The sequence below is a fragment of the Arenibacterium sp. CAU 1754 genome, assembly GCF_054482635.1.
Map to the genome: position 1 here is coordinate 55,367 of NZ_JBTLRG010000001.1, position 226,894 is coordinate 282,260.

General features: G+C 61.2%; 211 protein-coding genes, 5 tRNA genes, 1 other RNA gene and 1 pseudogene (2 of these 218 cut by a window edge). 124 read left to right on the plus strand and 94 right to left on the minus strand.

Annotation, left to right across the window (positions count from 1 at the left end):
* The 3 genes from ACXYMO_RS00295 to ACXYMO_RS00305 all read left to right on the plus strand — a co-directional run.
* Nucleotides 1-302 carry the final stretch of a calcium-binding protein gene (locus ACXYMO_RS00295; RefSeq protein WP_458876644.1) on the plus strand. It extends 1,012 nt beyond the left edge of the window, so 302 of the gene's 1,314 nt are visible here — the last part of the coding sequence; the start codon falls outside the window, past its left edge; it ends in the stop codon at nt 300-302.
* A gap of 68 nt (nt 303-370) precedes the next feature.
* A complete protein-coding gene (locus tag ACXYMO_RS00300) occupies nt 371-1,768 on the plus strand; it encodes an amidase (RefSeq protein WP_458876645.1) in 1,398 nt (465 codons plus the stop codon).
* Nucleotides 1,769-1,792: 24 nt separating this feature from the next.
* A complete protein-coding gene (locus ACXYMO_RS00305; RefSeq protein ID WP_458876646.1) occupies nt 1,793-2,572 on the plus strand; it encodes a DUF2189 domain-containing protein in 780 nt (259 codons plus the stop codon).
* A 15-nt stretch (nt 2,573-2,587) separates the two neighbouring features.
* Here the strand turns inward: ACXYMO_RS00305 and ACXYMO_RS00310 are convergent, their stop codons facing one another.
* From ACXYMO_RS00310 to ACXYMO_RS00320, 3 genes are all read right to left on the minus strand, one after another.
* Nucleotides 2,588-2,800: a hypothetical protein gene (locus tag ACXYMO_RS00310; RefSeq protein WP_458876647.1), complete on the minus strand. Its 213-nt coding sequence runs from the start codon at nt 2,798-2,800 to the stop codon at nt 2,588-2,590.
* The gene (locus tag ACXYMO_RS00315; RefSeq protein WP_458876648.1) at nt 2,797-3,972 is read right to left on the minus strand and encodes an aromatic ring-hydroxylating oxygenase subunit alpha; all 1,176 of its coding nucleotides are present in this window, start codon (nt 3,970-3,972) and stop codon (nt 2,797-2,799) included. Before ACXYMO_RS00315 ends, ACXYMO_RS00310 begins: the two co-directional genes overlap by 4 nt.
* Before the next feature lie 125 nt (nt 3,973-4,097).
* Nucleotides 4,098-4,895, minus strand: coding sequence for a helix-turn-helix domain-containing protein (locus tag ACXYMO_RS00320; RefSeq protein WP_458876649.1), 798 nt, complete (start codon nt 4,893-4,895; stop codon nt 4,098-4,100).
* A gap of 239 nt (nt 4,896-5,134) precedes the next feature.
* Between ACXYMO_RS00320 and ACXYMO_RS00325 the strand changes: the two genes are divergently transcribed.
* Nucleotides 5,135-5,518, plus strand: a complete 384-nt coding sequence (locus tag ACXYMO_RS00325) for a hypothetical protein (RefSeq protein ID WP_458876650.1) — start codon at nt 5,135-5,137, stop codon at nt 5,516-5,518.
* Nucleotides 5,519-5,528: 10 nt separating this feature from the next.
* On the opposite strand, the gene ilvN is transcribed toward ACXYMO_RS00325, so the two are convergent.
* On the minus strand, nt 5,529-6,089 hold the full coding sequence (gene ilvN, locus ACXYMO_RS00330; RefSeq protein WP_458876651.1) for an acetolactate synthase small subunit: 561 nt from the start codon (nt 6,087-6,089) through the stop codon (nt 5,529-5,531).
* A 72-nt stretch (nt 6,090-6,161) separates the two neighbouring features.
* Nucleotides 6,162-7,916, minus strand: coding sequence for an acetolactate synthase 3 large subunit (locus ACXYMO_RS00335; RefSeq protein WP_458876652.1), 1,755 nt, complete (start codon nt 7,914-7,916; stop codon nt 6,162-6,164).
* Nucleotides 7,917-8,558: 642 nt separating this feature from the next.
* Between ACXYMO_RS00335 and ACXYMO_RS00340 the strand changes: the two genes are divergently transcribed.
* From ACXYMO_RS00340 to ACXYMO_RS00350, 3 genes are all read left to right on the plus strand, one after another.
* Nucleotides 8,559-9,641, plus strand: coding sequence for a TRAP transporter substrate-binding protein (locus ACXYMO_RS00340; protein ID WP_458876653.1), 1,083 nt, complete (start codon nt 8,559-8,561; stop codon nt 9,639-9,641).
* A 100-nt stretch (nt 9,642-9,741) separates the two neighbouring features.
* Nucleotides 9,742-10,632, plus strand: a complete 891-nt coding sequence (locus ACXYMO_RS00345) for a TRAP transporter small permease subunit (protein WP_458876655.1) — start codon at nt 9,742-9,744, stop codon at nt 10,630-10,632.
* Nucleotides 10,633-10,652: 20 nt separating this feature from the next.
* Entirely contained in the window at nt 10,653-13,007 is a 2,355-nt protein-coding gene (locus tag ACXYMO_RS00350) for a TRAP transporter large permease subunit (protein ID WP_458876656.1), read from the plus strand.
* A 70-nt stretch (nt 13,008-13,077) separates the two neighbouring features.
* Here ACXYMO_RS00350 and ACXYMO_RS00355 read toward each other — a convergent pair whose 3' ends face one another.
* From ACXYMO_RS00355 to ACXYMO_RS00370, 4 genes are all read right to left on the minus strand, one after another.
* Nucleotides 13,078-13,899 (minus strand): arginyltransferase, encoded by an 822-nt coding sequence (locus ACXYMO_RS00355; RefSeq protein WP_458876657.1) that lies wholly within the window; start codon nt 13,897-13,899, stop codon nt 13,078-13,080.
* Between the two features lie 70 nt (nt 13,900-13,969).
* Entirely contained in the window at nt 13,970-14,407 is a 438-nt protein-coding gene (locus ACXYMO_RS00360; protein ID WP_458876658.1) for an RDD family protein, read from the minus strand.
* A 63-nt stretch (nt 14,408-14,470) separates the two neighbouring features.
* On the minus strand, nt 14,471-14,890 hold the full coding sequence (locus tag ACXYMO_RS00365) for a DUF2852 domain-containing protein (protein WP_458877861.1): 420 nt from the start codon (nt 14,888-14,890) through the stop codon (nt 14,471-14,473).
* 120 nt (nt 14,891-15,010) lie between these two features.
* Nucleotides 15,011-15,478 carry a YbaK/EbsC family protein gene (locus tag ACXYMO_RS00370; protein WP_458876659.1) on the minus strand — a complete coding sequence of 156 codons (468 nt, stop codon included), beginning with the start codon at nt 15,476-15,478 and terminating at the stop codon, nt 15,011-15,013.
* An 84-nt stretch (nt 15,479-15,562) separates the two neighbouring features.
* Between ACXYMO_RS00370 and ACXYMO_RS00375 the strand changes: the two genes are divergently transcribed.
* The 5 genes from ACXYMO_RS00375 (at nt 15,563) to ACXYMO_RS00395 (ending at nt 21,261) form a co-directional block, all read left to right on the plus strand.
* On the plus strand, nt 15,563-18,349 hold the full coding sequence (locus ACXYMO_RS00375; RefSeq protein ID WP_458876660.1) for a [protein-PII] uridylyltransferase family protein: 2,787 nt from the start codon (nt 15,563-15,565) through the stop codon (nt 18,347-18,349).
* Entirely contained in the window at nt 18,349-18,621 is a 273-nt protein-coding gene (locus tag ACXYMO_RS00380) for a hypothetical protein (protein WP_458876661.1), read from the plus strand. The genes ACXYMO_RS00375 and ACXYMO_RS00380 overlap by 1 nt, the downstream gene beginning before the upstream one ends.
* A gap of 128 nt (nt 18,622-18,749) precedes the next feature.
* On the plus strand, nt 18,750-19,475 hold the full coding sequence (locus tag ACXYMO_RS00385; protein ID WP_458876662.1) for a DUF6778 family protein: 726 nt from the start codon (nt 18,750-18,752) through the stop codon (nt 19,473-19,475).
* Nucleotides 19,476-19,513: 38 nt separating this feature from the next.
* Nucleotides 19,514-20,725 (plus strand): RSP_2647 family RNA methyltransferase, encoded by a 1,212-nt coding sequence (locus tag ACXYMO_RS00390; protein ID WP_458876663.1) that lies wholly within the window; start codon nt 19,514-19,516, stop codon nt 20,723-20,725.
* Nucleotides 20,722-21,261, plus strand: a complete 540-nt coding sequence (locus ACXYMO_RS00395) for an RSP_2648 family PIN domain-containing protein (RefSeq protein WP_458876664.1) — start codon at nt 20,722-20,724, stop codon at nt 21,259-21,261. The genes ACXYMO_RS00390 and ACXYMO_RS00395 overlap by 4 nt, the downstream gene beginning before the upstream one ends.
* Here the strand turns inward: ACXYMO_RS00395 and ACXYMO_RS00400 are convergent.
* The 7 genes from ACXYMO_RS00400 to ACXYMO_RS00430 all read right to left on the minus strand — a co-directional run bounded on the left by ACXYMO_RS00400 (nt 21,258) and on the right by ACXYMO_RS00430 (nt 27,454).
* Nucleotides 21,258-21,941: a M48 family metalloprotease gene (locus tag ACXYMO_RS00400; RefSeq protein ID WP_458876665.1), complete on the minus strand. Its 684-nt coding sequence runs from the start codon at nt 21,939-21,941 to the stop codon at nt 21,258-21,260. The two genes, ACXYMO_RS00395 and ACXYMO_RS00400, sit on opposite strands and share 4 nt — an antisense overlap.
* Nucleotides 21,942-21,996: 55 nt before the next feature.
* A complete protein-coding gene (locus ACXYMO_RS00405; RefSeq protein WP_458876666.1) occupies nt 21,997-23,151 on the minus strand; it encodes a cytochrome P450 in 1,155 nt (384 codons plus the stop codon).
* 54 nt (nt 23,152-23,205) lie between these two features.
* Nucleotides 23,206-24,390, minus strand: coding sequence for a vWA domain-containing protein (locus tag ACXYMO_RS00410; RefSeq protein WP_458876668.1), 1,185 nt, complete (start codon nt 24,388-24,390; stop codon nt 23,206-23,208).
* A 5-nt stretch (nt 24,391-24,395) separates the two neighbouring features.
* Complete coding sequence (locus ACXYMO_RS00415) at nt 24,396-24,563, minus strand: apolipoprotein acyltransferase (RefSeq protein ID WP_458876669.1); 168 nt, start codon at nt 24,561-24,563, stop codon at nt 24,396-24,398.
* Nucleotides 24,564-24,583: 20 nt separating this feature from the next.
* Nucleotides 24,584-25,948, minus strand: a complete 1,365-nt coding sequence (locus tag ACXYMO_RS00420) for a DUF2927 domain-containing protein (RefSeq protein ID WP_458876671.1) — start codon at nt 25,946-25,948, stop codon at nt 24,584-24,586.
* A complete protein-coding gene (locus ACXYMO_RS00425) occupies nt 25,945-26,400 on the minus strand; it encodes a GNAT family N-acetyltransferase (protein WP_458876672.1) in 456 nt (151 codons plus the stop codon). Before ACXYMO_RS00425 ends, ACXYMO_RS00420 begins: the two co-directional genes overlap by 4 nt.
* A 211-nt stretch (nt 26,401-26,611) precedes the next feature.
* Nucleotides 26,612-27,454 (minus strand): AAA family ATPase, encoded by an 843-nt coding sequence (locus tag ACXYMO_RS00430; RefSeq protein WP_458876673.1) that lies wholly within the window; start codon nt 27,452-27,454, stop codon nt 26,612-26,614.
* 183 nt (nt 27,455-27,637) lie between these two features.
* Between ACXYMO_RS00430 and dksA the strand changes: the two genes are divergently transcribed.
* The gene (gene dksA, locus ACXYMO_RS00435) at nt 27,638-28,060 is read left to right on the plus strand and encodes an RNA polymerase-binding protein DksA (protein WP_458876674.1); all 423 of its coding nucleotides are present in this window, start codon (nt 27,638-27,640) and stop codon (nt 28,058-28,060) included.
* Nucleotides 28,061-28,134: 74 nt separating this feature from the next.
* A complete protein-coding gene (locus ACXYMO_RS00440) occupies nt 28,135-29,286 on the plus strand; it encodes an FAD-dependent monooxygenase (protein WP_458876675.1) in 1,152 nt (383 codons plus the stop codon).
* Between the two features lie 6 nt (nt 29,287-29,292).
* Here the strand turns inward: ACXYMO_RS00440 and xth are convergent, their stop codons facing one another.
* Nucleotides 29,293-30,072, minus strand: a complete 780-nt coding sequence (xth, locus tag ACXYMO_RS00445; RefSeq protein WP_458876676.1) for an exodeoxyribonuclease III — start codon at nt 30,070-30,072, stop codon at nt 29,293-29,295.
* 387 nt (nt 30,073-30,459) lie between these two features.
* Between xth and ACXYMO_RS00450 the strand changes: the two genes are divergently transcribed.
* From ACXYMO_RS00450 to ACXYMO_RS00460, 3 genes are all read left to right on the plus strand, one after another.
* A complete protein-coding gene (locus ACXYMO_RS00450) occupies nt 30,460-31,071 on the plus strand; it encodes a hypothetical protein (protein WP_458876678.1) in 612 nt (203 codons plus the stop codon).
* Nucleotides 31,072-31,139: 68 nt separating this feature from the next.
* Nucleotides 31,140-32,216: a DUF6902 family protein gene (locus ACXYMO_RS00455; RefSeq protein ID WP_458876679.1), complete on the plus strand. Its 1,077-nt coding sequence runs from the start codon at nt 31,140-31,142 to the stop codon at nt 32,214-32,216.
* Nucleotides 32,213-33,145 (plus strand): DMT family transporter, encoded by a 933-nt coding sequence (locus ACXYMO_RS00460; protein WP_458876680.1) that lies wholly within the window; start codon nt 32,213-32,215, stop codon nt 33,143-33,145. Before ACXYMO_RS00455 ends, ACXYMO_RS00460 begins: the two co-directional genes overlap by 4 nt.
* Before the next feature lie 9 nt (nt 33,146-33,154).
* Here ACXYMO_RS00460 and ACXYMO_RS00465 read toward each other — a convergent pair whose 3' ends face one another.
* A complete protein-coding gene (locus ACXYMO_RS00465; RefSeq protein ID WP_458876681.1) occupies nt 33,155-33,478 on the minus strand; it encodes a HesB/IscA family protein in 324 nt (107 codons plus the stop codon).
* A gap of 81 nt (nt 33,479-33,559) precedes the next feature.
* Between ACXYMO_RS00465 and ACXYMO_RS00470 the strand changes: the two genes are divergently transcribed.
* The 7 genes from ACXYMO_RS00470 to scpB all read left to right on the plus strand — a co-directional run bounded on the left by ACXYMO_RS00470 (nt 33,560) and on the right by scpB (nt 41,933).
* Nucleotides 33,560-34,723 (plus strand): deoxyguanosinetriphosphate triphosphohydrolase, encoded by a 1,164-nt coding sequence (locus ACXYMO_RS00470; RefSeq protein WP_458876682.1) that lies wholly within the window; start codon nt 33,560-33,562, stop codon nt 34,721-34,723.
* On the plus strand, nt 34,713-36,569 hold the full coding sequence (locus tag ACXYMO_RS00475) for a cation:proton antiporter (RefSeq protein WP_458876683.1): 1,857 nt from the start codon (nt 34,713-34,715) through the stop codon (nt 36,567-36,569). Before ACXYMO_RS00470 ends, ACXYMO_RS00475 begins: the two co-directional genes overlap by 11 nt.
* A gap of 106 nt (nt 36,570-36,675) precedes the next feature.
* Complete coding sequence (argS, locus tag ACXYMO_RS00480; RefSeq protein WP_458876684.1) at nt 36,676-38,421, plus strand: arginine--tRNA ligase; 1,746 nt, start codon at nt 36,676-36,678, stop codon at nt 38,419-38,421.
* 84 nt (nt 38,422-38,505) lie between these two features.
* Nucleotides 38,506-39,498, plus strand: coding sequence for an SPOR domain-containing protein (locus ACXYMO_RS00485; RefSeq protein ID WP_458876685.1), 993 nt, complete (start codon nt 38,506-38,508; stop codon nt 39,496-39,498).
* The gene (gene nagZ, locus ACXYMO_RS00490; protein WP_458876687.1) at nt 39,495-40,502 is read left to right on the plus strand and encodes a beta-N-acetylhexosaminidase; all 1,008 of its coding nucleotides are present in this window, start codon (nt 39,495-39,497) and stop codon (nt 40,500-40,502) included. Before ACXYMO_RS00485 ends, nagZ begins: the two co-directional genes overlap by 4 nt.
* Nucleotides 40,492-41,283: a segregation and condensation protein A gene (locus tag ACXYMO_RS00495; protein WP_458876688.1), complete on the plus strand. Its 792-nt coding sequence runs from the start codon at nt 40,492-40,494 to the stop codon at nt 41,281-41,283. The genes nagZ and ACXYMO_RS00495 overlap by 11 nt, the downstream gene beginning before the upstream one ends.
* 47 nt (nt 41,284-41,330) lie before the next feature.
* On the plus strand, nt 41,331-41,933 hold the full coding sequence (gene scpB / locus ACXYMO_RS00500; protein ID WP_458877862.1) for an SMC-Scp complex subunit ScpB: 603 nt from the start codon (nt 41,331-41,333) through the stop codon (nt 41,931-41,933).
* A gap of 35 nt (nt 41,934-41,968) precedes the next feature.
* Here the strand turns inward: scpB and ACXYMO_RS00505 are convergent, their stop codons facing one another.
* Nucleotides 41,969-42,868 (minus strand): 1-acyl-sn-glycerol-3-phosphate acyltransferase, encoded by a 900-nt coding sequence (locus ACXYMO_RS00505; RefSeq protein ID WP_458876689.1) that lies wholly within the window; start codon nt 42,866-42,868, stop codon nt 41,969-41,971.
* A 124-nt stretch (nt 42,869-42,992) separates the two neighbouring features.
* Here ACXYMO_RS00505 and ACXYMO_RS00510 point away from each other — a divergent pair, with 124 nt between their 5' ends.
* A complete protein-coding gene (locus tag ACXYMO_RS00510; protein ID WP_458876690.1) occupies nt 42,993-43,268 on the plus strand; it encodes a hypothetical protein in 276 nt (91 codons plus the stop codon).
* Nucleotides 43,269-43,276: 8 nt separating this feature from the next.
* On the opposite strand, the gene ACXYMO_RS00515 is transcribed toward ACXYMO_RS00510, so the two are convergent.
* The 8 genes from ACXYMO_RS00515 to ACXYMO_RS00550 form a co-directional block, all read right to left on the minus strand.
* Complete coding sequence (locus ACXYMO_RS00515) at nt 43,277-44,350, minus strand: 2'-deoxycytidine 5'-triphosphate deaminase (protein ID WP_458876691.1); 1,074 nt, start codon at nt 44,348-44,350, stop codon at nt 43,277-43,279.
* Nucleotides 44,351-44,408: 58 nt separating this feature from the next.
* Nucleotides 44,409-44,485 (minus strand) — tRNA-Pro (locus tag ACXYMO_RS00520).
* 61 nt (nt 44,486-44,546) lie between these two features.
* On the minus strand, nt 44,547-45,365 hold the full coding sequence (locus tag ACXYMO_RS00525) for a MerR family transcriptional regulator (protein WP_458876692.1): 819 nt from the start codon (nt 45,363-45,365) through the stop codon (nt 44,547-44,549).
* Between the two features lie 15 nt (nt 45,366-45,380).
* On the minus strand, nt 45,381-45,683 hold the full coding sequence (gene ihfA / locus ACXYMO_RS00530; protein ID WP_458876693.1) for an integration host factor subunit alpha: 303 nt from the start codon (nt 45,681-45,683) through the stop codon (nt 45,381-45,383).
* Between the two features lie 114 nt (nt 45,684-45,797).
* On the minus strand, nt 45,798-46,769 hold the full coding sequence (locus tag ACXYMO_RS00535; protein WP_458876694.1) for a beta-ketoacyl-ACP synthase III: 972 nt from the start codon (nt 46,767-46,769) through the stop codon (nt 45,798-45,800).
* Nucleotides 46,766-47,887 carry a phosphate acyltransferase PlsX gene (plsX, locus tag ACXYMO_RS00540; RefSeq protein ID WP_458876695.1) on the minus strand — a complete coding sequence of 374 codons (1,122 nt, stop codon included), beginning with the start codon at nt 47,885-47,887 and terminating at the stop codon, nt 46,766-46,768. Before plsX ends, ACXYMO_RS00535 begins: the two co-directional genes overlap by 4 nt.
* A 21-nt stretch (nt 47,888-47,908) precedes the next feature.
* A complete protein-coding gene (rpmF, locus tag ACXYMO_RS00545; protein ID WP_458876696.1) occupies nt 47,909-48,115 on the minus strand; it encodes a 50S ribosomal protein L32 in 207 nt (68 codons plus the stop codon).
* Between the two features lie 207 nt (nt 48,116-48,322).
* Complete coding sequence (locus ACXYMO_RS00550) at nt 48,323-48,859, minus strand: YceD family protein (RefSeq protein ID WP_458876697.1); 537 nt, start codon at nt 48,857-48,859, stop codon at nt 48,323-48,325.
* An 84-nt stretch (nt 48,860-48,943) separates the two neighbouring features.
* Between ACXYMO_RS00550 and ACXYMO_RS00555 the strand changes: the two genes are divergently transcribed.
* The 3 genes from ACXYMO_RS00555 to ACXYMO_RS00565 all read left to right on the plus strand — a co-directional run bounded on the left by ACXYMO_RS00555 (nt 48,944) and on the right by ACXYMO_RS00565 (nt 52,130).
* A complete protein-coding gene (locus ACXYMO_RS00555) occupies nt 48,944-49,417 on the plus strand; it encodes an outer membrane protein assembly factor BamE (protein WP_458876698.1) in 474 nt (157 codons plus the stop codon).
* Nucleotides 49,418-49,505: 88 nt separating this feature from the next.
* Nucleotides 49,506-50,246, plus strand: a complete 741-nt coding sequence (locus tag ACXYMO_RS00560) for a GNAT family N-acetyltransferase (RefSeq protein WP_458876699.1) — start codon at nt 49,506-49,508, stop codon at nt 50,244-50,246.
* A 72-nt stretch (nt 50,247-50,318) separates the two neighbouring features.
* Nucleotides 50,319-52,130 (plus strand): ABC-F family ATP-binding cassette domain-containing protein, encoded by a 1,812-nt coding sequence (locus tag ACXYMO_RS00565; protein ID WP_458876700.1) that lies wholly within the window; start codon nt 50,319-50,321, stop codon nt 52,128-52,130.
* A gap of 34 nt (nt 52,131-52,164) precedes the next feature.
* Here ACXYMO_RS00565 and ACXYMO_RS00570 read toward each other — a convergent pair whose 3' ends face one another.
* Both ACXYMO_RS00570 and tyrS read right to left on the minus strand, forming a co-directional pair.
* On the minus strand, nt 52,165-52,920 hold the full coding sequence (locus tag ACXYMO_RS00570) for a 3-hydroxyacyl-CoA dehydrogenase (protein ID WP_458876701.1): 756 nt from the start codon (nt 52,918-52,920) through the stop codon (nt 52,165-52,167).
* A gap of 144 nt (nt 52,921-53,064) precedes the next feature.
* Entirely contained in the window at nt 53,065-54,318 is a 1,254-nt protein-coding gene (gene tyrS / locus ACXYMO_RS00575) for a tyrosine--tRNA ligase (protein ID WP_458876702.1), read from the minus strand.
* 149 nt (nt 54,319-54,467) lie between these two features.
* On the opposite strand from tyrS, the gene ACXYMO_RS00580 reads away from it, so the two are divergent.
* Nucleotides 54,468-55,592 carry an anhydro-N-acetylmuramic acid kinase gene (locus tag ACXYMO_RS00580; protein WP_458876703.1) on the plus strand — a complete coding sequence of 375 codons (1,125 nt, stop codon included), beginning with the start codon at nt 54,468-54,470 and terminating at the stop codon, nt 55,590-55,592.
* On the opposite strand, the gene ACXYMO_RS00585 is transcribed toward ACXYMO_RS00580, so the two are convergent.
* Nucleotides 55,580-55,987 carry a hypothetical protein gene (locus ACXYMO_RS00585; RefSeq protein WP_458876704.1) on the minus strand — a complete coding sequence of 136 codons (408 nt, stop codon included), beginning with the start codon at nt 55,985-55,987 and terminating at the stop codon, nt 55,580-55,582. The two genes, ACXYMO_RS00580 and ACXYMO_RS00585, sit on opposite strands and share 13 nt — an antisense overlap.
* A gap of 59 nt (nt 55,988-56,046) precedes the next feature.
* Nucleotides 56,047-56,463, minus strand: coding sequence for a cupin domain-containing protein (locus tag ACXYMO_RS00590; protein WP_458876706.1), 417 nt, complete (start codon nt 56,461-56,463; stop codon nt 56,047-56,049).
* Nucleotides 56,464-56,533: 70 nt separating this feature from the next.
* On the opposite strand from ACXYMO_RS00590, the gene ACXYMO_RS00595 reads away from it, so the two are divergent.
* Complete coding sequence (locus tag ACXYMO_RS00595; protein WP_458876707.1) at nt 56,534-57,955, plus strand: protein adenylyltransferase SelO; 1,422 nt, start codon at nt 56,534-56,536, stop codon at nt 57,953-57,955.
* 3 nt (nt 57,956-57,958) lie between these two features.
* Here ACXYMO_RS00595 and ACXYMO_RS00600 read toward each other — a convergent pair whose 3' ends face one another.
* On the minus strand, nt 57,959-58,834 hold the full coding sequence (locus tag ACXYMO_RS00600; RefSeq protein ID WP_458876708.1) for a DMT family transporter: 876 nt from the start codon (nt 58,832-58,834) through the stop codon (nt 57,959-57,961).
* A 177-nt stretch (nt 58,835-59,011) separates the two neighbouring features.
* Between ACXYMO_RS00600 and ACXYMO_RS00605 the strand changes: the two genes are divergently transcribed.
* Nucleotides 59,012-59,812 carry a tellurite resistance TerB family protein gene (locus ACXYMO_RS00605; protein WP_458876709.1) on the plus strand — a complete coding sequence of 267 codons (801 nt, stop codon included), beginning with the start codon at nt 59,012-59,014 and terminating at the stop codon, nt 59,810-59,812.
* 10 nt (nt 59,813-59,822) lie between these two features.
* On the opposite strand, the gene ACXYMO_RS00610 is transcribed toward ACXYMO_RS00605, so the two are convergent.
* The 4 genes from ACXYMO_RS00610 to ACXYMO_RS00625 form a co-directional block, all read right to left on the minus strand.
* Nucleotides 59,823-60,083 (minus strand): hypothetical protein, encoded by a 261-nt coding sequence (locus ACXYMO_RS00610; RefSeq protein ID WP_458876710.1) that lies wholly within the window; start codon nt 60,081-60,083, stop codon nt 59,823-59,825.
* Nucleotides 60,080-60,622 carry a DUF2953 domain-containing protein gene (locus ACXYMO_RS00615; protein WP_458876711.1) on the minus strand — a complete coding sequence of 181 codons (543 nt, stop codon included), beginning with the start codon at nt 60,620-60,622 and terminating at the stop codon, nt 60,080-60,082. Before ACXYMO_RS00615 ends, ACXYMO_RS00610 begins: the two co-directional genes overlap by 4 nt.
* A 4-nt stretch (nt 60,623-60,626) precedes the next feature.
* Nucleotides 60,627-60,986, minus strand: coding sequence for a GerW family sporulation protein (locus tag ACXYMO_RS00620; protein ID WP_458876712.1), 360 nt, complete (start codon nt 60,984-60,986; stop codon nt 60,627-60,629).
* Between the two features lie 110 nt (nt 60,987-61,096).
* Nucleotides 61,097-62,389: a DEAD/DEAH box helicase gene (locus ACXYMO_RS00625; protein ID WP_458876713.1), complete on the minus strand. Its 1,293-nt coding sequence runs from the start codon at nt 62,387-62,389 to the stop codon at nt 61,097-61,099.
* Nucleotides 62,390-62,747: 358 nt separating this feature from the next.
* On the opposite strand from ACXYMO_RS00625, the gene ACXYMO_RS00630 reads away from it, so the two are divergent.
* Complete coding sequence (locus tag ACXYMO_RS00630) at nt 62,748-63,161, plus strand: Fur family transcriptional regulator (protein ID WP_458876714.1); 414 nt, start codon at nt 62,748-62,750, stop codon at nt 63,159-63,161.
* Here the strand turns inward: ACXYMO_RS00630 and ACXYMO_RS00635 are convergent.
* Nucleotides 63,158-64,204 (minus strand): AbrB family transcriptional regulator, encoded by a 1,047-nt coding sequence (locus ACXYMO_RS00635; protein WP_458876715.1) that lies wholly within the window; start codon nt 64,202-64,204, stop codon nt 63,158-63,160. The two genes, ACXYMO_RS00630 and ACXYMO_RS00635, sit on opposite strands and share 4 nt — an antisense overlap.
* Nucleotides 64,205-64,356: 152 nt before the next feature.
* On the opposite strand from ACXYMO_RS00635, the gene eno reads away from it, so the two are divergent.
* Nucleotides 64,357-65,631, plus strand: coding sequence for a phosphopyruvate hydratase (gene eno / locus ACXYMO_RS00640; protein ID WP_458876716.1), 1,275 nt, complete (start codon nt 64,357-64,359; stop codon nt 65,629-65,631).
* Nucleotides 65,632-65,690: 59 nt separating this feature from the next.
* On the opposite strand, the gene ACXYMO_RS00645 is transcribed toward eno, so the two are convergent.
* From ACXYMO_RS00645 to mazG, 4 genes are all read right to left on the minus strand, one after another.
* Nucleotides 65,691-65,966: a glycine zipper 2TM domain-containing protein gene (locus ACXYMO_RS00645; protein WP_458876717.1), complete on the minus strand. Its 276-nt coding sequence runs from the start codon at nt 65,964-65,966 to the stop codon at nt 65,691-65,693.
* Nucleotides 65,967-66,122: 156 nt separating this feature from the next.
* Complete coding sequence (locus tag ACXYMO_RS00650; protein ID WP_458876718.1) at nt 66,123-66,572, minus strand: GNAT family N-acetyltransferase; 450 nt, start codon at nt 66,570-66,572, stop codon at nt 66,123-66,125.
* Nucleotides 66,573-66,617: 45 nt separating this feature from the next.
* Nucleotides 66,618-67,559: a nucleoside hydrolase gene (locus ACXYMO_RS00655; protein ID WP_458876719.1), complete on the minus strand. Its 942-nt coding sequence runs from the start codon at nt 67,557-67,559 to the stop codon at nt 66,618-66,620.
* Between the two features lie 121 nt (nt 67,560-67,680).
* Nucleotides 67,681-68,499, minus strand: a complete 819-nt coding sequence (mazG, locus tag ACXYMO_RS00660) for a nucleoside triphosphate pyrophosphohydrolase (protein WP_458876720.1) — start codon at nt 68,497-68,499, stop codon at nt 67,681-67,683.
* 63 nt (nt 68,500-68,562) lie between these two features.
* Here mazG and ACXYMO_RS00665 point away from each other — a divergent pair, with 63 nt between their 5' ends.
* The 4 genes from ACXYMO_RS00665 (at nt 68,563) to ACXYMO_RS00680 (ending at nt 72,111) form a co-directional block, all read left to right on the plus strand.
* Nucleotides 68,563-69,732 (plus strand): M20 aminoacylase family protein, encoded by a 1,170-nt coding sequence (locus ACXYMO_RS00665; protein ID WP_458876721.1) that lies wholly within the window; start codon nt 68,563-68,565, stop codon nt 69,730-69,732.
* 3 nt (nt 69,733-69,735) lie between these two features.
* Entirely contained in the window at nt 69,736-70,698 is a 963-nt protein-coding gene (gene speB / locus ACXYMO_RS00670) for an agmatinase (protein WP_458876722.1), read from the plus strand.
* Nucleotides 70,695-71,642, plus strand: a complete 948-nt coding sequence (speB, locus tag ACXYMO_RS00675) for an agmatinase (RefSeq protein ID WP_458876723.1) — start codon at nt 70,695-70,697, stop codon at nt 71,640-71,642. Before speB (ACXYMO_RS00670) ends, speB (ACXYMO_RS00675) begins: the two co-directional genes overlap by 4 nt.
* A 196-nt stretch (nt 71,643-71,838) precedes the next feature.
* Nucleotides 71,839-72,111 (plus strand): DUF1499 domain-containing protein, encoded by a 273-nt coding sequence (locus ACXYMO_RS00680; RefSeq protein ID WP_458876724.1) that lies wholly within the window; start codon nt 71,839-71,841, stop codon nt 72,109-72,111.
* Here the strand turns inward: ACXYMO_RS00680 and ACXYMO_RS00685 are convergent.
* Nucleotides 72,049-72,333: a hypothetical protein gene (locus tag ACXYMO_RS00685; protein WP_458877863.1), complete on the minus strand. Its 285-nt coding sequence runs from the start codon at nt 72,331-72,333 to the stop codon at nt 72,049-72,051. The genes ACXYMO_RS00680 and ACXYMO_RS00685 overlap by 63 nt on opposite strands.
* Nucleotides 72,334-72,397: 64 nt before the next feature.
* Between ACXYMO_RS00685 and prfA the strand changes: the two genes are divergently transcribed.
* From prfA to ACXYMO_RS00700, 3 genes are all read left to right on the plus strand, one after another.
* A complete protein-coding gene (gene prfA, locus ACXYMO_RS00690; RefSeq protein ID WP_458876725.1) occupies nt 72,398-73,453 on the plus strand; it encodes a peptide chain release factor 1 in 1,056 nt (351 codons plus the stop codon).
* Entirely contained in the window at nt 73,450-74,280 is an 831-nt protein-coding gene (gene prmC, locus ACXYMO_RS00695; RefSeq protein ID WP_458876726.1) for a peptide chain release factor N(5)-glutamine methyltransferase, read from the plus strand. The genes prfA and prmC overlap by 4 nt, the downstream gene beginning before the upstream one ends.
* 233 nt (nt 74,281-74,513) lie before the next feature.
* A complete protein-coding gene (locus tag ACXYMO_RS00700) occupies nt 74,514-75,074 on the plus strand; it encodes a DUF4167 domain-containing protein (RefSeq protein WP_458876727.1) in 561 nt (186 codons plus the stop codon).
* 20 nt (nt 75,075-75,094) lie between these two features.
* Here ACXYMO_RS00700 and rsmA read toward each other — a convergent pair whose 3' ends face one another.
* Genes rsmA through lptF form a run of 6 tightly spaced genes read right to left on the minus strand, consistent with a single transcriptional unit; the run spans nt 75,095 to nt 82,552 of the window.
* Nucleotides 75,095-75,946 (minus strand): 16S rRNA (adenine(1518)-N(6)/adenine(1519)-N(6))-dimethyltransferase RsmA, encoded by an 852-nt coding sequence (gene rsmA / locus ACXYMO_RS00705; RefSeq protein WP_458876728.1) that lies wholly within the window; start codon nt 75,944-75,946, stop codon nt 75,095-75,097.
* A gap of 25 nt (nt 75,947-75,971) precedes the next feature.
* Nucleotides 75,972-76,934, minus strand: coding sequence for a 4-hydroxythreonine-4-phosphate dehydrogenase PdxA (pdxA, locus tag ACXYMO_RS00710; RefSeq protein ID WP_458876729.1), 963 nt, complete (start codon nt 76,932-76,934; stop codon nt 75,972-75,974).
* Nucleotides 76,931-78,178, minus strand: coding sequence for a peptidylprolyl isomerase (locus ACXYMO_RS00715; protein ID WP_458876730.1), 1,248 nt, complete (start codon nt 78,176-78,178; stop codon nt 76,931-76,933). Before ACXYMO_RS00715 ends, pdxA begins: the two co-directional genes overlap by 4 nt.
* Nucleotides 78,169-80,310 (minus strand): LPS-assembly protein LptD, encoded by a 2,142-nt coding sequence (locus ACXYMO_RS00720; protein ID WP_458876731.1) that lies wholly within the window; start codon nt 80,308-80,310, stop codon nt 78,169-78,171. The genes ACXYMO_RS00715 and ACXYMO_RS00720 overlap by 10 nt, the downstream gene beginning before the upstream one ends.
* Before the next feature lie 2 nt (nt 80,311-80,312).
* Nucleotides 80,313-81,413, minus strand: coding sequence for an LPS export ABC transporter permease LptG (gene lptG / locus ACXYMO_RS00725; RefSeq protein WP_458876732.1), 1,101 nt, complete (start codon nt 81,411-81,413; stop codon nt 80,313-80,315).
* A complete protein-coding gene (lptF, locus tag ACXYMO_RS00730; RefSeq protein WP_458876733.1) occupies nt 81,410-82,552 on the minus strand; it encodes an LPS export ABC transporter permease LptF in 1,143 nt (380 codons plus the stop codon). The genes lptG and lptF overlap by 4 nt, the downstream gene beginning before the upstream one ends.
* A 134-nt stretch (nt 82,553-82,686) precedes the next feature.
* Here lptF and ACXYMO_RS00735 point away from each other — a divergent pair, with 134 nt between their 5' ends.
* Both ACXYMO_RS00735 and ACXYMO_RS00740 read left to right on the plus strand, forming a co-directional pair.
* On the plus strand, nt 82,687-84,162 hold the full coding sequence (locus ACXYMO_RS00735) for a leucyl aminopeptidase (RefSeq protein ID WP_458876734.1): 1,476 nt from the start codon (nt 82,687-82,689) through the stop codon (nt 84,160-84,162).
* A 6-nt stretch (nt 84,163-84,168) separates the two neighbouring features.
* The gene (locus ACXYMO_RS00740; RefSeq protein WP_458876735.1) at nt 84,169-84,627 is read left to right on the plus strand and encodes a DNA polymerase III subunit chi; all 459 of its coding nucleotides are present in this window, start codon (nt 84,169-84,171) and stop codon (nt 84,625-84,627) included.
* Between the two features lie 793 nt (nt 84,628-85,420).
* Here ACXYMO_RS00740 and ACXYMO_RS00745 read toward each other — a convergent pair.
* The 3 genes from ACXYMO_RS00745 to ACXYMO_RS00755 are packed head-to-tail and all read right to left on the minus strand — an operon-like array spanning nt 85,421 to nt 88,509.
* A complete protein-coding gene (locus ACXYMO_RS00745; RefSeq protein WP_458876736.1) occupies nt 85,421-86,002 on the minus strand; it encodes a retropepsin-like aspartic protease family protein in 582 nt (193 codons plus the stop codon).
* Nucleotides 86,003-86,047: 45 nt separating this feature from the next.
* Nucleotides 86,048-86,668, minus strand: a complete 621-nt coding sequence (locus ACXYMO_RS00750; protein WP_458876737.1) for a MarC family protein — start codon at nt 86,666-86,668, stop codon at nt 86,048-86,050.
* Nucleotides 86,665-88,509, minus strand: a complete 1,845-nt coding sequence (locus ACXYMO_RS00755) for an ABC-F family ATP-binding cassette domain-containing protein (RefSeq protein WP_458876738.1) — start codon at nt 88,507-88,509, stop codon at nt 86,665-86,667. The genes ACXYMO_RS00750 and ACXYMO_RS00755 overlap by 4 nt, the downstream gene beginning before the upstream one ends.
* 196 nt (nt 88,510-88,705) lie before the next feature.
* Here ACXYMO_RS00755 and ndk point away from each other — a divergent pair, with 196 nt between their 5' ends.
* On the plus strand, nt 88,706-89,128 hold the full coding sequence (gene ndk, locus ACXYMO_RS00760; RefSeq protein WP_458876739.1) for a nucleoside-diphosphate kinase: 423 nt from the start codon (nt 88,706-88,708) through the stop codon (nt 89,126-89,128).
* Here ndk and ACXYMO_RS00765 read toward each other — a convergent pair.
* The gene (locus ACXYMO_RS00765; protein ID WP_458876740.1) at nt 89,125-89,463 is read right to left on the minus strand and encodes a TfoX/Sxy family protein; all 339 of its coding nucleotides are present in this window, start codon (nt 89,461-89,463) and stop codon (nt 89,125-89,127) included. The genes ndk and ACXYMO_RS00765 overlap by 4 nt on opposite strands.
* A 227-nt stretch (nt 89,464-89,690) precedes the next feature.
* Between ACXYMO_RS00765 and ACXYMO_RS00770 the strand changes: the two genes are divergently transcribed.
* The 5 genes from ACXYMO_RS00770 to ACXYMO_RS00790 all read left to right on the plus strand — a co-directional run bounded on the left by ACXYMO_RS00770 (nt 89,691) and on the right by ACXYMO_RS00790 (nt 96,242).
* Nucleotides 89,691-91,262, plus strand: a complete 1,572-nt coding sequence (locus tag ACXYMO_RS00770; RefSeq protein WP_458876741.1) for a M10 family metallopeptidase C-terminal domain-containing protein — start codon at nt 89,691-89,693, stop codon at nt 91,260-91,262.
* 121 nt (nt 91,263-91,383) lie between these two features.
* Nucleotides 91,384-92,583 carry a cytochrome P450 gene (locus ACXYMO_RS00775; RefSeq protein ID WP_458876742.1) on the plus strand — a complete coding sequence of 400 codons (1,200 nt, stop codon included), beginning with the start codon at nt 91,384-91,386 and terminating at the stop codon, nt 92,581-92,583.
* Between the two features lie 129 nt (nt 92,584-92,712).
* Nucleotides 92,713-93,762 carry a GSCFA domain-containing protein gene (locus tag ACXYMO_RS00780; protein WP_458876743.1) on the plus strand — a complete coding sequence of 350 codons (1,050 nt, stop codon included), beginning with the start codon at nt 92,713-92,715 and terminating at the stop codon, nt 93,760-93,762.
* Nucleotides 93,759-94,577: a hypothetical protein gene (locus tag ACXYMO_RS00785; protein ID WP_458876744.1), complete on the plus strand. Its 819-nt coding sequence runs from the start codon at nt 93,759-93,761 to the stop codon at nt 94,575-94,577. Before ACXYMO_RS00780 ends, ACXYMO_RS00785 begins: the two co-directional genes overlap by 4 nt.
* Nucleotides 94,578-94,673: 96 nt before the next feature.
* A complete protein-coding gene (locus tag ACXYMO_RS00790) occupies nt 94,674-96,242 on the plus strand; it encodes a sialate O-acetylesterase (RefSeq protein WP_458876745.1) in 1,569 nt (522 codons plus the stop codon).
* Between the two features lie 49 nt (nt 96,243-96,291).
* On the opposite strand, the gene ACXYMO_RS00795 is transcribed toward ACXYMO_RS00790, so the two are convergent.
* Nucleotides 96,292-96,366 (minus strand) — tRNA-Asn (locus ACXYMO_RS00795).
* A 77-nt stretch (nt 96,367-96,443) separates the two neighbouring features.
* Entirely contained in the window at nt 96,444-97,361 is a 918-nt protein-coding gene (locus ACXYMO_RS00800; protein WP_458876746.1) for an MBL fold metallo-hydrolase, read from the minus strand.
* Between the two features lie 40 nt (nt 97,362-97,401).
* Here ACXYMO_RS00800 and ACXYMO_RS00805 point away from each other — a divergent pair, with 40 nt between their 5' ends.
* Entirely contained in the window at nt 97,402-98,721 is a 1,320-nt protein-coding gene (locus tag ACXYMO_RS00805) for an ATP-binding protein (protein ID WP_458876747.1), read from the plus strand.
* A 100-nt stretch (nt 98,722-98,821) separates the two neighbouring features.
* Here the strand turns inward: ACXYMO_RS00805 and ACXYMO_RS00810 are convergent.
* A tRNA-Ile gene (locus ACXYMO_RS00810) sits at nt 98,822-98,898 on the minus strand.
* 106 nt (nt 98,899-99,004) lie between these two features.
* On the opposite strand from ACXYMO_RS00810, the gene purM reads away from it, so the two are divergent.
* From purM to rnd, 3 genes are all read left to right on the plus strand, one after another.
* Nucleotides 99,005-100,051: a phosphoribosylformylglycinamidine cyclo-ligase gene (gene purM / locus ACXYMO_RS00815; protein ID WP_458876748.1), complete on the plus strand. Its 1,047-nt coding sequence runs from the start codon at nt 99,005-99,007 to the stop codon at nt 100,049-100,051.
* Nucleotides 100,048-100,644 (plus strand): phosphoribosylglycinamide formyltransferase, encoded by a 597-nt coding sequence (gene purN, locus ACXYMO_RS00820; RefSeq protein WP_458876749.1) that lies wholly within the window; start codon nt 100,048-100,050, stop codon nt 100,642-100,644. Before purM ends, purN begins: the two co-directional genes overlap by 4 nt.
* 150 nt (nt 100,645-100,794) lie before the next feature.
* The gene (gene rnd, locus ACXYMO_RS00825) at nt 100,795-101,952 is read left to right on the plus strand and encodes a ribonuclease D (RefSeq protein WP_458876750.1); all 1,158 of its coding nucleotides are present in this window, start codon (nt 100,795-100,797) and stop codon (nt 101,950-101,952) included.
* Between the two features lie 16 nt (nt 101,953-101,968).
* Here rnd and ACXYMO_RS00830 read toward each other — a convergent pair whose 3' ends face one another.
* Nucleotides 101,969-102,484: a hypothetical protein gene (locus tag ACXYMO_RS00830; protein ID WP_458876751.1), complete on the minus strand. Its 516-nt coding sequence runs from the start codon at nt 102,482-102,484 to the stop codon at nt 101,969-101,971.
* A gap of 137 nt (nt 102,485-102,621) precedes the next feature.
* Between ACXYMO_RS00830 and ACXYMO_RS00835 the strand changes: the two genes are divergently transcribed.
* Nucleotides 102,622-103,032 carry a SufE family protein gene (locus ACXYMO_RS00835; RefSeq protein WP_458877864.1) on the plus strand — a complete coding sequence of 137 codons (411 nt, stop codon included), beginning with the start codon at nt 102,622-102,624 and terminating at the stop codon, nt 103,030-103,032.
* Nucleotides 103,033-103,187: 155 nt separating this feature from the next.
* On the opposite strand, the gene ACXYMO_RS00840 is transcribed toward ACXYMO_RS00835, so the two are convergent.
* From ACXYMO_RS00840 to ACXYMO_RS00850, 3 genes are all read right to left on the minus strand, one after another.
* Entirely contained in the window at nt 103,188-103,682 is a 495-nt protein-coding gene (locus tag ACXYMO_RS00840; RefSeq protein ID WP_458876752.1) for a hypothetical protein, read from the minus strand.
* Between the two features lie 215 nt (nt 103,683-103,897).
* Nucleotides 103,898-104,581, minus strand: a complete 684-nt coding sequence (locus ACXYMO_RS00845; protein ID WP_458876753.1) for a DUF1638 domain-containing protein — start codon at nt 104,579-104,581, stop codon at nt 103,898-103,900.
* 3 nt (nt 104,582-104,584) lie between these two features.
* Complete coding sequence (locus ACXYMO_RS00850; protein WP_458876754.1) at nt 104,585-105,283, minus strand: corrinoid protein; 699 nt, start codon at nt 105,281-105,283, stop codon at nt 104,585-104,587.
* Nucleotides 105,284-105,493: 210 nt separating this feature from the next.
* Here ACXYMO_RS00850 and ACXYMO_RS00855 point away from each other — a divergent pair, with 210 nt between their 5' ends.
* Nucleotides 105,494-106,573, plus strand: a complete 1,080-nt coding sequence (locus ACXYMO_RS00855; RefSeq protein ID WP_458876755.1) for a PA0069 family radical SAM protein — start codon at nt 105,494-105,496, stop codon at nt 106,571-106,573.
* Nucleotides 106,574-106,582: 9 nt separating this feature from the next.
* Here ACXYMO_RS00855 and bmt read toward each other — a convergent pair whose 3' ends face one another.
* A complete protein-coding gene (gene bmt / locus ACXYMO_RS00860) occupies nt 106,583-107,602 on the minus strand; it encodes a betaine--homocysteine S-methyltransferase (RefSeq protein ID WP_458876756.1) in 1,020 nt (339 codons plus the stop codon).
* Between the two features lie 270 nt (nt 107,603-107,872).
* Complete coding sequence (locus tag ACXYMO_RS00865; protein WP_458876757.1) at nt 107,873-108,190, minus strand: DUF1476 domain-containing protein; 318 nt, start codon at nt 108,188-108,190, stop codon at nt 107,873-107,875.
* A gap of 163 nt (nt 108,191-108,353) precedes the next feature.
* Here ACXYMO_RS00865 and purC point away from each other — a divergent pair, with 163 nt between their 5' ends.
* The 6 genes from purC (at nt 108,354) to ACXYMO_RS00895 (ending at nt 116,686) form a co-directional block, all read left to right on the plus strand.
* Nucleotides 108,354-109,115 (plus strand): phosphoribosylaminoimidazolesuccinocarboxamide synthase, encoded by a 762-nt coding sequence (gene purC / locus ACXYMO_RS00870; protein WP_458877865.1) that lies wholly within the window; start codon nt 108,354-108,356, stop codon nt 109,113-109,115.
* An 84-nt stretch (nt 109,116-109,199) separates the two neighbouring features.
* On the plus strand, nt 109,200-109,430 hold the full coding sequence (purS, locus tag ACXYMO_RS00875; protein WP_458876758.1) for a phosphoribosylformylglycinamidine synthase subunit PurS: 231 nt from the start codon (nt 109,200-109,202) through the stop codon (nt 109,428-109,430).
* 74 nt (nt 109,431-109,504) lie between these two features.
* The gene (gene purQ, locus ACXYMO_RS00880) at nt 109,505-110,173 is read left to right on the plus strand and encodes a phosphoribosylformylglycinamidine synthase subunit PurQ (RefSeq protein WP_458876759.1); all 669 of its coding nucleotides are present in this window, start codon (nt 109,505-109,507) and stop codon (nt 110,171-110,173) included.
* A gap of 36 nt (nt 110,174-110,209) precedes the next feature.
* The gene (locus ACXYMO_RS00885; RefSeq protein ID WP_458876760.1) at nt 110,210-111,982 is read left to right on the plus strand and encodes a sensor histidine kinase; all 1,773 of its coding nucleotides are present in this window, start codon (nt 110,210-110,212) and stop codon (nt 111,980-111,982) included.
* A gap of 16 nt (nt 111,983-111,998) precedes the next feature.
* The gene (locus ACXYMO_RS00890) at nt 111,999-113,336 is read left to right on the plus strand and encodes a sigma-54-dependent transcriptional regulator (RefSeq protein ID WP_458876761.1); all 1,338 of its coding nucleotides are present in this window, start codon (nt 111,999-112,001) and stop codon (nt 113,334-113,336) included.
* A gap of 557 nt (nt 113,337-113,893) precedes the next feature.
* Nucleotides 113,894-116,686, plus strand: a complete 2,793-nt coding sequence (locus ACXYMO_RS00895; RefSeq protein ID WP_458876762.1) for an Rne/Rng family ribonuclease — start codon at nt 113,894-113,896, stop codon at nt 116,684-116,686.
* Between the two features lie 69 nt (nt 116,687-116,755).
* Here ACXYMO_RS00895 and ACXYMO_RS00900 read toward each other — a convergent pair whose 3' ends face one another.
* Nucleotides 116,756-116,989 carry a sulfurtransferase TusA family protein gene (locus ACXYMO_RS00900; RefSeq protein WP_458877866.1) on the minus strand — a complete coding sequence of 78 codons (234 nt, stop codon included), beginning with the start codon at nt 116,987-116,989 and terminating at the stop codon, nt 116,756-116,758.
* A 104-nt stretch (nt 116,990-117,093) separates the two neighbouring features.
* On the opposite strand from ACXYMO_RS00900, the gene ACXYMO_RS00905 reads away from it, so the two are divergent.
* The 4 genes from ACXYMO_RS00905 (at nt 117,094) to ACXYMO_RS00920 (ending at nt 120,884) form a co-directional block, all read left to right on the plus strand.
* A complete protein-coding gene (locus ACXYMO_RS00905) occupies nt 117,094-117,846 on the plus strand; it encodes a cytochrome c biogenesis CcdA family protein (RefSeq protein ID WP_458876763.1) in 753 nt (250 codons plus the stop codon).
* A gap of 56 nt (nt 117,847-117,902) precedes the next feature.
* Nucleotides 117,903-119,204, plus strand: coding sequence for a hypothetical protein (locus ACXYMO_RS00910; RefSeq protein WP_458876764.1), 1,302 nt, complete (start codon nt 117,903-117,905; stop codon nt 119,202-119,204).
* A complete protein-coding gene (locus ACXYMO_RS00915) occupies nt 119,201-120,556 on the plus strand; it encodes a cytochrome P450 (protein WP_458876765.1) in 1,356 nt (451 codons plus the stop codon). Before ACXYMO_RS00910 ends, ACXYMO_RS00915 begins: the two co-directional genes overlap by 4 nt.
* 130 nt (nt 120,557-120,686) lie before the next feature.
* On the plus strand, nt 120,687-120,884 hold the full coding sequence (locus ACXYMO_RS00920; RefSeq protein WP_458876766.1) for a hypothetical protein: 198 nt from the start codon (nt 120,687-120,689) through the stop codon (nt 120,882-120,884).
* A gap of 15 nt (nt 120,885-120,899) precedes the next feature.
* Here ACXYMO_RS00920 and ACXYMO_RS00925 read toward each other — a convergent pair whose 3' ends face one another.
* The 3 genes from ACXYMO_RS00925 to fumC are packed head-to-tail and all read right to left on the minus strand — an operon-like array spanning nt 120,900 to nt 122,709.
* Nucleotides 120,900-121,145, minus strand: a complete 246-nt coding sequence (locus ACXYMO_RS00925) for a ribbon-helix-helix domain-containing protein (protein WP_458876767.1) — start codon at nt 121,143-121,145, stop codon at nt 120,900-120,902.
* Complete coding sequence (locus ACXYMO_RS00930; RefSeq protein WP_458876768.1) at nt 121,142-121,318, minus strand: DUF4169 family protein; 177 nt, start codon at nt 121,316-121,318, stop codon at nt 121,142-121,144. Before ACXYMO_RS00930 ends, ACXYMO_RS00925 begins: the two co-directional genes overlap by 4 nt.
* Nucleotides 121,318-122,709, minus strand: a complete 1,392-nt coding sequence (gene fumC, locus ACXYMO_RS00935) for a class II fumarate hydratase (protein ID WP_458877867.1) — start codon at nt 122,707-122,709, stop codon at nt 121,318-121,320. Before fumC ends, ACXYMO_RS00930 begins: the two co-directional genes overlap by 1 nt.
* Before the next feature lie 248 nt (nt 122,710-122,957).
* Between fumC and ACXYMO_RS00940 the strand changes: the two genes are divergently transcribed.
* The gene (locus ACXYMO_RS00940; protein WP_458876769.1) at nt 122,958-123,521 is read left to right on the plus strand and encodes a hypothetical protein; all 564 of its coding nucleotides are present in this window, start codon (nt 122,958-122,960) and stop codon (nt 123,519-123,521) included.
* A gap of 35 nt (nt 123,522-123,556) precedes the next feature.
* On the opposite strand, the gene ACXYMO_RS00945 is transcribed toward ACXYMO_RS00940, so the two are convergent.
* The 6 genes from ACXYMO_RS00945 to ACXYMO_RS00970 form a co-directional block, all read right to left on the minus strand.
* Nucleotides 123,557-124,024 carry an SspB family protein gene (locus ACXYMO_RS00945; protein WP_458876770.1) on the minus strand — a complete coding sequence of 156 codons (468 nt, stop codon included), beginning with the start codon at nt 124,022-124,024 and terminating at the stop codon, nt 123,557-123,559.
* Nucleotides 124,025-124,101: 77 nt separating this feature from the next.
* Nucleotides 124,102-125,352 (minus strand): chromate efflux transporter, encoded by a 1,251-nt coding sequence (gene chrA / locus ACXYMO_RS00950; protein WP_458876771.1) that lies wholly within the window; start codon nt 125,350-125,352, stop codon nt 124,102-124,104.
* A complete protein-coding gene (locus tag ACXYMO_RS00955; protein ID WP_458876772.1) occupies nt 125,349-126,164 on the minus strand; it encodes a chromate resistance protein ChrB domain-containing protein in 816 nt (271 codons plus the stop codon). The genes chrA and ACXYMO_RS00955 overlap by 4 nt, the downstream gene beginning before the upstream one ends.
* Before the next feature lie 186 nt (nt 126,165-126,350).
* Nucleotides 126,351-126,698: a transfer-messenger RNA gene (ssrA, locus tag ACXYMO_RS00960) on the minus strand.
* A gap of 52 nt (nt 126,699-126,750) precedes the next feature.
* Nucleotides 126,751-127,110 carry a DUF4345 family protein gene (locus ACXYMO_RS00965; RefSeq protein ID WP_458876773.1) on the minus strand — a complete coding sequence of 120 codons (360 nt, stop codon included), beginning with the start codon at nt 127,108-127,110 and terminating at the stop codon, nt 126,751-126,753.
* A 60-nt stretch (nt 127,111-127,170) separates the two neighbouring features.
* The gene (locus ACXYMO_RS00970; protein ID WP_458876774.1) at nt 127,171-127,896 is read right to left on the minus strand and encodes a FadR/GntR family transcriptional regulator; all 726 of its coding nucleotides are present in this window, start codon (nt 127,894-127,896) and stop codon (nt 127,171-127,173) included.
* Nucleotides 127,897-128,010: 114 nt separating this feature from the next.
* Here ACXYMO_RS00970 and ACXYMO_RS00975 point away from each other — a divergent pair, with 114 nt between their 5' ends.
* The 17 genes from ACXYMO_RS00975 to ACXYMO_RS01055 all read left to right on the plus strand — a co-directional run bounded on the left by ACXYMO_RS00975 (nt 128,011) and on the right by ACXYMO_RS01055 (nt 147,634).
* A complete protein-coding gene (locus ACXYMO_RS00975) occupies nt 128,011-128,748 on the plus strand; it encodes a DUF2182 domain-containing protein (protein ID WP_458877868.1) in 738 nt (245 codons plus the stop codon).
* A 15-nt stretch (nt 128,749-128,763) separates the two neighbouring features.
* A complete protein-coding gene (locus tag ACXYMO_RS00980; protein WP_458876775.1) occupies nt 128,764-129,396 on the plus strand; it encodes a DUF1326 domain-containing protein in 633 nt (210 codons plus the stop codon).
* A complete protein-coding gene (locus ACXYMO_RS00985) occupies nt 129,396-129,902 on the plus strand; it encodes a DinB family protein (RefSeq protein ID WP_458876776.1) in 507 nt (168 codons plus the stop codon). Before ACXYMO_RS00980 ends, ACXYMO_RS00985 begins: the two co-directional genes overlap by 1 nt.
* Complete coding sequence (locus ACXYMO_RS00990) at nt 129,902-131,005, plus strand: dimethylsulfoniopropionate demethylase (protein ID WP_458876777.1); 1,104 nt, start codon at nt 129,902-129,904, stop codon at nt 131,003-131,005. The genes ACXYMO_RS00985 and ACXYMO_RS00990 overlap by 1 nt, the downstream gene beginning before the upstream one ends.
* Before the next feature lie 76 nt (nt 131,006-131,081).
* Nucleotides 131,082-132,074 carry an acryloyl-CoA reductase gene (gene acuI, locus ACXYMO_RS00995; protein ID WP_458876778.1) on the plus strand — a complete coding sequence of 331 codons (993 nt, stop codon included), beginning with the start codon at nt 131,082-131,084 and terminating at the stop codon, nt 132,072-132,074.
* A 352-nt stretch (nt 132,075-132,426) separates the two neighbouring features.
* Entirely contained in the window at nt 132,427-132,840 is a 414-nt protein-coding gene (locus tag ACXYMO_RS01000; RefSeq protein WP_458876779.1) for a universal stress protein, read from the plus strand.
* 20 nt (nt 132,841-132,860) lie between these two features.
* Complete coding sequence (locus tag ACXYMO_RS01005) at nt 132,861-134,504, plus strand: BCCT family transporter (protein ID WP_458876780.1); 1,644 nt, start codon at nt 132,861-132,863, stop codon at nt 134,502-134,504.
* 126 nt (nt 134,505-134,630) lie between these two features.
* Nucleotides 134,631-135,854, plus strand: coding sequence for an aminotransferase class V-fold PLP-dependent enzyme (locus ACXYMO_RS01010; protein WP_458876781.1), 1,224 nt, complete (start codon nt 134,631-134,633; stop codon nt 135,852-135,854).
* A gap of 51 nt (nt 135,855-135,905) precedes the next feature.
* Nucleotides 135,906-137,330 carry a cryptochrome/photolyase family protein gene (locus ACXYMO_RS01015; protein WP_458876782.1) on the plus strand — a complete coding sequence of 475 codons (1,425 nt, stop codon included), beginning with the start codon at nt 135,906-135,908 and terminating at the stop codon, nt 137,328-137,330.
* A 74-nt stretch (nt 137,331-137,404) separates the two neighbouring features.
* On the plus strand, nt 137,405-138,613 hold the full coding sequence (locus ACXYMO_RS01020) for a class I SAM-dependent methyltransferase (protein WP_458876783.1): 1,209 nt from the start codon (nt 137,405-137,407) through the stop codon (nt 138,611-138,613).
* A gap of 12 nt (nt 138,614-138,625) precedes the next feature.
* Nucleotides 138,626-139,066 carry a TrgA family protein gene (locus ACXYMO_RS01025; protein WP_458876784.1) on the plus strand — a complete coding sequence of 147 codons (441 nt, stop codon included), beginning with the start codon at nt 138,626-138,628 and terminating at the stop codon, nt 139,064-139,066.
* Nucleotides 139,067-139,092: 26 nt separating this feature from the next.
* The gene (locus ACXYMO_RS01030; protein ID WP_458876785.1) at nt 139,093-140,214 is read left to right on the plus strand and encodes an NUDIX domain-containing protein; all 1,122 of its coding nucleotides are present in this window, start codon (nt 139,093-139,095) and stop codon (nt 140,212-140,214) included.
* Nucleotides 140,215-140,286: 72 nt separating this feature from the next.
* A complete protein-coding gene (locus ACXYMO_RS01035; RefSeq protein ID WP_458876786.1) occupies nt 140,287-141,321 on the plus strand; it encodes a cysteine synthase A in 1,035 nt (344 codons plus the stop codon).
* Complete coding sequence (locus tag ACXYMO_RS01040) at nt 141,318-143,735, plus strand: DUF3772 domain-containing protein (RefSeq protein WP_458876787.1); 2,418 nt, start codon at nt 141,318-141,320, stop codon at nt 143,733-143,735. Before ACXYMO_RS01035 ends, ACXYMO_RS01040 begins: the two co-directional genes overlap by 4 nt.
* Nucleotides 143,732-144,451 (plus strand): alanyl-tRNA editing protein, encoded by a 720-nt coding sequence (locus ACXYMO_RS01045; protein WP_458876788.1) that lies wholly within the window; start codon nt 143,732-143,734, stop codon nt 144,449-144,451. The genes ACXYMO_RS01040 and ACXYMO_RS01045 overlap by 4 nt, the downstream gene beginning before the upstream one ends.
* Before the next feature lie 70 nt (nt 144,452-144,521).
* Nucleotides 144,522-144,611, plus strand: a tRNA-Ser gene (locus ACXYMO_RS01050).
* Between the two features lie 239 nt (nt 144,612-144,850).
* The gene (locus ACXYMO_RS01055) at nt 144,851-147,634 is read left to right on the plus strand and encodes a hypothetical protein (protein WP_458876789.1); all 2,784 of its coding nucleotides are present in this window, start codon (nt 144,851-144,853) and stop codon (nt 147,632-147,634) included.
* Here the strand turns inward: ACXYMO_RS01055 and ACXYMO_RS01060 are convergent, their stop codons facing one another.
* Together ACXYMO_RS01060 and ACXYMO_RS01065 are read right to left on the minus strand one after the other, a co-directional pair.
* A complete protein-coding gene (locus tag ACXYMO_RS01060; RefSeq protein ID WP_458876790.1) occupies nt 147,635-148,993 on the minus strand; it encodes a phosphatase PAP2 family protein in 1,359 nt (452 codons plus the stop codon).
* A 75-nt stretch (nt 148,994-149,068) separates the two neighbouring features.
* A complete protein-coding gene (locus tag ACXYMO_RS01065) occupies nt 149,069-150,868 on the minus strand; it encodes an adenylate/guanylate cyclase domain-containing protein (RefSeq protein WP_458876791.1) in 1,800 nt (599 codons plus the stop codon).
* Between the two features lie 475 nt (nt 150,869-151,343).
* Between ACXYMO_RS01065 and ACXYMO_RS01070 the strand changes: the two genes are divergently transcribed.
* Complete coding sequence (locus ACXYMO_RS01070) at nt 151,344-154,550, plus strand: reductive dehalogenase (protein ID WP_458876792.1); 3,207 nt, start codon at nt 151,344-151,346, stop codon at nt 154,548-154,550.
* Nucleotides 154,551-154,651: 101 nt separating this feature from the next.
* On the opposite strand, the pseudogene ACXYMO_RS01075 reads toward ACXYMO_RS01070, so the two are convergent.
* A pseudogene (locus ACXYMO_RS01075) lies at nt 154,652-155,548 on the minus strand (LysR family transcriptional regulator).
* Between the two features lie 135 nt (nt 155,549-155,683).
* Between ACXYMO_RS01075 and ygiD the strand changes: the two are divergent.
* Nucleotides 155,684-156,508 carry a 4,5-DOPA-extradiol-dioxygenase gene (gene ygiD, locus ACXYMO_RS01080; protein ID WP_458876793.1) on the plus strand — a complete coding sequence of 275 codons (825 nt, stop codon included), beginning with the start codon at nt 155,684-155,686 and terminating at the stop codon, nt 156,506-156,508.
* Nucleotides 156,509-156,658: 150 nt separating this feature from the next.
* Nucleotides 156,659-157,492 (plus strand): beta-keto acid cleavage family enzyme, encoded by an 834-nt coding sequence (locus ACXYMO_RS01085; protein ID WP_458876794.1) that lies wholly within the window; start codon nt 156,659-156,661, stop codon nt 157,490-157,492.
* 102 nt (nt 157,493-157,594) lie between these two features.
* On the opposite strand, the gene ACXYMO_RS01090 is transcribed toward ACXYMO_RS01085, so the two are convergent.
* A complete protein-coding gene (locus tag ACXYMO_RS01090; protein WP_458876795.1) occupies nt 157,595-158,713 on the minus strand; it encodes a malate/lactate/ureidoglycolate dehydrogenase in 1,119 nt (372 codons plus the stop codon).
* A 127-nt stretch (nt 158,714-158,840) separates the two neighbouring features.
* Here ACXYMO_RS01090 and ACXYMO_RS01095 point away from each other — a divergent pair, with 127 nt between their 5' ends.
* The 8 genes from ACXYMO_RS01095 (at nt 158,841) to ACXYMO_RS01130 (ending at nt 171,268) form a co-directional block, all read left to right on the plus strand.
* Complete coding sequence (locus ACXYMO_RS01095) at nt 158,841-160,244, plus strand: FAD-binding oxidoreductase (protein WP_458876796.1); 1,404 nt, start codon at nt 158,841-158,843, stop codon at nt 160,242-160,244.
* 510 nt (nt 160,245-160,754) lie between these two features.
* On the plus strand, nt 160,755-161,483 hold the full coding sequence (locus tag ACXYMO_RS01100) for a CPBP family glutamic-type intramembrane protease (RefSeq protein WP_458876797.1): 729 nt from the start codon (nt 160,755-160,757) through the stop codon (nt 161,481-161,483).
* Nucleotides 161,476-162,975, plus strand: coding sequence for a radical SAM protein (locus ACXYMO_RS01105; protein ID WP_458876798.1), 1,500 nt, complete (start codon nt 161,476-161,478; stop codon nt 162,973-162,975). Before ACXYMO_RS01100 ends, ACXYMO_RS01105 begins: the two co-directional genes overlap by 8 nt.
* 79 nt (nt 162,976-163,054) lie before the next feature.
* The gene (locus ACXYMO_RS01110) at nt 163,055-163,399 is read left to right on the plus strand and encodes a hypothetical protein (RefSeq protein ID WP_458876799.1); all 345 of its coding nucleotides are present in this window, start codon (nt 163,055-163,057) and stop codon (nt 163,397-163,399) included.
* Complete coding sequence (locus ACXYMO_RS01115) at nt 163,396-166,131, plus strand: hypothetical protein (protein ID WP_458876800.1); 2,736 nt, start codon at nt 163,396-163,398, stop codon at nt 166,129-166,131. The genes ACXYMO_RS01110 and ACXYMO_RS01115 overlap by 4 nt, the downstream gene beginning before the upstream one ends.
* Nucleotides 166,132-166,628: 497 nt before the next feature.
* On the plus strand, nt 166,629-168,236 hold the full coding sequence (locus tag ACXYMO_RS01120) for a hypothetical protein (protein ID WP_458876801.1): 1,608 nt from the start codon (nt 166,629-166,631) through the stop codon (nt 168,234-168,236).
* Nucleotides 168,223-170,031: a cysteine peptidase family C39 domain-containing protein gene (locus ACXYMO_RS01125; protein WP_458876802.1), complete on the plus strand. Its 1,809-nt coding sequence runs from the start codon at nt 168,223-168,225 to the stop codon at nt 170,029-170,031. The genes ACXYMO_RS01120 and ACXYMO_RS01125 overlap by 14 nt, the downstream gene beginning before the upstream one ends.
* 4 nt (nt 170,032-170,035) lie before the next feature.
* Entirely contained in the window at nt 170,036-171,268 is a 1,233-nt protein-coding gene (locus tag ACXYMO_RS01130) for a hypothetical protein (protein ID WP_458876803.1), read from the plus strand.
* Nucleotides 171,269-171,406: 138 nt separating this feature from the next.
* Here ACXYMO_RS01130 and ACXYMO_RS01135 read toward each other — a convergent pair whose 3' ends face one another.
* Both ACXYMO_RS01135 and ACXYMO_RS01140 read right to left on the minus strand, forming a co-directional pair.
* Nucleotides 171,407-172,093 carry a TIGR02466 family protein gene (locus ACXYMO_RS01135; RefSeq protein WP_458876804.1) on the minus strand — a complete coding sequence of 229 codons (687 nt, stop codon included), beginning with the start codon at nt 172,091-172,093 and terminating at the stop codon, nt 171,407-171,409.
* Nucleotides 172,094-172,187: 94 nt separating this feature from the next.
* Nucleotides 172,188-172,991 (minus strand): hypothetical protein, encoded by an 804-nt coding sequence (locus ACXYMO_RS01140; protein ID WP_458876805.1) that lies wholly within the window; start codon nt 172,989-172,991, stop codon nt 172,188-172,190.
* Between the two features lie 336 nt (nt 172,992-173,327).
* Here ACXYMO_RS01140 and ACXYMO_RS01145 point away from each other — a divergent pair, with 336 nt between their 5' ends.
* Nucleotides 173,328-174,422, plus strand: a complete 1,095-nt coding sequence (locus ACXYMO_RS01145) for a CaiB/BaiF CoA transferase family protein (RefSeq protein ID WP_458876806.1) — start codon at nt 173,328-173,330, stop codon at nt 174,420-174,422.
* Between the two features lie 33 nt (nt 174,423-174,455).
* Here ACXYMO_RS01145 and ACXYMO_RS01150 read toward each other — a convergent pair whose 3' ends face one another.
* The gene (locus ACXYMO_RS01150) at nt 174,456-175,277 is read right to left on the minus strand and encodes a hypothetical protein (RefSeq protein WP_458876807.1); all 822 of its coding nucleotides are present in this window, start codon (nt 175,275-175,277) and stop codon (nt 174,456-174,458) included.
* A 718-nt stretch (nt 175,278-175,995) separates the two neighbouring features.
* Between ACXYMO_RS01150 and ACXYMO_RS01155 the strand changes: the two genes are divergently transcribed.
* Complete coding sequence (locus ACXYMO_RS01155; RefSeq protein WP_458876808.1) at nt 175,996-176,877, plus strand: halocarboxylic acid dehydrogenase DehI family protein; 882 nt, start codon at nt 175,996-175,998, stop codon at nt 176,875-176,877.
* A gap of 21 nt (nt 176,878-176,898) precedes the next feature.
* On the opposite strand, the gene ACXYMO_RS01160 is transcribed toward ACXYMO_RS01155, so the two are convergent.
* Nucleotides 176,899-177,657 carry an MBL fold metallo-hydrolase gene (locus tag ACXYMO_RS01160; protein ID WP_458876809.1) on the minus strand — a complete coding sequence of 253 codons (759 nt, stop codon included), beginning with the start codon at nt 177,655-177,657 and terminating at the stop codon, nt 176,899-176,901.
* Nucleotides 177,658-177,897: 240 nt separating this feature from the next.
* On the opposite strand from ACXYMO_RS01160, the gene ACXYMO_RS01165 reads away from it, so the two are divergent.
* The 6 genes from ACXYMO_RS01165 (at nt 177,898) to ACXYMO_RS01190 (ending at nt 185,693) form a co-directional block, all read left to right on the plus strand.
* Nucleotides 177,898-178,629, plus strand: coding sequence for an ABC transporter ATP-binding protein (locus ACXYMO_RS01165; RefSeq protein WP_458876810.1), 732 nt, complete (start codon nt 177,898-177,900; stop codon nt 178,627-178,629).
* Nucleotides 178,626-179,414: an ABC transporter permease gene (locus ACXYMO_RS01170; RefSeq protein WP_458876811.1), complete on the plus strand. Its 789-nt coding sequence runs from the start codon at nt 178,626-178,628 to the stop codon at nt 179,412-179,414. Before ACXYMO_RS01165 ends, ACXYMO_RS01170 begins: the two co-directional genes overlap by 4 nt.
* 77 nt (nt 179,415-179,491) lie before the next feature.
* Entirely contained in the window at nt 179,492-180,193 is a 702-nt protein-coding gene (locus ACXYMO_RS01175) for a response regulator (RefSeq protein WP_458876812.1), read from the plus strand.
* A gap of 57 nt (nt 180,194-180,250) precedes the next feature.
* The gene (locus tag ACXYMO_RS01180) at nt 180,251-182,506 is read left to right on the plus strand and encodes a hybrid sensor histidine kinase/response regulator (RefSeq protein ID WP_458876813.1); all 2,256 of its coding nucleotides are present in this window, start codon (nt 180,251-180,253) and stop codon (nt 182,504-182,506) included.
* A 450-nt stretch (nt 182,507-182,956) separates the two neighbouring features.
* Nucleotides 182,957-183,409 carry a (2Fe-2S)-binding protein gene (locus tag ACXYMO_RS01185; RefSeq protein WP_458876814.1) on the plus strand — a complete coding sequence of 151 codons (453 nt, stop codon included), beginning with the start codon at nt 182,957-182,959 and terminating at the stop codon, nt 183,407-183,409.
* A gap of 10 nt (nt 183,410-183,419) precedes the next feature.
* Complete coding sequence (locus ACXYMO_RS01190) at nt 183,420-185,693, plus strand: xanthine dehydrogenase family protein molybdopterin-binding subunit (RefSeq protein ID WP_458876815.1); 2,274 nt, start codon at nt 183,420-183,422, stop codon at nt 185,691-185,693.
* 81 nt (nt 185,694-185,774) lie between these two features.
* Here ACXYMO_RS01190 and ACXYMO_RS01195 read toward each other — a convergent pair whose 3' ends face one another.
* Both ACXYMO_RS01195 and ACXYMO_RS01200 read right to left on the minus strand, forming a co-directional pair.
* Complete coding sequence (locus tag ACXYMO_RS01195; protein ID WP_458876816.1) at nt 185,775-186,626, minus strand: DUF1194 domain-containing protein; 852 nt, start codon at nt 186,624-186,626, stop codon at nt 185,775-185,777.
* A 15-nt stretch (nt 186,627-186,641) separates the two neighbouring features.
* Nucleotides 186,642-187,811 carry an ABC transporter substrate-binding protein gene (locus ACXYMO_RS01200; RefSeq protein WP_458876817.1) on the minus strand — a complete coding sequence of 390 codons (1,170 nt, stop codon included), beginning with the start codon at nt 187,809-187,811 and terminating at the stop codon, nt 186,642-186,644.
* 313 nt (nt 187,812-188,124) lie between these two features.
* Between ACXYMO_RS01200 and ACXYMO_RS01205 the strand changes: the two genes are divergently transcribed.
* From ACXYMO_RS01205 to ACXYMO_RS01235, 7 genes are all read left to right on the plus strand, one after another.
* Nucleotides 188,125-189,801, plus strand: a complete 1,677-nt coding sequence (locus ACXYMO_RS01205) for a PQQ-dependent dehydrogenase, methanol/ethanol family (protein WP_458876818.1) — start codon at nt 188,125-188,127, stop codon at nt 189,799-189,801.
* 9 nt (nt 189,802-189,810) lie between these two features.
* Nucleotides 189,811-191,052 (plus strand): c-type cytochrome, encoded by a 1,242-nt coding sequence (locus ACXYMO_RS01210; protein ID WP_458876819.1) that lies wholly within the window; start codon nt 189,811-189,813, stop codon nt 191,050-191,052.
* Nucleotides 191,053-191,160: 108 nt separating this feature from the next.
* The gene (locus ACXYMO_RS01215) at nt 191,161-192,033 is read left to right on the plus strand and encodes a quinoprotein dehydrogenase-associated SoxYZ-like carrier (protein WP_458876820.1); all 873 of its coding nucleotides are present in this window, start codon (nt 191,161-191,163) and stop codon (nt 192,031-192,033) included.
* Nucleotides 192,034-192,585 carry a rhodanese-like domain-containing protein gene (locus ACXYMO_RS01220; protein ID WP_458876821.1) on the plus strand — a complete coding sequence of 184 codons (552 nt, stop codon included), beginning with the start codon at nt 192,034-192,036 and terminating at the stop codon, nt 192,583-192,585.
* The gene (locus ACXYMO_RS01225; RefSeq protein WP_458876822.1) at nt 192,582-193,637 is read left to right on the plus strand and encodes a quinoprotein relay system zinc metallohydrolase 2; all 1,056 of its coding nucleotides are present in this window, start codon (nt 192,582-192,584) and stop codon (nt 193,635-193,637) included. Before ACXYMO_RS01220 ends, ACXYMO_RS01225 begins: the two co-directional genes overlap by 4 nt.
* An 88-nt stretch (nt 193,638-193,725) precedes the next feature.
* Nucleotides 193,726-193,827 carry a pyrroloquinoline quinone precursor peptide PqqA gene (pqqA, locus tag ACXYMO_RS01230; protein WP_458876823.1) on the plus strand — a complete coding sequence of 34 codons (102 nt, stop codon included), beginning with the start codon at nt 193,726-193,728 and terminating at the stop codon, nt 193,825-193,827.
* 232 nt (nt 193,828-194,059) lie between these two features.
* Nucleotides 194,060-195,439 carry a serine hydrolase domain-containing protein gene (locus ACXYMO_RS01235; protein WP_458876824.1) on the plus strand — a complete coding sequence of 460 codons (1,380 nt, stop codon included), beginning with the start codon at nt 194,060-194,062 and terminating at the stop codon, nt 195,437-195,439.
* Between the two features lie 156 nt (nt 195,440-195,595).
* Here ACXYMO_RS01235 and ACXYMO_RS01240 read toward each other — a convergent pair whose 3' ends face one another.
* The 4 genes from ACXYMO_RS01240 to ACXYMO_RS01255 are packed head-to-tail and all read right to left on the minus strand — an operon-like array spanning nt 195,596 to nt 200,276.
* Nucleotides 195,596-196,156, minus strand: coding sequence for a pyridoxamine 5'-phosphate oxidase family protein (locus tag ACXYMO_RS01240; protein ID WP_458876825.1), 561 nt, complete (start codon nt 196,154-196,156; stop codon nt 195,596-195,598).
* The gene (locus tag ACXYMO_RS01245) at nt 196,149-197,207 is read right to left on the minus strand and encodes a lipocalin-like domain-containing protein (RefSeq protein WP_458876826.1); all 1,059 of its coding nucleotides are present in this window, start codon (nt 197,205-197,207) and stop codon (nt 196,149-196,151) included. The genes ACXYMO_RS01240 and ACXYMO_RS01245 overlap by 8 nt, the downstream gene beginning before the upstream one ends.
* Complete coding sequence (locus tag ACXYMO_RS01250; protein ID WP_458876827.1) at nt 197,197-199,623, minus strand: FtsX-like permease family protein; 2,427 nt, start codon at nt 199,621-199,623, stop codon at nt 197,197-197,199. The genes ACXYMO_RS01245 and ACXYMO_RS01250 overlap by 11 nt, the downstream gene beginning before the upstream one ends.
* Nucleotides 199,620-200,276, minus strand: a complete 657-nt coding sequence (locus tag ACXYMO_RS01255) for an ABC transporter ATP-binding protein (protein ID WP_458876828.1) — start codon at nt 200,274-200,276, stop codon at nt 199,620-199,622. The genes ACXYMO_RS01250 and ACXYMO_RS01255 overlap by 4 nt, the downstream gene beginning before the upstream one ends.
* Before the next feature lie 148 nt (nt 200,277-200,424).
* Here ACXYMO_RS01255 and ACXYMO_RS01260 point away from each other — a divergent pair, with 148 nt between their 5' ends.
* Nucleotides 200,425-200,745 (plus strand): hypothetical protein, encoded by a 321-nt coding sequence (locus ACXYMO_RS01260; RefSeq protein WP_458876829.1) that lies wholly within the window; start codon nt 200,425-200,427, stop codon nt 200,743-200,745.
* 5 nt (nt 200,746-200,750) lie between these two features.
* Here the strand turns inward: ACXYMO_RS01260 and ACXYMO_RS01265 are convergent, their stop codons facing one another.
* Entirely contained in the window at nt 200,751-201,902 is a 1,152-nt protein-coding gene (locus tag ACXYMO_RS01265; protein ID WP_458876830.1) for an acetoin utilization protein AcuC, read from the minus strand.
* Nucleotides 201,903-202,030: 128 nt separating this feature from the next.
* Here ACXYMO_RS01265 and ACXYMO_RS01270 point away from each other — a divergent pair, with 128 nt between their 5' ends.
* Nucleotides 202,031-202,888: a YihY/virulence factor BrkB family protein gene (locus tag ACXYMO_RS01270; protein ID WP_458876831.1), complete on the plus strand. Its 858-nt coding sequence runs from the start codon at nt 202,031-202,033 to the stop codon at nt 202,886-202,888.
* A gap of 299 nt (nt 202,889-203,187) precedes the next feature.
* On the opposite strand, the gene ACXYMO_RS01275 is transcribed toward ACXYMO_RS01270, so the two are convergent.
* The 3 genes from ACXYMO_RS01275 to ACXYMO_RS01285 form a co-directional block, all read right to left on the minus strand.
* Nucleotides 203,188-203,889 (minus strand): RlmE family RNA methyltransferase, encoded by a 702-nt coding sequence (locus tag ACXYMO_RS01275; protein WP_458876832.1) that lies wholly within the window; start codon nt 203,887-203,889, stop codon nt 203,188-203,190.
* 145 nt (nt 203,890-204,034) lie between these two features.
* Entirely contained in the window at nt 204,035-205,147 is a 1,113-nt protein-coding gene (locus tag ACXYMO_RS01280; protein ID WP_458876833.1) for a Ppx/GppA phosphatase family protein, read from the minus strand.
* A gap of 75 nt (nt 205,148-205,222) precedes the next feature.
* Entirely contained in the window at nt 205,223-205,870 is a 648-nt protein-coding gene (locus ACXYMO_RS01285; RefSeq protein WP_458876834.1) for a sulfotransferase family 2 domain-containing protein, read from the minus strand.
* A gap of 234 nt (nt 205,871-206,104) precedes the next feature.
* Between ACXYMO_RS01285 and ACXYMO_RS01290 the strand changes: the two genes are divergently transcribed.
* From ACXYMO_RS01290 to ACXYMO_RS01330, 9 genes are all read left to right on the plus strand, one after another.
* The gene (locus ACXYMO_RS01290; RefSeq protein ID WP_458876835.1) at nt 206,105-206,401 is read left to right on the plus strand and encodes a virulence factor; all 297 of its coding nucleotides are present in this window, start codon (nt 206,105-206,107) and stop codon (nt 206,399-206,401) included.
* A gap of 26 nt (nt 206,402-206,427) precedes the next feature.
* Nucleotides 206,428-207,357 (plus strand): methylenetetrahydrofolate reductase, encoded by a 930-nt coding sequence (locus ACXYMO_RS01295; protein WP_458876836.1) that lies wholly within the window; start codon nt 206,428-206,430, stop codon nt 207,355-207,357.
* Between the two features lie 10 nt (nt 207,358-207,367).
* Nucleotides 207,368-208,429, plus strand: coding sequence for a methyltetrahydrofolate cobalamin methyltransferase (locus tag ACXYMO_RS01300; protein ID WP_458876837.1), 1,062 nt, complete (start codon nt 207,368-207,370; stop codon nt 208,427-208,429).
* A 58-nt stretch (nt 208,430-208,487) separates the two neighbouring features.
* A complete protein-coding gene (locus tag ACXYMO_RS01305; protein ID WP_458876838.1) occupies nt 208,488-209,534 on the plus strand; it encodes a pyridoxal-phosphate dependent enzyme in 1,047 nt (348 codons plus the stop codon).
* On the plus strand, nt 209,531-210,697 hold the full coding sequence (locus tag ACXYMO_RS01310) for a M24 family metallopeptidase (protein WP_458876839.1): 1,167 nt from the start codon (nt 209,531-209,533) through the stop codon (nt 210,695-210,697). The genes ACXYMO_RS01305 and ACXYMO_RS01310 overlap by 4 nt, the downstream gene beginning before the upstream one ends.
* Nucleotides 210,698-210,700: 3 nt before the next feature.
* Complete coding sequence (locus ACXYMO_RS01315) at nt 210,701-211,450, plus strand: maleate cis-trans isomerase family protein (protein WP_458876840.1); 750 nt, start codon at nt 210,701-210,703, stop codon at nt 211,448-211,450.
* A gap of 99 nt (nt 211,451-211,549) precedes the next feature.
* Nucleotides 211,550-211,759, plus strand: a complete 210-nt coding sequence (locus ACXYMO_RS01320; protein ID WP_458876841.1) for a hypothetical protein — start codon at nt 211,550-211,552, stop codon at nt 211,757-211,759.
* Nucleotides 211,760-211,861: 102 nt separating this feature from the next.
* The gene (locus ACXYMO_RS01325) at nt 211,862-213,250 is read left to right on the plus strand and encodes an amidase family protein (protein WP_458876842.1); all 1,389 of its coding nucleotides are present in this window, start codon (nt 211,862-211,864) and stop codon (nt 213,248-213,250) included.
* Nucleotides 213,251-213,288: 38 nt separating this feature from the next.
* Nucleotides 213,289-213,687 carry a rhodanese-like domain-containing protein gene (locus ACXYMO_RS01330; protein WP_458876843.1) on the plus strand — a complete coding sequence of 133 codons (399 nt, stop codon included), beginning with the start codon at nt 213,289-213,291 and terminating at the stop codon, nt 213,685-213,687.
* Nucleotides 213,688-213,711: 24 nt separating this feature from the next.
* Here the strand turns inward: ACXYMO_RS01330 and ACXYMO_RS01335 are convergent, their stop codons facing one another.
* Nucleotides 213,712-216,036 carry a molybdopterin guanine dinucleotide-containing S/N-oxide reductase gene (locus ACXYMO_RS01335; RefSeq protein WP_458876844.1) on the minus strand — a complete coding sequence of 775 codons (2,325 nt, stop codon included), beginning with the start codon at nt 216,034-216,036 and terminating at the stop codon, nt 213,712-213,714.
* Between the two features lie 273 nt (nt 216,037-216,309).
* Here ACXYMO_RS01335 and ACXYMO_RS01340 point away from each other — a divergent pair, with 273 nt between their 5' ends.
* A complete protein-coding gene (locus ACXYMO_RS01340; protein WP_458877869.1) occupies nt 216,310-217,515 on the plus strand; it encodes a CaiB/BaiF CoA transferase family protein in 1,206 nt (401 codons plus the stop codon).
* A gap of 17 nt (nt 217,516-217,532) precedes the next feature.
* On the opposite strand, the gene ACXYMO_RS01345 is transcribed toward ACXYMO_RS01340, so the two are convergent.
* Together ACXYMO_RS01345 and ACXYMO_RS01350 are read right to left on the minus strand one after the other, a co-directional pair.
* On the minus strand, nt 217,533-218,261 hold the full coding sequence (locus tag ACXYMO_RS01345; RefSeq protein WP_458876845.1) for a DUF5765 domain-containing protein: 729 nt from the start codon (nt 218,259-218,261) through the stop codon (nt 217,533-217,535).
* Nucleotides 218,262-218,371: 110 nt separating this feature from the next.
* The gene (locus tag ACXYMO_RS01350; RefSeq protein ID WP_458876846.1) at nt 218,372-218,857 is read right to left on the minus strand and encodes an Hsp20/alpha crystallin family protein; all 486 of its coding nucleotides are present in this window, start codon (nt 218,855-218,857) and stop codon (nt 218,372-218,374) included.
* 301 nt (nt 218,858-219,158) lie between these two features.
* Between ACXYMO_RS01350 and ACXYMO_RS01355 the strand changes: the two genes are divergently transcribed.
* Both ACXYMO_RS01355 and ACXYMO_RS01360 read left to right on the plus strand, forming a co-directional pair.
* Nucleotides 219,159-221,888 (plus strand): cation-translocating P-type ATPase, encoded by a 2,730-nt coding sequence (locus ACXYMO_RS01355; RefSeq protein WP_458876847.1) that lies wholly within the window; start codon nt 219,159-219,161, stop codon nt 221,886-221,888.
* Complete coding sequence (locus tag ACXYMO_RS01360) at nt 221,885-222,580, plus strand: phosphoribosyltransferase (RefSeq protein WP_458876848.1); 696 nt, start codon at nt 221,885-221,887, stop codon at nt 222,578-222,580. Before ACXYMO_RS01355 ends, ACXYMO_RS01360 begins: the two co-directional genes overlap by 4 nt.
* Here ACXYMO_RS01360 and ACXYMO_RS01365 read toward each other — a convergent pair.
* Nucleotides 222,538-223,485, minus strand: a complete 948-nt coding sequence (locus ACXYMO_RS01365; RefSeq protein WP_458876849.1) for a LysR substrate-binding domain-containing protein — start codon at nt 223,483-223,485, stop codon at nt 222,538-222,540. The two genes, ACXYMO_RS01360 and ACXYMO_RS01365, sit on opposite strands and share 43 nt — an antisense overlap.
* Before the next feature lie 262 nt (nt 223,486-223,747).
* Here ACXYMO_RS01365 and katG point away from each other — a divergent pair, with 262 nt between their 5' ends.
* Entirely contained in the window at nt 223,748-225,973 is a 2,226-nt protein-coding gene (gene katG, locus ACXYMO_RS01370) for a catalase/peroxidase HPI (protein WP_458876850.1), read from the plus strand.
* 146 nt (nt 225,974-226,119) lie between these two features.
* On the opposite strand, the gene ACXYMO_RS01375 is transcribed toward katG, so the two are convergent.
* A tRNA-Ser gene (locus ACXYMO_RS01375) sits at nt 226,120-226,209 on the minus strand.
* Between the two features lie 124 nt (nt 226,210-226,333).
* On the opposite strand from ACXYMO_RS01375, the gene ACXYMO_RS01380 reads away from it, so the two are divergent.
* Nucleotides 226,334-226,894: the 5' portion of a DUF2059 domain-containing protein gene (locus ACXYMO_RS01380; protein ID WP_458876851.1), read on the plus strand. It continues 306 nt past the right edge of the window; 561 of the gene's 867 nt are visible here — the first part of the coding sequence; it begins with the start codon at nt 226,334-226,336; the stop codon falls past the right edge of the window.

Consider the following 226,894-nt stretch of genomic DNA (forward strand, 5'->3'; position numbering starts at 1 on the left):
GTGACAAACTGATCGGCGGCAAAGGCAAGGATACGCTGGAGGGTGGCGAGGGCAACGATACTCTTCGCGGGCAGGCCGGCGCAGATGTTTTTGTGTTCTCCAGCAACGCCGGGGTGGACAAGATCAGCGATTATCAACAGGGGATCGACCTGATGCGCATTGCCGATCACAGCGGCGGTTTCGCAAGTTTGTCGATCAGTTCGAACAATGGAAACAAGATTATTGTTCACGATGGCGGAAAAATCATATTGCTCGACGACGCCAGTTTGACGCTGACCGCGGCCGACTTTGATTTCATCTGACGGGCGGGCTTTTCATATTCAGGGGCGGTGGCTAGGCTGAGGTCAGTTTCTTGACCCAGGTGGACACCATGACCCTGTCACGCCAATCGGCAACCAAACTGCTGTCTGACATGCGCGCCGGGGATCTGAGCGCGCGTGAGATGATGCAGGCCACACTTGATCGCATTGATCAGGTCAATGACTCCGTGAACGCCATTGTTGCCCTGCGGGATCGCGATGCGCTGCTGGCCGAGGCCGAGGCGGCGGATCAGACGCAGGAGCGTGGCCCGCTGCACGGGTTGCCGATTGCGGTCAAGGACCTGGTCAATGTCGCAGGTATCGTGTCGTCCATGGGCACGCCGGCCCTCTCCAATTTTGTGCCCCGGAAGGATGACATGATCGCCGCCCAGATGCGCGCGGCGGGGGCGATCCTGATCGGCAAGACGAATACGCCCGAATTCGGGCTGGGGTCGCATACGTTCAACCCGGTTTATGGCGCGACGCTCAACCCCTATGACACCACGCGCACCTGTGGCGGTTCTTCAGGCGGGGCGGCGGTGGCGCTGGCAACCGGAATGGTGGCGCTGGCGGACGGGTCGGACATGATGGGATCGCTGCGCAACCCGGCGGCGTGGAGCAACGTCTATGGGTTCCGGCCCAGTTGGGGGCGGGTGCCGTCCGAGCCGATCGGCGACAATTTCCTGCACCAACTGGCAACATTGGGGCCGATGGCACGCAGTCCGCAGGATCTGGCGCTGTTGCTTGATGTCATCTCGCACCCCGATCCGCGCCAGCCGCACGGGTATCACTCGGACACGGTTGCGCCCCTGACGCCGGCAGACCCCAAGGGGCTGCGCATCGGGTGGCTGGGCGATTGGGGCGGCGCGTTTCCGATGGAACCCGGGATTCTGGACAACAGCCGGGCGGGGCTGAAGGGCTTCGAAAGCCTGGGCTGTATCGTCGAGGACGTGACGCCGCCGTTTTCGGCCGATGCCATGTGGGACAGCTGGATTGCCCTGCGGTCCTGGGCGGTGGCGGCATCGCTGGCGCCGCTTGCGGATCAGGGCGCGCCGCTCAAGGACACGGCCATCTGGGAGCTGGAGCGGGGGCGCGCCCTGAGCGCGATGGACGTGCACCGTGCCAGCGTGGTCCGCTCGGAGTGGTTCAAGGCCGCGGTCGACCTGTTTGAAACCTACGACGCCCTGGTCCTGCCGTCTGCGCAGGTCTGGCCGTTTGACGTGACGCTTGAACACCCCACCGAAATCGCGGGGCAGGGCATGGATACCTATCACCGCTGGATGCAGGTCGTCGTGCCCGTCAGCCTGATCGGATTGCCCTGTCTGGCCGTGCCTGCGGGGTTCGGAAAGCAGGGTCTGCCCATGGGGCTGCAACTGTTTGGGCCGCGCGGCAGTGACGCAGCGCTTTTGCGGCTGGGGGCCGCTTATCATGAGGTGACACATTGGCCGCAGCAACGGCCCGCCATGTGATCGGATTGAAGGGGAGGGGCACAGATGCAGCAAGAATTGGAACACGGCGTTCCTGAATTGAAACCTGTTTCGACAAGCATTCTGCGCGAAGCGATACGTCGTGGGATGCAAGATCTGCGCCGTGCGCCCATGTACGGGCTTATTTTTGCAGGCTTTTACGTGGTGGCCGGGTGGGCCATGGCTTGGATCACGGCAAAGACGGGAACGACATACTGGCTGGTTCTGGCGGCCATAGGGTTTCCGCTCATCGGGCCTTTTGCGGCGGTGGGGTTGTACGAGGTGTCCCGCCGGCTGGAGGCGGGCGTGCCGCTCGACTGGGGCGGGGTGCTTGGCGTAATCGTGCATCAGGGGCGCCGACAGCTTCCGTCGATTTGCGCCATCATCATTTTCGTGTTTCTGTTCTGGTTCTTCGTGGGACACATGATTTTTGCACTGTTCCTGGGGCTGGCCACGATGACCAATGTGTCCTCGTCCTTTGAGGTCTTTCTGACGGCCAACGGCCTGACGATGCTGACTGTTGGCACCATCGTCGGCGCGTTGTTCGCCTTGTTGCTCTATATGATCACGGTTTTGTCGCTGCCGCTTTTGCTGGACAGGGAGCTGGATTTCGTGACCGCCATGATCACCAGCTTTCAATATGTACTGAGCCACCCTGTGGCGATGCTGGGATGGGCGATCATGATTGCGGTCCTGACCTTCGTGGCCATGGTGCCGTGGTTCCTGGGGCTTTTGATCGTTCTGCCCTTGCTGGGGCATGCATCCTGGCACCTCTACAGTCTGCTGGCGTATGACACGCAGGTCTGAGGGCGGACCGGTCCGTTACTCTTCCCGGCCCTGGGCGACCAGACGGGCGTGCAGGTCCCTGGCTTCCGGCGCGCCCAGTTCCAGCGCATAGACATAGGCATGCGTCAGGTAAAATCCCGCGGCGGCGGGGTCGCGTGCCTCTTCGGCGGCGCGGGTATAGAGGTGCACCAAAGCCCGCCTGTCATCCACGGCATGCGCGGCCAACAGGCAGGCGTTCAAATCACTCATTCGGCGGCCTGTGCGGCCGAGGCACGGGCGGCGCGATCGGTTTCGATCCGGGTGGCGACCCATTCATGAAACAGGTGCGTCGGGCCATCCATCGCGGGCGAAAACCGCCCACCGTCAAAGCCGGGTGATTTCCGGCCCCGCTGCATTCCCTCAACCACAAAGATGTCCTCTTCGAACACCTCGCGCCACTGATGGGTGTTGCGCACACGCAGGTCAGCATCGGTATCGGGCCGGGCATAATAGAGATGAACCCGCTCGACCGTTCGATCCGGGGCCTCGGGGATCAGCAGGATGGCGAAGGCGTGATCGCGGTGAACCCCCAGCAGAACATTCGGATAGAGGGCGATGTATTCTGCTGCTGTGTTCCACTTGTCGCTCAGACCCGGGAAGTCGGGAAAGACAGTGCCGTCCTTGTCTGACGTGATCTGGCGATAGACCAGCGTGCCCTGACCGGAAAACTGTTTGGGCTGTTCGATGTGATAGTGATCTTCCAGCCGGGAGTAGCTGTTCAGGCCGGGATGTACCCAGGGCAGGTGATAACTCTCGCAGTAGTTCTCGACCGCCAACTTCCAGTTACAATTCACCGTCAGATCAAAGGTACTGTCGGGCCCGCCGTGATACATATCGGAGTCAAACTCGGACCAGCGGGTGATGACATCCGACATTGCCTCTTCGAAGGCGGGTGCGGTTCCGGACAGGTTGACCCACACCACGTCGCGCCAGATGTGGCTGCGCACTTCGATCAGGCCCAGAGTGTTCCTGTCCACCTCTGCATGGGTGTTCTGACCCGGACCGCCCACATGCGGGGTGCTGACTAGCTTTCCCTGCGTGGAATAGCACCAGCTGTGATAGGGGCAGCGAATGGCGCCTTCGATCTTGCGCGGCGTTTCAACCAATATCATGCCGCGATGGCGACAGATGTTCTGGAAAACGCGCACGACCCCGTCCCGATCGCGCAGCAAGAGCAATGGCATCCCCAGAAAGGTCATCGGCACCGCATCGCCCGCTTCGGGCACGTCGGCCGCCACGGCCAGGCCCGCCCATTGATTGGCCAGCAATGCGCGGTTTTCTTCCTCGAATACCGCAGGGTCGATGTAATGTGCGTTCGGCAAGCCATGTGCCGAGGCAATGGGCCGGCAGACATCGGACAGATCGGTGGTGGCGCTCGACATGGCAAATCTCCCTGATTGACAGGCGCAACCTACCAGTGGCGGGGATCATCCATCCGTCTTTGCAGCGACGCGTTTTTTCTCACTGCGACATCGTCGGGCCTTTAGCGGAAACTTTTGGCCCGCATTCAGCGGAACGGGTCACCGATTTGCAGCAGTCGCTTGTGAAACGGCGGCAGGTCGTCTTCAGCATAGAAGCCCAGATTTCGCGCAGCATCAAAGACAACGGCCTTGTCCCGTCCCAGGTATTCATAGGACATCCGTGTGACGCGCGATCCGGAAGATGTTTCGCGCGTGGTCCGGGTGACATATCCGACCCAAAAGTTGTTTTCGAACGAAGCGACCCGGGCCAGGAAGTTGAAGGAACAGGTCATCGAGTTGCGCCGCGAGATGAACATCGCCACCCCATCTTCCTGGCGGGCGACATATCCGCGGAATTCGCGCGATTTGGAATCCAGCGGCAATCCCTGCTGGCGCATCGCCTCGCGCGATTCAAATCCGCGCACAAAAGTGATCTCGTTCTTGCGGAACACATAGACAAGGCCCACGACGAACTGGTTCGACTTCACAAAGCTGCGCCGGGCAAACCGGTAGAAGCCTGACGGAAAGTATTCTTCGGGAATGTCATTCACTCCGACGCCGACATAATCGGCCAGGAACGGACCGTTCAGGACCATGCCGTGTGTGTTCAGGGCATCGACCGGTTCCAGCAGAATCCGGGCATCGACATCGAAAAACGCACATATGCGGTCCAGAACGTCAGGGCGGGGAAAGCTTTCGCCAGACAAGTACCGGTTGAATTGGGTTCTGTTGATTCCGAGTTGCCGCGACAGTTCAGAGATGGAGGCGTATCTTTTCGACAGACGACGCAGGTTCGCGCCAAACATGTTGCGCAGTTCTGCGGGTGATCGGGTTTGCTTGGTCATATTCGTCCCAGAGCGAAGTGGGTTAGTGCCAGTCGGAATCTAAGGCCATTAGGCCTCAAACACCAATCATAGCTAGAAAAAAACGTGCACTGGTACTGTTTAGCGTCATATGTGGCGCCAATTAAGGTCAGCAAGCTATCTGTTCGGACACAAATTGCAAGAGCAAGACGCCCAATTAACCGTGTTTGGCGGACAAGTTTTGCCGCACAGTTACAGATAAAGCGGAAGTGGGACGGAAAATGTTTGGTGTAGTACTCTGGAGCGACACAGACGACCAAAAGGCGGTTTTCTGGTGTGAGGATCACGGCGACCTGGCGTTTTATCGGCAGTCGGATCACAGCGATATGGTCTCTCTGGATGCAGGCGACTGGGTTCAGTTCGACCTGACAATGGACCAGAATCAGAGATTTGCACACAACCCAAGGTTGGTCGCGGAAGGCCTTTATTCCGATCTCGCGGACAAGCTCAGCACCGCTGCCATGGCCCCCGAGGCGCCGAAAGCCTCGGTGTCACAAGTGGCCAAGCCCAAAAACAGGGGGTCGGCCGACATCATTCCGTTCTCGGCCCTTCAGGCCAAGCGTGCCGATCACGCGCCGCGCCAGTCAGTACTGAGCCGCGCGTGATTTGACTAAATCAGTCGCCGCGCAGCAGAGCGGCGACTCCGGTTCTTGCAATTTCAGCCAGTCCCAGAGGGCGCATCAGATCGGCAAACGCGTCGATTTTGTCCGGCGCGCCGGTGATCTCGAACACAAAGCTGTTCAGAGTGCTGTCGACCACGTTGGCGCGAAAAATATCGGCCAGGCGCATGGCCTCAACACGTTTGTCGCCTTCGCCAACGACCTTCAACATGGCCAGTTCACGTTCCACCGAGGGTCCCTCGACTGTCAGATCATGCACTTCGTGCACTGGAACGATGCGCCCCAGCTGCGCCTTGATCTGTTCAATCACCTGCGGCGTCCCCGTGGTGACGATGGTGATGCGGCTCAGATGGCCGGTGTGGTCCACTTCGGCGACCGTCAGGCTTTCGATGTTGTATCCACGGCCCGAGAACAAGCCGATGACACGGGCCAGAACGCCGGGTTCGTTTTCGACCAGAACCGCGAGGGTGTGGCGTTCATCCACGTCGGAAAACGTCGGACGTAGATTGTAGGCGGAATGCTTGCTTGCGCCTTTTTTCAGGTGGAGGGCTGACATGATGTCCCTTTCGTCTTTCTTGCCGCCAACGGCCCTGTTCCGACCGGGCGGGCGTGTTCAAATACCGATCCGTTAAACCAGAACCGACCCTTTGGCGTCGATCACGCCCTGCGTGTCCGCTTCGCCCAGGAGCATTTCATTATGGGCCTTGCCTGATGGGATCATCGGGAAACAGTTTTCATGCTTTTCGACCAGACAGTCGAAGACGACGGGGCCGTCGTGATTGAGCATTTCCATGATCGCATCGTCCAGATCGGCAGGATCCTTGCAGATGATCCCCTTGGCGCCAAAGGCTTCGGCGAGTTTCACAAAGTCGGGCAGGGCCTCGGACCAGGAATGCGAATAGCGTTCGCCGTGCAGCAATTCCTGCCACTGGCGCACCATGCCCAGACGTTCGTTGTTCAGGATGAACTGTTTCACCGGCAGGCGGTACTGGGCGGCTGTGCCCAGTTCCTGCATGTTCATCAGCCAGCTGGCTTCGCCCGCAACGTTGATGACCAGCGCGTCCGGATGCGCGATCTGCACGCCGATCGACGCCGGAAATCCATAGCCCATCGTGCCAAGCCCGCCGGAGGTCATCCACTGGTTCGGCGCTTCGAACCCAAGGAACTGCGCGGCCCACATCTGGTGCTGGCCCACTTCGGTACAGATGAACCGATCCTTGCGGTCCTTGGTCAGCGCCTCAAGCCGTTCCAGCGCGTATTGCGGTTTGATGGCCTTTTTGGACGGCGCGTAGGTCAGGCATTTGACCTTGCGCCACTCGTCGATCTGGGCATTCCATTTGGCCACCGCGTCGGCATTGGTCTTGCGACCGCGGGCTTTCCAGACCTTCAGGATGTCTTCGAGAACATGGGCCACGTCGCCGACGATCGGGATATCCGTCTTGATGACCTTGTTGATCGACGACGGGTCGATATCGACGTGAACCTTGGTCGATTTCGGGCTGAAGGCATCGATGCGGCCGGTGATCCGGTCGTCGAACCGTGCGCCGATATTGATCAGCAGATCGCAATCGTGCATCGCAAGGTTCGCCTCGTAGAGTCCGTGCATTCCCAGCATGCCCAGCCAGTTCTTGCCCGACGCAGGGTAAGAGCCGAGGCCCATCAGCGTCGAGGTGATCGGGAAACCCGTCGCATCGACCAGTTCGCGCAGCAACTGGCTGGCCGCGGGGCCAGAGTTGATGACGCCGCCGCCTGTGTAGAACACGGGCTTCTTGGCCTTTTCGATGGCGGCAACCAGTTCGGTGATCTCTTCCATGTCGCCCTTGACCCGCGGCTGGTAATGCGAGGTCGACGGTTTGGGCGGCGTATAGGTGCCGCTGGCAAACTGAACGTCCTTCGGAATGTCGATCAGAACCGGGCCGGGCCGGCCGGCGGTCGCAACGTGAAACGCCTCGTGGATGACCGACGCCAGCTTGTCCGTCTCCTTCACCAGCCAGTTATGCTTGGTGCAGGGGCGGGTGATGCCAACGGTGTCGGCCTCCTGAAACGCGTCCGAGCCGATCATGAAGGTCGGCACCTGGCCGGTCAGAACGACCAGCGGAATACTGTCCATCAGCGCGTCGGTCAGGCCGGTAACGGCATTCGTGGCACCGGGACCGGATGTCACCAGCACAACACCGGGCTTGCCGGTTGACCGGGCATAGCCTTCGGCCGCATGCACGGCGCCCTGTTCGTGACGCACCAGGATGTGGCGGATGTCGTTTTGCTGGAATACCTCGTCATAGATCGGCAGGACGGCGCCGCCGGGGTATCCAAATACCGTGTCCACGCCCTGATCTTTCAGCGCTTGAACCACCATTTTTGCTCCGGTCATTTGACGTGTCATCTGCTTTGCTCCATTGCCGACATCGCTTGTCATTTGCACATAAAAAAGCCCCCGAATTTTTCGGAGGCGCATGGGTCTTGATATGGAATACCGTTACCGGCCCATGCGCTTTCTTCCTACCACTACGACTAGGGTGTTCATTACCCAAGGCTCCTTCATGTATGCGCGGACCTTAGGAGGGGTGGGCGGGGGCGTCAACAGGCAATCGAATGAAAAAAGTAACCACAATGACGCAGTTTGGGTCATTTTCTTACGTTTCGCGGATGCCCGTTGAAATATTCTCTTGATTTGATGGGGTGGCTGCCGAACGGTATGCGGCCGCGGGTCGGACAGATGGTCGCTGCAAATTGACCATCGCGGGCGGGGCAGGAGATCTGCGCGTGATCGAATCGTGGTTGGCTTTCCAAGGCTTACCCGCAATGCGGGAAACAATTCGTCGCAACTGCCGGCATTGCCGTCAGGGCGGTTCCGTTTTCTTAAGGTCAGGCGGATAAATTCCGTGTTCTGGCGAACTTGGGCGCGCATTTTGGTGCGAATGGGGTCTTCACAACCATAGAACAATCGCTAGGGTAGCGGCACTCTAACGATCTGCCCGGCCGAAGAGCGCGGGCAATCCAATAAATCAACGGGAGGAGTTACTCTATGGATCGTCGTTCGTTTCTGAAAACCACGGCTATGGGCGGAACCGCGGCTGCCGCGACCACTCTGGCAGCACCGGCTTATGCTCAGGGTAAGCGCACTTTGACCATGGTTACGGCCTGGGGCCGTGGTCTGGCAGGCGTTTTCGATGCCGCGCAGCACGTTGCCGACTCGATCACTGCCATGTCCGATGGCAACCTGACGGTCGACATCAAGGCCGCCGGTGAACTTGTGGGCGCGTTCGAAGTTTTCGACGCTGTCACCGCGGGTCAGGCTGATATGTATCACGCCGCCGACTACTATTTCACCGGTCAGCATCCGGGCTATCAGTATTTCACCGCTGCTCCGTTCGGCATGACCGCTCAGGAATTGGCGAACTGGTACTACCAGGGCGAAGGCCACGGGCTGCATGACGAACTGGGCCAGATTTTTGGCATCAAGCCGTTCCTCGCAGGTAACACCGGCGCGCAGGCGGGTGGTTGGTTCCGCAAGGAAATCAACGGCCCCGAAGATTTCAACGGTCTGAAGTTCCGCATGCCCGGCATGGGTGGTCAGGCCTTGGGTAAACTGGGCGCATCGGTTCAGAACCTGCCGGGGTCCGAAGTGTACCAGGCCCTGGCATCGGGCGCGATTGATGGCACCGAGTGGATCGGTCCGTGGGCCGACGAAAAGGCCGGTTTCCAGGAAATCACCAAGTTCTACTATACCGCTGGCTTCCACGAGCCGGGCGCAGCCCTGACGCTGGCCACGAACCGCGATGTGTTCGACAGCCTGTCGCCGGCGCACCAGAAGATCATCGAAGTTGCCGCAGGCGAATCACACCAGTGGAACCTGGCGCAGTTCCTGAACAACAACGGTGCCGCTCTGCAGCGTCTGCAGGCCGGTGGTGTGAAGGTTCTGGAATTCCCGGATTCGGTCTGGGATGCCTTCGGCAAGGCCGCGGCAGAGACCCTCGACGGCTATATGGACGACGAACTGTTCGCGAAAATCCGCGGCAGCGTCGAAGCATCGATGAAGTCTTCGTCGGGCTGGCTGACCAAGTCGGAAGGTGCCTACCGCGCACAACGCGACCGTATCCTGGGCTGATCGCCCTTTCGAAACGGAATGATTTCACAGGCTCGCCAATTGGCGGGCCTGTGTTTACAATAAGAAACGAACAATATTTCGGACCGGGGGGTGGAAAGACATGCTGGACGCAATTGTCTGGGTCTTGAGCAATATCGCGGCGGCGTTCGCCAACTTTGCCTATGCCGTGACGCATCCGTCATCGTGGCTGGACTGGTCCGACAAGCAGGCGATCATGCGCTTTGTCTATTATGGCGGTTCGGTCGAATTCTTTTTCGTGGTCTTCACGGCCTTTCTGATCCTGACAGGTTTTGTCATCTGGAACCGCCGGTTCGGATGGGCAACCGTCCGCGTCATGGAGGGGTTCGCAAACACGGTGGGGCGTTTCTTTGCCTGGGCCGGGTTGCTGATGGTCATTCAGCAAATCATCATCGTGTTCCTGCAGCGCATCTTTGCCCGTCCCGACATCGTGTTCGGCCTGGGTATCCCAATTCAGTTCGACGTCAGCTGGTATGGCGAACAGCTCAAACTCTATAACGCGATCATCATCTGTCTGTGTGTGTCCTACACATTCGTGCAGGGCGGGCATGTCCGCGTCGACCTGATCTATTCCGCGGTCAGTTTCCGCGCCAAACGGGTAATAGACATGATCGGTTCGGCCCTGTTCATGCTGCCGGTCGCCATCATCATCTGGATGTATGGCTGGTTCTTCCTGTGGCGCCATCTGATCGTGCCGAAACCATCGGCCAGCGACACGCTGGAACGCCTGCTGGCCAAGTCGCGCGCCCTGCGCTGGAACGTGGAAACCTATGGGTTCAGCCCGAACGGGTTCAATGCCTATTTCCTGTTCAAGATCCTGCTGTGCGCCTTTGCGGCAATGGTCTTCATCCATGCATTTGCCTTCTTCTACCGGTCCTATCTGGAGTGGCGCGAAGGCCCCGAAAGCGAAAACAAATACCTCGACAAGGATACGCTTGGCGAAGGTGAAGAAGCCTATGAAGGCACTCATTAAAACATTAAGGACTGCTTCTCATGCTCTTCGGTCTTGATGGCGTAGAAATCGGCTTGATCATTCTGGTGTTCTGCCTGTTCGGCGGAATCCTGTCAGGTTTCCCCGTCGCGTTCGCCCTGGCTGGCGCCGGTGTCATTTCCTTCGGGATCATCGCCTCGCTCGACAGCGCGGGCCTGTTGATCCACCAGGCCATCGACAGTTCGTCGCAGGCCTATGCCGATCTGGTGAATTCCGGTGTCAAACCCGACGCCATATCGAAATTCCGATACCCGGATTTGCCACGGATCGCCGAACCGGTGTTCCCCGGCGGTTGGGAACTGGCGCTGGACCGCAATGTCTCGTTCGTCGTCAACCGGATGAACGAACGGGTTCTGGCGGGGCAATCCATCGAAACCCTGCTTGCTGTTCTTATGTTCGTCCTGATGGGCATCACGCTGGAACGCTCGAAGATCGCCAACGATCTGCTGACCACCATGGCGCGTGTCTTTGGCCCGCTGCCCGGCGGTCTGGCGGTTTCGATCGTGGTCGTCGGGGCCTTTCTGGCCGCATCGACCGGCATCGTGGGCGCGACGGTTGTGACCATGGGCCTGCTGGCGCTGCCGACCATGCTGCGCAATAATTATTCGCCCGAACTGGCCACCGGTGTCATCGCGGCCAGCGGCACGCTGGGGCAGATCATTCCGCCCTCGATCGTGATCGTTCTGCTGGGCACTCTGGCCGGCGACCTGTATTCGGCCGCTCAGGAAAACCGGGCCAATGCGGCCGGGTGTTCGGACGCGCTGACGTTCCTGGGTGAACCTGCGGTTGTATCCGTCGGCACGTTGTTCCAGGCGGCCCTGCTGCCCGGTATCCTGCTCGCGTTGCTCTATGCGCTTTACGCCTTCGGCTATGCGTTGCTGAACCCCGAGAAAGCCCCGGCTGTCGAACTGGGCAGCACCGCGGATGAGCCGATCACCCGGGGGGAAGGTCTCACGTGGTTCCTGGCGCTGCCGATTGCGCTGATTGGTGGTGCGATCCTTCTGGGGTCGATCAACGTGATTGGATCGCAGAACGTCGTGGTGTCGTCCTTCTCGGACGCGGGTGAGGGCGCGGCCCTGCGCACGAACGTGTCCGCGGAATGCCAGGCCTCGATGATCGAACTGCACGGGCAGGAGAAGTGGGATGCCGCCGTTGCGCAGCAGGCCGAAATCGACGCTGCCGGCGGTGTGTCGCAAAGCGAAAAGCTGACCGAAGAGCAGCTTGTCGAGGCGACGAAAGCCAAGATCGCCGCCGCTGCCCCCATCGGCAGCGGCATCGCCACGCTGATTGTTCTGGCCGGTCTGGTCCTGATCATGGGGCGCGGTATTTCACCGTCGAGTGACCCCAAACCGCTGATCCTGGGGGCTGTCGGTCTGATCCTGGTGGCCCTTGTGGATGTGGCGCTGATTGCGGCGGACAGCTCACCTGGGGTGACCTCCCTGCTGGTGATCCTGCCAACCATTCTGGCGCTTTATGGGTGTCGTGAGGCGGCCATACGGCTGGCGCGCAATGAACTGATCCGCGTGGTGTTCCCGCCGCTGGTCCTGATCGTGGCGGTCCTGGGTTCTATCCTTGGCGGCATCACCAATCCGACGCCCGCTGCGGCGCTGGGGGCGGGCGGGGCCATCATGCTGGCGGCCTATCGCAAACTGCTTGACGAAGGGCGCTCGGGGAAGGTGATCCTGATGTCCACCTTTGCCATCGTCATTTGTATCCTTGTCGGGGTGAATTTTGACCTTAGGGTCAATCAGGACAACGTGACCGTCGAAAACTGGATCGCGTTCCTGGTGGCCTATGGCGCGTATCTCTATGCGTTGTTTGGTCTGTTCTTTGCCTGCTGGATCCTGTTCAAGACGCATGTTCTGTCGCCGGTCGTGCGCGAAACGGCCAAGGTCACATCGCTTGTGTTCACCATTCTGATCGGCTCGCAGCTGCTGAACCTGGTGGTCATTTCCTTCGGGGGCGAACACTACATTCAGCAGTTCCTCAAGAGTTACGACAACGAATTCACGGTCTTTCTGATCGTGATGCTGGTTCTCTTCCTGCTGGGATTTGTCTTGGACTTTCTCGAAATCATCTACATCGTGATCCCGATCGTGGGGCCGGTCATTTATGGCGGGTCGTTCGATCCCAAATGGGTGACGATCATGGTGGCGGTGAACCTGCAGACCAGCTTTTTGACGCCACCATTCGGCTTTGCGCTGTTCTATCTGCGCGGCGTTGCGCCGAAAGAGGTGACAACCGGCCATATCTATCGTGGGGTTTTCCCCTTCGTGCTGATTCAGGTTGTCGGCCTGGGTATCCTCTGGTTCTTCCCGGGGATCGTGACAATCGTGCCGGACCTGATCCCGAACTGATCGGGCAGGGTCATCGCACAAAAATTGGGGGCCCTTGGGCCCCCTTTTTTCATCTGTATCTGAACCGCGATCAGAGCCGGGTCGGGCGCTGGTCCGGCAAGTGGATGTTGGCGACCTGTTCGGCAATCGGATCGGTCGACAACGGGTGCAGTTCGGCCTTGTGCACCTCGGGGTCGGTCACTTTTTTCCATTCGCCGCCAAGATAAATCTCAAGCCCCGAAAACTTGGCCTTGTACCCCATCTTCTGACTGCCCGGCACCCAATAGCCGAGATAGACATAGGGCATTCCGGTTTCGCGGGCGATTTCGATGTGATCCAGGATCATATGCGTGCCCAGGCTGGCCTTGGGGCGGTCTGGCGCATAGAACGAATAGACCATGCTCAGCCCGTCTTCGAGAACGTCGGTCAGGCTGACACCGACCAGTTCGTCACTGTCATCGTCCTGATATTCGATCACGCGGCTGCGGATCGGAGTTTCCTCGATCATGGCCGCAAATTCGAACACGTCCATATCGGCCATGCCGCCATCCGCGTGGCGCGCGTCAAGATATTTTCGGAACAGGTCGTACTGGTCCTCGGTGGCCCAGGGCGAGGTCGCCTTGCGCCGCAGGTGCCGGTTGCGCCGCCAGATGCGTTTCTGGCTGCGCGACGGTTCAAACCGGGAGACGTCGATCCGGGCCGACAGGCACGCCGAACACTCGGCACAGGAGGGGCGATAAAGCACGTTTTGTGATCGCCGGAACCCCTGCCGCGACAGGGAATTGTTCAGCTTGTCTGCCTTGTCGCCTTGCAGGGCCGTGAACAGTTTCCGCTCCATCCGCCCCTCAAGATAGGGGCAGGGCTGCGGGGCCGTCACATAGAACTGGGGCGCAATGGGCAGAGTGTGGCGCATGTCGATATCATCATACTGTTTTATGGATGATAACAACCGATAAACACGCAGCCAAGTGTCGATCTGATTGTCAGAACGCGGCGCGACGGTTCACCGCAACAGTCCCCAGAAACAGGTCGCTCAACCCCTGTCCACGTTCGTTGGTCAGCATCAGAACGACCGAGATGACCTGCAGAATGGGAAAGGCAAAGCTGACGGTAATTCCAAAGGTGTGCGCGACGGCAAGCCCAAGGTCAAACCGCGATCCGTCGGCGGCGCGAAATTCGATTCCGGCAAAGCGCATGCCAAGGGTGGCCGAACTGTTGGCCAGCGTCACGACCCGGTAGGCAAAGCCAAACACGAAGAACGCAATCGGCCAGATCAAAAGTCCGACAAAGGCCGTCATCAACACGAAGGCGATGCACATGGCGACAATGACAACCGTGTCCACAATCCATGCGATCAAACGCTTGGTGGGCACCGCGTCATAAAACTGCGGTTGGCGGATCGGATCGGGAAGGGGGGACATGTCGTCGGGACCTCTTAAAAAAATGGGGCGATCCCCGCGCATTACGCGGGGATACATGCCGGTTCAGGCCGCTTCGTTGTTGTCTTGCGCGGCTTTCTTGGCACGTTCTTCGATAAACTGATCGAATTCGGCCTTATCCTTGGCTTCGCGCAGGCGTTCAAGAAACGTTTCGAAATTTTCCTGCTCTTCTTCAAGGCGGCGCAGCGTGTCGGCCTTATAGGCGTCAAAGGCGCTGTTGCCGGTTGTCGAATTGACAGAGAAGTGACGGTTCCGGCGCGCGTGGTGGCCGCAAGAGTTTTTGAACATGCGTTTGCTCCAGATCATATAGAACAGAAGGGCCAGACCGATAGGCCAGAAAAAGACGAAGCCGAGGACCATTGCGGCGATCCATGCCCCTTTGCCTTTGCTGTCCAACCAGGCCTCGCCCTTGGAAAACCAGCCCATCTGAGATGTGGCAGGGGCTGTTTCGGTGAACGTGGTCATTGTCAGGTATCTCCAGATCAAGGTGTGTCGGTTGATGTGAATGCTCTTCACATTGAAATAGATCGGGATGCGGAGCCGACTTTGCAAGGCATAATGTGAATGTTTTTTACATTATCTTTTTTATGAGGTGAAATCAGCTGGTTGAGCCATGGATATTTGCAGCAGATTTTGCGGGCTGGCCGAAAAGACATGGTGCGGCGTCCCTGCTGCAGCCCAGATTTTGGCAAATTCCGACAATCGCGGGTCCCAAAAGGCGCGGATCGGGGTCAGATGTCCCACCGGCGACACGCCCCCGATGGCAAACCCGGTCTGGGCGCGCACAAGTGCGGCATCGGCCTTGCCCAAGGCTTCGCCGGCGACCTCTTGTGCCTTGGTTTCATCAACCCGGTTGCCGCCCGCCGTCAGAAACAGGATTGCGGCGGCGCTTGTTCGGCCCCGGAAAATGATCGACTTGGCGATCTGATCCACCTCGCACCCAATGGCTGTCGCGGCATCGAGCGCGGTGCGCGCCAGTGCCGTTTCCCGGATTTCGGTTTCAATCCCGGCGGCCTCAAGGGCGGCGCGGACACGTTTCAGGCTTTTGCTCATGGACGCAGGTTTGCTTGCCTCGCGCATGAAATTCAAGTGCCGGGACCGATTGACCATTGCCGCGCCGCGCCGCAGTCTGCGCTTATGTCGAGCATGATCAAAATCTCCAGACTTCCCCGGCCGTTTGCCCCTGAACTGGGGGCCGAGGCCGCCTCGCGATTTGCGGGCCTTGACGATGACACCGCGCAATTGATTGCCGGGGCCGGGGGCAGCAGTCCGTACCTCAAGGGGTTGATCGACACCCATTCCGAATGGATTGGCCTGGCGCTGGACGATCCCGAGACGGTTCTGAAGGATCTTCTGGCCGAATTGCCAGGCCTCGCCCCCGACCAACTGCGCCCGGAATTGCGCAAGGCCAAAGGGCGGGTCGCGTTGCTGACCGCACTGATGGACCTGGCCGGGGCATGGCCCCTGGAACGGGTCACTGGCATTCTGACCGATTTTGCGGCCCTTGCCTGCGATCTGGCGCTGAAATCTGAAATTGCCACGCTGATCCGGCGCGGCAAACTGCCGGGGCAGACCGAGGACGATATCGAAACGGCAGCCGGGCTCAGCGTGCTTGCCATGGGCAAAATGGGCGCGCACGAATTGAACTATTCCTCGGACATCGACCTGATCTGCCTGTTTGATGAAACCCGCTATGACCCTGACGATTTCTTTGAAGTGCGTCAGGCCATGGTCCGCGCGACCCGCAACATGAGCGCGATCCTGAATGACAGAACTGCCGACGGGTATGTGTTCCGCACCGATTTGCGGCTGCGCCCCGATCCGTCCGTGACGCCCGTCTGCCTGGCGATGGAGGCGGCAGAGCGGTATTACGAAAGCCTCGGACGCACATGGGAGCGCGCGGCCTATATCAAGGCGCGCGCCTGCGCGGGCGACATTGCGGCCGGTGAGAAGTTCCTGAAAACCCTGCGCCCCTTCGTGTGGCGGCGGCATCTTGATTTCGCGGCCATTCAGGACGCCCATGACATGCGGCTGCGTATTCGCGAATCCAAGGGGTTGGGCGGCCCGCTGACCCTGCCGGGGCACGACATGAAGCTGGGGCGCGGCGGTATTCGCGAGATCGAATTCTTTACCCAGACCCGGCAGTTGATCGCCGGGGGCCGGGACGAGACCCTGCGCGTGCGTGGCACAGTCGAAGGGCTGAAGGCGCTGGCCAGCCAGGGCTGGGTGCCTGACGATGTCACCGACAAGCTGATCGCGCATTACCGGGCCCATCGCGAGGTCGAGCACCGCATCCAGATGGTGCATGACGCGCAAACCCACAAGTTGCCGAACAGCGATGACGAATTCGAACGGATCGCCTGCCTGATGGGGACCGACAGTGCCGGGTTGAAAGAGTCCTTGCTGCACCGGCTGGGCGAAGTGCACGAACTGACCGAAGGCTTTTTTGCACCCGGTGCCCCGACACCGCCCGAGGCGCCGGAAACCTACGATTTTGACAGCACCATTATGTCACGTTGGCCGACCTATCCGGCATTCCGCTCACAACGGGCGCGTGAGATTTTCAAACGGCTCAGACCCGATCTGCTGGCCCGCTTGGCCCGCACTGCCAAACCCGAGGAATCGTTGGTGGCGCTCGATGGGTTCCTGGCGGGGCTGCCGGCCGGGGTTCAGTTGTTTTCGCTGTTCGAAGCCAATCCGCATCTCATTGATCTGCTTGTGGATATCGTCGGAACCTCGCCGGCGCTGGCCAGCCATCTGTCGGCCAATTCGTCGGTGTTCGACGCTGTGATCGGGGGCGATTTTTTCGCGGACTGGCCCGGTCTGGACCCGCTGATTGCCGAATTGACCGCGGTTCTGGATGCCGAAACTGACTACGAGTCGCGCCTGATTGCTGCGCGTCGCTGGAACAAGGAATGGCATTTTCGCATCGGCGTGCACCATCTGCGCGGGCTGAGCGATGGGGCGGCCTCGGGGCGGCGCTATGCCGATCTGGCCGAAGCGGTCGTTTGCGCGCTGACGCCGGTTGTGATTTCAAACTTCGCGCGCAAGCATGGTCCGCCGCCCGGTCGCGGCGCCGCGGTTCTTGGCATGGGCTCACTGGGGGCGCAGCGGTTGAACGCCTTGTCCGATCTGGACTTGATCGTCATCTATGATCCGGCGGATGCCGAACAGTCCGATGGGCCAAGACCCCTGGCGACCCGCAGTTACTATGCCCGGCTCACGCAGGCCCTGATCACCGCGCTGACCGTACAAATGGCGCACGGACGTCTTTACGAGGTTGATATGCGTCTGCGCCCCTCCGGCAATCAGGGGCCGGTGGCGACAAGCTGGGCCAGTTTCCGGGACTACCAGACCGGCAGTGCCTGGACCTGGGAACATCTGGCGCTGACACGCGCGCGGGTGATCGCAAGCGATGATCCGGAGTTGGCCGGGGAAATCGAGGATTTCCGCCAGTCAGTGATGACCGGTGAACAGGACCGGGCCAAAGTGTTGGGCGACGTGGCCGACATGCGCGCCCGGATTGCCGATGCCAAATCGCCCGCCGGTGTTCTGGACACCAAGATCGGGGCAGGGCGGATGCAGGACATCGAACTGATCGCTCAGGCGGGTACGTTGCTGGCCGGGCTTGCCTTGCGCGACGTGGCCACGGGGTTGCAGGGCGGTGTGACCTCCGGGTGGCTGAGCCAGGAAGACGCCAGTGCCCTGCAGGAATGCCACGAGGTATTCTGGTCCGTCTTCGTCGCCGGGCGACTGTTGTCGGGCAAAACTCTGGACGCAGAACAGATCGGTGAGGGGGGCGTCGATTTCCTGTGCCGATCCAGCGGGTTTGAAAGCATCCAGACTCTGCAATCAGACCTTGAGAGGCGCTATGATGATGCCGCGCGCCGGATCGAAGCCATCCTGAACAGGGAACGCGACTAATGGAGGGCAAACATCCGTCCGATCCAAAGGGGCTGGTTCGCGAGGCCTATCGGATCGAAGGCATCACAGCGGGCGAATGCCGCAGCATCTTTCTGGACTGGGCGCTGAGCCTGCCGGAAGACGCGGACACATCCAGCGCCCTGAAAGAGCTGATCGAACGATATGGCGCCGCCGCGCCAGCCCATCCCATGACGAAAATCCTGACAGAGGGTCTGGCCAAGATTTCGGCGCCGCGCCGACGGGGCGGCTGGCGGACCAGATCACGCAACTGAACTGTTCCCTTCGCACCCTGTACATCGTATAAAAGTGCAAGTCTGGTCCAAATGTCGCCTAACTTCGCTCATAGGGATAGGCGGATGTTATACGAGTGGGTGGCGCAAGCCATCTAAGGAGATAGACAATGACACGCAAATCAGCCCTCGCGCTGCTGGTACTGGGGCTGGGGATGGCCGCATGTAGCCCGGCCGGGATGACAACCCGGGACGACCAATTCGTGCCGGTCGCCGTAAAATCGTCAGAGGTGATCGGTCTGATCACCAACAAGACGATTGCCGACAAACCTACAGTTTTCACAGCTCTTTCCGAAAAAGGCGTCCAAGTTGAACCCGGCAAGTCACCCGTGACGGTGACCGCCGTAAATGTCGTGGTTCCGCGGTCCCTGGTCGTGTCCGAGGCAAACAGCTTTCTTCCCGTCGGCGACATTGTGTGGCGCGAAGATATCTATGGTGACCGGTATGAACAGGTCGGCGGCATTATGCGGAACGCGATGGACAAGGGCGTTGCTGAGCTGGACGGGCCGGTTGAGGTCACTCTGGACATTCAGGTCGTGAAGTTTCACGCCTTGACGGAAAAAGCCCGCTATGCAACCGGTGGCGTTCACGCGGTCAGCTTTCTGATGGCCGTCAAGGACGCACAGACCGGTGAATTGGTCATTCCGGTGCACAATGTGCGCGCCGATCTGGAGGCCTACGGCGGGCAGGAGGCCCTGATGGCCGTATCCATGGGACAGACACAGAGGGTTCGGATCACCGACCACCTTGCCGATGTCATCCGAGAGGAACTGACCGCCCCGGAAGGACATGAAAACCCGGACCTGGGCGTTATTCAGGCCATGAACCGCATGTGAGCCTTTCGCGGCCCGAACAATCTGGATAAGAGGGCGCTATGACAGCGCCCTCTTCTTCGTTGAACCGGCCGCATGTGCGGCTGAAACCCAAATCGAACCCGCGACCGTTTCGTCACGGGTTCCCCTGGATATATGCCTCGGACCTGGTGACCGACCGGCGCACCAAGGCGCTGGCGCCCGGCGCTTTGGCCGTGCTTGAGGACGCGAACCGCGCGCCGCTTGGTCTTGTTGCCGTCAATCCTGATTCAAAAATCATCTGCCGTCGTCTGGATCAAGACCCTGAGGCGCTTGTCGATCAGAGCTGGTTTGCGGCCCGTCTGACGCGCGCTCTCGAGATGCGCGAACGGCTCTATGACACACCGTTTTACAGGTTGGTCCACGCCGAGGCGGATGGCCTTCCGGGGGTCGTGATCGACCGCTTTGGCGATACTTGCGTCGTTCAGCCAAATGCCGCATGGGCCGAGGCGCATCTGGACCCGCTGACCAGCGCCCTGGTCGAGGTGACCGGCGTCACGACGGTGCTTAAGAACGCCAGTGGCCGGACACGCGCGCTCGAAGGGTTGGACGACGTCTCATCGGTTCTGCGCGGGGATGCGCCCGCAGGGCCCGTTCCCGTTGACATGAATGGTGCCACCTACATGGCCGACCTGACGGGGGGACAGAAAACGGGACTGTTTTTTGACCAGCGCCCGAACCATGCCTTTGCGGCGCGGCTTTCCGGCACCGGGACGCGGGTTCTGGATGTCTTTTCGCATGTGGGCGGGTTTGCCCTTGCCGCCCTTGCAAGCGGGGCGCAAACAGCCCTGTCGGTCGATGGCTCGGCCGCTGCGCTGGACCTGGCGGAACAGGGGGCCACCGCGAGTGGCGTCGCGGACCGGTTCCAGACGCGCAAGGGCGATGCGTTCGAGGTTCTGGCGGCCCTGTCCGAGGAAGGGGCGCAATTTGATCTGGTGATCTGTGATCCGCCGGCCTTTGCCCCCTCCAAACAGGCGCTGGAGCCTGGGTTGCGGGCCTATGAGCGTATCGCGCGGCTTGCCGCACAACTGGTCACGCCGGGCGGTTATCTGGTGCTGTGTTCCTGCTCACACGCGGCAGATCTGGCGCGGTTCCGCGATGCTTCGGCGCGCGGGATCGGGCGGGCGGGGCGACAGGCCCAGTTGATCCACACGGGGTTTGCTGGTCCGGATCATCCGCAACTGCCGCAACTGGCGGAATCAGGCTATCTGAAATCGGTGTTCTTCCGGCTGTGAAAATCGTCATTGATACCTGCGTCCTCTATCCGACTGTGATGCGCGAGGTCGTTCTTGGGGTTGCACGCACCGGGTTGTTCACGCCGCTTTGGTCGGCTCGCATCCTGGGAGAGTGGGAGCGCGCCGCGCAAAAGCTGGGACCCGAAGGGGTGTTGCAGGCGCAGGGCGAAATCGCTCTGGTCCGGGCGGCCTGGCCGCAGGCCGAACTGCATCCGGCACCGGGTGTCGAGGCGCGTCTCTGGCTGCCTGACCCGGCCGATATTCATGTTCTGGCGGTCGCGGTGTCCGGATCTGCTGATGCCATCATGACCTTGAATGCCAAGGATTTTCCCCGGCAAACCCTTGCCGAAGAAGGGCTGGAGCGCATTGATCCCGACAGTTTTCTTCACGGACTTTGGCAGCAGCATCCCGATGTGATCACCGAGGCTGCGCAATCCGTTTTGGAGCAGGCCAACCTCCTGTCAGATCAGACGTGGGAGATGCGCCCCCTGTTGAAAAAGGCGCGTCTGCCCCGGTTGGCCAAGGCGCTGGCTTAAACGCCCCAGTCGGCCTCGAGCTTTTCAAGCGCGGCGATGCGTTCTTCGGTTTTTGGGTGGCTCATCAGCCATGCGGGAGCCATGCCCGCGCGCTGCTGGGTCAGGTCTTCGAGCTTTTGAAACAGCGTCTTTTGCGGCGCAATTCCAATGCCTGCCTTGGTCAGCAGCGCGGCGGCATAGGCGTCAGCCTCGTATTCGTCGGACCGTGACAGGCGCGCGGCCAGCATGGTGGTCAGCATGTTCGCGATCCAGACGCCGACGATGGGGATGAACCGGCCCAGCAGCATGATCAGCGCCGTGCGCAGGGCGTTCTGGCCGGAAAAGTCGATCATCCGACGGCGGGAATGGCCCAGGGCAACGTGACCCAATTCATGGGCAATGACCGAAGCCATTTCTTCCCCCGACACCTCGCCGTTCTGGAATTTTCTGTAAAATCCGCGCGTTATGAAGATACGTCCATCCGGAGCGGCAAGGCCGTTCACGGGGTCGATTTCATAAATGTAAACCGGGATGCGCGGGATTTCGAGGCTGGCGGCCAGCCGCGAGGTCAGGTCCTTGAGCCGCGGATCGGCAAGCTCGGTCGAGCGGGCATCCAACTCGCGATGGGTGCGCCAGACCGAGAACCGGTACATTGCCAGTGCATAGAGAATGGCCAGAATGATGGGGGTAAACCTGAGCATGATCTGGATATGGTCCTTTGCTACCCCTTGGGCAAGTCCGGTTTGCCACGGTGGGTCAAGTATCCCACGTGACAGGCAGTGTCAGGGGCCCGCGAAAGGCCCAGCCCGCGAACGGGACATCCCCGGAAACCTTGAGGTTTGTCAAATGCTTGAAGGCCAAAGGTAAAGCAACATCGGCTATCATGCAGCGCGCCGCCGCCGCGCCGGCGCAGAAATGCGGCCCGGCGCCGAAACTGATGGCCGGTTGCACGTCGCGCGTGATGTCAAAGGTGTCCGGCTGGTCGAAATGGGCCTCGTCCCGGCAGGCGGACCCGTACATGAAGAACACCCTGTCCTCGGGGGAAAAGGTAATGCCGTCGATAGTGTCCTGACGGGCCACGCGACGGGGGGACATGCCAATGGGGCTGATCCAGCGGGCGTATTCCGAGAACGCATCGCCAAAGGTTTTTTCGCCCGCGGAGATCATCGCCAATTGGGCCGGATGGGTCAGAAGGGCCCAGAGTGTCCCGGTGATCGCGTCGCGCGGTTCGTTTTGCCCGCCGGAAATGATCAATTTGATATTCGCGCGGATGCTGTCCATCGGCAGGTCTGCGGCGCGTTGTACCGCCAGCGCCGAGCGTTCGGGAGGGGCGTCCAGCATGCGGTCGATGTGGGCGTCGATAAAGGCGGTGGCATCGTTGCAGCGCGCCTGGATGTCGGGATTGCCGGCGTAATTGGCACAGCCGTCGATCATGGCCTGGCTGACCCGGTCCATGTCGGGCGTCGGCATCTCGGCCAATCCGGTGATCGCCTTGAGCGCCTCGGCCGAAACGGGCATCGCATAGTCTGTGACCAGATCACAGACCCCGCGCGGGGCAAGGGTTTCGAGAATGCTCAGCGCCGCTGTTTCGAATTTCTGCCGCCAGTGCGTTTGCACGGTGCGGGGGCTGAGCGCGGGGAACAGGATCTTGCGTTCGCGGATATGCGCCTCGCCATCCTTGCGCATCATGTTTTCGCCCATGAGGCGGGTCATCAGGCCATCAGGCTGAACCGAGGAAAAAACATCGATGCGCTTTTCATGCACGTGGATGTCATCGCGCCGGGTGAACAGCGTGGCATCAAGTTCGGGCACATAGGTGATGGGCGTCTTGGCCCGCATCCGGGTCAGGGCGGGATAGGGATCCTGGGCAAAGGAGGCCAGGTCGATGGAGGTCACGGGCGCATTGGACATGCGATCACGTTAAGACAAGAATTCGCAAGCGGCCACAGGAATGGTTCAAAACCCTCAGCGGGTCAGATCGCGCATACCCTGTTCCAGGCCCGACAGGGTCATCGGCACCATAGCGTTTTCAAAGATTTCCTTAATCATCGTGATCGAGTGAGTGTAGGTCCAGTATTTCTCGGGGATCGGATTGATCCAGAGGTTCGAATTCCACTGTTCGCGGGCGCGTTGCAGCCAGACCTGGCCCGGTTCGGCGTTCCAGTGTTCGTTGGCCCCGCCGGGATAGGCGATTTCATAGGGACTCATCGAGGCGTCGCCGACAAAGATGCATTTATAGTCGGGCCCATAGGTGCGCAGCACCTCGTGCATCGGGATTTGCTGATCCCAGCGGCGGCGGTTGTCGCGCCAGACACCTTCGTAAAGGCAGTTGTGGAAATAGAAATACTCAAGGTGTTTGAATTCCGCGCGTGCGGCGGAAAACAGTTCTTCCACGACCTTGATATGGGGGTCCATCGACCCGCCCACATCGAGGAACAACAGCACCTTGACCGCGTTACGCCGTTCCGGGCGCACCTTGACATCGAGGTACCCGTTTTCGGCCGTCGAGCGGATGGTGCCATCAAGATCCAGTTCGTCGGCGGCCCCTTCGCGGGCCCAGCGGCGCAGGCGTTTCAGGGCCACCTTGATGTTGCGCGTTCCCAGTTCGACAGTGTCATCAAGGTTCTTGAATTCGCGCTTGTCCCAGACCTTGGTCGCGCGCTGATGGCGGCTTTCGTTCTGGCCGATGCGGACGCCTTCGGGGTTATAGCCATAAGCTCCAAAGGGCGACGTCCCGGCGGTGCCGATCCATTTGTTGCCCCCCTGATGGCGTCCTTGCTGTTCCTTCAGCCGTTCGCGCAGGGTTTCCATCAGTTTTTCAAACCCGCCAAGCGCCTCGATCTCGGCCTTTTCCTCGGCCGAGAGGTGCTTTTCGGCCATCTTTTCCAACCAGTCGGCGGGGATGTCTACGGCCTCCATCACCTGATCGAAGGTAATGGTTTCCAGCCCCTTGAACGCGTGGGCAAAGGCTTGGTCGAATTTGTCGAGGTTGCGTTCGTCTTTCACCATCGCCGTGCGAGCGAGATAATAGAACGCCTCGACGTCATAGGTGACGAGCCCCTTTTTCATCCCTTCGAGAAACGACAGGTATTCGCGCAGGGACACGGGAACACCGGTTTTTCGCAGGGTTTCGAAAAAGGGAAGAAACATGGTGGTCAGACCGCGGCGCGATGGATGATGATCGTTGCTACCATCCCGACCAACGCAAGGGCAATGCCATAGCCCGCCGCGTATTGCAGGATGTCCGCCAGTGACCCCTTGTTTCGTTTCGCTGTCAGAGCGCCGAAAATGGCCCCGATGAGCGCGCCAGCAATTACGATCATGTGTTCTTTTCCCGCTGCTATCAGCCGCGTTTTTGCAGCGGGCTCAGCGACGAGATTTCGCGCATCTTGGCCCGCACGGCCCAATCCGAACCAAAGCCGTATCGCGCCCATCCCAGACTGTCCAGCCTGACGGCGCGTGCCTGTTCGAACTGGCCGGTCAGGTCCAGAGCCTCGGCCTGCAGCAACATCAGGGTCGCAAGCAGCGCAGCATTCTGCGCGCGGGCGGCGACGGGCAGGTGCGGGGTGATCTGGCGCAACGCGGTGGCGCCTTCCCCCAGAGCGATGGCATAGGCCGCCGTTTGCGTGGCGATAAAGGCGCGGTGCAATTCAGTGCCGGGGGTGCGCGCCAGATAACCCAGTGCCGTGTCGTAATGTTGCTGGGCCAGGGCGGGATCGTAATTCTGGATCATGCGGCCCAGCATATAGTGGCTGAAGGCGCGGCGATGATCCTGCCACCCCATCTGTTTGGCGATGCCGGCGGCGCTGGCGGCTGCGGCGCGCCGCTGGGATTCGCCCGATCCGGGGCCAAGCGCAGTCTGAACATTGCCGATCCAGTTGCGCGGCGTGGTGCTGACGGCGCGGGCCGGTTCGCTGTTTCCACGCGGGTTCAGCCGGGACAGGATGGCGGGCAGGCGTGCGGCAACTTCACTGCGTGACATGCCGCTGCGCAGTTCGGGGGCATAGCTGGCCCGCAGGATCAGCATATCGAACCCGGTCAGAACGGTGTGCACATTGTCGTCATTGAAGACGGAATCGGGCAGGTGGTAGAGATCGTTGAGCGGTCCGATTGCCTGGGCCAGTTCTTCGTGCAGGCAGTCGCGCAGTTCCTGCGGGCTGGAATCGTTGGGCACGAAAACGCCAAGCTGGCTGCGGGTGCGCAGCAGAGACCAGTTGGTTTTGGCATCGCGGCGGTTGCGCCGGAATTCGCTGAGAGTGGTGACGTTGGGCACGACGAAACAGGCGGCCTGGGGCAGGGCGCGGCGGATTTCACTGCGGCTTATCGCGTTGATGACGATATTGGCCCGCCCTGAACCGACCTGGCGAATATTTATTCCGGCCTCGCGGTTCAGCCGGCTCAGCAGGGCCCGCAGGTCAGGCCCGAGGCTGGGGGGCGGTGCGCCGGTTACCTTGACCGTGATTGGGGTTTCGAACCGGGTGAACACCTGCAGGGAGCGCCCGCTTTCCAGTTCGAAATGCAGCGCCAGAAAGTCGGCCGCGATATTTGCGTTTGACTGAAAGGGGGGCCGCACCTGGGCCGCTGAAAAGTTTTTCATCGGCGGCAGGGTGCTGTCGGCGATTTTGGCGCGTGTCGGGGGCGCTTCGACCGGGGTCGAAGAGCACCCGGCCAACAGGGCGACGGCAAAGGCGGCTGCAAGACGGATCATGGGCGATTGTACTTGATGAAAGGTGAAAGGACGGCAACGCGGTCATAAAGCTGTCGCGCGGTTTTATTGAAATCCTGCGTCAGCCAATAGACAGCCGGAGCGCCGCTTTTGTCTGCCTCGGCATAGACGCCTTCGATCAGGGCCCGTCCGATGCCTTGTCCGCGTGCGTCGGGATGCGTGAAAAGATCCTGAAGGTAACAGACGTTTTCGATTTTCCAGGCGTGGCGGTGAAACAGGTAGTGGGTCAGCCCAAGCAGGGTGCCGTCAGAGACGGCAACCAGCGCGTTGAAATCCTGCGGGTCATCGCCCAGCAGGCGGGCGAAGGTGCTGTCATAGACCTCATCCGGGAGGGTGGTTTCGTAGAATGCGAGATACGCGCGCCACAAATCGTCCCATTGTGCGCGGTCCTCGGGGCGCAACGGGCGCAGTATATGCGTGGAATGCTCGCTCATTGGTTGCAACGGTGACAGAGAGGTCTCTCCTGCTCAAGTGCTTTTGCAATGTCACGGCTACGGGGCGTATACTTTCGGGAACAGATCCCAGAAGTCTAAGTATGCAGCTTTTGAAGGGCCGATACAGTCCTTGAATTGAGCAAAAACTGTTTCCCCAAGGGAAACATAGCGGCGCCCGGTGCGTGCGGGCCGGACGCCGGAAACCTTTGCCTTATCGGTTCTGTCCGCGGGCCATGAACGCAAGGCGTTCGAACAGGTGCACGTCCTGTTCGTTCTTGAGCAGGGCGCCGTGCAGTTTGGGCAGCGCGTTAGCGCCGTCGCGTTTCAAATCCTCGGCGGTCAGGTCCTCGGCCAGCAGCAGCTTGAGCCAGTCCAGAACCTCGGAGGTCGAGGGTTTCTTTTTCAGTCCGGCGGTTTCGCGCAGTTCGAAAAACTGGGTCAGCGCCGTGGCCAGCAGCGATTCCTTGATGCCGGGGTGGTGCACTTCGACGATCTTGCGCATCGTCGTCTCATCCGGGAAGCGGATGTAGTGAAAGAAACAGCGGCGCAGGAAGGCGTCGGGCAATTCCTTTTCATTGTTTGAGGTGATGATCACGATGGGGCGCTGGCGCGCGGTGATGGTTTCGCCGGTTTCGTAGACGAAAAACTCCATCTTATCCAACTCTTGCAGCAGGTCGTTGGGGAATTCGATGTCGGCCTTGTCGATTTCGTCGATCAGCAGAACAACCCTGTCTTCGGCCTCGAACGCCTGCCAAAGCTTGCCCTTTTTGATGTAGTTGGCGACGTCGTGCACCTTTTCTTCGCCCAGCTGGCTGTCGCGCAAGCGGCTGACCGCATCGTATTCATACAGGCCCTGCTGCGCGCGGGTGGTGGATTTGATGTTCCACTCGAGCATGCGCAGACCAAGGGCATCGGCGATCTGGCGTGCCAGTTCGGTTTTACCGGTGCCCGGTTCGCCCTTGACCAGCAGGGGACGTTCCAGCGTGACGGCCGCGTTGACGGCAATCGTCAGGTCTTCGGTGGCCACGTAATCCTTGGTGCCCTCAAATTTCATGTTCTTCCAACCCTTTGCTGCTTTCTGCGCGGTAAATCTGTTCGTTCCGGCCTTTTAGCCCAAGCGGTACACTATTGTGTAGTGACATTCCGATAGGTCTCGGATAAACGCTGCGGCAATGATAGGCCCGATCTCTAAGGAAATGTAATGTCAGGCGTTTTTAGCCAAGCTAAGGGAGCTGAAATGAAGCACGACGTTTTCTTGCCGGAAGATTATAGCCCGGCTGAAGATGAACCATTCATGAATGAACGGCAGGTTGAATATTTTCGCCGCAAGCTTTTGAACTGGAAGCATGAGTTGTTGGCGGGCAGCCGCGACACGATCGAGGGATTGCAGGATGGTACGCGCAATATTCCCGACGTCACGGACCGCGCAAGCGAAGAAACCGACCGGGCGCTGGAACTGCGGACACGGGACCGTCAGCGCAAGCTGGTGAACAAGATCGACAGCGCGCTGCGCCGGATCGAAGAAGGTGAATACGGCTACTGCGAAGTGACCGGGGAACCGATTTCGCTCAAGCGGCTGGATGCGCGCCCGATTGCCACCATGAGTCTTGAAGCGCAGGAACGGCACGAACGCCGCGAAAAGGTTCATCGCGACGACTGACCCTTTCTGACATGTGACGAAATTCATAAACGCCGGGGCCTGTTGCCCCGGCGTATTTGCGTTTATCGAAAGGTATGACCCTGAAGGATCGCGACATAACCATCCTTGGCGGCGGGATCGGCGGCATGAGCGCCGCCTGCGCACTGGCCGATCATGGTGCACGGGTGCGGGTTCTGGAACAGGCGCCCGCGCTGACCGAAGTCGGCGCCGGGTTGCAGATCAGCCAGAATGGCATGGTCGTTCTGCGCAAGCTGGGTGTGGTCGCGGATGTGCCCATTGGTGCCGTGCAATCGGACGGGGTCGAATTGCGCGATTTCCGCAATGGGCGCCCGGTGTTCGACCTGCCACCGCCTTTGGCTGGTCCGACATGGTTTTTCCATCGCGCGGACCTGTTGGCGCAACTGGTTCACGCGGCCGGGGTCAAGGGGGTCGAAATCGAACTGGGCCGCCGCGCGCGGTCCATCACCCTGTCTGACGGGCATGCCACGATCGCATTCGAAGATGGTACGCATGAGGACGCCTCCTGCCTGATCGGGGCAGACGGTGTGCGCGGGGTGTCACGCCAGACGGTCGAAGGCGCGGGTGATCCCTTATTTTCCGGGCAGGTGGCCTGGCGGGCGATTGTCCCCCGCACCGCCCCGGCGGATCGGGCTCCGGCGGTTGTCACCATGGGGCCGGGACGGCATGTCGTGACCTATCCTCTGCGGGACAAGACCCTGATGAACGTGGTGGCCGTGGAAGAGCGGCGCGACTGGACGAACGACAGTTGGAGCTGTGAGGCCGACCCCCGGGACCTGCGCGCGCGGTTCGCTGATTTCGGGGGCGCTGTGGGGGATATTCTGTCCGAAGTGACGCAAGCGCATCAGTGGGCGCTATATCTGCATCCGGTGGCCCGGCGATGGTTCGACGGACCACTGGCATTGCTGGGCGACGCGGCGCATCCGACCCTGCCATTCATGGCCCAGGGGGCCTGCATGGCGATCGAGGATGCCTGGGTTCTGGCCACGTCGCTGGCGCAACAGGACGCGGTCGGGGCCGGGTTCGCACACTACCGCGATCTGCGCCGCCCGCGCACCGAACGGGTTGTCGCGGCAGCGGCAAAAAACGCGCACCGGTTCCATCTGCGCAGCCCTTTTCGCCAGGTTGCACAATTGGGTCTGTCGGTGGCGGGTCGCGTGGCGGCACCGACATACGACTGGATTTATGATTTTGACGTAACGGCTTAGCGGGCGTCAGAGATCCAGTTCGACCCAGATCGGTACGTGATCCGATGGTTTTTCATGGCCGCGAATTTCGGCGTCGATCTGGCAGTCGGTCAGCAGGTCGGCGCATTGCGGTGTCAGCAGGAAATGATCGATCCTGATCCCGTCGTTCCGGTTCCAGGCGCCAGCCTGATAATCCCAGAAACTGTAGTGTCCCGGCCCTTGCGTGCGGGCGCGGAAGGCATCGGTAAAGCCCAGGTTCACGATCCGCTGAAACGCGGCGCGGCTCTCGGGGCGGAACAGGGCATCCTCGCGCCAGGCGTCCGGGCGTTTGGCGTCTTCGGCCTGGGGGATGACGTTATAGTCGCCCGCCATCAGCGCGACTTCCTCATTGGCCAGTAACTGCTCGGCCCGGGCCTTGAGACGCTCCATCCAGACCAGCTTATAGTCGAATTTGGGCCCCGGCGCCGGGTTTCCGTTGGGCAGGTAAAGCCCGCAGATGCGCACCGCCTGTTTGCCGACAACCGTCGCCTCGATCCAGCGGGCCTGTTCGTCGTCGTCATCGCCGGGCAGGCCGCGGCTGACGTCCTCAAGCGGCAGTTTGGACAGGATCGCTACTCCGTTGAACGATTTCTGACCGTGTGTTTCGACGTTATATCCGCGCTCTTCGAAGATATCCCGCGGAAAGAGGTCGTCCATGGATTTTATTTCCTGAAGAACGACGACGTCGGGCTGGGCCGTATCCAACCAAGCCGGAAGGGCCAGGCTCCGTGCCTTGATCCCGTTGATGTTGAAACTGGCGATCTTCATGCGTGCCCCATGGTTCCGTTTTCCTGCGTCGCACACGATCTATCGCCCAAGGGAACGACCAGAGCAAGGTGAAGCCCGGTCGCGATGGGAATCAAATTGGGTCAGGACGAATCATTTTCGCGATATCGGGCGCATACCGGATCCGATTCGTATCCGGTTTGATCTCGATTCAGGGGCATTTCTGACACAATTCGGCCCTGTGGATAACTTTTTTTGGCCGCATTCGTGTCAGGGCGGAATGGTTCAGCGTCACCCGTTTGAGACGGGTTCTTGATGTGGATAAGTCACCGTTGACACACCCATGAGTGGAAAAAACATTTTGCAGTTCACGTCTAGGGTGCAAGCGTGAAAGGGCGATCCACTTCACAAACTATGGGAAACTACGAAATGAACGCTCAACGCAAAGTCTATGACATCGAAACCACTCTCACCACTGCTGTCCAGACAAGCCTGTTCGACGGTGACGGAACGGCAATGTTCTCGTCCGGGTCGGCTCCGATGGCGCAATCCGACATTCTCGACGGCGATGCGACCGCACTGTTTTCGTCAGGGTCTGCGCCCGTAGGCTATGCCGGTACCACTGCCGGCGAAGGCGTTGAAATGTTCTCGTCCGGTTCCGCGCCGGTCGGTAGCGCCGAAGCCAGCAAGGGCGAAGGTGTCGAGATGTTCACGACCAGTTGTGGCCCGACCACCGGCAGCGCCGTCACCACGGGCGAAGGCGTTGAAATGTTTACCACCAGCTGCGCGCCGACCGGTGACACTGCGACCATCGCTGGCGAGGGTGTCGAGATGTTCACCACCAGCTGCGCGCCGACCGGCGACACTGCGACCATCGCCGGCGAAGGCGTCGAGATGTTCACGACCAGCTGTGGCCCGACCACCGGCAGCGCCACTACAGCGGGCGAAGGTGTGGAAATGTTCACCACCAGCTGCGGCCCGACCACCGGCAGCGTCGCCATCTCGGGCGACCGCACCGAAATGTTCTCGTCCGGCAGCTAAGCCCGACCTGAATATCTGAAGTTGGACACGGGGCGTTCAGAGAACGCTGTTTGAAAGAGGTACACCCAATGTCAAATGTCATTCATCTGAACGTTCCGTCCCAACGCCAGAGCACGGCGAACCGTCGCGCCGCGATGATCGCCTGCTTTGCCCAGCACCGCCGCTTTGGGGATGATGTGTTCTGGCTGAAGGAAAATGCCGAACTGCTCAACATCCTGGAATGCACCGGGCTGGAACTGGAAGAAAACGCATTGGCCCCGCACGAAGGGTTCTATGCGCAAGTGGAAAAACGGCTGGGGTTCTTTCCGCAGTATTACCGTTTTCTCCTGTCGATCTGCTTGGATCTTGAGGATTTGGGGATCAAGGGAAACAAGGGCGAGGCGCTGGCCCATTGGGTGGCGCGCGAAGGTCTGGCCGATGCCGAACTGTCCGATCTGCAACGCGCCGAGGCCCGCCGCCTGATGATGCGCCGCGGGATCGATCCGCTGGCCGACGATACAGGGCTGGAAGACCGGTTGAGATGCTTTATCGACCGCTCGGAAACATTTGCGATGCCGAACAAGAAGGCCGCATATGAACTGACTCACATCGTTTTCTACCTCAGCGAATATGGCCGCCGCGATCCGCGTCTGTCGCAATCGGCGATCACGAGCCTGGAATACGCCGGTTTGCTGGCCTTTCTGGATCGGAACGCCGATCTGCTGGCCGAAATCTGCGTTGCGCTGCGCTTTGCCGGGGTGGAACCCTCGGATGTGTGGGAAAACTGGCTGACGCGCGAGACCCACCAGTTCAGCATCGAAACCGGCGCTCATGTCGCCACGGCGGACAATTATCACGACTTCTTTGTCTGCAACTGGCTGATGGCCGTGTCCGGGCGTGCGGCGTTCGACAAGCCGGTCGAATTTGACCGGATGGCCTTTTACAGCGCGACCCCGCAACCCGGGGCGCTGCGGGAAATGTCCGAATGCATGTTCCGCCTTGAGGATCAGCGCAGCAGCGATTGGTCTGTCATGCGCCCTCATATCGAACAGGCATTGTCGGAATTTGGTTATGACGTTCTCAACGACGCCCAGAAAAGCACCGATAAGTTTGAAGAATTCTTCGCCGGGTTCGCGCGGACGGGTCTGCGCGGGGTGGCACTGTGATTGGTGTAAATGCACGCACGGCGTCGGTCGGGGCCGGTCTGGTCATCGTCTATACGGCGCTGATTTCATCGGCTGATGCGATCACCAAATTCATCGCGGGCGGATATGCCGCCCCGCAGTTGTTTTGCATGTCGGGTCTGATCGTCATGGCGCTGAGCCTGATGGCGGATCGCCATCCATCGCAACGGCGCGGGCTTGCCACATCCTGTCCGAGGGCCATGGCGCTGAGGTCTGCGGCGACGGTTCTGGCGTCGGTCTGCTTCTTCTATTCCTTCAAATTGCTGGCCTTTGCCGAGGTGTTCCTGTTCATCGGGTTGATCCCGATCGTGGCCGGGTTGATGTCCGGCCTGATCCTGAACGAACATGTGCGCCCCGTCGCCTGGGGCGCGTTGGTGGCCGGTTTCGTCGGGGTGTTGTGCCTGTTCCCCGAAGGGGTTAGCAGTGTCTCGCTGGGCCATGTTTGTGCCATGGCGGCGGTTCTGTTCGGCACCTTTTCCATGGTCATGGCCAGATACATAGGACGCCATGAAAACAATGCCTTGGCGCAGGTTTTTTATCCAAATTCGGCGATCTTCGCAACGATGACCCTGATCCTGCCTTTCGTCTGGAAGCCGATGCCGCTGGAGGATCTGGGATGGGTGGTTGCCTATGCAACGCTATTGTTCGCGGCGCGGTGGCTGCTGGTGGTTGCGCTGCGGTTGCTGGCTGCCTATGCGGTGACACCGCTGATGAACCTGCAGTTTGTTTGGATGGTTGTTCTGGGCGCCATATTCTTTGGCGAATTACCCGCCCCGAACACATACCTGGGCGTTGCGATCGTCATTGCGACGGGCCTGTTCCTGGTATGGGATCAGTTCCTGCCGGACGAACAGCGCAAGCCGGCACTCCCGCGGATCGGCGACAAGGTCCAGTTCAAGTCTGACCCGTAAGGTATTGGTTTACATTGAAAAAGAAGTGCCGCATCCGCATGAGGATGTGGCATTCGGGTTTTCGATCACGAACCGTGCGCCAATCAGTTCGTCACTGAAATCGATCACCGCGTTTTCAAGAAACGGCAGCGATACGGTATCGACCACAACCTTCTGACCCTGACCTTCGAGAACCAGATCATCCTGACCGGGTTCATCCAACGCGATCTCATACTGAAACCCGGAACATCCGCCACCTTCTACGGCGACGCGCAGGGCCTGGCCCTTGTCGGCGGCGCCAATTTCGGCCAGCCGTGCAAAGGCACGTTCTGTGACTTTGGGAGGAAGCTGCATGTCAAAGCACTCCGGAAGGTTTCAATGCGCTGTTGTCTATCATATAGAAACATGAGGGACAGGCGACAAGGACCAGCACATATGCGGGCGTCTTATGCCTCGGATCCGGAAACCAGCAGGGGACGGCTGGTTCCGGAAGAGGAAAGCAGCTTTCGGTCGTGTTTTCAGCGCGATCGCGACAGGATCATCCATGCCAGCGCGTTTCGGCGGCTGAAGCACAAGACCCAGGTCTTTATCGAACATGAGGGCGACTACTATCGCACGCGCCTGACGCATTCGATCGAGGTGGCCCAAGTGGCGCGCACCATTGCCGGCGCCCTCGGACTGAACCAGGAACTGACCGAGGCCGTGGCGCTGGCCCATGATCTGGGTCACACGCCGTTCGGCCATACGGGCGAGGATGCGCTGCACGCGCTGATGGCGCCCTATGGCGGGTTCGATCACAATGCGCAGGCCATTCGCATCGTTACGCATCTGGAGCGGCATTATGCCGATTTCGACGGTCTGAATCTGACCTGGGAGACACTGGAAGGGCTGGCCAAGCATAACGGCCCCGTTGTCGGCGATCTGCCCTGGGCGCTGGCGGAATATACCGCGCGCCATGATCTGGAACTGTCCACCTATGCCAGCGCCGAGGCGCAGGTGGCCGCGATCGCGGATGACGTGGCCTATAACCACCACGACCTGCATGACGGTCTGCGCGCCGAGTTGTTTTCGACCGACGAACTGGCCGAATTGCCCATTCTGAAGGGTTGTTTCGCCGAAGTGGATGCCCGGTATCCCGGCCTCAACTATTATCGTCGCCGTCACGAGGCGTTGCGCCGGTTCTTTGGGGTGCTGGTCGAGGACGTCATCACCTTTGCCCGCCGGCGTCTGGGCGAGATCGACCCGAAAACCGTGCACGATATCCGCCATGCCGGGCAGCCGATCGTGCAGTTTTCGGACGGGGTTTTTGCCGATCTGAAAGTGATCCGTGCCTTTCTGTTCGAACGGATGTATCGCGCGCCCAGCGTGATCGAAATGCGCGCCGAGGTGACCCATGTCGTGAATGAGTTGTTTCCCTATTTCATGGCCCATCCCGATGAGTTGCCCAAACAGTGGCGCAAGGATGTCGAGGCCGCGACGGAACAAGTCACGCTGGCGCGCATTGTATCGGATTATGTGTCTGGCATGACCGATCGGTTTGCTCTGATGGAACATACACGCCTGTGTGGCGGGAAGGTGAGATCGCAATATGGCAGTTGAGTACGCATCCGAGGGTCTGAGCCCTGTCATTGCCTTTGCCCTTGTCGGGGCCCTGGGCGTCGGGTCGCAATGGGTGGCCTGGCGGATACGCATGCCGGCCATCGTTCTGATGCTGGCAGCGGGTCTGATCGTGGGTCCGGTTCTGGGCATCTTTGATCCGGCGCGCGATATCGGAACGCTGATGGGGCCGATGATCTCGGTCGCGGTGGCGATCATCCTGTTCGAGGGCGGTCTGACGCTGAACCTGCATTCCCTGCGCGACAGCGCCAAGGGGGTGCGGCGGCTGGTGTTCATCGGGGCGCCGCTGGGATGGTTGTTGTCCACTCTTGCGTTGCGCTATGGGGCGGGCCTGAGCTGGGAAAGTGCGGCGGTCTTCGGCGGCATCATGATCATCACGGGTCCAACCGTGATTGCGCCGCTGCTGCGCACGGCGAAACTGGCGCGCCGCCCGGCTGCGTTGTTGCAGTGGGAGGCGATCATCAATGACCCGCTGGGGGCGCTGGCCGCGGTGCTGGCGTTTGAAGTGGTCATGGTTCTGAACACCGCGACCACCGTTCAGGCCGCAGTACTGGAACTGGTCATCGGAATCACCTTTGCCTCGGTCATCGGGTTGGCAGGCGGCTATGCGCTGTCGCAATCCTTTAAGCGGGCCTGGGTGCCGGAATTCATGAAGGTTCCGGTGCTTTTTGCCGCGCTTCTCGGTGTCTTTGCGCTGGCCGATCAGCTGCTGCACGAAAGCGGGCTGCTGGCTGTCACGGTCATGGGCATCTTCATCGCAAATGCCAATTTGCCCAGCTATGAGGAATTGCGGCGGTTCAAGGAACACGCGACCGTTCTGCTGGTGTCCGGGGTGTTCATCCTGCTGGCGGCGTCGGTGGATCTGGAGATGCTGGGCCAGCTGACCGGACGTATGATCCTGTTCGTGCTGGCCGTCGTTCTGCTGGTCCGGCCGCTGACTGTGTTCATTGCCATGCTGGGGGCAGGGGTGCCGTGGCGCGAACAGGCGATGGTTGCCTTTACCGGACCGCGCGGCGTGGTTCTGGTCGCGGTGTCGGGCCTGTTCGGCGAACGGCTCGCGTCACTGGGCGTTGCCGATGGCAGTCTGATCCCGCCGCTGGCCTTTGCCCTTGTGGTCTTTACCGTTGTTCTGCACGGATTCACCCTGAAACCCCTAGCCCGGGCGCTGGGGTTGAGCGGCGGGGAGACGCCCGGCGTTCTGATCGTCGGTGGCTCGCCCTTTGCCAAGGCTTTGGCCGAAAGCCTGATCCGCCATGAATTGCCGGTGCTGATCGCCGATACCAACTATGGCCACCTGTGGCAGGCGCGCACGGCGGGCATTCCGACCTTTACCGGCGATATCCTGTCCGAAGCCGCCGAGCACCGGGTGGAACTGATGCAGTTCGAAACCGTCGTCGCGGCCACGGATAACGATGCTTATAACACACTGGTCTGCACCGATCTGGCGCCGGAATTCGGTCGGGATAAGGTATTCCAGTTGCGACGCAGAAAAGAAGACAGTGCACGCCATCAACTGCCCCGGACTCTTGGGGGCAAACCGTTCGGGCCCGAAAAGGGGTATGATCGGGTCAATGACCTTGTGGAGCAAGGTTGGACCGTGCGGCGCACGGGACTTACGGACGAATTCGGCCTGACCGAATGGCGGGACGAGCACCCCGACGCCATTCTGATCGGGGTCATCTCGCCCGGCGGGGCGGTGCGGCTGGTGCGCGAAGAGGCCGATGTGAAGGCCAAGGCCGACCATACGATCATCGCCCTGCGTCCACCCCAGCCTGATACGCCCAATGACGGCCCGCCGGTCGAGCCCGAGTCACCAATGGTCAAGTGAGCCATGTCGCCTTGCGCCCATACGGCGCGGGGCAAAACCCATCATGACGAGTTGACCACCGGCGAATGAGTGGTAAACCCCGGCCAAGCCCAAAAAGGATGCCGAAATGAACCTGTTTGCCGAAATTCGTTCGCTGGTGCTGAACAGCCTTGATGCCATGGTGCAGGACGGTGTTTTGCCGCAGGGTTTGAGCTTTGATAACGTTGCTGTCGAACCTCCGCGCGACGCCGCACATGGGGATATGGCGACAAACGCGGCAATGGTGCTGGCCAAGCCTGCAAAGATGAAGCCGCGCGATATTGCCGAGGATCTGGCCGGGCGTCTTGCCGGGGATGCGCGCATCACCAGCGCCGAAGTGGCAGGTCCCGGGTTCCTCAATTTGCGGCTGGCGGGCAGTGCCTGGCAGGGTGTCATCGGTGCCGTTCTTGCGACCGGGACCGAATTTGGCCGGTCGGACATGGGGCAGGGGCAGAAGGTCAACGTTGAATATGTCTCGGCCAACCCCACGGGACCGTTGCATGTTGGCCATACCCGCGGCGCCGTGTTTGGCGACGCCTTGGCCAGCCTGCTGGACTACGCCGGCTTTGACGTGACGCGCGAATACTACATCAACGATGGTGGCGCACAGGTCGATGTCCTGGCCAGGTCGGTGTACCTGCGATATCTTGAGGCGCTGGGGCGTGAGGTGGCGTTCGAGGACGGCACTTATCCCGGCGACTACCTGATCCCCGTGGGGGAACGGCTGGCCAAGGACAAGGGCGATGCCTGGGTTGATCAGCCTGAAGAGGTCTGGCTGGCCGAACTGCGCGACTTTGCGACCAATGCCATGATGGATTTGATCCGGGCGGATCTGGCCGCGCTGGGTGTCAAGATGGACGTGTTTTTCAGCGAAAAATCCCTCTACGGCACCGGCCGGATCGAGGCCGCGCTGGAAGCACTGGACTCGAAGGGGCTGATTTACGAAGGCGTACTTGAGCCGCCCAAGGGCAAGGTGCCCGAGGATTGGGAGCCGCGTGAACAAACGCTGTTCCGCTCGACCGAACATGGCGATGACGTGGATCGCCCGGTCAAGAAATCGGATGGCGGCTGGACCTATTTCGCGCCTGATATCGCCTATCATTTTGATAAGGTTTCCCGTGGGTTCGACGCCCTTATTGATGTGTTCGGGGCAGATCATGGCGGCTATGTCAAACGGATGAAAGCAGCTGTTTCGGCCCTGTCGGATGGTAAGGTTCCGCTGGACATCAAACTGATCCAGCTGGTGCGGCTGTTCAAGAATGGAGAGCCGTTCAAGATGTCCAAACGGGCGGGCAATTTCGTCACCCTGCGCGACGTGGTCGATCAGGTGGGCCCCGACGTAACGCGGTTCGTGATGTTGACGCGCAAGAACGACGCACCGCTGGATTTCGATTTCGACAAGGTGCTGGAACAAAGCCGCGAAAACCCGGTGTTCTACGTGCAATACGCCCATGCGCGGGTGATGAGTGTGCTGCGCCGTGCGGCCGAGGCTGGCATTGCCGCCGATGACGGCGTGATCGCGGCGGCCGACCTGTCGGGCATTGAACATGAGGCCGAGCTGAACGTAGCCAAAAAGCTGGCCGAATGGCCGCGCCTGGTGGAAATCGCGGCCCGCACCCATGAGCCGCATCGCGTGGCATTTTACCTCTATGAACTGGCCGGAGACTTCCACGCGCTTTGGAACCGGGGCAACGATGTGCCCTCTCTGCGGTTCCTGCAGGAGGGGGATGTCGCGACCAGCCAGTCGAAAATGGCCCTCGCACGTGCCGTTTCCGTTGTTATTTCCGCAGGTCTTGGTATTCTTGGTGTCACACCGGCGCAGGAGATGCGGTAACAATTCGCACCAGCCGCCGGACCGAGGCAGTAACGAGAAACCCGGATCGCACCTTTTGGTGCGTCAGCGGGCAGTGAGGCGGACATGGCGGATATCGAGTACACCCCCGGTGTAGACACGCAAGATGTGCATGCGGGTCAGGGGGCTTCAGCATTTGGCGCGGCGGTAAATGTGCTTGGGGCGGTGGCCTCATTGGCATTGGTCGCGGGCATCGGTGTCTGGGGCTACAAACTGATGATGCGCGATGTGAGCGGGTTGCCGGTCGTGCGCGCGGTCGAAGGCCCGATGCGGGTTCAACCCGAAAACCCCGGCGGGCGACAGGCCGATCATCAGGGGTTGGCCGTCAACGCCGTTGCCGCGGACGGGACCGCCGAAGCCCCGGCAGACCGCCTGATGCTGGCGCCGCGTCCGGTCGATCTGACCGACGAAGACAAACCCATGGTCGAACTGGCCAAGGTGGAACAGGCGGACGAGGCCGAGCCGGTTGTCGAACAGGTGGCACAGGTCGAACCAGCGCCGAAGGAAACCGAAAATACGATCGATGCTCTGGTTGAACAGTTGGTCGGGGATGCCGAGCCGCTGGAGGATCAGGAGGTTCAGGTGCAGGAGGTTGTCACCCGGGTCGCGGGTGAAATCGTTCAGCCCAAACCGCTTGAGCCGACCAATGTGCAAGACTTGGTCAAGGTGACACCGGCAGTTCTGACCGGTCCTGGTTTGCCGCGCTCGCTGCGCCCGCAATTGCGCCCAAAGCTGGCCTTGGCCAAGGCCACGCCCGTGACGGCCCCGGTGGCCAAGGCCATTGACGTCGATCCGGCCAGCCTGCCGGTCGGAACGCGGCTGGCACAGTTGGGGGCTTATGAAAGCCCCGAAGTGGCCCGCGCCGAATGGGACCGGTTGAATGCCCGGTTCGAGGATTATCTGGACGGCAAATCGCGTGTGATCCAGAAGGCCAGCAGCGGCGGGCGGACCTTCTATCGTCTGCGTGCAATGGGGTTCGAAGACATCAACGATGCGCGCCGGTTCTGTTCAGTTCTGGTGGCGGAAAACGCGGACTGTATTCCGGTCACCACGCGGTGAGGTTCGGCGCCACGATCCTGGATGCCGAAGGTCTGCGCCTGAGCGCAGAGGAAACGGCTTTTTTCCGCGATGTGAACCCGTTCGGGTTCATTCTGTTTGCCCGCAATCTGGATACACCCGAGCAAATCCGCGCCCTGTGCGCCGATTTTCGCGAGGCGGTGGGGCGCGAGGCCCCGATCACGATTGACCAGGAAGGGGGGCGCGTTCAACGGCTGCGCCCGCCTTTGGCGCGCCAGTGGTTGCCGCCGCTGGATCATGTCGCAGCCGCTGGCGAGGGTGCCGAGCGCGCGATGTACCTGCGGTATCGGCTGATCGCGGATGAATTGCGCGGCCTCGGGATCGACAGCAACTGTGCCCCGATGGTGGATGTGGCCGGGCCTGACACGCATGATTTCCTGAAAAACCGCTGCTATGGCGAGGACCCGGGGCAGGTGGCCGTGCTGGGACGGGCGGTTGCGCAGGGCATGCTGGATGGCGGTGTCCTGCCGGTTCTGAAACATATTCCCGGACATGGGCGGGCGACGCAGGACAGCCATTTCGACCTGCCCCATGTGGATGCCGCACCGGATGATCTGGACGCCTGCGATTTTGCCCCGTTCCGTGCGCTGAACGATCTGCCGATGGGGATGACGGCGCATCTGGTTTACGATCAGGTCGATCCGTTGCCGGCAACGATTTCGCCAAAGATGATCGCGCTGATCCGCGACCGGATCGGGTTCGACGGTCTGATGATGACCGACGACATTTCGATGAAGGCCCTGCAAGGGTCCTTGGGCGACCTGTCGCGCGCCTCCATCGCGGCGGGTTGCGACGTGGTTCTGCATTGCAATGGCACCCTTGCCGAACGGATCGAGGTGGCCGAGGCCGCGGGCGAGATGACGGCGGCGGCACAGGCGCGCGCCGAGGCCGCGCTGGCAGCACGCCATGACCCACTTGCGCTTGACATTCCTGCGGCTGAAGCCGACCTTCTGCGACTGATGCGCGGAAGGGTTTATGACGGATAATCTGTTCCAGGAAGACACGGTTTCGGTCAGCGAACGGCTTGCGGCCGAGGCGCTGATTGTCGACGTTGACGGGTTCGAGGGCCCGCTGGACCTGTTGTTGACCCTGTCACGGACGCAAAAGGTGGATCTGCGCACGATTTCGGTTCTGCAACTGGCGCGCCAGTACCTGGCCTTTGTCGAACAGGCCAAGGCGCTGCGCATCGAACTGGCCGCCGATTACCTTGTCATGGCGGCCTGGCTGGCCTTCCTGAAATCGCGGTTGTTGCTACCGCCCGACCCGTCGGAAGAGGGGCCATCGGGCGAAGAACTGGCCGCGCATCTGGCGTTTCAGCTGGAACGGCTGCAGGCGATGCGCGATGCGGCGGCGCGGCTGATGGCGCGCGACCGGTTGGGGCGCGATTTCTTTGCCCGCGGGCAGGGTGAGAATATTACCCGGATCAAGACGGTGACCTATACCGCTAATCTGCTGGACCTGATGCAGGGCTATGCGCGGATCCGCACGCGCGACGAATTCCGCCCCTTCGTCATGGACCGCGATTCCGTTTTCACGATGGAACAGGCGCTTGACCGGATGCGCGGGCTGATCGGCTATGCGGCCGAGTGGACCGATATTTCCAGCTATCTTCCCGAAGGATGGGAGGGCAATCCGGTGCGCCGTCGTTCGGCCACGGCATCAACATTTGCCGCCTCGCTTGAACTGGTGAAAGAGGGCCATCTGGAAATCCGCCAAAGCGACACATTTGCCCCGATCCAATTGCGCAAAAGAGATGAAAGAACGTGACGGAAGAGATTGAAGAAAAAGAGGAATCCTTGTTCGAGGCGCCTCCGATGGCCGAACAGGAACGGATGGTCGAGGCGGTGCTCTTCGCCAGTGCCGAGCCGGTAACCGTGCGCGATCTGGAAACGCGCATGCCGCATGGGTGCGACGCAAGCGAAGCGCTCGTTCATCTGCAAAAACGCTATGAGGGCCGCGGTGTGCGGGTGATGAAAGTCGGTGAGGCTTGGGCCATGCGCACGGCGCCGGACCTAGGGTTCCTGATGCAAAAGGAAACCGTCGAGACCCGCAAGCTGAGCCGGGCGGCGATCGAAACGCTGGCGATCATCGCCTATCACCAGCCCGTCACCCGCGCCGAGATCGAAGAAATTCGCGGCGTTTCCGTGTCACGTGGCACGATCGACCAGTTGCTCGAAATGGAGTGGATCCGGCTGGGTCGGCGCAAGATGACACCGGGGCGTCCGGTGACATTCGTCGTGACGCCCGTGTTTCTGGATCATTTCGGTCTGGAAAATGCGCGCGACCTGCCCGGACTCAAGGAATTGCGCGCGGCCGGACTCTTGGAAAACCGGCCACCGCCTGGGGCCTTTGCGATCAAGGACCAAGAGGACGACGACGAGGACGAAGAGGGGCAACCCGAACTCTTCGAGGAATAAGGCGTTCTTGGGTCAACCGCGTTGGTCCGAAGTATTCAGGCGCTGCGATACAGGCCCGGAACCAGGCTTTCGGCGGCTGCCTTGATCACATGCGGGGCGGTTCCGGCGGCAAGCGGGTCGCCGTAGAACACGTTGTGGTGCCCGCCCAGTTTTTCCAGGAATTCCGCGATGTATCGCAGTGACCCGATCTTTGCGCCGAAATTGTCATTCCCTCCGCTGAGGAACTGGGCAGCCGCACGGGTCAGGTAGTAAGACCGCGAATTATACGCATCGAGTGCGGCCGGAATGATCGGCGCCTGACAGGTCGCAGATACCGTGGTGGCACCTTTGCGCCATTCGGGCTCCACCAGCCGCCCATTCTTGCGCTTGGGCACCCGGCCTGACCCAAAGATCAATAGCGCCCCGCCGATTTCAAGATGGTGCTGCATCGCGCGCTGGGTTTCTGCAGCTGACACCGCCCGGTTGTTCTTGTCGAACTTCACAGGAATCAGCATGTCCTGTCCCAAGAACTGCTCGGTGTCATGATTGGCCACCACCCTGAGATCGGGCCGCAAGTCCAAAAGCGCACCGGCATGGGCCAGGAAATCGAACATTCCGGTGGGGTGGGTCGCGGCAATGACGACCGGACCGGTCACGGGAATGCGCTCAAGCCCGTGGGGAACAATCATTGTTCCGCCGCGTTCCATCAAAATTTCGCGGATCAGATGCGCCCCCTTTACCCCGCCCAGACGGTCCAGCAACGCTTCGCTTTCGCGCAGGGCAAAGAACGGATCATGGGTGAGCAGGCGGCTGGCCGCATCGACTGAATGCAACGCCATGCGCACAAGAAACAGCGAAAGGGTCGAACTTTCGCCCAAATGCAGACGCTCGCGCAGGGCGCCGTTCAGCGGTCTGTTTGCATTGTAGTCTATTTTCGTGTCTCCCTGATGGAACACATTAGCAAAACGATACGTGTTTTGGGAGTGAGGTTTTCCTTACCTCGGGCAGGGGGCTCACAATTGCCGTGAAAATACCCATATGGTTTGATAACGTCGGGGCGAGCAGAAAAAAGAGGCGGTCATGAACGCAAACCAGATCATCAACATGATCCTGCGCATTGTCATGCGCAAGGCGATCAGCGGTGGTGTCAACGCCGGGATCAATGCAGCATCCAACCTGGGCCGCAAGAAGCGGCAGAATGCGCCGCCGCCGCAGATTGGCGACACCGACACTGCGCACTCAGATCGTCCCGCCCCATTGACGCCCGAAGAGGATGCGCGCCGCCGTCAGGAACGTCGCGCCATCCGTCAGGCGCGCCGTGCCGCAAAGGCGGCCGGCCGTACCGGCAAGATGTAAGGCGGCGATCAGGCCTTGAAATGTTTCGAGAGTTTCAGGCCCTGTCCCTGATAGTTTGACGCAATGTCCGCGCCATAAAGCTGCGTGGGCACCTCGGCCATGCGTTCATAGACCAGACGGCCAACCACCTGACCATGTTCCAGAACGAACGGTGCCTCGTGGCAGCGCACCTCAAGCACGCCGCGTGACCCGGCGCCGCCTGCGGCCGCATGGCCGAATCCGGGATCAAAGAACCCGGCGTAATGCACGCGGAATTCACCGACCATGGCCAGATAGGGCGCCATTTCAGCCGCGTATTGGGGCGGGATGTGCACCGACTCGCGACTGACGAGGATATAAAAGGCGCCCGGATCCAGAATGATGCGCCCGTTGCTGGTGCGCACCTCTTCCCAGTATTCCGCCGGATCGTAATACCCGATGTTGTTCAGATCGATCACGCCGGTGTGCGGTTTGGCGCGATATCCGACCAGATCGTCACCGGGCAGGGCCAGATCGACAGAAAACCCCAGACCTTCGTTGATGACGGCCTGACCATCCACCAGCGGTGTCTGCTGATGTAGCTTCGTAAGCTCCTCGTCGCTGAGCACAGCCTGACCGCTGCGGAACCGGATCTGGTTCAAACGCATACCGGGGCGCACCAGCACCGAAAACGAGCGGGGGCAGATTTCCGCATAAAGCGGGCCGGTATAGCCATCGGGGATGCGGTCGAATTCGGTGCCCCCGTCGGTGATGGCCCGGGTCAGCAGATCCAATCGTCCGGTCGAACTTTTGGCATTGGCGACGGCCTGGACCCCGCGGGGCAGGGCCAGCGATTCCATCAGCGGAACGAGGTACACGCAGCCCTTTTCCAGAACGGCCCCGTCGGTCAGGTCGATCCGGTGCATTTCGAATTCGGACAGACGGTCGGCCACGCTGCGTCCATGCCCGGCCAGAAACGAGGCGCGAACGCGATAAGCGACAGTTCCCAGCCGCAAATCGAGACTGGCCGGTTGCACCTGTTCCGGCAACACGGCCGGGCTGGCGGCGATTGCGCCGTCCCGGATCATGGTTTCGATTGTCTGGTTGGGGCAAACTCCGCTCACACCAAATCCTCCTGCTCAAAACGGGAGGCGGTGAGGCCAAGGCATCGTCGGTGTGAATTGGTCGGGCTAGCAGGACTCGAACCTGCGACCTTCCGTCCCCCAGACGGACGCGCTACCAGGCTGCGCCATAGCCCGACGATGAGGTGTTCATAGCGGTTTTGAAGCCGGGGACAAGAGGGAATCATCAGCCTTTGAGTTAAGATGATCTGGTACCGGTGTTCTGACCCATCCATTCGCGCAATTCGGCGAGGACAGGCGCGATCTGGCGGGCCTGCTCGGCGTTTATCCGATCTGTGCGTGCCAATTGAGTCAGGATTCCGGGCGTTACCGTGATCTCTGATTCCAGTGGCGGATCAGGGGCGTCCACGATGCGCGGCTTGGGCTTGGCGATCGGTTCCGGCTCGGCAGGTGCTTGCGCGGCCACCTCTTCGGGTTCGGGGGGCGTGACATCCGGTTCGGGCGCAGAGGGAGCTGATTCCGACAGGTTCAGCCTGCGATGCTGGAAGGTGGGAACCGGGCTTGGCGGTTCTTCGTCTTCCGGGGTGATCTCGGGCTCAGGTTCCGGCTCAGGCTCAGGCGTCGTGTCGCCGGTTTCCGCCTCAAGGCGCTCGGGTTCGGGGGCTGGTTCGGGTGGCGGGGCATTGGCGGGTTCGGCTGTGGGCGTGGCCTCGATCGTGGCGGTGTCCGAGACGGCCTTGAACTCCAGCACATCGCCGGATGCAGCCTCTTCGGCCGTGCTTTCCAGTGGTTGCGACAGGTCGGACACATGGGCAACGCCCTGTTCCCTAAGGATTTTCTGGACCCCTTTGATGGTCAGCCCATCTTCGTGCAACAGCTGTTTGATCCCGCCCAGCAAGAGCATGTCATTGGGGCGGTAATAGCGGCGTCCGCCAGCGCGTTTGACGGGTTTGACCTGCGAAAACTTGCTTTCCCAGAACCGCAGAACATGGGCCTGGATGCCCAGCCATTCCGCAACCTCGCTTATGGTGCGAAAGGCATCGGGCGATTTAGTCATGCGCTTGGGTCCTGCTTATTTCTTGTTTCCGGAAGCGACGCGGTCTTTCATCAGATGCGAGGGGCGGAAGGTCAAAACGCGACGGGGTTGAATTGGAACCTCTTCGCCGGTCTTGGGATTGCGACCGATCCGGGCCGATTTTTCACGGACGCTGAAGGTGCCGAAAGACGAAATCTTGACCTGCTCGCCCCGCACCAGAGCGTCGGACATGTGTTCCAACATGCTTTCGACCAATTGTGCACTTTCGTTGCGTGACAGACCGACTTCGCGAAATACGGCTTCGCTCAGATCCATACGCGTCAGTGTCTTTTCGCCCATTTCGAACCCCCATGAATTTCAAGAAGAATAGGGTGATGCGAATTTCACTGTCAATATCAATGATTTGCGTTGGCTTGGATAATCACATTCATGCCGATTCCGGGCGTGGAAAGGTCACCAGCGGATGACGACCGCGCCCCATGCCAGACCGCCGCCAATCGCCTCGGTCACGACGATGTCGCCCTGTTTGATCTGGCCGCGTTGCTTGCCGACCGACAGGGCCAGCGGGATCGATGCGGCCGAGGTGTTGCCGTGATCCTGAACGGTGATGACGACACGCTCCATCGGCAGGCCCATTTTCTTGGCGGTGCCCTTGATGATGCGGATATTGGCCTGGTGCGGAACGATCCAGTCGACCTCGGAACTGTCCAGCCCGGCCTTTTCCAGCGCCGATTCTGCACAGGCGGCCAGCTTTTCCACCGCGTGGCGGAACACCTGATTGCCCTGCATCCTGAGAAAACCTGTCGACTGGGTCGAAACCCCGCCATCAACATAAAGCAGGTCCTTGAACCGACCGTCCGAGTGCAGGTCGGTGGACAGAATGCCACGATCTGCGGCGGTGCCCATGCCTTCTTCGACCTCAAGCACGAGGGCGCCCGCACCGTCCCCGAACAGGACACAGGTGGACCGGTCCGTCCAGTCCATGATGCGACTGAAGGTTTCGGCGCCGATGACCAGCACACGGTTTGCCTGTCCCGACACGATCATCGCGTTTGCCGTGGTGAGCGCATAAACGAAGCCGGCGCAGACCGCCTGAACGTCGAAAGCAAAGCCGCGGGTCATCCCCAGCGCGGCCTGAACCATCGTTGCGGCCGACGGGAATGTCAGATCCGAGGTCGAGGTGGCCAGGATGATCGTATCAATCGAATCCGCGTCGATCCCTGCATCCGCAAGCGCATTGCGCGCGGCATGGGTTGCCAGATCGGATGTGGTTTCACCTTCCGCGGCGAAATGGCGGCGTTCGATTCCGGAACGTGACTTGATCCATTCGTCGGTGGTGTCCAGCGTGGCCTCGAACTCGACATTGGGAACCACGCGTTCAGGCAGATAATGGCCAACGCCGGTTACAACTGCTCGCCGTGTCATGCCCGTCCTTCTTTTTCTTGTCCCTCAGGGTCTTCCTGCGGTTCTTCTTTATCTTGGGTAAGCTCGCCCACAGATGCAACCCGCGCCGCCAGTTTTTCGGCGAAACCGGACTGGCCGAGTTGGAAGGCGAGTTTCACAGCCGCCGAAACTCCGGTGGCATCTGCTCCGCCGTGGGATTTGACCACCGTACCGTTCAGACCCAGAAACACGCCACCGTTCACACGGCGCGGATCGATTCGCTTTTTCAGGCGCATGAGGGAGCTGATGGCCAAGACAGACGCCAGCCGGGACAGGAAGGAATATTTGAACGCCTCGCGCAGCAGATCGCCGATCAGGCTGGCGGTGCCTTCGCCGGTCTTGATCGCCACGTTGCCGGTAAACCCGTCCGTGACGATCACATCCGCCACGTCGCCGGGGATGTCGCTGCCTTCGACGAATCCGACAAAGTCGAAACCGCCCTGGTCGGCATAGTGCGACATCAGGCCGTGCGCCTCTTTCAGTTCGGGGCGGCCCTTGTGTTCTTCGGTGCCGACGTTCAGCAGGCCAACGCGCGGGCGGGGCAGGGACATGCCGTTGCGCGCATAAGAGGCGCCCATCAGCGCATATTGCAAAAGATCACGCGCATCGGCGCGGATGTCGGCGCCCACGTCCAGCATCACGTTGAAGCCTTGGGGATTGCGCGATGGCCACAGGATGGCGATGGCGGGCCGATCAACGCCTGGCAACCGGCGCAGGCGGATCATGCTGAGCGCCATCAGCGCCCCGGTATTGCCACAGGAGACCGCTGCACTTGCGTCGCCGTTGCGGACGGATTCGATGGCAGACCACATCGAGGTGCCCTTGCCGTTGCGCACAACCTGGCTGGGCTTGTCCTCCATCGTGACGACGTCAGAGGCTTCGCGAAAGGCGACGCGCCCGTCCAGGTCGCGGCGTTTTTCGACAAGCGTCTCCAACTCGGCCCGGGGGCCGTGCAAGATGAACCCGATATCAGGGTTTTTCTGCGCTGACTGGGCAATGCCCGCGACAACCGCACCAGGTCCTGAGTCGCCGCCCATGGCGTCGACCGAAATGATGATGCGATTTGCCTCGGATTGGGGCTGATCAGGCTGGGCCGTCATTCAAATGCCCGCCACCTGCTCTTATGCCGCGTCTTCGTCCAGATCGATCTCGTCGGCTTGGGCGACGATTTCCGCGTCGTCATAGTGACCGCAAGATGCACAGATGTGGTGCGGGCGCTTCAACTCGCCGCAATTCGGGCATTCGTTGGGGTTTGCCGCTACCAGGGCATCATGTGCGCGGCGATTGTTGCGGCGCGATTTGGATACTTTGTTCTGTTGGACAGCCATGTCTCAACCTTTGTCTGAAATGGGGTCAGTGGGCGTTCCCGCTGACCACGTTGCGTTTCTTTGCGTTTCGTGCGGCGTGACGTGCGTTTAGGCCGCGGCCCGTGCGATGTCCAACCTTAAATCCGATGAGCGCGCGAAAATACTGCGATTTCGGGTTCGTGCAAGCAGTTTTTCGCAGGATTGCCCTGCCGGATCAGTGTTGAGGCGTCATGTATCCTTTTTCAGGGTGTCCCGCAACTGCGACAGACCGGCAAAGGGCTTAGTATCTTCGTCGCGCATCGGGGTCTGGCCGGGTTCGGTAAATACCGCTTCGCCAAGGTCCGCGCCTTCCTTGCGGGGATAGAGCGGCAGGGCAAGGACCAGCGCTTCGGCCATGACAACGGCCGGATCGATGTGCGTTCCAAGACGCTCGATCGTGTCGTCTTCGGGCATTTCGACTTCGGCGGCGTCGGCTTCGGGCATCTCGGTCAGATAGGTGCGCTGCACATCGGTTTCGATTCGGGTGGTGACCGGTTCCAGTGTGACGACACACGGCTGCACCACTGTCGCGCCCAGATGACCGGTCAGAACCCAGTCTTGTTTGCCCTGCGACTTGACCTCGCCCGAAAATGTCAGCTTGCGCAATGCAATCAGGTCCGTCTCCTGCGCCAGCGCCTGCATCTGTTCCGCATTGGGGCGCAGGTCGAACGGGGTGGGCCGGTTTTGCGCCAGATCGGCGACGCGCAAGGCGGTGGTATTGGACATGACAAAACTTTCGTTTCTTGAACCGGTGGCCCGGACTCTGTAATCGGGATAAAAGGCTGATCAGGCCAAGGCAAGAGGGCAACCATGTTTGCAACTGCATCCTTGTTGAAACGAACAAGCCGCGCGGCGGTTCTGGGGATCGTCCTTTTGTCGGGGGCGGCCTGCGTTTCAACCTTTCGCGATCACGGGTATGTCCCGACCGAAGAAGACTTGGCCGAGATCGTCGTCGGTGTCGATACGCGCGACAGCGTGATCGAAACCGTCGGAACGCCCGGCGCGTCGGGTGTCCTGAACGACGGCGGGTTCTATTATGTCGCGACGCGGTTCCGTCATTACGGCCCAAGCGCGCCCAAACCGGTTTCGCGCGAGCTGGTCGCCATCAGCTTTGACACGGCGGGCGTGGTGCAGGGGGTGGAACGCTATGGTCTGGAAGACGGCCGTGTCATTCCGCTGGAGCGGCGGGTCACCGATGCGGGCGTGGCCGACACGACATTCCTGCGCCAGCTGCTTGGCAATCTGGGCCGGATCGGACCGGGCTCCCTTATCGGGGATGGCTGATCCGGTTGCTCGGGGCATGCGGATGTCACGCTTTACGCGGTAAGAACCGGCGACCTACCTTGGCTTTTGTCACTTTGCGGAGGATGCGATGCTGCCAGACTTGCCCGTCCTGACCCGTGGCAGATACCGGGCGCGCATTGCCGAAAATGCGCGGGATATCGCGCAGGCGCAGGCGCTGCGGGCCCATTGTTTCGGGACGGACGGGCCGGATGTGGACGGCTTTGACAGCCTTTGCACCCATGTTCTGGTGCAGGATCTGCGCAGTGAAACGCTGGTTTGCTGTTTCCGGATGCTGATGCTGGAGGGCGGCGCGGATGTTCCTAAAAGCTATTCGGCGCAGTTCTACGAATTGTCGGCGCTGAACGGATACCAGGGGCGCATGGTCGAAATGGGCCGGTTTTGCATCCACCCCGATTGGCGCGACCCGGATATCCTGCGGGTGGCCTGGGGGGCGATGACCACCTTTGTGGATGAAAATGACATCGGCATGCTGTTTGGGTGTTCGTCCTTTGCCGGGACGGAGACCGGCGATTATCTGGATGTCTTTGCCATGCTCAAGGCGCGCCACCTTGCGCCCAAACGCTGGCTGCCGCGCGTCAAGGCGCCGGATGTGTTCCGGTTCGCGGCCCGGTTGCGGCGCAAGCCGGATGCCAAAAAAGCGATGCTGCGCATGCCGCCGCTTTTGCGGACCTATCTGCTGATGGGGGGCTGGGTCAGCGACCACGCGGTGGTTGATCGGCAGATGAACACGCTGCATGTGTTCACCGGGCTTGAAATCGGCGCAATTCCTCCGGCGCGCAAGCGGCTGTTGCGGGCCGTAGCGGGCTGAGCAGGCCAACTAATCGTGCAATGGTGACGCAGGGGCGTTGACGCTTATTGTCCAGAGGGTTAGCTGGCAATCATGGCGCGTGCACCTCTTTTACAGCTTTCCGATATTTCGCTGACCTTTGGCGGCGATCCCCTGTTTTCCGATCTCGACCTCGTGGTTCAGCCCGGGGATCGGGTGGCGCTTGTCGGGCGCAACGGATCGGGAAAATCGACCCTGATGAAGGTGATGGCCGGGCTGGTCGAACCTGACAGCGGCCAAATCGTCGTGTCGCCGGGCAAGTCGGTCGGATACATGGAGCAGGACCCGGATATGGCCGGCTGTGCCACGCTGGGGGAATTTGCCGCGCGCGGATTGGAACCCGGCGAGTTGTACAAGGTCGAGCGCGCGGGCGAGGGGCTTAAGTTCGATCCCGATCGCCCGGTTGAAACCGCATCCGGGGGCGAACGGCGCCGCGCCGCATTGGCCGGGTTGATGGCGCGCGAACCCGATCTGATGCTGCTGGACGAACCGACCAACCATCTGGATATCGAGGCCATCAAGTGGCTTGAGGATGAGCTGAAATCGACCCGGGCAGCCTATGTCCTGATCAGCCACGACCGGGCGTTTCTGCGTAACCTTGCGCGTGCAACCCTTTGGATTGACAGGGGAAAGGTGCGCCGCCAAGAAAAGGGATTCGATGCGTTCGAGGCCTGGCGCGATGCGATCTGGGAAGAAGAGGACATGCAGCGCCACAAGCTGAACCGGCTGATCAAGGCCGAGGCCCGATGGGCCGTCGAGGGCATCAGCGCCCGGCGCAAGCGCAATCAGGGCCGCGTGCGCGCGTTGCAGGATTTGCGCGCCGAACGGGCCAGCCAGATCCGGCGGCAGGGCAAGGCCGATCTGGCCTTTGACGGCGGACAGAAATCCGGGCGCAAGGTGATCGAGGCCGAGGGGCTGTCCAAGGCCTATGGCGACACCGTGATCGTCAAGGATTTCTCGATCAAGATTCAGCGCGGTGATCGGGTGGCTTTTGTCGGGCCGAACGGGGTTGGCAAGACGACGGTATTGAAACTGCTGCTGGGGCAGGAAGAGCCTGACAGCGGCACGGTGCGGCACGGCACCAATCTGGAAATCGCGGTGTTCGATCAGGCCCGTGCCCAGCTGGACCCGGATATGAGCCTTTGGGATTCGCTGACCGGGGATCCGGAGATGCGGGTATCGGGGCGGGCCGATCAGGTGATGGTGCGCGGCTCGCCGCGCCACGTGATCGGGTATCTTAAGGATTTCCTGTTTGACGAGGCGCAGGCCCGTGCGCCTGTGCGCGCGCTGTCGGGCGGTGAAAAGGCGCGCCTTTTGTTGGCGCGCCTGATGGCGCGGCAAAGCAATGTGCTGGTTCTGGACGAACCGACCAACGATCTGGATGTCGAAACGCTCGATCTGTTGCAGGAGGTTCTGGACGATTACGACGGTACCGTCCTCTTGGTCAGCCACGACCGGGATTTTTTGGACCGCGTGGCTACAACGACCATTGCCATGGAAGGGAACGGGCGTGCGGTGGCCTATCCCGGCGGGTGGAGCGATTATGTCACCCAGCGGGGAACTCTGGCCGAGGACGAACCGGAAAAGCCCAAAGCCACGGCCCCAAAGGCAAAGCCCAAACCGGAGGCGCCCAGGAAAACGGGGCTGTCCTTCACCGAAAAACACCGGCTTGAGGCCCTGCCGGCCGAGATCGAGCGTCTGGAGGCCGAGATTGCCAAGCTGGAACAGCTGATGGCCGACCCCGAGCTTTACACGCGTGAACCTGTGAAGTTCAAAAAGGCGACCGAGGCGCTGGTGGAACGTCAGGAAAAGCTCGCCGCGTCAGAAGAAGAATGGCTGACGCTGGAAGAAAAAGCCGCCCAATAGGGGCGGCTTTTCCGATGAAATCGGCAAGGGGCGCTCAGCGCATACGCAGGGCACCATCGATGCGGATGGTTTCGCCATTCAGATAGCCACATTCGACGATGAACCCGGCCAGACGGCCATATTCCGACGCATCGCCCAGACGCGGCGGGTTCGGCACATCGGCGGCCAGTTGTTTCTGAACATCCTCGGGCAGACCGGCCAGCATCGGGGTCATGAAGATGCCCGGCGCAATGGTCATGACGCGAATGCCGGACGAGGCCAGGTCGCGTGCCATGGGCAGGGTCATGCCGACAACGCCGCCCTTGGAGGCGGAATAGGCCACCTGACCCTTTTGCCCCTCGAAGGCCGCGACCGACGCGGTGTTGATGATCACGCCGCGCGCGCCATCGGGTTCGGGTTCGTTTTTCGCCATCGCGACCGAGGCCAGGCGTGACACGTTAAACGTGCCGATCAGGTTCACATCCAGCGTGCGCTTGAACGCATCGAGCGGGTGGGGGCCATCACGGCCGACCGTCTTGATGCCATAGGCGATACCTGCACAGTTGACCGTGGCGCTGACGCGGCCCATTTTATCGACCGCGTGGTCAATCGCGGCCTGAACCGACGCTTCGTCCGTCACATCGGTTTCAGCAAAAAAGCCGCCTATGTCCTTGGCGACGGCATTGCCGCGCTCTGCATCGCGGTCAAAAATCGTGACTTTCGCGCCCTGGGACGCGAAATGACGCGCTGTTGCTTCGCCCAGACCGGATGCACCGCCGGTGACAATTGCCGCTGTTGTTGAAAGTTGCATGCGCTGGCTCCCCCTGATTTGAACGCTTGTTCAAAAAAGCATGCAGCGCGCTGACTGTCCAGATGGGGAAGGGGCCATTGTCCGGGTTTGCGCGGGGGGCAGACCGAAAAACGGCGGGAATGCCCCGCCGTTTCCTGTTTGGTTTCAGTGGGCCAGATGCACCAGCGCGTGGCGTTTCTTGCCCGCGCTCAGCTTGATCGGCGATGACAGGGCCTGTGCGTCCAGCATCAACCCGGCATCCGACAGGGGCGCGTCGTCGATTTTTGCGCCATGTTCCGCGATCAGGCGCTTGGCCTCTTTCCCGGATTTGGCAAGGCCCGAGCGCACGATCAGTTGCACGATCGAAATCCCGTCGCCCACCTCGTCGGCAGTCAGGTAGAGGGTGGGCAGGTCTTCGCCAATCCCGCCCCTTTCGAACACTTCGCGCGCGGTTTTCTCGGCATTGGCCGCCGCCTCGACCCCGTGGCACAGGGTTGTGATCTCATTTGCAAGCCGCACCTTGGCTTCGTTGATTTCCGCGCCTTCCAGCGCGCCAAGGCGGTCGCATTCGTCCACAGGCAGTTCGGTATAGAGTTTCAGGAACCGGCCCACATCGGCATCGGTTGTGTTGCGCCAAAACTGCCAGAATTCATAGGGCGAGCGCATTTCAGCATTCAGCCAGACCGCGCCATCGGCGGATTTGCCCATCTTCTTGCCGTCCGACGTGGTCAGAAGCGGCGTGGTCATGCCATAGATTTCATGGTCCAGCACCCGGCGCGTCAGGTCGATGCCGTTGACGATATTGCCCCACTGATCCGAACCGCCAAACTGCACCAGGCAGCCGTACCGGCGGTTCAACTCCAGGAAATCATAGGCCTGAAGGATCATGTAATTGAATTCGAGGAACGACAAGGATTGTTCCCGGTCCAGCCGCGATTTGACCGATTCAAAGCTGAGCATGCGGTTGACGCTGAAATGCCGACCGATATCGCGCAGAAAATCGAGGTAATTCAGATCATCGAGCCATTCGGCATTGTTGACCATGATTGCATCGCTGGGGGCATCGCCATAGGACAGGTATTTCGAAAACACCTGCTTGATTCCGGCGATGTTGTCGTCGATCTGCTCGGGCGTCAGCAATGGGCGCTCGTCGGCACGAAAGCTGGGATCGCCCACCTTGGTGGTGCCGCCGCCCATCAGGGTGATCGGCTTGTGTCCGGTCTTTTGCAGCCAGCGCAGGGTCATGATCTGGATCAGCGATCCGACATGCAGCGATTTGGCCGTCGCATCAAAGCCGATATATCCTGGAACCACGCCGGACATCAGTGCATCATCAAGCCCCTGATAATCGGTGCAGTCGGCGAGAAAGCCGCGCTCCATCATCACTGCGATGAAATCCGATTTGGGGTGGTAGGTCATGGCTTGCCTCTGGTTCGATTTCGAGGGCACAGTATAGATTGCATCGCGGGAAGTGTGAAACGGTTTTCCCGGCGCAAAACGCTGAACATAAACGCTGAAATCATGCCGGCATCGGGGTGATCGTTCAGACGGGGAACAGAGGGCAGGTCATGACCAAGGCCATCGGAAAATCAGGGGCGGTCTGGGCGCTGGGCGCGATGAGCGGCACGTCACTGGACGGTGTCGATGCGGCCACGGTGAAAACCGACGGGCAGCGTATTTTCGATTTTGGCCCGTCGGCCTATCGGGCCTATTCCGCGGCGGAACGCGCCGTGTTGCGCGCGGCGCTGGGCCAGTGGCACGGCCAGGCGGTGGACCTGGCCCGTGACGTGGTGGATGTGGCGCATTACGAACTTCTCAGCGGGTTTGATCATGTCGATCTGGTCGGGTTCCATGGCCAGACCCTTGCGCATGAGCCGCGCGGGAGGGGCACATTGCAGGTGGGCGACGGGACGGCGCTCGCCGAGGCGCTGCACCTGCCGGTCGTGTGGGATTTCAGAACCGATGACGTGTCGATGGGCGGTGAGGGCGCGCCGCTGGCGCCGTTCTTTCATTTTGCCTGTGCCAAATGGATCGACGCAGACGAACCGCTGTGTTTCCTGAACCTCGGGGGGGTCGGGAACATCACCTATGTCGATCCGTCCTTTGACACGCCGGACGCGGCCGGGGCGCTTTTGGCCTTTGATACCGGTCCGGCCAACGCGCCTGTGAATGATCTGGTGCAGGCGCGTCTGGGCCTTGAGATGGACCGCGACGGCGCGGTGGCCGCGAAGGGCAAGGTCGAAGACGGCGCGCTGGAGCTGTTCCTGGCCGAATCCTATTTCGCCAGGATGCCGCCCAAATCGCTGGATCGGAACGATTTCGCGGAGATGATCGAACTGGTCGGAGAGTTGAACGATGCGGATGCGGCCGCGACGCTTACCGCCATGTGCGCGGCGGGCGTGGTGCAGGGGATGGAGCATTGCCCGGTTCCGCCCGCGCGGATGCTGGTGACGGGCGGCGGGCGGCACAACCCGGTTCTGATGGAAATGCTGCGCGTCGCACTGGATTGCCCTGTCGAACCGGTCGAATCCGTCGGTCTGGATGGTGATATGCTCGAAGCGCAGGCCTTTGCCCATCTGGCCGTACGGGTGGCGCGGGGGATGCCGACCTCCTGTCCGGGCACGACCGGTGTGCGCGCGGCAGTCGGGGGCGGGATCGTTTCGCGTCCCCTGGAACGTCGTCAGATATCCTGACCTCCCGCCGTGCCGGCGAGGCACCGGGACGGAAGGGCGGGTCGCAGATAATCGACATTGCGGATTTTGCCGCGTGTCCGCAGCAGGCAGATTTCTGAGCCGACGCGCAGATCCGGCATATAGGCACGGCTTGAGAGCAAGCGGCGCCGACCGTTCTTGGTGCGTACCCACAAGCGAACCCCGGGGCGTTTTGAGCCTTCGCGCACGCCGAAATCTTCGACGACGGCGCGTTCGTATCCGATTTTTTCAACCGGTTCGAAGGCAAAGGCCGCAACAGCGAAACAGCTGACAACAACAATGGAAACGGTCCTGACCTCCTTACCGTGGATTATCCAGAAATCGCGGAAGCGGCGGGAAAAACGTCTGTTGGAATACTGTTTTAGTTCATTATTCATGACCTATATATGGGGGCTTCGACGGGCGTTATTGATGCCCGAATTGGAAACAATCTGTTTTAGGGGATGTCAAATCCGGGGTCGGCCAGTTCAAAGTGATCGAATTGAAAACCGGGGCTGACCGTGCATCCAACGAGGGTGTAATCGCCTGTAGTTGCAGCACTTTGCCATGCATTTGCGGGTACGATTCCTTGCGGGACCTCGCCGTTTTTAAGGCCGGGTTCCAAACGGATGGCGCGTTTCGGTCCGGCGTCTGTATCGGAAATGGAAAGAATAAGCGGCGAGCCGGCGTAGAAATGCCAGATCTCGGTCGCATCGACGCGGTGCCAGTGGCTGCGTTCGTCCGCACGCAAAAGGAAATAGATGCAGGTGCCAACGGGACGCCCCGAACCGTCGGCAACCCAGGTCTGACGATAATGGCCCCCCTCGGGATGGGGCTCCAGCTCCAGATGGGCGATAATTTCATCCGCTGTCATGGACGCAGGTTAGCGCCGGGAAGGGGCCGATTGCTATGGTAATTCGGGCGCAGGGGCATATCTTTGCGGCATGAGCATCATGATCCCCTTCGACAACAGCTATGCCCGCCTGCCCGAGGCATTTTATTCGCGCCAGAAGCCGGAACCGGTCAAGGCGCCGCGCCTTGTGGCGTGGAACAGTGATCTGGCCCGGATACTGGGCCTGCCGGATCATCCGAGCGATGAGATGGCGCAGATTTTCGCGGGCAATGAGGTGCCGGATGGGGCAACGCCGATTGCGCAGCTTTATGCGGGCCACCAGTTTGGCCAGTACAACCCGCAACTGGGCGATGGGCGCGCCGTTCTTCTGGGCGAAGTGGTGGGCACCGACGGGCTGCGCCGCGATATCCAGTTGAAAGGGTCGGGGCGCACACCCTATTCCCGCATGGGCGACGGGCGCGCATGGCTGGGTCCGGTGCTGCGCGAATACCTGGTGTCCGAGGCGATGCACGCGATGGGCATTCCCACGACGCGGGCGCTGGCCGCGGTCGAGACAGGCGAACCCGTCTATCGTGAGGCCGGCGGCTTGCCCGGCGCAGTGCTGACGCGCGTCGCGGCCAGCCATCTGCGCGTGGGGACGTTCCAGATATTCGCCGCGCGCCGCGACCTGGGCAGCCTGAAACGCCTCACCCAATATGCGATCGAGCGGCATTATCCGGATGCGGACGGGCCGATGGGCCTGTTGAAAGCCGTCCGGGACCGGCAGGCACACCTGATCGCGGCATGGATGTCGGTCGGGTTCATTCACGGGGTAATGAACACCGATAATTCGTCGATCTCGGGCGAGACCATTGATTACGGCCCCTGTGCCTTTCTGGATACCTATCATCCCGACACGGTGTTCAGTTCGATCGACCGGATGGGGCGCTATGCCTTTGCCAATCAGCCCGACATCGCGGTGTGGAACCTGGCGCAGCTGGCCACGGCCCTGATCCAGCAGATCGAGGATAAGGACGCCGCCGTTGACGAGGCGACCGAGATTGTCCATGCCATGCCGGAATTGACATTGCAGGCCTGGCTGGCCCGGTTCCGGGCCAAGCTGGGGATCAGCGGCGCGCAGGAGGGGGATCAGAAAATGATTGAGGACCTGCTGACGCGGATGGCGCAAAATCAGGCCGACTTTACCAACACGTTCCGCGCGTTGATCAAAGGGACGGCGCGCGATCAGTTTGTCGATCCGACCGCCTTTGATACCTGGACCGAGGGTTGGACCGCGCGCATTGAGGGCGAACCTGATCCGCAGGGCGTGATGCGGCGGGCAAACCCCGCGTTCATCCCGCGCAACCACCGGGTTGAAGAGGTCATCGCCGCGGCGGTGCAGGGCGATTACGCACCGTTCGAGCGACTGAACCGCGTGTTGGCGCGCCCCTTTGACGATCAGCCCGACCATGCCGATCTGGCGCGCCCGCCCACCGCCGATGAGGTGGTCGAGGCCACATTCTGTGGCACCTGAGCATTATTTGCGGTTGATCAGGTAAATCCCCGCCGCCACCAAAAGCAGGGCGCCCCAGACCGCCGGCCCGATGTGTTCCCCCAGCAAGGCCCAGCCGAAAAGCACCGCAAACACCGGTGAGAGAAAGCTGAAGGAGGCCACGCTGCTGGCGCGGTAGATGCTCATCAGCCAGAACCACGCCAAGAACCCGAAACTGCCGACACAGACGATCTGGAACAACAGGCCCAGCAGGTGGATCGGTTCAAGGTCGCGCATCAGCGGGCCAAAGAACGGGGCCGCGATCAGCAGGATCGGTGCGGACACCGCCACCTGAAACAGGATTTGCATGACTGGGGTGACATGGGCCAGCGGGGTGATGCGCACCAGCAGCGCGATGCCGGCCCACCCAAAGGTGGCGACCAGCGCAAGGATGTCCCCGGCAAGGCTGGCCGCGCCGTTGCTGCGGTCAAACAGGGCCAGCGTGACACCTGCCACCGCAAGGACCAGGCCGAGAACCCGTATCCCGCTGAGCCGTTCGCCGGGCAAGAGAACATGGGCGGCAAGGGCAAGCCAGACCGGCATGGTGTAAAAGATGATCGAGGCGCGCGACACGGTGGTCATGTCCAGCGCCAGGTAAAGGCAGATGAATTCGAACCCGAACAGCGCCCCCGACAACACGCCCCAGATCACGGCGTTGCGTGGAATGGCAAAGGAATATCCCCTCAGTCGCATCCAGATCAGCAGAACAAAGACGGCCCCAACCGACCGTAGGGCGGCCTGAAAAACCGGGCCAAAGCCGCCTCCGGTGACTTTGATGACGACCTGATTAAAGGCCAGCAGGGCCGCGAAACTGATCAGGGACGCGGCGCCAAAGCCGTCGATGGGGCGTTTTTCTTCCATACGTCCACAGGAGGGGGCGGCGCCAAAGGTGTCAAGCGTCCGTGTTTGCGCGCATGTCCGCGGGCCGGAGTTTCGGTGTGACGGGCGCAATTGGCCCGGAACATGATTTTCCACCTGACCGGACGGGCCTGATGTGCCAAGCTGTGGGGATAAACGGTATCATTGGGAGAACTGGATATGAGCCTTATGGGAACCTTGGCCAAGGTGGCCATCGGATATGCAGCCGCGCGCGGTGTGGACAAGCTGGGCGGCGGGCAGGGGATGTCGGGCCTGTTCGGCGGGGCCCAGGTAAAACCGGAGGATGCCCAGGCCGACCATGCGCCGGGCGTTGGCAACATGCAGGATATGATGTCGCAAATGGGCGGGGGCATGGGTGGCCTTGCCAATATGCAGGACATGATGACCAAGATGGCCAGCCAGGCGGGGTTCGACCTGTCAGGTCTGATGGGCGGCGCAACCGGTGGTCAGGATGGCTCCAAGGGTGGCCTGCTGTCGTCCCAGCCCGAAGGCGGTGCCGGGCTGGCCGGAATCCTGGCCGCCCTGGGCGGGGTCGCCGCGGCGGGTAGCAAGGGCACTGGCGCCCTGTTGGACCAGTTCGCCACCAAGGAAACCGCCCCGCAGGCGGAAGAGGCCGCTGGCCTGTTGCTGCGCGCGATGATCCAGTCGGCCAAGGCGGATGGCAAGATCGACGCCGCGGAATCGGCCCGTATCATGGAAACCCTTGGGGATGATGCGGATGCCGAGGATATCGCATTCGTGCGCGCCCAACTGGACGCGCCCGTGGATATCGACGCGCTGGGCGCGGATACGCCAGCAAATATGGCGATGCAGGTCTATTCCATGTCGCTGATGCCAATCCGGGTCGATACCGCGCATGAGGCGCAATACCTGGACCAGTTGGCCAAGTCGCTCGATCTGTCGCAAGAGGCCGTGAATGCCCTGCATCTGCAAATGGGCGTAAAGCCTCTTTACGCCTGAAATCAGGGGGTTAAGGTCCTGAGTTCGTCCAGTTTTCCGACGTGATCGGAACCTCGGGAAATTGCCGGGCAAGGTGATCGAGTGCGACGGGGGCGCCCTGGGGCGTCCACCCGGTTCTCTGCTGGCCATCGTCAAGGATGATGGCCAGCGGGGTCTTTTGCCCGGTGGCGAAGATGCCCGGTCCCACGCGCGTTGCGCGCGACGCAATCTGCGAAATTGTCAGAACCTGCAGCCCTTGGGCCAGTTTGAAGGCCTCCCATGCAAGGGTCATTGGGGCCTCCTGTTTTTCAAAACCTGCAGGCCAAAGCGTATCAAGGGACCCGCCAGCAGGATGGGCACAAACCGGATCGCAAGGGCGAGTTCGCCTTCAAGATGGGCGCGATCGAAAAGCGGTCTGACCGTGACAGAAATCCGCTCCGAAGGCGGGGGGCCGTAAATGGCCGGCGCGAGCGTGCCAAACAGGGCGCCGGTGTCGGCCGGATCCCCAAGGCCGACAGCACCGGTAATGCGTAGTTCGACCAGTGAAAACTGGCTTAGAAGTCCGCGCAGCAGGGACGGGATATGGCGTGCCACCCGCGGAGAGATGGACCCGCGCGACCGGGCCGAGTCATCCAGGGGTGGTTTCGGCTTGGCGGGAGCGTCGGTGTCAAAGAGACGAACGCCCGGGGCCAGCCCGCCCAACGCGGAGGCGCGCAAAACCGCCTGATTGTGGGACCCAACCCTGGCGGTCAACCTCAGATGCAGGGGCGTGGCGATCAGGGCCAATAGAAGGATCAGACCCAGCGCCACCGCCCAAAGCAGGAACACCATGCGTCTAGCTGTCCGGTTTGGACGATCCTTCGGATTTGGCCCTGGCCTCCATGGCGCGCCCTGCGGTTTCGGCCAGCACCTCGGCCAGATTGGACACCGCGCCTTTGACGGCCTCGACCCGGGCGCCGTTTTCATCGAAAATGATGGCACCCAGCGGTTTTATGCCACCACCGGCGCCTGTTCCGCCACCCGTTCCACTTTTTCCGCCGGTTGTGCCGCCCGCGCCGAACCCGAATCCGTAGCTGACAATCGGAATGACGGTTGCGCCGTCGCGTTCGATGGGGTCGCCCAGAACATTTTTTGCATTCAACAGCTTGTCGAGTTCTTCAACGGTACCTTTGAGGAGTTGTTCCACATTGTCCATTTCACGTGCCTCGCATATTGCTTGAAACAATGTCTGGAAAGATGCCGGCCACACGAAAAATGCGCCTTAACTTGGGTCAAGGCGCATTTCAGGGGTCATGTCAGTAATTGTCAGGCTGCGGCGCGATTGCCGCCGCCTTTGCCACGGGGCGGCCCCCGGCGTTTGCGGCGCGGGCCGCCTTCCGGCTTGCCTGCTCCGCCACCACCGCCAAAGTTGCCGCGACGTTGTCCACCGCGTCCACGTCCCTTGGGCTTGGCCGGTTCATCGACCGGATCCCAGGGGCGGCCCGAGGCCACGGGAATGGAAATGCCCATGGTTTTCTGGATCGCCTTGAATTCGCCCATCTCGTCGGGCGCGCAGAATGCGATGGCAGCGCCATCCTTGCCGGCGCGGGCCGTGCGGCCGATGCGGTGCACATAGTTGTCGGGCACGTTGGGCAGATCATAGTTATAGACGTGTTTGACGTCCGGAATGTCCAATCCGCGCGCGGCCACGTCGGTGGCGACCAGAACCTTGACCTCACCCGATTTGAACGCGGCGATGGCACGGTCGCGCTGGCCCTGGCTTTTGTTGCCGTGGATCGACGCGGTGGCAAAGCCGCGTTTTTCCAGCGTCTTCATCAGCTTTTCCGAACCATGCTTGGTCCGCCCGAACACCAGCGCCCGTTCGTCGCGGTGTTTGTCGAGCAGTTCGATCAGCAGCGAGGTCTTTTCCGCCTTGGCGATGAAATGCACCTCTTGCGTGACCTTGTCGGCGGCCTTGCCCGGAGGTGACACTTCGACCCGGATCGGCGAGGTCAGATAGCTCTGGGCCAGTTCGTTCATCTGTTTCGGCATGGTGGCCGAAAACAGCATGGTCTGGCGTTCCTTGGGCAGCAGATCGGCGATCTTGCGCAGGGCGTGAATGAACCCGAGGTCGAGCATCTGGTCAGCCTCGTCCAGAACGAGGAAGCTGCAGGCCTCAAGCGTGAGGGCGCGCCGGTCGATCAGGTCGATCAGGCGACCGGGTGTGGCGACCAGCAGGTCGGTGCCACGTTCCAGGCGTTTGATCTGGGCGTTGATGGACTGGCCGCCCACGACGACACCAACCTTAAGCGGCGTGTCCTCGGTCAGGGCGCGCAGGTTCTGGGCAATTTGCCCGGCCAGTTCGCGGGTCGGGGCCAGAACAAGGCCGCGCACGGTGTATTTTTCAGGTTTCTTGCCGAATTCCAGCATCTGCGCCACAAGCGGAACGCCAAAGGCGGCGGTTTTGCCGGTGCCGGTCTGGGCCAGGCCCATTACGTCGCGCCCGTTCAGGCCATGCGGAATCGCCTGTTTCTGGATCGGTGTCGGGCTGTTCAGCCCCATTTGCGTCAGGCGTGCCACCAGCTTGGCGGGCAGGCCCATCATGTCGAAATCGCTCAATTCATTTCCTTTCGGGGCCGCAGGAGTGCGGACCACAAACTGCCGTTCACTGACGGCCTTGGGGGCGCGTACCTCGGGTTTGCGGGCAGAGTGCCCCGGGCAAACCGGTACGTCGCTTTTGCCCCACGCGTGATTTTGGGAACACGGAATACATCGTTGTCTTGCAATCGGGCTCGGATGAGCCGGGCGGCATTCTGGGCCGCTCTTGGTCTGTCCTGCTCACGCGGCAGAAGACAACGCTTGGAGTGCACATGGACGCGATGGGACGCAAAGTCAACCTTTGGTCGGGATACAATCGCTGTGGAACCGGCGGGCCAGTCGGGGTAAACCGGCCAGAACCAGGACGACGGGGGCAGGCATGCCAGATTCAATCATCGAGCGCTGCGAGGCCAAGGGCCTCAGAATGACGGGGCAACGTCGCACCATCGCCAAGGTGCTGGAAGACAGCAGCGATCACCCGGATGTGGAAGAACTCTATGCCCGCGCAAGCGGGATGGACGCAGGCATTTCTATCGCAACCGTCTATCGGACCGTCAAACTGTTCGAAGAGGCGGGCATTCTGGATCGGCTGGAATTCGGCGACGGGCGGGCCCGGTACGAAGATGCCGAGCGCGATCACCACGATCACCTGATCGATATGAATTCGGGCGAAGTGATCGAATTCGTCGATCCCGAAATCGAAGAACTGCAGGAAAAGATTGCCGCCAAGCTGGGGTATGAATTGCGCGGCCATCGTCTGGAACTGTACGGCGTGCCGCGCAAAAAGACCTAGGACGTATGGCGCCGGCGTCCCAGCGACAGCGGGATCAGCACCGTCAGAATCATCAGCCGCATGAAATGACAGGCGGCGACAAAGCCGGGGCTTGCCCCCATGGCGACACCCAGCGCGATCATTGTCTCAAATCCGCCCGGCGCAAAGGCGGCCAGCACGTGGGCCAGAGGAATCCCAAGGGAAAAGGCGATGGGCAGGGCGGTCAACACGGCCACCGTGACCGCGATCAGCGTCGTGCTGCACCCGGCCAGAAGAGAGGCACGGAACTGTGCAAAGCTCATCCCGGAAAACCGCGTGCCGATCAGCGTGCCAAGGGCCAGAAAGGCCGGGGTCACGATCTGAACGGGAACCGACCCGGCGGTGACCTGGGAAACATGGGCAAGTGCGGACACTGTCATTGCGCCGATCAACATATGCGCGGGGACGTTGATCCGTTTGAACACAAGCCCCAGACCGGCACCCAGCGGGGCGAGGTACGCAAGGTGCCAGATCGGCATCGGCGCGCCACCCGCGATGGCGACGGTCTGCATGTGGATGCCCATGGCCAGCGCCACGAAGGGGACCGTCAGTGTCAGGGCCAGCAAGCGGATGGTTTGAACCACCGCAATGCGCCCCAGATCGTCCCCCCCGTCCGAGGCGAGCCCCAGAACAAAGCTGAGATGGCCGGGCGCGGCGGCCAGTATGGCGCTGCGCCGGTCAAAGCCGAACGCGCCTTGCAGGGTCAGGCGGCACAGTTGGATCGTGACCACCAGCCCGACCGCCATGGCCAGAAAAGCCAATGGCCACCGCATCAGCGCATCCGTGGCCGAAGCGTCGAACCCGGCCCCGATGCCAAGCCCCAGGACCACAAAGCAAAGATCGCGCACCCAATCGGTTATCCCGGTGCGCAGACCTAAAAGGCCCGCAAGGCTGACCATGGCCGCCGGGCCGATCAGAACCGATGCGGGTACGGACGCTGCATAGGCCAGTGCAAACCCGATGGCCCCGACAAACAGGGAAACCAGCGTGGTTTGAAATGGAACAGTGGCGCGGTGCGAAGACATGCGACGTGCCTATCATCCGCCGATGGGTGTCGCAATTCACGCCCACTGGCGATGTTAGCGACGGTCATTTCCTCTATTGCGGCTCTTGTCCCCTTTTCCTGCGCAGCGGGGGCCGTTAAGAGGCAGGCAACGTTTCAATCGGGACATATGACATGAGCACCATCATCGACATTCACGCACGCGAAATCCTGGACAGCCGGGGCAACCCAACGGTCGAGGTGGACGTCATTCTGGAAGACGGCACCATGGGCCGGGCGGCCGTGCCCTCGGGCGCGTCGACAGGGGCCTATGAGGCGGTGGAAAAGCGCGATGGCGATGCGTCCCGGTATCTGGGCAAGGGCGTACTGGAGGCCGTGGCCGCCGTGAACGGCGAAATCGCCGAGTCGCTGGTCGGGTTCGATGCGGTCGAGCAGCAGGCCATCGACGATGCGATGATTGAACTGGACGGCACCGACAACAAGGGCCGCCTGGGCGCAAACGCCATTCTGGGCGTGTCGCTGGCCGTGGCCAAGGCAGCCGCCGATTTCACCACCCAGCCGCTGTTCCGCTATGTCGGCGGAACGTCGGCGCACATTCTGCCGGTCCCGATGATGAACATCATCAATGGCGGCGAACATGCCGACAACCCGATCGACATTCAGGAATTCATGATCATGCCGGTGGCCGCGGAGAACATCCGCGACGCGGTGCGCATGGGTGCCGAGGTGTTCCACACGCTGAAAAAGGAACTCTCTGCGGCAGGTCTGAGCACGGGGATCGGCGATGAGGGCGGGTTTGCCCCCAACATCGCCTCCACGCGCGAGGCGCTGGATTTCGTGCTGAAGTCGATCGAAAAGGCGGGCTACAAACCGGGCGAGGACATTTACCTCGCGCTCGATTGTGCGGCGACCGAGTATTACAAGGATGGCAAGTACGTTCTGTCGGGCGAAGGCAAAACGCTGAGCTCGGCCGAAAACGTGGATTACCTGGCTGCCCTGGTGAACGACTATCCCATCATCTCGATCGAAGACGGGATGTCCGAAGATGACTGGGACGGCTGGAAGGCCCTGACCGACGCGATCGGGAACAAGGTGCAGCTGGTCGGGGACGATTTGTTCGTGACCAACCCTACGCGTCTGGCTGATGGGATCGCCCGGGGATGTGCCAACTCGATGCTGGTAAAAGTCAACCAGATCGGGAGCTTGTCCGAAACACTTAAAGCGGTCGATATGGCCCATCGAGCCGGATATACCAACGTAATGAGCCATCGTTCGGGTGAAACCGAGGATGCAACGATTGCGGATCTGGCGGTTGCCACAAACTGCGGTCAGATCAAAACCGGCTCGTTGGCGCGGTCCGACCGGCTGGCCAAGTATAATCAACTGATCCGCATTGAGGAAGCGCTGGGCGAAACGGCGGAATATGCCGGACGTTCGATCCTGAAATAAGGGTTTTGCGAGAGTTGCAAAAAAGCGCCCCGCCGGGAAATGGCGGGGCGTTTTGTTTCTTACGGGCAAGGCGCCTGATAATAGGTGCCATCGCCACGGGCATAGGCACATTGCTGCGTTGCGGTGTTCTGGGCCACGAGCGTACCTGCCGCCGCACCGGCCAAGGCGGCGATGATTTTCCAGTCGCGGTCGGCGTCCAGCGCGTCAGCGGCGATCAGCCCGGCGGCCGCGCCGCCCGCGACTCCGACAACGGTGCGTTGTTCCGTGGTAAGGTTTTCGCAGGCTGCCAGTCCAAAGCTGGAGACAGTCAGGGCAAGTATGACGAGCTTTTTCATTCGCTACTCCCAAAGGTTATAAGGTTTCTGCGCCATGTCCGGCGCAATCTGTGGATCGGGAGGAACCCCCGGAGCCCGAGCGGACCTTAGCCGGGGTCGCAGCGTTCGGGTTTGATTTGGATCACACCACGATGCGCAGTGGCAGAAACCCGCGCATCAGATCATCTTGCTCATCAGCATATAGCGTTCGCGCGGTTTGAACCCGGTGCGCCCATAAAGCCGTCGGGCCGGTTCGTTTTCACGATCGACCTCAAGATGGACGGCCTTGACACCCGCGCTGGCCAGGGTTGCGGGCAGGGCGGTCAGCACCTCGGCGGCAATGCCGCGCCCGCGCACGGCCCGGCGCAGATAGATTTCGTCGATGAAACAGTCCATTCCGCCAAATTCGACGGACCAGCCAAAGGTGACGATGACGTAACCGATGGGCGCGCGAGCAGGCCCGATCAGATAGGCGGCACCATAGGGGCATCCCTCAAGCAGCGGAGCAATCGCGTCGCGGCGGGCGTCGCTGGATTGATCGAACCCCGCCTCGGTATGAAAGGCCGCGACCAGCGCGGTCAGGCGGTCAATGTCGGCGGGTCCGGCCAGGTGCAGTGCGGCGCTCACGTCAGGATGTCCAGTTCTGGTTGTTGGGCGGGCAGGGCAAAGCGGTTACAGCTTGCCCAGCCGGTCGGTCAGAAGGTCAAAGAACCCGTCATCGTCGATGCTGCCCATGAAGGTGGCATTTGGCCGGCGCCCCGAGACGCCCCACCAATCGGCGACGGTCATGCCCAATGTCAGGTCGGATGCGGTTTCAATCTCCACATTGACATGACGACCGGAAAACAACTCGGGTTTCAGCAGATAGGCCGTCACGCAGGGGTCATGCAGAGGCGCGCCTTCGGAGCCGTATTTCTCCTTGTCGAAACGCTCGAAAAATTCTGTCATCTCGGCCACGGCCGCCCCAACTGGCGTGGCCAGATTGCGAAAGGCATCGTTTCGGGTCCGCGTCACAAGCGCCTTGTGTGTCACGTCGAGTGGCATGACAGTGATGGGCGTGCCGGATTTAAAAACGATTTCAGCGGCTTCCGGGTCAACGTAAATGTTGAACTCGGCTGAGGGGGTGATGTTGCCCACCTCGAAATACGCGCCACCCATCAGCACGATTTCCTGCAGTCTTTCGGCGATGTCGGGGGCCTCTTGCAGGGCGGTGGCGATGTTGGTCAGCGGTCCCAGGGGGCACAGGGTCACCGTGCCCGGAGGATGTGCGCGCAGCGTCCGGATGATGAAATCGACGGCATGCCCATCCGCAAGGGGCATGGTCGGGTCCGGCAACGTCGGCCCGTCGAGACCTGTTTTCCCGTGCACGTGTTCGGCCGTGATCAGAGGACGTTTCAGCGGCCTGTCACAGCCTGCGTAAACCGGGATGTCGGTTCGGCGCGCCAGTTCGCAGACCATTCTGGCGTTCTTGGCCGTCAGGGCCAAAGGCACGTTGCCGGCGACCGCCGTGATGCCAAGCAGGTCGATTTCCGCCGGACTGCCCAGGGCCAGCAGGATCGCAACCGCGTCGTCCTGCCCGGGGTCGGTGTCGATGATGATTTTTCGCTGCTTCATGTCGCCTCCGGCTGAGCCCGGACAGTCGCAATAAGGGCGGGGCTTGTCCAGCGCTTGAAATTGGCATCCCGGGCCGGATCAGCACCCTCCCGCCGAGTTGGCGCAATTCAGGTGACAGGCGTCAGCCTGTCTTTTCATCCGCCTTTGCCGCGTTCCACAGGGCGTCCATTTCGGCGAGATCACTGTCTTGCGGGGTTTTGCCCATGTCTGCGAGGCGCGCTTCGATCCGGGCAAACCGCCGTATGAATTTGGCATTGGCCCGCCGCAAGGCGGCCTCGGGCTCGATGTCCAGATGGCGGGCGAGATTGGCCATAACGAACAGCAGGTCGCCAAATTCTTCTTCGATCTCATCTGGCCCCATCTGATCGCGGGCTTCAACAAGTTCGGCGCATTCTTCCTGAATTTTGTCCAGAACCTCGCCCGTTTCGGGCCAGTCGAACCCGACCCGCGCCGCGCGCTTTTGCAGCTTTTGGGCGCGCAACAAGGCAGGCAGATTGGCCGCGACCCCGTCGAGCGTACCTTGCTGGGCATTTTCGGCGCGTTCGGCCGCCTTGATGGTTTCCCAATCGCGGGTTTGCTGTTCGGCGGATTTGTCCCGGCTTTCGTTCCCGAACACATGCGGGTGGCGCGCGACCATCTTGTCGGACATGGTTTGAACCACGTCCTGAAAGGTGAAATGCCCGGCCTCCTGCGCCATTTGGGCGTGAAACACGGACTGGAACAGCAGATCGCCCAATTCGCCCTTCAGTTCCTCCCAGGCCCCGCGCTCAATCGCATCGGCGACTTCGTAAGCCTCTTCAATGGTATAGGGGGCGATGCTGGCAAAGGTCTGTTCGATGTCCCACGGGCAACCGGTTTCCGGGTCGCGCAGGCGGCGCATGATTTCCAGCAGGCGTTCCATTCCGGCGGATTGATCGTGGATCAGGGCGTCATCGGGCATTGCGGCTGTCTCGTTTCATGTGTCAGATACGTCTGATCAACCCATACCCAAGGAGCCCAGCCCATGCCAGTAGTCAACCGCATCGCGGAGTTTTCCGCGGATATGACGCAGTGGCGGCGGCATTTGCATACAATCCCGGAACTTGGGCTGGACTGCGTGGAAACGGCTGCCTTCGTGGCCGGACGATTGCAGGAATTCGGGGTGGATGAGATTCATACCGGGATCGCGAAAACCGGGATCGTGGCAATCATCAACGGGCGCGGCGAGGGGCCGACCATCGGATTGCGCGCAGACATGGATGCGCTGCCCATCCCCGAGGCAACCGGCGTCGAATACGCATCGACCCGGCCGGGCAAGATGCATGCCTGCGGCCATGACGGGCACACCACGATGCTGATGGGGGCCGCGCGGTATCTGGCCGAGACGCGGAATTTCTCGGGCCGCGTGGCGCTGATCTTTCAACCCGCTGAAGAGGCCGGCGGCGGCGGCGACGTGATGGTGCGCGAGGGAATGATGGACCGGTTCGATATCGCGCAGGTCTATGCCCTTCACAATGCGCCGGGGTTTGACGCGGGGGCGTTTTACACCACGCCCGGACCGATCATGGCGGCGGTGGACACCTTTCACGTGCATATCACAGGCGTGGGCGGACATGGGGCGATGCCCCATGAAACCCGCGACCCGGTCATGGCGGCCTGCGGGATCGCGATGGCGTTCCAAACCATTGTCAGCCGCAACAACTATGCGCTGGATGATCTGGTTGTTTCGGTCACGCAGATCCACACCGGAACGATCGACAATGTCATTCCCGAAACCGCCTATCTGAACGGCACGGTCCGCACCTTCGATCCCAAGGTGCAGAACATGGTGCATGACAGGATGAAGGCGATCGTGGCCGGGCAGGCGGCCAGCTATGGGGTCGAGGCGACGCTGGATTACGAAGTCGGCTATCCGGCCACGATCAACGACCCGGACAAGGCCGCGTTCGCCAGCGACGTCGCCCGCGAGGTTGCGGGGGAAAACCGCGTGATTGCGGATGCCGGGCGCGAAATGGGCGCCGAAGATTTTTCCTATATGCTGAACCAGCGACCGGGGGCCTATCTGTTCCTGGGACAGGGGGATACCGCCGGGCTGCACCATCCCGAGTATGATTTCAACGATGACATAACACCGGTCGGTGCATCCTTTTTCGCGCGTCTGGTCGAACGCGCCCTGCCGGCAGGAGCGGAGTGAGAAATGGCGCTGGAAGACGCAAAAACCCATGTGGATCAGGCTTTTACGCGGGATAGCTTACATGGCCCCTCGTTCGAGAACACCTTTGGCGGGGCGGCGTCCTTTCTTCGGCGCCGATATACAAAGGATTTGACCGGGGTCGATATCGCCGTGACCGGCGTACCCTTTGATCAGGCCGTGACGAACCGGCCCGGCACGCGGCTGGGGCCGCGCGCCATACGCGAGGCGAGCGCGCTTCAGGCGCCGGATGCGCCCTATGGGTGGCCCTTTGACGTGATGAGCGATTGCGCCGTTGTCGATTACGGCGATTTGGCCTTTGACTATGCCAATACGGCCGCCTTTCCCGACGCGCTGCGCGATCATATCCGCGCTATTCTCAAAGCGGGCGTTGCGCCCGTGACGCTGGGCGGAGACCATTACATCAGTTTCCCGATCCTGCGTGCGATGGCCGAGAAATACGGGCCGATGTCCCTGCTGCAGTTCGATGCGCATACGGACACCTGGCCGGATGATGACATGACGCGGATCGATCACGGAACGATGTTTTACAAGGCGGTGAAATCGGGGCTGGTTGATCCGGCGCGCTCGGTTCAGGTGGGCATTCGCACGACAAACGCCGATACGCTGGGCGTCAATATCATCGACGCGCGCGAGGTGCATGAGACCGGACCGCGCGCCGTCGCCGAAAAGATCAGAACCATCCTGGGCGAGAACCCCGTCTATCTGAGCTTTGACATCGACGGGCTGGACCCGGCCTTTGCGCCCGGCACCGGCACCCCCGTCTGGGGCGGGATGAGCACGGCGCAGGTGGCCGTGATCCTGCGCGAGATCGCCGGGATCAACATAAAGGGCGGGGACGTGGTCGAGGTGTCGCCACCTTTCGACACCACAGGCTCCACTGCCATCGCCGGGGCGCATGTGGCCACCGAAATTCTGTGTCTGCTGGGATGGAACATGCGCAAATGACAACGTTCAACCAACCAATCAGCGGCAATGACCTGGCGCGGTTCTCCGGGCCCAACACGTTCATGCGCCTGCCTGCGGCCAATTCGCTGGACGGGCTGGATGTGGCGGTTCTGGGCATTCCGATGGATATCGGCACCTCCTGGCGGTCCGGCACCCGGTTTGGGCCCAAGCAAATCCGCGCAGAAAGCGCGATGATCCGCCCCTATAACATGGCCACGGGGGCGGCGCCGTTCGAAAGCCTTCAGGTCGCCGATATTGGTGATCTGGCGATCAACACGTTTTCCCTGGCGGACAGTTTGCGCATCATTTCCGAGAGTTACGACGCGATCCTGACAAACGATGTGATCCCGATGGCCTTGGGGGGCGATCATTCGATCACCCTGCCGATCCTGCGCGCGATCGCCCGCAAACACGGCCCCGTCGCCCTGGTTCATGTGGATGCGCATGCGGATGTGAACGACGAGATGTTCGGCGAAAAGGAAACCCATGGCACAGTTTTCCGCCGCGCCCATGAGGAAGGGCTGATACAGGCCGACAAGGTTTATCAGGTGGGGCTGCGCGGCACCGGCTATGCTGCCAGCGATTTTTCCGAGGCGCAGGGGTGGGGATTCCAGGTGTTTCAGGCGCATGAGCTTTGGAACCTTTCGCTGGATACGCTGGGGGCCGAAATACGACGCGACATCGGGGACAGGCCGGTTTATGTGACCTATGATATCGACAGTCTGGACCCTGCCTATGCACCGGGCACCGGTACGCCCGAAATTGGTGGCCTGACAACGCCGCAGGCGTTGCAGCTGATCCGCGCGCTGAGCGGGGCCAACATCGTGGGCTGCGATCTGGTTGAAGTGTCGCCGCCCTATGATCCCTCGGGCAATACGGCGTTAACGGCGGCCAACCTGCTTTATGAACTGCTTTGTGTGATGCCGGGCGTCTCGTCACACTGACAAAGCAAAATTTTCCGCGCATTCTGGGTTTGTGAACTGTGCGGACCGTCAGATGAAAAGACTTTTGCTGATACTTTGGTTGACATTATGTGTGGCGGTTGTGGCGGTTGGGTATGTGCGTCTGGCGCCCAGCCCGGTTCCGGACTGGCACGTTCACTTGACGTTTTCTGCCGACAGAACGCTGCGGAGCGGGGCAATGCGGATCCGCGCGGCAAGCCCTGATGAGTTCCGGGCGCTTGATCAGATCATCCGGGAAACCCCGAATGTCACTGTTCTGGCCGGTACGCTCAAAGACGGGCGACGGACGTATATCGCCCGATCGCGCGTGATCGGTTTTCCCGACTATGTCACCGTTCAGTACGAAGACGGGCTTTTGAAAATCTATTCGCGGATCAGGTTCGGGCGGTCAGATTTTGGCGTGAACGCTGCCCGCGTTGACGGGTGGCTGAATGCTTTGCAGGCGCGATGAGACGCAGCCCTTTTGCACCTCGCGCCACATCGGCACATTGAGCGACATCTGACATTGCGCCATGAACATGCGCCCGTCCACGCGCAAGCAGATCGTTTCGCCCAGTTCCACCCGGGCGCCTTGAGTGTCGGTGCAATAACAGTCCTGCACCTTTCCATTCGGGCCAACCACGTCCGCATGAACCGGCGTGGCAAGCATAAAAATCAGGGTCACATATCGCATCATGGCGATACGTTAGCACAGCATGGGCCTTGACCAAAGTGCTACGATATCGGACACCGCCCGAATGGTCCCAGAAGAACGCCTTGAACAAATACTGCAAAGGTTTCAGTTTCTTGAAGCCTCGATGGCGGATGCCAGCAACGGCGGTGACATCGCGGCGCTGGCCAAGGAATATTCGGACCTGAAACCTGTCGTGGAACAGATTTCGACCTGGCGCGCCCTGGCTTCGGAACTGAGCGAAGCCGAGGCGATGCTGGACGATCCGGACATGAAGGCGCTGGCCGAAGAGGAACTGCCGATCTTGCGCGCACGCCTTCCCGAGGTTGCACATGCGCTGCAGGTTTCCCTGTTGCCACGGGATGAGGCCGATGCCCGCCCGGCGATCCTGGAAATTCGCCCCGGTACGGGCGGGGACGAGGCCGCGTTGTTCGCCGGTGATCTGCTGCGGATGTACCAGCGCTACGCCGAGGCGCGGGGCTGGAAATTCGAGATCATCGAAGAACAGGTGACCGAACTGGGCGGGATCAAGGAAGTGATTGCCCATATCAAGGGTGAAAACGTCTTTGCCCGCATGAAATACGAAAGTGGCGTGCATCGCGTGCAACGGGTCCCGACCACCGAAAGCGGCGGGCGCATTCACACCAGCGCCGCCACCGTGGCGGTTCTGCCCGAGGCCGAAGACGTGGACATCACCATCGATCCCAACGATATCCGGATTGATACAATGCGCTCGTCCGGGGCCGGGGGGCAGCACGTGAACACCACCGACTCGGCTGTGCGGATCACCCATATCCCGTCCGGGATCGTCGTGACCAGTTCGGAAAAATCCCAGCATCGCAACCGCGAGATTGCGATGCAGGTGCTCAAGACCCGGCTTTATGATCAGGAGCGCCAGCGCGTGCACAGTGAACGGTCCGCCGATCGCGCGGCCCAGGTGGGCAGTGGTGACCGGTCCGAGCGTATTCGAACCTATAATTTCCCACAGGGGCGGCTGACCGATCATCGGATCGGGCTGACGCTGTACAAGCTGGATCAGGTCATGGCCGGCGATCTGGATGAAATCATCGACGCGCTGACGGCGGACGATCAGGCGCGGTTGATGGCCGAAATGGGCACATGACCGCGGCCGAGGCGATGGTTGCGGCCACCGCCCGCCTGCGCGCGGCGGGCGTGCCTGATCCAGCCCGGGATGCGCGGGTGCTGCTGGCTCATGCGGCCCGGATCGAGGCCAGCCGCGTAACCCTGATCGCGCCCGAGGATTTGGCGCCGGAAATCGAGGAACGCTATGATCAGCTGATCAGCCTGCGGGCCGTGCGCGTTCCGGTCTCGCACCTGATCGGCGAGCGGGCGTTTTACGGGCGCCAATTCAAGGTCAGCCGGGATGTTCTGGACCCGCGCCCGGAAACCGAAACATTGATCGAGGCTGCCTTGTCCGAACCGTTTTCACGGCTTCTGGACCTCGGCGTCGGGTCGGGCTGTATTTTGGTCACGCTGCTGGCGGAACGACCAACGGCCGTTGGCGTGGGCGTCGACAAGAGTGAGGCAGCCTGCCTTCAGGCCAGCGCCAATGCGGTGTTGCACCGGGTTCAGGCACGCGCCCAGATTCTGCAGTCCGACTGGTTTTCCGGCGTCGAGGGTGAATTTGATCTAATCGTGTCGAACCCGCCCTACATCGCGCAGAATGAAATGGCAGGGCTGTCACGGGAAGTGCGCGAACATGAACCGCATCTGGCGCTGACGGACGGGGGCGATGGTCTGGACGCGTATCGGGCCATCGCCGCCGGTGTCATGGAACATCTGGACCCCGGCGGCCGTTTGTTGCTGGAAATCGGGCCGACGCAGGCCAAGGACGTCATGAAACTGCTTGAACTGGCTGGTTTGCACGATCTGGCCGTCATTCAGGACCTGGATGGGCGGGATCGGGTGATACGCGCAAGACGCGGCTGAAACGACCGATTATTATGGCAAAAATCCCCGCTTTTGCCGAAAAACCGTAAAAATATGTATTCTAAGGCTTGCCTGATCGGTTGGAACGTGGTTTTTCAGGGGCGTCGACACGGCCGAGGCTCTCTAGGCCCCGTGCGACACCAAGCCCAAAAAGTCGATGATCCGGCGTAATGAGAACGCAAGAGGCGTGAAACGGGTCAAACGACAATGAAAACAAGGCTGACATTAAGTAAATGAGATCGTCCAAATCACGTTCGCGTTCGAAATCGAGCCGCAATCGGTCCTCTTCGGGTGGTAATGTTGTCAACCGGGTCTTTGACAGTTCCGGTCCCGAAGGCAAGGTGCGCGGCACGCCGCAGCAGATCATCGACAAGTACAACCAGTTGGCGCGCGATGCCCAGTTGGCCAACGACCGCGTTGCAGCGGAAAATTTTCAGCAGCACGCTGAACATTATCTGCGTCTTCTTGGCCAGGCTCAACGCGAGATGGATGAGCGCCGCGAAGAGCAGGAACGCCAGAACCGCGAGCGTCAGGCAGAACGCGATCGCGAGCGTGGCGACAAGCAGGAGCGGGACCAGGCCCCGCGTGAGTCTGCGCAGCGCAGCGATGATCCCGCATCGAGACCACAGCCGCATGTAATCGACGTGGCCGGGTCCGACGATAGCGATGGCGACAGCGGCCTGGTCGAAACGCCGGAAAGCGCGCCCAAGAAACCCGCGCGCCGTCCACGGACCAAGAAATCTGCGCCGGCACCGTCGTCGTCTGACGGCGACGCGCCCGAAGCCGCGGAATAACGAGGTACCAGTCAGGGTCCCTATGCGGGGCCCTGATCCTGTATCACGCGTGCCAACGCGCAGAACCCTTCCAATGAAACCTGTTCGGCCCGCTCGGTCGGGGACAATCCTGCCGTCCGCAGGTGGGTTTCGATATCGGGCGCCAACCCTTTGAGCGCCGAGCGCAGCATCTTGCGCCGCTGATTGAAGGCCATGGCCACAACCCGGGTCAGAATGGCCGGGTCCGCCGGAAACCGGGGCTCGGGCAGGGCGGTCAGGTGTACCACCGCGCTGGATACCTTTGGCGGCGGAGTAAAGGCGCCCGGCGGCAGATGCATCACGATACGCGCGTCGGTGCGCCACTGGGACAGGATCGCCAGCCGTCCATAGGCCTTGCTGCCCGGTTGCGCGACAATGCGTTCGGCGACTTCGCGTTGAAACATCAGGGTCAGGCTTTGCCAGAAGGGCGGCCATTTGTCCGGCGTCAGCCAGCGGATCAAAAGTTCGGTGCCGATGTTATAGGGCAGGTTGGCGGCCACACGGATCGGCGGGGTCAGATGCGCCAGCGGATCAATCTCCAGCGCATCGCCCTGAATGACCTTGAGCCGCCCGGGATAGGCCTGTGCAATCTGTTCAAGTGCGGGAATACATCTGGCATCCTTTTCGATCGCCAGAACCCGCCGGGCGCCCTGCGCCAGCAGCCCGCGCGTCAGGCCTCCGGGGCCGGGGCCGATTTCCAGAACGTCGCATTCGGTCAGATCACCGGCGTTGCGTGCGATCTTGGCCGTGAGGTTGAGATCCAGCAGAAAGTTCTGGCCCAGCGACTTGCGTGCCGACAACTGGTGTTCGGCGATGACCTCGCGCAGCGGAGGGAGGGAATCGATTGCGCTCATGCTGGCACCTTGCGGGTCTGGGACATCAGCGGGTTGCCATTGTTTGCGCCAGTTTCAGCGCCTCGATCAGGCTCGACGGGTTTGCCTGATCCTTACCCGCGATATCAAAGGCGGTGCCATGGTCGGGCGAGGTGCGCACAAACGGCAGGCCAAGCGTGACGTTCACACCAAGATCGAAATCCAGCGTCTTGATCGGGATCAGCGCCTGATCGTGGTACATCGCGATGGCCGCATCATAGCGCGCCCGCGCCGCCGCGTGAAACATCGTATCGGCCGGGTGGGGGCCGGTCAGCGTGTAGTCATCGCTTTGCATCGACAGGATCAGCGGCGCGATCCAGGTGATTTCCTCGTGCCCCATGGCGCCGCCTTCGCCCGCGTGCGGGTTGAGGCCGGCCACGGCGATGCGGGGATGGGCAATGCCGAACTGATCGCGCAACCCGGCAACGGTGATCTCGATGGTCTGGCGCAGCAGGTCGGGTGTCAACGCATGGGGAACGTCGGCAAGGGCGATGTGGATGGTGGTGGGAACGACACGCAGCCGATCGCTGGCCAGCATCATCACGACACGCTCAACCCCGGCCAGAGCAGCCAGAAATTCGGTATGTCCGGGATAGGCGAAAGCGGCCCCGTCGATCAGCGCCTTCTTGTGGATCGGCGCGGTGCACAGGGCGGAGGCCTGCCCTGATTGGACCAGCGCCACGGCCTGTTTCAGCACTTCGATCACGCCGGGGGCATTGGCCGGGTCCGGTGCGCCCGGAACCGCCGGGGCAGGGAAGGCGTGTTTCAGAACCGGCATGGCGGATGCGCTTGTGCGGCTTGCCTCGGACGGATCACCAATCAGGGTGATCTGGCTGCCTGAGGGCAGGTGCGCGGGATCGCCGATCCAGAAGAACGGACAGGTGTCACGCAGGGCCTGCCAAGCCTTGACGGCCAGTTCCGGGCCGATGCCGGAGGGCTCTCCGCAACTGAGCGCGATGGCCCGGGTCATTTTTCGATGATCAGGGCGTCGGCGCGCAGCTGATCGAGATAGCTTTCGGCAAAGGCGGTCAGACGGCGTTGCCCCAGCGCCGAGGCGACATCTGCGCGCGAGGCATCTTCGTTCAGTTTCGCGGTGCGCCCGCACAGCATCAGGAACACAAGGGTCTGCCCGTTCGAGCTGGTCAGCGCCGTCGAGATTTCACCTTCGTCCAGCTTGGCCAGTTCCAGGGCGATCTCGTTCGGAATTTCAGACGGGGCCTTGGTGATGCGTTCCAACACTTCGGGGGGCTGGTCCTTGGCGATGCCATAAAGATCATCGCATTGATCGACCTGGTTCGCGACCGCAGCCGCCGTTTTCAGGGCCGCTTCGCTGCGTCCGCCGGGAATGTAATAGGCCGCGTATTCGATTGCCGAATATTGTGGTGCTCCGCCCACGATTTCCTGAATGCCGCGCATTTGGAAAATGGCCACCGCATTGGGCAAGGGAATGGGCGCTGTCGTCTCACCCGGGTTCAGCGCCAGGATGAGCGGGCGCAGAGCGGCCGGGAGGTTGTTGATCGGCACCCAGTCCAGCCGGCCACCCCGAACCCGGGTTTCGGCGGCAGAGTATTTGCGTGCGGCCTCGGAAAAGGCGCCATAGCTTTTGATGTCGGAAATCTGCTGGGCCAGGTCTTCGACCTGATCCAGGGTTTGCGGCGTGAAGGGAATGATGACTTCCGACAACAGGACGCGCACACCACCGCCGCCGCCGGCCTGGCCGATGGCCCGGTCGATTTCGGCCTGGGTCGGGCGCGACCGTTCCAGATACCGCGACCGGATGAGTTCGCGCCACGCCAGGCTGGTGCGGGTAAAGTCACGCATGGTTTCCGGTTCGACGCCGCCTTGTTTCAGCGCATTCAGGAATTCAGCGCCCGACAGGTCGGTGCGAGTGGCGAATTCCTCGATACCGGCCTCAATGTCTTCGGGGGTGATGGTGATTCCGGCCTCTTTGACAGCCTGGTTGCGCAGCCGGTCGTCGATCAGCGCCTCGCGGGCCAGTGTTTCCGGATTCCCGGGGGCCCTGAGCAGACGCAGGAACTGCGCGCGCTGCTGCAATTCGAAATAGGTGATGACGTCGTCATTGACGGTGATCGCAGGGGAAAACAGGTTCTGGGCCGGCGCCGGGCCTGTCATCAGGGCGGTGGCCAGTGCCATGCCCAGCAGCCCGCTGCGGGACGTCACGAAATGAAACAAGGATAAGATACTCAACTGCATGACCGCCTGTATTGTTCTGGTCTCTTGTCAACGGAGAACCCGCTGAGAGCGATGGTAAAGCCGAAATCGGTCGTCGGCTCAATACTTGTCGATGAGGTATAGCGCCGGTTCAGGCTAAGATCGACCGTGACACATTCATTTTGATAGATCAGCCCGACACCTGCGCGGGTCGCGCGGGCATCCGAGATGTCATAGCGCAGGTTCGCATTGGCCGTCCAGCCGGGCGACACCTCGTACCCACCGGTCAGCCACACTTCGGACAGGGCGCGAGGGCGGCCCTCGACCGGGTCGGCCCCCAGCCACAGATAGGTTCCGCTCAGCTGGGCGCGCTCGGTTTTCAGGTCGCCGCGCAATTCGGCCTTGGACAGGCTGAAAGCATTGTCCAGCAAGGTGCGGGCGGTCAGCGACAGTTTTTCGTCGATCTTCAACTGGGCCGTGACCAGCACGTCCGACGTGGTGCCGGGCAGGCCCGAGGTCTGGGTGAAATTGGTATCCTCGGTCTTGCGGATGACCTGACCGATCGTTGCGAAGGCCTGCCATCCCCTGGGGGCGTACATCGCCCAGTTGACCCCGTAGGCAAGCGTTGGACCGTCCTCGCGCCGGTCATAAGCGGGAAATCGGGACAGGGCGAGAAGGTTGCCCTGATCAAACTCGACAAAGGTGCTTTCGTCATTGGGCACGGTATCGCCATGTACATCGGTCCAGCCGACCTGGACAATCGGCTCAAGGAACTGCGTTGCGCCCGATGCCGTGGTGCGCGTCATCGGATAACTGAGCTTTAGAGCGGTTTTAGGGGTCGTGCGCGTGATGCGGTCGGCAAAGTTGCTGTCCTGTTGGATTTCAAACGTGTCAGCGGAGAAACCGATCATCCAATCGGCCCGCAGTCCGCCCTGAAAGATCCAGCTGCGGCGCCAGTCGATCTCGGCCGTGGCGCGGTTCAGGTCGCGCCCCACAATGTCGAGATCCGAGGTGCGGTGGTGTCCGTGGATATTGAAATTGACGCGCACCTCCCCGCCGATTGTCCTGGGGAAGAACCGGCGTTCGAGCGTGGCATCGAGCACGACTGTGGGAAGCAGGGATTGATCATCACTGTCCCGCAGGGATGCGAAATTGATCAGCCGTGTCTGAAAGGCGCTGTCGCGTTTGTACCGGCTGAGCGAGATTTCGCTTCTCAGACGGTCCAGATCGGGCAGGCCATAATCGACCAGATAGGCGTTGTCGCTGGTTTCTTCGATCTTGAACGCCAGTTGATAGCCGCGACGCAGGTCGAACTGGCCGGACCCGAACAGGTAGCCGCGCGAGGTGCCCGGGATCAGGTCATCGCGGGTATAGGCCCCTTCGAAAATGATGCGCCCGGTGCGGAATGCCTGACGATAGCGATATTCCAGGGTCCGGGTCCGCGACGAAATATAGGGCGACAGGGTCAGGTCCGCGTGATCGCCGAGGCGAAAAAAATAGGGGACCTTCACACCGGTGCTGAGGTTCGATGTCGTGCGCACGGACGGGATCAGAAATCCGGTGGCGCGTTCCAGTGTCGGATCGGGCAGGCGCATGCCGGGAAAATACAGGACAGGGACATCGAGGATGAGAAACTGTGCATCCTCGAAATAAAGCTGACGTTCCTTCTGATCATGGGTGATCTTGCGCGCGCGGATTTGCCAGAGCGGCGGACGCCCATCGTCGCAGACATGGCATGAGGTGACGGCGGTTTTGTAAAGCTGAGAATACCGCCCGCCAACGCGGGTCATTTGCAGCGAGGCCAATTGCAGCTGCTGGTCCAGAACCATGCGGGCCCCGGTCAGCAGACCGTCTTGCAGGCCCTTGTCCAGTTCAGCGTAATCAGCCAGGACCGTGATCGTGCCGCCCTGATCAATGCGGATCGGTCCTTCGATGGTCAGCTGGCCGGTTTCCCGGTCAAAGGTGATCTTGCGGGCCTGCAACCGGGTGTCGCCCTGATAGGCCTCGACATTTCCTTCGGCAACCAGCGTCCGCTCTGGGGTAATGAACACGCTGTCGGCCACGAGAACCGCCGGGGCATCCGTGCCTGCCTGTGCGGACTCCGTTTGCGCCTCGGCCCGCGGGGCGAAGGCGAGAAACAGCATGACGGCGCTAATAACTGCGGCACGGACCATGTTCATCCATCCTCCGCATGCAGTAAAAGACCAAAGGTCAGCAGGATCGACGCGATCGGTGGGCCCCAGGCGGCGAAGGTTATGGGGATCTGTCCGTTTTCACCAAGGATCTGGGCAAAGTTTCGCACGAAATACAACAGAAAGCCCAACATGACCGAGGTCAGGACCGCGACTCCGGTGCCGCCAAATCGCGTGTGGCGCATGGTAAAGGCCGCGCCGACCAGCACCATGGCGACCAGAAACAGCGGGCGCGCCAGGGCGACCTGATACCACACCTCGTGTTTCTTGGTCGAAAATCCGGCTTGTTTCAATGACCGGATCGTCGCCGGAAGATTGTAGATCGAAATGCCCGTCGGGCGGCCCAGGCTGTCGCGAATGCGATCCTGTGTCAGGGTCGTGGGAAGGTTCATCTTGTCATGGGTCGCAGCGGCTGTTTCCGGGTTGATGCCTGCGGCCAGCGGCCAGACCTTGACCTTGCTCAGCACCCAGGTTTCGTTTTCAAGACTGGCCGACTCGGCAACGATCCTGCGCACGGGACCACCCCCCGGCGCGTATGTCAGAATGGTGACGTCGTAAAGGGTCACCTGATCGGCACCGCCATAGCCGGTGGCGTGGATGACCGATTGCCCGACGGTGCCGCCCTGACGCAGCCACAGGCCTTCGCCGCTGAGAGACAAGGCCGAGGGCCCGCCGGTGCGATAGGTGTCAGCCAGTCTCTGGTATTTGTTCGAAGTGGCCGCGACAATCGGATTCAGCGTGCTGACGGCCAGAACGCCGATCACAAAGGCCACCCCGACCGGCGCCGCAAGGGCGCGGATGCCCGACCGCCCGGCGGCGCGGGTCACCACCAGTTCGCTGCTGCGGGCGAGGCCGATATAAAGAACAATGGTGCTGAGGATCATCAGCAGTGGCAGGATTTCGTTCAAGGCGGCTGGGGCGTTCAGCAATGTCAGCCCGAACAACTTTCCGAACCCGATGCCGACGCCTTCGAATTTTCGCAACTGTTCGATCATGTCGATCAGCATGATGAGGGTCAGAAAGACCGCGCCAATCAACAGGAAACTCTGGGCGAACCTGCGGGCAAAGTAGATATCGAGGATCATGTCGCGCCCTCGGCCAGGTTCGATTTGGATTGCCGCCGTATCTTGCGCCGCGGTCGCGATGCAATGCGCAGGAACAGCGCCGCGATCAAAAGCCCCGCAAGGGTGGGCAGATAGATCAGCGGCCAAAGGTCCGGATTGTCCAGAACCGGTGCGGCGACCACGCCACGCATCACCTCAAGCAGGATCAGCAGGACAAAGGCCAACAATGCCTGACGCCAGACCCCAAACCGGGAAAACCCGCCAAGCATCAGCGTCGAAAAACCGATCAGCGTCACTGACACACAGATCAGGGCGCGGGCAAACCTGAGATGCAATTCTTCGGTCAGCTGCCCTTTGTTATAGTTTTCCGAGGCCTGTATCTGGTCGCGCCCGGTCAAAAGCTCCAGCGTCGGGATAGCCCGAATGCTGCGGGCGCGGGTTTTGGCGTTTTTGACAAGGTTGCTGATGTCATAGGAGAAATCGGCAAAGACCGTGGTGGACAAGGTGCGGCTGGCATTGTCCTGTCGCTGGGCCATGCCATCGACCATGATCAGGTTGGTCTTGTCGCCGTTGCGCACCAGAAAGGCGCGTGCCCCCGAATAGCTGATCGTCTGGGCCGGATCGCGCCGGTCGGACAGGAACACGTCGTTCAACGTGCCGTCGGGATCGATCTGGCGGATATAGAACGTAACCCCCGGCGCGGGGTGCAGAAAACTGCCCTCGCTCAGCAACCGGGCGGTGACGTTGCGCGACACTTCGACCTCGCGCACGGCCAGTTGCTTGATCGAGGCCGGCAGCAGGACATGTGTCAGAATGCTCATCATGAACGCCGTGCACAGGCCAAAGGCCAGCGCCGGACGGGCCAGACGCCAGGGGCTGGACCCCGTAGCCTGCATGACGGTCAGTTCACTGTCGTTGTTCAGGCGGTTGGTGACATAGACCGCCGCGGCAAAGGCCGCCATCGGCAGCACCATCCGGATCAGGTTCGGCAGCGTCAGCGCGGTGAATTCAAGAAAGACAAAGGCGGACTGTCCGTCGCCGATCAGACGGTCGAACAGAACCACCGCCCTATTGATCCAGAACACCGCAACCAGAATCAGCGCGAAAAAGCCGAAATGCACCAGGTACTGCGACAGGACGTATCTGTCGTAACGTGACAATGCGATCCCCCCGGAGCCTGCCTTGATTTGTTACGGCCGATCCTAGTGCAATTGATTGGCGGGGAAAACTGCTATCTGGTCAACCGGCGCGGCGCGCGCTACCTCTGGTCGCAGCAGAGACATGGAGCGCATTGATGAGCAGCCTGACACCCATCCGATTTGAAGAAACCGATCTGGACGCGATTGCCGAGGCCAAGGGACGCGTGGCCGTTCTGGTCACACCCGATGGCAAGATGGATCCGGCCGTGCGCCGGGTGAACCGTCTGACCAAGGGCGCCGTTGCCCGGCTGATGGAGAGCGAGCGGTTCGAAAAGGTCAAATCGGGGCAGGTGGTGACGCTGGCCTGGCCTGTTGGCATGGCGGCCGAGGCGCTGGACGTTCTGGTGCTGGCGCGCAACTGCACCCCGCTTGAGGCCCGCAAGGCCGGTGCGGCCCTGGGCAAGCTGAAGGCGAAAAAACCGGTCAGCCTGATGGTCGGAAACCTGAGGACGGCGGCCAATCTGGCACTGGGCATGGTGTTGCGCGACTATACGTTCACTGTGCACAAGACCGGCGAGGACGCTAGCGAAACCCCGGCCGAGGTGGTTGTGTACCATACCAACCCGCAAGAGATTTCAGTGCAGGCCGCGCCAATGCTGGCCGTTGCCGAAGGGGCGCATTTCACCCGCGACCTGATCAACGAACCCGCGAATGTCCTGACCACGACCGAGTTTGCAGACCGGTTGGCCGACATGAAATCCCTCGGGTTGAAGGTCGAGGTTCTGGACGAAGACAAGCTTGGAAAGCTGGGGATGCGCACGCTTCTGAGCGTCGGGTTCGGGTCGGACAGCCCCTCCAAGGTGGTGGTCATGGAATGGAACGGCGGGGCCAAGGGCGACGCACCGCTGGCTCTGGTCGGCAAGGGCGTTGTGTTTGATACCGGCGGCATTTCGCTGAAACCGGCGAGCGGCATGGAAGACATGACAATGGACATGGGCGGGGCCGGGGTGGTTGCCGGCGCGATGCGGGCGCTTGCCTTGCGCAAGGCCAAGGCCAATGTCGTCGGCCTTGTCGGGCTGGTGGAAAACATGCCGTCGGGCCGCGCGACGCGCCCGGGCGATGTGATCCGCTCGATGAAGGGCGACACGGTCGAGATCATCAACACGGATGCCGAGGGCCGGTTGGTCCTGTGTGACGTGATGTGGTACGCGCAGGAGCGGTTCAAACCGGCCGGAATGATCGATCTGGCCACGCTGACGGGGGCCATCGTCATCGGTCTTGGCCACGAAAACGCCGGAGTTTTCTCGAACGACGATGCGCTGTGCAACGCCTTCCTCAAAGCCGCCGAAGGCGAGGGCGAGGGCGCATGGCGCATGCCTCTGGGCAAGGGCTATGACGACATGCTCAAATCGCGGATTGCCGACATGAAAAACGTCGGCGGGCGTCCGGGTGGGTCGGTGACGGCCGCGCAGTTCCTCAAACGGTTCGTCAAGGAAGAGACCCCTTGGATTCACCTCGACATTGCCGGGGTGGCCTCGGTCAAGGCCGACACCGATTTTGCCCCCAAGGGCGCGACCGGGTGGGGCGTTGCGGCGTTGAGCCGCCTTGTGCAGGACAAGTTCGAAAGCTGATCCGACATGGGCGCGGCCTATTTCTATCACCTGACGCGGGGTCCGCTGGAGCAGACCTTACCCGTCCTGTTGGGCAAGGCGCGCGCGGCGGGCTGGCGCATTGTCGTGCGCGGCACCGATGCGGGCCGGTTGGAATGGCTGGATGAAAAGCTGTGGCAGGGGGCCGAGGACGCATTCCTGCCTCATGGACTGGCGGGTGGTCCGCACGATGCGGATCAGCCGATCCTGCTGACCGCGACGACGGATGCGCCGAACGATCCGGCGTGCCTGATGGCTGTCGATGGGGCAGATGTCGGGGCCGAGGAGGTCAACGCACTGGAACGGGTCTGCATCCTGTTTGACGGCAATGACGATGCATCGGTGCAACGCGCCCGCACGCAGTGGAAGACCCTGACCGGGGCGGGGTGCACTGCGCAATACTGGTCGGAAGAATCCGGGCGCTGGGAAAAAAAGGCAGAAGCCTGAGGAGCGCGTTGCTGGTCGAATGACCAGGACCCTTGCTTTGTCGCCTGATTTGGCAGAGCAGAGGGCCTTGGCTTAGAATGCGGCGAACGGCTGGTTTGAGCCCAATGTGACCTTCAGATGTGGAGCAACTAACGCTACAAAACACCTATGTTTAGCTGCCTCTTCTCCAAGCTACTTGGCTCCAAGCCGCAAACTACTTTCCAATTTCAACCTCGTTGGAAAGAGGAACTGGTTGTAACCGGTCCAGGGGGTTCGTTCATTCTCGAACTACCTATGGGTGTATATTCCGCATACCTTCCAACTCAAAAAGTTTGGGAAACGAAGGCTCCAGATTGGGCAAAAGACCTTTGGCCGCTGCTGAAGAGTGAACTAGAGGATTGGTGCATCAGAAACAAAGCTGAGCTTCACATCGATGAGACAGCGGCTGTATTCGTAGAGGGATAGCCAACGTCAGTTTTGTCCGCATTCTGTCCGCTCTGGCGGCGCGTTGCGGATTGCGGCTTTGATCCCTTTGCCGATTTGCTCAAAAAGCGCGGAACAAGGCCGCAGGCCGCCGCGCATCGGCGGGCCGCCCCCCGGCACGGCGATGTGTTGAAGATTGCGCAAAGTTCAAATCTTACAGGCAAACCCGAACAATAAAGCGCAACGCTCAACCAGCGGATCGCCGCCCCGCGGCCCGTCGTTGCGCGGCTCGGCGCGAGATGTTCGGAAATCCGCCTCGTCCCGCATCGCTGGCCATCCGTGATGCCAATTTGAGCCCACGGAAACGGGGAATGCCGAGCCTTGGGCTCTTTCAGCGCGTGAGGATCATCTGCCCGCCCGAGATCTCGATCTTTCCAAACCGCTGGAGATAGGTCATCCCGAGCAGGGATTCATTCATGGCCCCATCGTTGACCGAGGCCGAAACCCCGCGATCCACAACCGGTCCGACCTGCATCTTGTCCAGGGTGACGGGGGCGACCTTGACCACCCCGTTCGCGGTCTGCGCGCGCCCCAGAAAATAGACATCGTTCATGTTGATGCCCGCGGATTCGGCATCCGATTTGGACAGAACGATGTCGGTGGCCCCAGTGTCGATCACGAAGCGCACAGGCGTGTCATTCACGTCCACGGTAAGGTAATAATGCCCGTCCGGCGCGCGGGGTACGGAAATGCTGCCGGTTTCGGTATCGACGCTGTGGCGAAAGGTCGTCGTCTGACGGATATCGCCCCACATTCCGACGGCGGCGATGGTTCCGACGAAGATCAGGCCCCAGACAGAGGCCTGTTGCAGCTTGGTATTCATCGAATCCCGGTTCTGAATGAAAAACCAGAACACCAGCGCCGCGCCAAGCAAGGCCAGGTAAAGCAATCGTCCGGTATCATCCGCGTTCATGGTCAGGCTCCTGAAAGGTCTGCCCGAGATATAAGGAGCGCCGGATCAGCTTGCAAAGCCGAAGTCGCGCAACCCGTCCAGAACGAACTGCACCGAAAGGGCGGCAAGCAGCATGCCGAGCAACCGGGTGACCACGTTGATGCCCGTGCGCCCAAGGGCGCGTTCCAGCAAGCCGCTGGCCATGAACAGGATCAGGGCCACGGCAATCACCGCCGCACTGACCGCGATGGCGAATACGTACCCTTGCCAGCGCGGTTGCTGACCGGCCAGCAGGATGATCGACGCGATCGACCCCGGTCCGGCGATCAGTGGGATGGCCAAGGGAAAGACCGAAGGATCCTCGGGGTGTTCTTCGGTCTGGTCTTCGCGCCGTTTGCTGCGCCGGTCGAACAACATGTCGAGCGCGGTCAGGAACAACAGAACCCCACCGGCAACGCGGAAGGCGGGCATCGAGATGCCGACAAAACCCAGCACCGCCTCGCCGAAGAGGGCAAAGATGGTGAGAATGCCCAGCGCCGTGGCGCAGGCGCGAATGGCGATGGCGCGGCGCTCCTTTGCGGTCATGCCCTGGGTCAGGGCGACGAACAGAGGTGCCAGTCCAAAGGGGTCGATCACCACGAACATGGTGACAAAGGCAGTGACCATAAAAGCGCTGTCGGGGGTCATTTTTCCGCGGTCTCCAGTTTTTCAAGCGCAGACAGCCAAAGCGCCTCGGCCCGGTCAAGCCCTTCCATCACCTCGGCGTATTTCCTCTGCCAGACTTCGACTTCGCCGCGCTTGTCATCTTCGTACAGGGCGGGGTCGGCCAGTTTCTTAGCCAGTTTGTCGCGCATTTCATTCAGCTTTTCAACGCGTTGTTCGCCCTTTCTAACCTCGGATCGCAAGGCAAGGATGGCATCGCGCGACGGGCGTTTGGGTTTTTCGGGGGCCGCTTTGGGCGCGGGTTTGTCCCGGGCCAAAAGCATCGTGCGATAGGCTTCGAGATCTTCTTCGAATGGTTTTACCGTCCCGTCGGACACCAGCCACAGGCGGTCTGCCACCAGGGACAGAAGGTGCATGTCGTGGCTGACCAGAATGACCGCGCCGGAATAGGCGGTCAGCGCCTCGACCAACGCCTCGCGGCTTTCGATATCAAGGTGGTTGGTCGGCTCATCGAGGATCAGCATATGGGGCGCGTCTATGGTGGCGATCAGCAGTGACAGGCGCGCCTTTTGCCCGCCTGACAGCCGCCCGACGATGGTTTCGGCCTGTGCGGGACCAAGGCCAAAGCCCGCCAGACGCGACCGCCAGCGGGCTGGGGCCTCGGACGGGCGCAGGCGGCGCAGGTGATCCAGCGGCGTTTCATCTACGTGCAGTTCATCGACCTGATGCTGGGCGAAATATCCGATGCGCAGCTTGCCCGAGCGGGTCATCTTGCCGGACATAAGCTCAAGCCGCCCGGACAACAGCTTGGACAGGGTCGATTTGCCCTGACCGTTTTTGCCCAGCAGCGCGATGCGATCATCCTGATCGATGCGCAGGTTCAGCTTGCTCAGGATCACCTTGTCGCCGTACCCGGTTACGCCGCCTTCCAGATTGATGATCGGGGGCGACATTTCCTCGGGTTCAGGAAAGGTAAAGGCGCGCAGGGCGGCCTCGGCCGGGCTGGAAATGGGCTGCATCTTGGCCAGCGCCTTGAGGCGCGACTGGGCCTGACGGGCCTTGTCGGCCTTGTAGCGGAAGCGATCGACATAGGATTGCAGGTGCGCGCGGCGGGCCTCCTGCTTTTTAGACATCGCTTCGGCTTGGGCCAGCTTTTCGGCCCTCTGGCGGGCGAATTGGTCGTAAGGGCCCTGATAGAAGGTGAGTTTGCGGTCCTCAAGATGCAGGATCGACCCAACCGCACGGTTCAAAAGCCCGCGGTCGTGGCTGATGATGATCACCGTATGGGGATAGCGCGACAGGTAGTTTTCCAGCCACAGCGCGCCTTCCAGATCAAGGTAGTTGGTCGGTTCGTCCAGCAGCAGCAGATCGGGTTTGGAAAACAGAACCGCCGCCAAGGCGACGCGCATGCGCCAGCCGCCGGAAAAGTCGGCGCAGGGTTTCAGTTGTTCGTCGTCGTCAAAGCCAAGGCCCTTAAGGATCGAGGCCGCGCGCGCCTCGGCCGACCAGGCGTCGATATCGGACAGGCGGGTCTGGATTTCGGCGATGCGCGTCGGGTCGGTTGCGGTTTCGGCTTCCGCCATCAGGGCGCAGCGTTCGGTATCTGCCGCCAGAACCGTGTCGATGAGCGAGGTGTCGGATGCCGGAACTTCCTGCGCGACGCCACCGATGCGGGCGCGCGAGGGCAGGGAGATGGACCCCGATTCCAGCGCCAGTTCGCCCCGGATGATGCGAAACAGCGTTGTTTTTCCGGTGCCATTGCGTCCGACCAGGCCGACCTTGTGGCCATCGGGGATGGTTGCGCTGGCCCCTTCGAACAGGGGGCGGCCTTCGACGGCATAGGTGATATCTTCGATCCTGAGCATGACCTTGCCCTAACAGAGCAAATCGGCCTGCGCCAGACACGGAACGCCGTAAGACGCAGGCGATTTCAGGCGCCGGAGAAATGAACGGGCGAAGGTGTGAGCACCCTTTCCAAGGTCAACAAGCCGTGCTAACCGGGCGCCGACGTAATTTCAGGGTGCGGCCCGCTGGCCGACCCGCAAAACTGGAGACATCCGAATGGCACTGGAACGTACCTTTTCGATCATCAAACCCGACGCCACCCGCCGCAACCTGACCGGCAAGATCAACGCCAAGTTCGAAGATGCGGGCCTGCGCATCATCGCGCAAAAGCGCATTCACATGACCAAAGAGCAGGCCGGTGTTTTTTATGCCGTGCATGCCGAGCGTCCGTTCTATGACGAACTGTGCGAATTCATGTCGTCCGAACCGGTTGTCGTTCAGGTTCTGGAAGGCGAAAACGCCATCACCAAGAACCGTGAAATCATGGGCGCAACCAACCCCGCCGACGCGGCCCCCGGCACCATCCGTGCCGAATTCGCCGAAAGCGTTGGCGAAAACTCGGTCCACGGGTCGGACGCGCCTGAAACGGCCGCCGTCGAGATCGCGTATTTCTTCTCGGGTCTCGAACTGGTCGGCTAACGCGGTTCGCGTTTCTCGATCACACCGATTGCATCAAGGGCCGCTTCCAGCTGGGAGCGGCCCTTGTCATGTGCGGCGGCCTTGATCGCATCGAACCGTTTGCGCAGGGCTTTCTTCTCGTCGCCTTTGCAATCGTTCCACGGGCGTCCCTGTAACGCCATGACCAGTACGTAATAGCCGATGAAATGGGGGCGCATGCCCGATTTCAGCAGGCGGGCATAGGCCACATCAGCGCCAAGCGCGCGCAGGGCCTGGGCCGAGTGAATGCCGGCACGCGCGCAGGAGGCCTCATAAGCGGGGCCAAGGTTTCGGATCGAGGAGACAGGATCACTCATCTGGCAAGATTAGAAGCCCGGACCACGCATGTCACGGCGGCGATGCCCGGGCTGTCGGCATCAAGGGCATATTCGTGCCAGTCCATGTCATCACACGACAACGTGAAAAGTGAGTCAGCGAATTTTCGCTGTGTCATACGGATGCCCAATTGTTATTGTGTTTTTGCCCTGTTCTTATGACACGCGTACGCAAGATGTGTCGGTTATTGGATTGATGGAGTTTTTCAGTGACAGCCGTAAATTTGACAAGTGACAGTTCCGAAGTTTTCGATCCCTGGCTCACGACCAACCACTGGGCGCCCAGTTCGATGACCTACAGTTTTCCGACCAGCGGCATCTATTACAGTTATCAGAGCATATCGGCGGTTTCGTCGCTGAACGCCACCCAGCGAGACGCGGTGCGCTCGGCATTGTCGGAGATTTCCAGCTTTACCAACCTGACCTTTCAGGAAGTCACGGAAAGCTTTACGACCGAAGGCACATTCCGGTTCGCAACCGAGGCCGGCCTGAGCGGCGGCTATGCTTATCTGCCGACATCCCTGGAAGAGGGCGGAGATGCCTTTTTCGGCACCGGAACGACCAACCCGATCGTCGGCAACGAGGCTTATCTCTATTTCATCCATGAAATCGGCCATTCCTTCGGGCTGAACCACGGCCATGAACACCCTGCCTTTGTGGCATCGGGTCTGGATTCACAGGAATACACGGTTTTGACCTATACCGACTATGTCGGCGACACGAACACCTTCTCTTTTGACAGTGGGCCCATCGACTGGGCGCATAGCTATATGCAGTTGGACATTGCCGCTCTGCAGTTTCTGTATGGTGCCAATTATTCAACCAACGGCCAAGTCTGGAGTGGGGATACCACCTATACCTTCAATGCCAACACCGGTGAGATGTCGATCAACGGCGTTGGTCTTGGAACACCTGCCGGCAACCGCATTTTCCGCACGATTTGGGATGGCGACGGCGAAGACACATATGACCTGTCGAACTATACGACCGATTTGGTCATCGATCTGGCCCCGGGTGCATTTTCGACCTTTTCGACCGCGCAACTTGCCGATCTGAACAAATTCAGTTCCAGCCCCGATTATCTTGCCGCGGGCAATGTCGCCAATGCGCGGCTTGTCGACGAGGATATCCGCGCCTTGATCGAAAACGCCAAGGGCGGTACCGGCGACGATACCATTACGGGCAACGAGGCCGACAATAAATTGACCGGGTTGTCCGGTGACGACTATCTTGACGGGTTCGCGGGTGATGACACTCTGACCGGCAACGGTGGTCGCGACACCCTGTTGGGCGGAAATGGACGCGATACTCTGACTGGCGGCGGCGCCAAGGATACCGTCAAAGGCGGCAAGGGCCAGGACACGCTGAACGGTGGCAAGGGCAATGACCTGATTGTTGGCGGCGGCGGCAACGACGTTCTTTACGGCGGCCTGCACAATGACAAGCTTATTGGCGGGGCCGGGTTCGACCGTCTGTATGGTGACAGCGGTGCAGATGATTTCCGCTATACCAACGTCCGGGACAGCGCGGTTACCAACAAGCTCGACAAAATCATGGATTTTGAACTGGGTCTTGACGAAATCGACCTGTCCCGGCTGACCTCGGAAACTTTGACACTGGTCCTGGATGGCACGGTAGCCGGCGGCTCGGCATCGGTGGCAACGCAAGAGATGGGTGGCAATACCAAGGTCAGCGTTGATGTTGACGGGGATGGTGCCGCCGATCTGGCGGTGATGGTCATGAATACGGTGAACATGACGGCGGATGATTTCATCCTCTGACCGCATTTTGCCCCTCTTCTGTTTGACAGTTGCAGAACCTGTTGCGACCGTGTCGATGTAGCGCGCGATGCGGGAGGGGCAAGTGACGGACAGAAACAGTGCCGAGAGGCGCCGGACAACAATGGAATTCGATCTGGCGGCTCCGCCGCCTGAATTTGTTCAGGCTCCATTTCCATTTTACGACGCCCTGCTGGAATTCGCACCCGTCCTGCGTCAGCCGGATGGATCGGTCCTGATTTCGCGGCACGCTGATCTGGACCGGATTTACCGCAATACCTCGCTCTTTTCGTCGGACAAGAAAGCGGCCTTTGCCCCCAAATTCGGCGAAGGCTCTTCTCTGTTCGAGCATCACACCACGTCGCTGGTGTTCAGCGATCCGCCGCTGCACACACGGGTGCGCAAAATCATGACGTCGGCGCTGACACCGCGCGCCCTGGCCCGGATGGAGCCGGGACTGATCGACACGGTGGACCACCTGCTGGGCGAGATGGGCCAACATGACGGCGCCGTGGACCTGATCGAGGAGTTCGCAGCGGCGATCCCGATACAGATCATCGGCAACCTTCTGGATATCCCGATGGCGGAGCGGGCGCCGTTGCGCGACTGGTCGCTTGCCATTCTTGGCGCGCTTGAACCGTCGCTGACGCAGGAACAGCTTGAAATCGGACACTCGGCCGTGCGCGACTTCAAAACCTATCTGACAGACCTGATCGCGCGGCGCCGCGCGCAGCCGGGGGATCCCGAAACCGATGTTCTGACCCGGCTGATCCGGGGCGAGGGCGCGGACGAAAAACTGTCCGAGATCGAGCTGATCCAGAACTGCATTTTCATCCTGAATGCCGGACATGAAACCACGACAAACCTGATCGGGAACGGGCTGGCCCTGTTGAACGACACTCCGGATCAAAAGGCCCTGTTGCTGGAAAATCCGGATTTGATTACCAGTGCCGTCGAAGAATTTCTGCGCTACCGATCGCCCAACCAGCTGGGCAATCGCGAGACCACCGCCGAGGTCGAAATCGGCGGGCAGACGATCGCGGCGGGAACCAACCTTCATCTTTGCATCGGGGCGGCAAACCGGGATCCGGCGGTGTTTGACACCCCCGGGGAACTGGACATCACGCGCAAACCCAATCGGCATCTGGCCTTTGCCGGTGGGCCGCATGTCTGCGTCGGGTTGACGCTGGCCCGGATGGAGGGGCGGATCGCCATATCGCGATTTCTGACCCGGTTTCCTGACTATCGTATCCTGCCGGGGCGCATTGGGGGCGGGCGTATGCGGTTTCGCGGCTACGTGTCTTTGCCCGCAAGCCTGGACTGATCCGCGCCACGCTTTGCCGATGGCGCAACTGGCATAAAGCGCAGGTTAATCCTGCTGGTATATTCGGGGTGTTGTCCGCTAAGTTGGCCTTGGCGTTTGACCTTGCCGTGGCCGTGATTTCAGGAATCCATGCCCTATTCGAAACTGACCCGATCCGCATTCTGGAAGTTGTGCCGAAAGGACCCGTCCTTTCGCATATCCGACATCTATGCCCCGAAGTTTCGGCTTGAAACGGGGCGCGGCATCGCCACCGCCGGGAGCTGTTTTGCCCAGAATATTTCCCGGTTTCTGGTCAAGTCCGAGTTTTCCTTTCTCGACGTGGAACCGGCGCCCAAGGGGATGGATGTCTCGGTTGCGCGCCGCTTTGGTTATGGGCTGTATTCGGCGCGCTACGGCAATATCTATACCGCCCGGCAACTGCGCCAGTTGCTGGAAGACGCGATTGGCGACCAGGTTCATGACGCAGCGATCTGGGAAAAGAATGGCCGGTTCTTTGATGCGCTGCGCCCCGGAGTCGAGCCCGAGGGGCTGTCCTGCGCCGACGAGGTGCGTCTGAGCCGGCTCGACCACTTGCGCCGTGTCAAGGCGATGATCCGGGACATGGATGTGTTCATCTTCACGCTTGGCCTGACCGAGGCCTGGCAGGATCGCGCAACCGGCATCGTGTTTCCGACCGCCCCGGGCGTGATCGCGGGGCAGTATGACGATACGCAACATGCGTTCACCAACGCCGGATTTGCCGATGTGTCGGCCGATCTGACCGCTGCGATCGATCTGATGCGGGACATTTCGCCCAATCTCAAAATCATCCTGACGGTGTCGCCGGTCCCGTTGACCGCCACCGCCAGCGGGCAGCACGTTTTATCGGCCACGGTCTATTCCAAGTCGGTGCTGAGGGCCGTTGCCGGCGAAATGGCGGCCGGTGATCCGAACATCGACTATTTCCCGTCCTATGAAATCATCACGGGCGTGCCGTTTGGCACCGACAACTACGACGCCAATCTGCGCACCGTCAGCAAGGCGGCCGTCAAACGCGTGATGACCGTGTTCTTTGGCGCGCACAACGCCCTTGGCCGCGCGGACACCGAGCGCAAGAAAACCGTGCCCGCCCGCGAACCCGATCCGGCGGCAGAGGACGTGTGCGAAGAAGTCATGCTTGAGGCATTCGCCCCGAAATGAAGATTTGCGTTATCGGAAATTCGCATGTCGGCATGCTGAACCAGGCCTATCGCGAGGTCAGGCCCGAAGATATGTCGCTGACATTCTTTGCTCAGCAGGGGCGCGGGCCCGAACATTTCGGGATTCGCGGCACCGAACTTTTTGCCGCCAAACGTGATCTGCGGCGGACATTGCGCCGTTTAGGCATGCCAATACAGGTCGATCTGCAGGATTTCGACGCGATCGCGGTGGTTTCGATGACGGCGACCGTGTTTTCGATCCTGCCCTTTGTGACCGGGTATTCGGTTTACGGCTGGCCATCCACTGAGGGCGATATCGAAGAGATGCGCAAACCCGGTGCCCCGCCGATGACGCGCCCGCTGATTTCAGAACCGGCATTGGACGCGGCGATTCAGGCGGAAATCAAAAGAAACATTGCCCATCGGTTGGTGGATGAGGTGCGCAAGGTTCTTGATATTCCCATTCTGCTTGTGCCCCAGCCATTTCCCTCGGCTGACGTTCTCAAGGACAAGACGCGCCATATCGGGCTGCGCCGGTTGCGCTGGCGAAAGGATGGGCAAGATGCGGTGCGCATGGTGCGGCAGGCCCATGACCGTGTCTTTGCCGCGAGGAGCGGTGTTACGTTGCTGGAACAGCCGCAGCAAACAGTTGCCCATGATTTCCTGACCCAACCCGAATTCGCCCGGGGCGGTGCCAAGTTGAACCTGACCGGGCGGCAGCCGGATTCCGACATTCTGCATGCCAATATGGATTACGGGAAACTGGTTTTGGATCAGATCAGAGCCGCATCTTCCGATCCGACGAATTTGATCTAACACCTTGTTAAATGATCGATATTTGGTGGGCCTTCAGAAACTCCGCCTTAAACCCTGCTTGGGCAGAACAAACGCATCGGCGTTTGGAGATCTGCAATGGCAATACCTGTTTATGTTCTGGCTGGGCAAAGTAACGCGCAGGGAATTGACGACGCGTTGCAACGGGCGCTGGATCAGAAACACGGGGTCGATGGGTATATTCTGGTCGAAACCTACGCCGCGGGCGCGCCGCTGACCTACAAACGGTCCAAGCTGGACTGGGCGGCGAATGACGAACTGCGGCAGGATTTGGTGACCGATACCGTTGAAGCGCTTGCTTCGGACCAAGATGCCTACCTGGAAAAGGTTTTTTGGCTGCAGGGCGAGGCGGATACCCACTCGGTCGGTCGCGCTGATGAGTATGAAGGACGGTTCAGCGAAGTTATCGACGGATTTCGCCAAGCCGTTCAACAGGCATTCCCACACCGCGAGACCGGTGTCGAAACGGCGCATGTGGTGATTGTAGGGCTGTCAGGTAATGCCCCCGAAGCGGAAGATCGTGAAAACTGGGAAGCCGTCACTGCGGCGCAGCACGCTTTGGCGGCGAACAACGCCTTGTTCGATCTGGTTGATCCGGATGGCGTCGCCGCCCTGAACGGGGTGTCGGGGGCCGACATGTTTCGGGACGGATTGCATTTTTCGGACGGGTTTCGCGACCTTCTTGCCGATGCGCTGGTCGATCTTGATCTACCGGCCGGCGGCAATTCGGGACGCGGGGATTTCATCGGAACCGCGTTTGGCGACGTTCTTTTCGGCACTTCGGGGGGCGAACGGATGATCGGGGGCAGCGGCGATGACGTTTATCATGTCAATCACGCGGGTGATATCGTGGTTGAACTGTCCGAGGCGGGCAACGACAGGGTCATCTCCTCGCGCGACTTTACCTTGCGATTTCACAGCCAGTACCTTGAAGATCTGAAGCTGACAGGCCGCGCCGATCTGAACGGAACCGGCAATGGGCTGGACAATCGCATCGTCGGCAACAAGGGCGACAACATCCTGAAAGGCGCCTGGGGCGATGATGTGCTGATCGGTGGAAAGGGAAATGACACGTTTATCGACGAAATCGGCATGAACCGCATGATCGGGGGGCAGGGCGATGATCTTTATGTCTTCAAATCTTCGGGCAACAGGATTGTCGAACAGGCAAAAGGTGGCATCGATCATGTGCGCGCATCAATCGACGTTGATCTGGGGGATTACAGCGCGCATCTGGAAAATCTGTCTCTGATCGGGGCTGAGAATATCGACGGATTTGGCAACGGGCGCGCCAATACCATCGTTGGCAATAACGCCCGAAACATTCTGAATGGAAAAGGCGGAAACGACAGTCTGGTCGGCAACGGCGGCCGTGATATCCTCCGTGGTCACAAGGGCGACGACAGTCTTGAAGGCGGGGCCGGTCGGGATCGGTTCGTATTTCGCGCGCAGGATGGTCAGGACCAGATTCTTGATTTTACGCCGGACATTGACGTTCTGGTTTTCAGCGACGGTCTGTCGTTCGATGCCTTGGTGATCCGTGAGGAAGCGTGCAACACCATCATTTCCTATGGAAACCAGGATCAGGTCGTTTTGGTCGACGTTTCATTCGACACGCTCGACCAGCATGATTTTGTTTTCGTATGACCCTTTTGCGAAGGCAGTAGCCGTCAAAGCATCGGAAAACTGGGGGAAATGGCTCCGGCGGTAGGGATCGAACCTACGACCAATTGATTAACAGTCAACTGCTCTACCGCTGAGCTACGCCGGAACGGTGTCGGCCATATAGCAACCCGGATTTGCGCCGTCCAGTGGGTTTTGGCCGAAAGCCAAAATTTTTCTGTGCCGTTATTTCACCAGGGCAAAAGTCGCGCTTGCCGTCAATGGGCCATGCGGTTCAACCCGCGATTTTCCAGAAAGATCAACGAGATGGGCAAAGACGTTGCGCTCGGCTGCGGGGAGCAGGGCGGGAGGCGTTTCAGTATAAATCCGCCCGGCCAGTGTGCGGGCGGTTGCAGGGCCGGCCGCCAGCTGTTCAAGGATCGCGGCTTCGCGGGAAAGACGGTGCGAAATCAGCCAGTCCAGTCGCCCGGCGGGATCGGTGACAGGGGCGCCGTGGCCGGGGTGAAATACGCGCCAGTCGCGCGCGCGGAGGCGGCGGCAGGAGGCCATGAAATCGGTCAGATCGCCATCCGGCGGGGAGACCAGAGAACTTGCCCAGCCCATGACATGATCTGCGGTGAAACAGACGTCGTTCCAGGCCAGGGCGATATGGTTGCCCAGATGACCGGGGGTGTGGATCACTTCCAAGTCCCATCCTTCGCCCGCGATGGTTTCACCGTCGCGTACGGTCCGGTCGGGACGGAATGCGGTGTCGATGCCTTCGCCGCCACCGGTCATGCCGTTGCGCGATATCTCCTCCATCACGGTGCTGCGCCCGGCCTGGGCATCACCAAAGGCAATGATCGGCGCGCCGCACCGGGCGCTGAGCGGGGCAGCCAGCGGCGAATGATCGATATGGGAATGGGTGACGATGATATGGCTGATCTGTTGGCCGGGTTGCACCGCTGCCAGGATCGCCTCGAGGTGCGATGTGTCTTCGGGGCCCGGATCGATTACGGCCAGTGCGGTGGTGCCCAGCACATATGTGTTTGTCCCGCGATATGTCATGGGCGACGGGTTCGGGGCCAGAATCCGGCGCAGGCCCGGGGCCAGTTCGATCGCAACGCCGGCAGGCGGATCAAAATCGTCAGGGGCTTGGGTCATCGCTCTTCCTCTTGGTGGCGCCGCCCGCTAGGCTTAGCGCATGTCCTTCCAATGGCTCAAACAATATATGCCGCGCGGCCTTTACGGGCGAAGTGCCCTGATCCTGGTTGCGCCGGTTGTGGTGCTGCAGCTGGTTGTTTCCGTTGCCTTTATTCGAAGCCACCTGGAAGACGTGACCACCCAAATGTCCCTGAACATGGTGCGCGAACTGGACGCGGTCGTAAACAGGTTTGAGGCCGCGGCGACCCAGGAACAGGCCCTTGCCGACATTGCGCCGTTTCTTGACGCTTTTCAGATCACGGTTGGCTTTGTTCGCGAAAGGGAGGTTCCGCGCAAGGACAGTATCGGGATTCTGGACTATTCCGGGCATGTTGTGCGCAATACATTCAGAGGTGCCTTTCCGCAAACGAGGGTTGTTGAGTTCATCGATAACCGGGTGATCAATCTCTATATGGATACGCCTCTCGGTCCGGCCAAGGTAGTTCTCAACCGGCGCCGGGTCACCGCCGCCGCACCGCATCAGTTGATTGTCACGATGGTGTTTTTCGGCGCTTTGATGACGGTGATCGCCTTTATCTACATGCGCAATCAGTTGCGCCCGATCACGCGGCTCGCCAGTGCGGCCCAGGCGTTCGGGCGCGGGCGGACCGTGCCGTATACCCCGTCTGGCGCGACCGAGGTGCGCGCGGCGGGCGGTGCGTTTTTGGATATGCGGGCGCGGATCGAACGCCAGATCGAACAGCGGACGATGATGTTATCAGGTGTCAGCCATGATTTGCGCACGCCGCTGACCCGGCTGAAGCTGGGTCTGTCGATGCTGGACGAGGACGAGGCCGAACCCCTGTTGCGCGATGTGGATGAAATGCAGCGGCTGCTGGATGCGTTTCTCGATTTCTCGAAAGGCACGGCCGAGGGCGAGCCGGAAGCCTGCGATCCGCATGCATTGGTGCGCCAGGTCGTCGAGGATGCCGTGCGCTCGGGCAAGGATGTCACGTTGGTCGAAGAACTGGGGCAGGGCGAGGTCATGCTGCGGCCCGTGGCGATGCGTCGCGCGATCGAGAACCTCTTGGGCAATGCCGTGCGGTATGGGAAACGCGCCGAGGTGTCGGTGGTTCTTACCGACAAATCCCTGCGCATCCGCGTCGAAGACGATGGGCCCGGCATCCCGAACGAACAACGCGGCGAAGCGCTGAAACCCTTTGCCCGGCTGGATCCGGCCCGCAACCAGAATCTGGGCGGCGGCGTCGGCTTGGGGCTGGCCATCGTGAACGACGTTGCGCGCGCGCACGGGGGCGTTCTGCGCCTTGGCGAGAGTGAGAGGCTGGGCGGATTGCGCGCTGATATCGTCATCGGGCGTTAAGCCGCGCGCAGATGTCTTTCTGAATGTGCGGAAACTGCTCAGGGGCGCGTTGTTCCACGTCGCCCTGTGGCGTCGATCTGCGTCCGGCATGGGGGAGGCGTGGTAGGCCCGGCAGGACTCGAACCCGCAACCAAAGCGTTATGAGCGCTCTGCTCTAACCAATTGAGCTACAGGCCCGCCTTGGGCCTGTGCGTACCACGATGGTCGCGCGCGTCAAGCCTGACCGTTGCATGCCGACGCTTAATCGACTAACCCGCGCTCAGGCAGACAGGGGATGAATCCGATGACAGCGGGCAAGAATGGTATGACCTATGCCGAGGCGGGCGTAGATATCGATGCGGGCAATGAATTGGTCGAGCGGATCAAACCCGCGGCCAAGCGCACGGCGCGACCCGGTGTGATGAGCGGGCTGGGCGGTTTCGGCGCCTTGTTCGATCTCAAGGGCGCCGGGTACAGCGACCCGATCCTGGTTGCGGCCACGGATGGTGTTGGCACCAAGTTGCGGATCGCGATCGACACGGGCGTGGTTGACGGGGTCGGCATCGATCTGGTCGCCATGTGCGTCAACGATCTGGTGTGCCAGGGCGCCGAACCTTTGTTCTTCCTTGACTATTTCGCGACCGGAAAGCTCGAAACCGAAACGGCCGCCCGCATCATCGAGGGCATCGCTGCGGGGTGCGAGGGTTCGGGTTGTGCGCTGATCGGCGGCGAAACCGCCGAAATGCCGGGCATGTATCCGGAGGGCGATTTCGACCTCGCCGGGTTTGCCGTCGGCGCGATGGAGCGTGGATCGGACCTGCCTGCCGGTGTGGGCGAGGGTGACGTTTTGCTGGGGCTGGCCAGCAACGGTGTGCATTCCAACGGATATTCGCTGGTGCGTCGTCTGGTCGAGCATTCCGGCCTGACGTGGGATGCCGACAGCCCGTTTGGCGATTCAACGCTGGGGGCGGACCTTCTGACGCCGACCCGGCTTTATGTGAAACCGGCGCTGGCGGCGATCCGGGCAGGGGGCGTGCATGCGCTGGCCCATATCACCGGTGGCGGCCTGACCGAGAACCTGCCGCGCGTCCTGCCCGAGGGCATGGGCGCCGATATCGATCTGTCGGCATGGGATCTGCCCGGCGTATTCCGCTGGATGGCGGAAACCGGTGGGATCGCGCAGGATGAAATGCTCAAGACCTTCAACTGCGGCATCGGCATGATCCTTGTGTGTGCCGCCGATCAGGCAGACGCGCTGAGCCAGCTTCTGAACGACGCGGGCGAGACCGTGTACCGCATCGGTCAGACCACTGATCGCGCCGGTGTTTCCTATTCCGGGACACTGCTGTGAGCCATAAACGGGTTGCGATTTTGCTGTCCGGCGGCGGGTCCAACATGGTCGCGCTTGTCGACAGCATGACAGGGGATCACCCGGCGCGCCCCTGTTTGGTGATGTCAAACGACCCCGAGGCCGGCGGGCTGGCCAAGGCGGCGGCGCGCGGTATTCCCACCGCACATGTCGATCACCGCCCCTTCGAGGGCGATCGCGCTGCATTCGAGGCCGAGCTGATCAAACCGCTGATCGACGCCGGGGCCGACATCGTCTGCCTGGCCGGGTTCATGCGTGTCCTGACCAACGGGTTCGTGTCGCAATGGCAGGGCCGGATGCTGAACATTCACCCCTCGCTTTTGCCCAAGTACAAGGGGCTTCATACCCATGCGCGCGCGCTTGAGGCCGGGGACAGCGAACATGGCTGTACCGTCCACGAGGTGACCGCGCAACTGGATGACGGCCCCATTCTGGGTCAGGCCCGGGTGCCGATCCTGGAAGGGGACACGCCCGAAATCCTGGCCGCGCGTGTGCTGGATCAAGAACACCGGCTCTATCCGGCTGTTTTGCGCCGCTTTGCGGCCGGCGATCGCACCCCTGTTTTCCTGAACTGAGGCCGAAAGGCCCCAGTGGCGCACAAATTGGCAACAGCGGTTTAGCCGCGCTTTGCAATCGGCGGTGTTTGGCCTAAGACTATTTTTCATCGCAAAAGCACGCCCTTGCCGGGCATTGACCATAATAAGAAAGCAGAAAATCGAATTTCGATGAAAACGCTCACCACGACGCAAGAACTCGACGCATTTTGTAAAGCCGCAGCCGACCACCCCTATGTGACAGTCGATACGGAATTTCTGCGCGAGCGCACCTATTACTCCAAACTCTGCCTTGTTCAGCTGGCCATACCGGGCGACGATGATGAAACTGCGGTCCTGGTCGATCCGCTGTCGGATGGTCTGTCGCTTGAGCCGCTGTATGATCTGTTTCGTAATGAAAACGTGGTCAAGGTATTCCATGCGGCGCGTCAGGATCTTGAGATATTCTGGGTCGATGATCATGTTTTCCCCGAGCCGCTGTTTGACACACAGGTCGCCGCGATGGTCTGCGGGTTTGGCGAACAGGTTGGGTATGAAACACTGGTGCGCAAGATCGTCCGCGCGTCGGTGGACAAGACATCGCGCTTTACCGACTGGTCCCGCCGCCCTCTGAGTGACGCGCAGAAATCCTATGCGCTGGCCGATGTGACCCATCTTCGCAAGATTTATGAATTCTTGTCCGATGAGTTGGAAAAGACGGGCCGGACCCGGTGGGTAAAGGAAGAGCTTCAGATTCTGACCAATCCGGCCACCTATGACATTCAGCCGGAAGAGGCGTGGAAACGCCTCAAGACCCGCAGCAATGCGCCCCGGTTCCTGGCCGTGGTGCGGGAACTGGCCGCGTTTCGCGAACAGCATGCACAATACAACAACATCCCGCGCAACCGCGTGTTCAAGGATGATGCGCTGATCGAACTGGCCTCGGCCAAGCCCAGGACCCAGTCCGATCTGGGCGGGTTGCGCCTGTTGCTGCGCGAGGCCCGGCGCGGGGACATTGCCGAAGGCATCCTGAATGCGGTCGAACGCGGCGTGAACTGCTCGAACGATCAACTGCCTACACCGGACCGCAGCCGTGAAAAGCTTCAGGTCAATCCGGCTCTGGCCGATCTGCTGCGCGTGTTGCTGAAGTCCAAGACCGAAAGCTCGGGTGTGGCGGCCAAGCTGATCGCCTCAAGTGCGGATCTGGACCTCATCGCGGCTGGACAGCGTGATGTTCCGGCACTGGCCGGGTGGCGGCACGAGGTGTTCGGAGCGGATGCCTTGCGCCTGTGCAACGGCGAAATCGCCCTCGCGGCCAAGGGCCAGAGCGTGCGGGCCATCGAAATCTGAAAATTGGCATCCGCCGTTACCGGCGGCGCGATTCCTGTGCGTTTCTGGCACCGGAGACGCGGATTGTGCGCACTGCGGACAGCGTTTGCGCCGAAATGCTGTATGCTTCGTGAACCGTGCGTGACAACTCGCTCCCGACCGGGGTCGGGTTGCGCGGGTAAACCACGCGGAACGTGAAATTCAAAACACCGTCTTCGGGGATCAGATCGGGATTGTCGGGGCGCAGCCGGGCCTCGAAGGCGCCCTGGCGGCTGGCAACGCCGGACGCATAGATGATTGCGCCCGAGTTGGTCGGCTCGATCCGCAAGGCGGTGATCGTGTCGATTGGAACGCTGACATCTTCCTTTTCCGGACGGGCCAGAAGGCCGCGACGCTTGGCCGGGATCAGCGGGTTGGTGGACCCGTCTGCGGGCGCGGCGGCGACAGGCTTGCTTCTGCCGAACCAGTTTTTCGGATTCACGCGCGAGTCGCTCCAACCGCAGCCGGACAGGATCAGGCTGCTTATGACGAGGGCCGGAACAAATTTGCGCATATCGGGTACCGCCGTTTCCAGATTTGATACCTTTGGGTTACCTCATCCCGAGGACCTTGAAAAGCCGCAAGGCAGGGCTGGACAGGAGCGGGGTCCCGGCATACCTGATGGCCAGACAGACCGAGAGGACACAGTTGATGGCCGGCCCCGCCTTTGAAGAGATTGTCGAAGACTTCGAATTCCTTGAGGATTGGGAAGACCGGTATCGCTATGTGATCGAGCAGGGCAAGGCGATGGAACCGCTGCCCGAGGCGCTGAAAGTTCCCGCCACCAAGGTCGACGGATGTGCCAGTCAAGTCTGGCTGCATCCGCAGATCAACGATGGGGTGTTCCGCTTTGACGGGGAAAGCGATGCGCTGATCGTGCGCGGGCTGATCGCAGTCTTGCGCGCGCTTTACAACGATTTGCCCGTGGCCGAGGTCGCCCGGGTGGATGCGGCGGCGGAAATGGCGCGGCTCGGATTGAACGACCATCTGTCGGCGCAACGGTCAAATGGCCTGCGCGCAATGATTGAACGCATTCGCAAGGTTGCTGCAGAAAACGCGTAACTCGGAGTGTTGCCGACCTCTGTTGCGACGTACGAAACTGTCTGAGTTCAATCAGTTCATGGAGTCAGGTACTTGCGGCCTAAAGGTCACCTAAAGGTCAAGTTTGCGGGGTAAAGCGGCCTTTGAAAACAGACCTCGAAATATTGATCAATTCATTATGGTTGGATTGGTTTTATCGGTGAATTGGGGCTAGCCTGCATAAAACGGGTGACAATATCTGCACCCGCTGGAATCGCGTTGGATCTGTCTTCCGCCATTGTCGTTACCAATGAGGGCAACTTATCGCGACGAAGCTTTGTATCCGAATACGTTAAGAAAACGAAGCTCACTTCAAAGAGGCCAATGTTCGTGTCGCTTTTGTCGACGATACTAAACAGATAGTCCGATCCCTGTTCAAGCACATCGTATAAAAACTGCATTGCCATTTGTTCACCAGAGTTAAGCATTTCGTAGGGAACAGCGACGGCTTGCCCAAGGCTTTGAGTTCTCGCGCGGGCCGCAATGACGGACAGGGGCAACAACACCCAGGGTTTTGTCGTTAAAACGCCAAGCCTGTGCCGCAGAAACAAGCGCTGGACACCCTTGATGGGTAAGGTCCCTGCTAGGTCATTCACACCTTCATTATAAGCTTCAACCACTGATAATGTCATTTGTATGTGTGTATATGCCTGCCTTTGAACATCTCGGGGGTGTTTACTTGATCTATACACCGCCTTCAATCTTACAGAAAACTCTGTGGAATATTTATTTTTTTCACATGGTTGCTTCGGACACATTCCAGGAATTCTTTGCACCCGCACAACAGCGCCTTCAGATCAGTTGACGACGTGACGGACAAATCTGCCTGATGGTCGTTAGGTGATGCTCAGGCCGAATTGGCGGCCCAGCCCGACAGTGTCATGTCCAGATCACCGTATCCGGTGAACCGCCGCTCGAAGGCGAGCCCGAGACGCTGGGCGCATTGGCGGGCCTTTTCGGTCAAAGCGGGATCGTCCGTCTGGGCCTGATAGACCAGTTTTTCGTAATTGCCGAAATACATCTTGATCAGGTCGGGGTGACGATCCAGCCCCAGTGGTTTCCAGACAAAGGCATCGAATTGGCGGGCCAGGAAATCGGTCAGGTAAAAGGCTGTGATTTCGCTTTCACTATGGCGCTTAAACTTTTCATTTCCTTCGAAAAAGGAATAACAATGGGGGCCTTTCACCATCTCGACGCCCAGCCGGTTACACGCGGCCTGCAACTGCCCCCCGGTACCGCAATCGGCGTAGACGACGAATATCTGTTCATAGGTCCCACGGTGTTTTTCCACCGCTGATGTAACGGCATCGGTGATCTTGTCTGGGCTGTTGTGCAGGATCGCGGGCAGGCAGGTCAGGTCCAGATGTTCCCATCCGTTCCGTGCCTTGAGAGCGAGGATTTCACGCGCCAGCGCGCCGCAGGCGATCAGCAAGACGCGGCCTTTTTCCGGGGCCGGCAGGCCAGCCCGCGTCAGGGTGTCGTCGTCAGGTAAATCAGCGGGCGCACCTGGCGTGTCAGCCCGCTGTTTCAAGGCTCAGGCGCTCAGCTGGTTGTGCTTGCGACCGACGAAATCCTTGGCGGTTTCAACAGCAACGGCCGCATCCCGGCAATAGGCGTCCGCGCCGATGGCCTTGCCAAATTCCTCGTTCAGGGGGGCGCCGCCCACCAGCACGATATAGTCGTCGCGCTTGCCCTGTTCGATCAGCGTGTCGATCACCACCTTCATGTAAGGCATCGTGGTGGTCAGCAGGGCGGACATGCCCAGAATGTCGGGCTGTTCGGCTTCCAGCGCTTCCAGGTATTCCTCGACCGGGGTGTTGATCCCCAGATCGACCACCTCGAACCCTGCGCCTTCCATCATCATCGACACAAGGTTCTTGCCGATGTCGTGGATGTCGCCCTTTACGGTTCCGATCACCATTTTGCCGACGCGCGGCGCGCCGGTTTCGGCCAGAAGCGGTTTCAGGATTTTCATGCCGCCTTTCATCGCGTTGGCGGCCAGCAGAACCTCGGGCACGAAAAGGATGCCGTCGCGGAAGTCGGCGCCGACGATCGTCATGCCGCCAACCAGTGCTTCGGTCAGGACCCGGTAAGGCTCCCACTTGCGTTCAAGCAGGATGTTCACGCCTTCTTCGATTTCCTCTTTCAGACCATCGTACAGGTCGTCGAACATCTGCTGGACAAGTTCTTCGTCGTCCAGTTCCGACAGGATGATGTCATCTTCTTCCGACATACAGGCGCTTCCTTGTGTGAACGGGGCAGTGCCCCGGTGGCCGGTCTCCCGCCCTTTTTGCCATTTGGTCGCATCCCGACTGCAATAATTACGACATCGGCGACACTGCTACCGACCAATACGCGGGAATTCGACAGATTGGTAATGAAGATTTTGCAGGAAGATGTTGGGTTTATTGCATGTGTTCCGCTTTTGTTCTACTTTGGGTGCATGCTGCATGAGACTCCAATTGACAAGGACCGCCGCCGGGGGCGTGGCGCGCTGAGCAATGCGCCGGGGCGGTATGACGCCATGTGGAGCGAGGATTGGGACGGTTGGGACATTCCGGAGGCGCGGCCCGGGTTTCGCACCGAGGTCCGCACCGAGGAGGCGCGCAGCCTGATCACCTATAACCGGTCACCCGATCTGCCGTTCGATCGCTCGATCAACCCGTATCGGGGCTGCGAACAAGGCTGCATTTATTGTTTTGCGCGTCCGACACACGCCTATCTGGGCCTGTCGCCGGGGCTTGATTTCGAAACCCGCCTTGTCGCGCGTCCCGGTGCGGCCGAGGTGATGCGGCGCGAGCTGTCCGCACGGCGTTACATGGTTGCGCCGATCGCCATCGGCACGAACACCGACCCCTATCAACCGGTTGAGCGGACATGGGGCATCACGCGGGAATGCCTTGCCGTTCTGGCCGAGTTCAACCACCCGGTGGCCATCGTGACCAAGGGAACGCTGATTGAACGGGACCTTGATATTCTGGCTCCGATGGCGGCCAGGGGGCTGGTCCGCGTGGGCATTTCGCTGACGACGCTGGATCGTGATCTGTCGCGCCGGATGGAGCCGCGCGCGCCCGCGCCTGAACGCAGGCTTAAGACCATACGCCGGCTGACGCGGGCAGGGGTGCCGGTCAGGGTCATGACCTCACCCGTGGTGCCGGGGCTGACCGATCACGAAATCGAGGCGCTGCTTGAAGCGGGGCGCGATGCCGGCGCCGAAACAGCCAGTTGGATCATGCTGCGGCTGCCGCGTGAGGTGTCGCAACTGTGGCAGGACTGGCTGGCCGAGAACGTGCCCGGGCGCGCGGCCAAGGTCATGGCGCGCCTGCGCGAAATGCACGGCGGGCGCGACTACGATGCCCGGTGGGGCCACCGGATGCGGGGTGAGGGGGTCTACGCGGGCATGATCGCGGCACGGTTCCGCAAGGCGGCCCGCCGCCTTGGGCTGGATCGCGATGTGCCGCCACTCAGGTCCGACCTGTTTGCCGTCCCTGCAACACCGGGCGATCAATTGTCTCTGTTCTGAACCGTGCGATCAGGCGCGGCGGCGTCCGCGCCCACGGGAGCGGCGGTCGGTCTTGGCGTCCTCGCCTGTGCCGTCCGAGGCGGAACTGAACCCGCCCAGGGCGGCCGTGATCTGGTCCAGTGTCGGACGGTCGCCGCGCGGACGGGTGTCCAGCGCCTCGCGCATGGCACGCAGGTGATCGGGCATGGTGCCACAACAGCCGCCGACGATCTTGGCACCGCAATCGCGCGCCATGACGGCGTAATCGCCCATCAGTTCCGGCGTGCCGTCGTAATGGATATGGCCGTCGTGGTATTTCGGGATGCCAGCGTTGCCCTTGGCGACAATCGGGCGTTCCGTCCCCTGCGCGACAAACCCCAGGACCGTGCGCAGCAGATCGGAGGCGCCGGTGCCGCAATTGGCCCCAAAGGCGAGCGGGGCAGGGTCGATGTCGTCGACCAGCTTGACCATGTCGGCCGAGGTGACGCCCATCATGGTGCGCCCGGCAGTGTCAAAGCTCATCGTGCCGCACCAGGGCATCCCGGCCAGTTTGAACGCTTCGGCCGCGGCGCGGAATTCCTCGGCCGCGCTGATGGTTTCGACCCAGAGAACGTCAACGCCACCCTCTTTCAGCCCATCGGCCTGTTCGTGGAACATCTCGACGGCCAGGTCGTGGCTCAGGGCGCCAACGGGCTGCATGATCTCACCGGTTGGGCCGACCGACCCTGCGACGACAATCTTGCGACCGGCCTTGTCAGCCACGTTGCGGCCCAGTTCGGCACCGATGCGGGACAGTTCGCGCACGCGCTTTTCCGCGCCGTGCAGTTTCAGACGCGCGGCGGTGCCGCCAAAGGTGTTCGTCAGAAACAGATCGCTGCCCGCATCGACCGACCCCTGATAAAGTGCGGTGATCTTTTCGGGGTGGTCCACATTCCACAACTCCGGCGGCTCGCCGGATTCCAGGCCCATGTTGAACAGGTTGGTGCCCGTCGCGCCATCAGCCAGGATGACGTCATAGGTTGCGATCATATCGGAAAGTAGGTTGCTCATTTGGTACCGGTCCCGTTCAAATCCGTCCGCCTGCGCCACGCGCATGACGGTTTTGCGGCCCGTCTGTCACGCCCCAAAGATCAAAGCAAATTGATTCTTTTCATGTTGTTCATGAAGGGGCGGGCAAACGCCGGTATTGGCTGGCCCTGGGGGCAGTGGCGATTTCGCCACGCTCAATGGTCGGGATTGGCCGTTTCGGCAGCCCGGCGCGGGCCGGACTGCCGAACAGTTTTCAGGATACTTTCCGCTTTGGGAAAGGTCGAAAGCGGGTCAGCCCACTTCGGACATGATCTCGGCCTTGGCGACGGGCAGCAGTTCCGCCATCTTGGCGCGGATGGCGGCGGCATCGGCCTTGCCGTCCAGATCGGCGGCCACCTTGCGCACGACATCTTCGTGACCTGCTTCTTCGAAATCGGCCAGAACGACGCTCTTGGCGTAGTCGGTGGCTTCAGCGCCCGATTTGCCCATCAGGTCGGCGGCCCAGAGGCCCAGCAGTTTGTTGCGGCGCGCGATCGCCTTGAAGTTCATTTCTTCATCATGCGCATACTTGGCTTCGAATGCGTTTTCGCGTTCGTCGAAAGTGGTCATGGGGCCGGCCCTCTTGATTAACTGTTGTCCGTTCCAGATATGCCGCTGTGCGCGGGCGGGCGCAAGGGGGGCGTCCCATGCTTGCGACACTGCGGCCCTTGCACTATAGCGGCGGCAAAGGCGTATGGGACTCATCTCAGCCCCGATCCCCGAAAGGCACCTCATGGCGCGGCGCAAGAAAATATACGAAGGCAAGGCCAAAATCCTGTATGAAGGTCCCGAACCCGGCACCATCGTTCAATATTTCAAGGACGATGCCACCGCGTTCAATGCCGAGAAAAAGGACGTGATTGACGGTAAAGGCGTTCTGAACAACCGTCTGAGCGAATTTTTCATGACAGGCCTCAACACGATTGGCGTGCCGACTCACTTCATCAAACGGCTTAACATGCGTGAACAGTTGGTGCGCAGTTGCGAAATCATCCCGCTTGAGGTGATCGTGCGTAATTATGCCGCTGGGTCCCTGTCCAAGCGTCTGGGGATCGAAGAGGGCACGCAGTTGCCGCGCCCGATCGTGGAATATTGCTATAAGGACGATGCACTGGGGGACCCGCTGGTCACCGAGGAACATATCGCCGCCTTTGGCTGGGCCAGCCAGCAGGACATGGACGATATCCTGAGCATGGCGCTGCGGGTCAACGATTTCATGTCCGGTCTGATGCTGGCCGTGGGCATTCGCCTGGTCGATTTCAAAATCGAAATCGGTCGCGTCTATGATGGTGACTTCCAGCGTCTGGTCGTGGCGGATGAAATCAGCCCGGACAGCTGCCGCCTGTGGGACATCGAAACCGGCCAGAAGCTGGACAAGGATGTGTTCCGCCGCGATCTGGGCAGTCTGACGGATGCCTATTCCGAGGTGGCGCGCCGTCTGGGCGTGCTGCCCAAGAACGCGACACAGATCACCAAACCAACACTGATCAATTGATCCTGCCCGGTCTGGCCCGCGCTCGGGCCCCGGGGACCACATGAACATGGCACAGGTTTCGGCAAGAAAGCAGAGGACGACACGATGAAGGCGCGGGTACACGTAATGCTGAAGAACGGGGTTCTGGATCCGCAGGGCGAGGCCGTGCGCCACGCGCTGGGGGCGATGGGCTTTGACGGGGTGAACGGTGTGCGTCAGGGCAAGGTGATCGATCTCGATCTGGCCGAGGGCACGACCGAGGCTGAGGTGACCGATATGTGCGAAAAGCTGTTGGCCAACACCGTGATCGAATCCTACGCGATCGAAATGGGCTGAGGCCCGCGGCGGGACGGGCACCGGGTTGTCCTGACCGATTTGGATCACCACATCTTCTGACGGAAGGAGCAGGTATGAAAGCTGCAGTCGTTGTATTCCCCGGTTCCAACTGTGACCGGGATCTTGCCGTCGCGTTCGAAGCGGCAGGCGCCGATGTGTCCATGGTCTGGCACAAGGACAGCGTGCTGCCCTCAGATGTCGATATCGTCGGCGTGCCGGGCGGCTTTTCCTATGGCGATTACCTGCGCTGCGGGGCCATCGCGGCCCAGTCGCCGATCTGCAAGGCGGTGGCCGAACATGCCAACCGCGGCGGCTATGCCCTTGGTATCTGTAACGGATTTCAGGTCTTGACCGAAACCGGGCTGTTGCCCGGTGCGCTGCTGCGCAATGCGGGGTTGAAATACATCTGCAAGACGGTCGGCCTCAGGGTAGAAACCTCGGCCAGCGCCTATACCGAAGGCTATAACGCAGGCGATGTCCTGGGCATTCCGATCGCACATCACGATGGCAACTATTTTGCCGATGATGAAACCCTGGCGCAGCTGCGCGATCAGGACCGCATCGCGTTCACCTATACCGAAAACCCGAACGGGTCACGCGACGACATTGCCGGGATCCTGTCGGAAAACCGCAGGGTTCTGGGGATGATGCCGCACCCTGAACGGGCCGCGGACCAAGGTCACGGCGGAACCGACGGGGCGGCGCTGTTCCGCGCATTGGTCGGGGCGCTGGAAACCGCGTGACTTGAGCCCGGCGGGCAGGGCGCATAGCTTGGGCATATGGCGGAACCGCGCAATGTACTGAAATCGGCCCTGATATGGCCCCGATCCGACACCATCAGCTGGCGGGTCAGGGTGGCGTTGCTGATCCTGTTGATTGTTGCTGTGATAACGGTCTGGACCACCAACACCCTGCTGACCAGCCGCTTTACCGAAAGCACGCGCAACCGCGCCGAACTGCGCCTTGCGCTCTACAGTGGCAACCTGCTCAGCGAATTGCGGCGCAACGCCATCGTGCCGCAGCTTCTGGCACGGGACCCGACGTTGATCGGCGCGCTCAATTCCAATGACTTCAGCCAATCGACCCAGCGTCTGATCTCCTTTGTCGAGGAAATCGGGGCGGCGTCGCTCATGCTTTTGGACAATGACGGGCGCACCGTGGCCGCCACGGACCGCAACCGATTGGGCTCGGCCCACCGTAGCGAAAAGTATTTCGTTGATTCCATTCGCTCGAACGCCACCGTTTTTTCGGTCATCGAACGCGAAGCGGGGGGCTATCGGTTCACCTATTCCCGCCGGATCGAAGCGGGCACATCTGTTCTGGGTGTCATCGTCGTCGAGGTCGATCTGCAGAAATTCGAACGCGCCTGGGCTGGCATTTCTGATGCGGTTCTGGTGGTCGACAGCACTGGCAATATCGTCCTGTCCACGGAATCCCGCTGGCGCGGGCTGAGCGAGGCAGAGGCGATGCAGCGCCAGACCCCGCAAAGCGCTATCCAGCGCGCCATTCGCGCGACCGCCGATTGGACCGCGCTGCCGCCCGATGCCTACCTGCAGGGCGAGGCGGTGATGCGGATGGAAAGCAAGATACCGTTCCGTGGCTGGCGCATGACCTCGTTCACCACATATGCGTCGATCCGTGAGCGGGTGAACAGCGTTCTGGCGTTGGAGATCATGGGATTCGCCATCTTGCTGGCGCTGGCGTTTTATGCGCTCAGTCGCAAGACGGCGCTGCGCATGGCGCTGTTCCAGCGCGAGTCGGCAGAGCTTCGCGCACTGAATGCCCGGCTACAGCGGGAAATCGCCGAACGCGAACGGGTGCAGGAAACCCTTGCCGTCACCGAACAGAGCCTTGCGCAAAGCTCGAAACTGGCCGCCTTGGGCGAGATGTCCGCCGCCGTCAGTCACGAGTTGAACCAACCGCTCGCGGCGATGAAAACCTACCTTGCAGGCGCTCGTCTCTTGTTGCGGCGCAACCGCCCGGAAGAGGCGCTTTCGTCCTTTGGGCGCATCGATGACCTGATCGAGCGGATGGGCGCGATCACGCGGCAGCTTAAATCCTATGCGCGCAAGGGCGGGGACATGTTTGCCCCTGTAAACATGGGCGATGCGCTGGCATCCAGCCTGTCGATGATGGAACCGCAACTGCGCCAGCGCCAGGTGCAGATCACCCAGGTCCTGCCCGATCAACCGGTTTACGTGATGGGCGACCGGATGCGCATCGAGCAAGTTTTGGTCAACCTCTTGCGCAATGCGCTGGACGCCACCAAATCAGTCAGCGACCCGGAAGTGGAAATCATCCTGGCGGCGGGGGAAACCGCAACGCTGACGGTGCGCGACAATGGCGATGGGATCGAAGATTTGGAGTCGTTGTTCGAGCCTTTCTACACCACCAAGCAACCGGGCGACGGGGTCGGCTTGGGGCTTGCCATCTCCTCCGGGATCGTAAACGACCTTGGGGGGCGGCTGACGGCCCGCAATGGACACAAGGGTGGGGCGGTGTTCGAAGTGCAGCTGCCCGTACTGGAAGGCAGCGTAGAAGCCGCCGAATGACATGAGGTAACGCGCAATGGCTCAAGCTATGAAAATCGCGATTGTTGACGATGAAAAGGATATGCGCCAGTCGATCAGCCAGTGGCTGGCCCTGTCGGGATATGACACCGAAACCTTTGCCAGCGCCGAAGACGCGCTGCGGGTGCTGGGGCCGGATTATCCCGGGATCGTGATTTCGGACATCAAGATGCCCGGTATGGACGGGATGCAATTCCTGAAAAAGCTGATGGGCAACGACAGCGCGTTGCCGGTGATCATGATCACCGGACATGGCGATGTTCCCATGGCGGTCGAGGCGATGCGCGTGGGCGCGTTTGATTTCCTGGAAAAACCGTTCAATCCCGACCGGATGTCGGAACTGGCCAAACGTGCCACCGGCGCGCGGCGCCTTGTGCTCGACAACCGCGCCCTGCGTCGCGAGTTGAGCGATGGCACCCAGCTGATGAACAAGCTTATCGGCTCCAGCCCGGTCATGACCCGGCTGAAAGAGGATATTCTCGACCTGGGGCAGGCCGATGGCCATGTTCTGATCGACGGCGAAACCGGCACCGGCAAGACGCTGGTCGCCCATGCCCTGCACGCCGCAGGCAGCCGCGCAGGCAAGAAGTTCGTTCTGGTGAGCTGTGGCGCGCTGGAGGAAGAGGCGCTGTCCAAACGTCTGTTTGGTCCGATGATGCCCGAAGACGGGCAACTGCCGGCCATCGAAGAGGCCCGGGGCGGTACGCTGGTTCTTGAGGACATCGAGGCGCTGACCGATACGCTTCAGGCGCGGCTTTTGAACGTGATCAATGAACAGGGCACCCCGGCGGAAACGCGCATCGTGGCGATTTCCAACCTGCAGGAGGCCGGACGCACCTGCGAAGACGCGCTGCGCCCCGATCTGTTCTATCGCCTTGCCGCCCTGCGGATCACCGTGCCGCCGCTGCGCCAGCGGGGCGAGGATATTCTGACGCTGTTTACGCGGTTGTCGGAACAATTCGCCGAGGAATACGGCTGCGATGCGCCGCAGGTGTCGGCGCAAGAGGCCGCGCAGCTGCTTCAGGCGCCGTGGCCGGGCAATGTGCGCCAGCTGATCAACATCGCCGAACGGGCGGTGCTTCAGGCGCGTCGCGGGTCGGGCACGATCGCCTCGCTGCTGATGTCGGATCACGAAGAAATGCAGCCCGTCATGACCACCGAAGGTAAACCGCTGAAGGAATATGTCGAGGCATTCGAACGTATGCTGATCGACAACACGATGCGCCGTCACAAGGGCTCGATTGCCAGCGTAATGGACGAATTGTGCCTGCCGCGCCGGACGCTTAATGAAAAGATGGCCAAGTACGGGCTGCAACGCTCGGACTATCTTGGCTGATCCATGAATAACCCTGCCCATCTGATCGTTTGGGCAGGGGTGGACCCGGGCCCGTCGCGGGGCAGCTGTCCAACCTGATCTGAAGGGCACCTGACGTGCCTGACGCCGCGTTTCGTGAATATTGATGAACAATTTCACCTTTTGCGTGCCCTGTGGACACTTTCACATTGTAAAAGGCCTATGTCCTCCCCTATGTAGATAAGACGGGCGGTTGCCATGACGCTATGCGCAGACGCCCGGTGAGTTTTTCTGCACGTGGTTGCAGTGGCCCGATTCAACAATCTCGCCATCCCGCGTCAGACCGGAATTTGGCCCCTTCGGGGTCACTTGAACAGCCCTCTGCGGTGACGGACAACCAAATTGCAGGGGCCTTGAACGGGCAGGCGGAAACGTCTGTCGGAGACCAACGCGATGCACCGCGCAACTTTTAGCAGCGAGAGAGCAGGGGGCCAGCCGGTCGCCAGCGCCGCTGTCGCCGGGCTCGCCTTTACTGGACATGGACACGTGGACGTAGCGCCCCCTGGGGCATTGCGCGTCGTGTCATGCGAACGGAAACAATGCCTAAGAAAATGCTTATCGATGCCACCCACGCGGAAGAAACCCGCGTCGTGGTGGTTGACGGAAACAAGGTTGAGGAATTCGACTTTGAATCCGAAAACAAACGCCAGCTTGCTGGCAACATCTATCTCGCAAAAGTAACACGGGTCGAACCGTCGCTTCAGGCGGCGTTCGTGGATTACGGCGGAAACCGGCACGGTTTCCTGGCGTTTTCCGAAATTCATCCTGATTATTACCAAATCCCCGTCGCCGATCGCGAGGCGCTGATGGAAGAAGAGCGCGCCTATGCCGAGGCATTGCGCGCCCGTGAAGATGAAGAGGCGACCAAGCCGTCGCGCTCGCGGTCTTCGCGCTCCCGGTCGCGGTCACGCTCCAAGGCGGAAGAGGTGAAAACCGATGATGCCGTCGAGACCAAAGAGATCGAAACCGCAATCAACGGGATGGAAACCATCGATCTGACCGACGAGGATCAGGTCGAGGCAAAATCGGATGACGTGCCCGAAGGCACATCGCCCATGGAACGCGTCGCCGAGACCCCGGTGGAAGAGCCGGTGTCCGACGACTCCGAAGAGGTGACGACCGAGGCATCCGCGGACACCAGCGACGACGCGGTCGAAGATTCGGACGACGTCGAAGACAAACCGGCCAAGGCCGATGCCGCGGCCAAGGATGAAACCATCGAATCCGTCGCCGTCGAGGATGATGCGGACGATATTCGCCCGCCGCGCAAACCGCGCCCGCGCCGGTACAAGATTCAGGAAGTCATCAAGGTTCGTCAGGTCCTGCTGGTGCAGGTCGTCAAGGAAGAACGCGGCAACAAGGGGGCGGCGCTGACCACCTACCTGTCGCTGGCTGGCCGCTATTGCGTTTTGATGCCCAACACCGCGCGCGGTGGTGGCATATCGCGCAAGATCACCAACGCTGTCGACCGCAAGAAGCTGAAGGAAATCGCCACCGAAATCGACGTGCCCAAGGGCGCGGGGCTGATCGTGCGCACCGCCGGTGCAAAACGGACCAAGGCCGAGATCAAGCGCGATTACGAATACCTGCAACGTCTGTGGGAGCAGATCCGCGAACTGACGTTGAAATCCATCGCTCCGGCGAAGATTTACGAAGAAGGCGACCTGATCAAACGGTCGATCCGCGATCTCTATAACCGCGATATCGACGAGGTCTTTGTCGAAGGCGAACGGGGTTACCGGATCGCCAAGGACTTCATGAAGATGATCATGCCGTCCCACGCCAAGAACGTGAAGCTTTATGCTGAAACACTGCCTTTGTTCGCCCGTTATCAGGTGGAAAGCTATCTGGCGGGGATGTTCAATCCGACCGTTCAGCTGAAATCGGGCGGGTATATCGTGATCGGCGTGACCGAGGCGCTTGTGGCGATCGACGTCAACTCGGGCCGGGCCACCAAAGAGGGTTCGATCGAGGAAACCGCGCTCAAGACCAATCTTGAGGCCGCCGAAGAAGTTGCCCGCCAGTTGCGCCTGCGCGACCTGGCCGGTCTGATCGTGATCGATTTCATCGACATGGACGAGCGTAAGAACAACGCGGCCGTCGAAAAGCGGATGAAGGACCGGTTGAAAACCGATCGGGCCCGCATTCAGGTTGGACGGATCTCGGGCTTTGGCCTCATGGAGATGAGCCGCCAGCGTCTGCGCCCCGGCATGATCGAGGCCACGACCCAGCCTTGCCCGGCCTGTCATGGCACCGGTCTGATCCGGTCGGATGACAACATGGCCCTGTCGATTCTGCGCCAGATCGAGGAAGAAGGCGTGCGGCGCCGGTCGCGCGAAGTGTTGATTAAATGCCCGGTCAGCATCGCCAACTTCCTGATGAACCAGAAACGTGAACACATCGCCCAGATCGAGGCGCGGTATGGGTTGTCGGTGCGCATCGAAGCGGACCCGCATCTGGTCAGCCCCGACTTTACGCTTGAGAAGTTCAAGACGGCCACACGCACCATCCCCGAAGCTTCGGCCCCGGTCGTATCCGTGGATACGTCCCTGATGGATGAGATCGACGCGGATGACACCGAGGCCACGGAAACCGAGGCCCAGACCGAGACCAACGGCGAAAACGGGGACGGTGACACAGAAGCCAAACCCAAGCGCAAGCGGCGTCGTCGGCGCCGTCGTTCGGGCAAATCATCCGAAACACAGACCGAGGACAACGGTCAGACCGAGGCCAAGGACGACAGCGGCGAACTGCCCAAGGCCGAGCCGGCTGAACAAGACGTAACGGATGCGGCCCCGCAAGAGGCAGCGCAGGACGACAGTGCGGCCAAGGTTGAAGCGGAAGAACCCGCAGCGGTCGAAGCCAGCGAGACGGAAGAGGCGCCCAAGCCGAAACGCACCCGGACGCGCAGCACATCTTCGTCCAGCCGCTCGAAATCCAGCACGTCGAAAAGCAAATCGACCAGCGCGAAATCGAAAGCCGCCAAAGACGAGGCCGAAGCCGAAACTGCAAGCGAAGCCGTGAGCGAAGCTGCGGATGAAGACAAGCCCAAGGCGAAGTCCAAGGCCAAGCCCAAGACTAGCTCGAAATCGGGCACAACGCGCAGCCGGTCGACCAAGAAGAAGACCGAAGAGACCGCTGCCGCCGAGCCGGTGAGCGACCCTGTCGCGGCCGAGCCCGCCCCGGTGGCCGAGGCCCCAGTGAGCGAACCCGTACCGGCCCCCGAAAAAGAGCCGGTGGCCGCAGCCGCGCAAGCCCCTGAACCTGTGGCGGCCGAGGCGGAAAAACCTGCCAAGCCCAAGCGGCGCGGATGGTGGTCGTTGGGCGGCTGACCCGGACCAGCACGAACAAACAAAAGCCCCGGTCAACCCTGACCGGGGCTTTTGCGTTTCCAGGGGGTTTTAGCCGCCCTTTCGGATCAGATAGGTCTGGTGGCCATCCTCATCGCCCTGCGCGATCAGGGCATGGCCCGCCTCGCTGCAGAAATGGGGCACATCCACGATCGCCGCCGGATCGTCGGCCAGCACCTGCAACACGGCCCCGTCCGCCAGCGATTTCAGTCGCTTGCGCGCTTTCAGAACGGGCAGGGGGCACAGCAGGCCGGTGGCGTCCAGGGTTTCGGTAATCTCGCTCATACCGGGCAGATAGCTTTCATATTTCAGCCTGTCCACGGGGTTGTGACCATATGGCATGGATTGTCTACGTGACCCCGCCCGCGTTTTGACCTACATCGGCGGTTATGTTTGGAATTGACATCATCGATGCAGGCCTGTTGCCGTCCATGACCGTGGCCCTTGTGGCCGGGATCGTCAGCTTTCTGTCGCCCTGCGTCCTGCCCATCGTGCCGCCCTATCTTGCCTATATGAGCGGCGTTACCCTGTCCGAAATGCAGGACGAATCCGCCGGGCGGCGCAAGGCGGTCATTTCGGCCCTGTTCTTTGTGCTCGGGCTCAGCACCGTGTTCCTGTTCCTCGGGTTCACGGCGTCCGCCTTTGGGGCGTTCTTCCTGCAAAACCAAGAACTCTTTGCGAAAATCTCGGGCGTCGTCGTGATTGTCTTTGGTCTGCATTTCCTCGGTCTTTTCCGGATTCCGTTTCTGGATCGCGAGGCGCGGATCGATGCGGGGGACGCGGGCGGATCATCTTTCGGGGCCTATCTGTTGGGGCTGGCCTTTGCCTTTGGCTGGACGCCCTGCATCGGCCCGCAACTGGGCGCGATCCTGTCGCTTGCCGCGTCCGAGGCATCGGTGACGCGCGGAACGCTGTTGCTGGGCATCTATGCGGCGGGCTTGGGCATTCCGTTCCTGCTGGCGGCGATGTTCATCACCCGGTCGATGGCGGTGATGAACCGGCTCAAGCGGCACATGGGCCTGATCGAAAAGATCATGGGGCTGCTTCTGATCCTTGTTGGTCTGGCACTTGTAACTGGTTTGTTCTCGACCTTTTCCTGGTGGTTGCTGGAAACATTCCCATCCTTGGCGACCTTGGGCTAAGTCTTACCCTCGCCGGAAAATGCGGCTAATCTTGCCCTCGGGCACGAGGTTCAGCAATGGCCGCAGAGCAGGCACAAACAGCAACCGATCAGCAACCGGCGCGCGGCAGCGTGCGCCGCAGGCATGTGTTTTACATTCCCGGATATGACCCCATCCCGCCGCGCCGCTACCGCGAGCTTTACCGCAGCGAAGGCGCCGAACAGGCGCGCATCTCGGGCTATGAGATCGCCCTCGCTCCGAAAGAGGAGGGGGGCCCGTTCGGCTGGCACGTCGACGCGCGGGTCGAAGACGCGCGGGTGCATGCCCGGGTCGATGTTCTGGTCTGGTCCGACATCGTGCGCGACAGCATGAGCCAGACGATCCCCGCAACCTATGTCCAGCTGGTCCGCACAGCGTGGGAATATATCGGGTCCGGCGCGCTCTGGCGGTTGATGCGGCTGCGCAAGGGGCCCGTCATCGCGGCGCTCTATCCCGTTGCAATGTTGCTGGTCCAGTTGGTGCTGGCGCTGATTTTGGGCCATCTCGCAGGCCTTGCGCTGTCGTGGGCGGCGGGGAGGGTGCCTCTGGGCGCCGAGGGGACGGGTTTTGCCGTGCGGCTGATGCTGGAGAGCCTTGCCTATATCGCAGGCCTGATCGCGGTGACCTGGGGGGTCTTGGGTTGGTTCAAGGCGCGCGACGGCAAGATCTTCGCCTATTACCTGATGCATGACTTTGCCTATTCGGCGCGGTTCAAGGGGGCCAATCCGCCCGAGCTTGAGACCCGCATGCGCAGTTTTGGCGACCAGATCGCCGCCGCCTTGCAAACCGATGTGGATGAGGTGCTGATCGTGGGCCATTCGTCGGGCGCCCATCTGGCGGTTTCCATCCTGGCGGACCTGATCCGCGCAGGGCGGGTTCCGGCGACCGGTCCGGCGCTTGGGTTTCTGTCCCTGGGGCAGGTGGTGCCGATGGTGTCTTTCCTGCCTGCGGCTGACCGGCTGCGGGGCGATCTGCAATATCTTTCGGCGCGGGACGAACTGACCTGGGTCGATATCACCGCGCCGGGCGATGGCTGTGCCTTTGCCCTGTGCGATCCGGTCACGGTCAGCGGTGTGGCCCCGGAGACCAAGAAATGGCCCCTGGTGTTCTCGGCAGCCTTTACGCAGACCCTGTCGCCTGAGCGTTGGAAGGCGCTACGCTGGCGTTTTTTCCGGCTGCATTTTCAGTATCTCTGCGCCTTTGACCGGCCCAATGACTATGACTATTTTCGCGTCACTGCCGGCCCTTTGACCCTGGCCGCGCGATATGCCGGGCGGCCGGCGTCACGGTCCCGCATCGACCGGGCGGTCAGCAAATACACCTCGGTGCGCGCCGCATGACCCTCCCGCCCAAGCCAGCATCGCGCGATGACAAGGTCTCGCTCTGGCGCTATGCGCGGCTGTTCCGGCAGGATATTCTGTCGGCGCAACCGGCGCGGCTCTACCGGGCCTGGATGGCCGAATTCCGTACGCCGTTCTTTCGCTCGTACCTGTTGAACCAGCCCGCGTTGCTGGATCTTGTTCTGAAACAGCGCCCTGACGACTTTCCCAAGTCCAGCCGGATCAGCGAAGGGTTGCGGCCTTTGCTGGGCAATTCGGTGTTTCTGACCAACGGGGAGGTTTGGAAACGCCAGCGGCGCATCATCGACCCTGCGTTCGAGGGCGGTCGCCTGCGCGACACCTATCCGGCGATGCGCGCCGCCGCCGAGGCCGCGCTGGAGCGGCTGACACAGCAGGCCGGGCAGGGTGCGGTGGAAATCGAGGAGGTTACCAGCCACGTGGCGGCGGATGTGATTTTTCGCACCCTGTTCTCGATCCCGATCGATCACCGGATCGCGGCACAGGTGTTCACCCGGTTCCGCGACTACCAGCGCAGCCAACCGATCCTGAACCTGGCTGCCTTTGTGCCGCTGCCGCACTGGATGCCGCGGTTTCACCGGTCCAGTACGCGGCGCGCCGCGGCGGAGATCAGGGCGCTGATCACGCAGCTGGTCAATCACCGACGGGCCCAAATCGAGGCCGGAACCGCGCCGGACGATCTGGCGACCAAGATCATGACCACCCGCGACCCTGAAACAGGCCAGCTGTTTGACGCAGAGGAAATGGTGGATCAGGTCGCGATCTTCTTTCTGGCCGGGCATGAAACCAGTGCCTCGGCGCTGGCTTGGTCTCTTTATCTTTTGGCGATGTACCCCGAGTGGCAGGACAAGCTGGCGGGCGAGGCGGCGGATCTGGACCTGAGCGCATTTTCGCAGGTTTCACAGCTGAGGCTCAGCCGCGACGTGTTTCGCGAGGCGCTGCGCCTTTATCCGCCCGTGCCCATGATGGTGCGCGAAACAACCCGCCGCGAACGGTTTCGCGACCGCGATGTGCCCAAGGGCGCTCAGCTGGTTCTGAGCCCGTGGCACCTGCATCGGCATGAACGCCTGTGGGATAACCCGGACGGGTTTGATCCGGCCCGGTGGCACACCGAGAACGGCAAGGCCTGCCAGCGCGACGCTTATATGCCGTTTTCCACCGGGCCGCGTGTTTGCAGCGGCGCCGGGTTTGCCATGGTCGAGGGGCCGCTGATCCTGTCAGTCCTGCTGCGAAAGCTAAGGGTGTCGTTGACCCAGGGGAATCACCCTGTTCCTGTCGCCCATCTGACCGTTCGGTCGCGCGATGGAATCTGGCTGAACGTCGAAAAACGCTGAATTTCCATGGAATTCGTTAAAAGGACGTTACGTCGTACTGGGTAATTGGATCAGGTTTTCCCCGTTTTTAAAAAATTTGGAATGTATATTAAATTGAGCATGCGTGGGGGCGCAACTTGAAGGAGGTAACATGACCGAATTAGTAAAAAGTGCCGTTCGACTGACCTCGCTCATGCGGGCAGGATCAATTGGACCCAAGTCCGCTGCTCAAAGCAAGCAAGAAGCAGAAGCCGCTGCGGCGACTGCGCTTCGGGAAGAATATGCCGTGCTGTTCAAGAATGAATTGCGCACCGCGCTGGCCGAAGTGCGCAGCGTATCACGTCCGTAAAATCCTAAGACGCGGTCAGGGCTGCGCCGCGTCAGGGGACCGATCCCCGTCCTGATAATACTTGAGGACAAACAGGCGAATTGCCGAAGCCAGCCCAATATCCGTTCCACGTTGCATATCGATTTCCGCGGCCAGATCATTGATCGGACGATCTTGTTTGGCCGCGATGGCGCGGAACGCGGCCCAGAATTCATCTTCCAGTGACACGGATGTGCGGTGACCGCGCAGGGTTAGCGACCGTTTTGCGGGGCGCTTGCTCATTCGTCGGTCTTGTGGCCGTCCAGATCACGCTGCGCTTTTTCTTCGCGCGCTTTCTCGAGATCCTTTTCGGCCTTGGTGCGGCCAAACGTGGCCACGTTCTGTTTGGCGCGGGCCTTGCGTTCGGCCCGCGCCTTTTCCTTTCGGAACCGGTTCAGATTGACCGGTTCTGCCATCACTTGGGCCCGATCATGTTCTCGGGGCGCACGACGCGTTCAAAGGTTTCGGCATCAACAAAGCCCAGCGCAATCGCCTCTTCCTTGAGGGTCGTGCCATTCTTGTGCGCCGTTTTGGCCACCTTGGTTGCGTTATCGTAGCCGATTTCCGGCGCCAGCGCCGTGACCAGCATCAGCGATTCCCGCATCAATCTCTCGATCCGGTCGGCATCTGCCTTGAGACCCACCATCAGATTGTCGGTGAATGCGCTGGCCGCATCGCCCAGAAGCTGCATGGATTGCAGGACGTTATAGGCCATCATCGGCTTATAGACATTCAGTTCGAAATGGCCCTGGCTGCCGGCAAACCCGACGGCGGCATCGTTGCCCATGACATGCGCACACACCTGTGTCAGCGCCTCGCACTGGGTCGGGTTCACCTTGCCGGGCATGATTGACGAACCGGGTTCGTTTTCCGGCAGGATCAACTCGCCCAGACCACAGCGCGGACCGGACCCCAGAAGGCGGATATCATTAGCGATCTTGAACAGGCTCGCGGCGACGGTTTTCAGCGCGCCCGAGATTTCAACCATCGCGTCATGGGCGGCCAGCGCCTCGAACTTGTTGGGGGCGGTGACAAAAGGCAGGCCGGTGATTTCGGCCATGTTGGCAGCGACCATTTCGGCCCAGCCCTTTTTGGTGTTCAGCCCGGTGCCAACGGCGGTGCCGCCCTGTGCCAGTTCGTAAATGCGCCCCAACGCGCCTTTGACTCGCTCGATTCCCATGGCGACCTGATGGGTATAGCCCGAAAACTCCTGGCTGAGGGTCAGGGGGGTGGCATCCTGCGTATGAGTGCGGCCGATCTTGATGATCCCGTCGAACTCTTCGACCTTGGCCTGCAAGGCGGCGTGCAGCTTTTCCAGACCCGGCAGCAAAACGTCATGCGCTGTCATCGCGGCGGAAATATGCATCGCGGTCGGGAAGGTGTCGTTGCTGGACTGACCCATGTTGCAGTGATCGTTCGGGTGCACGGGGTCTTTTGACCCGATCACGCCGCCCATGATTTCAATCGCGCGGTTGGCGATCACCTCGTTGGCGTTCATGTTCGACTGTGTGCCGGACCCGGTCTGCCAGACGACCAGCGGAAAGTTGTCGTCGAACTTGCCCTCAACCACTTCGCCGGCGGCCTGGATGATGGCCTTGCCGCGTTCGGCGTCCAGCGAGCCCAGTTCGACATTGGCCTGCGCACAGGCCTTTTTGATCACGCCCAGTGCGCGCACGATGGCGATGGGCTGTTTTTCCCAGCCAATCGGGAAGTTGATGATCGAGCGTTGAGTTTGCGCGCCCCAATATTTGTCGGCGGGCACCTCGAGGGGGCCAAAACTGTCAGTTTCAGTGCGGGTTTCGGACATCGGTGACTCCGTCATTGTATACTATCGCACGCCGTCTAGCTTTTGCAGCCGACAGAGGCAATTGGCCAGTTGCGCGCAGCATATGAAACGCGCGCGGCGAGGTATAGGGGCAAGCAGAGCCTGGGCGCCAGCCATGGCGTGATCATTTTCCCACCTGCGCTCTAACGTGTCATTGTCCCAACTGTCATTGGTGCTAAACTTAAAGGATAGCTTGCGTCAGTTCGCCCATGGTTCGAAAGGACAACTCAGTGCCCAGAATTTCAAGTTCCCTGATCAACCGCACCTTCGCGTTTATCCTGTTGCAGATCTGCGTGGTTTTCTGGGCCGTTGCGGCGCAGGCCAATGCCCCGATTTCCGCGTTCGAAGGGGATTACGCCGGGTCGGCCAAGGTGGAAATGGCCGATGGCACCTCGGCCCAGCGGGACATGAGCGTGTCCATCCGGGAAACCAAGGAGGGGTTCACCGTCAAATGGACCTCGACCACCTACAAGCCGGACGGGCGCGGAAAAGAAAAATCCTACCAGATCAGCTTTGTTCCCAGCGATCGCGCGGGCGTTTTTGCCGCAGCCATGACCAAGAATGTTTTTGGTCATGCCGTGCCGCTCGACCCGATGAAGGGCGAACCTTATGTCTGGGCGCGCATCCAGGATCAAACGCTGACGGTGTTTTCTCTCTTCGTGAATGCGGATGGCGGGTACGAGATGCAGCAATTCGACCGCACCCTTGCCGATGGCGGGCTGGATCTGAACTTTAAACGCTTTCGCAACGGCGAAGCGCAAAGTGCGGTTTCGACGTTTCTGAAGCGGGAATGAGCGTTGTCAGAGGCCTGACGCATCGACACGGATGGCTATTTGCGGAAACTATCCAATGAGACGACCTCGGCATCCGATTTCGCGGCGTCTTCGGGTGTTTCTTGGGCGTGATCGGTGTTGATCGCGTCGGGTTCCGGCTCGTCGTCCTCTTCGGCGGTTTCAAACCGAAGCCCGAACTCCACCGACGGATCCACGAAGGTCTTGATCGCGTCATAGGGAATATATAGCGGCTCGGGCGCATCGCCAAAGTTCAGGGTGACGGAAAACCCGTCTTCGCCAACCTCAAGGTTGTCAAACCAATGCTGCAAGACGACGGTCATTTCGCCCGGATATCTGTCTGCCAGCCAATCGGCCAGCTCCGCATCGGGGTGCGATGTGTCGAAGGTAATGAAGAAATGATGCTGTCCCGGCAGGCCATTTTCGGCAATATCCTGCAGCACGGTCTTTATCAGACCGCGCATGGCAGAGTGCATCAGGTTTCCATAGTCAATATCGCGAGTCATCGCGTGCTCCCCGAACCAGCAGTTTCAGCATAGAAGATTCGGAGAGAAACAAAAGAGCGACAAATGCACAAGTGGCATCAGAGGCTTGCCACCGCGATGCCGGCAAACGCCATGATCGCCAGACCGATGCCCATCCCCCGTTTGGCCACCAGAAACACCAATCCGGCCAGCACGGTCAGGGCCAGGGCCCAGAGGTTCAGACTGGCCCAGTCAGGCATCGCTATCGCCAACGGGCCCCGGTGCAGGACGTCCACGCGCGCAAACAGCACATGCAGTGCAAACCAGACCGACAGGTTCAGGATCACACCGACCACGGCGGCGGTGATCGCGTTCAGCGCGCCGGACAGGCGCGGGCGGGCGGCAATCCGCTCAAGATACGGGCCGGCCAGGAAAATCCACAGGAAACAGGGCATGAAGGTCGCCCAAAGCGCGACCAGACCGGCCGCCAGCGCCAGTGTTGCGCCGCCCTCGGACTGACCGCTCAGCATGGCGACGAACTGCGTCACCAGGATCAGCGGCCCCGGCGTCGTTTCGGCCAGACCAAGCGCGTCGATCATCTGCGCCGTGCTTATCCAGCCGTAATCCTGAACGACCGTCTGGGTCATATAGCCCAGAACCGCATAAGCCCCGCCAAAGGTGACCACGGCCAGCCGGGCAAAGAACCACCCGGTTTCCGCAAGAAACGTGGCTTTGGCGAGGCTAAGCGCAACAAGCGGGGCCATCCACAGACCGCCCCAGAGCAGCACGGTTTGCACTGGCCTTGCCGCCGCCGGGGGCGGCAAGGCTTGCCCGTTCGCGCCCCGGGTGGTCATGTATCCCCAAACTCCGGCCAGGGCGATGATCAGGGGAAAGGGCAGGTCAAAGGCAAAGATCGCGACAAAGGCAAGCCCGGCGATCACCCATGCCGAGCGCTGGCCCAGCGCCTTGCGCGACACTTTCAAAAGCGCCTGCAGCACGATGATGATAACGGCGGCCTTGATTCCCAGAAACGCCGCCTGAACCAGAGGCACCTGACCAAAGGCAACATAAAGCGCCACCAAAACTGCAATCACCGCCGCGCCGGGCAGGACAAACAGCAGCCCGGCAAGGAGGCCCCCCAAAGTGCCGCGCAACCGCCACCCGGCATAGGTGGCCAGTTGCATGGCCTCGGGACCGGGCAGCAGCATGCAGAGCGACAGGGCGCGCAGGAATGTCTGTTCATCCAGCCAATCGCGGGTTTCGACCAACTCCTTGTGCATCAGCGCGATCTGGGCGGCGGGCCCGCCAAAGCTCAGCACACCGATGCGGCCAAAAACCCGCAGCATTTGTGAAAATGTCGGTTGGGTCATGCCTTGCGCCCCGTCGGCCAGTCGTGCCCTTCGCCCTGACCGTCGCGGGCCCAGCGGTAGAGTGCATCGTAAACCCCCATGCCGGCGTTCAGTTGTTCATGGTCATCGCGATACTGGCGCGACAGGCCCACCGATATCGCCAGAAGGCCCGCAGACTCGGGGGACAGGTCGTGACGGTTTGTGTCCGCGGCGCGCACGACGCGGGCCAACCGGTCCAGCGGGGGCGTGCGCAGGCCGAATTCGTCCAGCATCACGTCAAAGGTGCAGGCCGCGCCGCGATGGCTCCAGAACACGCCCTCGATGTCGAACGGGGTTGCGCCCATGCGCTCGGCCACGGGGCCGACCTCGGCAGGGGAGACAAACAGAAACCGGGCAGTCGGGTCGATGAACCGCCGGATCAGCCAGGGACAGGCGATACGGTCGATCTTGGGGCGGTGCCGGGTGACCCACAGGGTGCTGCCGTTCACCGGCTCGGGCAGTGATCTTGCCGGGATGCGCGGCGTATCGGGATGATCGCGCCAGCCATACATGCCGCCCTGCAGATATTCGGCCCCAATCCCGTCGTTGCGCAACCAAGCGCTGGTACCCTGGCTCAGCTTGAGACCCTTTTGGCAGATGACAACGCACTCCCGCCCACCCAGCCGGGTTTTCAGCCCATCGATATCGGAGTGGGCATGACGGATCGCCCCCGGAACGAGGTAGGGATCGGCGTCAAAATCTTCTTTCAGGCAAATATCAACGATGACGGGCGCCTGCGGGGTGCCGATCAGGCGAAGCAGTTGTGCCGGGGTGATTTCATTGGGGGCAGCCATGGCATGCATCCTCTCAAACGGAAACATGCGAACCTTGGGCTGTCGCCTCACGGGGCGTTCGCGGAAATCCCCATGGGTGCAGACAAGCGCAAACCGGAAGGGGTTGTCAATGCTGCTGGGAAAAGAGGGCCGCACACCTTCGGCCCGGATACCAGGCACAACGAAAAAATGATGAAGGGGGAGGAAAGTGCAGGCTTCTGTTGCCAGGTGCCTGCGAACCCCGCCTTACACTGCTAGGCGCAAGGACTTAAGTTTCGGTCTGGTTACTGCTTACGCAGCAACGGCAACCGGAGCACGATTGTCATTTGCAATTGTACAAGTTTCGCCGATAACGGTGGCAGACAGCCGAGACAAAGCTAACCCCTTTAGACGTTCGTCGATCCTGTTTCGGCCCCATGATCCCCAAATGAAGGATTATTGGTGGAGCCGCCGGGTACCGCCCCCGGGTCCGATCCGCTTATTACGAGCGCGTTTATGTCCATAGTCCCGAAGGACAGGATGAATATAGGTGAGGCTGGTCCGCTTTGCAATTGTCGGGGCCTCCGGCGGGAGTTTTTTTTGGCAAGATGAATGGGAGGGGCGTATCTCAGGCAGACGGCAGATTTGCCAGGATCAGCCAGACGGCAAGCGCGGCTTCGATCCCGCCGAAAACCAGCACCTTTGCCAATGGCGGTGCATCCAGCACCAGTGACACAAGGCGCCCCAAGGCCGCCCCGGCATAGACAAATCCCAGCATGGCATAAGCGATCGGCTGGTCGAGCCAGAGCACGGCGGCCCCCGCCACCACGAACAGCCCGCCGACCGAGGCGCGCATTTCCGACAGGCCCATCGTGCTGGCCGTGGTCTGCAAATCCAGCGCCGAGGCTGTAAACCGCGGAGCGAGAAAGCCGAACAGACCAAACCCGATGGTCAGCAGGGCGGCAATGAGGTTGAGCGTGTCAATCATGAGCGGGAGGTAACCCCAGGAACGCCAAAAGCAAGGAAAATGGCGGTTTGCCGGAACGGTTCACGCCGTGCGCCGGGCCAGAACATCGCGGGCCAGAGATTGGGTATAGCGTGCCAGGTCCTGAAGGTGCTGGTCGACGGCCCGGGCATCCTGACGGTCCACAGCATCGGCAATAGCGGTATGATGGGTCACGATCTGGTCGCGGGAGCGGGCGGTGAAGGTGATCATGTTCATCAGCGGTTGCATCGCTTCGACCGCGCCAGCCAGTTGGTAGGACAAGACCGGGTTGCAGGCCCCGTCGACCAGCGCCCGGTGAAAGGTCACGTCCGAGGCGCAGAAGGATTCGTCCGTCAGGCCGGGCTGCGCTTGCCGGTGAATCTCGGCGCGCATGGTGGCCAGGTGATCGGGGGTGCGCCGCTGTGCGGACAGCGGGGCGCAGGCGCGTTCCAAGGCGAACCGCGCCTCGCAGGCGGTTTCGAAACTGACCGCGTTCATGCTGAGCAACAGGGTCGAGGTGGTGATCTGCTGGGCATAGGCATCGGGATAGTTCAGCCGGTTCACAAAGGCGCCGCCCGTTGCGCCGCGCTGGGTGCGGATCAGGCTTTGCGCGGCCAACCGTTTGAGCGCTTCGCGTACCGTCGGGCGGGAGACGTCGAACTGGTCTGCCAGTTCGGCCTCGGACGGCAAGCGCTCGTCCACGATGAGATCGCCCGAGATGATCGCATCGCGGATCGCCTTGGCAATCTGGGCCGATAGATCAGCGGTGCTGTTTGGGTCGATTTTCAATTGTCTGACATTTACGCTTGCGCCGTACTGGCAATTGTCTGACATTAACCATGGAAAGGCCGAGTCGCCAAGAGGAGCTGTGGTGTGACCGCATTGGTGCAGAGAATCCGTGTTATGCGGGGCGCGCATTGGCTGGCGCTGTTTGCGATGATCCTGTTGGCGTGGGGCGCGCTGTTTGCCATGTCACTCCCGGCCGAACTGCGGGCGGCATCCAAGCTTTATGGCGCTCAGTTCTGGGCCGAGCTGTGCACCGTTACACCCGATGCGGCCGGGTTTGCGCGGGTCCTGCTGATGTGGGTGCTGATGAGCGCGGCCATGATGGCACCGACGGCGTTGCCGGCCTTTGCCACGTATGACGATCTGTCAAAGGCGGCGCCGGGGGCGCATTTCGGCCAGCTGATTGGCGGCTACCTTTTGATCTGGTTGGGTTTTTCGGTTTTGGCGGCAGCTGTGCAGATGGGTCTGTTCAATGCCGGGCTGGTGAGCGCGTTCGGCGACTCGCTTTCGACAGTTTTGTCCGCAGGGCTGCTGGCTGGGGCGGGGCTTTACCAGTTCAGTGCCTTGAAGGACGCCTGCCTGTCGAAATGCCGGATGCCGCTTACCTTTTTCATGCAGTATTGGGACGAGGGGCCGTGGCGCAATGGGGTGCGGTTGGGCCTTGTCTGTCTTGGTTGCTGCTGGGCGCTGATGTTGCTCGCCTTTGTTGGCGGCGTGATGAACATTGCTTTCATGGGGTTGGCGACCCTTTTGATGGCGCTGGAGAAGATGCCTGAAATCGGGCGATGGATGACCCGCCCGCTGGGTGTGGCCCTGATCGGGGCAGCACTTTGGTTGGGCGTAACGGCTCTATGAGAAGGGAGAAACCTCATGGCTTTGGACGGTGAAATCGGAACAATTCCCTGGACGATCAAGGGCGAACTTATCCTGAACTGCAACTGCACGGTGTTTTGCCCCTGCGTTGTATCGCTGGGCAAGCATCCGCCGACCGAGGGCCATTGTCAGGCCTGGTCGGGCATTCGCATTGATGAGGGCGACTATGGCGGTGTGGAGCTGTCGGGGCTGAATGTCGGCCTGTTCCTGGAAATTCCGGGCAATATGGGGCGCGGCAACTGGAAAGCGGCGGCGTTCATCGATGACCGCGCCAGCGACGACCAGTATGCGGCACTGGAAGCGATCTTTTCCGGTGCGGCGCGCGGCACAACCGGATTGTTTGGCATGCTGGTTGGCGAATTCCTGGGGGCCGAGCGTGCTCCGGTCGTCTTTGAAACCGAAGGCAAGGAACGCCGCCTGATGGTGGGCAAGAAAATCCAGGGTTCGGTCGTGCCGGTGGAGGGCAAAGACGGCAAGGATATCGTCGTGACCAACACCGAATACTGGATGGGGCCGGACATCACCGTCGCCACCGCCACCAAGGGCCGCGTGCGCGCCTTTGGCCGGGTCTGGGATTTCGAAGGCCGCAGTGCCGAGATCTGCCAGATCGACTGGCACGGTCCACGCTGATGATTGACCGCGACTACTGTTTAATGATGTCCCGGTATAATCGCTGGCAGAATAAACAGTTGCAGCGGTTTCTTCAGGACCTAACCCCCAAGGATCTGACCCGGGACCGCGGTGCGTTCTTTGGGTCAATCCTTGAAACGGTGAACCATTTGCTGTGGGGCGACCACCTCTGGATCTCGCGCTTTGACGGCGGCGCAGGCCCGGATGTGGATGGCAAAGACAGCGTGATCCTCTGTCCGACCCTGGCCGCCTGGAGCGCCGAGCGGTTCCGCATGGACGGGCGGATCGAACTCTGGGCCAAATCGCTGGACAACATCGATCTCAAGGGCGACCTTACCTGGTACTCGGGGATCATGGGGCGCGACGTGAGCAAACCGATGGAGCAATGCGTGATGGGATTCTTCAATCATCAGACCCATCACCGGGGTCAGGTTCACGCCATGCTGACCGCCACCGGGTCCAAGGCCCCGGTCAGTGATCTCATCTTCATGCCGGAGGAGTTCTGATGGCCCTGATTTCACCCTCGCGCCGCTTGCGCCGCACGCCGTTTTCCGACGGGGTCGAGGCCGCAGGGGTTTCGGCATACACGGTTTACAACCGGATGCTGCTGCCAACCGTGTTCCACTCCCTGCAGGACGATTACAGGCATCTCAAGACGCATGTTCAGGTCTGGGATGTCGCCTGTGAACGCCAGGTCGAACTGCGCGGACCGGATGCCAGCCGCCTAATGCAGATGCTGACGCCGCGCGACCTGCGGTCGACGATGGCCGGGCATTGTTATTACGTGCCCATCGTGGATGAAACCGGCGGGATGCTGAACGATCCGGTTACCGTGAAGATTTCGGACGACCGGTGGTGGATATCCATTGCCGACAGCGATCTGCTGCTGTGGGTCAAGGGTATTGCCAACGGGTATCGTCTGGATGTTCTGGTGGATGAACCGGATGTCTCACCACTGGCAATCCAGGGTCCGAAGGCAGACGCATTGATGGCGCGGGTCTTTGGCGATGCGGTGCGCAATTTGCGTTTTTTCAGATACGGCTGGTTCCAGTTTCAGGGGCGGGACATGCTGATCGCCCGGTCCGGGTATTCCCGGCAGGGCGGGTTCGAGATTTATGTTGAAGGCGGGGATATCGGCATGCCGCTCTGGAATGCCTTGTTCGAGGCGGGCGGCGATCTGGATGTGCGGGCAGGCTGCCCCAACGCCATCGAACGCGTCGAAGGCGGGCTGCTGAGCTATGGCAACGACATGACCGACGACAACACGCCGCATGAATGCGGCCTGGGCCGGTTCTGCGACACCCAGACGGCCATCGGCTGTATCGGGCGCGACGCCTTGCTGCGGGTGGCCAAGGAAGGTCCGGTGCAGCAGGTCCGCCCAATCTCGATCGCGGGTGATGATCTGCCGGGATGCGACCGGGCCTGGCCATTGCTGGCGGGCGGCAAAAAGGTCGGTCAGATCACATCGGCCGCCTGGTCGCCGGATTTCGAAACAAATGTGTCCATCGGCATGGTGCGCATGACCCATTGGGAGGCCGGCACCCAGCTTGAAGTCGAAACGCCCGCAGGCATGCGCCGCGCGCGCGTGGAAGAAAAATTTTGGCTGTAGTTACGGTCTTTGACCAGCCAAACCAGACAGAAACAGGGCCGGGCATCCCGCCTGTGCCGGAAATAGGGGAAATTCGATGTTCAACGCATTGGTAGTTACGAAAGACGAAGACAGCGGCAAGATAAACGCCTCGGTGCAGCAGATTTCACTTGAGGATCTGCCCCATGGTGAGGTGACCGTCGCGGTCGAATATTCCACCGTCAATTACAAGGACGGCCTGTGCATCGGTCCGGGCGGCGGATTGGTGCGGAAATACCCGCATGTTCCGGGGATCGATTTCGCCGGCACGGTCGAGGAGTCCTCGGATGATCGCTACAAACCCGGTGACAAGGTCGTTTTGACCGGGTGGCGCGTGGGCGAGGCGCACTGGGGCGGCTATGCGCAAAAGGCGCGGGTCAAGGCAGATTGGCTGGTTCCGCTTCCCGATGGGCTGAGCGCGCGTCAGGCGATGGCCGTGGGCACCGCCGGGTTTACCGCAATGCTGGCCGTCATGGCGCTTGAGGATCATGGGATGGAGCCGGGGCACGGCCCGGTTCTGGTGACCGGGGCCGCAGGCGGCGTGGGGTCTGTGGCCACCGCCATCCTGGCCACCCTGGGCTATGAAGTGGCCGGTGTGACCGGACGCCCCGAAACCGCGGATTACCTGAAATCCCTCGGCGCAACGCAGATCGTGGCGCGCGAAGAGATCAACGAAACCACCAAGCGTCCGCTGGAAGGGGAAACCTGGGCGGGCTGCGTGGATGCCGTGGGCGGCGCGATGCTGGCACGGGTGCTGGGGCAGATGAAATACGGCGCCTCGGTTGCTGCCGTGGGTCTGGCCGGCGGGGCCGGGTTGCCCGCAACGGTCATTCCCTTCCTGTTGCGCGGGGTGAACCTGTTGGGCATCGACAGCGTGATGCAGCCCTATGACAATCGTTTGCGCGCCTGGGGCCGTATCGCCAGCGACCTGCCGATGGACAAGCTCGAGGCGATGATCCAACCCGCGACATTGGCGGATCTTCCACAGCTGGGTGCCGACATCCTCAAAGGTCAGGTCAAGGGCCGTGTGGTCGTGGATGTAAACGGCTGAGTGCGCATAATCCCGGTTTGGAATGGCGCGGCACCCGGTGTCGCGCCATTTGCGTTTGGCCACGAGATCGCGCCGTTTTTCACCGATTTGACCGCATCCGAAACCGCCCGCCGCACCGGTGCGGCCCCATTCAATATCCCCTGAGAAAGACCCGCATGCGCCCCCTGGCTGTCGCTTTGCAGAGGGGAATTGCCGTTCATGTTTGCCTCAAAGACAGCGGCCGGGTTACGCTGACCCTGAGCTGTGCAGGGTCGGATGCTCCGGTTCCAGCCATGCTCGAACCATAGACGCAGCGGGTCTCCCGGGCATCCTTCCGGGGTATAAACCCCGCGCGCGGACAGGAGGGAGATACATGTTCAGCAGAATTATGGTGCCTGTTGATCTGGCTCATCTGGACAAGCAGGAAAAAGCGCTGGAATGCGCGGCCATGTTGTCACGCCAGTATGACGCACCGATAACATATGTGGGCGTCACGACGCCGACACCGGGCCCGCTGGCCCATACTCCGGCAGAATATGACGAAAAACTGGAGGCATTCGCCGCTGCGCAAGCTGAATTGCGCGGCATCAAGGCCCAAGGGCACATGGCCATCGCACATGATCCGACAACCGATCTGGACGATGTCCTGTTGAAACAGGTCAGCGAAACCGGGGCCGATCTGGTCGTGATGGCCAGCCATGTGCCGGGCGTGACTGAGTACATCTGGCCCTCCAACGGCGGCAAGATCGCAGGCCATGCCAAGGCCAGCGTCATGGTCGTGAGATAACCGGGTAAGGGAGACGCGCGATGACAGACACAACTTCAAATCAGGGTATACCGGAGCCGGAAGGCCATTCGGATATCATCGATACCGACTATGAAATCGGTCAGGACAACGTCGAAGGCTCGGTCGGGCCTTTTGGTTTCGATATCCACAATCCGGTATTCCTTGTTTCGGGCCTCGCGATCGTGGCCTTCGTGTTCTACACACTGGCGCTGCCAGAGCAGTCCGGCGCAGCCTTTACCTGGATGTTCGGCGCCGTGACCAAGGGGTTTGACTGGTTCTTCCTTGGAGCCGCGAATATTTTCGTTCTCTTCTGCCTGTTCCTGATCGTCAGCCCCTATGGCAGCGTGCGGTTGGGCGGGGCAGAGGCAACGCCGGACTATTCCTATGCAGGCTGGTTTGCGATGCTGTTCGCCGCAGGCATGGGCATTGGCCTGATGTTTTACGGCGTGGCCGAACCGATGAGCCATTTCAGCAGTTCGCTGGGTGGCACGGCGCTGGGAGAAGACGGTGCGCGAAGCGACTGGGCGCCGCTTGGGGCTGCAGCCGGAGATACGGACGCTGCCGTCCGCCTGGGCATGGCCGCGACCATCTTTCACTGGGGGCTTCACCCCTGGGCGATTTACGCGGTCGTGGCTTTGGCGCTGGCGTTGTTCACCTATAACAAGGGGTTGCCACTAACGATCCGCTCGGCCTTTTACCCCATCCTGGGTGACCGGGTCTGGGGCTGGTGGGGCCATGTCATCGACATTCTGGCGGTTTTTGCGACGCTGTTTGGCCTTGCAACATCGCTTGGGTTTGGGGCCACGCAGGCCAATGCGGGCCTGAACGAACTGTTCGGGGTTCCCGTTGGCGCCACTACTGAAGTCATCCTGATTTCGGCGATCACGGCGATTGCGCTGATCTCGGTCCTGCGGGGTCTGGATGGCGGGGTCAAGGTCTTGTCCGAAATCAACATGGGGCTGGCTTTCGCACTGTTGCTGTTCGTGCTCTTCACGGGGCCGACGCTGCTTTTGCTGACGGGGTTTGTCGATTATCTCGGCGCCTATCTGCAGTATCTGCCAGACTTGTCGATGCCGGTGGGGCGTGAGGACGTCAACTTCAGCCAGGGCTGGACATCGTTCTACTGGGCGTGGTGGATCAGCTGGTCCCCCTTCGTCGGCATGTTCATCGCCCGCGTCAGCCGGGGCCGCAGCGTACGCGAATTCATCATCTGCGTTCTGCTGATCCCAAGCCTTGTCTGCGTTCTGTGGATGAGCGTTTTTGGCGGCACGGCGATCCACCAGGTGGTGAGCGACGGCTATACCGCCGCGCAGGACGCACCGCTTGAACTCAAGCTGTTCGAGATGCTCAAGGAACTGCCGCTGACCGGGATCACCAGCTTTATCGGTATCCTTCTGGTCATCGTTTTCTTCGTGACGTCGTCGGACTCGGGTTCGCTGGTGATCGACACGATCACTGCGGGGGGCAAGGTCGATGCACCCGCCCCACAGCGTGTGTTCTGGTGCATCTTCGAAGGCGCCGTGGCCATCGTGCTGTTGTTGTCCGCAGGGGGGCTGAAATCCCTTCAGTCCATGGTGATCTCGACTGGGTTGCCGTTTACGGTTGTCCTTCTGATCATGTGCTGGGCAATCTTCCGGGGGCTGGCCGCCGAACGACGCGGCTGACCAGGCTTTGAGCTTTTGCAATCCAAGCCCCGGCAGAATGATCTGCCGGGGCTTTTTCCTGGTCGGCATCTGCTTGACCGCGCGGGCAAAGCCCGGTTTCCTGCGCACATTCTGAAAGGGGTTGGCATGACACTGGATCTGGATTTCGTACGCGCGCAGTTTCCGGCATTTTCCGAAGACAGCCTGCGCGGGCAGGCGCATTTCGAAAATGCGGGCGGATCCTATGTCTGCCGCCCCGTGATCGACCGGCTGACCCGGTTTTATACCGAACGCAAGATGCAGCCCTATGGCCCGGCCACGCCGAGCCGGTTGGGCGGGGAAGAGATGGACGAGGCGCGGGCGCGGCTGTCGGCCTTGCTGGGCGTCGCACCGGATGAGCTGAGCTTTGGTCCGTCGACGACGCAGAACACCTATGTTCTGGCGCAGGCGTTCCGCACATGGATGTCCCCCGGTGAGGCGATTGTCGTCACCAATCAGGATCACGAGGCCAATTCCGGCCCGTGGCGGCGGCTGGCCGAGGATGGCATCGACATTCGCGAATGGAAAATCGACCCAGACACCGGCAGTCTGAACCCCGAGGATCTGGAACCGTTGCTGGATGAAAACGTCCGGCTTGTGTGTTTTCCGCATTGCTCAAACGTGGTGGGTGAAATCAATCCGGTGACGGAAATCACCGCCATGGCCCATGCGGCGGGGGCGTTCGTCTGCGTCGATGGGGTTTCCTACGCGCCCCATGGGTTTGCGGACATCGGGCAGTTGGGGCCGGATATCTATCTGTTTTCGGCCTACAAGACATATGGCCCGCACCAGGGGCTGATGATCATGCGCCGCGCGCTGGGCGAAATGCTTCCCAATCAGGGGCATTATTTCAACGCCGGTGATCTTTACAAACGCTTTACTCCGGCAGGCCCCGACCATGCACAGGTGGCGGCCTGCGCCGGGATTGCGGATTATGTCGATGCGCTGTGCGATCATCACGGCGGTCCGTCCGACGGGGCGACACAGCGCGGGGGTTTTGTGCACGACCTGATGCGCGGGCAGGAAACCATGCTGCTGCAGCCGGTCCTCGACATGCTGAACAACCGCAATGATCTGCGCCTTCTTGGACCGGCGGATGCACAGCGGCGCGCGCCCACGGTTGCCGTGGTTCCAGCGCGTGATCCCGCTGCCATCGCGGCAGAACTGGCCGACAGGGGGATCATGGCCGCAGGCGGTGACTTTTATGCGGTGCGCACGCTTGCCGCGCTTGGCGTGCCGGAAACATCAGGCGTGTTGCGCCTGAGCTTTACGCATTACACGTCACAGGCAGAAATTGACCATCTTTTGAACAGTTTGGAGCAAGTTCTTTAATCCAGTTGCGGTGTCTCTGCGTAGTCTAACCAAAGAGTATGAGGATTGAGCATGGCATCGGATAAATCACCCGTCATTCTGTGGTTTCGCCGCGATCTGCGACTGGAAGATCACCCGGCGGTTCAGGCCGCCTGCGAGGGGGGACGGCCCGTGATCCCGGTGTTCGTGCTGGACGATCTGGCCGAAACCCTTGGCGCCGCGCCCAAATGGCGGCTGGGCCTTGGGCTCGGGCGGTTCAGCGAAACCCTGTCGAACGCGGGCAGTCGCCTTATCCTGCGGCGGGGCAAGGCGCTGGACCAGCTGCGTGAGCTGATCCGCGACACCGGCGCCAGCGCGGTCTTTTGGACCCGCCTTTATGACCCTGACAGCATCGCGCGCGACCGCGATATCAAATCCGCCCTCAAGGAGGACGGGATCGAGGGCCGTAGCTTTGCAGGCCATCTGTTGTTCGAACCCTGGACGGTCGAAACCAAGGAGGGCGGGTTTTACAAGGTGTTTACGCCGATGTGGAAATCGGTGCGCCAGCGCGACGTGGCCGCGCCGCAGGCCGCACCGTCCACATTGTCCGCGCCAGATGTCTGGCCCAACTCCGACGATCTGGACGACTGGGACCTGGGGGCGGCGATGCACCGCGGGGCAGGGGTGGTGCGCGCCCATGTCCGCCTCGGGGCAAGCGCGGCGCAGGACCGTCTGGACTGGTTCGTCGAGGAGGCAATCGGCAAGTACAAGGCAGAGCGCGATTGCCCCGCGATCGATGCCACGTCCGGCCTGTCCGAGAACCTGAGCCTGGGCGAGATCAGCCCGCATCGCTGCTGGCACGCGGGCCAACGCGCGATGGATGCCGGAAAACCGGGGGCCGAGACCTTTCTGAAAGAACTGGTCTGGCGCGAATTTGCCTATCACCTGATGTATCACACGCCCCATATGCTGACCGACAACTGGCGCGAGGGGTGGGACAGTTTTCCTTGGAACACCGACGAACGCCTGTCCGAGGTAAAGGCGTGGAAAAAGGGGCGCACAGGCGTCAAGTTCGTCGATGCGGCCATGCGCGAGATGTATGTCACCGGACGGATGCACAACCGGGGCCGGATGATCGTGGCCAGCTACCTGACCAAACATCTGATGTGCCATTGGCGGATCGGTCAGAAATGGTTCGAGGAGTGCCTGATCGACTGGGACCCCGCCAGCAACGCGATGGGCTGGCAATGGGCGGCCGGGTCCGGACCCGACGCGGCGCCGTATTTCCGGGTGTTCAACCCGGTTACTCAACTGGACAAGTTCGACCCCGAGCACAGCTATGCCAAACGCTGGATTGCCGAAGGTCAATCCAACCCGCCCGAGACGGCGCTCGATTATTTCCGGGCCATGCCGGAGCGTTGGGCTATGTCGGCTGGGGACGATTATCCCGACCCGATCGTTGCGCTGGATGCGGGACGCAAGGCGGCGCTGGACGCCTATGAAAACCGCGACTTCTGATCAGAAAACCGGATGGCTTGCCTGAGGGGCGGCATCCACCTTAGCATATGGAAATAACCGCGAATGGAGTGCGGATGATACTGACTGACACGAATGGACAGGCGAACCTGCCGCGGTATTTCACGTCCGTGATGGACCTGCTGGGCGAGTTGCAGAACGGGCGGCTCGACATCACGCTGCCGGATGGCCGCGTGTTCCGGGCCGAGGGCGCCAATCCCGGTCCGGTGGCGGAATTGCATGTTCACAACCCTGATCTGTTTGCCCGGCTCATCCGTGATGGCGACCTTGGGTTTTGTGACGCCTATCTTGAGGAGTGGTGGAGCACGCCGGACCTGCAGGCCTTCATGGACCTTTTGCATCAGGGCAATGATGAAATTTATGACGGCTTTCCGGGGATGATGCTTGTGCGGGCGTATGAGCGTCTTCGTTTCTGGCTGCAGCGTAACCACAAGGAACAGGCCAAAAAGAATATCGCCTATCATTACGATCTCGGGAACGATTTTTACGGTCTGTGGCTTGATGACACGATGACCTATTCCAGCGCGCTGTTTGAAACCGGGCAGGAAAGCACCGAAAAGGCCCAGATCGCGAAATATGCCAGCATGGTGGACCAGATGGGCGCCAAGGAAGGCGACCATATCCTGGAAATCGGCTGTGGATGGGGCGGCTTTGCCGAATATGCGGCGCGCGAACGGGGGCTGAAGGTGACGGGCCTGACCATCAGCAAGGAACAGTTCGCCTATGCCCAGGAGCGGATCACCAAGGCGGGGCTGTCCGATCAGGTCGAATTCAAACTTCAGGACTATCGCGACGAAACCGGCGTCTATGATGGCATTGCCAGCATCGAGATGTTCGAGGCGGTGGGTCAGAAATACTGGCCCGCCTATTTCAACACCGTCCGCGACCGCCTGAAACCGGGCCGCAATGCCACTCTTCAGATCATCACTGTGGCCGACCGGCGGTGGGAAACCTACCAACGAGGCGTCGATTTCATCCAGAAATACATCTTTCCCGGCGGTATGCTGCCCAGTCCGATGGCCCTGCGCGAACAGATCGAAAAGGCGGGTCTGTCAGTCGAACGGTCCATCGAGTTCGGGCCCAGTTATAACATCACGCTGCGGCGCTGGCATGAGACGTTCAACCGGAAATGGGACCAGATCGCGGAGATGGGTTTTGACAACAGGTTCAGGCGCATGTGGAATTTCTATTTGACTTCATGTGCATCGGCCTTTGACAGTGCGTCCGTCGACGTGACACAGATCACAGTGTCGCGACCCACATAAGACGGAACCACAATGCCCGACGCCGCCAGACTGTTTGCAGCCCTTGGACTAGCCATTACCGCTTTCATCATTTCGGGGCAGATCATTCCGCTCATGCCAGAGGGGTTGGATTTTGGCTATTTCACCTATGTCAACATGGCCATCGGGGCGATCACCGGCTGGATCGTGATGGGCAAACGCGCCGGGCGCGGGGTGACGGCGGCCATCAACAACGGGATCACCGGGGCCGTGGCCATGGTGTTCTGGGGGCTTTTCGTTCAGGGCTGCTGGGAAATGTTCGATCTGGCCATGCGCAACCGCTATGACGGCCCGTTCGAGGCCGTGATGGCGATCTTTCAGATTGCGGCCGGATACGGCATGACGATGTTTGTGCCCAACATCATCATCACCCTTGCCGTTGGTGGCGTGGCAACCGGATTGGCCACCGAATATGCTTGGCGAAACTGGCGCTGAGATCCGCCGCCTCAAAGGCATTTCCCATGGCTGACCTGTTCTTTTACGGCACCCTTTGCCATCTGCCGCTTCTGGAAATCGTGCTGGGGCGACGCATCGGTGACGGTGCGGCGGTCCCGGCCGAATTGCCCGGTCACGCCATATTCTGGGTGCAAAATCAATCTTTTCCGACGATTGAACCCTATGCCGGTGCCACCGCGCAGGGCCTTTTGGTGCGCGATCTCGACCCGGGCGACATCGACCGCTTGCGGTTTTACGAGGGCGGGTTCGACTATGACCTGCAGCACGTCTCGGTGGACGTGCAGGACGGTGCTTGCCCGGCCCGGGTGTTTTTCCCCCGGCCCGGTCTCTGGACGGCGGGTGCGCCCTGGTCGCTTGCCGACTGGGTTGAACGGTGGGGAGCCATTCAGCTGCGGGCCGCGCAGGAAATCATGGGGTGGTACGGCCGCATGGACCCGGACGCGCTGGCAAAGCGGATGACTGGCATCCGCCTGCGGGCGGCGGCCTGGGTGGCGGCGCAGAACCGCCCGGGCGATCCCGAACGCGACATTGACCGCGACGTGGTGGTGCAGGCCCATCACCGCCCCTATGTCAATTTCTTTGCGGTGGAGGAAATGGACCTGCAGTTCCGTTTGCATGACGGGGGTCTCAGCCGTCCGCTCAACCGCGGTGCGCAGGTTTTGGGGCAGGCGGTTGTCGTGCTGCCCTATGATCCGCGCCGCGATGCGGTTCTGCTGGTCGAACAATTCCGCGCGCCGGTGTTCATTGGCGGCGATCGCGCCCCCTGGGTGTGGGAGCCGGTTGCCGGGCTGATCGATCCCGGTGAAACGCCCGAGTGCACCGCCCGTCGCGAAGCGCTGGAAGAAGCGGGGCTGACACTGGGCCATCTGGATCCGGTCGCGGGCACCTATTCCTCGACCGGATCGTCCAGTGAATTCGTGCATATGTACGTCGGCCTGACCGATCTGGACGCGCCGCGCCCGGACATCGGCGGGCTCGACAGCGAAGGCGAAGATATCCGCAGCCGGATCCTGTCGTTTGACGAACTCATGGCTGGCGTCGATGCCCATCAGTTTCGTGACATGCCATTGGTGGTCACGGCACTTTGGCTGGCGCGCCACCGCTCGCGATTGCGTGAACTCGGCTGAGCGCGCCCCTGTCGCCGCTTGAGGTCGCCGGATTGCGGCGCTAGAGGTGGAGCAACAATCAGGAGAATGTCCATGCGCATTGCACGCGATCTGTCCGAAGCGATTGGCCACACCCCCCTGATCCGGCTGCGCCGGGTCAGCGACGAGACAGGGTGTGAAATTCTGGGCAAGGCCGAATTCATGAACCCGGGCCAGTCGGTCAAGGACCGTGCCGCGCTGTACATCATCAAGGATGCGGTCGAGCGCGGCGAACTGAAGCCCGGCGGCACCATTGTCGAAGGCACTGCCGGCAACACCGGCATCGGTCTTGCGCTGGTGGGGGCGTCGATGGGGTTCAAGACCGTGATCGTGATCCCCGAAACCCAGTCCGAGGAAAAAAAGGACATGCTGCGCCTGGCCGGGGCCGAACTGGTTCAGGTGCCGGCAGCACCCTATCGCAACCCCAACAATTTCGTGCGCTATTCCGATCGTCTGGCCAAGGAACTGGCCAAGACCGAGCCGAATGGCGCGATCTGGGCCAATCAGTTCGACAATGTCGCCAACCGGCGTGCGCATGTGGAAACGACGGGCCCTGAAATCTGGGAACAGACCGATGGCAAGGTCGACGGGTTCATCTGTGCTGTCGGGTCGGGCGGGACGCTGGCCGGGATCGCCGATGTGCTCCAGCCCAAGGGAGTCAAGATCGGCCTGGCCGATCCGATGGGCGCGGCGCTTTATTCCTATTACACCACGGGTGAGCTGACCTCGGAAGGCAGCAGCATCGCCGAAGGCATCGGCCAGGTGCGCATTACCGAGAACCTTAAAGGGTTTAGGCCCGATCATGCCTATCAGATCCATGACGAAGAGGCGCTGCCTTACGTTTTCGACCTGCTGCATGACGAAGGCCTGGTTCTGGGCGGCTCGTCCGGTGTCAACGTTGCGGGGGCCGTGCGCCTGGCGCGCGAACTCGGGCCGGGCCACACCATTGTGACCATTCTGTGCGACTATGGCACGCGCTATCAGTCCAAATTGTTCAACCCGACATTCCTCAGGGACAAGGGGTTGCCGGTTCCCGAATGGATGGGCAAAGGCCCTTCCAGCATTCCGGGCGTTTTTGTCGATACATGAGGGTGTTTTCGCACATGGTCCGGTTCCTGCTGGCCGGTGTCTTTCTGGTGTGGGCCGGACTGGCCGAGGCCCAAGGCGACGCCGCAACCGAAGAGCTTTACGGTGACTGGCTGTCCACGTCCAAACGCGCAGAGCAGGCGGTTGAGGCCAACCGCGCGTCCAATGCATCATTTGAGGCCCTGCGGGCCCAGATCGCCGATTTTCGCGAAGAATTCCTGCGCGCCCGGGACCAGAATTCCAGCCGCATCCGCACCCTTCAGTCCCAGCTGAATGCCTTGGGCGACAAGCCCGAGGAAGGCGAAGAACCGGCCGACATCGCGGCCCTGCGCGAACGGCTGAACACCCGGCTTGAAGAAATGCGCGTGCCCCGCGTGGTGGCCGAAGAGGCCTATACCAACGCCGACGGTCTGATCCGCGAAATCGACCGGATAATCCGCGAGCGGCAGGCCGACCGCCTTTTGTCGCGCGGTCCGACGCCGCTCAATCCAGCGTTCTGGCCCGATGCAATCAGGGACGTGCAGGGCGTCGTGGTTTCGATTGCGAATGAAACCGCGGTCGGCATGAAGTCCAAGGCGACGGTCGAGCGGACCCGGCGCGATCTGCCGGTCATCCTGTTTCTTTTGGCGATTGGCGCGATCCTTCTGGTGCGGGGCAACCGCTGGGCCGAGCGTCTTGGCGATATGATGCGCGGCCTTGGCGGGCGCGGAACCGGGGTGTGGACCTTCCTTGTGTCGCTGACCAAGGTGTTCCTGCCGCTGGCCGGGTTACTGGCTGTGACCAAGGCCATTTCCCTCACTGGCGCCATGGGCGTGCGCGGCGATCTGGTGCTGAACGCGATCCCGAAATGGGGGGCGGCGCTGCTGGTGTTCCGCTGGCTCAGCGATCAGGTCTATGCCGGAGTGAATGACAAGGGTGAGCCGATCGTGCCGCACCGGCGTCTGGCGGAGATTCGGCTGTACGTGACCTTGCTGGCGCTGATGCTGATCGCGCGGGACGCAATTTCCCTGCTTGAGCAGGTGTCGAATATTTCACAGGCCTCGCGCGCGGTACTTGGTTTTGTGCCACTGGTGTTTGTGTCGCTGATGCTGCTGCGGTTTCAGCGCATTGCGCTGCGCGGCCCCAGGCCGTCAGCGGGTGCCGCGGACGAACCGGGGGCGCGCCGACTGGGGTTTGCGGGCTTCGTGTCGATCCTTCGCAAATTTGTCGTTGCGGTCAGCGTTCTGGCCCCGGTGCTGGCAGCCGTCGGGTATTCCGACGCGGCGGAACAGATCATTTATCCCGCGGTGCTGACGCTGGCGCTTTGTGCCGCCGTTCTGGTGCTGCAACGCTTTGTGGTCGATGTGTTCGCGACCGTCACAAAAGACGGCGAAGCTGCACGCGATTCCCTGTTTTCAACCCTCGTCGGGTTTGCACTGGCGCTGCTTGCGCTGCCGTTTCTGGCCCTGTTCTGGGGCGCGCGCGTCGCGGACCTGACCGAGGTCTGGGCCAAATTTCTCGAAGGGTTTCAGGTCGGCGACAGCCGCATTTCGCCCCTGGATTTTGCGACTTTCGCTGCCATTTTCGCGGCCGGCTATGTCCTGACCCGGCTGCTGCAGAGCGGGTTGCGCAACAATCTTCTGCCGAAAACCCGGATCGACCCGGGCGGTCAGAACGCCATTGTCTCGGGCACCGGGTATGTGGGTATCTTTCTTGCCGCCCTGATCGCGGTGACCAGTACCGGGCTTGACCTGTCGTCGCTCGCGATCGTGGCCGGTGCCCTTTCGGTCGGTATCGGTTTCGGCCTTCAGACCATCGTGTCCAACTTTGTCAGCGGAATCATCCTGCTGGTCGAGCGGCCGGTGTCCAAGGGGGATTGGATCGAGGTCGGGGGCCAGATGGGATACGTGCGCGACATCTCGGTACGCTCGACCCGGATCGAGACCTTTGACCGCACGGATGTGATCGTTCCCAACTCGGACCTGATCAGCGGTACGGTCACGAACTATACACGGGGCAACACCATCGGCCGGGTGATCGCGCCGGTTGGTGTGGCCTATGGCACCGATACCAAGCGTGTCGAAGCGATCCTTCTGGAGATCGCCAAGGCCCATCCGATGATTCTGGCCAATCCCGCGCCCAACATTGTGTTCCGTGGCTTTGGTGCGGACAGTCTGGATTTCGAAATCCGCGCCATTCTGCGCGATGTGAACTGGGTCATGTCGGTGCATTCCGACCTGAACCATGAAATCGCCAAACGGTTTGCCGACGAGGGGATCGAAATTCCCTTTGCTCAACGCGATGTCTGGCTGCGCAACCCCGAGGCCCTGTACCCGCGGCCTCCGCAGGACACCGATGGCGAAGACACCCAGGTTGAAGCGGCACCCGACACGCCCGATGATGGCGGCAAGAAAGACGACCCGGACTCATCCGCATGAGTGCCGCGCCACTTTTTCTGCAAGACCCCTATGCCCGCAGCGGGCAGGCGACGGTCACGGGACATGGCGATGGCGGGGCCGTTTTTCTGGATGCCGGCCTGTTTTACGCCACCGGCGGCGGACAGCCCGGGGACAGTGGCACGCTCAGCTGGGTTGACCAGTCCCTGCGCATCACAGAGGCAGTAAAATCCCCCGATGGGCGGATCGCCTTGCTGGCTGAGGGGGGCGATCTGCCGCCGGTCGGCACCGTTCTCACCCAAGCCATCGACTGGGACCGCCGCCTTGGCCATATGCGAGTGCACACCGCGCTGCATCTGCTGTCGGTGGTGATCCCGCTGCCGGTCATGGGGGGTGCGATATCCGAGGCCAAGGGCCGCGTCGATTTCCGCATGCCCGACACAGTGCCGGACAAGGCCGCGCTTCAATCCACACTTCAGGGTCTGATCGACCGCGACCTTGGCGTCACGGATGACTGGATCAGCGACGCGGAGCTGGACGCGAACCCGGCACTGGTCAAAACCATGTCCGTCAAACCGCCGCGCGGGGCAGGGCAGGTGCGCCTTGTCCGTATCGGCACGGACAGCGAACAGGTCGACCTGCAGGCCTGCGGCGGCACCCACGTGGCCCGCACTGGCGAAATCGGCAAAATCCGCATCGGCAAGATCGAGAAAAAGAACCGTGACAGCCGTCGTGTCTATGTCCATCTGGACGATTGATGCGCCATCACCTTTTTTGACGTTTTCCAGCTTGCATTGCGCGCCCTGATCCGGCACATATCCGCTCCACGGAGAGGTGGCCGAGTGGTCGAAGGCGCACGCCTGGAAAGTGTGTAGGCGGGAGACCGTCTCCAGGGTTCGAATCCCTGTCTCTCCGCCATTATCCTCATCACTTTCACAGTGCCCCAACGCGGGACAGAAACGTCTGTGTTCCGGGCGCTTGAATTGCCGTCGCAGGTCCGCAAGATCGGGCTCTTGTCGGGATTGAAAACCGACCCGGCGGCGTGAGGTCGGGATGCAAAGCGCAGGCAAACCTATCGCGACGGGGCGAAATCGGTTAGGATGCCGCAATTCTTAAAGTTTATGTTTTCAGATTTTTTATCAAAGGGGAGCAATGCTGTGCCCGATGAAATTACGATCGAAAATCCCCCGTGGCCGCCTGAACCTTACAGTCATGACAGTTGGCCCGACGCCTGGTTGCGATTTGAGAACGAATATCCGGGGTCCGGCCGTCCGTCGCGTCTGGTTGGGCATGCGGACGTGCCTTATGAGGTCACAATTCAATCCGACAGCACGCCTGACGCAGCGGTGCTTGGGGCCGTTGCATCGAATTATCTTCGGCGGCTGAAAGATTTTCTGAAGAACAGGAATGACTTGGACCTGCCGAAAGGGTGGCCGCCGCATAAAAACGGGTCGCCCAATGCCGATGTCTGGCGCTGGCTGCCGGTTTGGCCACCGGTCGGGGGAGATGATGTTGGCGACAAGCCGCGGATCGCGTCTTGGAACCTTTCCAGAAATACCGCCAGCTATGCGCTGCCTGCGACGATCGTGATGGTCGCTGCCGAGGTCATACTGACTGATGTGGTGCTTTCGCCCAATATCGGCCTGCGGGTTCCAATGTCGGTGACGGCGACGGATGACGGGTACAAAGTGGCCATCCGGTCAATGACGGCTGAATTGCCCAAAGCCGGATACCGCAGTTATTCCGAAATAGTGTCGCTCGAACCGGACGACCCGGCGTATGTCCCGATCAATATTTTGACTGATTTGATCGGCCAGATTTCTGGCGGTGCGCGAAATGAAATCCTCGCATCCTCTGCCAATGTTGATCCCGATACAATCAGCTTTGATGAATATCGGTTTCCCGACGCCGAGGTCAGTCCCCAGTCTGAAGAAACTTCAGCACTCAAGGTCGTATTCAAGGCGCAAGGGGCCGGGACGCGGTATCCCGAACCGTTGAGTTATCAGGTTGTCAGCAAGTTTACGGTACGTGCCAACGGGTCAGAACCGCTCCCGCCCAGTAGCGAGACCTGTGCCCTGGTCACGCATGCGGGTGTCGGCGAGGCGGATATATTCCTGCAAACGCCGCCGGGGTGGTTCGATCCGGCGGAACCGGACGCCGAATATGACTGGATGCAACGGCAACCATTTCGCGACGATGACGTTCTCAAACGCTACCGTGTCCTGCAACCGGTCGGGAATTCCGAGGTCTCGACGCTCATGAACCCGGGCTTCAAGGTCCGCCTGTGTCCCGAATATGTGCCGCAAGACAAGCGGCCCCTCGGGAACACTGAAAAAGTCAAGAAAATCAAGCTGCCAGCTGGCAATGACCTGACGCCGCGCAGCGATGAATTTTCGGCCGTCAGTGCCTATGTTTACAGCCAGAATTTTTTTGATCTCTTGGCAAGTTACGGGATCGACCCGGAGACCTATGTTGTGCGGGCAAAAACCGATATTCAGATCTTTTACCGCTATGGCATCTATCCCGGACCCGGCCGCGACGGCAAAACGATCAACGCGCAGGTGGCGTTTGACTGCAAGAAAACGGACACCTTGCCGCAGATCCGGATGAACCTTGCGCTTGCGAACCTGAACCGTTGGAAGCGTCCGAAACTGCCAAATGGCAAATGGGGTTTGCCCGAACCATTGGGGATCGCGTCCAGCCGACGCTGGATTTTGCACGAGTTTGGCCACTACTTGCTGGCCGCACGCATTGGCAAGCTGGAGTTCGATTTCGCCCACAGTCCCGGAGATGCGATGGCGGCGGTGTGTTTTGACGTCGACTCGCGGTTGGCGGATCAGCGCGGCGGGGTCGCCGAAACCTTCAGGGGTGTCACCTATCCGTTTGTGTTCTCGACCCGGCGGCATGACCGGACCCCTTTGCTGGGCTGGGCCTGGTATGGCACGCTGAACCGTTCGGTCATCCAGAACCCGCCCAGCGATTGCGACCAGTTGAAGGGCTATCTGACCGAACAGATCCTGTCGTCAACGGTGTTCCGGCTCTATCGCGTTCTGGGGGGCGATACCATGGCCGGTGCGGAACCGGACCGCTACATCCGGCAGCGCGCATCTTTCATGACGCTGTTTCTGTTGATCCGGGCCATTGCCGGGCTGGCGCAATCACCTTCGACAGCCGAGATGCTGGAACTGGGGATGGAAGATGTCGGCCTGCTGATGGTGGATGATCTCGAAATGGTGCCCCAGCCGATGATGCCACCCGGATTGACCCCTCGGGATGTATGGCAGGGCAGCGTGACGCACAAAGCGGTGCGTTGGGCGTATGAGGCGCAGGGCATGTTCCCCGCGGACCGAACCGTGACCGACAACGGGATCGGGCAGGCGCCGCGCGTCGATATATACCTCAAGGATCGCCGCCCCGAGGCCGAGCAAACGGTTGGTGGAACGGTGCAATACGGGCCGGGCGCTTATACCCCTGTGTCTCTGGACTGGTCGGCGGGTGCGCAATGGCAGATGGCTGAAGGGCGACCTGTCGTCGGCAATCGCGGGAGTGAACGTGCCAGTCAGATTGCCTATCGGTTCTGGATCGGCCTCCTCTCGGGCGATCCGACGGATGACTGGGGCCTGACGTCGGACATCGAGTGGATACACGCAGGTACGCTTTCGGGTGATCCGGACCTTGATCCCGATACGACGGGACACCTGAGCGAGGCTGCGATCGTGAAAAAGATTGAAGAGAGTGCGCCCGCAGGCGGGGCCTCGCTGGTCGTTCTGATCGAGGCAAGTTGCCCGGACGACCGCGCCAATACGGATCCACTGGCCAATCTGGCCGTTGCCGTGCGCAATGGTGCGGGCGGTCTGAAGGACCTGCCCAAAACGGCGCGGCGGTTGACGGATCTGGTCGCCAATGACAACAACCTCGGCCTGCGGGTTGTCAGGTTCTGATTACCACGGCGTCGGCCATTCGCTTTTGGCGTGCTCGATGATGGTCATCAGCGTCGGGCAGTCGATGCTGCGATCCATCAGGTTGTGCCAGATCGCCCCGGCCAGATGACGGCTGCCGGTGGAATCCGACGGATAATGCACGCCGATCCGTTCCCGGTTCACCGCGATCCGATGTGCGATCGACAACAAGGGCGAATTGATTGGCTCGGTACCTTTGAGTGTGGCCCAAACCGGTTTCTCAAGCAGAGCGCCATCACCCGCGTTGGCATCGACAGGGACCACCCCATAGCGATACTCAATGCCGGGAATTTCCAGCAGAAGCAGCGATATCAGATGCGACAGGAACGAATGACCGCTGGGAAAAGCCGGATGCGCGGGCGGGCCGAAGGGCACCGTCAGACCCGGGCGCAAAATGGACGGGCGCACCCGTTTGTAATGTGCCTTGTAGGCCATATAGGCGACGTTGCCCAAAGACAGTCCGATATCGATCAGTTTCAGCGTGTAGGGGTGGTCGAACGAATTGGCCCCGATGAAGTGGATCAGATAGGCCGGTAATCCATCGGCCTGAATGTCACATTCGACCAGATAATTCTGCCGGTCGTTCTCCATGTAGTTCTTGAGTGCTTCCAATTCGCCTTGGATGATCGGGAACGCGCCCGGGTTGGTCGGGAGCCAGCCCAGATCATCCGGTTCCAGCCAGCCAAGTGCAAGTTCGTCAATCTGTGTTGGATGCCACTTCTCGTATTGTCCCGCGAATTCCAGCGCCGCCAGGGTGGCCGGTTCAGACCGGTCCGCCGCACGCAGCCATTCGGTGAGATGGCGGTCAAACGGAAGCGTCCAGAACCGCAGTTGTGGATCCCAGTCTTCGGTGGTCCACTCCAGCGGCGGCTTGCCCGGCTGATAAGGGTTGATGATGACGTCAAGAGGGAAGGGCGGGACACCGGCATTGTCCGGCGTGAAGTTGAGCGTCCAGGGCAAAAGCGCCAATTCGATGGGCGTTGCGTAATAGCTGCGGATCAGCCCGATGCCGCCGCCTGCGCCAACCGGGATAGCGGCGTCCGCCCCCAGGCCAAGGCCAAGGCCGTTCCCGAGGCCCAAGCCGTTGCCAAGCCCAAGGCCGAGTCCATTTCCAAGACCCAAACCGTTGCCAAGCCCCAGCCCAAGGCCATTCCCAAGTCCCAGACCATTGCCGAGTCCAAGGCCCAGACCATTGCCCAAGCCAAGGCCCAGACCACGCGAGGATCCCAGGCCCAAACCCAGCCCCAGGCCAAGACCGTTCGATGTGCCCAGGCCCAAACCTCCGCTTGCCCCCAGACCAGCAGCAGTTGATCCCGAAGACCCATTTCCATAATCGGCCATGACAAATTCTCCCTTTCTTCAATTACAGTTTCAAATTTCCTTCTAAAAAATCGTCGAGAATATCAGGTGTCCGGGCTAATCGTACGCACCGCATGCGCTCTGGGGCTCACTGATCTGAGGCAATCCGGCAGCGCTCAGACCGATGACGAGCTTTTCGCGGTTGTCCGGGTTTTTCAGGGGATACCATGACACAAATTCGTCAATCGAGAAATCGGGGTCCTCGGCCAGCAACTCCTGTGCGACCGCCTGCGCCTCGGCAATTTGGCCAGCCATTCCCAACGACGCGGCGAGGATTCTCAGATTGGCGACGAAATGCGGCTTGGCATGGCGGCCACGCTGCAACACCCTGACAGCCTCGTCATAGTCGCCCGCCACGAATTCGGCCAATCCACCCGCCGTCCAGAAGAAGAAATTCAGCGGATCGTAAGGCGTCAGCCGCCAGACGTTCAACAGCCGGTCACGGGCCTCGTCTCCGTGGCCGAGATAAGCGTGGCTGGTGGCGCTGAGCGCCCAGGCGATCGGCAGGTTCTCATTTAGGTGAAGCGCCTCGTCCAGCATTTCAACGGCCTGATAAGGCTCGCCTTCGATCAATCCCAGGATATGGGCGCGGACCGACAGGTTGAAGGCGTCGGTGGGGTCCAGATCAACAGCGCGCACCGCGTGTTCCATCGCCAGTCTGCGGTCTTCGGCGACATTGCTGGATCGACCTTCGGCGATGATGAAATTCAGACACCAGGCAAGATAGGCATGCGCCTGGGCATATCCGCTGTCCAGTGACACGGCCCGGGTCAGCAAGGCGCGGGCCTGACCATAACTCGGACCCTCCAGCCGGTAGAGCTCGGACAGGGCGCGCAGCACACAGTCATAGGCATCGAGGCTTTCAGTGGTGCGTGCGCCCAGTTTCGACATCTCGGCGCTTTGGACCTTGGGTTCAAGCGCGGCCACGATGCTTGAGGCAATGCTGTCCTGAAACTCGAACAGGTCCGACGTCAGGCCGTCGAACTTTTCGGCCCAAACGGTGCGACTGCGATCAACGTCGGTCAGTTCGGTGTTGATCCGCAAAATATTGGATTGCCGGCGGATCGATCCGGTCAAAAGGTATTTCACGCCCAGGGCCTGCGCGATTTCCTTTTGCGACTTGGTCGAGTCGCCGAACTGGAGCGTTGAATTCCGGGCCACCACGAACATGGCCCGACTGCGCGAGACCCCGGTGATGATGTCTTCGGTGATGCCCTCGCCGAAATAGCGGTCCTCATCGACGCCCAGCAGATCGCGAAACGGCAAGACCGCCAGTGTCGGACGGGAGGACCAGCTGGAGTGCGGACGCACCAACGCCGTGTCCGGTGTCTTTTCCTCGACTGCGAACACCCGGACGGGGCGATCTATGTTTTTCAGCGGTGGGGCGCCGAGGTCGCGAAAGGACACCTTGAGACGGCCGCGGACGATATCCCGGGTTAACTGGGTCACGACAATTTCGCCAGGCGCGGCAATTTCGTGAATACGGGCGGCGACGATCACCCCGTCGGATTGAATCGTTTCGCCGTCGTCGATGACATCGTCGACATTGATCCCGATGCGGATCTGCATGTGATTGCGGTCCGCGGGCAGGGCGCCCATTTCCTTCTGAACCGCGAGTGCCCAGGAAATGGCTGCGGTCGCACTGGGGAATTCCGCCAGAACAGCGTCGCCCGCTTCGTTGATGTACTTGCCTGAAAATCTGTCCATTTGGGGGTAGAGGACGGTTTCGCGCAGTTCCGCCCAATGTCGGATGGTGGCCTCGCCATCGGTGTCCATATGGCGCGTATATTGGGCAACATCCGCGAAAGCGATGGCGGTAAGCCGGTAGGTCAGAGGATTGGTGGCCCGGTCAATCATCTCAGATCAAAATCCAGTCTATTTTGGAAACAATATTCTTCTCAATTAATTATTGTTCTTGCGGCGATGTGACCGCGACCACAGGCGTCTGGACCGCGGACAAGGTGCCCATTCAGGGTAGCCGCCAGCTTCGGTCTTCTACAACATCTTTTTCAGAACGTGTTTTTATGATTTTTTGTCAATGCCTTGCGTGCTGTACTTGGAGCATTTTCTCAGACCTGATTCAGCCCAAAAAGATGTCTTTTTGAGTGTAGCAATCCTGCGCCAGACCGTGTTGCCGCTGTCGTGGGGCCGCAGGGCATACCTGTTTGGCGCCCCATCAGATTGAGGAGGCACGAGACGGCGCGCCGGGTTGTCAGGCCACGCAGGGTTGCGATGCCGGGGGAGACCTGAAAATGTTCAGTAAGACGACCGATCCATACTCTGCGCACCCGATACGCGCGTTTTCCAAAAAGGCTTTGGGTCCATTGATCCCATGAGATTGTTTTCGAATAAGAAAAGGCCGGTACACGCGGGGCCCTATCCGTCCGAGCTTCTGGCGCGGCGTAATGATCTGCCGGACCTGTCGGATGTGCCAGCGCATAAAGCGCTGTCATTCGAGCGACCGGATGATCCGCGCTCGGTGGTCAATGCGATGGGCGAATATCAGGCCATGCTTGATGCGATCCGCCATGGCCCCTCAAACGCACAGCGGGCCAGTTGCCCCGACGACGCTGCCGAACGCGCCGCCCATCTCAAGGCGTTCGGCTATTTCGCGGACGCGGCGGTTGTCGGAACCTGCCTGTTGCCCGCAGCGGCCGTGCTGGAAAAGCCCCATCGCAACCGCCAGATTGACCGCCTGGCACATGCGCTGAAGACCCGGCAGACCAAGACGCTTGCCTCGGGCATCGACATGATCATGGCCGATCTGAAAGAGTCGATGGAGGCGCCCCCGTCCACCATGCAGGGCCACACACACGCGGTTGTCTTCTTGTACGAGAACCCGCGCATGCCGCAGGAAGGTGAGCCGGGAACAGCGTGGATACGCGACGCGCAGGCGCATCGGGCCGGGTTGTTGGCGGCAGAAACCGCGGTGGTGGTGGCCAATTACGTCCGGCTTTTGGGGTTCGATGCGCGGGCGCATACGGTGTCGGACGCGGATGTGGACCTTAATCGTCTGGCCGTGGCAGCCGGGCTTGCGACCGTTGAGGACGGCGTGCTGACCCATCCCTATATCGGCGCCAGGTTTGGTCTTGCAGCGGTGACGACCTGCTTTGAAATCGAACCTGACCTGCCGCTTGTCCCGCAGGCCCAGCAGCCAAAATCAGCTTTTGGCCTCAAGTGGCGGCTGGGTGGTGCATTCGAAAAGAACGCAACGAACGCGGTGCCTTATGAAGGGCGCCGTTTCGTAGACGGTGCGCATCCCTTCGAGACGCTGAAACGTGTCGATGCCCCCACCACCTATATTGATGAACCGCGTGTGGCCCGGGTGCCCAAGCGCGCCGACCTGTTCGCCCGCGCGCAGTTCGGCGACATGGGCAAGGCGGTGCAAGAGGGCGCAACCGGCGGATTTTATGCCCGCAAGGCCGCACCGTCGATGGCGCAGCGGCGGGCGCTCGGGGCCTTTGTTCTTTTGCAGGACGGCGCGCCAGCTGCGCAAAAGGTGACCCTGTCCCCAAAGGAGGCCGCGGAACTGGTCAAGGCGACCTCGTACTGGCTTGGGATCGACGCAGTGGGCATTTCGCGCTGCCCGGACTGGACATGGTACAGTCACGACGCGCGTGGAGACCCGATCACGCCGCCGCACGATCAGGCCATCAGCATGATCATCGATCAGGGCTATGAGACGATGGAAGGCGCCAGCGGCGATGACTGGATCAGCGTTGCACAGTCGATGCGGGCCTATTTGCGGTTTTCGCTGTTGGGCGGTGTCATTGCGCAACAGATCCGCAACCTAGGCTATAGCGCCAAGGCGCACACTGTTCTGGATGGAGAGGTCCTGCAACCGCCCCTGTTGCTGTTGTCCGGGTTGGGCGAGGTCAGCCGGATCGGTGAGGTCATCCTGAACCCGTTCCTTGGACCGCGGCTGAAGTCAGGCGTCGTGACGACCGATCTGCCGATGGAACAGGACAAACCCATCGACTTTGGCCTGCAGAAGTTCTGCGAAAGTTGCAACAAGTGCGCCCGTGAATGCCCGTCGGGGGCAATCACGGCCGGGCCGAAACTGGTGTTCAACGGGTATGAACTCTGGAAGTCGGACAGCCAGAAATGCGCGACCTACCGGATCACGACGGACGGGGGCGCCATGTGCGGGCGCTGCATGAAGACCTGCCCATGGAACCTCGAAGGGCTGTTTGCCGAAAGGCCATTCCGCTGGGCCGCAATGAACTTGCCCGCCGCCGCGCCGGTTTTGGCCAAGCTGGACGATGCGGTCGGCAACGGGGCGCTGAACTCGGTGAAAAAATGGTGGTGGGACCTCGAACTGAAAGAGGACGGCGGGTACAAAACGCCATCGAACCCGGTGAATGCCCGATCGCTCCAGAAAGACCTCGATCTGAAATACGAGGATCAGACGCTGGCTGTCTATCCGGCGAACCTTGCACCGCATCCATGGCCCTATCCGTTCCCGATGGACCGCGAAGCCGGGATCGAGGCGTATCAGGCGATGGTCACCGCCCGCGAATACAAGGCCCGGCTGACCCAGGGCACACTGGACGAGGTTGCGCATATCTACACCGCCGACGGGGAAAGCCCGGTCATTCAGGTCGTGATCAGCAAGGTGCAGGTCATGGCAAAGGGTGTCACGAAGTATGAATTTCGCGCCGTCGACGGCAGCGACCTGCCCGCATGGCAGGCGGGGGCCCATCTTGATATCGTCGTCGCGCCGGAATTCTTGCGCCAATACTCCATGTCGGGCGATCCGGCGGATCGCTCGCTCTATCAGGTCGGCGTGCTGAGGGAGGATCACGGGCGCGGCGGGTCGAAACTGATGCACCGGATATTTTCCGAGGGGCGGCGCATTTTCATCTCCCGGCCGATCAATCATTTCCCTCTGGCCGCGGACGCAACCCGAACGATCCTCATGGGGGGCGGCATTGGCATCACCCCGATGATCGCCATGGCGCATGAATTACACGCGGGGGGGCGGGATTTCGTGCTGCATTATTCCGGCCGATCCCGATCCACGATGGGATTTCTTGAGGATCTTGCCCAAGTCCCCTGGGCCGATCGTGTGGTGCTTCATGTTTCCGACGAAGGCAGCCGCGCGGATCTGGGGGAAATTCTCAAGGGCTATGTGCCGGGGTGGCATGTTTATACCTGCGGCGCGGATCGCTATATGTCAGCGGTCACGAAAGCGGCCGAAGGTGCGGGGTTTCCCGACGAGGCGCGGCATCTGGAGTATTTCTCGGTTCCGGAAGAGCCGGAGTACCAGAACCATGACTTCACGCTGCGCCTTGTGCGCTCCGGGCGCGAACTCCGTGTTCCGGCAGACAAGACCGCCGCCGATGTCCTGTTGGAAAACGGCGTCCACGTAGACGTGAAATGCGCGGACGGGATCTGTGGCGTCTGCAAGTGCGGTTTGGTTTCCGGTGATGTCGAACATCGCGATTTCGTCCTGTCCAGGGCGCAGCGCGCGCAGGAGATCATTCTGTGCAAGTCGCGGGCGGCGGAAAAGGACGGCGTGATCGAAATCGGCCTCTAGGGCACAAGGGCCAACCGTGCCCCCCGCGCGCGGATCAGTCTGGTGTCTTGGGCAGGAGCGTAGTCGCTAATGCAGACACGGGCCCGGGCGACTTGGGTCGGTCAGAGGATGTCCGCCGTCCGGAAATCCTGGGCCGCGAAATCGATCAATGCGCGGACCTTGCGGGGCAGGGTGCGCCCCTCGAGGTAAATCGCGCTGACCGGGTTCTGTTCGCCTTGGTACCCCTCCAGAAGGGTGACCAGACGCCCCGCTGCAAGATGATCACACACCGCAAATCTGGGAGCGTAGGCGATGCCATACCCCGCCGCGGCAAGATCGCAGGCCGCGCGCGCCGAATTCACCAGAAACCGGCCCTTGACCGTAACCGGGATCGGGCCGTCCGGCCCGTGCAGCACCCAGCGCCGCGGAGAGCGTCGGTTGGTGTCCAAGATGCCGGCATGATCTGCCAGATCCGCCGGGGTCTGCGGCATGCCGTTGCGGGCCAGATAGTCGGGGCTTGCGGTCAGAACGGTCTGAAATGCGCCAAGCTTTCTGGCCTTGATCGATAGGGTGTCGGTCACGCCGACGCGAAATGCCAGATCAATGCCATCGGCGGCCAGATCGACGTACCGGTCGCTCAGCCTCAGATCGAGGGTGAGGTTCGGGTTCTCGGCGGCAAACCGTCCGAGCATACCGGCCACATAAGCCTCGCCAAAGGTGACAGGCGCCGAAATCCGAATGACCCCCGACAGCCCGCGCGACCCTTCGGACACCCCGCTCAGCAGATCGTCCAGATCATCCAGAAGGGCAGGCGCACGCGCCAGAAGGTCTTCGCCCGCCGGTGTCAGGCCGACCTTACGGGTGGTTCTTTGAAACAGGCGCACGCCCAGCCGCGTTTCCAGTTCGGCGACGTACTTCGAGGTCAGGCGATTTGACACGCCCAAGTGATCCGCCGCCGCGGTGAACGACCCGGTTTACGCCGTAGCGACAAAGGCCCTGAGTTCATCGACGATATCCATGGCACCCTCATTAAGAACAATTTGTGGATATTCATTCCATGCCTTCGCCATTTTGTTCTGGAATGGCAAGTCGTATCTTCCTTTCACAAACACACCCGCTGCACAGCATCCCTGCGCCATTTGAGGAGAGACCGGATGAGCCCAACCCCCACCCTTGATCAATTGCGCGACAGCCTGTCACCAAGCGATCGCATGCCGTTGGTCTTTCTCGGGCATGGCAGCCCGATGAACGCGATCGAGGACACGGCGTTCAGCCGCGCGTGGTCGGATCTGGGGCGCACCCTGCCGCGCCCCAAGGCGATCCTCGTTGTGTCGGCCCATTGGATGACCCGCGGCACAACCCTCGTCGACGTATCGGATATGCCGCGCACGATCCATGATTTCCACGGCTTCCCGGATGCGCTTTTCGCACAGAAATACCCGGCCCGCGGCGCGCCGGAACTGGCGCGCGACGTGGTGTCCCTGCTGGCCAGTCACAGCGCCCAGGAGGACGACACCTGGGGCCTGGATCACGGGGCCTGGACCATTCTGAAATTTCTCTACCCCAAGGCCGATGTGCCGGTGTTCCAAATCTCGATCGACATGTCCAAGGGGCTTGATCACCAGCTTGAAATTGGCAGGGCACTGTCGGATTTGCGGGATCGCGGCGTGCTGATCCTGGGGTCGGGCAATGTGGTTCATAACCTGCGCGCGATGAATCATGGCGGACAGCCGCAGGATTTCGCCGTCGCCTTCGACACGCTCTTTGCGGACCGTTTGACCGACCGGGACTTTGCCGCCCTGGCCGATCGCGAGGGGTTGGGGTCGCTGATGCAAATGGCGCACCCTTCGGTCGATCACTATCTCCCGGCCCTCACCATTGCCGGCGCGTCCGATGATCGGGATGCGCTGACATTCATGACCGACGATATCGATCTGGGGTCGATCTCTATGCGGTCCTTTGTCTTTCACCAGGCCTGAGGGCACTTGGTAATGCTTGTCGATGGCAAATGGATGGAAGACTGGCAGCCGGTGCAGAAGACCGATGTACCGAAAGGCCGTCATCGTCCTGCCATCCTGTCCTGCATTTTGGGCTGGCAAGGTCGGGGCGCCGCGGGCTAAAACCATCGCATGACACATCCTTGCATTATCTGCGTGGCGATTACCGGCTCGCTCCCCACCAAGGCCAACAACCCGGCCGTCCCGATCACCGTCACCGAACAGGTCGAAAGCACGCACGAGGCCTTCGAGGCTGGCGCCACGATCTGCCACGCGCATGTACGCAACGATGACGAAACCCCGTCATCGGATCCCGAGAAATTCGCCCTGCTCAAGGAAGGTCTGGAAAAACACTGCCCCGGCATGGTGATCCAGTTCTCCACCGGCGGTCGGTCGGGGGCGGGGAAAACGCGCGGCGGTATGCTGCCATTGCGCCCCGACATGGCCTCGCTTTCGGTCGGGTCCAACAATTTCCCGACGCGCGTCTATGAAAATCCGCCGGATCTCGTGGACTGGCTGGCGGCGGAAATGATCAAATATGACGTCAAGCCGGAAATCGAAGCCTTCGATCTCTCCCACATCCTGAAAGCGGCGGACATGCACGCGGCAGGTCAGATCGCAGATACGCCCTATGTGCAATTCGTGATGGGCGTGAAAAACGCCATGCCAGCGGATCGCCACGTGTTCGACTATTACATCCAGACGGTCGAGCGTCTGTTCCCGGGCGCGCCATGGTGCGCCGCCGGGATCGGGGCCAAACAGATCGTTCTGAACGAATGGGCCATTTCCGCCGGCGGACATGCGCGCACCGGGCTTGAGGATAACGTGCGCCTCGATGCCAACACACTTGCGCCTTCGAACGCCGCCCTTGTGCGACGCGCGGCTGAGCTGTGTGCAAAATACGAACGCCCGGTGGCGGACTGGAAAACCGCCCGCCGGATCCTCGGTCTGCGTCAGCCGGCCTGAACGGGACCGGCTGGCAACAGCTCAACGGTCTTCATCTTGCCAATAAACTCCGGGGGAGGCGCCCGTTAACGGGCGACGGGGGCAGCGCCCCCGATCCACCGCTCAGCCCGAAACGACCCCACCCATCTCACACATCTGCGCGCGCGTCAGACCGACGGTTTCCCCGGTCTCCAGCAGCTGACCCCATGTGCCCGTATCCACGGGTATGCCTGTCGCCTGTCGCAGCTCGCGGGCACGGCGCTCGGGGTCCCCGGGCATCATCACCGCCTCGGTGCCCGGCGCCGGTGGTGACGCTTTGACCCAGGCGACATAGCGGTCGTAATCCTGCGCGAAATCCGCGCCGGCGCCAAACACATCCGGATCGATCAGCACGGCCATCATGTTGTTGACGATGCGCCCCGTGACAACGCGATCGGGCAGGTGCGCCCCACCGCCACTGAAGGCGCCGCCCAGAATATCGCCCAGCATGGCGAGGCCAAACCCCTTGTGCTGGCCAAAGGTGGTCAAGGCGCCCTTGGGTTCTTCGAACATCACCGAAGGGTCGGTGGTTGCGGCCCCGGTGGCATCGATCAGGGCTCCTTCGGACACCTGTTTCCCGGACAGATGCGCCACGCGGGCCTTACCGTGGGCGATGGTGCTGGTGGCCATGTCCAGCAGGAACATCGGCGTTGTTTCCGTTGCCGGAATGGCCGTGCAATAGGGATTGGTCGAAAACCGTGCATCGCTGCCGCCAAAGGGCGCGACGAGGGCGTTGGGTGACAGGACATTCACATAATGGGTCGAGATGAATCCGGCACTGGCCGCCATTTCGGCCCAGTCGCCAATGCGTCCGATGTGAAAGGCATTGCGCAGGGACAAAAGCGCGAAATGATGGCTGCGCGCTCGCTTGATCGCCAGCTCCATCGCCTGTTCGGCGACGACCTGCCCAAACCCCCGCTGCCCGTCGACCAACAGGAACGATCCCTTGTCCTGAACCACTTCGGCTGTGCCATTCGGGTTCAGTTCCCCGGCCAGCAGCCCTTCGACATATTTTGGCACCATGCCCACGCCGTGGCTGTCGTGTCCGGTCAGATTGGCGATGATCAGGCGCTCGGCTACGCGCCGGGCCGTTTCGCCGTTGCCGCAAGCCTGTTCAAGGATGGCGGCGGCGACTCGGGTCAGGCGGTCATGTGAAAACTTCATCGGGTCTATCCAGTCCTGGGGCGTGATGTGCCCGTGCATTTGGCGGGGCGGGCAGGGGCAAGTCAATCGCAGGCAGGTGCCCGGCCGCATGACAGGCTTGCCATAAGGCGGAACTCCATCAAGACTGGAACACAGGCTTTTAACATATGAAATAGATCGGACCGAAATGGACACCGCAACGCTGGATCAGTTGAAATCCGCCGCCGAGGAGAAAGGGTTTGTCGCCGGCGCGGATGTGGGGGCGCGCTATTACACCGACGCGCGGGGCGAGGGGGCCGTGACCCCTGCGCTTGTTCTGCGACCGGACAGCACCGAAACGCTGTCGCGCCTCATGGCCATCTGCCACGCCGCACAGCAGCCCGTGGTGGTGCAGGGGGGCATGACCGGATTGGTCCGCGCAGCGGTTCCCCAGCAGGGCGAGGTCGTCATCTCGATGGAGCGGATGAACCGGATCGAAACACTGGACGAACAGGGGCGCACCATGACCGTGCAGGCCGGAACACCCCTGCAGGTCATCCAAGAGCGCGCTGATGCCCATGGGCTGGTTTTTCCGCTGGATCTGGGCGCGCGGGGTTCGTGCACCATCGGCGGCAACCTTTCGACCAACGCGGGCGGCAACCGGGTGGTGCGGTTCGGCATGACCCGTGATCTGACCCTTGGGGTCGAGGCCGTTCTGGCCGATGGTACGGTCATCAGCAGCCTGACGGGGTTCCTGAAAAACAACACCGGCTATGATCTGAAACAGTTGTTCATCGGCAGCGAGGGCACATTGGGCCTGATTACGCGCGCCACCCTGCGCCTCTTCCCAAAACCGCAAAGCCAGATCGTCGCCTTTTGCGCCGTCGACAGCTTTGACGCCGTGGTTGATTTCATGGCGCATGTGCAATCGGGCCTTGGTGCCGATCTCAGCGCGTTCGAGGTGGTCTGGTCGTTCACCTATGACGCCATCGTTTCGCAGGTCGCGGGCATCAAGGCCCCGCTGGAGACCGGTCATGCGTTCTATGTGCTGGTGGAAATGATGGGCAGCTCGCCGGCGCTTGATCAGGAAAAATTCGAAACTGTCCTGAGGCGCGCTCTGGAGAAAGGGATGATCGCCGATGCGGTCCTGTCCCAGTCCGAGGCTGAGGTCACCGCATTGTGGGACATCCGCGACGGCATGGCCCAGGCCATGCGCCAGCAACATCCTGCCGCAGGGTTCGATATCAGCCTCTCGGTCGCCAACATGAAGGATCTGGAAGGTCGACTGCTTGCCCGACTGCGCCGGGAGATCGGCGACCCGCTGTTGTTCATTGGCGGGCATCTGGCCGACGGCAATCTGCACCTGATGGCAAAATCGCTACGACCGGGCGATCAGCCGGTCGCGGACATCGAATCCATTGTCTATGGGCTGGTGGGTGAACTGGGCGGGTCCATTTCGGCCGAACATGGGATCGGCATGGTAAAACGCGCCCATCTGGGCCAAAGCCGCACTCCGGCGGAACTTACCCTGATGCGCAGTTTGAAACAGACGCTGGATCCGCTGAACCTGCTCAATCCGGGGCGCGTTTTCACGCCGGGATCAGCCGGATAAAGGCACCGTGTTTTGGCACTGATTGAATGCGGACAAAACGCGTCCCGGCTCCGCATGTTTTTCATGTCAGGCCCCGGTGGCCGCGTCCATCGCGCGGGCCGGTGATTTGACGAATCCCGGCCGCCCGATTCCAGCCATATTCCCGCCTTAGCGCGACGAACCCGTCCTCAGGTTGTGAACAATGCGCCTCTTCTCGCGCATACCGTTTCTGGAATTGGCGATAATCTGCCAGAGCCTGCACATACGTAAACCTGTGTGCCTGCCGCTAAAACACTGGAAACGATGGAAAGTTTTTCGGGCCAAAGCACCAATTTCGCCCAGTTCTGGTAGAAAGGTAGTCAGGTGCTACTGAGTGTGGTAATAATTTATTCATAAATACCCGCGCCACGTTTTCATTTGTTGCTTCAAGTGGTGCTTTTTGAGACCAGAAATTTCTTTACGAATCATTTATGCCATTGCCATTTTTTAGTCAGATTTTTTCAAGTAACGGTTTTTTATAAGGGGGCTAGGGTGCCAATCGCATTCGCCATTTGCTTCTTCATCTACGTGGCACTGTCCGAAACATTGCGGCATGGGGTTTTTGGCCTGAGCCCTTCGGAAATCTCGGCGATCTCCTATGTTGCTCTGGCACTTGGCGCGCTTTTGATCCTGCGCGCCGATATCCTGTTCACTCTACGCCCGCCGCGCCATGCGCTTTATGGCGATGCGCGGCTGAACTGGACATGGACCCGCACCGCCATGGGGCTGGTTCTGGGACCGTTGCTCTGGATCATACCGGTGGCCTATGGCGTTTCATTGATTCAGATCAATATCGGCTCCTTTTTGGTGCCGACCCTGATCGAAGCACTGCTCTACGAGGTGGTCATGGTCGCGATCGCGGTCGAGCTTTTCTTTCGCGAGGCGGCGATCAAGGCGTTTCAGGGCAATGTGCCCGCCATGATCCTGGCCTCGTCCCTGGCGTATTTGATCTTTCATATTCCTGCGGGTGTTCCGGCGGCCCTGATTGCGGCTGGCAGTGGGCTGTATTTCCTGACCCTGCGCCTGATCGGGACCAATATCCTTGCCGTCGCTCTGTTGCATGGCGCGACGGTGATCGTGATGACACAGATCATTCCGCTTGGGCTGACCGGTGCCGAGCTTTGGCGCTATTCCGTCTATTTCGCGGTCGCTGCCGTCGTATTGTCGATGGCGGTGCTCAGCCTTTTCATTTTCAACCAGAGAGATCTGCAACATGCCTGACGGTTCGTTCCAATCCCACTCCGATCAGACCGCGACGAGCATCAAGCCGTCGCAATACACCATTCTGGTGCCACTGACCGGGGCGCGCCATCTGGCCTATAATACGGTGTCGCAGTCGTTTTCGGTCTGGGATGCCCAGGACATGGCGCTGTGGCAGGATCTCTCGGTGTCCAAGGCACTGCCGTATTCGGCCCGTTACCGCGGGTTCGTTCAGGGCGGTTACGTGGTTAACGCGGACGCGGACGAACGCGCGGCCGTGCGCGATTCCTATGACAGGGCGCGCAACAACGACTCTCACATGATGGTCACCATCGCGCCGACCCTGTCGTGCAACTTTGGCTGCCACTATTGCTTTCAGGGGCTGGACAAGCCGCTGACGAAAATGACCGCCAAGGTGCGGGATGCGACCAAGGCGTTCCTGATGGAGCGCCTGAAGGGCAAGAAAAGCTTTCACCTGACCTGGTATGGCGGTGAGCCGCTGATGGATCAGGAGGCGATCTGGGACATCTCCAAAGATGCGATCGCCTATTGCGATGCCAACAACATCAAATACACCTCGATGATGATCTCGAACGGCTACAAGATGACCGTTCCGGTTGCCGAAAAGATGAAAGAGGCCCGCGTATCGCGTGTGCAGATCACCATCGACGGCGATGCCGAGGCCCATGACAGCCGCCGGCACCTGACCAGCGGGCGCGGCACGTTCGACAAGATCATCCACAACATCAAGGAGGTGACCGCGCGTCGCCTGCTGAAAGTATCGGTGCGCGTCAACATCGATGGCCAGAACGAGGCCGAGGCGCTGGCGCTTCTGGATATCCTGCAGGAAAACGGGCTGGGCATTCATAACGGCGTATCGGTCTATTTTGCGCCGGTCGAAAGCGTGGCGGAAAATGCGGGGGGCTGTGACAGCTGCCTGTCGAAAACCGATTATGCGGATGTCGAGAACCGGTTGCAGGAACTGGCTTTTGAAAAGGGGCTGATGTCCCTGCCGAAAATGCCCCGTTTCCTGGGGCTGTGCACAGCCGTGAAACCCAACAGCTATGTGGTCGTCCCCAATGGCGATCTGCACAAATGCTGGGACACGGTCATGGATTCGGGCCTGCGCGTGGGCAGCGTTATTTCCGCGCCCCGCAAGTCCGATGCCGGAACCGAAAACATGTGGAACGAATGGTCCCCCTTCGAGAACGAGGTCTGCAGCAGCTGCAAGCTGCTTCCGGCCTGCGGTGGCGCCTGCGCGTTCAAATTCGTTCACAACGATTACGCCTCGGGCGAGGCAGGAAAACTGCCATGCCCGAGCCTGAAATTCAACATGGCCGAGCAGCTGTTCCTGCGTGCGAAAGCACGTGGATTTGTCTCGCAAGACGATTGGGACAAGGAAAGCAGCCCCACGGTCAAGGATGATGGAATGCTCACAGGGAATCGGCACACGCTTGATTCCATCCAGGCAATCCATGGTGCTCTGCAACTTTCACAGGGGGCACCAACCTGAACTGAGCGGGCCAATTTCAGGCCCTACGGCAGCAGCATGCCCACATGGTCATCTGCATTTTAAGAAAGTGAGTTAAGTGATGCTTTTTTTCGACCAGGCCAGTGTGTTTTCGGCCAAATCGATATCACTTTTACAGGCCGCCCATGCCGTGCGCGCCGAACTTGGTGCTGTGTTTTTCAGTGCCAAGCAGACGTTGTGTTTCAATCCTGTTCCCGACGCGGAAACCGCTGTCGATCACGGGCTGGGCACAAGGTCCGCATTCCTCAACCTGTACACTCCGGAACAGCCCAACCTGCATATCGTTGCGCTGATACCGGAATTTATTTGGTCGGTTCCTTTTTCGCCCTGGCCCAAGGCCGTGGCGAGGCGCCTGTTTTCGGGTGTCCGGAACCTGACCACAACTTTTGACTGGAGACTATCATGACACTCTTGGCAACTCTGCGTTCGACGATCGCTGGTTTCACCACCGACACCGAACTGGAAGACATTACAACACTGACCCCTGCCGAGGCCGCAGCCATTTCCGGCGGTATGCCGCCGGCGGACCCCGAGCAGACCGAGAACTCGGGCAACGAAGGCGATGAAGCCGACGAAGGCAACGAGGACGACGAAGGCGACGAAGGCGACGAAGGCGACGAAGGCGACGAAGCCGACGAAGGCAACGAAGACGACGAAGGCGACGAAAACGACGAAGGCGACGAAGGCGACGAGAACGACGAGTTCAACGAAGGCAACGAGGACGACGAAGGCGACGAAGGCGACGAAGGCAACGAAGGCGACGAAGCCGACGAAGGCGACGAAAACGACGAAAACAACGAAGGCGACGAAGACGACGAAGGCAACGAAGGTGACGAAACCGGGTTTGACCAGTTCGCCGACGATGAAGGTGACGAAGGCAACGAAGGCACCGAGGGTGACGAAGAAACCGTATCCTTCGACGAAGACGACGAAGGTAATGAAGGCGACGAAGGCAACGAAGGCAACGAAGGCGACGAAGGCGACGAGAACAACGAAGGCAACGAAAACAACGAAGGCGACGAAGGCAACGAAGGCGGCGAAGGCGACGAAGGCGACGAGGACAACGAAGGCAACGAAAGCCTGTTCGACTTCGAAGACGAAGGCGATGAAGGCGATGAAGGCGACGAGGCCAACGAAGGCGACGAAGGCGACGAGAACGACGAAGACAACGAAGGCAACGAAAACGACGAAAACAACGAAAACAACGAAGGCAACGAAGGCGACGAGAACGACGAGTTGAATGACGGTAACGAAGGCAACGAAAACAACGAAGGCGACGAAGGTAACGAAGGCGGCGAAGGCGACGAAAACGACGAAGACAACGAAGGCGATGAGAACGACGAAGGCGACGAAGGCAACGAAGGCAACGAAGGCGTCGAAGGCGACGAAGGCGACGAAAATAACGAAGGCAATGAAAACGACGAAGGCGACGAAGGCGATGAGGGCCAGGAAGGCAACGAAGGTAACGAAACCTTCGTGGTCGATGACCTGATCGGCGACGGCTTTGAAGGTGACGAAGGCGACGAGAACAACGAAGGCAACGAAGGTAACGAAAGCGACGAAGGCGACGAAAACGACGAAGGCAACGAAGGCGACGAAGACAATGAAGGCAACGAAAGCCTGTTCGACTTTGAAGATGAAGGCGACGAAGGCGACGAAGGTGATGAAGGCAATGAAGGCGGCGAAGGCGACGAAGGCAACGAAAACAACGAAGGCATCGAAAACGATGAAGGTAACGAAGGCGACGAAGGCGATGAATTCAACGAGGTTCTCGTAGACAACGACGTGTTCGGTAATAACGAAGGCGATGAAGGCGACGAGAACAACGAAGGTAACGAAGGCGTCGAAGGCGACGAAGGCGACGAGAACAACGAAGGCAACGAAGGCAATGAACTCGACGAAGGCGTCGAGAATAACGAAGGCAACGAAAACGACGAAGGTGACGAAGCCGACGAAGGCGACGAAGGCAACGAAGGCGACGAAGACAACCAGGGCGATGAGGACGACGAAGGCAATGAGCCTGTCCCGGTTGGACAGAACGACGAAGGCGACGAAGGCAACGAAGGTAACGAAGACATCGGCACGCTGTCGGAAGGCAACGAAGGCGATGAAGGCGATGAAGGCGACGAAGGCGACGAAGCCAACGAGAACAACGAAGACAACGAAGGCGACGAAAACGACGAAAACAACGAAGGCGATGAAGGCGACGAAGACGACGAAGGCGACGAAAACAACGAAAACGACGAAGGCAACGAAGGCGACGAACAGGACGAAAACGACGAAGGCGACGAAGGCGACGAAGGTAACGAAGGCGACGAAGGCGACGAAGGCGATGCCACCCCGAATGACGAAGGGGATGAAGGCAACGAAGTCACGCCTGACGATGAAGGCAACGAAAACAACGAAGGCAACGAAGGCGACGAAAATAACGAAGTCGGCCTGGACGAAGGCAACGAAGGCGACGAAGGCCAGGAAGGCGATGAAGGTGACGAAGCGGGCCTGGACGAAGGCGACGAAGGCAACGAAGGCAACGAAGGTGACGAAGGGAACGAAGCAACCTTTGACGAAGGCAACGAAGGCAATGAAGGCAACGAAGGCGACGAAGGTAACGAAGCCGGCCTGGACGAAGGCGACGAAGGTAACGAGGTTGCCGGTGTTGTTGACGACGAGGGTAACGAAGGCAATGAAGGCAACGAAGGCGACGAAGGTATCGGAGCCACCGAAGACGAAGGTAACGAAGGCAACGAAGGTGACGAAGGTGATGAAGGCGACGAGCCGACCTTTGACGAAGGCAACGAAGGTAACGAAGGCCAGGAAGGCGACGAAGGCGACGAAGCTACCTTTGACGAAGGCAACGAAGGCAACGAGGGCAACGAGGGTGACGAAGGTCTCGCCCCCGGCCAGGACGAAGGTAACGAAGGCAACGAAGACACGCCCAACGATGAAGGCGACGAAGGCAACGAGATTGCCGTCCGCGGCTTCTCGTGTGGTGCTGATGGTGGAGCCGACGATGGCGATGCCTGCGGGGCGGATGCCTGTGCGATTGACGCAGGTGGTGCTTCGGGTGGCGACGACTTCGCAAGCTCGATCGGTGCCGATCTTGCCGGCGGTCTGGATGACATCGACACCGGTGTCTGATCCACAGGTCGCGTGAACGAAGGGAGCAACGGATCAATGTCTGGAATTGCACATGCGATGTCCAAGCGCCCGTTGCTCCCGGTCAGACACCGACCTAACGAACAACAGGAACCGCCCCTTGCACGGGGCGGTTTCGCCTATTTTTCGGGGTGCCGTACCCAGTGGGCCGTTTCGATGTCAGGTTTGGCGCTGGGCGCGCGGTCTCTGGTCATCCGCCGGCATTCCGGTTTCCCGACGGCTCGGACTGCTTTTACGTATCTCGGGTGTGAAACGCTCTTGGCGCCGTTTGACGCCTGATATTTTCAGGACGCCCGAACGGGCGAGGTCACAAGAGTTTGTTATTGTAAGAAACTGATTTGTTTGATGATTGACGATGCCAAATCAAGACGACTCCATGATTTCAGACCCGCAGGGGCGCCCGATACGGAGGCCATGACGGGTTTGATTACAAGGCACAAACCCAATAGGCTGCTTTCATGTTTTGAAGGATTTCTTTGATGAAGCTGTTTTCGGTCTCGATCGGTCTGATCATCGCAGCGCTGGGCATTTTCTATGTGCCGGTGTCCTTTGCGGTTGACGGGTTCGGCCTTGTCGTCAATCCCGGCGGCGTGCGCACGGTGCGGGCGGTTGAGCCGGGAACGGTCCTGCATTTCCCGTCACAGGGCGGGCGGTTCCTTCCGGGGCAGATCGTCAGCGCGGTCACCTATGCGGACTCGGTTGCGGAAAACATCTTGCTCGAAGGGACGATGTATCGCGAACTGGCCAAGATCGAGGCCGATCACCTTGAAAAGACATCCAAGGTTCAGGTGGATTACGACCGCGACCGGGCCAAGCAGATCGCCACGTCTGAACGTCTGGCTGCGCGGACAAAGCTGATGCAGGAAACCGACCAGGTCATTGCCTCGCTGCAAAGCTTTACTTCTGAAAGCGTGACGGACATCGACGCGCTGAACCAGGAACGACTGGCGCAACTGGCCCGGCTTGAGGACCTTGTGAAACGCTCAGGCGAGGTTTCTGCCCTTCCGGCCCAGCGACTGGCGACCATGCTCGAAGAAATCCAGTCCAGCCGCCTGTCGGTGATCACCAGCAAGGGGGCGACCTTTTCCACGGACAAGATGATACTGGATATGATCAAGGGGCAGAACGACCTGATCTATTCCAACTCCATCGATCAGGCCGAAATCGGCATTCTGGAAAAACGGCTGCGCAATCTGGATCAGCAGATCCGCGATCTTGAAACCCTGCGCCAAAGTCAGCGGGCCGAGGCCGAGGCAAGTTTCCTGGCCAAGTCGGTGCTGCCGCAGGTGGCCGTCGCCAACGAGATTTCGGTGGACATGCGCACCTTGCAGGCCAGCCGCGCGGACGTGGCAAAGGGCGATGCGCTGCGCCTTCTTGCGACGGACGCTCCCATCGCAAGTGTCTCATTCGTGATTTATGGCGCGCCTGCGACGGGCCGGATTGCCCTGCGCCATGGCACACGGGATATCGAGCTGTCGCTGCCGGTGGACCGGGATCAGGTCCGCGCCGCATTTGAACAGGTGGGCGTGGATGTCGCCGAGGTGCGACGCGACGCGCAGACCGTCGGCGCGATCGATGTGATTTCCCTGTTCGTGGAGCTGGCGGCATTGCCGGACGACCGGATCTCCGTCGTCTCAAGCGAAGCACGCAATGCCCGGGGGCTGCCCATCTTGGTGGCGGCGGACATTTCCCTGCCCAACCGGTTTGGAGAGCCAAACGAAACCGGGACCAAGAACGAAATCATCGGGTTCTTGGAAAACCGTCATGCGGTCGTGCTTCAGCCCGGGCAACCGGTGCGCGGCACAATCAGTGACACCCGCACGGGGGCCGAAATCGTGTTCGATGCGCGCCTGCTGGAACGCGACTATGCCACTGTCGACACCAAGGAACTGGGCATCCGCCTTGGCAACCAGTCACTGGCGGCCAAGATCATCAAACGCGGCGTGCTCAGCCAGGTGGTGATCGGGGTCGATACTGCGGATGCCGTGCAGATCGAACAATTGCCCGGTGCCGTGGTGCACCTCAGTTTTCCGCTGGCGCGCCAATCCCTGTTCAGCTTTCTGATGGCCAAAAATGCTCCGATCTAGCTTCTTCTGGTTTCGCGCCATTTGGACGTTGCTGCGCAATCGGCGCCATTTCGTGATGCAGACGGGCCGCACCGATTGCGGTGTGGCCAGCGCGCTGACCGTCCTCAACATGCTGGGGCGCAAGTCGGATGCGGTGCATGCGGTCGATCATATGGATGCCGACCGAACCGGGACAACGCTGGACGCGCTGCGCCGCTTTTTCGAGGAACAGCACGGGTTTGCCGCCACGGCGCTGTCTGTGCCTGCCGCGCGGCTGCACAAGATCAAGGGGCACATCATCCTGCACATGCAGCAGCAGCATTACGTGGTGCTGCTGCGCCAAACCGCGCGCGGAGTTTTGGTGTTTGATCCGGCCATGGGTGTGGTGTTCTATCCCAGGGCGGATTTTGCCAGTCTCTATTCCGGGTTCCTTCTTGAAATTCAGCCACGGCACCGGTCGGCCCCGGTCACAACGCTGCCGGCCCTGCCGGCGGTTCAGAAGATCGTCGGCGGAAATCCACGCCGTGGCCTTGAGGGGGCGGCACTGTTTATGATCGGGCTGGCATCGCGCCTTTTGGAATGTGCGCTTTTGCTGTGTCTGGTGGCGGCGCTGTTCCTGGTTCTGAACCACGCCAGTTTCCCGTCACTGCTGACGGTGTTTGGGCTGGTCGTCGTCTGTGGCGGCCTGCTTCTGGTGGCGCGCCAGACCCGGTTCGAAGGCGAGGACAAATGGGTGCGCCGCAAACAGTCGCGCCTGTGGCGCGGTCTGTTACGAACGTCGCTGCGTGGGCGCGATCTCAACGGGTTTCGCGGCCGCTTTGAAAAAGATGTTTCAGGCGCGCTGCGCAGGGGCATGATTGTCTCCATGCCGCAGCATTCGCAAATCCCCGCCGCGCTTGGCTCGTTGCTGGGTCTTTCGGGGCTTTTGTGCCTGCTCAACCCGATCGTGGCCGGTGTGCATCTGACGCTGTTCGCGGCACTGCTGGTGATCACCCAGCTGAACGACATTCAGCTTTGCCGCGTTTCGGTCCGCCCGGGGATCGGGCGATACTCCAAAATGGGCCAGCGATACAGCCTGATCAGCGGCGCCATTGCCCCCGATCTGTTTGGCGAACTCGCCAAATGGAGCGTGATCGGTTTTGCCGGGTTCAGCGTTCTTCTGGCCAATCTGCCGCCGGCGGCCCTGATGTTCTGGATTCTCACGGCGATGCAATTGGTTCCGATCGATTTCCGCCGGGTTCAGGTGGTGTCGCCATTGCTTGGGGCGCAGGCGCCGGTGTCGGAGCTTCTGGCCGTCGAGGTGCCCCTGCGCCGTCAGAAGGTGGTGGGCGAGGTGGCCGTCAAAGTGGCACAGCAGGACAACCAGTTGCGCATCGACGGCATCGCGCCGCTGACCGCAACGCTGCAACAACCCGATCTGACCGTGCGCGAACAGCGCCTGATCATGGCTGATGTCGTGCGGCTTGCGATTGACAACATGCCTGAACAGGATCGCCCGCAACTGGGCCCGATCCGCATTTTCGGCCCGGGTCAGGACGCATCCCAGGCCGATTTCGAACATCTGATGATCGCGCAAGAGACACGGTCAGGCGAAACCCTTCCGGTGCTGCGGGACACGCGCAAGGTGATGGACCTGGGTCTGAAGGATCCGGTGCTGCGGGACCTGCACAGCTGTGCGCCGGGGGACTTTCCGGTGTTCTGGGATTATCGCGGCCGCATTCCGGTCGCAGATATCCAGAAACGTCTTTCCGATACCGGGCTGACCCACGCCGGACATCTGACAATGAAACGCTTAACCGTGGTCAAGGCGGCCTGATATCATGACGGCGATCTATCCCATACTCAGCGACATCTGGCCTTACTCCGAGGCGGCAGTGCCCCCTGAACTGGCGTCGCTGCCGGTAGATTTTTTCTTTACCGATCCCAAAGGGTCGGGTGTGACCGCCGCGCAATGGGTCACGCCGGTTGACCCGGCCGCCGCGCCGCGCGCCAGCTATGCGCTGCGGGTGTCACGGGCAGGGGGGCGGGGCGAACTGGCCAGGTGGGATCCGACGCGTGGCGACTGGACCCGGGTGAAAACCTTTCCCGTCCCCGACGACGACCCGGCCTGCGCCATCATCGAGCTGCATGGCATCTTGCTGGGAAATGTTCAGGATGTGGACATGCTGGCGGCGCGTCTCAAACATCTGCTCAGTTCCGAACTGACCGAGATGAAAGCCTATCGCATCACTTCCAAGGTTCTGTCGGTCATGTCGGTGATTATCCTGTTCTTCGCCGTCCGGTCGGGCGTTGAATCCGCCGCGATAGAACCGTTTGCCCTGATCTTTGCCATCGCCTTTGGTGTTGGCCTGATCGCGGTGGGGCTGCGCACCCGCTGCAAACTGCTGAGCGATCAGGGGCTCGCGCGGCTGCGTGAACAGTTTCAGTTCGAGTACCGCAAGGACCTCCATGCACCGCTCAGCCTCAACCACCTGTCCAACCTGGTCAAGGAGCATGACCGCAAACGCGAGGAAGAGGCGGTGATCTTTGGCTTCTTGCTGCTGATGTGTTTTGTCTATTTCATCTCGCCATTGGTCGTGATCGGCGTGGTTGTGGCGCTGATCGTCGTGACGTTGATTACCGGTGATCCGGGCATGCTGCGGATTCTGGGGGTCGCCTATGACCGGTCCGAGACGCGGCTGGAACAGTCGTTCCTGTCCTTTCGCGCGGCGAATGATGCGCTGGCGCCGCCAGCGTTGCGGACGGCCAAAAAGCAGGTGCTGCGCGACCGAATTCGCCGCTATGCGGACATGATGGGCCGGGTCCGCGATACTCAGGGGCGGTTCCGGCTGACCCAGGATATCGCGGTCGCGGTGGCGTTTCTGATCATCTTTTCGGCCTATGCCTTTCCGATTGCGGCCGGGCTGCAAAAGCTGGCCGTCAGCAAGGCGGATTCACTGGTGACCACGTCGCTGTTCCGCGTCGCGCCGGTGATCATCCTGCTCAGCATTTCGAAATCGACCGTGGCGCTGGCGCAGATCGTGAACCGCAAGATCGTGGCGCTGTCCCGCTGAGCGGGTTGCAGAAACCCTCGAGCCTGCCGAATTGAAAAACCGTCTGCGCGGGGGCGCAAACGGTTTCATTTGTGCATGAATTTCCGGTGAACTGGTGACGTTCCCCGGGACGCGACCGCGCCCCAAGGGATACCAAGGTCACTTGGAGGGTTTTGGTTTGCGCTTCTGATTGATGTTGAAGCTGATGATGATCCGTTCGGAATCCTTGCCGTCGCCTTCGGCCAGGTTTGGGTCCACACTGTGATACAGCCAGCTGGGGAAGAACAGCATCTTGCCCGCCACCGGCTTGACCTTGACCTTGGACCAGCACTCGGTCTTGCGCCGCTTGTTCGGGATGTATTGCGGGCTGGACATGATCTGTTGGGTGCGCGGATCGGTGAAATCGATCTGACCGGCGCCTTCGGGGGCCTGGACGTAATAGACCCCGCTCCACAGCGCGCCGGGGTGGATGTGCGCCCGGTTCGAACTGCCCGGCGGGTTGGTGATCGACCACATGGTGGTGATCTGAAGGCGGGTGTTCGTGTCGTATCCGAGGTTCTCGTGAATGCCCGCCAGCATCATGTGCGCCCGGTCGGTCAGGCGCTGGAACTTGGCTTCCTTGTGCAGGTTGTTGTGGCTGTGCCACCCGCCCAGAGAGCGGAAATTCGACCGTTCGATGCCTTTGGAATCGCGCTCGCGCTCTTCAAAGATCGCTTGCAGGATTTCCCTGTTCATGGATTCTGCGTCATGCAGTTTGATCGAATAAAGCAGAGTGGGAAAATAGTCGTCCCGGCGCAGTTCATCTATTCCTGAGCCGGTCTCAATCTGCGAAATCGTCCGCGTCATTTTTGTTCTCCTTGTCTTAAATTTCTAACGCGTTTGCGGAAAATCGTCCCGCCGTGAGTGCGAAATTAGTGATTCGTTTCAATAATACTTAAGCTTAATGGCAAGTATCGGGCGGTGTTGGCGCCGGTGCAAGTTCCGGAACGTTTTCAAGTATTTCGGCAACAACCAAAATCCTGGCGGGCACCCTTGCAAGGATGTCCCGACTGTCGACCGGCGGAATACGTCCCGGGTGGCGCAGCAGCCCATAGGCAAACAGCGCCGTTTCCGCCAGATCTTCGCCCTCGGGGTTGTCCTCGGCATACCGTGTGACAAATCCCGGATCGCTGTTCTGGGCGGCGCGCCATAGATCGGACCGGGCATGGTCGCGATCCAGCGAGGCATGGACCGATTCATGCATCAGGGATTCTTCCAGATGTTTCTGTTCGATCCTCAGGCTGACCTTGTCCTGATACATGAAAATCTTGCCCGGGCCGCCGTGAAACCCTTTGTCGCCCTTGTGCACGCCAAATTGTTTGATGCCCTGACGGAACACCAGCGGCAGCTGGCCCAATCCGCGAGTGTACCGCATCGCCTCTGCGCGGGCCTCTTCGGGGGTGCCGAATTCCGGGTTCAGGATGATGTCGATGCTGGGTCCCTCTGCGAAATAGGCGCGGAACAGGAACACGTTCAGGTCGGATTCCCCGTCCATGCGTTTGTCCCACATCTGCCGGATGTCGCGGCCTTCGTAGCTCAGGCAGACGAACTGGCTCGGATCATCCTCGCGGATGATGTCAAACACTGTGTCCGCGGTTGAACTGAACGTCGGTTCTACCGCCATCGCAGAGGAGGCCATTAGCAGGCTGACGGCACCAGCACGGCACAGGGTGTTCAGGACGGATGATAAGGTGCTGTCGGGCATCCAATGTTTCCAGTTGCAAGCAACCGATGAAACGCGGTTGTTCAAAAATGTCATAAGCAAAACTGTTCTCAATCAGTAATATACACGGCCAAAATATAACGACCAACTCAATCAATATAATCAGGAGCATAGCCAATTCGATGACGTGACGCAATGGAATGGTGGGCCCGGTGCCGCGCCCCAGTTTGAGGCGCAAGATCATGCCGGGTTTGGACAGCTGTCTTGGCTGAAACACGCCGATGGCCGCCGCCGGCGGGGTGCAAAACCACGCATTGCGGTCGGCGCAAATCCCCGCATAGTCACGACAGGGACAGTTGCAAACACAAGGGGCAGGTCATGTTGAACGGAATCCGGATTATCGAGGTTGAAGGGATCGGGCCGGGCCCGTTTGCCGGGATGATGCTGGCCGACATGGGGGCCGAGGTCATAAAGGTGCAACGCCCCGGCGGCGCCGTATCCCCCGGCGTGCCGGACAAGGCAATTCTTGACCGGGGCAAACGCTCGATCGTTCTGGACCTCAAGGATGCGGGGGACGGGGATGTGTTCTTGCAGCTCGTGGGCACGGCCGATGGGCTGATCGAAGGGTTTCGCGCCGGTGTGATGGAGCGGCTGGGTATTGGCCCCGCGGATTGCCACGCGGTGCGCCCGTCGCTGGTTTACGGGCGGATGACCGGATGGGGGCAGGAGGGACCGCTGGCCAAGGTCGCCGGGCATGACATGAATTATATCGGATTGGCCGGGGCCTTATGGCATGCCTCGCTGCCCGGACAGCCCCCCATCGCGCCGCCGACACTGGTCGGGGATATTGGCGGCGGGGCGCTGTACCTCACCGTCGGTCTGCTGGCGGGTATCCTGAATGCGCGCGCCACGGGAAAGGGCACGGTTGTGGATGCAGCCATTTACGACGGGGCGGCGAACATGATGAACCTTCTGATGACCCTGGCCCAGACCGGCGGTTTTTCTTCGCAGCGGGGGCAAAGCCTGCTTGATGGTCCACACTGGAGCCGAACCTATCGCACCCGCGACGGCGGGTTCATGTCGGTTCAAAGTCTTGAGCCGAAATTCTACGCGATCTTTCTGGACAAGATGGGGTTGGCCGGCGACCCGGACTTTGCCAATCAGTTCGACAAAGCGGCCTGGCCCGATCTGTGCACCCGGCTTGAGCATCTCTTTGCGACCCGCGATCGGGATGACTGGGCGGCGGTGTTTGTCGGATCGGATGCCTGCGTCGCGCCGGTTCTGACGCCCGAGGAGGCGCTGGAGCACCCGATGAACGCCGCGCGGGGGGCGTGGGCGCGCATCGATGGTGTCCTACAGGCGGCGCCGGCACCCCGGTTCGGGGCCAGGAACGACTGGCAGCCCGCGCCGATCCCCGAGCGTGGCGCGGACACCGAACGCGTTCTGGGCGAACTGAAGGGGAAAGAGGCGTAAACGCACAGCGCCTCATCCCGGGTTAGGTTTCAGTCATTGCAGCCGGGTTTGCAGCAGAATGACGTAAAAGGCCGTGCCGTGGTGCATCATTGCACTGATCTTTGCCTGATACCGGCCGATCTGCTGGTGATGCACATAGCGGGTGATGCAGGTGTGCACGATGCCCCGGCGCAGGATGTCGGTGGGGGAATCGTCAGGCTCAAGATCCAGCGCGGCATAGTCGAACAAGGACCTGTTCCAGGGACCATAGGCACCACCATCAAAAGCCTCTCGTGCGCCCTTGTTGGCATAGCGGACGATCATGTCGGCATCGGCGATCAGGATCGGGGCCGGGACGATTTCAAGCCCGGACCGCAATTCGTTTTCGGGTATCTTGAAGACAAGAAACCCGTCATGCGCGCCGGATGCATCGACCACCGGCATGATCAGCCGCCGCCAGGACGAAACAAAGATCTGGTGTGGTGTTTGATGCACGGTCATGACCCGCTGCTGTCGGCGCGCTGCTGCCTGATAGACCGTAGCAAAGAAAGCGCTGGTATGGCCGCCAAAATCGTTCGAGCATGCGCCGGTCATGTCGCGGCCAAAAACGGTGGCGATACCCGATCCAAAGTGCACATAGCGATAAAGGGAGGGCGCGCCCTCTGGTTTCAGACGCATCAGCCAATCCGCCATTGTGCCGAACGTCCGCATTGAAAGCCGTTCGGATTGAATGCATCCGGCGCTGTCGGAAATCTGATCGCAAAGCCGGGAAAACTGGTTCAGCAGGGAATTCCCGTCCATGCGGGTGTCAGGATTCCACAGAATGATCGGCGCTGGCGCACCGTGATCGGTGAACAGGCGGCGGACGGAAGACATGCCTTGGGCGGCTGTATGAGATTGGGCATCCTGTCGGAAATCCGAAGGGGGTGTCAGCAGATGAACCAAAACGACATCCTCATGATTGGCAACAAATGAGTCGATTTGAATTTATTGTTGCATCATCCCGGACAAAGGTTGCCAAATCGTTAATGCCTTCTCATGGCGTTAAGAAATGGGTCTGATTTTGGCGGGACTAACTGGGCGAACAAGGCCGGGCTTCAGGCCGGTCGAAGTGTGTCGGGGCGTGTTCCGCATGGTTCGAACGTCAGCGCCATGGCATTGAAATGAGGGCCTGTTCACCCTCAGATTGTCTGGTCCGGGTGATAAACCTCCTTATTTTCCAATGTTCAAAGACGCCGTTTGGACGTCTTTGAGTGCCCAGCATGCGTGGGGTGTTCACCGGAAAGACGCGTCCGCAGGGCGCCGCCAACGTCTTGCGAAACGTGGCGCCAGATTTGGTCGTGAAATCCACCGCTACCGAAAAACTGCGGTCCGGTCACAGGGCAGCGATGAACGACATGGGCAGCGACGCAACGGAATTGGGATCACGTCATGACAACCTGTCTTGTCATTGATCCGGCGATCAACCAACATGGTTCCGGGTGGAAGAACCAAAAAGAAATCGAGCCGGGCAAGACGGTATTATCATCGTGGGGGATGATAGACGTTCAGATACCGTTTTGGCCAAGCTCCCAACGCGCCTGGGTCACGACTTATGATTGACAAACTACCTCGCCGGAAACCGGCTCCGATTCCGGATATTCGTCCGGTGCCTGAATACCGCGCGGGTCCGGCATTGCTCGAGACCTATGCAGACACCAAGGATATTCTGAGGGTTCCGTGGATGGGCGTGGTGACCATGTCCTTTGCCCAGTATCCCCAGTTCTGGCGCACCTTGTGGTCAGGCCTTCGGACCTTGGCGCAGAGCGCCGAATTTCAGGCTGCCTGTCGCCGCGTGCGTGGCGTGGCCGAGGCCGGTGCGCAGGAAATCGCGCCGCGCGACATCACCGCAAAACTGGAAGAGATGGGATACGCCCCGCGCGAGATGGATGACATCCGGCGACTGATCGAGACATTCTCAGCAGGCAACATGCCCTATCTGCTGATAGCCACCGCTGCGCGGATGCTGCTGGAAGGGCATGAAATGTCCGCCGACATCCATGTACGCACGTCGCGCGGTTATGCGGGTGCGTCGATGCAGACACCGCTGGTTCTGATGGAGCCGCATCACGCGGATGATGCCACGGGCAAGGTGTTCCGCAGCATTCAGAAAACGCTGGGTCTGCCCTTCGTGAACACCGATTACCGGGCCCTGGCACGCTGGCCCACCTATTTTCAGACGGCATGGACGGGGCTGCGCCCGCTGGTGGGCAGTGTTGATCACCTGGCCGCGGTCGAGGCCGTGCACAGCGAGGCGGTGGCGCTGATGGCGGCGATCCCGAATCCCGGCCGGCTGTCGGTCGCCTTGCTGCAGGATGCCGCCGATCAGGATGCCCCGCTGGAAGAGGTCCTTGCCGTTGTGCGTCTGTTCCAATGGCTGCTGCCCGAACTGGTGGTCAACGTGGCCTGCCTGCGCACGCAGATGATCGGCGAGTGACCCCCCGGGAGCGCCCTGCGCTCAGGTAAAACTGTGGGGCGCTTTTCTCAGGGTTTTCCACTGATCGGGGCAATGGCCATAGATCACGGTTGCATCGCTCCGGTCCGCGAGGGTCATCAAGCGCTGTGCCTGGTGGCGCGCCTGATCGGAGTCCCAGGCCCCGGCAAACCCTTCGTCAATTTCGCCGGGGCGTGAAATCGCATCCGACGTCCACAAGACCGGGCCCGTGTGGGGCAGGTCGATGCGCAGGGCCAGCTGGCCGGGGCTGTGACCCGGTGTCAGCAGAACCTCGAGCCCCGGGCCAAGACGGGTGTCCCGTTCGATCAGGGCATAGCTCCGCCCGGGCCAGGTCATCGGGCGCACATCGCCCCAATAGAGCGGCCGGTCGAGGGCACGTTCGCAGGCCCCGATCACGATCTGGGCCTGCGGGCAGTCTGCCATGCCACCGACATGATCGATGTGGGTGTGGGTCTGAACCATCAGCGTGATCTTATCCAATGCGCTGCCGGCAAGCGCCAGTTGCGCCGCTACCCGGTTCTGCGCAGTGCAGGTCAGCAATTGCCCAAAGGCGTCCAGGCGGTCCTCGCGACCGGCAACGGCGGGATCTTCGGTATATTTGGGCGGAAACCCTGTATCGACCAGCACCTGTTCGTCCGCGTCCGTTCGGATCAGCGCGCCCATGATGCCGATGTCGCGCGGACCGGAATGCACCCGGAACAGCCCATAATCCAGAATGGTCAGGGAGACGGGGCGGCCCGTCAGGCATTCCAATGCGGTCATGTCACGATCCTTTGCACGGGGTTTACCCTCCTGAATAGTCGGGAATTGGCCGTTGCGCAAAACCTGGACATCACCGGCACGCCCCGAGGACAGGAAACCCAAGGAAGCCCTTGTTCCAAAGTCGTTTTGCGACCATGGTCGCTGTGGTCACGCGGCAGGCCGACCTTAGGCTTTGGCGGGTGACATGTGGGAGGGGGCAAAGCGTATGCAGCACAGGCAGTGGCAGTCGGGAGAGGGACCATGACAGCCGGATTGTCGGTTTCGGGTCTGAGCCACAGCTACGGCGCCCGCCAGGCGCTGAGCGATGTGAGTTTCGACGTCGCACAGGGGACGTTCTGTGCCTTGCTGGGGCCGAACGGGGCAGGAAAATCAACGCTCTATTCACGTCTCACCCGGTTGATGAGCGGACCCCCGGCCCAGATCCGCATTGCCGGGATCGATCTTGAGGCGACACCGCGCAAGGCCCTGGCGCAGATGGGCATCGTGTTTCAGCAGCCGACGCTGGATCTGGACCTGACGGCGCGCCAGAACCTCAAGTATTTTGCCGCCTTGCACGGGATCAGCGGACGCGAGGCACAGGCGCGGATCGAGGCCGCGCTGGAACGGCTGGGCATGGCCGAGCGGGCGCATGAAAAAGTGCGCAACCTCAACGGCGGTCATCGCCGCCGCACCGAAATTGCACGTGCCCTGCTGCACAGCCCCAAGGTCCTGTTGCTGGACGAGGCGACCGTTGGTCTCGACGCTGCGACACGCAGCGATATCACCAGCCATGTGCACGCGCTGTGCGCGGACGACGGGATGACCGTGCTCTGGGCGACGCACCTGACGGATGAAATCTGGCCCGACGATCAGGTGGTCGTGCTGCATCGCGGGAAAATTCTGGCCAACAGCACGGCCAGCGGTCTGGCTGGGGATGCAGGGCTGAAGGAAACCTTTCTTGAAATGACGGGCGAGGGCGCCGACGCGGCATGAGCAGATATCTGACAGCAATGTTTGCGATCATCGCACGTGAGGCGCTGCGCTTTGTGCATCAGCGCGAACGGTTCATCGCGGCCCTTGTGCGCCCGTTGATGTGGCTGCTGGTGTTCGCGGCCGGGTTTCGGGCGGCGCTGGGGCTGTCGATCATCCCGCCTTACCAGACCTATATCACTTATGAGACCTACATCGTCCCGGGCCTGTGCGGCATGGTCCTGCTGTTCAATGGCATGCAAAGTTCGCTGAGCCTGGTGTATGATCGGGAAATGGGGTCGATGCGCCTGCTGCTGACCAGCCCGCTGCCGCGGTGGTGGCTGCTGTTCAGCAAGTTGATGGGATCAACCGCCATTTCGATCGTGCAGGTCTATGTGTTTCTGGCGGTGGCCGCCGCGTTTGACATCACCATGCCGCTGATGGGCTATGTCGCCGTGTTTCCGGCGCTGGTTCTGGCGGGGCTGATGCTGGGCGCGCTGGGGTTGTTCCTGTCCAGCCTGATCAGTCAGCTCGAAAATTTCGCCGGCGTTATGAACTTCGTGATCTTTCCCATGTTCTTCCTGTCCTCGGCGCTCTACCCGCTGTGGAAAATGGCCGAAAACGCGCCGCTTCTGGCAGATATCTGCCGGGTGAATCCGTTCACCCACGCGGTCGAAGTTATCCGGTTTGCGCTCTATCTCGAAATAAACCCGATGGCGACGCTCTGGACGGTGCTTGCGGCGGTGGGTTTCATCGTTTTGGCGGTCTGGGGCTATGACCCGGCGCGGGGGTTGAAACGGCGTCTGTAACGGAGCCTTGGTCGGCTGTCCGATCCTAGTACTTTTTGACAGGTGACCCGGCCGGCAACCAAGGATAGGCTATCGCAATGCAAAAGGATCCTCACGCGCACACCGGTTTGCGCCCCTCGGAAGGGGGGACGGAATGGGCGTTGATCGTGGACGATCATCCGCTGTTTTGCGATGCGCTGGAACTCACGCTGAAATCCGTGTCGCAGTATGAACAGATCATGACCGCCAACCGCCTGTCCTCGGCGCTGGAACTGATCGCGCACAAATCGCCACCCTCGCTGATCGTTCTGGATCTGAACCTCCCGGATGTGACCGGGTTGGACGGTGTTGTGCGCATGCAGGCGGCGGCGCGCAATTGCCCGGTGATCGTTGTGTCCTCGATGGATGACAACGCCATCATCGGCGGCACCATCGGGGCAGGGGCCGCCGGTTTCGTGCCCAAGCACAGCCGCCGCTCCGTCTTCAAAGAAGCGCTGGAAACCATCGGGCGGGGCGAAATCTACAAGCCGCCCGGATATGTCCAGACCGAGGAATCGGTGAACATTGCCGATACCGTGGACAGGCTGTCATCGCTGACCCGACAGCAGACGCGCATTCTGGAACTGATCTGTGACGGCAAGCTGAACAAGCAGATCGCCTTTGACCTGTCGATTGCCGAAACCACCGTCAAGGCGCATGTCACGGCGATCATGCGCAAGCTGGGCGTTCAAAGCCGCACACAGGCGGTTCTGGTGGCCCAGCAGGCCAAATTTGCCGCGGTCTTGCAAACGGGCGACTGACACCACATCATCGCGTCCGGACGGCAGATGTAGCCAAGTTGCAAAAGGCCGGGGCGCGTGGACCTTATCAACCCAAACGACAGTATCGAGCGGCAGAACGAAAAGCTGTTGCAGATCGTGCAGGCGTTGATGCGCCGCGCCGAGCAGATCACTGAACCATCAAGCCTGGCCTATGCCCAATTCGAACGCGCGGCCATGCTTGAGGCGCAGGTGCATGAACGCACGGCCGATCTGGAACGCACGCTGGATCTACTGAACCTGTCCAACCAGCGGCTGGCCGAGGCCAATGCCGAAACCGAACAGGCCTGGGCCAACCTGACCGAGGCAACGGAAACCATCCACGACGGTCTGGCACTGTTTGACCGCGATGACAGGCTGGTGTTTTTCAACAGCATGTTCGGGAGCGAATTGCCGGATGTCCAACGCCGGCTGAAGTCGGGCCTGAAATTCAGCGCTTTCATCGACATCGTCAGCCAGAGCCAGTTCCTGGATCTGTCCCGCTTCCCCTCGCGCGAGGCCTGGATCGTGTGGCGCATGCAGCAGCACCGGCGCGATCAGGTTGTGTTCAATCTGACGGTTGGAGATGGGCGGCAGCTGCAGGTGAGTTCACATCGCACACCGGCTGACAACACGGTCATCATGCACACGGACATCACCGATATTGTCCGGCTCGAGCGGCTGGAGCGTGACAAGCTGATGGATCAGCAGGCGATGTTGCTGCGTGCCACGCTGAACCACCTGGACCAAGGCGTTTGCATCTTTGACCGCGAGGGCAAGCTGGTCGGGTGGAACCGGCGTCTGGATACATTGCTGGCGCTGCCTGCCGATCACAATTCGCGCGGGTTGAACGTATCGGCCCTGATGGAGCGGCTGAGCGGTCAGATCGAGATCATCGGACATTTCAGTTTCGCGGCCTTTCAGGCCTGGGCCGATCAGAAAAGCGGGCGGTCGCCCATCGCCTTCGAAGTTCGGCGGGGCGCGCGCTCCGTGCTGAGCGTTTTCGGACAGGAAATGCCGGATCAGGGCTTTGTTCTGAGCTTTACCGATGTCACCGCCGAACGGGAAAACGCCAATGCACTGTTTGAAATGAACGAACAGCTTGAGCGCCGTGTCGAGGAACGCACCATCGAACTGGGGCAGGCGCTGACCGAAGCGGAACGCGCCAATGCCTCGAAGACACGGTTCGTGGCGGCGGCCAGCCATGACCTGCTGCAACCGTTGTCGGCGGCCAAGCTATTCGTGTCCTCGCTGATCGAGGGCGAAATCGACCCGTCACAGGTGCAGGACGTGGCACGCAAGGCCGAAACCTCACTGCAAAGCGTCGAGCAGATCATCGAGGCGTTGTTGCATATTTCGCGGCTGGATTCACGTATCGCGACCTTTGACCGGCGGCCCGTGCCGCTGCAGCCGCTGTTGGAAACCCTGAAAACCGAACTCGACCCCGAGGCGCGCGCCAAGGGGCTGACCTTTGACGTGGTCCCGTCCAGCCTGGTGGTACACAGCGATCCGGGCTATCTGCGCCGCATTTTGCAGAATTTGATCGTGAATGCGCTGCGCTATACGGATCAGGGCAAGGTTCTGATCGGGGTGCGCCGGGTGAACGGGGCGGCCCGGATCGAAGTGTGGGACACCGGCCAGGGCATGAGCGAGAATGACCAGAAGGTGGTTTTCGACGAATTCCGCCGGCTGGAGCAAGGCCGAAACGCGGCCGAGGGGCTGGGCCTGGGGCTTGCCATTGTCGAAAGGGCGTGTGCGGCGCTGGACCATCCGCTGCGCCTGCGCTCGAAACCGGGGGTGGGCAGTTGTTTCTCGGTCGAGGTGCCCGTGCTGGACCGCTATCACGCGGGTGTGCGCGACAGTGCAAGAGGCGTTGATGGCAAGGCGACAGAGGCCTGCGCCGGTGTGGTTGTCCTGCTGGTGGAAAACGATCCGCAGTTGTCCAATGCGCTGTCGATGCTGATCGAAGGCTGGGGCGGGATTGTTCTGGCCGTCGACTCTGCGACCGAGGCGCTGGCGCTGCTTGAGGACGTCGATATCGTTCCCGAGGCGATGCTGCTGGATTACCATCTGGACAATGGCCAGACCGGGATCGAAGTCTATGAGGCGGTCAAGGAACGGCATGGTGCCTTGCCGACGCGGATCATCACCGCCAACCGCAGCAGCGATTTGCGCCGCCAATGTGCCGAGCACAAGTTGATGATCCTGTCCAAACCGATCGACCGGGCGCGGCTACTGGCCTTTCTGAGCGCCGTTGGCACAGCCAAATCCGCGGATGAAGACGGCAGCAGATCAGCCTCGGCAAACAACGGGTAGGGGGCGGATTTCGAATCGAACCTGTGCCGTGTTCGGGCGCGGGTCCGGGCGGTGTGCGACTTTTGGGCGTGCCGCAGTGCGGCAGGAGTTTTTGGGTCCGCGCAGCACGCCGACGGGCATCATTTCACCTGATCCGGGGTGGGTGAGCCGCCGGGGTGCGACCGGTTCGGAAATCCGGGCAAACCCTATGCCCTTGCTTTCATGTCGTTTTGACGGGCTGAAAAACCGCCTTTCCGGGGCTGCTAATTAGGGGACTCCGCCGTGTGCAGCGACAGGTCAAGGGCAGGGCCGATCGGTGTGCCAGGAATGGCTCTGTGCAGGTGCCGCGCGTCCTTCCGAGACTTTAGTCTCATCATTCCGACTGCCTTCTTGGTTTGATCAAACGGGCCTTTAAGCTGTGCACCATAACGCGGGATCCGTGGGAGGGATCGCGCAAACGGGAGGTCTACAATGAAGAATTTGATCGTGAACGGAGAGTCCAAATCCGTCGATTTGTCAGACGACACGCCACTTTTGTGGGCGGTGCGTGAAAAGTTGAAGATGACCGGCACCAAGTTCGGATGCGGCGCCGGTCTGTGCGGGGCGTGCACGGTGCATGTCAACGGGGTTGCGGTGCGGTCTTGCCAGACATCGGTCGGCTCCCTCGCAGATGGCGACAAGGTTACCACCATCGAAGGGCTGCACCCGACAGGAGAACATCCGCTGCAACTGGCCTGGATCGAAGAACAGGTGCCGCAATGCGGATATTGCCAGTCCGGCCAGATCATGCAGGCGGCCGACCTGTTGTCACGCAACCCGAACCCCAGCGACGAAGACATCGTCGCCGCCATGAGCGGCAATCTGTGCCGCTGCATGACCTATGGAAAAATCAAGTCCGCGATCAAACGCGCGGCCAAGGCGTGAGGAGGTCAAGATGAACGCGATTGACAAGACACAAGTCACACGCCGGTCGTTCCTGATTGGAACCAGTTCGGCAGCGGCGACACTGAGCCTGGGCTACGTGGTTCTGGGCGCCGGGGTGACCCCGGCCGAGGCGGCCACGAGCAAGATGTTCTCGCCCGGTATCTTTGTCGACATCCATTCCGATGAACGGGTTGTCGTGCATATCACCAAGGCCGAGATGGGCCAGCATGTCGGCACCGCCATGGCGCAGGTTCTGTGCGATGAACTGGAATGCAACTGGGACAATGTTGAGCTGAACCATATCGGGTTTGATCCAAAATACGGTCTGACCCTGACCGGTGGATCGTGGTCGATCAACTGGACCTTTGACGCCATGTCCCGCGCCGGCGCCGCCGCGCGCAAGGTTCTGATCGAAGGGGCGGTTGCCAAGTTTGGCGGCGCGGCCTCGGATTTCACGGCGGAAAACGGGGTGATCACCGGCAACGGGCATTCGATCACCTATGGCGAACTGGTCGCCAGCGGGGTCGAGCCGCGCACGATGACCGAAGGCGAAGTGGCCGGTCTGGTCCTCAAGTCACCCGACCAACGGCGCCTGATCGGCAAGGAGGTTCCGGCGCTGGATATCCCGGCCAAGGTTCGTGGCCAGGCCGGATACGGGATCGACGTGGAAATCGAGGGGATGGTCTATGCCACGCCCGCGACCCCGCCGGTGCGCTATGGGGCCAAGGTCACCTCGGTCGATGACAGCGCGGCAAAAGAGATCGACGGCTATATCCGTCATGTCGTCGTCGACGATCCGGTGGGCACGCAAACCGGCTGGGTCATGGCCATCGCCGACAGCTATTGGACCGCGAAAAAGGCGGCCGAGGCGCTCAAGATCGAATATGATCGGGGTGGCAATGCCGGTGTCACGCTGGATGCGATCCACGCGGAATCCGCGCGCCTGATCGACACGGGCGAAGATACCCGCCTGGTCCTGACCGAAGGCGACGCGGAAGCGGCGCTGAAGAACGGCGAAAAGATGCACGAGGCGACCTATACGACCGCCCTGAACATCCATGCGCCGCTGGAGCCGATGAACGCGACCATCGACATCAGGGACGGCGTCTATCACATCTATGCCGGGAACCAGTTCCAGACCCTTGTGATGGGCCTTGTGCCTGCCGCGCTGGGGATCGATCCGTCGCAGGTGGTGATGCACCAGCAATACCTGGGCGGTGGCTTCGGTCGGCGTCTGGACGCGGATTACATCGTGCAGGCCGCCCTGACCGCGCGTGAGGTCGGCGGACCGGTCAAGATGATCTACTCGCGTGAGGCCGATACGCAGTTCGACTTTGCCCGCCCGGCGGCCACCGTCAAACTGACCGCCTGTACCACCGGCAAGAAGCTCGATGCCTGGATGTCGTCCAGCGCGTCGGCATGGGCGTCGGCCCGGCAGGCGCCTGCGTTCCTGACCCCCGATCTGAGCGGGGACGAGAACAAGAAATACGACGGGTTCTCGGTCAATGGCGCGGATCACTGGTACACGGTTGAAAACCAGAAAATCCTTTTGTCCAACAACCAGATGGCACAGTCGGCAACGCCGCCGGGGCACCTGAGGGCTGTTTCGCCGTCCTGGCAGTTCTGGGCCGGAGAAAGTTTCATGGACGAAATCGCCCATGGGCTGGGGGTTGATCCGCTGGAAATGCGGCTTGGCCTGCTGGATGGCGCGGGCAAGAACGCGGGCGAAGGTGTGACCGCAGGCGGCGCCAAACGACTGGCGCATGTGCTGCAAATGTGCGCCGACAAGGCCGGGTACGGGGGCGACATGCCCGAGGGGACGGCCATTGGCCTTGCTTCGGTGTCCAGCCAGGAGCGCGGGACAGCCACCTGGACCGCCTGTGCCGCCAAGGTCAGCGTCGACAAGGCCACCGGCGACTTTACGGTGGACAAGCTGACCATCGTGTCGGACGTCGGCACGATCGTCAGCCCCGCAGGCGTCAAGGCGCAGATGACCGGCGCGGCGATGTGGGGGTTCTCGATGGCGACGCTGGAGGCGGCCGACATGCAGGACGGTGCCATCACCGCCAGCAATTTTGACGGCTATACCCCGGCGCGCATGTCCGACATCCCCGAGATCGAGGTCGAGGTTCTGGACACAGGTCATTACCCGGTCGGGGCAGGGGAGCCGGCCACCACCGCCGTGGCTCCGGCCATTGCCAACGCGATCCAGATGGCGGTCGGCGCACGGGTGCGCTCGCTGCCGATCACCGCGGACAAGGTCAAGGCCGCGATGGAGGCCTGACCCGCGTCAGGGCCAAAAAAATCAAACCCGCCGGCAGAGGTGCCGGCGGGTTTTTCGTTGGGGGTAAGACGGGTGGCCGCCCTATTCCGGCAATGGCCAGTCCTCGTCCCGGGGCAGCCAGCGGGGGGCGCGGTCATCGCCCACGGCATCCTTTAACTGGTCGATATATTTGCGGCGTTCTTCCTTTTCGCCGATCAGGCAATCCATCGCCGCGCCCGCCAGAAAGAGCCGTTCCGGACCAGGTCCGGAAATTTCGTCGATCAGCTTCTTTTTCAGTGTGGGGCCGAACTCCTCCCATGAAAACACGGGCGAGACGAACGATCCGAACCCTCCGACGACGCAATCCTGGAAATAGATGTCTAGATCGGCCTCGGGGCCCGTGGCCTTGCCCATCATCAGGGGCAGACCGTTGATGATGATGCCCTGATACACGAGCCTGTCGCGCACCCGGTCCACACGCGGCCCGCTATTGTTCAGCCCGTCACTTGAGATATCGACCACGTGCCGCTGCGCCATAAAGGGGCTTTGCGGAAACAGGTCGATGGCCGTTGCCAGCGCGGTTGAGATTGAGGTGCGCCCCGAGCGGTGGATCGGGGCCTGCTCCAACTGCGCGGCAAAGGCACGTGCGCTGACAGGATCGCTGATCTCCGTCCAGGGTACGACCTGCGCCTGCATATCGTCGCCGGCCCATTCGAACAGCGTGACGGCGATCCGACCGTATTTTCCCGAGGTGATCGCCCGGATCACATCCGGATCGCGAAACGCCGCCACGTAGCCGCGCCGCTGGATGTCCTGTTCATCCAGCGAGATCGAGAAGGAAATATCGACCGCAAGTACCAGCTGCATGTCGACCCTGCGCTGATCGCTCTCACGCGCGCACACCGACATCGCAAAAAACGTCAGGGTAAGAGCGAAAAGCGATCTGGCAATCATGTCACATCATCAGGTCTAGGGCGCGGAAAAGGCTGTGCAGGCGCTTTCGGGTTCATCAAGGCCCAATGTATCAAGTTCGGTGCGTTGATGCAGGAACCCCGGCATGGGCGCGGTCGTGACCACGGCGCGGGGATGGACCAGGTGGATGGTCTGGCGCATCTGTCCGTTCCAGGTGCGGAACGACAGCTTGCGCCCCTTGAACCCGGCCAGCTCGAATTGATCCGACAGCATGAAGGCGCGCAGGCTGGCGGCGTCGGATTTGCCGGTGCGGGTCACGGCCTCGCCCAGGGAACGCAGGGCGGCCCAGGCGGCGTAATCGACCGGGGTCATGTCGCGGCCTGCGGCATCGTGAAACCGCGATTGCAACTGCGCGGCGCCCCAGCTTTCGACGACGGCCGACCATGCGACGGGCACCAGCCCCTCGCTTCCTGCGACGGGGCGCGGATACCAGGTATTATAGGGCAGATAGCGGGCGAAATCGCCGGTTTCGTCGGTGACCAGAACTACATCGTGGCGTGGGAAGTCCTGTGTGAACGGGGGCAGTTCGGTGCTGGCGCTGCGGCGCAGATCCGCGTCGCTGACCCATTCCTTGCTGGCCGACAGTTTCAGCCCGAATTTGGTCAGCGACCGGCGGATGGCATTGGCAAAGGCCTGATCCCTGGGGTGGCGCCCTTCGATCATGACAAGGTCGCCCCACCGGCGGGACAGCAGGAACTGTGACAGCGCGTCCGCCCGCATGGCGAGGCTGGGAACGGTGTGCAGAACGTTGGCGCGGCAGTTGTCGTTGCGCAGATCGACCGCGCCGCTGCGTACGTTGAAAATGACCTTGTTCTGGTTTTCCGGCCGGTCGGCAAAAGCCAGCAAAACCGGTGCCGGGGCGTCGATGACCACAAGATCGCCGGACTCGCCCGGCCCCTCGATGGCACCTGTTTCGTCGATGTCCAGTACGCTCATTCCAAAGACATGACCCAGAAACCGCCCGGTGGTGGCGTTGTCGCTCAGGCCCAGTTGCGCTCCGGCAAGGCCTTCGTCCTCGGGGATCGGATCAAGGTTGGACAGAACCGGCGGCGGGGGTACGATGTGGCGCAGGTACGTGACCTGAACCTCGACCTTGGACTGTTGAGCCTGTGCCCCTTCGCCCCAAACCGTGGCGGCGGACATGATCAGGCAGGCAGCAAATGCCATTTTTCCAATGCGTTGTGCGATGTTCCTAAGTCTCTTCTTCGCGCGCATCTGGCTGTCTCTGCTCCTAATTTAATGTCGCTTGATATGCCGTGACCCAGCAGGTGGTTGGCCCATCCGACAGGACTACCGCCGAATGCGGGGCTCCGCCTATACGACTAAAGTCAAATAGCGATGGGGTGGGCCATTATCTAACGTTTTCACGAGTGTTGTGCCTTGAGGAGGGGGCGGCACGATTATTTCGGGTTCAGGCCATTTCAGAACGCCCGTTCAGCGGCGCAGAACACCGAAAATTGATTACATTGGGAGGAAATCAATGCAACTCAGCGACCTGACCAAAACGGGGTTCGCCTTGGTGGCCGCATTTGGGCTGTGCGTGTCGTCGCAGGCTTTTGCGCAAAGCGCGCAAGACTTGATTGATGATGCCAGCAACCCGTCGAACATCCTGACCTATGGCATGGGGTATGGCCAGACGCGCCACAGTGCGCTGGATATGATCAACACGGGCAACGTTTCGAAAATGCGCCCCGAGTGGACCTATTCGCTGGCCGACACGCGCGGGCAGGAAAGCTTTCCTATGCTGCATGACGGGGTGATGTATGTCACCACGCACAACTCTACCGTCGCATTGGATGCTTTGACCGGCAAACAAGTCTGGAAGACGATGGTCGATTATCCGGCCGAGGCCCCGCGAGTGGCCTGTTGCGGTATCGTGAACCGGGGTGTGGCCCTTTATAACGGCAAGGTGTTCCGCACGACGCTGGATGCACATGTAACCGCGTTGGACGCCAAAACCGGCGCCGAAATCTGGAAAACGAAGTCCATCGATTACAAGCAAGGTTATTCGATGACCGTTGCTCCTATGATCGCTGATGGTGTTCTGATCACCGGGATCTCGGGCGGTGAATTTGGTATCCGCGGCTACATCGAAGGCTACGACCCTGACACCGGGACACGTCTGTGGCGGACCTATACCATCCCTGCACCAGGTGAGCCGGGTAGCGAAACATGGAAAGATGGCGGTGACGCATGGACACGCGGTGGCGCGCCCACGTGGTTGACGGGGTCATATGACCCGGACCTGAACACTGTTTACTGGGGAACCGGTAACCCGGCATCCTGGAACGCCGGTCTGCGCCCGGGTGATAACCTTTATGCATCGTCGATTTTGGCGATCGAGCCAAAAACTGGCAAGATCAAATGGCATTTCCAGACCACGCCAAACGACCCGTTCGACTACGACACCACAAACGAACTGGTGCATGCTGAAATCGATGGCCGCAAGGTTATCATGCAAGCAAACCGGAATGGGTTCTTCTATGTCATTGATCGCGCCACGGGCGAATTGATTGCTGCGCCCAAGTTCATCGACAAGGTGACGTGGGCCACTGAAATTGACCTTGAAACTGGTCGTCCCAATGAAACCGAAATCGCCACCAAGGCCCGCGCTGGCGAACAGGTGACATACTGGCCGTCTGCTTTGGGTGGTAAGAATTGGTCGCCCATGGCGTATAATGCGAAAACACAGACCGTGTTTGCCAATACCAACAGCTTTGGTCTGAACTATAAGGCAGTCGAACCACAGTATCGTCCTGGCGTGTTCTATTTTGGTGCTGAATTCTCTTGGGATTGGCCAGAAGGCGACCGCGGACAACTGCGCGCCTTTGATCCAATGACAGGCGAAGTCAAATGGTCCGATGGTATCGATATTCCCCGTTTCGCAGGCGTTCTCTCAACGGATGGCGGCCTCGTCTTTACCGGGACACAGGCGGGCGATTTCGAGGCGTTCAATGCTGAGACTGGTGAAAAATTGTGGGACTACAATGTCGGTTCCGGCATCGTCGGTCAGCCCGTGACGTGGGAACGGGACGGCAAACAGTACGTAACCATTCTTTCCGGCGGCGGTGCAGTCTATGCGCTGTTCTCGGGGGATGAGCGTCTGGCCGACTTTCCTGCGGGCGGCAACGTCTGGACCTTCTCGGTCGTGGAGTAAGATCAACTGATGTTGAAATACTTTGCGGTAATCCTGAGCATGCTGGCGCTTCTTGCGGCGCCAGCCTCTGCCGGGGACGAGAAACTGACCAAGGCCAAGGGCATCTACAAACAGTTCTGTGCCCATTGTCACGGTCTGGACATGGTGAACCCGGGAACGTCGTCCTTCGATCTGCGGAAATTCCCGAAAGACGAAAAAGACCGGTTTACGACCTCCGTCACCAAGGGAAACGGGGACATGCCCGCCTGGGGCGATGTCCTTTATCCCGAAGAGTTGGAGCTGTTGTGGTTCTATGTCGTCACGCGCGGCGGCAAGGAACCCGAACCGGTCAGTTCGACCCAGGCACCGACCCCCAAGGAAGAGCCCGATCACAGTTCACTGCTGATCAAACCAGGCACGCTGACGGCGTGCCTGGCCAAAAACGGTGGCGTTATGTCATCGCGCCGGTCCCATGGCGGGGTGGGGCTGGATTATGAACTGGTTGCCGCGCTTGCAGATCGGATGGATCTTGCGCTGGATGTGGCCTGGTTCGAAAGCGAAGCCGAAGAAGAAAGCACCCCGATCCGCGAAATTTACGCAATGCTGGCCTATGGCGTGTGCGACGTCATTCCGGGCTTTGCGCTCTATGAAACATCGCTGAGCGCGTTTTACAAAACCCGCGCCGCATTGCCCCGCTGGGACGATCGCCCCACACATCTGGGCCGCGAATTCCAGGTCGATCTGGAGCCTGTTTCCGTCTCTGACCCCTACGCGCGGATGGAAATGGGCGTTGTCTATCGCACCTCTGAATTTGACCGCGACATCACGAAAGTCGCCGATATGGAAGGTCTGCGCATCGGCGTCGAACAGGGCACGCTGCCCGGTGTTCTGACCCTGCGCCAGGGGACCGACGACATGGTGATGAACGCCAAGACACTGAACCCCGGGCCCGCATTCCTGTGGAAGATGGAGCAGGGCGAGTTCGACGCCGCACTGGTTACCATCGGGGCCTATGATTTTCACAAGCGGCAGAACATGATCAGCACGCTGGTTCTGGATGACTATCGCCATCCCATCGGCTTCAACCTGAGCGTTGCCGTGCTCAAACGCAATCGTGATCTGTTGGACGTCATCGATCCTGCTATCAATGAGATGATCGTGGACGGCACGATGGCAGGGCTGGCCGAAAAAAGCCAGGTGACCTATGCGCCCCCGCGCGAGCCGTGGGTGCTCAAACATCTGACCATGCGGGATATCGTTTCCCTGCGTTGATCCGTCTGGACCGGGATAGGTTTGGGTCGTTTTGAATTTCCGGGCGTCACGGGCGTTCGGAGAGCGCCATTTGGACTGATGAATTTCACCATTACCGGGAGACTGGCCATGACACGCAAGACGACAAAGACCGCAACGCTGGGCCTCCTTGCCTTGCTGGCCTGCCCGGCGGGCGCAATCGCGGGCGGCTCGTCCACGTTTCTGCCCGACTACATGCAGACCGCGAACCCAATGATCGAAAGCCCATCCTGGGACGATTATCTGCGCGACGATATCGTTGGAGACGCGGTTGTGTTCGACGGGGATGACCTGATGACGCTGGATGCCCCGGTGCAGGCCTTTGACGCGGCCACGGTGCCTTTTACCCTGCGCCAGCGCCCCGATACGGGGCTGCGCATTACCACGCTCAAGATCGTGGTGGATGAAAACCCGATGCCGGTGGCCGCCGCGTTCACCTTTGGCGAGGCCATGGGCGATATCACGTTTGAATCGCGTGTGCGCTATGACGTCTTTTCCAACATTCGCGCTGTGGCCACGGTCGAAGATGGGCGCAGCTTCATGGTGGGCCGCTTTGTTCAGGCGGCGGGTGGCTGTTCGGCCGCGGTGTCGCGTGATCTGGCCGTGGCCGAAGCGACCATGGGGCAGATGAAGCTGAAACAGATCGACACCTCGGGCGGTGCGCAGGGCGAAGCACCGGGAACGCTCCGCGAGGCGCAATTGCTGATCCGGCACCCCAATTTCACCGGGATGCAGATCAAGAAGGGGACGCTTGATTTCATCGAGGCGCGCTATGTCAATTTTATCGAGGTCCGCCTGGGTGACGAGATGTTGTTCCGCATGGAAGGTGGGTTTTCGATCAGTGAAAATCCGGCGTTCCGGTTCAGCTATGTCGACAATGGCGCGACCGAGATGTCGGTGCGTGCCGTCGATACGGACGGTGCAGAATTCACCGAGACCTTCACCCTGCGGTCGGGCACGTGAATGACAATTCTGTCTCGTGCCGCGGCCGTCGTCTGTCTGGCCGTTTCACCTGGGGCAGGGTGGGCCGATGCGGTCGATGCGCCGCAGGGTTATCGCCAATCCGACTATGACGCGCCGGTGCCCGATGCGTTGCCCGGTGCAATCGTCGTCGATGACGATGCGGCCTATGCCCTGTGGCACAGCGGGCGGGTCCGGTTCGTGGATGTCATGCCCGACCTGCCGCGCCCCAAGGGATTGCCCGAGGATGCGGTGTGGCGCGGGCGGGCGCGGTTTTCCGTCCCCGGTGCGCTGTGGCTACCGCAGATCGGGTTTGGCACGCTCGACGGTGCGGCGCAGATACAATTCAACGTGGGGCTTGCCCGTGCTAGTTCCGGCGACAAGGATGCGCCGCTGGTATTCCTGTGCCGGGCAGATTGCTGGATGTCGTGGAACGCTGCCAAGCGTGCCATCGCAGCCGGGTATACCCGCGTGTTCTGGTATCCCGCCGGAACGACCGGCTGGACCTTCTGGGACTGGCCGACCGAGCGGTTAAAGGCCTATGGTGCCCCATGAGCCCGATTTTTGAAATCATCGCCAGTTTGTGTCTGGGCGCTGTCTGCGCCGACCGCGTTCTGCCCACGCCGATGGTGATGGACGAGCCGACCTGTGAAGCACGCGCCGAACAGGTGGTGGCCGAGTGGCTCACGACCCATCCCGGACTGACGGCACAGGGCCAGAGCTGTCAGCGGATCGAAACTCTGTCCGATCGCGCCGCCGAGGTGCAGAGCATCGGCCCGGGACAGTTCGTGCATTTTGGCCAGGTCGAGGATGTCGTTCCCGGCACGCAAGGGGATGTGGCAAACACCGGGTTCATCATCGGCACGGATGCGGTTGCGGTCATCGATGCGGGCACGACGCGCGCCGTGGCCGAGGCGTTGTATCTGGCGGTGCGCCAGCAAACCGATCTGCCGATCCGCTGGGTCATGATCACCCATATGCACCCCGATCACGTCTTGGGTGCAGAGGTGTTCCGCGAAGCGGGGGCCGAGGTCATCGGCAGTGTGCGGCTCAGGCTGGCGCTGGCCAATCGGGCCGAAAGCTATATGGGCAATATGGAGCGCCTGTTGGGGCCCGAGGTCATGCTGGGCACGCAGGTGGTGTTGCCCGACGACGGGGTCGACGGGACGCGCGACATCAATCTGGGCGGGCGGGTTCTGACGCTGCAAACCTATCCGACCGCCCACACGACGAACGACATGTCGGTGCTGGATCGCAGCAGCGACACGCTTTGGATGGGGGATTTGGCGTTTCTGGAACATACCCCGGCGCTGGACGGGTCGATCAACGGTTGGATCGGCGTTCTTGAGGGGCTGATCGAGACAAAGGTCCAACAGATCGTGCCGGGACATGGGCGCATGGTGGCGATGCACCCCGACGGGCTGCGTCCCACGCTCGCGTATCTCAGGGCCCTGCGCGCCGAAACCCGCGCCGCGCTTGCGGCGGGCGAAAGCCTGCAAACCGCGCTAAAGCATCTGGGCATGGACCTAGGCGATCAATGGCAACTGTTTGAACAGTTCAACCCGCGCAACGCGACCAATGCCTATGTCGAACTGGAATGGGAATGACCCGACCGGTCCAATCAATACCTTTGTCTAATTCCTCAGCGCGAATTCCCGCAGTAGTCTGACCTTGGAATTCATAGGGAGAGAACGAATGGCCTGGAAGAAACCCAACGCAGTAGAAGTAGCCTGCGGCATGGAAATCAACATGTATGGTCCGTCCGAGGACGACGAGCGCCGCGGCGACGTCATCTGAGACGGCTGCCGATCCCGGAGCATCGCATCGGGCACGGGGCAGGATCGCTCAGGATGATCCAGACCCGCTAGGCAGACAGCAAACACGACAGCGTGCCACCGGTGACTATCACCGGTGGCCGTTTTTTTGCGTTGTGTCCCGAAATGGTCCTTGTCTGCTGCACGGACTTTGTTTTCACCGATTTGCTGTAATCGCTTGATCGCCGCTGCATCCGAAAGCCAAAAATGTTTGAATGGCCATGTTCGACATATGGATACGCATACGGGAGAGATCGGACGTGATGGGCAAAAGCACAACAAATCTTGCGGCAATCGCCATTCTGATGGCAACGGCGTCAAATCCTGCGCACGCACAGTCAGACGTTCTTTCGGCACAGGACTCCGATCCAAATGTGATGGAATGGATGCAAGGCTTCCCGCCACCGCCCGAAAAGCTGATTACGCAACCGGATTCCAACTATTTCAGCTTCCCCAAGCTGCGCTGGTCGGTGTGCCACCTGAGAGAGTTCCTGCCGACAGAAGTCATCAGCCGCGGCACGGGCGCTCCGGTCCCGCTCGACTATCCGTCGCCGGCTGAATTCGCCGACATGCGACAGGAGATCGATGGGCTTACCTTTTTGCCGATGAACAGCGACGAGGAGATGACCTGGGAGGAGTCGCTTTACGCCAACTACACGGATGGCGTTCTGATCCTGCACGAAGGTCAGGTGGTTTATGAACGCTATTTCGGTTGCCTCGAAGAGGATGGCAAGCATGCGATCATGTCGATGACCAAGTCGATTACGGGGCTTCTGGGAGAGATCCTCGTGGCCGAGGGGGGGCTCGACGATACGCTGCTGGTGCGCAATATCATTCCGGAAATCGGCAACAGTGCTTTTGCCACTGCAACCGTGCGTGAAGTGATGGATATGACGACGGGGGTTCAGTATTCCGAAGATTACTCTGATCCCAACGCCGACATCTGGCTTTATTCCGCCGCTGCGAGCCCGTTGCCCAAGCCCGCGGACTACAACGGACCAGATGGATACTGGGAGTACCTCCAGCAGGTGCAGCCCGATGGCGAGCACGGTGATGCGTTTCATTACAAAACCATCAATTCCGACATGCTTGGGTGGATGATTTCCCGAGTTACCGGAAAGGCCGTCACCGAACTGGCCTCAGAGCGGCTCTGGCGCCGGATGGGCGCGGAGCAAGACGCCTATCAAACTGTCGATGGCAAAGGCGTGCCCTTCGCGGGCGGAGGCGTGACGGCGGGCCTGCGCGATCTTGGGCGCCTTGGACAACTGATGCTGAACGAGGGAGAGATTAACGGCGAGCGGCTTTTTCCCGTTGAGGTCGTGCAGAAAATCCGCGCTGGCGGCGACCGGATGAAGTTCGGCGATGGCTTTCCGACCATGGGCAATGCCAGCTACAAGAGCCAATGGTGGGTCTTCCACAATGAGCATGGGGCGTTTGCAGCCCGTGGTGTGCATGGTCAGACGATCTACGTTGATCCTGCGGCCGACATGGTCATCGTGCGCCTGGCCTCTTTTCCACGCGCGCAGAATGGGTTTATCGACCCGACATCTTTGCCCGCCTATCAGACCGTGGCCGAGTATTTGATGTCCAGATAATCACGAGCCAGGTGTTCGGGACAGTCTGCGTTGGGTTTAGCGCAGGCCGGCATCTTCTTGAAATTTATCCTTTTTCTGGTTCTCGCCATTTGGGCGGACCGTGGCCCAAACCAAGGTGGCCTGCGCGCGGCGGGCGGGCGAATAAAGCTGTTTTGATCAGGGCGACAGCCACTGACCCTGCCAGTCATCGGTCCGCACAAACGCCGCGCGGCGGTGGATGTCGGGGGCAAGGCAGACATAATCGATATGGTCCAGTGTCAGCCGTAAAATGGCAAACCGGTCCGGGCTGGGCTGCTGGGCATAGGCGTCATGGGCTTCAATCGGCTGTCCCGGCGGGGGCAGATGGCTATAGTTTTCGTGCTGTTCCTCGGGCAGGGCGTCCCATATGGGGCGCACCGCCGGGCCGGTCAGGATCTCAACGCCGCCCGAAAGGCGCAACTGGGTGCGGGTGACCGGCTCCCAGAACAGGATGCCCGCGTTCGGGTTGGCGTTCAACTCATTGATCTTGCACGACAGGCTGTCGGTAAACACGTCAACCTGACCTGCGTCCTGGTCGGCGCGGCGCAGGGCCACGGTCCGCAGGTGTGGCACGGTCCGGGCGTCCACCGTGGCCAGGGTGACAAACCGGTCGGCGGGGGGTGCGCTCTGTGCCGCTTTGGTTAGCAGGGTCCACAGATGGGTGTGGACCCGGGGCAGGGTTGTGGGGGTGTCACTCATAGCCTGTCATCTCAAGATATCCGCGTCCCGTGTGGCTGCCGCTGACGGATACCGGACCTTCCCAATAGGGAAAGGACGTCGCCATCCAGCTGTCGGGGTTCAGGGCGTCGACCGCTACGTTCAGGTTCCGGGTCGGCAGTTCGACCTGCCAGCGCACGGGAATGGACCTGCCCGCGACCTCGGATGTTTCAAGCGGGGTCAGACCCAGTTCCCCATCCGGGATCGCGCTGGCTGTGCCGTCGGGGGCAATCCAGGTGGCGGCGGTGAACCCCGGACCGCTGTCGCGCAGGCGGAACCCCATCATGCGGGCGCCGCTGTCAAAGGACAGTGAAAACCAGTCCCACCCGGTCTGATCCGCGGACAACGGCTGGCTGGACCATTCCCGGTCAAGCCAGCCCTGACCGGTGACCCGAACGGGGCCGTCCGGCAGGGTCAGCGTGCCGTCTACCGTGTAGGAGGGTTGCGAATAGTAATAACTGGCATGCCCGTCGCGGGATTTCACCGAATACCCGGCGTCTCCATGCAGAACCAATGGCCCTTTGGCGGCGAGGGTCAGATCATAGGCGAAATCGGTTCCGCGTGCGGTCATGTGCAGTTGGTCCAGCCCGGCCCCGGCGGGGGCTGTCATGGTCCAGTCGTCAATGTGCGCGCTGAACGGGTCAGCGGTGACACCGGCCTGACCAATGCCGCCGCGCGACAGGCGTTCGGCCATGAAATGGGTGTCCGGTGTGGTCAGGCCCGCGTGGCCCATCCACAGCTGGGGCGCCTGCCAGCCGCTGCCGGTCTGTGGGCGCAGGGCCGAGCGGAACAGGGTCCACTGCACGCCGTAATCGCGCCCATCCTCGCCCTGCAGCGTGGCGGTCAGGTACCACCATTCGATCCGGTAGTCGGGATGGCTGCCATGATCGCGCGGGAACTCCAGCGCGGTGCCGGGCCGGGGCAGCGCGAAATCATCCGCAGTCTGGCCCAGCCCGGCAAACCCCTGGGAACGGACGGCGCTGGCAAGGCACAGCAGGGCCGCAAAGACGCTCAACAGGGCCTTAACGTTCATTGGCAAACACCCTCAGCAGGTCGGACGGGGGGATTTTGCGCAACCGGCTGGCGGGCAGGGCGGCGGCGACGCCCCCCGCCAGGATCGCCAGCAGCCCAAGGCGCGCCCAGTCGCCGGGGAACAGGAACATGGGAAGGCGCCAGCCAAACGCCTCGACATTGATTACCGCCAGCAGAACCCAGGCCAGCAAAAGGCCCAGCGGCAGCGCCAGAAGGGCGGTCAGCCCCGAGAGAACCACACTGCGCCCCAGCTCCAGCCGCGACAGCTGTGCGCGGGTGACGCCCAGGGCCCAGACGGGGGCCACATGGGGCAGGCGCATGGTCCACAGGGTCAGAAGGCTGGTCAGGATGGCAAAGCTGGCCACACCCAGCGTCAGGACATTCAACGCCCCGGTCACCACAAAGGTCTTTTCAAAGATACCGAGCGAGGAGGCCTTGATCCCGGCCTGATCGATGACCGAGGTTGCAGGCAGATCGAATGCGGCGCGCAGGTCATTGGTGAATTGTGATGCGTTTTGCGGCGCGATGCGAATGCCGAACTGGCGGTTCAGGACCGTCGGGAAACGCTTTAGCAGCGCGGGCAGGGACACGATGGCCTGACCCGAGGGGTTGCCATAATCGGAATAGACCCCTGCCACCGGCAGGGTCCAGCCGGGGGCCAGCGTGACCGCGTCGCCGGGCCACAGCCCTTCGCGCCGGGCCATCTGTTCGTTGATCAGCGCGGCACTGTCACTTGCGATCTGGTCCCAGACGTCCGGCGCGGCCGCCACCAGGGGCCAGTTGTCGCGATAGGTCGCATGATCGACGACGCCATAGATGCGGGCGGCTTGCCCAGCCAGGGTCGTTTCGGCATAGCGGATTGGCAGGACCGCATCGGCGCGGGCCATGGCCCAGGTTTCGATCTGTGCGCCCTGTGCGTCGGTGCGGGCCGTGATGTAAAGTTCGGACGCAAGACGCTGGTCCAGCCATCCGGTAAAGGTTTGGCGAAAGCTCGAAACCATGGTGCCGACGCCGATATTGGTGGCAAGCGCCAAAAGCAGGGCCATCAGTGCCAGCGACAGGCCCGGCAATTGCGCCCTGAGATCGGCCAGCACCCAGCCGGACAACGGCCCCTCGACGCGCCGTTCGAAAAGGTCGAGCACGACCCCAAGCAGCGCGGGCAGCAACAGCGCCGCGCCCAGAAGGAGACCCGCCAACAGGGCAAACCCGGCCACCAGCCCCTGGATCAGCCAGAGACAGGCCAACCCGCCCAGGATCAGGGCCAGCCCGGCAACGGCCATGCGCCGGGCCTGTCCGCGCGACGCGGCCGACCAGGTCAGCAGACCGGGGGCCGACAGGATCGGCAGGCGCGACACCTGCCAGATGCCCTGCGCCCCAGCCACAAGCGCACCGACCATGGCCATCCCCAGACCGCTGATGAACCACGCCGGGCGCAGGGTCAGACCGCCGGTCACCGGCGCGCCATAAAGACCGCGCAGGGTGGCGGCGACGTCAGGCAAAAGGGCAGCGGCGACTAGATACCCGATAACAAGGCCCAGCAGCCCGGCGATCAGGGCCAGCGCCAGAAGTTCACCCAGAACCAGAACCGTCAGACGCCGCGCCGGCAGGCCAAGCGCGCGCAGGGTGCGAAACATGGTGCGGCGTTGCTGAAAGGCCAGTCCGACGGTGCCGTGGACGATGAACAGGCCGACCGCAAAGGACAGCAATCCAAAGGCGGTCAGGTTCAAATGGAAACTGTCCGTCAGGCGGGCCACATCGCTGGCGCCGCTCGGCGCGCTGGCATCAAGATCGGGCACTAGGGTTTCGAGCGGGGGCAGGTCCAGCGGCTGATCCGGCAGAACCAGCAGGCGGCTGATCTGTCCGGCGCGGTCCAGAAGGCGCTCGGCCGTGCCGATATCCGTCATCACGATGCCCGGTGGAACCGCCGATGTTTCGATCACCGGGGGAAGGGCGCCATCCTGTGCAATGATCTGCGCGGTCTCGGGGCGGGCGAACAGGCGGCCCGGAGCGGTCAGAACATCTACCGGACTCAGTTCGGGGTCGGGTTGGTCCCCATCGCTCACTTGCGCAGCGGGGAGAACCGGGTAGTTCAGGAAATCCACCCCCATCAGCGTGACCCATCCGCCACCCAAACGGGCGCGCCCCTCAAGAACCGGGGTCACCTGCCATCCGGCGCGGCGCAGCATGACATAGGTGCCAAGATCGATGAAGGCGCTGCCGGGCGCGGTCAGGACCGTGCCGCGATTGGCGCCGATCTGATCCGCCGCGCGGGCATAGCTGGCGCGGGCCTCGCCATTGATGGCCTGAACCGCCGACCACAACCCGGTGGCCAGCGCCAGGCCCAGGATCAGCGTCAGCAGCTGCAAAGGCTGGCGCCGCCAGTGCGACAGCAAAGCCCCCAGCGCGGCGCGGTTCATGTGATGGACCCATTGCTCAGATGGGCGTGGCGGTCCAGCCGTTCGGCGATGCGGTTGGAATGGGTGACAAGGAACAAGGCCGCCCCCGTGTCGCGCACCAGGTCCAGCATCAGGGACAGCACCGCATCGCCCGTCGCCTCGTCAAGGTTGCCGGTCGGCTCGTCCGCCAGCAACAGCTTGGGGCGCAGGGCCAGCGCGCGACCAATGGCAACACGTTGCTGCTGGCCGCCCGACAGATGCTCGGGGAAACGGTGCTGCAACTCATCCAGCCCCAGACGGGTGGTCAATTCCCCCAGCCAGGCCGCGTCCAGCCGCCCGCCCAGCCGGGCGTGAAACGACAGGTTCTGTGCCACGGTCAGCGACGGGATCAGGTTGAACTGCTGAAACACCAGCGCCACGGGGCCCCGGCGCAAGGTCGCGCGCCCGGCGTCGTCCAGCGGCGAATAGGGCTGACCATCCAGCGTAATTTCCCCGCCGTCAAAACTGTCCAGTGCGCCGGTCAGGTGCAACAGGGTGCTTTTTCCGCTGCCGCTTTCCCCGGTCAGGGCCAGCGTTTCGCCGGTGTCCAGCTGCAGCGACACATCCTCAAGGACGGGATGGCCGATGCCTGCCCCGGGATAGCGTTTCGTGATCCTGTCGATGTTGAGCAGCACGGAAATTCGATCCTGTTTCGGGGCGTCAAAGGGCGCGGTCGCGCTGGTGACAAAATGGCGCTTTTGCCCGGGGTGTCCAGATCTGGTAGGAAGATGGTCAATATGTCCCGGCCATTCCCCGGTCAGGGCCTAACCGCGGGGCGACGCAATGCGATCATTTCTGGCACTCTGTTGTGGGCTTGCCCTGGCTTTGCCGGCCTGCTCGGGGGCAGCGCCGAAAAACGATGCCTGTGACGCACAGGCCCGGCAGGTGAGCGGGTACACAGGCGCGCGCCCGGTCGAATTCAATGTCGGCCCGTTTGATGCCCGCATCAGCGGATCGGTCGCCGTTGGGGTGAGCCGCACGCGCGGTCCCGCACGCGAACCGGTCGCGCCGCCCTTTGCCGGTGCGGCGAGCGTCGAAGCGCGCGAAAAACCCGTGCTGGACGCCTATCGGCGCGCCTATAATGACTGCTTGCGCCGACAGTAGTCAGCTCAGACCTCGCGCGTCAGGCGCGCGGCGAGATGCGCAACACGGTCCCGAACGTCGGCGCGGATCGGGCCTGTGTTTGGCGCGTCCCGCAGGGTGGTGAACCAATGCTCGGGCGGCGTGCGCCCGGCGCGGCGGGTCCAGCTTAGGGCGCGCAGAACCGATTGCGCGGCGTCGGGCAGGCGATCGGGTATCTCGTGCCCCGCCAGCGTCGCCCAGACCCCGGACCACAGCCGCCCCACCGACCACGGGTTGTATCCGCCACCGCCCAAGACCAGAAACCGGTGCGACATGGAGCGCAGGGCCGCAACAGTGGCCCAATGGCAGCTGTTCGACAGGGTCAGGCGTGACAGCGGGTCCTCGGCCACGGCATCGGCCCCGCATTGCAGGACAATGGCATCCGGGCGATGGTCGGCCACCGCGGGCAGAATGATCTGATCCAGCGTAAGGGCATATTCACTGTCATTCAGGGCGCGGGGCAGCGGCAGGTTGAAGGCCGATCCACCGGCCCGGTCGTCCAATGCCCCGGTAAAGGGCCAGCGATTTTCCTCGTGCAGGGAAATCATGCGCACCTCGGGCGCGCCGTCGAATGCCATCTCGACTCCGTCGCAGTGATGGGCATCGATATCGACATAGGCCACACGCCGCACGCCACCGCGCTGCAGGGTCAGAATGGCCAGCACCGGATCGTTGAAATAACAGAACCCGTTGGCCCGGTCCGGCATGCCGTGATGCGTGCCCCCGGCCGGGTGATAGACAACCCCGCCGTTGCGCAGCAGATCGGCCGCCAGCATCGCGCCCCCGGCCGAGGTTGCCGGGCGGCGGAACATGGCTGGATAGACCGGGTTCGACAGCGTCCCGATATTATGGCGGGCGCGAACCGCGTCGGTCACGCTCTGGCTGGCTTCGGCTGCCATCAGGGCAGCGATATACTCGGCCGTGTGAAACGCGCGCAGTCCGGCGGGTTTCAGGCGCGGGCTGGTGCGATAGGCTGCGTCGGGCAGCCAGCCCATCGCCCGGCACAGATCTGTCACCGTTGGCACGCGCTGAATGGCAAGGGGATGGGTCGCCCCGTATGTCGAGGCGCGATAAATGTCATTGCCCAGAAAAACCGGGGCCGTGTTATCGGTGGGGGCAGGGCGGTCAGATAAAGGCATTGGCCGGCGGCTCTGATTGTTGCGCGCATGCTGCGGTTAATCGCAGGGCAATGCAACAGCCGGGGTTTTGGCGCATGGCGGGCGCGTGCCCGGTGGCCTTGGCAATCTGCGATGGCTAGGGTGGCGGCATGATGAATGCGCTCCGACTCGCCCTCTGGTCCGTCCCCGCCGCGTTGCTGAAGGCAATGCGCCGGTTCAACTCGGACAATGGCTGGATCATGTCTTCCCACGTGGCGATGTCGATGATGCTGGCGCTGTTTCCCTTTATCCTGTTCGTGGTGGCGCTGGCCGGGGCCCTGTCGCGCGACGTGGATGTGAATGAGCTGATCGAGGTGGTGTTCGGCGTCTGGCCTGATGAAATCGCGGCCCCCATCATCGAGGAGATCCGCGCCGTCCTCGAAGCGGACAGTCTGCAGTTGATGACAGTGGGTGGGGTGCTGGCGGTCTATTTTGCATCCAACGGGGTCGACGCGGTGCGGCTGGCGATCAGCCGGGCCTATCGTGAAAGTGACCCGCGCCCGTTTTGGAAAACTCGGGGCCTGGCAATTCTGTTTGTGCTGTTCGGGGGCGCGGCGCTCATCCTCGGCGTGACCATCGGTCTGGGGTTGCCGGCCTATTTCCGCTTTGTCGCCGCTGCGATGCCGGATGCCCTGCTGACCTGGACAGAAAGTGTCGGCCTGCAAACCGTGGTCACGCTGGGCACGCTGACGCTGGCCGTTGCGGCCTGCCACATCTTTCTGCCGGGCCTGCGTTATTCCCTCTCGGTGATCTGGCCGGGCGTGGTCCTGACCGTGGTGCTCTGGATTGGCGCGGTCTGGGGCTTTTCCTACTACGTCGCCTATTTCGCCGATTACAGCGCCACTTATGCGGGCCTCGCCGGGGCGATGGCGGCCTTGATCTTTCTCTACCTGATGGCGGCGATTTTGATCCTCGGGGCCGAGTTCAACGGCGCCCTGATGCGCGATCGCGCGGCACGAACCGGCTGACAGGTTTCACCGTCTCGCCCGGTCCTTGCCACGACACCGGCACATTTGACGGCTACTCAGACTGGGTAAACCCGTTCATTTCCTGGCCTGAGACGTCTGTCATGCATCCCACAGCAACCCCGAACCGCCACGGCATCCTGTTTGAGATGCTGCGCCATCAGAACCTGTCTGATCGCACCGCGCAGCGGGTGGAGAAAAAGGATCAGGCCGATGAGGCCGACCGCCATGCGGACCTTTTCCTGAAGGATGCGCTGCAGTCCTGGGAGCCCGCGCGACCAACCCCGGCTCGCATCGCGAAATCAGCCGCGAAACCCCGTCGCAATAACGAATTTTTCCGAACTGTCGGCGCGTGACGCAGGCGGTTTAACGTTGGCGACCTTGGTGAATTTCTGCTTCAGCAGTTTCTGAAGTTCGCCCTCGGCACCCCCGGCCAGAACCTTGGCCACGAAGGTGCCCCCTTCTTCCAGAACGTCAAAGGCGAAATACGCCGCAGCCTCGCACAGTGCGATGATGCGCAAATGGTCGGTTTGCTTGTGCCCCGACGAGGAGGCGGCCATGTCCGACATCACCACATCCGCCTTGCCGCCCAGCCATTCCTTGACCTGTTCATCGGCCCCGTCGGCCATGAAATCGAGCTGGTGAACGTCCGCGCCTGCCACCGGTTCGACCTCTTGCAGGTCGATGCCCAGAAGGGTGCCGACTGCCTTGCCCTGTTTTTCGCCCAGGGCATTGATGCGCTTGACCGCCACCTGCAGCCAGCCGCCGGGCGCACAGCCCAGATCGACGACCCGCGCGCCCGGGACAAGAAACCGGTACTTGTCATCCAGTTCCAATATCTTGAATGCGGCGCGCCCGCGATAGCCCTCGCTCTGGGCCTGTTTGACATAGGGATCGTTCAACTGCCGCTGCAGCCAGCGCGTCGACGACAGCTTGCGGCCGCGCGCGGTCTTGACCTTGACCTTCAGATCGCGCTGGCCGCGCCCGGATGTGTTCTTGGCCATGTGGCAACCCTTTCGTGATTGCGCCGCAAATAGCGGCTCGTACGGGGCTCGGCAATGCTTCATCTTGCCTGAAAACTCCCGCCGGAGGCATCGCGGCGCCGGAGGCGACGCCACAAATCGAATGCGCCGCAGGCGCGCCTTCAGATCAGAACGGCCCGTCCTCCAGAACGCCATCCGCGCTCATCTGGGCATAAAGCAATCCCTCGCGCAGGCCCCGGTCGGCCACCGACAAGCGGTCAGTCGGCCAGCACCGCAGCAGCGCCTGCAGGATCGCCGCGCCCGACATGATCAGCGCCTGCCGGTCTTCGCCGATCCGCGGATCGCGGCGGCGGCCATGGGGCCCGAGGTCCAGATATCCGCGGATCACCTTGTCGATCTGGTCCGAGGTCATGCGCAGACCGTCCACCTTGGTGCGGTCATACCGTTTCAGCCCCAGATGGCTTGCGGCCACGGTGGTGACCGTGCCTGACGTGCCCACGATCTGGAAATTCTCGCGCGCCTGCACGTCCTTGTAGGGTGTGAACTCGGTCAGGTTCTCCTCGAAGAACCAGCTCATCAGGGCAAAGCGTGCGGCGTCGTCATCGACATCGTTGAATTGATCGCGCAGCGTGGCGACACCCAGGGGGACGGAAATCCAGTCCACCACTTTGGCCGCGGGAAACGGGCTTTCGGCGGGGTGAAACCCGGCATGCAACCGCATGATCGCGCGGGGACGGTCGCGGTTCGGCACCGACGAGATATCGATCCAGACCAGTTCGGTCGACCCGCCGCCGATGTCCACCACCAGCAACTGTTCGGTCTTGGTGCTGACCAGTGGAGCGCAGGAAATGACGGCCAGCCGGGCTTCTTCCTCGGGTTGGATCACTTCAAGGTTCATGCCCGTTTCACGGCGCACCTGGCGTATGAATTCGCGCGAATTCTTGGCCCGCCGGCATGCCTCGGTCGTGACAAGACGCATGCGCTTGACCTTGTTGCGCTTCAGCTTTTGCTGGCAGATGCGCAGGGCCTGAACCGTGCGCGCCATCGACGAGCGTGACAAACGCCCGGTACGCTCAAGACCCGCGCCAAGCTGCACGGATTTCGAGAAGCTATCGACCACATGAAAACCGCTGCCCTTGGGTTGAGCAATCAGCATGCGGCAACTGTTCGTGCCCAAATCCAGCGCGGCATACAGTTCGGCCGGATCGGGCGTGTTCGGCGCAGGGCTTTCGACCGCCTTCGGGAACGCGCCCGCACCATTGGGACGCTTGGGCGCCATAGTTCACGCCCTCCGATTTCAAGTTACCTTTAGAATAGGCAGCCAAAACGCTTTCGGCAATATGTTGCCTGCGTTTCAGGCAAAAGGATTTTGCACATAGCCATCCAGATGCCGGTATTCGTCCTCGAGATAGGGCCTGAGCGCATCGCGCGTTTCCGCGCGCAGATCGTCGAAGGCCAGCTTGGTTTCGCTGGAATTGGCCTTGGTCAGTTCGACCGGCTTGCCGCTGCGCTGTGACAGCATCTCGGCCACTTCGCCCATCTGACCGGTCAGATAAACCTTGTCATAGGCCGCCAGATCGTCGCCCGTGAACAGCGCGGTCGGCAGGATGTGATGGCGAATGACCGAAGATTGACGGCTGTAGTCGCGGAAATGGAGGAAAAACGTATCCGGATCGGGATCAAGCGTCAGATCGGTCTGACGTCTCAACTGGCGGCTTTTGTACAAATCCTTCAGGTCGACGACCCGGTTCGTATAAACCGACATCAGCCGCCTGATCGGGTCCCGCACCAGGGTAAAGCGGAAACTCCCCGCCTGCGCGTCAAAGCGATCCTTGCGATATCGTTGGGTCTGATAGATGCCGTGGTAGAACGCGCTGTCGCGGGTTTCGTCGGGGGGCAGGCTCACCTCGGGGTCGATTTGGGCCAGCATGGCCTTGACGGAAGAACACCCCGCTTTCGGCACGGCCGCATAGGCCAGCCCGTATTCCTTGATCGCAATCACCGTGAGGTCCTGTTCGTTTTTGGTTTCCTTGTCGGTGTTTGTTTCAGATTTTGACGGCCAAGGTCAAACGCTCATCATCTTCATGAGAAATTTGACCCTCTGGGCCTCTGGCCGGGCCGCCTGCGGTTGGGTAGGTCTGTGGGCGTCGTTCATATCACCCGTTCTGTCGAAAACAGGACGCGGCAATGCCATGGCCTGATCTAATTATAGCCATCGGAAGCAAGGAATCAGAAGATGCCTGATGTCACCATTGTCTACTGGCGCGATATTCCCGCGCAGGTCATTGTCGGCAAAGGACGCCGTGGCGCAAAACGTCAACTGGACGAGCGGTTTGAACAAGCCATCGACCGGGCGGCGATGAAGGTGAACGCCAAGGATGCCGATGCCTATCTGGCTGAGTGGCGCAAAGCTGACCCTTATTCCGTGGAGGGTGATCCCGAGGCCGTGGCCGAGGCCGAAGCCGCCCGATTGCACAGTGAATACGATCAGGAGCGGATCAAGGCCCTGATCGCCAATGATGGGTGGGCCTGAGCCTGACATCGGTATGGGAGGCCGTCATGGCACTTTTGAACTTCAAGAAACGTGAAGCCCCGGGCGCGGTACCCGTCAACCGCGAGGTCGAGGCATTCCTGCAGGATTACTCGATCGAGGTGATGCCGCGCACCGCCGAGAAGGTCGAAGATTTCCGGGCTTTGCTGCCCGAAGGCACGCGGGTCTACATCGCCCATATCGAAGGTACACCGATCGACGACATGGTGCGCACTGCCGCCCGTCTGGCGCGCGACGGATATGCCGTCATGCCCCATTTCCCGGCGCGGATCATCAAGGACAAGGCAACGCTGGCTGACTGGATCGACCGCTACCAGGGCGAGGCGGACGTGAAACAGGCGCTGCTTCTGGCTGGCGGTGTTGCACAGCCCCACGGGGACTTCGACAGCTCGATGCAGTTGATGGAAACCGGGTTGTTCGACAAGGCTGGCTTTAAACGTCTGCACGTGGCCGGCCATCCCGAAGGCAACCGTGACATCGATCCCGACGGAAGCATGAAGAACGTCGAGGAAGCCCTTAAATGGAAACAGGATTTCTCGGAGCGCACGGATGCGTACATGGCGCTGGCGACGCAGTTTGCCTTTGACGCCGATCCGATCATCGCCTGGGCCGACGCGCTGGCGGCCGCAGGTATCACGCTGCCTATCCACATCGGCATCGCCGGTCCGGCAAAGTTGCAGACGCTGATCAAATTCGCCATCGCCTGTGGTGTCGGCCCGTCGCTCAAGGTCTTGCAGAAACGCGCGATGGACGTCAGCAAGCTGTTGTTGCCGTATGAGCCGACCGATGTTGTCACCAAACTGGCGGCACACAAGGCGGCCAACCCCGATTTTAACATCACCAATGTCCACTTCTTCCCACTTGGCGGGATCAAGACAAACGCCAACTGGGCCATCGAACATGGCGGTGCCTCGGCCCGCCCGGCAAACCCGACCTGAAAGGCCAAAAATGACCCGCACCATCATCGAATCCAAAACCAAGACGGCGATCATCGGTTTCGATCAACCGTTCTGCGTGATTGGAGAACGGATCAACCCGACCGGACGCAAGAAACTGGCGGCCGAGCTTGAGGCCGGCGATTTTTCCACCGTGGAACAGGATGCCGTGGCGCAGGTGGCGGCTGGGGCGACCGTTTTGGACATCAATGCGGGTGTGGTTTACAATTCAAACCCCAATCCGAACGAAACCGAACCGCCGCTGATGCAGAGTATTCTCAAGCTTGTTCAGGGGCTTGTGGACGTTCCTTTGTGCATCGACAGCTCGGTTCCCGGCGCGCTGGAGGCGGGGCTCGAGGTTTGCGAAGGCCGTCCGCTGCTGAACTCGGTCACCGGCGAGGAAGAGCGGATGGAGCAAATCCTGCCGCTGGTCAAGAAATACAACGTGCCGGTCGTGGCGATTTCCAACGATGACACCGGCATTTCCGAAGACCCGGATGTGCGTTTCGAAGTGGCCAGGAAGATCGTTCAGCGGGCTGCCGACTTTGGCATCCCGGCCCATGACATCGTCGTGGACCCGCTGGTCATGCCGGTTGGCGCGATGGGAACGGCCGGGTTGCAGGTGTTCACGCTGGTGCGCCGCCTGCGCGAGGAGCTGGGCGTCAACACCACCTGTGGTGCGTCCAACATTTCGTTCGGATTGCCCAACCGCCACGGCATCAACAATGCCTTCCTGCCGATGGCCATGGGCGCGGGCATGACCAGCGCGATCATGAACCCGATCGCCCTCCCGGTGACGCAAAAGCGGATCGCCGAGAAGAAGACCGAGGTCGAAGCGGCCGGTCTGATCCTGCCCGAGGGCATGGATGACGAAACCTTTGTCACGCTGTTCGGCCTGGGGTCGACCAAACCGCGCGCCGGATCGGAAATGGAGGCCATCCGTGCCGCAAATTTTCTGACCAACAACGACCCGCATGGCGCCGAATGGATCCGCACCAACAAGCAGCCCGTCAAGGCGGGCGACGAGGGCCGGGGCCGGGCAGGGCGGACCGGGGGACGTCGCCGCCGCGCCTGAGGCCGGACATATCGAAAACAGCTTGACGGCGGACCCCGGATTGGGGTCCGCTTTTTTCATGAAAATATTGAAAAATCCCTTTCGCGGCACTGCGTCTCCCATGCCCGAACTTGCCGAGGTTCCCGCCCCCAGTGTGGATGCCCAAACCCCCTTGTCCCTGATCCGGCGCTGCCCGGTTTACAGCGAAACGCCGCTGGTCAGCGCGCCCTCGCTTGCCGCGGCCTGCGCGGTCGGCTCGGTGCAGATCAAGGACGAGCGCGCACGTATGGGTCTGGGCAGTTTCAAGGCGCTTGGCGCGGCCTATGTGATCGCCCATGACGCAGCACAGGGCGATGTCACCGGCACGACCTATGTGACCGCCAGTGCAGGAAATCACGGCATGTCGGTGGCTGCCGGCGCGGCGGCGTTCGGGGCGCGGGCGGTTGTGTATATCGCCGAAACCGTGCCCGAGGCCTTTGCCGAAAGGTTGCGCGCACAGGGGGCGCAGGTCGTGCGCGAAGGCGCCATTTATGAGGATAGCATGGCCGCCGCCGCGGCGGCCGCCGAGGCGAACGGCTGGGCCCTGTTGTCGGACAGTTCCTGGCCCGGCTATTTCGACCGACCCTGGCGCGTGATGGAGGGGTATCTGGTCCTCATGGCCGAGGCGGTTTCGCAAATGGACACGCCGCCCACGCATATCTTTGTTCAGGCCGGTGTGGGTGGGCTGGCCGGCGCTGTGGCCGCGATGGCGCGGCAGGCCTGGGGCGATGGGCCGGTGATCGTTGTGGTCGAACCCGAGGCCGCACCGGCGCTGGCTGCGTCGCTCAAGGCGGGCAAACCGGTTGTCGCGCAGGGGCCGGTGTCCTGCATGGGGCGGCTCGATTGCAAGGAACCCTCGCTGATCGCGCTGAAAGGGCTGGCGCACGACGCGGATGTCTTTGCCACGATCAGCGAAGCCGAAGGTCAGCACGGCGCAAGTGTCGCGCAGGAGCACGGGTTCGGGTCAACCCCGTCGGGGGCCGCCGGGCTGGCTGGCTTGTTGGCCTTTGACGCGCATCGTGACGCATTGGGCCCGACGTCCCAGTCGCGCGCTCTGGTGATCCTCAGCGAAGGGCCCGAGACATGACCGCTGCGCCGCGCGGCTTTGACCGGTCGGAATTTGAGGGCCGGGTCGCGCGGGCTCAAGCGCTGATGGCGCGGTCGGACCTGGCGGCCCTGTTGCTGACCAGCGAACCGGATGTACGCTATTTCAGCGGGTTTCTCACCCGGTTCTGGGAAAGCCCGACGCGCCCCTGGTTTCTGATCCTACCGGCCACTGGGGCGCCGGTGGCTGTCATTCCGTCGATCGGTCAGGCGCTGATGGCGCGCACCTGGATCAGCGACATCCGGACCTGGCGTGCGCCCGATGTGAGCGATGATGGCGTCAGCCTGTTGGCCGACACGCTGAGCGAACTGGCCGGGCCGGGCGGGCGCGTCGGCCTGCCCATGGGGCTGGAAACCCACCTGCGGATGCCGCTGGCCGACTGGGCCCGCGTTCAGACCCTGGCCAGCGATCTCCATTTTGTTGACGACGCCGATATCCTGCGCCGTTTGCGCATGGTGAAATCCGAGGCCGAGATCGCCAAAATCCGCGCGATTTGTGGCGTGGCCGACCGCGCCTTTGCGCGCGTCGCCGAAATCGCCCGCGCCGGTGTGCCGCTGGATCAGGTGTTTCGCCGCTTTCAGATGCTAGGACTGGAAGAGGGGGCCGATTGGGTGCCCTATCTGGCCGGTGCGGCGGATGTCGGCGGCTATGCCGATGTGATTTCTCCTGCCGACAACACACCGCTGATGCCCGGCGATGTGCTGATGCTGGATACAGGCATGGTGCGCGACGGATATTTCTGTGACTTCGATCGGAATTTCGCGGTCGGGACGCCCTCGGGCCCGGTGACTGCCGCCCATTCCCGTCTGATCGATGCCGTGGATGTCGCAGCCGATCTTGCCCGGCCAGATGCCACGGCGGCCGATCTGTTTCACGCGATGGACAATATTGTGACCGGGGGGGCAGGCGGGGCCGATGCCGGGCGTTTGGGCCACGGTTTGGGCATGCAGCTGACCGAGGGTCTGTCGCTGATCCCGGACGATCACACGGTCTTGGAACCGGGCATGGTTCTGACGCTGGAACCGGGGATCGAGGTGTCGGCGGGGCGCATTCTGGTGCATGAGGAAAACATCGTGATCCGGGAGGACGGGCCGGACTTCCTGTCGACGCGGGCAGGGCGCGACCTGCCGGTTCTGGAGGTCTGAGCCATGTCCCCGCTACGCTATGAGTTGGAAGCCGAGGAACCGCCCCGTCTGGGGTTGATCGTGTTGCAATCGGACGAACGGATCGAGCGTGATTTTCGCCAGTTGATCCCGGACAGCGCGGCGGTGTTTGTTTCGCGCGTGCCCAGCGGGGCCGAGGTGACGTCCGAGACACTGGCCGCGATGGAGGCGCATCTGCCGGCCTCTGCGGCCCTTTTGCCCGCGGGCGCCGCGTTTGATGCGATCGGTTATGGCTGCACCTCAGGGACCGCGCAGATTGGCGCCGCGCGCGTAGGGGACCTTGTCGCCAGCGCGGCGCAAACACGCACGGTCACCGATCCGCTCAGCGCGCTGGTCGCGGCCTGTGGCGCGCTGGGGATCACGCGGCTGGGGTTCTTGTCGCCCTATGTTGAAACCGTGTCGTCGCGGTTGCGCGGCGCATTGGTTGAGCGGGGCGTCGAAACCCCGGTGTTTGGCAGTTTCGATGAAGAAAACGAAGCGCGCGTGGCGCGGATCACGCCGCAGTCGCTGGCGGCCGCGGCGCGGCAAATGGCGCAGGCAGGGGGCATCGAGGGCCTGTTCCTGTCCTGCACCAACCTCAACACGCTCGACATCATTGCGCCCCTTTCCGATGCGCTGAACATGCCGGTTCTGTCCAGCAATCAGGTTTTGGCCTGGCATATGGGCCAGCTTTCGGGGGTAACGTTTCGCGATCATCCGGCGCTGCGCGGCTTGCCCGGTGGCGGGCAAGGCTGATACACTCATACGCGGGATGTAAGGAGTAGGACCGCTGCACATGGCAGAGGTCCTTTAAAAAGGCGCGGGCGAGGGCCCGCTGAAAAGGAAGGAAAAGGCATGACGCAGAACGCCAACGAACTGGCCGAGGTCATCAAGGAAATTGAAGAGGTCGACACCTGCATCGTCGATCTTGAGGCGGATGCCCGGCGCGACCCCAAGACGAACGCAGCCCGGCACAATAAATTCGCGGTCAAGGCGCTGCGCCGGTACCGTGTGCGGCTGGTGGATGAACGCGACCGGCTGCTGGAGGCGCTGACCGCCGACTAGGCGGCGCCTTATCCCTGAAATCCAAACCGGTTTCCGACAAAGCCATTGATCGGACCGATGTTTTTCTGTCACCCTTGTCCGGAAACGGATGGGGGATGAACGATGCACGACCTTTGGCGGATGAGCGCGACCGAAATGGCCGATCTGGTGCGCACGCGCCAGGTTTCGGCGGTCGAAATGACAAAGGCGCATCTGGACAGGCTGGGCGCGGTGAACCCGGCGATTAACGCCGTGGTGCAGGAATTCCCGGAGGAGGCACTGGCGGCGGCCGAAGCCGTCGATGCGGCTTTGGGGCGTGGCGAGGATCCCGGCGCGTTGTGCGGTGTGCCGGTGACCGTCAAGGTCAATGTCGATCAGGCGGGGCATGCCACGACCAACGGTCTGAAACTGCAAAAGGACCTGATCGCCGAACAGGACAGCCCGGTGGTTTCAAACATCAGAAAAACCGGCGGCGTGATCGTCGGGCGTACGAATACGCCTGCCTTTTCCATGCGCTGGTTTACCAAGAACGATCTGCATGGCACCACGCTGAACCCGCGCAACGCCGATCTGACGCCGGGTGGGTCTTCGGGCGGTGCGGCGGCGGCGGTGGCCGCGGGGATGTGTGCGGTGGGCCATGGCACCGATATTGCAGGCTCAATCCGCTATCCGGCCTATGCCTGTGGTCTGCACGGGCTGCGCCCGACGTTGGGTCGGATTCCGGCGTGGAACGCTACGGCCCCTGACAGGTATATCGGCGGACAGTTGATGGCCGTATCCGGCCCGATATGCCGCACGATCAAGGACATACGGCTGTCTTTTCATGCGATGTCGGCCGGCGATCCGCGTGATCCGTGGTGGATGCCCGTCCCGCTGGAGCCAGCGGAGCTGCCTCGGCGCGCGGCACTGTGCGTGGCACCCGACGGGATGCCCGTTCACAAGGCCGTTGCGGCCGCGCTGCGCGATGCGGCCAGCGCCCTGGCCAAGGCCGGATGGGAGGTCGAAGAGGTCGATTGTCCGCCCATACGTCCGGCCGCCGAGGTGAACGCGCAGCTTTGGATGTCCGAGGCGCGCCATATGGCCGATGCCATCGCGCGCGAGGATGAAGCCGACGCAAATTTCGTGTTCCGGGAAATGACGGCAGCCTCGCCGGAAATGGACATGTCCGCCTTGATGACCGCGCTGCAATCTCGGGTGACCCAATTGCGCGATTGGCAGTTGTTCCTGCAAAGGTATCCGGTGCTGATCTGTCCGGTGTCGGGCATGTTGCCGTTTGCCCAGCAACAGGATGTCAGTTCGCCCGAAGCTTTTGCCGAGATCATGGAGGCCCAGTTGACGCAGCGTGCCTTGCCGACTCTGGGCCTGCCCGCGCTGAGTGTGGCCACGGGGCAGTTTGAAAATGCCCCGCTAGGGGTGCAATTGATTGCCGATCGCTATCGCGAGGATATGCTGTTGGCAGCGGGCAGCGATATCGAAGCCGCCTGTGGCACGCCGTCGGTCGTGACGCCATAACAAATTGATGTAAGAAACAGTAATCAAAGGATATTCAGATGGGTCAGAAAATCACGCAAGGTATCAAATCGATGGTCGCCGAGGCCAACGCGCAGATCCGCACCATTCCCGTCGACGAGGCGGTCAAGCTGTTGGACCGGGACGATCACGTGTTCATCGACCTGCGCGATGTGCGCGAATTGCATCGGGACGGTAAAATCCCTGGTGCGTTCTCCTGCCCGCGCGGGATGCTGGAATTCTGGATCGATCCCGACAGCCCCTATCACAAAGAGGTTTTCAATCAGGACAAGACCTATGTGTTCTATTGCGCCAGCGCGTGGCGGTCGGCGCTCAGCACCAAGGTGGCGCAGGAAATGGGCCTGTCTCCGGTGGCCCATATCGAAGGTGGATTTTCGGCATGGAAGAAAGCGGGCGCGCCGGTCGAGGAGTTGGATTAACCTCTTTTCGTAAGGCGCAGGTTTCTATTGTGAATTCGTGATAATACTCGGGGGATCGAAAGGTGTGGGTGAAAGCCTGTCGGCCCCGTCCCATTTTTCGACCTCGATCAGGCAGGAATGTGCGGTCGGTCCCTGGGCAAGACTCGAAGTGCCACAATCGCGGGTCAGCACATTGGGGTTGCCGTGTTTGCACCCCGGGTTTCCGGCGTCATCCAGCGCGGGATCGAACCAGGCGCCGGTGCTGATCTGAACCACGCCGGGGCGCAGGTCGGGGTCCAGCACTGCGCTGGCCAGACACCAGCCGCGATCATTGAACAGGCGCACGGCATCGCCATCCCCGATCCCACGTGTCGTGGCATCCCCCGGGTTCAGGGCAACCGGCGCGCGCCCGTTGATCTTGCCCGCCCGGCAATGGCTGCCGTGATCGAGCTGACTGTGCAGCTTGTCCTTGGGTTGGTTCGAAATCATGTGCAGCGGATAGGGGCACTGCGCGCGTCCCAGCCTCTCGAGCGGTTCGATCCAAGTGGGGTGTGGCGGGCAATCCTCGTACCCGAAGTCGCGGATCGTTTCCGAGAAGATCTCGATCCGCCCGCTTGGGGTGCGCAAGGGATTGGCCTTGGGATCGGCGCGGAACGCCGACAGCATGATTGCCGGTTTTTCGGGGGCGGGAATCCTGTGCCAGCCCTTTTCGCGCAGATCGTCCAACCCGGGCAGTTCGGTGCCCGAGCGCGCCGCCTGTTGCCGGGTCAGATCATAAATCCAGCGCAGCCAGTCCTGTGGGCTGCGCCCTTCGGTAAAGGCCTCTTCGACCCCCATCTTGCGGGCAATGCCGCAAAATATGTCGTGATCGTTGCGAGCCTCGCCGACTGGCGCAATCGCCTGATCCATCCGCACGATATAGGGGTCACGCGGGGTCAGCGCGATATCGCTGCGTTCCAGCGTTGTGGTGCAGGGCAAAACGATATCGGCATGGCGCGCCAGCGCGTTCCAGCACCATTCGTGGGCAATAACCGTGTCGGGCTTTGCCCATGCGCGGCGCAGGCGGTTCAGATCCTGATGATGGTGAAACGGATTTCCGCCGGCCCAATAGATCAGTTTGGTGTCGGGGTAGGTATAGGTTTTCCCGTCATATTCGAACTGGTCGCCGGGGCGTTCCAGCATGTCGGCAATCCGGGCGACCGGGATGAAATCGGCCACCGGGTTCTGCCCCTGCGGAAGCGAGACAAAGGGCAGGGGCGGAATGTCATGCCCCACCGAATTGACCGCGGAATAGCCGAACCCGATGCCGCCGCCGGGCAGGCCGATCTGCCCCAGCATCGCGGCCAGCGTGATTCCGGCCCAATAGGTCTGTTCGCCATGGTCTTGCCGGGTCAGCGACCAACTGAGCGAGATCATCGTGCGGGATGCGGCCATCCGCCGGGCCAGCGCGCGTATCCGGTCGGCATCGACCTCGCAAATGTCGGCGGCCCAGTCGGCGGTCTTGGTCACGCCATCCGTGGCGCCGGTCAGATAGTCGGCAAATCGGGCAAACCCGGTGCAGTAGCGGTCCAGAAATGCGGTGTCATGGAGGTTTTCGCTCAGCAGGCTGTGGGCCAGCCCCATCATCAGCGCCGTGTCGGTCGACGGGCGCAGCGCCAGCCAGTCATCATCGCTGGCGCCCATGACATCGGATTTCAGAGGCGAGATATTGACAAAGGACACCCCTGCCGCGCGGGCCTGTTCCATCGCTTCACGCTGGCGGTGACGGCCCAGCCCGCCCTGCGCGATCTGGCCGTTTTTCAGAGGCACCCCGCCAAAGGCGACAAACAGGTCCGTGTCGGCGATCACCGAGCGCCAGCTTGTCGCGCCATAGACCAGATTGCGGAAATCCCCCAACACGTGGGGCACGATCACCTCGCCTGCGGCAAAGCTGTAGGTGTTGAGCGATTTCGTGAACCCGCCGATGCAGTTGAGAAAGCGTTTCATCTGGCTTTGGGCGTGATGAAACCGCCCCGCACTGGCCCAGCCATAGGACCCGGCGTAAATCGCGCTGTTCCCGTGGGCGGCGCGCACGCGGTTCAACTCGTCCGCGACCAGTTGTTCGGCCCTGTCCCAGCTCACCTGAACAAAGCTGTCCTTGCCGCGCAGGTGCCCATGCGCGCCCGGACCGTTGTCGAGCCAGCTTTTGCGGATCATCGGCGCGGTGATCCGGGTTGGCCCGTCCAGAACATCGACAATGCCACTGCCGATCGGGGAGGGGTGGATATCCTCCTTGAACGGGTGCAGGGCGGTGACACGTCCGTCGCGGGTTTCCACGCGAAAAGTGCCCCAATGGGATGAGGTCAGCGTTTCGTTTTGCGTGTCGGTCATGTGTTCCCCCGGTTTGCAATGAGACTAGGGGCATTTCGGGGTGCGCTGCAATGGAAACAGGGCGCGGGGTGGGTGGTGCGCTTGGGGGCGCTGCCCCCGTCCCCGGGGTCCCGGGGACTCCCCCGGAGTTTATCTTGCAAGATGAAGAGAGGGACAGGGCCGGGTGGGGCGGTCCTGTTTGATACACGATCTGGTGAGGGGCGCATTCATCGCATGACCCGGATCGGGAGGCACCGTAAGACACGGCGCAGGTCAATGAGATATGGGAATGAAATGATGGGCGACGCTGTTTCCGGTCCCTTGGCAGGGGTGCGGGTTCTGGATCTCAGCCGCATATTGGCCGGGCCCACCTGTACCCAGCTTTTGGGCGACTACGGCGCCGATATCATCAAGGTCGAACGCCCGGGCCTGGGCGACGATACCCGTGCCTGGGGGCCGCCTTACGTGACTGGTGCAGATGGCCAGCCAACCGCCGAAAGCGCCTATTACCTGTCGGCCAACCGCAACAAGCGTTCCGTCGCGCTGGACATTGCCACCCCGGAGGGGGCCGAAATTGTGCGGCGTCTGGCCGCCAAATGCGATGTCGTGATCGAGAATTTCAAGGTTGGCGGGCTTACGAAATATGGCTTGGATCATGACAGCCTGCTCGGGGAGACACCGGGGTTGGTCTATTGTTCGATCACCGGGTTTGGCCAGACCGGCCCGAATGCGCACAAACCGGGATATGATATTCTGGCGCAGGGCTATGGCGGTATCATGAGCCTGACGGGCGAGCCGGACGGGGAACCGATGAAGGTGGGTGTCGGCGTGGCCGATGTCATGTGTGGGATGTATGCGGCAACCGCCATTCTGGCCGCCTTGCGCCACCGCGACGCCACCGGGCAGGGCCAGCATATCGACCTGTCGCTGGTGGACAGCCAGATTGCCTGGCTGGTGAATGCGGGCACCAATCACCTGACCTCGGGGCGCGAACAGCCGCGCCTTGGCAATCAGCATCCCAACATCGTGCCTTATCAGGTTTTTGCCGCACGCGACGGACACTTGATCGTTGCGGCGGGCAATGACACGCAATATGCCCGGCTATGCGACCTGCTCGGGCGGCCCGACCTGGCACAGGATGCCCGGTTCAAACGCAACATTGACCGGATCGCGAACCGCGATGTCCTGATTGCCCTGCTGTCCGGGGAAATCGCCACTTGGGGGAAACATGATCTTTTCGCGGCGATGGAAGCCGCAGGCGTGCCCGGTGGTCCGATCCATACATTGGGCGAGGTTTTCGCCAGCGACCAGGTCGCCGCGCGGGACATGAAGATTTCAATGCCCGATGACCATGCCGCGTCCGGGCAGGTCGATCTGATCGGGAACCCGGTGAAATTCAGCAAAACACCGGTCAGCTACCGTCGGGCCCCACCGCAGTGCGGCCAGCACACAAACGAGGTGCTGCGCGAGATACTGGGCGAGGACGCGGAGGATCTTTGAAGGTCCGGGAAACCCGGTCAGGCAGCCGCGGGGCGCGCAGGAAAATGCGCGCCCATCACCTGATGCCGGATGAACGGGCTGAGCGTGATCAACAGGATGCCAATGGAGAACAGGCACCAGATCGCGGGCATTTCGAACGGGTCCGACGTCAGGAACGAGGCCAGAACAGGCCCGACCGCCAGGTGAAACAGGACGAACCGCCAGACGCCATAAAACAGCGGCATGACGAACACCGCCAGAATATATGAGGGGAACTGAATGCTGGTGCCCAGTGCATTGCTGAGCGGGTTGAACATCCCGTTCAATGGCACCTGCCAGCCGATGTGCCATTCGCCGGAAACCAGGCAGAAGGCAGGGGCGCACATGATCTCACCCGGTTGGCAGGTTCCGAACGCGTTCACCGGCGCCAGTTGCAGCAACATGATCGCCGAATTCAGCGCCGCAAGGCCATAGACGACCTGGCGCATCCGGGCGCTGAGCGCCGTCGGGGCAATGGCCATGGCAAAGGCGTTGATGAACAGCGGCTGAAACACGATATGAAGATAGGACAGCACCGTGACCGCCCTGTTGGACGGTGTGCCGCAACTGTCGACAACCGCATATCCGACGGACTGCAAGCCCTCCATCAGGGTGAAATAGGCCAGGGTGATCCAGATGGCGCGCGGCTCTCCGCGGGTCATGGCCACAACGGTCACCGCGCCGCCCGCCGCGACCATCGTTACCGAGGCTGCTGCGCTCCAGCACATCAGGCTATGCCGCCAACGTTTGGCCTTGTAGCATCCGGGGTCGCCTGGGGGCTGTACATGTGGTCCCTTTCAAGGGGGGCTGCCGGGACCTGGACCCCGGCATCACCATATCAGTCTGTTTTTTCGATTTCGATCTTGCGGCTTTGGGTCACGGCCTCTTTCGGTTTTGGCACCGTAACCGTCAGAACGCCGTTTTTGGTGCCAGCCTTGACCGAGTCCGGTTCGATATCAAACGGCAAAGTCATCGCGCGAAAGAAAGACCCGGAACTGCGTTCGATCCGGTGAAATTCGCGCCCTTCCTCTTCGCCTTTTTCTTCTTTTTCAGATTTCTTTTCGCCTTTGATGGTCAGGCGATTCCCGGCAACCGAGACATCCACGTCTTCCATCTCGATACCCGGCAATTCGGCCGTTACACAGATTTCAGTGTCGGTTTCGCTCACGTTCGAGCGCACAGGGAAACCCTTGCCCATTGTCATCGGTCCGGCCTTGAAATCATCAAAGAGCGAGTCGATCTGGGCACGCAAATTGCCAAACGGATTGTTGTCGTCATCCTTGTCGTCCAACCATGCAGATGGCAGCCAATTCCGATACGTCATGTCTTCCTCCTGAATGTAGAAAATGAGACCCTTAACTTATCAGCAATTCTTGGGTCGGCATTGACTGAGATCAATGGGATTGACCGGTGGGGTCGGCGCATTTCGTCCCGCTTTGACATGGCCGGATATCGGGCATAGGCCCGCTGATTGGCAACACCTTGATCTCACTCAATGCACCGGGTGTTCCGGGATGGCAGGTTTCAATCAGGATAGTCAGGAGAAGCGGAATGATCCGCCAGCACACCAGCCTTGCCAATGGGCCGGAAAAGGTCGCGCCCGCCGGTCCGGCGCGGGGGTGGCCATGCTGACGCGTCCTGCCCGGAGAAAACCGGATGACAGCGCCATGGCGGCCAAACGGTCGGCGTTGCATGCGCAATCGCCCCTGGACAGCGCTGCGATCCTGTCGGTTGATCCCGTGACCGGCCTGTCGGCGTCCGAGGCTGCGCGCCGGAAAAGGATCTACGGTGCGAACCGGCTGGAGCGTCAGAAACGGCGCAGTCTGTTCTCTCTTCTGGGCGATCAAGTCCGCAGCGTTATCGTCTGGCTGCTGGCCGCTGCGGCGGGATTGTCTGCCTTTGTCGGCGACCTCCCCGAGGCGATTGCCATCCTGTGTGTATTGCTCATCAACACGGCGCTTGGGTTTTTCACCAGCTGGAACGCGGTCCGCTCGATGGAGGCGCTTTTTGAGCTGACCGCGATCACGGCGCGGGTACGGCGGGACGGGCGGTCGTTCATGGTTCCGGTGCAGGACCTGATACCGGGGGATATCGTGGTGCTTGAGGCGGGCGATGTGGTGCCAGCCGATCTGCGCCTGATCGAGGCGGACAGCCTGCAATGCGACGATTCGGCCCTGACGGGTGAATCGGCACCGGTGGACAAAACCATCGATGCCCTAGCTGGTGACGCGCCGCTTGCCGACCGTACGAACATGGGCTTCAAGGGTACGGCCGTCACGCGCGGTCAGGGGCTGGGTCTGGTGGCGATGACCGGGGCCGATACCGAACTGGGCCGCATCAGCACCCTTGTTCAGACCGCTGCGCCCAAATCCTATCCGCTGGAAAAGCGGCTCGATCGGCTGGGCCAGACCCTGGTTCTGATTACCATCGCCCTGTCGGCGCTGATCGCGGTGGCCGGGTATCTGCGTGGTCTGGCTTTGGTCGACATGATGGAAACCGCCATTGCGCTGGCCGTGGCCGCGGTGCCCGAAGGGCTGCCAGTGGTGGCGACCCTGGCCCTGGCGCGCGGGTTGTTGCGCATGGCGCGGCGCAACACGCTGATCGAAAACCTGTCCGCCGTTGAGACACTCGGGGCCACGACCCTTGTTCTGACCGACAAGACCGGCACTCTGACGGAAAACCGGATGACGGTCACCCACATTCTGCTGGAGGATCGCGCGGTGGATGCCACCCGGATCGGCGAAGATGACGTCGGGGATGATCCAGCTCTGCGGCGCGCGCTGGAAATCGGGGTGCTGTGCAATTCGGCCGAACAATCCGGGCGGGCGACGGATGGCGCAGGTGTGGGCGATCCCATGGAGCTTGCCCTTCTTGAGGTAGGGGCCACTGTCGGGCTGACGCAGTCCGCTCTCAGCCAAGGCCAGGACGAGATTGCGAAATTTCCCTTCGATCCTGATCTCAAGATGATGGCGACGATGCACCGGGATGGCAGCGGCGTTTTGGTGGCGGTCAAAGGATCGCCCGAAAGCGTGCTGGACCACGCCTCGCAGGCGCTGACAGACAAGGGGGTGCACCCTGTCACGCCCAGTGCGCGCAAAGACTGGGTGGCGCGGATCGATGCCTCGGCCAGTCAGGGCTATCGCCTGATCGGGGTTGCATTCAAACGCGTCGAAGGGGCCGAAGAGCCGCCGTTTGACGGGCTGACACTGGTCGGGTTTGTTGCCCTGCTTGACCCGCTGCGCGCGGATGTGCCCGCTGCCATTGCCGAATGCCACACGGCGGGAGTGCGGGTTGTAATGATGACCGGGGATCATGTGGCGACGGCCAGCGAAATCGCGGCACAAGCCGGGCTGGGGGATGATGGCGAGGTTGTCGCCCTGTCGGAAACCGATCTGCGTGATCTGGCCAGTGCACACCCCGCAGATGCCGGGCGCGATCTTGTGGCCAGGGCCGATGTGTTTGCCCGCGTGTCACCGGAAACCAAGCTGCGGCTGGTGCGCCATTACCAGGACGCCGGTCACATCGTGGCCATGACGGGGGATGGGGTGAACGATGCGCCCGCCCTGAAACAGGCCGACATCGGCGTTGCCATGGGGCTGCGCGGCACCCAGGTGGCGCGCGATGCGGCGGATGTCATCCTCAAGGACGATGCGTTTTCCTCGATCATCGCGGCCATGCGGCAGGGGCGAATCATATTTGGCAATATCCGCCGCTTCGTGATTTACCTGATGTCCTGCAATTTCAGCGAGATTCTGGTGGTTGGGCTGGCCATTTCCGCAGGTCTTCCGGCGCCGCTGATCCCGCTTCAAATCCTGTTTCTGAATATCGTCACGGACATCTTTCCGGCCTTTGCCCTTGGGTTGAACGAAGGCGACAAAAGCGTGATGAAACGCCCCCCGCGCGACCCTGCCGAGCGGATCGTGGGGGCGGCGCAATGGGTCGACATCGTGGTATTCGGTGTGTTGATCACCGCCGCAACCCTTGGGGCGTTCCAGATCGCGTTGCACCGCTTTGACCTGCCTGCTGTCGATGCGGCGGCGGTGGCGTTTCTGACGCTGGCGCTGGGGCAGCTGTGGCATGTGTTCAACATGCGCACGCGTGACGAGGGGCCTTTGGTCAACAGCGTGACGCGCAACCCGTTCGTTTACGCAGCCTTGGTGTTTTGCCTCGGGCTTCTGGCTCTGGCATTCTATGTCCCTGCCGCCGCCCAGGTGCTGCAGCTTGGTCATATGAACCAGTCGCAACTGGCGTTGGCCATGGGCGCCAGCCTGGTGCCGCTGGTTCTGGGGCAAATCTGGTTGGTGGCGAGCCGGGGCATGGGCGCCATCGGAACAGGAAAGGGGAGGGTGGCATGATATTTGAAAACCGGGCCGACGCGGGGCGAAAACTGGCCGACCGGCTGGAACAAATGGCACTGGATAATCCCGTCGTCTATGCGCTGCCGCGCGGCGGGGTGCCGGTGGCCTTTGAGGTGGCAGAGCATTTGCACGCCGAAATGGATGTGGTTCTTGTGCGCAAGATCGGGGCGCCGGGCAATCGCGAACTGGCCCTGGCCGCCATTGTCGAAGGGGACCCGCCCGAAATGGTGCTGAACCGGGACGTCATGCGCATGACCGGGGCCGACGACGCCTATCTCGCCGCGGCGCGCAGCGAGCAGTTGGACGAACTGGAGCGGCGGCGTGGTCTTTATACCGGGGCGCATCCGCGTATCTCGCCCACCGGGCGCACGGCGATTGTCGTTGACGACGGGCTGGCCACGGGGGCGACGATGAAGGCCGCGCTGAAGGCGCTGAAACGTCAGGGCGCGGCCCGTATCATCGTTGCGCTTCCGGTTGCGCCGCTTTCGGCATTGCCTGAAATCGAGGCCCTCGCCGATGATGTGCTCTGCCTTGATCCGGCGCCGCAATTCTGGGGCGTGGGCGCCTTTTACCGCGATTTCCACCAGCTGAGTGATGAGGAAACCGTCGCCTTTCTTGAAAAGGCCCGCCAGCGTTCAGAAGGTGATCAGGACAGTTCCGGAGCCGCAGAGGATGCTGGCGACAGTTGACCGTATTTTGCGCGCAGGGCCATGGCCGAGTCGCGCACGATCTCGGAAATCTGCAAAAGCTGTTTGGCCAGCGGGCTGGTCTTGCGCCAGATCATGCCGATCGACCGGGACGGTTGCGGCCCGTCAAACCGCGCCAGAGACACCGAAGCCGAGCGTGTCTCGACCGGCACGGCCATTTCCGGGATCAGCGTCACGCCGATCCCCGCGCTGACCATCTGAACCAGCGTCGACAGCGAGCTGGCATCCAGAAGTTCCCGTGGCAGAGCCGAGTGGATGTTGCAGAACGAAAGTGCCTGATCGCGAAAACAATGCCCTTCCTCCAGCAACAACAGGCGCATCTCACGCAAACTGTCCGCAGTGGGCACTGGTTTGTCCGCATCCTCGTCGGGACGGACCAGAACGAAATCTTCGGAAAACAGGGCCACTTCGGTGAATGCGGGTTCTGAAACGGGCAGGGCGACGATGGCCGTGTCCAGCCGCCCTTCGGCCAGTTCCTTGATCAGTTTTGGTGTCACCGTTTCGCGCACGCGGATATCAAGGCCTGCGTGCATCCGGTTCAGATTGCCGATGATCGTGGGCAGCAGATAGGGCGCAATGGTCGGGATGACACCAATGCGCAAACGGCCTGCCATCTGATCCCGCGAGGTGCGCGCCAGGTCCTCCAACTCATCGACCGAGCGCAGGATTTCCCGCACGCGGACGGCGAATTCCTCTCCGAACCCGGTCAGCCGGACCTGTCGGGCGGCCCGTTCGAACAGGACCATGCCCAGCGATTGCTCAAGTTCCTTGATCTGGATGGAAAGGGCAGGCTGGGAAATCGAGCAGACGTCGGCCGCGCGACCGAAATGGCCGTGATGGGCCAGCGCTTCGAAATAGCGAAGTTGTCGGAGAGTGACGTTTTTCATAAATTAAAGTTATTGCAACGATCAGGAAATGCAACTTAAACCAATTCTAAAAGTTTGATATGCTCCGCGCATGATGAGGAGTTGATCATATCCCGACCACGACCGACGGCAGGCTGGCTCAGCGGTAAATTCGTTGTGACATTTGCCGAGGCATCGGGTTGACGACGCGTCGTCACCAACGGTGCGGACGGGTTTGGGGGGACATTTCAACGACCTTTTCGCCTTAACAGATGAACCATTGCAGCCAGGATCGGAGAGTAAAATGGACGGAAATGATGTCCCCAACGCAGGGAAATGCCCGGTGATGCACGGGGTGAACCCGAAAACGACAGGCAAAGGCGCGTCGAATCGCGATTGGTGGCCGAACCAGCTGAACCTGAAAATGCTGCACCAGAATTCGGCCAAGTCCGACCCGATGGGTCAAGCGTTCAATTATGCCGAAGAGTTCAAAAAGCTCGACCTGAAGGCGCTCAAGAAAGATCTCTATGCGCTGATGACTGATTCACAGGACTGGTGGCCGGCGGATTACGGTCACTATGGCGGCCTGTTCATCCGCATGGCCTGGCACAGTGCGGGCACCTACCGGACCGGCGATGGCCGTGGCGGCGCCACCTCGGGAACGCAGCGCTTTGCACCTCTCAACAGCTGGCCCGACAATGGCAACCTCGACAAGGCGCGGCGCCTGCTGTGGCCGATCAAGCAGAAATACGGGAACAAGATTTCCTGGGCCGACCTGATGATCCTTGCGGGCAACTGCGCCATTGAATCGATGGGCGGTGAGACCTTTGGCTTTGGCGGCGGCCGCGCCGACGTATGGGAGCCCGAGGAAGACATCTATTGGGGGTCCGAAGACGAATGGCTGGCGACCACTGATCACGAGCAAAGCCGCTATTCCGGCGATCGCGATCTGGAAGATCCGCTGGCCGCCGTGCAGATGGGCCTGATCTATGTGAACCCCGAAGGCCCGGACGGAAACCCCGATCCGCTTGCCTCGGCGCGTGACATTCGCGAAACCTTTGCGCGCATGGCGATGGACGATTACGAAACCGTCGCGCTGACCGCAGGCGGCCACACCTTTGGCAAGATGCACGGCGCGGGCGACGTTTCGCACGTCGGCCCCGAACCCGAGGCCGCACCGATCGAGGCGATGGGCTTTGGCTGGCTCAGCAGCTACAAATCGGGCAAGGGCAGCGATACCATCACCAGCGGCCTTGAGGGCGCGTGGACATCGAACCCGATCCAGTGGGACATGGGCTATTTCGACGTTCTGTTCAAATACGAATGGGAACTGGTCAAAAGCCCGGCGGGTGCCTGGGTCTGGACACCCAAGGACATCCAGGAAGAGGACATGGCCCCCGACGCCGAGGATTCGTCCAAGAAGGTGCCGATCTTCATGTCCACCGCGGACATCGCGATGCGGATGGACCCGGCCTATGAAAAAATCTCGCGCCATTTCCACGAAAACCCGGAAGAATTCGCCGATGCCTTTGCCCGTGCATGGTTCAAGCTGACCCACCGCGACATGGGCCCGCTCAGCTGTTACCTGGGCGAAGAAGTGCCGAGCGAAGAGCTGATCTGGCAGGACCCGATCCCGGCCGTCGATCATCCGCTGATCGACGCGGGCGACATTGCCGATCTCAAGGGCAAGATCCTGGCCACCGGCCTGTCGGTTCAGGACCTCGTTCTGACGGCCTGGGCCTCGGCCTCGACCTTCCGCGGGTCGGACAAGCGGGGCGGTGCCAATGGTGCGCGCGTCCGTCTTGCGCCGCAAAAGGACTGGGAGGTCAACCAGCCGGACCAGCTGTCCAAGGTGCTGGGCGCGCTGGAAGGTGTGCAGAGTGCGTTCAACGGCTCGGCCAACGGCGGCAAGAAAGTGTCGCTGGCCGACCTGATCGTGCTGGGCGGTGTTGCGGCGGTCGAAAAGGCGGCCAAGGACGCGGGCCACGATGTCGAGGTGCCGTTTGCGCCCGGCCGCATGGACGCATCGGCCGAGCAGACCGACGCCGAAGCCTTTGACGTGCTTGAGCCGATCGCAGACGGGTTCCGCAACTATACCAAGGGCGATTATTCGGTCTCGGCCGAGGAACTGCTGGTGGACAAGGCCCAGTTGCTGACCCTGACCGCACCGGAAATGACCGTACTGGTGGGGGGCATGCGGGCCCTGGGGGCCACCTATGACCAGTCCGGCCATGGCGTTCTGACCGATCGTCCCGGCACGCTGACCAACGACTTTTTCGTGAACCTGACGGATACGGGCACGGATTGGAAACCGTCGGCGGATGCAAAAGGCATCTATGAGGCCCGTGCGCATGGCAGTGACGAGGTGAAGTGGACCGGCACCCGTGTCGATCTGGTCTTTGGCTCGAACTCGCAACTGCGCGCCCTGTCCGAGGTCTATGCCCAGGATGACTCGAAAGAGAAATTCGTGCGTGACTTCGTGGCCGCCTGGGCCAAGGTGATGAACGCGGATCGCTTTGATCTGGCGTAAGCCACGGCTGTATCGTTGAAAATCAGGGCGGCGTTCCGGAGCGATCCGGGGCGCCGCTTTTCATTTCCGGCCCTTGCAGAAATGGCGTCAGCGCGCCGCAAAGGCACGTCCGAAGGCCGCGTCATAAACTGGTTCTGGGGGGATTGTGGCGGAGAGACAGGGATTCGAACCCTGGGTGGGCTTGCACCCACAACGGTTTTCGAGACCGCCCCGTTCGACCACTCCGGCACCTCTCCGCGGGGGTCTGTGGGATGTGCGTTTAGCGGGGTTTGTTCGGGCTGGCAAGGCCAGTTTCTCACAGTTCCGCCGATCCCGTCATTTTCCGTTGCCCAACTGTGGAAATAGCTTACCTTTCCCGGCATGACCCATGTTTATCGTATGCTTCGCTTGCCCCGCCTCACCCTTGTTGTCACCGCGTTTCTGGTCTGCGCTCTGTTCCTGTCGCTGGCCGCGACGCGGGGCAGTGCCGCCGACAGGGCCCGGATCGAGGCATTTCTGAATGTCACCGGGTTTGACGTGGCGCTGGATAGTATCGCATTTTCGGCGGCTTCGGCGCCCAAGATGCTGGGCATGCAGCCCGATGCCTTTGGCGCCGATTGGAAGCGGGTCTCCGAAGAGGTGTTCGACACGCCAACGATGCGCAAGATCGCCCTGGATATCCTGGAAGAAACCCTGAGCGACGACATGCTGGGCCACGCGGCCGGGTTTTATGCCAGCGACCTGGGCCAGCGTCTGGTCGCGGCTGAAAACGAAAGCCACATGATCGAAGACGATGCCGAGAAAAACAAGAAGGGGCAGGCCATCGTGTCCGATCTTGTCAGCGAGGGGTCGGACAGGATCGAGATCATCAAGCGGATGCAAAAGGCCATTGATGTGTCGGGTTCCAGCGTGCGGGCCCTGCAAGAGGTGCAGGTGCGGTTT

Bases quoted from the DNA above. Each gene is read 5' to 3' on its own strand.
- ACXYMO_RS00300 (WP_458876645.1), top strand. From the start codon at position 371: ATGACCCTGTCACGCCAATCGGCAACCAAACTGCTGTCTGACATGCGC.
- ACXYMO_RS00305 (WP_458876646.1), top strand. From the start codon at position 1,793: ATGCAGCAAGAATTGGAACACGGCGTTCCTGAATTGAAACCTGTTTCG.
- ACXYMO_RS00310 (WP_458876647.1), bottom strand. From the start codon at position 2,800: ATGAGTGATTTGAACGCCTGCCTGTTGGCCGCGCATGCCGTGGATGAC.
- ACXYMO_RS00315 (WP_458876648.1), bottom strand. From the start codon at position 3,972: ATGTCGAGCGCCACCACCGATCTGTCCGATGTCTGCCGGCCCATTGCC.
- ACXYMO_RS00320 (WP_458876649.1), bottom strand. From the start codon at position 4,895: ATGACCAAGCAAACCCGATCACCCGCAGAACTGCGCAACATGTTTGGC.
- ACXYMO_RS00325 (WP_458876650.1), top strand. From the start codon at position 5,135: ATGTTTGGTGTAGTACTCTGGAGCGACACAGACGACCAAAAGGCGGTT.
- ilvN (WP_458876651.1), bottom strand. From the start codon at position 6,089: ATGTCAGCCCTCCACCTGAAAAAAGGCGCAAGCAAGCATTCCGCCTAC.
- ACXYMO_RS00335 (WP_458876652.1), bottom strand. From the start codon at position 7,916: ATGACACGTCAAATGACCGGAGCAAAAATGGTGGTTCAAGCGCTGAAA.
- ACXYMO_RS00340 (WP_458876653.1), top strand. From the start codon at position 8,559: ATGGATCGTCGTTCGTTTCTGAAAACCACGGCTATGGGCGGAACCGCG.
- ACXYMO_RS00345 (WP_458876655.1), top strand. From the start codon at position 9,742: ATGCTGGACGCAATTGTCTGGGTCTTGAGCAATATCGCGGCGGCGTTC.
- ACXYMO_RS00350 (WP_458876656.1), top strand. From the start codon at position 10,653: ATGCTCTTCGGTCTTGATGGCGTAGAAATCGGCTTGATCATTCTGGTG.
- ACXYMO_RS00355 (WP_458876657.1), bottom strand. From the start codon at position 13,899: ATGCGCCACACTCTGCCCATTGCGCCCCAGTTCTATGTGACGGCCCCG.
- ACXYMO_RS00360 (WP_458876658.1), bottom strand. From the start codon at position 14,407: ATGTCCCCCCTTCCCGATCCGATCCGCCAACCGCAGTTTTATGACGCG.
- ACXYMO_RS00365 (WP_458877861.1), bottom strand. From the start codon at position 14,890: ATGACCACGTTCACCGAAACAGCCCCTGCCACATCTCAGATGGGCTGG.
- ACXYMO_RS00370 (WP_458876659.1), bottom strand. From the start codon at position 15,478: ATGAGCAAAAGCCTGAAACGTGTCCGCGCCGCCCTTGAGGCCGCCGGG.
- ACXYMO_RS00375 (WP_458876660.1), top strand. From the start codon at position 15,563: ATGTCGAGCATGATCAAAATCTCCAGACTTCCCCGGCCGTTTGCCCCT.
- ACXYMO_RS00380 (WP_458876661.1), top strand. From the start codon at position 18,349: ATGGAGGGCAAACATCCGTCCGATCCAAAGGGGCTGGTTCGCGAGGCC.
- ACXYMO_RS00385 (WP_458876662.1), top strand. From the start codon at position 18,750: ATGACACGCAAATCAGCCCTCGCGCTGCTGGTACTGGGGCTGGGGATG.
- ACXYMO_RS00390 (WP_458876663.1), top strand. From the start codon at position 19,514: ATGACAGCGCCCTCTTCTTCGTTGAACCGGCCGCATGTGCGGCTGAAA.
- ACXYMO_RS00400 (WP_458876665.1), bottom strand. From the start codon at position 21,941: ATGCTCAGGTTTACCCCCATCATTCTGGCCATTCTCTATGCACTGGCA.
- ACXYMO_RS00405 (WP_458876666.1), bottom strand. From the start codon at position 23,151: ATGTCCAATGCGCCCGTGACCTCCATCGACCTGGCCTCCTTTGCCCAG.
- ACXYMO_RS00410 (WP_458876668.1), bottom strand. From the start codon at position 24,390: ATGTTTCTTCCCTTTTTCGAAACCCTGCGAAAAACCGGTGTTCCCGTG.
- ACXYMO_RS00415 (WP_458876669.1), bottom strand. From the start codon at position 24,563: ATGATCGTAATTGCTGGCGCGCTCATCGGGGCCATTTTCGGCGCTCTG.
- ACXYMO_RS00420 (WP_458876671.1), bottom strand. From the start codon at position 25,948: ATGATCCGTCTTGCAGCCGCCTTTGCCGTCGCCCTGTTGGCCGGGTGC.
- ACXYMO_RS00425 (WP_458876672.1), bottom strand. From the start codon at position 26,400: ATGAGCGAGCATTCCACGCATATACTGCGCCCGTTGCGCCCCGAGGAC.
- ACXYMO_RS00430 (WP_458876673.1), bottom strand. From the start codon at position 27,454: ATGAAATTTGAGGGCACCAAGGATTACGTGGCCACCGAAGACCTGACG.
- dksA (WP_458876674.1), top strand. From the start codon at position 27,638: ATGAAGCACGACGTTTTCTTGCCGGAAGATTATAGCCCGGCTGAAGAT.
- ACXYMO_RS00440 (WP_458876675.1), top strand. From the start codon at position 28,135: ATGACCCTGAAGGATCGCGACATAACCATCCTTGGCGGCGGGATCGGC.
- xth (WP_458876676.1), bottom strand. From the start codon at position 30,072: ATGAAGATCGCCAGTTTCAACATCAACGGGATCAAGGCACGGAGCCTG.
- ACXYMO_RS00450 (WP_458876678.1), top strand. From the start codon at position 30,460: ATGAACGCTCAACGCAAAGTCTATGACATCGAAACCACTCTCACCACT.
- ACXYMO_RS00455 (WP_458876679.1), top strand. From the start codon at position 31,140: ATGTCAAATGTCATTCATCTGAACGTTCCGTCCCAACGCCAGAGCACG.
- ACXYMO_RS00465 (WP_458876681.1), bottom strand. From the start codon at position 33,478: ATGCAGCTTCCTCCCAAAGTCACAGAACGTGCCTTTGCACGGCTGGCC.
- ACXYMO_RS00470 (WP_458876682.1), top strand. From the start codon at position 33,560: ATGCGGGCGTCTTATGCCTCGGATCCGGAAACCAGCAGGGGACGGCTG.
- ACXYMO_RS00475 (WP_458876683.1), top strand. From the start codon at position 34,713: ATGGCAGTTGAGTACGCATCCGAGGGTCTGAGCCCTGTCATTGCCTTT.
- argS (WP_458876684.1), top strand. From the start codon at position 36,676: ATGAACCTGTTTGCCGAAATTCGTTCGCTGGTGCTGAACAGCCTTGAT.
- ACXYMO_RS00485 (WP_458876685.1), top strand. From the start codon at position 38,506: ATGGCGGATATCGAGTACACCCCCGGTGTAGACACGCAAGATGTGCAT.
- ACXYMO_RS00495 (WP_458876688.1), top strand. From the start codon at position 40,492: ATGACGGATAATCTGTTCCAGGAAGACACGGTTTCGGTCAGCGAACGG.
- scpB (WP_458877862.1), top strand. From the start codon at position 41,331: ATGGCCGAACAGGAACGGATGGTCGAGGCGGTGCTCTTCGCCAGTGCC.
- ACXYMO_RS00510 (WP_458876690.1), top strand. From the start codon at position 42,993: ATGAACGCAAACCAGATCATCAACATGATCCTGCGCATTGTCATGCGC.
- ACXYMO_RS00525 (WP_458876692.1), bottom strand. From the start codon at position 45,365: ATGACTAAATCGCCCGATGCCTTTCGCACCATAAGCGAGGTTGCGGAA.
- ihfA (WP_458876693.1), bottom strand. From the start codon at position 45,683: ATGGGCGAAAAGACACTGACGCGTATGGATCTGAGCGAAGCCGTATTT.
- ACXYMO_RS00535 (WP_458876694.1), bottom strand. From the start codon at position 46,769: ATGACACGGCGAGCAGTTGTAACCGGCGTTGGCCATTATCTGCCTGAA.
- plsX (WP_458876695.1), bottom strand. From the start codon at position 47,887: ATGACGGCCCAGCCTGATCAGCCCCAATCCGAGGCAAATCGCATCATC.
- rpmF (WP_458876696.1), bottom strand. From the start codon at position 48,115: ATGGCTGTCCAACAGAACAAAGTATCCAAATCGCGCCGCAACAATCGC.
- ACXYMO_RS00550 (WP_458876697.1), bottom strand. From the start codon at position 48,859: ATGTCCAATACCACCGCCTTGCGCGTCGCCGATCTGGCGCAAAACCGG.
- ACXYMO_RS00555 (WP_458876698.1), top strand. From the start codon at position 48,944: ATGTTTGCAACTGCATCCTTGTTGAAACGAACAAGCCGCGCGGCGGTT.
- ACXYMO_RS00560 (WP_458876699.1), top strand. From the start codon at position 49,506: ATGCTGCCAGACTTGCCCGTCCTGACCCGTGGCAGATACCGGGCGCGC.
- ACXYMO_RS00565 (WP_458876700.1), top strand. From the start codon at position 50,319: ATGGCGCGTGCACCTCTTTTACAGCTTTCCGATATTTCGCTGACCTTT.
- ACXYMO_RS00570 (WP_458876701.1), bottom strand. From the start codon at position 52,920: ATGCAACTTTCAACAACAGCGGCAATTGTCACCGGCGGTGCATCCGGT.
- tyrS (WP_458876702.1), bottom strand. From the start codon at position 54,318: ATGACCTACCACCCCAAATCGGATTTCATCGCAGTGATGATGGAGCGC.
- ACXYMO_RS00580 (WP_458876703.1), top strand. From the start codon at position 54,468: ATGACCAAGGCCATCGGAAAATCAGGGGCGGTCTGGGCGCTGGGCGCG.
- ACXYMO_RS00585 (WP_458876704.1), bottom strand. From the start codon at position 55,987: ATGAATAATGAACTAAAACAGTATTCCAACAGACGTTTTTCCCGCCGC.
- ACXYMO_RS00590 (WP_458876706.1), bottom strand. From the start codon at position 56,463: ATGACAGCGGATGAAATTATCGCCCATCTGGAGCTGGAGCCCCATCCC.
- ACXYMO_RS00595 (WP_458876707.1), top strand. From the start codon at position 56,534: ATGAGCATCATGATCCCCTTCGACAACAGCTATGCCCGCCTGCCCGAG.
- ACXYMO_RS00600 (WP_458876708.1), bottom strand. From the start codon at position 58,834: ATGGAAGAAAAACGCCCCATCGACGGCTTTGGCGCCGCGTCCCTGATC.
- ACXYMO_RS00605 (WP_458876709.1), top strand. From the start codon at position 59,012: ATGAGCCTTATGGGAACCTTGGCCAAGGTGGCCATCGGATATGCAGCC.
- ACXYMO_RS00610 (WP_458876710.1), bottom strand. From the start codon at position 60,083: ATGACCCTTGCATGGGAGGCCTTCAAACTGGCCCAAGGGCTGCAGGTT.
- ACXYMO_RS00615 (WP_458876711.1), bottom strand. From the start codon at position 60,622: ATGGTGTTCCTGCTTTGGGCGGTGGCGCTGGGTCTGATCCTTCTATTG.
- ACXYMO_RS00620 (WP_458876712.1), bottom strand. From the start codon at position 60,986: ATGGACAATGTGGAACAACTCCTCAAAGGTACCGTTGAAGAACTCGAC.
- ACXYMO_RS00630 (WP_458876714.1), top strand. From the start codon at position 62,748: ATGCCAGATTCAATCATCGAGCGCTGCGAGGCCAAGGGCCTCAGAATG.
- ACXYMO_RS00635 (WP_458876715.1), bottom strand. From the start codon at position 64,204: ATGTCTTCGCACCGCGCCACTGTTCCATTTCAAACCACGCTGGTTTCC.
- eno (WP_458876716.1), top strand. From the start codon at position 64,357: ATGAGCACCATCATCGACATTCACGCACGCGAAATCCTGGACAGCCGG.
- ACXYMO_RS00645 (WP_458876717.1), bottom strand. From the start codon at position 65,966: ATGAAAAAGCTCGTCATACTTGCCCTGACTGTCTCCAGCTTTGGACTG.
- ACXYMO_RS00655 (WP_458876719.1), bottom strand. From the start codon at position 67,559: ATGAAGCAGCGAAAAATCATCATCGACACCGACCCCGGGCAGGACGAC.
- mazG (WP_458876720.1), bottom strand. From the start codon at position 68,499: ATGCCCGATGACGCCCTGATCCACGATCAATCCGCCGGAATGGAACGC.
- ACXYMO_RS00665 (WP_458876721.1), top strand. From the start codon at position 68,563: ATGCCAGTAGTCAACCGCATCGCGGAGTTTTCCGCGGATATGACGCAG.
- speB (WP_458876722.1), top strand. From the start codon at position 69,736: ATGGCGCTGGAAGACGCAAAAACCCATGTGGATCAGGCTTTTACGCGG.
- speB (WP_458876723.1), top strand. From the start codon at position 70,695: ATGACAACGTTCAACCAACCAATCAGCGGCAATGACCTGGCGCGGTTC.
- ACXYMO_RS00680 (WP_458876724.1), top strand. From the start codon at position 71,839: ATGCGGATCCGCGCGGCAAGCCCTGATGAGTTCCGGGCGCTTGATCAG.
- ACXYMO_RS00685 (WP_458877863.1), bottom strand. From the start codon at position 72,333: ATGCGATATGTGACCCTGATTTTTATGCTTGCCACGCCGGTTCATGCG.
- prfA (WP_458876725.1), top strand. From the start codon at position 72,398: ATGGTCCCAGAAGAACGCCTTGAACAAATACTGCAAAGGTTTCAGTTT.
- prmC (WP_458876726.1), top strand. From the start codon at position 73,450: ATGACCGCGGCCGAGGCGATGGTTGCGGCCACCGCCCGCCTGCGCGCG.
- ACXYMO_RS00700 (WP_458876727.1), top strand. From the start codon at position 74,514: ATGAGATCGTCCAAATCACGTTCGCGTTCGAAATCGAGCCGCAATCGG.
- rsmA (WP_458876728.1), bottom strand. From the start codon at position 75,946: ATGAGCGCAATCGATTCCCTCCCTCCGCTGCGCGAGGTCATCGCCGAA.
- pdxA (WP_458876729.1), bottom strand. From the start codon at position 76,934: ATGACCCGGGCCATCGCGCTCAGTTGCGGAGAGCCCTCCGGCATCGGC.
- ACXYMO_RS00715 (WP_458876730.1), bottom strand. From the start codon at position 78,178: ATGCAGTTGAGTATCTTATCCTTGTTTCATTTCGTGACGTCCCGCAGC.
- ACXYMO_RS00720 (WP_458876731.1), bottom strand. From the start codon at position 80,310: ATGGTCCGTGCCGCAGTTATTAGCGCCGTCATGCTGTTTCTCGCCTTC.
- lptG (WP_458876732.1), bottom strand. From the start codon at position 81,413: ATGATCCTCGATATCTACTTTGCCCGCAGGTTCGCCCAGAGTTTCCTG.
- ACXYMO_RS00735 (WP_458876734.1), top strand. From the start codon at position 82,687: ATGAGCAGCCTGACACCCATCCGATTTGAAGAAACCGATCTGGACGCG.
- ACXYMO_RS00740 (WP_458876735.1), top strand. From the start codon at position 84,169: ATGGGCGCGGCCTATTTCTATCACCTGACGCGGGGTCCGCTGGAGCAG.
- ACXYMO_RS00745 (WP_458876736.1), bottom strand. From the start codon at position 86,002: ATGAACGCGGATGATACCGGACGATTGCTTTACCTGGCCTTGCTTGGC.
- ACXYMO_RS00750 (WP_458876737.1), bottom strand. From the start codon at position 86,668: ATGACCCCCGACAGCGCTTTTATGGTCACTGCCTTTGTCACCATGTTC.
- ACXYMO_RS00755 (WP_458876738.1), bottom strand. From the start codon at position 88,509: ATGCTCAGGATCGAAGATATCACCTATGCCGTCGAAGGCCGCCCCCTG.
- ndk (WP_458876739.1), top strand. From the start codon at position 88,706: ATGGCACTGGAACGTACCTTTTCGATCATCAAACCCGACGCCACCCGC.
- ACXYMO_RS00765 (WP_458876740.1), bottom strand. From the start codon at position 89,463: ATGAGTGATCCTGTCTCCTCGATCCGAAACCTTGGCCCCGCTTATGAG.
- ACXYMO_RS00775 (WP_458876742.1), top strand. From the start codon at position 91,384: ATGGAATTCGATCTGGCGGCTCCGCCGCCTGAATTTGTTCAGGCTCCA.
- ACXYMO_RS00780 (WP_458876743.1), top strand. From the start codon at position 92,713: ATGCCCTATTCGAAACTGACCCGATCCGCATTCTGGAAGTTGTGCCGA.
- ACXYMO_RS00785 (WP_458876744.1), top strand. From the start codon at position 93,759: ATGAAGATTTGCGTTATCGGAAATTCGCATGTCGGCATGCTGAACCAG.
- ACXYMO_RS00790 (WP_458876745.1), top strand. From the start codon at position 94,674: ATGGCAATACCTGTTTATGTTCTGGCTGGGCAAAGTAACGCGCAGGGA.
- ACXYMO_RS00800 (WP_458876746.1), bottom strand. From the start codon at position 97,361: ATGACCCAAGCCCCTGACGATTTTGATCCGCCTGCCGGCGTTGCGATC.
- ACXYMO_RS00805 (WP_458876747.1), top strand. From the start codon at position 97,402: ATGTCCTTCCAATGGCTCAAACAATATATGCCGCGCGGCCTTTACGGG.
- purM (WP_458876748.1), top strand. From the start codon at position 99,005: ATGACAGCGGGCAAGAATGGTATGACCTATGCCGAGGCGGGCGTAGAT.
- rnd (WP_458876750.1), top strand. From the start codon at position 100,795: ATGAAAACGCTCACCACGACGCAAGAACTCGACGCATTTTGTAAAGCC.
- ACXYMO_RS00830 (WP_458876751.1), bottom strand. From the start codon at position 102,484: ATGCGCAAATTTGTTCCGGCCCTCGTCATAAGCAGCCTGATCCTGTCC.
- ACXYMO_RS00835 (WP_458877864.1), top strand. From the start codon at position 102,622: ATGGCCGGCCCCGCCTTTGAAGAGATTGTCGAAGACTTCGAATTCCTT.
- ACXYMO_RS00840 (WP_458876752.1), bottom strand. From the start codon at position 103,682: ATGACATTATCAGTGGTTGAAGCTTATAATGAAGGTGTGAATGACCTA.
- ACXYMO_RS00850 (WP_458876754.1), bottom strand. From the start codon at position 105,283: ATGTCGGAAGAAGATGACATCATCCTGTCGGAACTGGACGACGAAGAA.
- ACXYMO_RS00855 (WP_458876755.1), top strand. From the start codon at position 105,494: ATGCTGCATGAGACTCCAATTGACAAGGACCGCCGCCGGGGGCGTGGC.
- bmt (WP_458876756.1), bottom strand. From the start codon at position 107,602: ATGAGCAACCTACTTTCCGATATGATCGCAACCTATGACGTCATCCTG.
- ACXYMO_RS00865 (WP_458876757.1), bottom strand. From the start codon at position 108,190: ATGACCACTTTCGACGAACGCGAAAACGCATTCGAAGCCAAGTATGCG.
- purC (WP_458877865.1), top strand. From the start codon at position 108,354: ATGGCGCGGCGCAAGAAAATATACGAAGGCAAGGCCAAAATCCTGTAT.
- purS (WP_458876758.1), top strand. From the start codon at position 109,200: ATGAAGGCGCGGGTACACGTAATGCTGAAGAACGGGGTTCTGGATCCG.
- purQ (WP_458876759.1), top strand. From the start codon at position 109,505: ATGAAAGCTGCAGTCGTTGTATTCCCCGGTTCCAACTGTGACCGGGAT.
- ACXYMO_RS00885 (WP_458876760.1), top strand. From the start codon at position 110,210: ATGGCGGAACCGCGCAATGTACTGAAATCGGCCCTGATATGGCCCCGA.
- ACXYMO_RS00890 (WP_458876761.1), top strand. From the start codon at position 111,999: ATGGCTCAAGCTATGAAAATCGCGATTGTTGACGATGAAAAGGATATG.
- ACXYMO_RS00895 (WP_458876762.1), top strand. From the start codon at position 113,894: ATGCCTAAGAAAATGCTTATCGATGCCACCCACGCGGAAGAAACCCGC.
- ACXYMO_RS00900 (WP_458877866.1), bottom strand. From the start codon at position 116,989: ATGAGCGAGATTACCGAAACCCTGGACGCCACCGGCCTGCTGTGCCCC.
- ACXYMO_RS00905 (WP_458876763.1), top strand. From the start codon at position 117,094: ATGTTTGGAATTGACATCATCGATGCAGGCCTGTTGCCGTCCATGACC.
- ACXYMO_RS00910 (WP_458876764.1), top strand. From the start codon at position 117,903: ATGGCCGCAGAGCAGGCACAAACAGCAACCGATCAGCAACCGGCGCGC.
- ACXYMO_RS00915 (WP_458876765.1), top strand. From the start codon at position 119,201: ATGACCCTCCCGCCCAAGCCAGCATCGCGCGATGACAAGGTCTCGCTC.
- ACXYMO_RS00920 (WP_458876766.1), top strand. From the start codon at position 120,687: ATGACCGAATTAGTAAAAAGTGCCGTTCGACTGACCTCGCTCATGCGG.
- ACXYMO_RS00925 (WP_458876767.1), bottom strand. From the start codon at position 121,145: ATGAGCAAGCGCCCCGCAAAACGGTCGCTAACCCTGCGCGGTCACCGC.
- ACXYMO_RS00930 (WP_458876768.1), bottom strand. From the start codon at position 121,318: ATGGCAGAACCGGTCAATCTGAACCGGTTCCGAAAGGAAAAGGCGCGG.
- fumC (WP_458877867.1), bottom strand. From the start codon at position 122,709: ATGTCCGAAACCCGCACTGAAACTGACAGTTTTGGCCCCCTCGAGGTG.
- ACXYMO_RS00945 (WP_458876770.1), bottom strand. From the start codon at position 124,024: ATGACTCGCGATATTGACTATGGAAACCTGATGCACTCTGCCATGCGC.
- chrA (WP_458876771.1), bottom strand. From the start codon at position 125,352: ATGACCCAACCGACATTTTCACAAATGCTGCGGGTTTTTGGCCGCATC.
- ACXYMO_RS00955 (WP_458876772.1), bottom strand. From the start codon at position 126,164: ATGGCTGCCCCCAATGAAATCACCCCGGCACAACTGCTTCGCCTGATC.
- ACXYMO_RS00965 (WP_458876773.1), bottom strand. From the start codon at position 127,110: ATGATTGACACGCTCAACCTCATTGCCGCCCTGCTGACCATCGGGTTT.
- ACXYMO_RS00975 (WP_458877868.1), top strand. From the start codon at position 128,011: ATGCGGGGCGCGCATTGGCTGGCGCTGTTTGCGATGATCCTGTTGGCG.
- ACXYMO_RS00980 (WP_458876775.1), top strand. From the start codon at position 128,764: ATGGCTTTGGACGGTGAAATCGGAACAATTCCCTGGACGATCAAGGGC.
- ACXYMO_RS00985 (WP_458876776.1), top strand. From the start codon at position 129,396: ATGATTGACCGCGACTACTGTTTAATGATGTCCCGGTATAATCGCTGG.
- ACXYMO_RS00990 (WP_458876777.1), top strand. From the start codon at position 129,902: ATGGCCCTGATTTCACCCTCGCGCCGCTTGCGCCGCACGCCGTTTTCC.
- acuI (WP_458876778.1), top strand. From the start codon at position 131,082: ATGTTCAACGCATTGGTAGTTACGAAAGACGAAGACAGCGGCAAGATA.
- ACXYMO_RS01000 (WP_458876779.1), top strand. From the start codon at position 132,427: ATGTTCAGCAGAATTATGGTGCCTGTTGATCTGGCTCATCTGGACAAG.
- ACXYMO_RS01005 (WP_458876780.1), top strand. From the start codon at position 132,861: ATGACAGACACAACTTCAAATCAGGGTATACCGGAGCCGGAAGGCCAT.
- ACXYMO_RS01010 (WP_458876781.1), top strand. From the start codon at position 134,631: ATGACACTGGATCTGGATTTCGTACGCGCGCAGTTTCCGGCATTTTCC.
- ACXYMO_RS01015 (WP_458876782.1), top strand. From the start codon at position 135,906: ATGGCATCGGATAAATCACCCGTCATTCTGTGGTTTCGCCGCGATCTG.
- ACXYMO_RS01020 (WP_458876783.1), top strand. From the start codon at position 137,405: ATGATACTGACTGACACGAATGGACAGGCGAACCTGCCGCGGTATTTC.
- ACXYMO_RS01025 (WP_458876784.1), top strand. From the start codon at position 138,626: ATGCCCGACGCCGCCAGACTGTTTGCAGCCCTTGGACTAGCCATTACC.
- ACXYMO_RS01030 (WP_458876785.1), top strand. From the start codon at position 139,093: ATGGCTGACCTGTTCTTTTACGGCACCCTTTGCCATCTGCCGCTTCTG.
- ACXYMO_RS01035 (WP_458876786.1), top strand. From the start codon at position 140,287: ATGCGCATTGCACGCGATCTGTCCGAAGCGATTGGCCACACCCCCCTG.
- ACXYMO_RS01040 (WP_458876787.1), top strand. From the start codon at position 141,318: ATGAGGGTGTTTTCGCACATGGTCCGGTTCCTGCTGGCCGGTGTCTTT.
- ACXYMO_RS01045 (WP_458876788.1), top strand. From the start codon at position 143,732: ATGAGTGCCGCGCCACTTTTTCTGCAAGACCCCTATGCCCGCAGCGGG.
- ACXYMO_RS01060 (WP_458876790.1), bottom strand. From the start codon at position 148,993: ATGGCCGATTATGGAAATGGGTCTTCGGGATCAACTGCTGCTGGTCTG.
- ACXYMO_RS01065 (WP_458876791.1), bottom strand. From the start codon at position 150,868: ATGATTGACCGGGCCACCAATCCTCTGACCTACCGGCTTACCGCCATC.
- ACXYMO_RS01070 (WP_458876792.1), top strand. From the start codon at position 151,344: ATGAGATTGTTTTCGAATAAGAAAAGGCCGGTACACGCGGGGCCCTAT.
- ygiD (WP_458876793.1), top strand. From the start codon at position 155,684: ATGAGCCCAACCCCCACCCTTGATCAATTGCGCGACAGCCTGTCACCA.
- ACXYMO_RS01085 (WP_458876794.1), top strand. From the start codon at position 156,659: ATGACACATCCTTGCATTATCTGCGTGGCGATTACCGGCTCGCTCCCC.
- ACXYMO_RS01090 (WP_458876795.1), bottom strand. From the start codon at position 158,713: ATGCACGGGCACATCACGCCCCAGGACTGGATAGACCCGATGAAGTTT.
- ACXYMO_RS01095 (WP_458876796.1), top strand. From the start codon at position 158,841: ATGGACACCGCAACGCTGGATCAGTTGAAATCCGCCGCCGAGGAGAAA.
- ACXYMO_RS01105 (WP_458876798.1), top strand. From the start codon at position 161,476: ATGCCTGACGGTTCGTTCCAATCCCACTCCGATCAGACCGCGACGAGC.
- ACXYMO_RS01110 (WP_458876799.1), top strand. From the start codon at position 163,055: ATGCTTTTTTTCGACCAGGCCAGTGTGTTTTCGGCCAAATCGATATCA.
- ACXYMO_RS01115 (WP_458876800.1), top strand. From the start codon at position 163,396: ATGACACTCTTGGCAACTCTGCGTTCGACGATCGCTGGTTTCACCACC.
- ACXYMO_RS01120 (WP_458876801.1), top strand. From the start codon at position 166,629: ATGAAGCTGTTTTCGGTCTCGATCGGTCTGATCATCGCAGCGCTGGGC.
- ACXYMO_RS01125 (WP_458876802.1), top strand. From the start codon at position 168,223: ATGCTCCGATCTAGCTTCTTCTGGTTTCGCGCCATTTGGACGTTGCTG.
- ACXYMO_RS01130 (WP_458876803.1), top strand. From the start codon at position 170,036: ATGACGGCGATCTATCCCATACTCAGCGACATCTGGCCTTACTCCGAG.
- ACXYMO_RS01135 (WP_458876804.1), bottom strand. From the start codon at position 172,093: ATGACGCGGACGATTTCGCAGATTGAGACCGGCTCAGGAATAGATGAA.
- ACXYMO_RS01140 (WP_458876805.1), bottom strand. From the start codon at position 172,991: ATGCCCGACAGCACCTTATCATCCGTCCTGAACACCCTGTGCCGTGCT.
- ACXYMO_RS01145 (WP_458876806.1), top strand. From the start codon at position 173,328: ATGTTGAACGGAATCCGGATTATCGAGGTTGAAGGGATCGGGCCGGGC.
- ACXYMO_RS01150 (WP_458876807.1), bottom strand. From the start codon at position 175,277: ATGTCTTCCGTCCGCCGCCTGTTCACCGATCACGGTGCGCCAGCGCCG.
- ACXYMO_RS01155 (WP_458876808.1), top strand. From the start codon at position 175,996: ATGATTGACAAACTACCTCGCCGGAAACCGGCTCCGATTCCGGATATT.
- ACXYMO_RS01160 (WP_458876809.1), bottom strand. From the start codon at position 177,657: ATGACCGCATTGGAATGCCTGACGGGCCGCCCCGTCTCCCTGACCATT.
- ACXYMO_RS01165 (WP_458876810.1), top strand. From the start codon at position 177,898: ATGACAGCCGGATTGTCGGTTTCGGGTCTGAGCCACAGCTACGGCGCC.
- ACXYMO_RS01170 (WP_458876811.1), top strand. From the start codon at position 178,626: ATGAGCAGATATCTGACAGCAATGTTTGCGATCATCGCACGTGAGGCG.
- ACXYMO_RS01175 (WP_458876812.1), top strand. From the start codon at position 179,492: ATGCAAAAGGATCCTCACGCGCACACCGGTTTGCGCCCCTCGGAAGGG.
- ACXYMO_RS01185 (WP_458876814.1), top strand. From the start codon at position 182,957: ATGAAGAATTTGATCGTGAACGGAGAGTCCAAATCCGTCGATTTGTCA.
- ACXYMO_RS01190 (WP_458876815.1), top strand. From the start codon at position 183,420: ATGAACGCGATTGACAAGACACAAGTCACACGCCGGTCGTTCCTGATT.
- ACXYMO_RS01195 (WP_458876816.1), bottom strand. From the start codon at position 186,626: ATGATTGCCAGATCGCTTTTCGCTCTTACCCTGACGTTTTTTGCGATG.
- ACXYMO_RS01200 (WP_458876817.1), bottom strand. From the start codon at position 187,811: ATGGCATTTGCTGCCTGCCTGATCATGTCCGCCGCCACGGTTTGGGGC.
- ACXYMO_RS01205 (WP_458876818.1), top strand. From the start codon at position 188,125: ATGCAACTCAGCGACCTGACCAAAACGGGGTTCGCCTTGGTGGCCGCA.
- ACXYMO_RS01210 (WP_458876819.1), top strand. From the start codon at position 189,811: ATGTTGAAATACTTTGCGGTAATCCTGAGCATGCTGGCGCTTCTTGCG.
- ACXYMO_RS01215 (WP_458876820.1), top strand. From the start codon at position 191,161: ATGACACGCAAGACGACAAAGACCGCAACGCTGGGCCTCCTTGCCTTG.
- ACXYMO_RS01220 (WP_458876821.1), top strand. From the start codon at position 192,034: ATGACAATTCTGTCTCGTGCCGCGGCCGTCGTCTGTCTGGCCGTTTCA.
- ACXYMO_RS01225 (WP_458876822.1), top strand. From the start codon at position 192,582: ATGAGCCCGATTTTTGAAATCATCGCCAGTTTGTGTCTGGGCGCTGTC.
- pqqA (WP_458876823.1), top strand. From the start codon at position 193,726: ATGGCCTGGAAGAAACCCAACGCAGTAGAAGTAGCCTGCGGCATGGAA.
- ACXYMO_RS01235 (WP_458876824.1), top strand. From the start codon at position 194,060: ATGGCCATGTTCGACATATGGATACGCATACGGGAGAGATCGGACGTG.
- ACXYMO_RS01240 (WP_458876825.1), bottom strand. From the start codon at position 196,156: ATGAGTGACACCCCCACAACCCTGCCCCGGGTCCACACCCATCTGTGG.
- ACXYMO_RS01245 (WP_458876826.1), bottom strand. From the start codon at position 197,207: ATGAACGTTAAGGCCCTGTTGAGCGTCTTTGCGGCCCTGCTGTGCCTT.
- ACXYMO_RS01250 (WP_458876827.1), bottom strand. From the start codon at position 199,623: ATGAACCGCGCCGCGCTGGGGGCTTTGCTGTCGCACTGGCGGCGCCAG.
- ACXYMO_RS01260 (WP_458876829.1), top strand. From the start codon at position 200,425: ATGCGATCATTTCTGGCACTCTGTTGTGGGCTTGCCCTGGCTTTGCCG.
- ACXYMO_RS01265 (WP_458876830.1), bottom strand. From the start codon at position 201,902: ATGCCTTTATCTGACCGCCCTGCCCCCACCGATAACACGGCCCCGGTT.
- ACXYMO_RS01270 (WP_458876831.1), top strand. From the start codon at position 202,031: ATGATGAATGCGCTCCGACTCGCCCTCTGGTCCGTCCCCGCCGCGTTG.
- ACXYMO_RS01275 (WP_458876832.1), bottom strand. From the start codon at position 203,889: ATGGCCAAGAACACATCCGGGCGCGGCCAGCGCGATCTGAAGGTCAAG.
- ACXYMO_RS01280 (WP_458876833.1), bottom strand. From the start codon at position 205,147: ATGGCGCCCAAGCGTCCCAATGGTGCGGGCGCGTTCCCGAAGGCGGTC.
- ACXYMO_RS01290 (WP_458876835.1), top strand. From the start codon at position 206,105: ATGCCTGATGTCACCATTGTCTACTGGCGCGATATTCCCGCGCAGGTC.
- ACXYMO_RS01295 (WP_458876836.1), top strand. From the start codon at position 206,428: ATGGCACTTTTGAACTTCAAGAAACGTGAAGCCCCGGGCGCGGTACCC.
- ACXYMO_RS01300 (WP_458876837.1), top strand. From the start codon at position 207,368: ATGACCCGCACCATCATCGAATCCAAAACCAAGACGGCGATCATCGGT.
- ACXYMO_RS01305 (WP_458876838.1), top strand. From the start codon at position 208,488: ATGAAAATATTGAAAAATCCCTTTCGCGGCACTGCGTCTCCCATGCCC.
- ACXYMO_RS01310 (WP_458876839.1), top strand. From the start codon at position 209,531: ATGACCGCTGCGCCGCGCGGCTTTGACCGGTCGGAATTTGAGGGCCGG.
- ACXYMO_RS01315 (WP_458876840.1), top strand. From the start codon at position 210,701: ATGTCCCCGCTACGCTATGAGTTGGAAGCCGAGGAACCGCCCCGTCTG.
- ACXYMO_RS01320 (WP_458876841.1), top strand. From the start codon at position 211,550: ATGACGCAGAACGCCAACGAACTGGCCGAGGTCATCAAGGAAATTGAA.
- ACXYMO_RS01325 (WP_458876842.1), top strand. From the start codon at position 211,862: ATGCACGACCTTTGGCGGATGAGCGCGACCGAAATGGCCGATCTGGTG.
- ACXYMO_RS01330 (WP_458876843.1), top strand. From the start codon at position 213,289: ATGGGTCAGAAAATCACGCAAGGTATCAAATCGATGGTCGCCGAGGCC.
- ACXYMO_RS01335 (WP_458876844.1), bottom strand. From the start codon at position 216,036: ATGACCGACACGCAAAACGAAACGCTGACCTCATCCCATTGGGGCACT.
- ACXYMO_RS01340 (WP_458877869.1), top strand. From the start codon at position 216,310: ATGATGGGCGACGCTGTTTCCGGTCCCTTGGCAGGGGTGCGGGTTCTG.
- ACXYMO_RS01345 (WP_458876845.1), bottom strand. From the start codon at position 218,261: ATGTGCTGGAGCGCAGCAGCCTCGGTAACGATGGTCGCGGCGGGCGGC.
- ACXYMO_RS01350 (WP_458876846.1), bottom strand. From the start codon at position 218,857: ATGACGTATCGGAATTGGCTGCCATCTGCATGGTTGGACGACAAGGAT.
- ACXYMO_RS01355 (WP_458876847.1), top strand. From the start codon at position 219,159: ATGCTGACGCGTCCTGCCCGGAGAAAACCGGATGACAGCGCCATGGCG.
- ACXYMO_RS01360 (WP_458876848.1), top strand. From the start codon at position 221,885: ATGATATTTGAAAACCGGGCCGACGCGGGGCGAAAACTGGCCGACCGG.
- ACXYMO_RS01365 (WP_458876849.1), bottom strand. From the start codon at position 223,485: ATGAAAAACGTCACTCTCCGACAACTTCGCTATTTCGAAGCGCTGGCC.
- katG (WP_458876850.1), top strand. From the start codon at position 223,748: ATGGACGGAAATGATGTCCCCAACGCAGGGAAATGCCCGGTGATGCAC.